Genomic DNA, 222475 nt, shown 5'->3' with positions numbered 1-222475 from the left:
GATCAGTACCGCGGCATGGCCCGGAGCGAGCGCCTCCGCTTCGCGCAGATGGCGCTCCGCGACCTCATCCAGATGATAAGAACGGCCAGCTTGCGTGAGAAGCGCCTCGGCCGCCGGCGGCAAACCTTCTCCAAGGAGCGCTGCCGCCAGCAGGCCGTCGTCGAGGCCGGGGCCCGCCATGTCCAAACGTGCGGTCTGCGTCATGGCTGGGACCCCGCCCTCGTGTGGCTTCGGCTCAACCGTGCGAGCTGCACGAACGGGCCTTGGGATCGCGAAACACGAGCCCGGTCTGGGCAGGCGTGTCGGCGAAGTCGATGGTTACGCCGTCCAGCAGGAGCCGGCTCTCGGCGGGCAGAAAGAAACGCACGCCATTGCGTTCCACGATGGCATCGCCGGCGGCCGGGCTGGGCAGCACGGCGATGTCGGCGGAGAGGCCCGAGCAACCGCCGGGCGTCACCGCCAGGCGGAATCCGCTCGTCGCACCGCCGTCGGCGCGCAGCATGAGGCGGACGAATTTTTCTGCAGCCGGAGTAATGGTGAAGTTCATGATAGACGCCTCAGGCCGGAGCTTGGTAGCGGGGATAGGACGTATCGATGACGCAGGTGTCGTCGACCGGGCATACGGCGGTGCATTGCGGTGAATCGAAGTGGCCGATGCATTCGGTGCACTTCTTGGGATCGATCACGAAGGTGCCATTCTTTTCCCGGATCGCCACGTTCGGGCATTCCGGCTCGCAGGCCGAACAGCTCGTGCATTGCGAGGCAATGATCTTCAGGGCCATCGATTGCTCCTAGACTTCGTCAGTGTTCGAAAGATCAGGCGGCGGTGATGAGCGCGCCCTGGCGGATCTCGGCGTCGCCACGCTCGACATGCTCGATCTCGCCGCTGTTCACCTTGTCGAGATATGCCTTGAACCAGGCGATGGCCGACTTCTCGATGAATTCGTGGGCATACTGGTCCACGGGATCGATACCGGCCTTCTGCAGGTCACCCTTCGGGCATCCGCCGATCTTGGCCACGAACACGGCATGGCAGTCGTTGATGGCGCGGATCACCGTTTCCAGGCTGTCCTCGTCGCCGTAGCCGCCCTGGCAATAGAGGTCCACGCGCCGGTGGCCGACGAACTTCGCGCCCGCCGTGGACAGCTCATAGACCTGGAATTCCTTGGCGTGGCCGAAGTGCTCGTTGATCAGGCCGGATCCTTTGGTGGCGACCGCCACGAGCAGCTTGATGTCGCTCTTTGCGCCGGCCAGCGTGGTCAGTTCTTCCTGCTTGGCGGCAACCTTGGCGACGCGTTCTTCTTCCACCAGGGCCTGGTAGGCCTTGCGGCTGTCGAGGTCGTAATTGACCTCCATGGCCATGATCTTGTCGGTGGTGAATTCCGCGCTGCGGTCCTCGCCCAGCAGGCCCACCGCGTCGGCGCGGCACTGGCGGCAATGGCGCATCATGTTCATCTCGCCCTCGCAGCTGTCCTGCAGTGCCTTCAGCTCCTGAGCCGTGGGGCCGCGCTGGCCGGTGAGGCCGAACACGGTGCCATGCTCGGGTGCCGAGATGAGGGGCATGATGTTGTGCAGGAAGGCGCCGCGCGACTTCACCGCCTTGTTTACCTCGACAAGGTGCTTGTCGTTGATGCCCGGGATCATCACCGAGTTGACCTTGCACAGGATCCCGCGCTCGGTGAGCATCTCGAGGCCCAGCAACTGCCGGTCCGTGAGCAGCTTGGCGGCTTCGACGCCGGTGTAGCGCTTGTGCTTCCAGAACACCCAGGGGTAGATCTTCGCGCCGATCTCGGGGTCCACCATGTTGATGGTAATGGTGACGTGATCGACGTTGAAGCCGGCAATGGTGTCCACGTGGTCGGGCAGGGTGAGCCCGTTGGTGGAGAGGCAGAGCTTGATGTCCGGCGCGGTCTTCGAAATCAGCTCGAAGGTCTTGAAGGTCTTCTCCGGATTGGCGAGCGGGTCGCCGGGGCCGGCGATGCCAAGCACCGTCATCTGCGGGATGGTGGAGGCGACCGCGAGCACCTTCTTGGCGGCCTGTTCGGGGGTCAGCTTCTCGCTCACCACGCCGGGGCGGGATTCATTGGCGCAATCGTATTTCCGGTTGCAGTAATTGCACTGGATGTTGCAGGCCGGTGCCACCGCCACATGCATGCGCGCGTAGTGGTGGTGGGCTTCCTCGCTGTAGCAGGGGTGGTTCTTCACCTTCTCCCAGATCTCGGTGGGGAGATCGCCGGCCCCTGCGCCGGAACCGCAGCTGGCCTTGCCGCTGCCGCCCGACGTGCCGCAGCCCTTGTGCTCCGCAATCGCCTGCATGACTTCGCTGACATTCGCGACGCTTCCGGCCGACGCGCCTTCGTGCTCTGCTAATGCGTGCATGTCCGTTCCCCGTTGCTGGCCAAATTTCAAAAATGTCCTGGGGAGATATGAGCAACTCGCGTGCCACCGCCTGAAAATACATGAATTTGAGCAATATCAATTTCTTGCCCGCCCACCTCCTCTGTCGCCTTGCGAACACGTCTCGACGAAAGCTTTGGCGGTATGTTGGAAAGATTACAGATATCGCGGTGCCTGGGCGGGCCAGGTCGGAGCGTGCGAGGCCCGTAAAAAAACCATCGGAGCGCCTGGGCGCCCCGATGGTCGGTCAACCGAAAAGCAGGTGGGTCAGCCGAGCAGGATCTCCACGGCGCGTTCCAGCGGCAGCGCGATGGGGGTGAGGCCCTGGGATATGAAGAAGCGCATTTCGTTCTTCGATAGGCCCTGGGGTTCGACGATTACGAAATGCTGCGAGCCGGAGCGCTTGGAAATCTGGCGCGCATAGGTCCGTAGGAGCTGGTCGTTGAACCGGCAGCCGATGAACAAGAAATTGCGTTGCGCGCGGCGGTCCTTCACCACGTCCGGAATCGGCGTCTGAATGTCGATTTCCGTCAGGACTTCAACATAATCCGCGTCGGAGATCAGGAAGTTCTTGGCTGGTGCGATGGACCCATGCGGCTTGTAGAGCAGCGTCGTCCAACCGCGCGCCATCGCTCGCTCGGTCTCCGCGCCGGCGGCATCATAGAAGCGATACCAGCGGTCTTCTCCGATGCCGGCGCGGGTGATGCCTTGCACCTCCCCCCAGTCCGAGCGCTCCGACAATGCCGTGCGCATGGCGCCGTCGTACCAGGTGTCGACGATCATCGGCAGAGGCAGGGTGGCGAGATAGCGATGCAGCTCGGTCGGCTCCACTGGTGGGCTGAAGGCTTCGGTCATCAGCGCCGTGACGGTGGAGCGATGCTTCATGCTCTCGATATGCTGAGCAGAAGCCCAGGCGTTGCCCCTGGCACGTCGGGGCAGCGCCACTTTGGTTGCGAAAAATGCCGCCAAGGCCTCAGGGTTCATGGGAATGGCGGGCTTTGACAGCTCCGTCAGGCCGGGTCCGAGATAGGGCACCACCATGCCGGCCCGCATCTGCTCGGCGACCTTGGTCAGCACCGCCTCGGCATCGACGGCGTTGGCAAAATCGATATGGGGAATGGGGGCGTTCATCGACGTTCAGCCTTCTTCGCCGCGCTTGCGGGCATTGATGGTGATCGGCAGCGTGGTGCCTGCGGCCATTTCGGGCAGATCGAGCACCCAGCCGTTGGCGATCTTGATCCAGCCACCCCAGAGCGTCTCGTGTTCGGTTTCGACGATCGGCTCCTCGAGGTCTTTTTTGGGCACATAGATGGATAGTCCGGTCTCCGGCGAGCGGCGGATCATGATTTTCATAATAAATCTCCGTGAATTGGTGGCGTGTATTCCGGTGTAGACGTGCTGCGTCATTGTCAGGTGGGGGACAATGTCCGAAGTTTCGTGATGATCTCGGGCAGCACCTGCAAAACCCGGTCAACTTCTTCGACCGTATTTTCACGCGAGAATGAAAAGCGAATGGCGCCGCGCAGGGCGGCCGCCGGAACGCCCATAGCGCGCAGCACGTGCGAAGGCTCCATGGAGCCGGACGCGCAAGCCGACCCCAGCGAGGCAGCGATGCCAGCGCGGTTGAGATGGTGGAGGATCGCCTCGCCCTCGAGATGCTCGAAGGCGACATTGGAGGTGTTCGGTAGCCGGTTCTCATGGTCGCCCAGCACCTGGCAGTGGCCGATCTGCTGCACCACGCTGTGTTCCAGCCGGTTCCGCAGGTCGCCTATTTCGCCGGGTGCGGCTTTGAGATGGGCGAGGGCGAGTTCCGCCGCCTTGCCGAGGCCGATGATGCCCGGCACGTTCTCCGTGCCGCCCCGCCGCCGCCGCTCTTGCGGGCCCCCGCGCACCAGCGGGCTGAATTTCGTGCCTTTGCGCAGATAGAGTGCGCCGATACCCTTGGGTCCGTGCAGCTTGTGTCCGGACAGGGAAAGCATGTCGATTGGCGTCGCCTGAAGATCGATGGGCACCTTACCGACCGCTTGAACAGCGTCGGTATGGAACAGCGCACCGGCCGCGTGCGCCAGATCGGCGAGATGCGCCACCGGAAACAGGGTTCCCGTTTCGTTATTCGCCCACATCACCGAGGCGAGCGCGGTGCGCGGCCCGAGCGCGCGGGCATAGGCATCAAGGTCCAGCCGTCCGCTGGCATCGACGCCAATGATGTGGGCCTTGATGCCTTTCGTCGCCTGCAAATGCTCGACGAGGGCGAGAACCGCGGGATGCTCGACCGCCGAGGTGACGATCTCATCGCGCCCCTCCTGCACATCGAGCGCGGAGAGGATGGCGGTGTTGTCGGATTCGGTGCCGCCGGAGGTAAAGACGATCTCATGATCGAACGCGGCTCCGAGCAGCGCTTGCAGGCTCTTGCGGGCGGCTTTCAGGCCGACCGCGACTTCACTGCCAAAGGCATGGGCCGAGGACGCATTGCCGAACTGCTCGGTGAAATACGGCAACATGGATGCGACGACGGCCGGGTCCATGCGCGTCGTCGCATTGTTGTCGAGATAGATCGGCACCGTGCGCCTCTTTCAATGCCGGGCTTTCGCGGCGCCCGCCACGGGGATGATGCGCACCAGCTCGCCCAGGCGTTCCACAACCTTGGACTGGATGCCCTCCAGCGTCATGCTGGCGAGCTTGCAGAACACGCAGGCGCCGGTTAGCCGCACCATCACCTTGTTGCCGTCGATCTCCAGCAACTCGCAGTCGCCGCCGTCGCGCTGAAGGTTCGGGCGCACTTCCTCGATCACCGCTTTGATGATCCGCACGCGCTCGCTGTCTTCGGCGGGGGGAGCCTGCAGGTTCTCGGTTTCTGCCAGCATGACATTCTCCTGGAGAGGATTTCTGCGGAAACCGGCACGCTGCGCCCGCGCTGTGGCGAGCCGCGTGCCGGGTGCGGACGGGTGAAGGTCAGCCGAACGACTTGCCGCACGAGCAGCTGGACTTGGCATTCGGATTTTCAAAGGTGAAACCCGAGCCTTCCAGTGCCACCACGAAGTCGATGGTGGTGCCTGCCAGATATTCATGGCTCTTGTTGTCGACGAACACCTTCACGCCATTGCGCTCGATCACGGTGTCGTCGGGGTCGCCCTCGGCGACGAGGCCCATCTGGTATTTGTAGCCGGCGCAGCCGCCCGCCTCGACCTGGATGCGCAAGCCGCTGGCGGGTTCGGCGGCCGAGGTCATGGCCGTCCGCACCGCATTTACCGCACTATCCGTCAGATTGATCATTGTCCGCCCTCGCTGATTGGACCTGTCTGAGAAGAGTTCAGCAAGTCCCGTGCCACGGACTAATGCATTGTATCAAAATGATATTTTTATATCTGGCTGTGTGCTTTGCGACGCGTGTCGGCTTTGCGACAGAGGGGGCCGGGTTCGAAAACGGACGTGCGTCGCCGGCTGATGAATGCCTATCGCCGGTATGCGAAGGGGAGACCGTTAGGCCGCATCCCCCAGGTCAATTCCGCGGAAGATCGCGCAGCGTTCGAAGACGCCAAGCGTTGGCGGCACGCGCTTGTGGCGGCAATATTTCGCCACCAGCTTCGCGAGGCCCTTAATGTCGCGCCCCGTTGTGGCAGGGAAGGTTTCGACCAGTGCATCAAGCAGAGGTGAGTCGAGCGAGAGGCCGAATTGATCGCTCATAACGCTCCAGATCCGGCGTCGTGCAGCAGCATTGGGTGGATGAAACTTGATCAGCGCAATGCAGCGCGAGACGATCGCCTCATCGATGTCGTCGATGCGATTGGTGGTGAGGAACAGGAGTCCGTTGAAATATTCGAGCACCCGCAGGAAAACGCCCACCACGGCATTCATCGCGATGTCGTCTTCCCGCCGCTTGATGTAAACGTCGGCTTCATCGATCAGCATCACGGCGCCCCAGCGCTGCGCTCGGGTGAGCGTATCCTTCAACGCGCTCTCCATGGCGGCCGCATTTAAGCCGAGTTGGCCGGAATGCACGCGATACAACGGGCGCTGGATGATTTCGGCGTAAACTTCGGCGGTCAGGGTTTTGCCCACCCCCGGAGGGCCCGCGCACAACACGGTGGTGCCGCCGGACTTTCCCGACACGATGTCATCCATCAGAACGTCCATCTCGGCCGTCAGGATGTCGATGAGGTCGGTCTGCTCCTCCGGTAGAACCAGCTTTTCCTTGAGGTTCGGCTGATAGGCATAGGGCTCCATGTCGTCCACGTGCACCCAAAGGTAATGGTGCAGGTCGAGATGGAACATGAGAACATAGGGGTGGATTGGAATGCGGGAAAACAGGCCCGGGCGGATCGCGGCCTTCGATTCCTCCACCTCCTCCTCTGCATCATAGAGGTTGCTCTTCGCCGCCTTGCGGAGGTATTGCCCAAGAATATCTCCGGTGACCTCAAGCGTCAGGGCGCGAGCTGTAAGAATGCTTTCGTCGTTCACCAGGCGAGCGGCGCCGCCGCCGGAGGATAATACGACCACGTCCTTGCGCGACCAGTCGGTATCGCGGTGGGAGGAATTGGGATCCTCGGTATAGAAGCCGGTCCCGCGACCAGAGAATTGCGCGCCATAGCGGCCGCGCCAGGCGAAATAGCGCGCCTCGGTCTCGTCATAGGCGGCAATCAGTTCCGGCGTTTCCTTCAGAAAGCCTTTGTGCGCGAAGATTTCCGCGATCGTCTTGCCAGCGATCTCGCCACCGGAAATGCGCAGCGTGGTGGAGGTGACGGCACCCTTGGCATTGGCCTTCAGCTCGACGAACACACGCCCGGTCTCGTCATTTGAGGGCGGCGTATAATCCAAGCGCGTCACCACATAGGGCAGGGGCCGGCTTGCCACGTTGGCGGTGAACATCCAGCCTCGGATCGCGTCCGCGATCAGATACCGGGCGATGGCGGGCACGACGGATTCCAGATCGTTCGCAGCAAACCTGACACTTTTGTCGCTGAACGCCCTTTGCAGGGTCGCAATTTGCGCCAAGCGCGTTTGCATCTGCGGGCCGGCGCCGCGGTACAAGTGCTGCAGAAAGTTCAGCTCCGCTTCCGAAAGCTGGGTGAACGCGACCTCCACCTTTTCGCCGAAGCGCAATTGCTCCTTGAGTGGCGCGAGGGCTGGAAAACTTGCGGTCATCGCCTCGATATAGGGGCGTTCGATTTGCAGCTTCATCGCGATGTATCGCTTCGGAAGGGAACGCGGATGCGTGCCTCCTGCGCATGCATGGTTCGCGCCAGTATTGGAGCGGCAGGCTATTTGCATCGGTGGTCCCGGTCGGCGCGTGGGCGCCGGAAATGCCTTTGAAAACCGGGGAATCATCCATGACGACGCTTGAGAAGACGATCACGATCGAGGAGACCGCGCTGGCCCGGCTTGATCGGGAGGGACGGCTGCTCAATGCGGTTCTCAAGGCGCCGACGAAGAAGCCGGGCCGCTTCGGCTTCCGTGGCGATATCGCGCTGAAGTTCCAGGCCCAGGTCGCGGACGAGAAGCGCCCGCCGGATTTTTCCATCGAGCAGGTTCTCACCATCGTCCAGGCGGGCGAGCCCACCATCCCGATCCTGGTCGGCTATATCCACTCCTTCGCTTACCTCTCCGTCGCCGCCGAGGTTCTGAAGGGGCTGCTGAGCCCGACCGGGACATATTTCATCTTTGCCAACAACATCGACCTCTTGGCGAAATACAAGGTCGTGATCGATGGCATCACCTTCTTCGTTCTGCCGTGCGATGAATCGACGGTGTGGAAGGAGATGATGGACCTGATGAGCATCGACAAGAATGACGTGAAGAAGCTCGATACGGCCGGAAAGCTGGACTACCTGCTCGACGCGGCGATCGGCTTCAACGAGGCCTATACGCCCATCACCTTCGAGGAAGGCGTCGCGCGCATGGAGCCCGTGAAGAACCGCAATGAGAACCGGCCCGTGTGACGGGCCCGGCCTTCGTCAAGCCTGCGCTTCGTCCGCCGCGACCTCGTCATCCTCTTCCACGAGGGTGACGCCGGTCACGCAGATGTCGTTGTCGAGCACGGTCAATGCGACGGGGATGAGGCCCTTGCCCTTGCACGGGCCGTCCACACAGGTTCCGGTGCCCAGCTCGAACAGGGCCCCGTGCTTTCCGCACATGAGGCGAATGCCGTTCGGGTCCAGGAACTGGTTGCGCTCCCAATCGAGATTCACCCCGTCATGGGGGCATTTATTGACATAGCCGAACACCTGGCGTCCCCACCGCACAACGATGATTGGCCAGGGCTTCGGCTCCCCGTTTTCGCCGACGATCATCAGGTGAAAGCCGGCGGCCCTCTGGCTTGGAATGTCGCTCATGCTGCAGATGGCGTAGGCTACGTTGTCTTCCATATTGCGCTCGCTCATGACGAAAGCCCCGATGCTGGCCGGTCTGTGCGCGGATCCCCCCGCGCGTCGGCGGGCAGGCCGTGTTCCGGCTGCGTGACCGGCAGCAGAAGGCGATTGGCCGCGCGGGAGAATTCCTGCCATGCCGCCGCGATGTCGCGCAGGATGGCCTGCACATAGTCCTTCGATAATTGATGTTCGTCAGGAAAATTCGATAAGGCGCAGGATGTGCGATTAAAGGCCGTCACATCGTCCATGAGGGACTGCATGAAGGCGCCGAACGGCTGCTGAACCAGAGGCGTGAGGCTGGAGCGCCCGCGCTCCACATGCGCCCCGCTGCGATCGAGCGGCAGTGTGCCCAGCTTTACCAAAGCGTTGGCAAAGGTCGTTTCGGCCGCGGCGAGGATGGCGCGCTGGGTGATCTGCTCGCGCTGCTGAGCCGCAAGGGCGTGGGTCACGCGACGACGGTAATCGTCGAAGGCGAGCGGGCCTTGAAGTGCGACCCAGGCCCTCCAGGCGGCGAGCGCGGGCTCGTCTCCCAAGTCGTCAAGATCCTCAGCGAAATGTCCCTCTGCGCGTGCGTGGGCACTTTGTGCGGCCCAAGCCTGGGTCAGGGCGCGTTCGATCCGCCGGGCGGCATCCAATGCCCCCTCCAGATAGCCGGCGCCCTGCGCCGCCGTTTCCGAACCGCCAATGTGCAGCCGCCCGCCCCAGAGCGCCCGGCGCAGAAGCGGATTGCCCGTGTCCGAATGGGTGCCGATCGTCGCATCCCGGTCGCGCGCGCTGCACGTGAACGGCTCGCTCGCCCAATCCTGATAATATTGGGCACCGCCCTCGGCGTCCGCGCCGAACAATTGCATCAGCTGATTGTCCATCAGCATGGGCAGGCCGGCGCTGAACGCTTGGCGCAATTGCGGAGTCAGCGCCAGAAAGCCGCCCAGCGCGGCCTTTTCAGCAGCGGCGTCGCAGGCGTCGAACACTTCGCCGATCACCGCTTGCTCATGGGTGACGAAAGCGTTGCCCGAAAGGCCGGTGTCCCGCCATAAGGCCCTGGGATAGGTGACCATCACCTTCGCGCGTGCGGCCATCCAGGTTTCGGTCCCGCGCATGGCGTCGCGAACCGCTTCGCTGAGCTCCGGCTCGAACCGGACGCTTTCATCCAGCAGACGCGGCGGTAGGGCGAGGACGACGCACCGGGCTTCCAGCGAGACTGTGTGGTCGCCGACACGAAAGGTCAGGGCGACATGATCGCCCCGGTCCGTGACACGTGTGAGCACATGGTCAAGATAGGTTCGCGCCGACGGCAGGTCCTGCGCCAGCGCTTCCACGAGCCGCTCCATGCCGGCTTCCAGGCGGCGGGCGTCGCCATGCACCTGCCGATTTGTAATTTCCTCGGCCCGCTTGTCCGGATCGCGCAGGTGCAGCACGACGCCTTCATCGTGCTGAGGAATATCGGCAAGTTCAGTCTCGGCGATGAGGCTGCTGACCAGAGGCTGGCTCTGCGGCCAGAACCAGGTGGGACCAAGATCGAGCGAGAGGCCGCTCGTGCCGTCCTGAACCGTCAGGATGCGCCCCCCGAGCCGCGCGCGCGCCTCGAAGAGCGCGGCCGGTCGGCCGTGTCGGGAGAGGCTTCGCGCCAGGGCGAGGCCGCATAGCCCGCCTCCGATAATCGCCGTGTCCAGCATGGGCTGCCTACATCTGTTCGTCTCACGGAAGCGTCCTGCAAGATTCGCGCACATTTCTCGCGAGCGAGCGTGCGATCCGTCGCAAGTGCCGGTGCAGCAGATGCTGGGACAATTGGCACAGAAATTGATCTGTCCTTCCCCGACCCGCCAATGTTTGGAGACTGACATGAACGTTGCAGAAGAATTTGCCCAAGCTTCCCTGGAAGAGCTGAAGGCCCTTCTCGCCGGCGGAACCTTGACCGTCTATTCCGTCGCCCGTCCCCTCACGGCCGACCGGCCGGTGGAGCGCAGCGGCATCCTCACCACCTTCACCTTCGCCACCCCCGCGTTCGGGCCCGAGGTGGAAGGCGAGGAAATACCTTTGTTCGTAGCGAGTTCCGTGCCCGCTGTGACGGTGGGAACCCCCGGATTTGCGCGCGCGCGCACGGCGGATGGCAAGGTGGTGGCGGATTTTTCCGCCGGGCCGGGAAATCGCGAGATTAAGTTTACCGAGGTGTCCTGCTCGGTCGGCGCTCCGGTGCGGATCGCCCATTTCAAATTCATCGCCGAAGGCGGCTGGCCGGAGCGGCCGGACTATTACGATGCGCGGCCCCAGCCGGGCTACGCGATGCCGCGCGTTCTGTGAGATGTGCCCGGTGCAAGACACCGCCGCTTTGCCTGCGGTGTCTAATTCGCGACAGGGGGTCGGCTTTCCGACAGGGAGATCAGGTGCATGAGCTCGGAAACTCGTGAAGGACTTGTAACCACCGAATGGCTTACCGCGCACCTCACGGATCCCGACTTGCGGATCCTTGACTGCACCTGGCATCACACCAGCACAAATCTTGACGGGCGGACGCAATATCGTGGACGTCATCTTCCCGGCTCTGTCCATTTCGATATCGATCACGTGGCGGATACATCGAGTCCGCTGCCGCACATGCTGCCGAGTGCCGCCGATTTCGCGAAGAAGGTGGGGCTGATGGGCGTGGGACCCGGCGATCGCGTCGTGGTCTATGATCGTTTGTACGGCGGCTCCGCAGCCGCGCGCGCCTGGTGGATGTTCCGTGTGTTCGGCCACGACAATGTGGTGATGCTCGACGGCGGATTCGCCAAATGGGTGAAGGAAAAGCTGCCGACGGAAATGTCGCCGGTGCGTCCCGAGCCGCGCGCCTTTGAGGCCCGGTTCCGGCCCGAGCTGGTGCGCAGCCTGGGCCAGGTCCAGGCCAATCTGGCGAGCAACGCCGAGCAACTCATCGACGCACGTGCGCCGGGGAAGTTCGACGGGACTCAGGAAGATGTTTTCCCTGTGAAGAAGCTGGGCCATATCCCTAATGCCGTCAACATTCCCTGGGCCGACCTGATCCATCCGGAGACCGGGGCCCTGCTGGGACGCGAGGCCATCACGGCACGGTTCGTGGCTGCGGGCATCAACCTGGACCAGCCGATCGTCACCACATGCGCGTCGGGGATTTCATCCTGCGTGCTCGCGCTGGGCTTGCATATGATCGGACACGCCTCGGCCGCCGTCTATGACGGATCTTGGGCGGAATGGGGCGGCGCCGAGGACACGCCGGCGGCCGTGGCCGCATGAAGGCCACAAGCCAGAAGGAGGCCACGCGTATGAGCGAGCAGACGATCGCGGCCGGCATCATCCTGGAGGGCGAGGAATATCAGCTCTGCGCCGGCGGAGATGGGGCGTCCTTCGTGTTGCGGTTCAAGACCGAGCACATGGCCGCCCATCTCGCCGGCGACGACGCAGCCCGCTTTCAGAGCGATTTTGAAACGATCCGCCAGCAGTTCCCCGCGTGGAACGCAGACCAGGCCTTGGCCCAGCTCTGGGATCAGGGCGGATACAGCTGGCTCGCGGCAGAAGAGGAAGGCACGACATGATGACCACCCTCATCAAGACCACCCAGGATGGACGAAAGCTGGAGGTGATCGGCCTCGCGATCTGCCTCGATGGGGCGCTCGAAGCCTTCGAACTGATCGAGGTAAAGGATCATCCAAACCGGCGTGCGATCCTCACCGCCGTGCCGGACGCCACCCACGTCGCCGGGCGTCTTCCTTTGACGCGGGCGGAGGCCGAGAAGGTGGTCGCTGCGTTCGCAGAGGCCGAGGCACAGATCCTCGCAAGCCCCGCCGCGATCAACGAACGCTTTCGCATCGCCGCCATGTGGAAGGCGCGCGAGCAGGGCATCGAATAAGACCCGCCATCAGAAGCATCCGAAGATGAAACACCCGCGACCAAGGCTCCCGAAAGGGAATCTTGGTCGCGGCTGAATGCGTCGGGAATTTTAGTTGAAGCGACGATCTAAAGGCGGATTAGCGCCAGTCTGCACGGACACGGTGTCCCTGCCGGGGATCGTAACCTAGGGCCCATAGCCGTGGGCCCGGCGTTAGTCCCGCTTGTCAGGCAGGAGCGGCGGGCCCGCTCCGCCCCAGCCCCCGGGAATTTCAGGCGGCTTCGGCCTTCTCGGCGCCGTGGGTCTGGCAATTGGTGGGGCAGACGCGCGCGCAGGCACCACAGCCGATGCAGGCGCCGTCGTCATTCATCACCATGATCTTCTTCTCGACCTCATCATCCTCGTCGTCATCGAGGCTGATGAATTCGCCGTCCTCGTTGATGCCTTTCAAGGTCATCACATCTCGGCCACAGACCTTGTAGCAGCGGCCGCAGCCGATGCACTTCTTGGCGTCGATGGCCAGGAGATATTCCGGCTGCCAGGCGCGGCCGTCGCGGGTTGCGTTTGACATGATGCTCTCGACTTTCAGATGAGACTGACGGCGCCGCTCCTTGACCGGCGCCGAGAGGGTTTTTCGCGCGCTTGACTGCCAGCCCATGAGGCCATTTCAGCTGCCGTTTGCGCGTGATCTCGCCTGCGGTGTCAGGCGGCCTCGAGCGCCTTCAACTGGGCGCGCTTCTGCTCCAGTTCGGCATAGGCCTCGTGGGCCCGCTTGGCGACGTCGGGGATGGTCTCCCAGCTGATCGGCAGTTCCTCGGACAGATCATGCAGATCCATCTTGGCGGCCGTCGCCTTGGCTGACAGCTTCTTGATTTCCGCCTTCAAGCTTTCCAGGTCGCTCATGGGTCACCTCAATATTTCGCGACGGGTTCGAACTTCTCGATCATCTCGATGCCGGCATTGACGTGCTTCTGGCCTTCCTCGGCCAATTTGCCGAGGGAGTCGAAGCCGAAGCGGTGCACGTCGCGCAATTGCTTGTTCACCACGATCAGCCGGCCGCCGATCAGCACCATGCGGCCGAAGCCCTCATGGCTCATCTTCATCATGGGCGTGATCATCACGCCGGTTGCCTTCTCGATGGAAAGGCAGACGGCGTTGAAGAACAGCTCCATGCGCCAGAGCGTGTCGGGATCGGGATCGCCGATGATCGGCAGCGCGCGACGCGCCTCTTTATCGAGAATGTAGGGTTCCAGCAGGTCAAGGTCGGCCTTGCTGTCCCAGGCGCCATGGGAATCCTGCGCGCGCCACACCTTGATCAATTCCTTGATGAAGGGAGCCTCGGCGGCGGGGGTCGGGGCGAGTTCTGCGGTATCGGCCATGGTGTTCCTCATTCATCGAAATCGAAGGTGCGTTCCTGTCCCTTGGCCAGAGCTTTACGCAGCCACGGGGGAGGATTGCCCTTGAGCACGTCCTCGAGCTTCACCAGCAACTCGGAGATTTCCTCCGGCTGGTTCACCTTCATGGGATGGATATTGTTTGCGACAACACGCGCCGCGCCGGAGCCGCCGATGGCCGCGACATAGAGGATCGCGCAATCCTTGATGGCATCGATCTTCGGACCGAGCTTGTCCTCGTTGCCATCTTCCTTCAGGTCGCCATCGAACTGAATGGCTTCGAGAAACTGATGGCCCTGCGGGCCGATCTCGTAGATCGCGATGTTCTTGGCCCAGCCAAAATGAGCATCGACGCGTTTCAGATCCTGGGTGGCAAATGCGATTTTCATGGGATCTTCCTTGTCTCGTCGCGCATCAATGCGTCGCGGCTGCATGGCCTGGCGCATCGTCCGTGATGCGCCAGGTGTCGGGCGTGGGTTCGTGGTTTTCCTCGTGGTCGGCGATGATGAGATTGCTGATGTGGAAGATCGTGTCGCGCGTGCCGCGATAACCGACGCTCAGCTGATGTCCCGCGCCGAGCCGGTCGAACATGGGCATGCCGGCACGATAGAACGGGATGTGAAGGCGCTCCGCCGCCTGGCGCCCATGGGAATGCGTCACCAGCAGGTCGCAGCCCCGTTGCTTCGCGAGTGTTTCCAGATCTTCCAGATCGCCGATCAGGACCTCGTCCGCTTCCACCCGCGTCAGCACCGGCGATTGGGTGGTTGTCACGGCGGCCGTCACATGGGCGCCCAGCTCATGCAGCATGGAACTGAGATCGAACAACAGGTCGGGTTCCGCGCCGATGGCGAGCTTCCGGCCGCCCACATGGAAATGCGCGTCCAGCATGGCGTCCACCAATTGGCCGCGCTGGCGGCGGTATTTCAGCGGCACGGGCCGGCCGCTGATCTCGCTGAGGAAGGAAACAAACGCGTCGTTCGGGCCAAGGCCGCAAAGGCGCTCGAACACCCGGAACGGCGTACCCGCTTTCTTCTCCATCGCCTCGGCCGCCAGCCGCATCTGGGCGCCGATTGCGATGGTCCAGGCAGCCTGGCCCATTGTGGCGACTTCCTCCACGCCGATGCCGCCAATGGTCGTAGGGGTGAATTCGTCCGGAATATGCCCGTCCAGCGAGCCTCCGAGGTCGGGCAGGAACGAGGGTTCAAGGCCGAAATCCTCGAGGATGGTGCGCACTTCCTCGATATCGCCGGGGGTCAGGTGGCAGCCGGGCAAAACATTCACACGGGCCGGATCGCGCCGGGCGGCGCTGCGGGGCGTCTCCACCAGCACTTCCACCATGCGCGCGACGGTCTTTTCCCATCCGTCCTGGAACGCGTCCTTGAAGTCCGGGGTCGAGACATAGACCATGGGCAAATTGGCCACTTCCGGATGGTTCTGCCGGATCAGCTTGATATAGCCTTCCACGTCGTCGCCCTTGGTCTCGGTAACGCCGGTGGAGCAGATGCCGATGATTTCGGGCTTCGTGCGCTTGTGGATGTTCAGAACCGCCTGCTCTACGTTCTCATAGCCGCCGAGAACCGTGGCCACTTCGCTCATAGCCGTGGTTTGCATCGGAATGGCTTCCTTGAAGTGCCGCACGAACAGCACCAGGCCGAACGAGGTGCAGCCCTGCGAGCCGTGCAGCAGAGGCATGGCTCCGCGCAGCCCCATGAAGGCGAGTGCGCCGCCGATCGGCTGGCTCATCTTCAGCGGATTGACCGCGCAGGCCTTCTTGCCAAGTGTGACTGTGGCCATGGCGACGCCTATTCTGCAGCCTGGAGGGCAGGGACGGCCGCCACGGTGACGGACGCAAGGATGTCGTCGATGCGCTCGGAGCAGGCGCCGCAGCCTCCGGATGCGTGTGTGTGGGTTCGCACCCCCTCGACGTCGAACAGCCCGTGGGCCGCGATCGCATCCTCGATGGTGCCGAGATCGACCGACTTGCAATTGCAGATCTTCTTCGCCCGGCGCGCAGCCTCGGCGGCCACCGGATCGGCGGCGAGGGCGGCTGCCTCCGCATCCATCTGCGCCATGGCGACGGCCTGCCAATTGGTGCCGGCCACTTCCCACGGCGCCGCCTTGCGCACCTGTTCCCAAACCGGATTGTAGAGCGCCTTGTCGATCTCCTCGACCAGCTTCACCATGCCCACATAGCCCATATAAGCGTGGTGCCGCTCCTGGTTGATGTCGAGCCAAGGCATGGACGCCTTGAGCGCGATGAACTGCGAGCGGCCGCCCGAGAGCATGATGTCCGCTTTCGCGTCTTTCAGCATTTTGTACATTTCGCGCGGCGTCATATCGTCGATCATGTGGGCGTCCTGGCCCATCAATTCCTTGATGCGCTCCTTGTCTTCCTTCGTGGACTTCTTCACCGAGGTGCCCACCAGCTCAAGGCCGGCTTCCTGCAGCGCCGCCACGACCGACCAGGATTTCACGCCGCCGGTGATCAGCAGCACCTTCTTGCCCTTGAAGCGGGGCTTGTACTTCGCGATCGCCGCCCAGGCCTTGGCCTCCTCGCGGGCGATCACCGCCTCGGTACGCTCCATCAGCTCCGCCGGTGCGCCGCGCTCGATCAGCATACGGGCGATCTCCCGCAAGGAATCGCTGGAATCCTCGATGCCGTAGAAGGAGCCTTCGAAGAAGGGGATGCCGTAGCGCTCCTCCATCTTGCGGGCGACATTGATCATGGCCTTGGAGCACACCATCATGGCGGCCTTGGCGCGATGGGAATAGGCAACTTCCTTGTAGCGCCCGTCGCCGGAGATGCTGGAGAAGATGCGGATGCCTAGCTCGTCCAGCAGCGGCTTCACCTGCCACAACTCGCCGGCCAGATTGTACTCGCCAATGATGTTGAGGTCGTAAGGGGTGGTATATTCGGGCTCCTCGGTACCGATGACATGCTCCAGCAGGGCTTCGCCCGCGAGCTTGTTGCCGAGGTTCTTGGGGCCGACGAAGCCGGGCGAATTCACCGGAATGACCGGTTTGCCGAACTTCTCCTTCGCGGCCTTGCAGACCGCATTGATATCGTCGCCGATCATGGCGGGGACGCAGGTCTGATAGACGAACACCGCCGGCGGATCATACTTCTCGATGATCTCGCGGATCGCCTTGAACAGGCGCTTCTCTCCGCCGAACACGACATCGGTCTCGTTGATGTCCGTGGTGAAGCCGGTGCGCCAGATGTTCGAGCCGGAGGATTTGGCGCCGCGATTGTCCCAGCTGTTACCTTCGCAGGCGATCGGACCGTGGATGAGATGGGCGACGTCTGTCAGCGGCTGGAGCGCGATCTTGGCGCCGTCGAAGGCGCAGCCGCCGGCCGCACCGCCGGGTTGCAGCTGCTTGGTGCAGCCTTTCTTGCGCTCGGCCTCCGACTTGTTGGCATTCTTGCCGCAGCCCGGCTCGTTGAAAACGTCCTGGATCGTGGCCGATAACGACGACATGCGCATCTCCTATCCATGGAACGGGTGGTGAAATGAATGAAGCAAATCGGGTGGTGAATACTTTCATGTATGCGCCCCACCGCCCTGTCGGGTGGTGGGGCAGGCTTGCGAAAACGACGATCAGCGAATGATGTCGAAGCTGTAATCGGTCTTCGAGGGAACGTTCGTGTTCTTGTCGATTTCGTCGAAGATCTTATCGAGGATCCAGACCAGGACGTTCATGCCGCCCTGATAGCCCCACACCGGATAGCGATGGTGGTGGTGGCGATCGAAGATCGGGAAGCCGATGCGGATCAGCGGCGTGCCCGTGTCGCGCTCCAGATACTTGCCGTAGGTGTTGCCGATCAGGAAATCCACCGGATCCGTGAACAGCAACGAGCGCATGTGCCAGAGATCCTTGCCGGGATAAACATGGCAGTTCTGGCCGAAGGGCGAGGAGTCAAACAGGGCCTGGACCTTTTCCGCCCACTGCTTGCTGCCATTGGTGGCGAGCACATGGGTGGGTTCGGCTCCGAGCTCCAGCAGGAACGCGGCGAGGCCGAGGCAGAGGTCCGGATCGCCGTAGATGGCGAACTTCTTGCCGTGGATATGCGCGCTGGAATCGGCGATGGCGTCCACCAGGCGACCGCGCTCGCGTGCCAGCTCCTCGGGGATTTCCTTGCCGATGATGCGGGACACCGCCATCAGGAAGGCGTCAGTGCCGGCCACCCCGATCGGGTGGTTGAAGGCGACCACTTCCTGGCCGTGGGATTGGATGAACGGCAAGGTCTTCTCGGTGCAATATTCCTGCATCGAGATGGTGGCCTTGGCGTGGAGCGCGTTGGCCGCCTCCTCCAGCGTGGTGCCGCCGTCATACATGCGGAACTCGCCGTCGGTGGGGGTGTCCCACACGTCGCTATTGTCGCCGAGGATGGTGTAGTCGGCGCCCATGATGCCGAGCAGGCGCTTGACTTCACGCAGGTTGCCGACGGTGTAGCCGTCGAAGCCGCCGATGAAGTTGATCTTCTCGTTCGGCACCCGCTCCAGCACCGGCGCGGTGCGGGCCTTGCCGTCCCAGAAATGCTCGAAAATGCCCTTCATGACATTGTCGTAGCCGGTGACGTGGCTGCCCACGAAGGCCGGCGTATGAGCGAAGGGCACATCGTATTCCGCCGGAACCGAGCCCTTTTCTTTCGCCGTCTTGATGAAGGCATTGAGGTCGTCGCCGATGACTTCCGCCATGCAGGTGGTGGAGACCGCGATCATCTTCGGCTTGTACATCGTGTAAGTATTCGCGAGGCCGTCGATCATGTTGTTGAGGCCACCGAACACCGCCGCGTCTTCCGTCATGGACGAGGAGACGCAGGAGCTGGGCTCCTTGAAGTGACGGGAGAAATGGCTGCGATAATAGGCGACGCAGCCTTGCGAACCGTGGACGAAGGGGATGGTGCCCTCGAACCCGACCGCGGCGAACACGGCGCCGAGCGGCTGGCAGGCCTTCGCGGGGTTCACGGTCAGCGCCTCGCGAGCAAAGTTCTTCTCGCGATACTCAGGGGTCTTGGCCCATTCCCGAACGCGCTCCACTTCGGCCGGATCGCGTGGGTTCTCGAACATCTTCTTCTTGTTCGCCAGCATCTGCTGGTATTCCGGGCCGCGGAACAGCTCGAGATGATCGAGCACGTGATCGGCATTTTGAGTCATGGTGGTGTCCTCTTGAAATGTCATGTCCCGATCTGAGGTCCCGGCGCCGCCCGCGAGGGCGCGCCGGGACGCGGTGAAGCTATTCCGCCGCCATCAGGGTAGGCTTGGGCACCGCTTTCCACGGGGCCTTCGTCATCTTCCAGACGGGGGAATTGATGGCCATGTCCATGTCGCGCGCGAAGATCGCGAAACCGTCATAGCCGTGGTAGGGGCCGGAATAGTCCCAGGAGTGCATCTGGCGGAACGGCACGCCCATCTTCTGGAAGACGTACTTTTCCTTGATGCCCGAGCCGACCAGATCCGGCTGGATCTTCTCGACGAACTTCTCGAACTCGTAGCCGGTCACGTCGTCATAGATCAGCGTGCCGTCCTTCACGTAATGCTGGGCCGTGCGCTGGTAGTCGTCGTTATGGCCGAACTCGTAGCCGGTTCCGACGACTTCCATGCCGAGGTCTTCGTACGCGCCGATGACGTGGCGCGGGCGCAGGCCGCCGACGAACAGCATTACGGTCTTGCCCTCGAGACGGGGGCGATACTTCGCAATCACCGCGTCCATCAGAGGTTGGTACTTGGCGATCACGCGCTCCGCACCTTCCTTGATCTTATCGTCGAAATAGCTGGCGATCTTGCGCAGCGATTCCGCGATCTTAGACGGACCGAAGAAGTTGTATTCGCACCAAGGAATACCGTACTTTTCTTCCATATGGCGCGAGATGTAGTTCATCGAGCGGTAGCAGTGCAGGACGTTGAGCTTGGCCTTGGGAGTGGCCTCAAGCTCGGCCAGCGAGCCGTCGCCGGACCATTGGGCGATCACGCGCAGACCCATTTCCTCGAGCAGGATACGCGAGGACCAGGCGTCGCCGCCGATGTTGTAGTCGCCGATGATGGCGACGTCGTAGGCCGTCGGCTCGAAGCGCGGCGTGGCGTCAGCCGGGATCTTGTCGAACACCCAGTCCCGGATCGCGTCGTTGGCGATGTGGTGGCCGAGCGACTGCGACACGCCGCGGAAGCCTTCGCAACGGACGGGAACGATGGTCTTGCCGTCGTATTCCTTCGACTTGACCTTGGAGACCGCCTCGATGTCGTCGCCGATCAGGCCGATCGGGCATTCCGACTGAACGGTGATGCCGTTGTTCAGCGGAAACAGCTCCTGGATTTCGTCCATGATCTTGGCGAGCTTCTTGTCGCCGCCGAAGACGATATCCTTTTCCTGGAAATCGGAGGTGAACTGCATCGTCACAAAGGTGTCGATGCCGGTCGTTCCGATGTAGTAATTGCGGCGCGCGGCCCACGAATACTGGCCGCAGCCGACCGGGCCGTGGCTGATGTGGATCATATCCTTGATGGGACCCCAGACCACGCCCTTCGAGCCGGCATAGGCGCAGCCGCGGATGGTCATCACGCCGGGAACCGACTTCAGATTGGACTTCACGCCGCAATCGGACTTGCCGGATTCATGGACATTGAGGTGCTTGGCGCGCCTCTTGGCCGTCTTCTCGGGATAGACCTGCAGGACTTCCGAGATCAGTTCCTTGTTGCGAGCCTTGATTTCTTCAATGCTCTGCGTCTTTGCCAGGCTCATTTCGCTATCCTCGCTTAACCCCAGTTTTCGTGGCGGAAAACCAGCCCCTCACGAAAGGGGCTGGGATTGCTTTGAAAAAGCCTCAGGCGGACATTGCTGCGAGTTCGGCGGCGGTCTTGCCGACGACAGTCTCGTCCACGGCCTTCATGATGCCGTGCTCCATGAGCATGTCTTCCAGCTCGTCCATGGTGATGGGGGTCGGGATGATGCCCTTGCCGCCGTTCGCATGGATCTTGGTGGCCAGCGAGCGATAATGGCCCGCCTGCACCGAGTCCGGAGCGTATTCGAGCACGGTCATGCGGCGCAGCTCGGCGTGCTGCACGATGTTGTCGCGCGGCACGAAGTAGATCAGATGGGTGCCGAGCTTCTTCGCCATGGCTTCCGCCAGTTCCAGCTCCTTGTCGGTCTGGCGCTCGTTGCAGACGAGCCCGCCCAACCGCACGCCGCCGGAATTGGCGTATTTGAGAATGCCCTTGGAGATGTTGTTGGCCGCATACATGGCCATCATCTCGCCGGACATGACGATGTAGATTTCCTGCGCCTTGTTCTCGCGGATGGGCATGGCGAAGCCGCCGCACACCACGTCGCCGAGCACGTCGTAGGAGACGTAGTCGATGTCCTCGTAGGCGCCGTTCTCCTCCAGGAAGTTGATGGAGGTGATGACGCCGCGGCCGGCGCAGCCGACGCCGGGCTCGGGACCGCCGGATTCCACGCACCGGATGTCGCGGTAGCCGACCTTCATCACTTCTTCGAGTTCCAGGTCCTCGACGCTGCCGGCGGCAGCCGCGAGGCTGAGGATGGTGTCCTGCGCCTTGGCGTGCAGGATCAGACGCGTGGAATCCGCCTTGGGATCGCAGCCGACGATGAGGATCCTGTGTCCCATCTCGGCCAGGGCCGCGAGCGTATTCTGGGAGGTCGTCGACTTGCCGATCCCTCCCTTACCGTAAAATGCGATTTGTCGTAGTGACGACATGTGCTTCTCCTGCGAACTGGTTGCAGCTTCACGCCGATGCGTGATCTGCTCGTTTCCGAACTCGTCAGCCCTGCTTCGCGGAACGGAGGCGGACTTTGCTTGTCCAGGTCATCGGCAGAAGCCAGCAACCAGTCGCCGTACGCCGATTGGATTTTGCAACTCCTGTGCCAGCACTAGACCGCTTATAAAAGATCAATGAAAACAGGGAGATGTTTGGAAAATGGAAGGTTTTTAAGAGTTGTTTCAAACCTGACATCCCTGGAGATCAAACGACATCCTTGAATGTGCTGCGACGTGTTCAGGATCGCGCGCGTCTTGGAGCGGTGTTCGCTGGCCCTCCGCGCCGATAACCGGCTGGGGTCTGGGACCGAGGATGCGATGAGGTGCGCATACGCGTGTTGCGCGTAAGCATGCCGAACGCCGGACCTGCTTCGACGGCGGCGTGTCGGCCGGTTCGCGCTCTGGGGAGCCGGTCGGACATTCAGCCTGTCGCAGACGCGACACGCTGTCGGGCGCGCGACAGGGCCATTCGGCGTTGCATTGGAAAAACTCAAATAAATCAGCGTAGCGAGGGCTGGCACGGGGTTTGCGTGAACCCCGTTTGCGAGATGTCAGGTGACATCACACGCGCGCTCGGGAGTCACGTAGATGGCCTACAAGATCGTCGCCTCGCAATGCACCGTGTGCGGTGCATGCGAATTCGAATGCCCCAATGCGGCCATTCGCTTGAAGAACGACATGTACATTATCGATCCCAAGAAATGCACCGAATGCGAGGGCAGCTTCGAGACCCCGCAGTGCGCCGCGGTCTGCCCCGTGGCGGATACGTGCGTGCCTGCTTGAGAGGGATGGTGACGGGCCTGGTCGCTGAACGCACCAGGCTTGCGATGAACGGCGGCGCCGCCGACGGGGCCGCCGGGGTGGGCACTTAGGAAGTGCGTCTACACCGCTTGAAACCCTGAGGGGAGTGACCGAATGGCCGCCGTACAAGAGACAGTCGAGCAGGTCCGCCGTATCGATGTCGAGCAATACAAGTACGGCTTCGTTACCGAGGTCGAATCCGAAAAAGCCCCCAAAGGTTTGTCGGAAGACATCGTGCGCTTCATCTCGGCGAAGAAGAATGAGCCGGACTGGATGCTGGAATGGCGGCTGACCGCCTACCGCCGGTGGCTGACTATGCGCGAGCCGGAGTGGGCGCGTGTCTCCTATCCCAAGATCGACTATCAGGATCTATATTATTACTCCGCTCCCAAGAAGAAAAAAGAATTGGCCTCGCTCGACGAGGTGGATCCGGAAATCCTGAAAACGTACGAAAAGCTCGGCATTCCCCTCCGCGAGCAGGAACTGCTCGCCGGCGTGGTACGGCCTGAGGGCGAGCGGCGCATCGCGGTGGACGCGGTGTTCGATTCCGTCTCGGTCGCCACCACGTTCCAGAAGGAGCTGCGGGAAGCCGGCGTGATATTTATGCCCATTTCCGAAGCCTTGCGTGAATATCCGGATCTGGTGAAAAAGTATCTCGGAAGCGTCGTCCCGACTTCGGATAATTACTTCGCGACCCTGAACTCGGCGGTGTTTTCGGATGGCTCTTTCGTTTACGTGCCCGAGGGTGTGCGTTGCCCTATGGAATTGTCCACCTATTTCCGCATCAACGAGCGGAACACGGGACAGTTCGAGCGGACGCTGATCATCGCCGACAAGGGCGCATATGTGAGCTATCTGGAAGGCTGCACTGCGCCACAGCGGGATGAAAATCAGCTCCACGCCGCCGTGGTCGAACTGGTCGCCATGGATGACGCAGAAATCAAGTATTCGACCGTCCAGAATTGGTATCCGGGAAATTCGGAGGGCGTCGGCGGCATCTACAATTTTGTCACCAAGCGCGGCGATTGTCGGGGTGATAATTCCAAGATTTCTTGGACGCAGGTCGAGACAGGTTCCGCCATTACCTGGAAATATCCGAGCTGCATCCTACGCGGCGACAATTCCAGCGGCGAGTTCTATTCCATCGCCATTTCCAACGGCCATCAACAGGTGGACAGTGGCACAAAGATGATTCATCTCGGCAAAAACACGTCGAGCCGTATCATCTCGAAGGGCATTGCGGCAGGCGTGTCGCAGAATACCTATCGCGGTCAGGTGACGGCACATCGCAAAGCAGCCGGCGCACGCAATTTCACCGCCTGCGACTCGCTGCTGATCGGCGATATGTGCGGCGCCCACACCGTTCCCTACATCGAGGCGCGCAATCCCACAGCCGTGTTCGAGCATGAGGCGACCACCTCGAAGATCTCCGAGGACGTGCTGTTCTACTGCATCCAGCGCGGTCTGTCCCAGGAAGAAGCGGTCGGACTGGTTGTGAACGGCTTCGTGAAGGACGTGCTGCAGCAACTCCCCATGGAATTTGCCGTGGAGGCGCAGAAGCTCATCTCGATCTCACTCGAAGGCAGCGTCGGTTAGGCGCACAGGCACGAAACCCGGACAGGATAGGAATTGGCGATGACTGCGCTTCTGGAAATCCGCGACCTTCGCGCCGAGATCGGCGGGCGGAAGATCCTCAACGGCCTCGACCTCACCGTCAACAAGGGCGAGATTCACGCCATCATGGGGCCGAACGGCGCCGGAAAATCCACGCTATCTTATGTGCTCGCAGGCAAGCCCGGCTATGAGATTACCGGCGGCCAGGTGCTGTTCAACGGCGAGGATCTGTTCGACATGTCGCCGGACGAGCGCGCCGCTAAGGGCGTATTCCTGGCCTTCCAGTATCCGCTGGAAATTCCCGGCGTCGCGACACTCACCTTCCTGCGCGCTGCCCTCAACGCCCAACGCAAGAAGCGCGGCGAGGAGGAATTGTCGTCGCCGGACTTGCTGAAGCGCGTGCGCGAATTGGCCAAGAAGCTCGGCATCGACCCGGAGATGCTGCGCCGGCCGCTGAATGTCGGATTCTCCGGCGGCGAAAAGAAACGCAACGAGACGCTCCAGATGGCGCTTCTGGAGCCAAAATTGTGCGTTCTGGACGAGACCGATTCAGGGCTCGACATCGATGCGCTGAAGGTGGTGGCCAATGGCGTCAACCAGCTGCGCTCGGCGGAGCGAGGCATGATCGTCATCACCCATTACCAGCGGCTGCTCGACTATATCGTGCCGGATGTCGTGCATGTTCTCGCGGCAGGGCGGATCGTGGAGACCGGAGGCAAGGACCTTGCCCTGCAGCTCGAAGCCACCGGCTATGCCCAATACCAGAACGAGGCGGCGTGACGGCCATGAATGTAGCGATCGCCGCCATCAAGACGGAGGCCGAAAACGGCCTCATGGAGGCCTATTCCGCCGCGCGGCAAAGCCTGCCGGGCGGCCGTGCGATTTCGGCTGCGCGCAACGAGGCGTTCGACGCCTTCGCGCTCGGCGGCTTGCCGCATCGCCGGCTCGAAGCCTGGAAATTCACCGACCTGCGGCGCCTGATGAAGGACGCGAAGCCAATCGCTCCGCCGCCTGATGCGGCCGCCTTCCAGGTTGCTGCGCATGCGGGGCAAGACCTTAGCGAACTTGGGTTTCGGCGCATCACCATCGTAGATGGCACGTTTGCGCCCGCACTCTCCGACCTTGAGGGGCTGGCGGTCGGGGTAACGATCCGTCCGTTGGCCCCGGCTCTTGAGGCAGATGAATCGGTGCTCTCCTGCGACATCGGCCCGGTTCTTCCCGCCAACGAACCGACGCTGCTGCTGAATACGGCTTTCGCAGCGGATGGAGTGGTAATCGAGGTTGCGGACGGCGTGGTGGTGGACCGGCCGTTTCATCTGATGTTTGTGGCCACCGGTGCGACCCCGACCGCCGTGTACACCCGGTCGCTGGTGGTCCTAGGGAAGGGCGCACGCGCAACCCTGATCGAGAGCCACGAGGGACCGGCGCAGTCGGACTATCAGGTCAATGCGGTGGTGAAGATCGAGATCGGCGACGATGCCCGACTGGACCACGTGAAGATCGTCCGGGAAGGCAACGCCGCGCTCCACGTGGCGACGCTCTTGGCGGATGTCGGCGCCCGCGCGCATTTCAGCGCTTTCGGCTTCCTTGTAGGGGGCGCCCTGGTGCGCAACCAGTTGTTCGTCCGGCTCGCCGGCGGTGAGACTATGGCAGAACTTTCCGGTGTCAGCCTTCTCGCTGGACGGCAGCATGGCGACACCACCTTGTCCATCGACCATGCGGCTCCGGCCAGCACCAGCCGCGAGACCTTCAAGGCGGTTGTGGACGATGCGGCGCAGGCGGTGTTCCAGGGCAAGATCGCGGTGCGGCAGCTGGCGCAGAAGACCGATGCGCGGATGATGTCGCGCGCCCTCCTGCTCTCGGCAGAAGCCGAGGTCTACAGCAAGCCGGAACTTGAGATCTTCGCGGACGACGTTCAATGCGGCCATGGAGCCACCACGGGGACGCTCGACGACCAGCTCAAATTCTATCTGATGGCGCGCGGTATCCCTGCCAAGGAGGCCGAGGCGCTGCTTATTCAGGCCTTCGTTGGGGAAGTCGTCGACACCATCGCGCATGAGGGCCTGCGCGAAGCCCTGAGCGCTGTCACGCTCGCGTGGTTGGGCGAGCGGGGTTGAGGCGATGCATCCGGCAGTCAACAACGGAAGCTACGATGTCAGCCGCATCCGCGAGGATTTTCCCATCCTCGGCATGCAGGTATACGGCAAGCCCTTGGTTTATCTGGACAACGGAGCCTCGGCCCAGAAGCCGAAGGCGGTGCTGGAGCGGATGAACCAAGCCTATACGTCGGAATACAGCAATGTGCACCGCGGGCTGCATTATCTCGCCAATGCCGCGACCGACGGATACGAGGGCGCGCGCGAGCGGGTCGCGGCCTTTCTGAATGCCGAGCGCACGGATGAGATCATCTTCACGCGGGGCGCGACGGAGGCCGTCAACTTGGTCGCGCAGACCTATGGCCGTGCGAATATCGGCCCCGGCGACGAGATCGTCCTCTCCATCATGGAGCATCACGCCAATATCGTGCCCTGGCATTTCCTGCGCGAGCGGCAGGGCGCGGTGATCAAATGGGCGCCGGTGGATGACGAGGGAAACTTCCTGCTCGATGAGTTCGAGAAGCTTCTGACCGATCGCACCAAGATTGTCGCGATCACGCAGATGTCGAACGTGCTCGGCACCGTGGTTCCGGTGAAGGACGTTGTGCGCATCGCCCACGCGCGGGGCATTCCCGTTCTGGTGGACGGCGCGCAGGCAAGCGTCCATATGGATGTCGACGTCCGCGACATCGATTGTGACTTCTATGTCATCACCGGCCACAAGCTTTACGGGCCGACGGGCATCGGCGCGCTTTATGGCAAGCACGCACTTCTAAGCCAGATGCCGCCCTTCAACGGTGGCGGCGAGATGATCCGCGAGGTTTCCCGCGACACGGTTACCTATGGTGCGCCTCCCCACCGCTTCGAGGCGGGCACGCCGGCGATCGTTCAGGCGATCGGGCTTGGTGCCGCGCTTGATTACATCCAGTCCATCGGCAAGGCGCGGATCCGCGCCCATGAATCGTCATTGGTTGCTTACGCGCATGAGAAGCTGAGCGAGATCAATTCGCTGCGGATCATCGGCAATGCGCCGGGAAAGGGCGCTATCGTCTCCTTCGCGATGGAGAACGCCCATGCCCATGACGTGGCCACTGTGATCGACCGGGCTGGCATTGCGGTGCGTGCGGGCACCCATTGCGCGATGCCGCTGCTCGAGCGCTTCGGCGTCTCGGCCACCTGCCGTGCGTCCTTCGCCCTCTACAACACGCATCAGGAGGTGGACGAACTGGCGCGGGCCTTGGCCAAGGCCGGCGAGTTCTTCGCCTGACACCAGCGCCGCTGAGCGTCGGGCGAAATTTCGATACTGATCTTTAGGGGCCGGCCATGCGCTGGCCCTTACGTTTTCAGTCCAAGGTCATCAACACTCTGGCGGGGTGCCCTGCGGACAGAGCCCCCGGTGGGGGCTACCTGCCGGAACCGTCGCGCCCGCTGTCCTCGATCAGGCGCCGCAAGGCGAGTTCGCGAATCTCGCTCACCGGATCATCCACAAGGGGCGCGAGGTGGGCGCGGCCGATGCGCTCCGCCACCGCAAACCGCACCCGCATGTCGGCATCCTTCAAAAGCACGGTGAGGCGCTCGGGGGATAGCCGCTCGGCAACGGCCAAGCGCACGAGCGGGTCCGGGTCGCCGGCCATGGTTACGAGATGGGGCAGGGCGATGCGGCGCGCCACTTCGCGCCGCACTTCCGCCTCGCCGTCATAAAGCGCCATCACGAGCGAGGCGGGTGGCGCACGGCGTGCCGCTGCGAGCCGCACGGCGTAGTTCTCATCCGCCAGCATGGCGATCAGATCGTTGCCTTCCAGGCGCTGTGTGACCGCCATGCGCACGCGTGCGTCCGCATCCTTGCGCATGTCGCGGATGCGTGACAGGGGCAGACGGTAGGCGACCATGATCCGAACGTCAGGCTCGGGATCGTCGCGCATCGGGCCGAGCAAAAACAGGCTGGCGTGTTTCGCAGCGAGCGTACGCACTTCGAAATAGGGGTGGTCGAGATAACGGGCCGCAAAGTGGGGATTTCGCGCAAAGAAGCGATCGATCCGTTTGCCGCGCCGATCGGCCACGCAGATCTTTCCGAGATCGCACCGCCCCTCGGCATGAATGTCCTCGTGCGGGCAATCCTGGCACCGCACCGGCCGGCCCTGCCAGTCCATCGCTTCGAACGGATCGGCCGACTGGGCCGGCGCCTCGGCGATCATGGTGCGCCGGCGTCCGCAAAGAGAGCCTCGACCCGCCTGAAGGGGCGGGGCAGGCGGTTTATTCGCGCGCGCGTTGTGATGCGATTGGCAGGCATCAGAACCGCTTGATGTCGATGCCGTGCTTGCGCAGGGCATAGCCGATCTGCCGCGGCGTGAGATTGAGGATGCGCGCGGCCTTCGCCTGCACCCAGCCGGACCGTTCCATCGCCTGAAGTAATTGTTCCTTCTCGCTCTGGCGCGGGGGCACGGCAGGGCACGCCTCGGTGCCGGGACATGTCGCAGGCGGCGCCACATCCAGCGGTGCGATCGGCGCCGGTTGCAAGTGGGTCAAGGGCTGGGACGGCGGGATGGGGAGAGGCTTGGGCGCGCTGCCCTTCCATAGCATGGCGGAAAGACACTGCCCGGTGTCGCAGGCGAAATCATGGGGCGTAATCACGTCATCATGGGCGAGCGTGGCCGTGCGCCGCACGCAGTTTTCCAGTTCCCGCACGTTGCCCGGAAAATAGCAGCGCCGAAGCACTTCCATGGCCGGGGCCGAGAGGCTGAGACCCTGCTTGTTTTCCTTGTTGAAGCGATCGAGAAAATTCTTCGCCAGCTTGGGGATGTCGCCCGGCCGCTCGCGCAGGGGCGGCAGGATGAGCGGCACCACATGGATGCGGTAGTAGAGATCGGCGCGGAATTCGCCCTTGGAGACGGCCTCCTCAAGGTTCTTGTTGGTGGCGCACACCAAGCGCACGTCCACCTTCAAGGTCTTGTTCCCGCCGACGCGCTCGAATTCACCTTCCTGCAGCACGCGCAGCAGCTTGGCCTGGAATGCCGGAGAAATCTCGCCGATCTCATCGAGGAACAGCGTGCCTCCATGGGCCATTTCGAACCGGCCCTGCCGCATATTCAGGGCGCCGGTGAAAGCTCCCTTTTCATGCCCGAAAAGCTCGGATTCCAGCACCGTCTCCGGCAGGGCGGCGCAGTTCACCTTGATGAAGGCCTTCGCCTTGCGTGGGGACAACTCGTGGATGGCGCGGGCGAACAATTCCTTGCCGGTCCCGCTTTCCCCGCGCAGCAGAACGGTTGAATTGGATCGCGCCACCACCTGGGCCGTGGCGATCAGGCGCTTCACCAGCGGGCTATCGCCAACGATCCCCATCGGGCCCGCGTCGGGCGCGCTGGTGTCGGGCAGGTCGTCGGCCTGGGGCTTTTCTTCCTTCAGCGCCTTTTCGAGGCGGTGGGTCTGGGCGATGAGGCGGTCGCGGTCGCCGGCCACGAGCGTGTGCAGCCGGACGGCCTGACCCACCAGATTGGCCACCATGGTGAGAAAGCGCACGTCCTCATCGAAGCGGAAGCGCGCGGTGCCGTCCCAGACCCTGTCGATGGACAGCGTGCCCATCACCTGCGTATCCGCCTTGATGGGAACGCCGATAAAGGAAACCGTGGTGTTGTCCGAAGGCGCGAAGAGATCCTCGTGCCCGGCGAACATGGGATCGGCCGAGACATCCTGCACCACCAGGGGCGTCTGGGTCGCGACGATCTGATCGATCGCCTTCTGCGGCACGCGGGCACGGATCTGGCTCGCGATCTGCGGCATCCAGCCGGTGGTAGCCACCATGTCCGGCTCACCGGTGGAATCGAGAATGACGATCATCCCGTGCCGCATCTGCAGCATTGAAGACAATACGTTGACGACGTTTGCGAGCGTCACTTCCATCCGGCGCGGCGCGGTCAGGATCTTCGAAATTTCGTAGATGCCGATCAGCGCTACTTCCGGCGACGTGCCCCGGTGCGGGTGCGCGTGCGGCACCCCGGGCGTGATGCCGGAGCTTGGTTTCGACATGGCGAGCGAGGCTTCCCCGTTAGCGTTGCTGGACGCTCGAGGCACACGAATCTGAAAGACGTCGGACATGGACGTACTCCCTGCCGCAAGCGGCTCGCGAGAGGTTCGCCCTCCTGTCGGTGCTTCCCTGCGCCACTATCTTTTCGACGTGGCTGCATTTTATAGAACTTCCAGGAAACACCCGAGGGTGATCGCGAGCTTTGATCTAGATCAAGAAAATCTGCCGACTTCGTACCGAGGCACGAGGGTCATTCCGCGGCAGCGGGCAAGGCCGTTGCCGCGGCTTCCAGGGCCACCGCCGCCGAGGCGACAATGGCGGCGACCCGCACAGCGGTCTGGATCTGCGCCTCGCTGATGCCGGCGTCGCGCAGAACCTTTTCGTGGGAATCGATGCAGCGCCCGCAGCCGTTCATGGCTGACACGGCGAGGGACCAGAGCTCGAAATCTGCCTTGTCCACGCCGGGGCTGCCGATGACGCTCATGCGCAGCTTCGCGGGCAAGGTTTCATAGGCTTTGTTGGAAGCCAGATGCGTGAAGCGATAATAGACGTTGTTCATCGCCATGATGGAGGCGGCCGCCTTGGCGGCGTTCATGGCGGCGGGCGCCAGATGCGGTGCGGCTTCCGCTTCCAGGGCCTGTGCCACGGCGGCGTTGCGCGTGGTCAGGCCGCACGCCACCAGCAGCCCATAGAGCTGCTGGGGCGAAATGGAATCCTCGCGCGTCAGCGAGGAGAGATTGAGCTTCACGTCCTTCGCGAAGTCGGGAAGCTGGGCTTTGAGGGCCTCGATGCTCATCGGATCACGCGACCTTCAGCACATCGCCGCCGACTTCGCGGTTGCAGGGGCACAATTCGTCAGTCTGAAGCGCATCAAGAACCCGCAGCGTATCCTTAGGATTGCGGCCCACGTTGAGGTTCGTGGCGTAGACGTGTTGCACCACATTGTCCGGGTCCACCACGAAGGTGTAGCGATAGGCCACGCCGTCGGGCGAACGCACGCCGAGCCCGTCCACCAGCGAACCGTTGGTGTCGGCAAACGACCAGATGGGCAGGCGGTTCAGATCCTTGTGGTCCCGCCGCCAGGCGAGCTTCACGAATTCATTGTCCGTCGAGCCGCCGAGCACGACCGCATCGCGGTCAGCGAACTCGCCGGAGAGGCGGGCGAATTCCGCGATCTCGGTCGGGCAAACGAAGGTGAAATCCTTCGGATAGAAGAAGATGATCTTCCACTTTCCAGGAAAGCTCTCCTCGGTCAGGGGCTCGAATGCGGACTGACCATTTTCCTCATGGAAATTGAAGCCGGGCTTCACGCCGGTGACAGAGAAGGCGGGAAGGGTGCTGCCGATACCGAGCATGTCAGTCTCCAAAATCCCGAATGGGCGTGTCGACGCCGTGTGGAGGGATTCTAGCAAGCCATGTGCCAGCGGTGCTGCATTGCGAAATGCTTCTGATTCCAATGAGCCGGTTTGCGACAGCCATGGCGTGTCGGCTTTGCGACACGACATTGAACCTCTGCCATGTCGACGTGTGTCGTAAAGCGAACCGGCCTTCCTGCGGCGGCCTGTCCAGAGCGCCGGAGCCCTTGCAATCGCTGTCACATCGTCGACGGCCGCACCGCGCTCCCGCGCAGCTGTGGTGCACAGGGCGTGACTTGGCACGAATGTCGCTACACGCGGTGCGATACGTCCTCGCAAGGCAGGATAATATGCGCAGCGAAACCGAATTCACCCCGTCCGGGCGTGCGCCAGTGGCCGTGGTGCTCGGCACCAACGATGTCGCTTCGGCGGTGGCGCATCGGATGTTCCGCGCCGGTTACGGCGTCGTGCTGTCGCGCGATCCCTCCCAGCCGGTCCTGCGCCGCAGCATGGCCTTCGACGACGCGTTGGTGACGGGATTCTCGGAATTGGACGGTCTGCCCGCCCGGCCGGCGGATACGCTGGTGGAGGTGTTGCGCGGCTTCACCGAACGCCACGCGGTGATGGTGACGTCCCTGGAAATGGGTGAGTTGCTGTGCCTCGGCCTGATCGATGTCCTGGTGGATGCGCGCATGCGCATGCGCAGCCTGAAGGTGGATATCCGTCCCTTCGCACGGGTCAGCGTCGGCCTTGGGCCGGGCTTCACCGCCGGCCGGCATGTGGACGTGGCGGTGGAGACGGCGCCGGAGGCGATCGGCATTCTGCGCGACGGCTCCACGCTCGCTCCCCACGGACGTTCAACCCCGCTGGCGGGGACGGGGCGCGAGCGTTTCGCCCGCGCGCCCGCGCCGGGGATCTGGGTGACGCATGCCGCGATCGGCGACCGGGTGCGCCGTGACGAGGTGATCGGCACCTGTGACAAAGTGCCGGTCACGGCTCCCCTGGCCGGGCATTTGCGCGGGCTCGTGCGCAGCGGCGTTTCGGTTCCGGCCGACCTGAAGCTGGCCGAGGTTGACCCGCGCCTGACCGGCGAGCAAAGCTGGCTCGGCATTGCCGAGCGCCCGAGCCGGATCGCGGATGCGACCCTGGACGCGATCCGTACCCTCGAAAGCATGGGCGCCGGTGCGGCCGGCGGCATTGCGCATTGACCTTGTCCGCTGCTCTCCCGCGAGCACGGCGGCCCTAAGAGGACATCGGAATGGATCTCGGCTGGTTGCCGGAGCAGCTCGATGCGCTGCTGGCGGAAGACGTCCCCCACGGAGACCTGACGACCCATCTCCTCGGCATCGGCGACGCGCCGGCAAGCATGCAGTTTCAAATGCGGTCGGCTGCTGTGGTCTGCGGCATCGAGACGGCCGCGGCGCTGATCGTCCGCTCCGGCGGGCAGGCCGAAGTCGTGGCACCCTCGGCTTCACGCGTTGAGGCGGGCGCAGTGCTGCTGCGTGCGCACGGCAGCGCCGGTGCCCTCCATCGGGCCTGGAAGGTCTCGCAGACCCTCGTGGAATATCTTTCGGGCATTGCCACCGCCACCGCGACCATCGTCGATGCGGCGCGGACGGTCGCCCCTGAGATTTCCGTTGTCACCACCCGCAAGACCTTTCCCGGCGCGAAGGCTCCGATGATTGCCGCGATCCGCGCGGGCGGGGCCGAGCCGCATCGGCTGGGCCTGTCGGAAACATTGCTGATCTTTCCCGAGCATCGGGTCTTTCTTAACGATCCTGCATCCGCGATCGCGCGCTTGCGCCGCACCGCGCCCGAAAAGAAAGTGGTGGTCGAGGTCGCGTCCCTGGACGAGGCCTCAGCTATGCTTGCGGTCGCCGATGTTCTCCAGTGCGAAAAGATGACGCCGCAGGACATCGCGGCCGTGGTGCAGATGGTGAATGCCGCTGGAACATCCACCCTTGTGGCCGCCGCGGGGGGCGTGAACGCCGCGAACGCGGCGGCCTACGCCCGGGCCGGCGCGCATATTCTCGTCACGTCGGCCCCTTACTGGGCGGCTCCCGCCGATGTGAAGGTCACCCTCTCGGCGGCCTGAAACGGGATCCGAAGTCTTTCCGACACCGAGACCCGGCTTACTGTGTGGGCGAGGCACGACAGGCCCTGTCGCGAACCCGCCGAACGCGTCGTCCCCCCGACGCGCACCAAATTCGCCGCTTGTCAAAAATGCCGAAGAATAAAGCATTTTCAGATGCTTAATTCAGTGGCACATCGCTTGCTTAGGTAATCGGTGACAGTCTCAATCCACTGGATAGCCGAGACACACCATGCTGGCTAAGACATCCAAATCCGCCAAGATCACCGAGGGCCGGCCGGGCTTCTCAAGCAGCTCCGGGCCGGACGGGACCGCACCCCTCCGCGATGTTTTCCTGAATGACACCACGCTGAGGGATGGGGAGCAGGCGCCCGGCGTCGCATTCACCCGGCGCGAAAAAATCGAGATCGCCGAGGCGCTCGCCGCTGCCGGTGTCCCGGAGATCGAGGCCGGCACGCCGGTGATGGGTGACGAGGAAATTGAAACCCTGCGCTCCATCGTGTCGCTGAAGCTTCCCACCCGGGTCATGGCCTGGTGCCGCATGAATGAAGACGACCTGATGGCGGCTGTGGCCGCAGGCGTCGGCATCGTCAACCTCTCCATTCCCACCTCGGACCGGCAATTGGCGGGGAAGCTGGGCAAGGACCGTCCTTGGGCCCTCGAGACGGTTACGCGCATTGTTTCGCTCGCTCGCACGCTGGGCTTCGAGGTGGCCGTGGGGGGCGAGGACGCTTCCCGTGCCGACCCGGATTTCCTCTGCCGCCTTGCGGAGACGGCCCGGGCAGCCGGCGCGTTCCGCCTGCGCCTTGCCGACACGCTGGGGGTGCTCGATCCCTTCTCCACCTATGCGCTGGTGCGGCGGGTAGCGGCGGCGAGCGACCTTGAGCTGGAATTCCACGCCCATGACGATCTCGGGCTTGCCACGGCGAATACGCTTGCCGCGGTGATGGGCGGCGCCCGGCATGCCAGCGTCACCGTCGCCGGTCTCGGCGAGCGGGCCGGCAATGCGGCGCTTGAGGAGGTCGCGATCGCGCTGCGCCAGACGGCGCGTGCCGAAACCGGGATCTCGCCCGCCGCCCTTGGCCCGCTTGCGGAACAGGTGTCGCTTGCCGCCCGGCGTCCGGTGCCGCGTGGCAAGGCGATCGTCGGCGCTGATGTGTTCACCCATGAATCCGGTATCCATGTCTCAGGCCTGCTGAAGGATCGTGCCACCTATGAGGCGCTGAATCCGGAATTGTTCGGGCGCGGCCATCGGGTGGTGCTCGGCAAGCACTCCGGCCTTGCTGCGGTCGAAAAAGCGCTGGCGGACGAAGGCATCACGGTGGACGTGGCGCGGGGCAGGGCGATCCTGGAGCGGGTGCGGGCCTTCGCCGTGCGCACCAAGGCCACGGTTCCATCGGACATGCTGCTGCGGTTCTACGAGGAGACATTCACCGAGGCCGCGCTTCGGTTGCGCCGGTCCACCGTCGGGAGCGCGACATGATCATGGGAACGAGCCGCCAGGAAGCCCCCGCCGCCGTTAACCGGACCGTGCCCGTGGTGCCGCGCGCGCCAGGCCTGTGGCGGCAGATCCGCGACGACATCGCCTGCGTGAAGTCGCGCGATCCGGCGGCGCGTGCGACCCTAGAGATTGTGCTGACCTATCCCGGCGTTCATGCCGTGATCTGGCACCGGTGCGCACACCGGCTTTGGCAGGGACAGGCGAAATTCCTGGCGCGCTTCCTCTCCTGGTTCGGGCGCCTGGTGACGAACGTGGATATCCACCCCGGCGCGCGGATCGGCGAACGCTTCTTCATCGACCATGGGGCCGGCGTCGTCATCGGCGAAACAGCGGAAGTGGGCAATGACGTCACGCTCTACCATGGCGTTACGCTCGGCGGCACATCCTGGACTGCCGGCAAGCGGCATCCGACGCTGATGGATGGTGTCCTCGTGGGAGCCGGCGCGAAGATCCTGGGCCCCATTACGGTCGGCGTCGGCGCGCGCGTCGGGGCGAATTCGGTCGTGGTGGAAGATGTGCCACCGGGCATGACCGTGGTGGGCATTCCCGGGCGGATCGTGAAGCCGTTGTCCGAGCGCCGGCGATTGGGAGACGGACGCATCGATCTTGAGCATCACCTGATGCCGGATCCGGTGGGGGAGGCCGTCTCGGCGCTGCTCGACCGCATCGAATTCCTGGAGATGCGGCTGAAGCATCACCAGGAACAGGGACACATGGCCGGTGCGCGCCCCGTGCCGGGCGGGGATGGCTGCGACAACGCGCTTTCGCCGCAAGATTTCCGGCCGTCCAAGGCTCTCCCGCAGGAAACCGCGGTCCAATAGGGCCGCGAGATCAGGGTTTGAGCGCTGCGAGCGCCGGGTCGCGCTCCATGATCAGATTCTGCTCAAGCCGCGGGGCAATGCGTCGCGCTTCCGCCACCAGCGCTGCCGTGATGGGCGTGGTCGGCTCGCGATGCGGGACCACGAGCCCGATGGAATGGGTGATGTCAGGCTCGACGATCGGTATCGAGCGGACGTTCGATGTCAGCCCCAGCGAATCCGCCAGCATGGCCGGCATCACGCTTGCCCACAGCCCTGTGCGCACATGGGTAAACAGCACGATCATGGAATTGGATTCCAGCGTCGGCTTGGGCGGCCCCCCGCTGACGCTGAGCATGCCGTCGATGATGCGGCGGTTCTGCATGTCCGGTGTCAGCAGGCACAGCGGCAGGTCGGCGATCTCGGCCCATGTCACTTCCGCGCGGTCCCCATACTTGGCGTCCGGAGACGTGACGAGGCGATAGCGTTCGCGATAAAGCGGCACGGTGTTCACGCGGCCGAGCGGTTCATTGTCCAGATAGGTCAGCCCGGCGTCGATCTCCAGATTTTCGAGATGGTTGAGGATCTCGATGGAGGTGCGAGAGATGATGGTGAAGCGCACGTCGGGATGGCGTGCGCGGAAGGGTGTCGTGAGCGCGGCCACCATGGGCAAGGCGGTCGGGATCGCGGCGATGCGCAGCGGCCCTGAGAGACCGCGTTTCAGGGCGTCGATGTCCTGCCGCATGGCGCGGGAATCCGCCACGATGCGGCGGGCCCATTCCAGGGTGCGCTCGCCCTCGGGCGTGAAGCCCATGAAGCGGGAACCGCGCTGCACCAGGAGCACGCCGAGCGTGTCTTCCAATTGCTTGATGCCAGCCGACAAAGTGGGCTGCGTCACGCCGCAGGCTTCGCCGGCCCGGCCGAAGTGCCGCTCGCGCGCAAGGGCGATCAGATATTCGAGTTTGTCGATCATGTCGCCATTTCAACGCATACGCTGACCTAAGGTCCCGTTCCTTCGCCCGGAATGGCGCCCGCTGCAAGCGACAAGCGCATTGCAGGGAAGAAAGCCCACGGAGCCCAGCGCTCGGCCTTTCCGCTCATCTGACGGGAGCGATGGAACTGTGTGGTTAATAAGGCGTTCTCATGGCAGCCCTCCGAGATCAAGTCGGAGGAAGGCGAGGCACCGACGGAGTTTTGCCATGTCCATGATCGCACGCGCCCTGGTTATCGTCTCGATGATGGTGACGCTGGTTTCAGCGTCAGCTTTTGTGGTCTTGCCCGAATTGGATAGCCCTGCGCCCAAGCAGCGCTATTTCGGACCCAGCGCCTTCGCCGTCATTCAAGAGCCCGTGCTCACGCACTTCGGCTGATCTCCTGCTTGCGGATCGAAGGGGTACGCCATGCGCGCAGCGGTAAAGCTCCAGGCGGCGGCTGTCGCGCTTGTGGCGTTAGGGGCAAGCCCCGCCTCGGCACAGAGCCCGGGCGATTTTTTCGCCGCATTGTTCGGGGGCATCATCCGCGCAGCGCCGGTTTCACCCCCCTCGATTACCGTAACGCCGAGCGCCGAGCCGCGTCGCAGTGAGGGCGGTGGTATCGCGTTTTGCGTGCGCACCTGCGATGGGCGCTATTTTCCCATGTCCGGCGTCAGTTCCGGACAGGAGGAGGGGCGTTGCGCGGCCCTCTGCCCGGCGGCGAAGACGGCGGTGTTCCGGGGTGGTAGCATTGAGCATGCGACCGATCGCGGTGGCGCGTCCTATGCGGATATGCCAAACGCATTTTTATACCGGACCAAACTCACCGATACCTGTTCCTGCACCGGAAATGGGCCGTTGGGACTGGCTGCCGTCCCGATTGCGGAAGACACCTCCCTGCAGAAGGGCGATATCGTTATGCAGGCCGATGGGCCGCGGATCTTCGCCGGTGCCAAGGGCGGCGTGCCTTATTCGCCTGCCGCTTTTGTCACGCCGGAACGGTATCCAAAGATCACCAACGACCTCAAGCGCCGCATTCAGGACCTGATGGTTTCGCGTGAGAGCTCCGGAAATTTCATCCGCTAGCGCCAGCGTGACATCGCCATGTGTCGCGTAGCGACGACCGGTCAGGCTGAGCCGACCTAGCTGGCCCGCTTGCGACGTCCTGGGCTGGCTGCTTGCGCGGGGGCCGCAATCGCCGGCTCCGCAGGAAGAGACGGGGCGATGGTGGGGCCGTCGCTCACGGTCTTGGGGTCTGGCGTTGCAGAAAGCGCCACGACCTGCTGCGCCAGCTCGGCAAGGGTCGTGCGCAAAATCTCCAGATCGCTCTCGCGCTCGGCCAGCGCATCGCGTTCGGCTCGCGCCTTGGCGAGCGCCCCGTCCATCATGGAATGGTCCGCGCGAAGCATATCGAGCGCCTGAGACAGGCGCGTCTGCTCGGCCTGCGCGGCAGAGAACTCGTCGGCACGCTGCTGGGCGAGCGCCTGGAGCACCCCTCGGCTGGCCTCAAGGTCCGCGGTGCTGGCCGAGAGGCGGGTCGTGAGGCTTTCGATTTCGTCGGCCTGGGCCGCGAGAATTGTCCCGCGCTCGGCGGCGAGCGCTTCGCTGGCCGCAAGGCGCTGGCTTGTTTCGGCAAGGGCGGTTTCCAGACGCACGCGCTCGGCCTCCGCGCTGGTTGCTGCGGAGGAGGCGGCAGCACGTTCCGTCGCGAGGATGCCGTTTGTCTCGTCCAATTGGGCGCGAACGGCGGCAAGGTCGGCGGAAAGGCCGGCCCGTTCGGCCTCTAGCGTCCCAATGTCGGCAACGCGCGCAGCGAGCGTCGCCTCGCGTTCGGCAAGGCGCGCGGCCAGATCGTCGGCACGTGCGGTGGTGGTCGCAAGCGCGCCGCGGGTCTGGGAGAGGTCGGCGGTGGTCCGTTCCAGGGTCGCCGAGGTTTCCGCAAGCTGGGCGTTGCGCTCGATCAAAGCCGTCTGTTCAGCATTGAAGCGCGCATTCAAGTCCTCATGGGCGAGGGTCAGGGCGGCATGATCTGCGGTCTTGGCGGCGAGCGCCTTGTCCAGTTCGACCACGCGAAGGCGCTGCTGCTCGATGGTGCGGGCATGGGCGACCACGCTTTCGCGCACCGCCTCAAGCTGCAGCTCCAGGCGCCGCTGGTTCAGGGCGAAGCCAGCGCGTTGCTGGTCCTTTTCCGCCTGGATCTCGAACATGGATATCGGCACGGCCGCTTCGATGCGGCGCGTGGTGAGGCGCACCGCCCGATGCCAAACGGCAGGCAGCACCATTAGAGCCACGAGGGTCGCCCCTAGGACGCCCAGCGCGAAATACATGATCTGCTCGATCACGCGGAACCTACGCTTTCAACTGCAATGTCGTCATACATACGACGCCGCAGCCTTTCGTGCCAGCGGGAGAGAGGCTTGCGCGATCAGAAGGGGTTCCAGGTGGCCTGCGGCGTGAACTTCAGATAGCCCACGTTCGCGCCGAGCCGCACCCCGACGCCGGAGCGGATGGGGACTACGACGATGTTATCCGCGGTCAAGGCCGTCATTCCAAAGCCGGCGACAAAATAGGCCGAACCGGAGATCCCGCCGAACCGGCGGAACACATCGTCCACAGTGCGCAGGTTATAGACAAGGATCATTGTGCGCGCGCCGTCGCCCCCGAAGTCCCAGCCGATGGACGGGCCCTGCCAGAACACCTTCAGGTCGCCGGCGTTGCGCGTATACAGCGTGCCCTCGCCATAGCGCAGACCGCCGACGAAAGCGCCGCCGCCTTCCTGGCCGAGGATGTAGCCGTTCGGCTGCCCCCACTGGCCGATTGCCTTCTCGATGGAAAGGGCAAGGCCGCGCGAGACGCTTCCGAAGAAGGAATGGCCCTTACTCACCAGTTCATTGGTGGAATACGGCGCCGGCTGAGAGGGCTGCTGGCCCGGCTGGGCATAGCGATTTTGCGCGGCATATTGCTGTTGTGGCGCCTGGGCATATTGGGGGGCCGGCTGGGGCTGCTGTGCATATTGGGCGGCGGCGGCTCCCGCAAAGCCCGAGCAGAGGGCGGCGCTGGCGGCGAGGCGGAAAAGGGCGGATCGCAGAGCGGTCATGAAGGTCTCGCGCTGGGCTTTCAAGGATCGCCGCGAATCGGCAGCGTAGGTTCGCTGATGACTGTGACGCAGAAAAGGCGCGAGGCAAGGCGGTCGAACCTTCGGGTCGGCCGGTTTCAGCACGGCGGCGCTTTCGCCAAGGCCTGATATTGCAGGATTCTCGGCTCCACCTATTCCAAAGCCGGCTTGTGGCCGGGCGAGGTGCAGGGTATCAGACCGCACTCGCTCCCGCGGGCATTGCCGGCTTCGCCCTCGCGGTGGGATCGGCCGGTCTCGCCGTCTACGGATCCGCCATGTCCCTTTCCGACGCCCCCGTGAAGCTTGCCATCTCCCCCCTCGATCTCGCGGCGCTGCTGTGTTCGCGCGTCTGCCACGACGTGATCAGCCCGGTGGGCGCGATCGTCAACGGCCTCGAAGTGCTGGAGGATGAGGACGCCCCCGACATGCGCGAGGTTGCCCTCGACCTGATCGCGAAGAGTGCCCGCCAAGCTTCCGCCCGCCTGCAATTCACTCGTCTTGCCTTCGGCGCGGCGGGCTCCGCCGGAGCCACCATCGACCTAAGCGACGCCGACCAGGTAGTCCGGGGCATGATGGAGGATTCCCGCACCAAGATCGAATGGACCTTGCCGCGGGAGTTCCAGCCGAAGAACCGGGTGAAGCTGCTGCTTAATCTGGTGCTGCTGGCCGGCACCACCATTCCGCGCGGTGGAGTCATCAAGGTGGATGCCGCGCCGGGCGGGGTGGAGAAGGGCTTCGTCATCACCACCAACGGCGTCAGCGCACGCATCCCGCAGACGGTGCCGGCGCTGATCGCCGGCGGCGTTCCCGATGGCGGGCTCGATGCCCACGCGATTCAGCCTTATTACGCCGGTCTTCTCGCCCGCGATTGCGGCATTTCCGTCGATTTCGCCATCGATGGCGAGACCGTCACGCTGAACGCCCTTTCGGCCTGAGGCGGATCGAGGGTCCCTCCAGGCGGGTGCCGCCTACCGTCGCATGCGGAGGTTGAGCCGCCGCGGCCCTTGTTTTTCCACTCGCGGGTCCCAATCTCTTGTCGCGCCGGTGGGGGCGCATGTCTGCCGGTGAAGCTGAGATGCCACGGGCGCCGCGATGTCGCCCGCACCCACGGAGCGCACATCCCATGCCCCCTCTTTCTATTCTCGACCTCGCCCCGGTTCCCGACGGCGGTACGCCCGCCGATGCCCTGGCCCGCTCGCTTGATCTCGCCCGTCATGCGGAAACCTGGGGCTACACGCGCTTCTGGCTCGCCGAGCACCACAATATGATCGGTATCGCCAGCGCGGCGACGTCCGTGGTGATCGCCCATGTGGCCGGCGGCACCAAGACCATCCGGGTGGGGGCAGGGGGCATCATGCTGCCCAACCATTCCCCGCTGGTCATCGCCGAGCAGTTCGGCACCCTCGCGACATTGTTTCCCGGCCGTATCGACCTTGGGCTCGGCCGGGCACCCGGCACCGACCAGCGCACCTGGCGAGCGCTTCATCGCGATCCCGCCGCGTCCGACCGGTTCCCGCAGGATGTATTGGAATTGCAGGCGCTCCTGGGACCAGCGCGGCCGGACCAGACGATCCGCGCGGTGCCCGGCACCGGCACCAACGTGCCCCTGTGGATCCTCGGCTCCAGCCTGTTCGGGGCGCAACTCGCCGCCATGCTCGGCCTGCCCTATGCGTTCGCCTCCCATTTCGCGCCCGACGCGCTGCTCCAGGCGCTGGAAGTTTACCGCGAGCGGTTCGAGCCCTCGGCGCAGCTCGCGAAGCCCCACGCCATGGTTGGCGTGAATGTGATCGCCGCCGATACGGACGCCGAAGCCAAGCGCCTGTTCACCTCCGCCCAGCAGGCGTTCACCAACATGTTCCGTGGAACTCGGGGCCTGCTGCCCCGGCCGATCGACGACATCGAGACCTATTGGTCGCCGATGGAGAAGAGCCAGGCGTCGGGCATGCTGGCGTGCTCGGTGGTCGGCGGGCCCGCCACCGTTCGGGCGGGGCTGGAGCGCCTGCTGGCGCAGACTGGGGCCGACGAATTCATGGTGGCGGCGGCGATCCACGATCACGGTGCGCGGTTGCGCAGCTATGAAATCCTTGCCGAAGTCGGTGCCATCGCGCCACGCACGCCGGTCCTTGCTTGAGGCCGGGTCTGGGCTGTGGGAGGCTGGACGCAGCGCACGCGTTTGAATGGAGCGGGTCATGACTGAGGAACCTTCGCCGTCCCTTCCCGATCCCGCTGCGCCGGGGGCCGCCGAGGCGGCGGAGACCAAGCTGACCCGCACCAAGCAGCGCTGGGCCAAGGAAGGCCGCTTCCTCACCGGCCGCATCTCCCGTCCGGAGGCGGACCGCCTTCCGCCCGGCCAGCATCTGGTGAAGGACTGGCCGGTGCTTGATCTCGGCATGCAGCCGTTCGTCTCCCCCATGTCCTGGCGGCTGGATGTGGATGGGCTGGTGGAAAACCCGCTCTCCTGGGATTGGGCGACCTTCCGCGCCCAGCCCCAGACCCATGAGGTGAGCGACATCCATTGCGTCACAACCTGGTCGCGCTACGACAATGGCTGGGACGGCGTTTCCACCCGCGATCTGCTTGCAATGGTTGAACCGATGCCGGAGGCGCGGTTCGTGCTGCTCTACAGTTATGATGGCTACACCACCAACCTGCCGCTGGAGGATTTCGCCGCTCCGGATGCGATCCTCGCCCATAGCTGGCAGGGGGAAGCGCTGACGCGCGAGCATGGCGGCCCCATGCGGCTGGTGGTGCCGCATCTGTATTTCTGGAAGAGCGCCAAGTGGTTGAAGCGGATCGAGTTTCTCCCCGGCGACAAGCTCGGCTTCTGGGAGGAGCGGGGCTATCACGAGCGCGGTGACCCGTGGAGGGAACAGCGCTATTCGGAAGAATGAGCGCTGGCGCCGCCTGCCGCCTCAGATCGGCGGCAGGTTCAGCCACCGTGCCAGCGCCGTGAGGACGATGTCCACCGAAAGGGCGGCCAGCACCAGACCCATGATGCGCCGGATCAGGTTTGCTCCTGCGCTGCCGACGACCTTGAGCACATAGTCGCCGAGAAAGAACAGCACCGCCATCAGGCCCATGAGCACGGCCAGCACGGAGATCGTGACCGCCTGATGCTCGAACACGCCGCGATTATTGTCGGCGAGGATGACTACGGACAGAATCGCGCCCGGCCCGGCGATGATCGGGATCGCCAGCGGGTAGACGGCGAGCGAGGCGATGTTCTTTTCCGGGTCGAGCTCGAGCGTCGGCGGCGCGTGGGATTCCGAAAAGATCATGCCGGTGGCGAAGATGAACAGGATCAGCCCGCCGGCGATCTGGAACGAGAGCACCGACACGTGCATGGCATCGAGCAGCGCCCGTCCCGCCACGGCGAAGAAGACCAGAATCAGGAACGCGAAGAAGCAGCACAGAAGCGCGGTCTTCCGACGCTGCGCCGCGGACATTTCCGCCGTGGTCGCGACGAACATCGATAGGTGGCTCACCGGTTCCAAAACGGCCCAGAGGGTTACGAACTGGGTCAGGAACAGGTCGTAATCTTCAAGCATGCCGCCACCCCATGTATGAATGCGCCGAACGTGCAATAATTCGCGGGCCAACGCCACATGTCCGTGGTCGCGTGATCTGCGCGGCCTCAACTGGCGCAATCATGAGGAGCATCCATGAAATGGGTCGTCTGGGTCGGCAGTGTGCGCAAGGGCTCCTACAACGCGGCGATCGCCCGCGCGCTTCAGTCCCTGGCGCCCGTGGGTGTCGAGGTGGAGCTTCTGCCGTCGGTTGCGGAGCTTCCCATCTATGATGCCGACATCCAGGCGGAAGGCTTTCCCGCCGCCGTCACCGCTCTTGGCGCGACGCTGAAGGCGGCCGACGGGCTGATCGTCGTGACGCCGGAATACAATTATTCCGTGCCCGGCGGGCTCAAGAACGCCATCGACTGGGTCTCCCGGCTGTCCTCCAAACCCTTGAAGGAAAAGCCGGTTCTCATCCAGTCGGCGTCCATGGGTGTGTTCGGCGGGGCGCGGGCGCAGTATCATCTGCGTCAGATCATGGTGTTCCTCGACGCCTTCGTGATGAACGTGCCCGAGGTGATGGTGGGCCAGGCCCAGCACAAGGTGAGCGAACAGGGCGAACTCACCGATGCCGGCACGCGCGAGTTCATCGCCGGCCAACTCAAGGCATTCGAAGCCTACGTCCGCCGCGTCGCGCCCTGATCGGGGGCGGTCAGGCGCCCTGGTATTCCGCCCAGGACATTGGCGTTTCAAAGACTTTCACCGCGAACAGGGCTGGCAGCGCGGGCTTGGCGCGCTGCCAGATCCACATGGCGATATGCTCCGCCGTGGGGTTTTCCAGCCCTTCGATCTCGTTCAGGCAATAATGGTCCAACCGCTTGAGAAGCGGCGCGAAAGCGGCTTCCACGTCGAAAAAGTCCACCACGAAGCCGCTCACCGGATCGACCGGCCCGTCCAGCACCAGTTCCACCCGGTAGGAATGGCCGTGCATGCGGAAGCAGCGGTGCGTCTGCGGCACGTTGGGCAGGCGGTGGGCCGCTTCGAAGGTGAAGGCCTGGGTGATCTTCATGGGTGCATGCTCGGTGAAAACTTAAGGGATTCCAACCATCTTGTGGGTCTGGACGCTAAGGCGCCAGCGCGGATGGTCAAGGCAATAGGCAACCGCAGCGGCGGTGTTCTCGGCCCGGCGGGGGCCGTCCATGGGTTGCAGGAAGAAATGGGCGAAATCCAGCTCGTCCAAGGTATCCGGCACAATCCCAGATTGTGGATAGACCAGCTTCAGTTCCTGTCCGCGCGTCAGAACAAGCGGCGCCCCCGCCTTCGGGCTGACGCAGATCCAGTCGATCCCCTCCGGCGGCGCCAGCGTGCCGTTGGTCTCGATGGCGATCTCGAAGCCGCGCGCATGGGCTGCGGCCACCAAGGCGGAATCCAGTTGCAGCAACGGTTCTCCGCCTGTGAACACCACATAGCGGCGTTCATATCCCTCCGCGCCCCAGACCCGCGAGAGCGCTTCGGCCAGGCTTTGCGCGTCCGCGAAGCGGCCGCCGCCGTCCCCATCCATGCCGACGAAATCGGTATCGCAGAACCGGCAGATGGCGGTGTCGCGATCTTCTTCCCGGCCCGACCATAGGTTGCAGCCGGCGAAACGGCAGAACACCGCCGCCCGTCCCGCCTGGGCTCCCTCGCCTTGGAGGGTCTTGAACATTTCCTTCACCGCATAGGCCATGGCGCGCCTCTTAGCCCATTTTACCGCGAAAGGGCAGGTGGGCGCGACGGGGCCGATGGGACACGGACGAACACCGGGTTCAAAGCTGTTTCCCGCGCTTCACTTTGCCTGTTCGCATGGCTTTCGGGCAAATTCCGCCGAAGTCTGCATGCACGCGCGCAAACTTGGTTTGCGAAGGCGCTGCTCGCACCCTGCGGAGGCCGCCCTTAAGTAGATGGCCAAGGACCCGGCGCGGAACCGCCGGATCGAGACCCCAATCGGGCGGCAGGCGCCGCCTCGGGAGACGGCTATGGAACTCACCGGCATCCACCACCTCACCGCCATCACGGCGGATGCTCCGTACAATCATAATTTCTACACCAATACGCTGGGAATGCGGCTGGTGAAGAAGACTGTGAACCAGGACGATACCTCGGCCTATCACCTCTTCTATGCGGATGGGGAAGCGAACCCCGGCACCGACCTCACCTTCTTTGACTGGCCGGTGATGCCCGAGAAGCGCGGCACCAATGCAGTGGTGCGCACCGGCCTGCGGGTGCGGGACGAGGCGGCGCTCGACTATTGGGCGCAGCGCCTCGCCGATGCCGGCGTCAAGGCCGATCCGATCGCCGAGCGGGACGGGCGGGCGACGCTTGATCTTCAGGATCGCGAGGGTCAGCGCCTGAGCCTGATCGTCGATGGCGGGCAGGGCCCCGGCATCGCCTGGGACCGCAGCCCGGTGCCCGCCGCCCACCAGATCCGCGGCCTCGGCCCGATCACCCTCAGCGTGCCGGATCTCGCGCCCACCGACGCCGTTCTGACCGGCCTGATGGGCATGCGCAAGGCGCGCAGCTTCGCCGGGCCGGACGGGGTGGAAACCTTCGTCTATGAAATGGGCGAGGGGGGCCCCTCGGCTGAGGTTCAGGTGCGGGTGGACAAGGGCATGGGCCGGGCGCGGCAGGGCGCGGGGGCGGTGCATCACGTGGCGTTCCGTGTGCCCACCTTCGCCGATTACGATGCCTGGACGGCGCGCCTGCGGGAATTCGGCATGCCGTCCTCCGGCCCGGTGGACCGCTTCTATTTCCGCAGCCTCTATTTCCGCGAGCCCAACGGCATCCTGTTCGAGCTCGCCACGGACGAACCCGGCTTCACCGCCGACGAGCCTTTGGCGACGCTGGGCGAAAAGCTCTCGCTCCCGCCGTTCCTGGAAGCGCGCCGGGCGCAGATCGAAGCGGGGCTGAAGCCGCTGGCGGCGTGAGGACGCCTTTAGGTTTTGAGAAGAGGCGCTGGAGTTTTCCTCTGGCGCCTTTTTCATTTTGCGGCCGTATCAGGGGATCACGGGGACGATCGCGCCCGCGCCCTGTCGCGCGGCGCCTCGTGCGCTATCCTGGGCGGCCATCTCTGCGAGTCGTTTGTCCATGGCCATCCGCCGCCTGCCTCCCGTCCTGATCGACCGCATCGCCGCCGGCGAGGTGGTGGAGCGGCCGGCTGCGGCGGTGAAGGAGATTGTCGAGAACGCGCTCGATGCCGGCGCCCGCGCCATCGAAGTGGTGATCGACGGCGGCGGCCGCAGGCTCATCCGCGTCACCGACGACGGCGGCGGCATGGGGCCGGACGAGCTGTCGCTGGCCATCGAGCGGCACGCCACCTCCAAGCTGCCGACGGAAGACCTGCTCTCCATTTCGACCCTCGGCTTTCGGGGCGAGGCGCTGCCCTCCATCGGCGCGGTGGCGCGGCTCGCCATCACCAGCCGGCCGGCGGGCGCGCCCCATGCCTATGAAATCCGGGTGGAGGGCGGCGTGGTCGCCCCGCCGCGCCCCGCCGCGCTCAATGGCGGCACGCGGGTGGAAGTGCGCGACCTGTTCTTCGCCACCCCCGCGCGGCTGAAATTCCTGAAATCCGACCGGGCGGAAACCGCCGCCGCGCTCGACGTGGTGCGCCGCCTCGCGCTCGCCCGGCCGGAGGTGGCTTTCACCTTGGTCGCCGAGGAGCGCGGCCCGCTCACCTATCCCGCCCGCACGGCGGATGATGCCGGCCGGGCGCTGCGCATCGCCGACGTGCTGGGGGCCGAGGCGGGGCATAATGTGATCCCCGTGCGGGGTGAGCGGGGCGGGGCGGTGCTGGAGGGGCTGGCGGGCCTGCCCACCTTCTCCAAGGCCAATTCGCTCTCCCAATATGTGTTCGTGAACGGTCGCCCGGTGCGCGACAAGCTGCTGATGGGCGCAATCCGCGGCGCCTATGCGGACCTGCTGCCGTCCGATCGCCACCCGCTGCTGGCCTTGTTCATCACGCTCGACCCGCGCGAGGTGGATGTGAACGTCCACCCCGCCAAGACCGAGGTGCGGTTTCGCGACGGCGGCAACATCCGCGCGCTCATCGTGCGCACGCTCTCCGATGCGCTCGCTTTGCGGGCACCCCGCACCGCCGGCAGCATGGCCGACCGGCTGGTGGCCTTCGCCCGCCCGCAGGAGCAGGCGCTCGCCATGCCCTTGCGCACCGGGGCGGCCGCTTTGGCCTCCGGGCCGGCCTGGACGCCGCGCTTCGTCGAGCCGCGCCCCTCGCCCGCGGCGCCCTATGATTGGCGCTCTTCGCCGGCGCGGCCTTTCGGGGACGATGGGTTTTCCGAAAGCGGGGAGGGCGTTGCGCCGCTCCCGGGCCTGCAAGGCCTGCTGGACGTGGGCGCGCCGACCGCCGATTCCCGCCCCGCCGCGACGCCGGTGGATGGGGCGGACCTGGACAAGCCGCTCGGCGCCGCGCGGGCGCAATTGCACGAGACCTATATCGTCGCCCAGACCCGCGATGGCGTGATCCTGGTGGACCAGCACGCCGCCCACGAGCGCCTGGTCTATGAGAAGCTCAAGGCCGCGCTCGCCCGCGACGGGGTGGCCCGCCAGGGGCTGCTGGTGCCGGTGGTGGTGGATCTGGAGCCGGCCGAGGCGGACCGGCTGACCGAGCGGGCGGAGGATTTGTCCGCCCTCGGGCTGGTGGTGGAAAGTTTCGGTCCCGGCGCCGTGCTGGTGCGGGAGGTTCCCGCTTTGCTGAAGGACGGCGATGTCACGCGCCTGGTGCGCGACCTCGCCGAGCATGCGGCGGAATGGGACGATGCCCTACCGCTGGAACGCCGCCTGCTGCATGTGGCCGCCACCATGGCCTGCCACGGCTCGGTGCGGGCCGGGCGCCGATTGAAGGTGGAGGAGATGAACGCTCTTCTCCGCGAGATGGAATCGACCCCTAATGCGGGGGAGTGCAATCACGGTCGGCCGACCTTCGTCGCCCTGTCGTTGAAGGACATGGAAAAATTGTTCGCCCGGCGGTGAGGACCTACCAGGGCTAGTGGGTCGGCTGCGACGGTATCGCGTGAAACGGGCGAGTCGGGCCGGCGCAAGCGCTTTCGGATCGCGGCGAAAAAATGGCCCGAATATGGTTCGCCGGCTGTGGATGACGTGCATAAGACGGCCCGCGCGCCGGGGCCGCTATCCACAGGGCGGGACCTGCGGAAACTCCACGCCCGCAAGGGCGTTAGGACTTTATTAACAGGCTGTGGTCCACTATATTTAGTAGGCGAACGGCTTCGTTGGCCCCAAATCTGTGTTTGCGGAATCGGCAGACTCGCTTTAGCGTCAGTCACCTCAGCGGCGGACAAATCCTCTGGCTTCGGCCTCGGACCCGACCGGCGCGGATCCCCATCACAGCAGTCCGGCCAGGGACGGCGCACGCCGCCGTACCCGCTTTGTTGCGTACCGGTTGCGCCCTTTGAGCTAATATGTGCCCCCAGGGGCGAGGAGCTTCGGTCATGCGCGTTGAACGCCGCTACACCACGGATGGACAGTCTCCCTACGCGGCCATTCCGTTCCGCGAGACGGTGAGCGAGATCCGCAATCCGGACGGTTCGGTGGTCTTCCGCCAGGAAGGCATCGAAGTTCCGGCCCAATTCTCCCAGGTCGCGAGCGATATCCTCGCGCAGAAATATTTCCGCCGCGCCGGCGTCCCCGCGCGCCTCAAGAAGGTGGAGGAGAATGCCGTCCCCTCCTTCCTGTGGCGCTCGGTGGCGGACGAGGCGGCGCTCGCCGATCTGCCGAGGGAGCAGCGCACGGTGGGGGAAATCTCCGCCAAGCAGGTGTTCGACCGTCTCGCCGGCACCTGGACCTATTGGGGCTGGAAGGGCGGCTATTTCGACACCGAGGCGGACGCCCAGGCGTTCTTCGACGAGCACCGCTACATGCTCGCCATGCAGATGGTGGCGCCCAATTCCCCGCAATGGTTCAACACCGGCCTGCACTGGGCCTATGGCATCGACGGGCCGGGGCAGGGCCATTTCTATGTGGACCACGAGAGCGGGGAGCTGACCGCCTCAACTTCCGCCTATGAGCATCCCCAGCCGCACGCCTGCTTCATCCAGTCGGTGGCCGACGATCTCGTCGGCGACGGCGGCATCATGGATTTGTGGGTGCGCGAGGCGCGCCTGTTCAAGTACGGCTCCGGCACCGGTTCAAACTTCTCGTCCCTGCGCGGCGAGGGCGAGAAGCTCTCCGGCGGCGGGCGCTCGTCCGGCCTCATGAGCTTCCTGAAGATCGGCGACCGCGCCGCCGGCGCCATCAAGTCGGGCGGCACCACGCGCCGCGCCGCCAAGATGGTGGTGGTGGATGCTGACCATCCCGATATCGAAGCCTATGTGGACTGGAAGGTCGCGGAAGAGCAGAAGGTCGCCGCGCTCGTCACCGGCTCCAAGATCAATGCCAAGCACCTGAAAGCCGTGCTCAAGGCGTGCGTGAATTGCGACGGCAATGGCGATGATTGCTTCGACCCGGAGAAGAACCCGGCGCTGAAGCGCGAGATCAAGGCCGCCCGCAAGGCCTGCGTCGCCGACGCCGCGATCCGCCGCATCATCCAATATGCCCGCCAGGGCTATAAGGATCTGGATCTCGCCATCTATGACACCGATTGGGACGGGGAAGCCTATCTCACGGTGGCGGGGCAGAATTCCAACAATTCGGTGCGCGTCACCGACGACTTCCTGCGCGCGGTGGAAGCCGATGCCGACTGGAACCTGATCCGCCGCACCGACGGCAAGATCTCCAAGACCATCAAGGCCCGCGAATTGTGGGAGAAGATCGGCTCGGCGGCGTGGCATTGCGCCGATCCCGGCATCCAGTTCCACACCGCCGTGAACGATTGGCACACCTGCCCGGCGGGCGGCGAGATCCGCGCCTCCAATCCGTGCTCGGAATATATGTTCCTGGACGACACGGCCTGCAATCTCGCGTCCTTGAACCTGCTGCAGTTCCGCGACGCCGAGAAGCGCTTCGACGTGGAGAGCTTCGAGCATGCGGTGCGGCTGTGGACCGTGGTGCTGGAAATCTCCGTGCTGATGGCGCAGTTCCCCTCGCGCCGCATCGCCGAGCTGTCCTATGAATACCGCACGCTCGGCCTCGGCTACGCCAATATCGGCGGCCTGCTGATGAGCTCCGGCATTCCCTATGACTCGCCGGAAGGACGCGCCATCGGCGGCGCCATCTCCGCGATCATGACCGGCATCTGCTATGCCACCTCGGCCGAGATGGCCGCCCAGCTGGGCACCTTCCCGGCCTATGACGCCAATGCCGCGTCCATGCTGCGGGTGATCCGCAACCACCGCCGCGCCGCCTATGGCGAAGCCTCGGGCTATGAGGGGCTCTCGGTCGCCCCGGTGCCGCTCGACCATGCCTCGATCAAGGACGCCCGCCTCGCCGCGCACGCCAAGAGCGCGTGGGACAAGGCCCTCGCCGGCGGCGAGGCCAACGGCTATCGCAATGCCCAGGTCTCGGTGATCGCCCCCACCGGCACCATCGGCCTGGTGATGGATTGCGACACCACCGGCATCGAGCCCGACTTCGCGCTGGTGAAGTTCAAGAAGCTGGCCGGCGGCGGCTATTTCAAGATCATCAACCGCGCCGTGCCCGAGGCGCTGCGCGCGCTCGGCTACGGGGAAGCACAGATCGCCGAGATCGAGGCCTATGCGGTGGGCCACGGCTCGCTGGCCCAGGCCCCGGCCATCAACCATTCCACCTTGCGCGCCAAGGGCTTCGACGACGCGGCGCTGGCCAAGGCGGAAGCGGCGGTGAAGACCGCGTTCGACATCAAGTTCGCGTTCAACCGCTGGACCTTCGGCGAGGACTTCCTTGTGAAGTCGCTCGGCGTCGCGCCGGCGCAGCTCGCCGATGCGAAGTTCGACCTTCTGACCCATCTCGGCTTCTCCAAGGCCGATATCGATGTGGCCAACGTGCACATCTGCGGTGCCATGACGCTCGAAGGCGCCCCCTTCCTGAAGGCCGAGCACCTGCCGGTGTTCGACTGCGCCTCGCCGTGCGGGCGCATCGGCAAGCGGTTCCTCTCCGTGGAGAGCCACATCCGCATGATGGCGGCGGCGCAGCCCTTCATTTCGGGCGCGATCTCCAAGACCATCAACATGCCGAACGACGCCACGGTGGACGATTGCAAGGAGGCCTATCTGCTCTCCTGGCGCCTCGCTTTGAAGGCGAACGCGCTCTATCGCGACGGCTCCAAGCTCTCCCAGCCGCTCAATGCTCAGCTCGTGGCGGACGATGAGGACGAGGAGGATGCGGTCGAGGCGCTGGTCGCCCAGCCCGCCGCCGCCCGCACCGCCACGGTCAGCGAGAAGATCGTCGAGCGGGTGATCGAGCGCATCGTCGAGCACCGGGTGCGCGAGCGCGAGAAGATGCCCGATCGCCGCAAGGGCTATACCCAGAAGGCGGTGGTCGGCGGCCACAAGCTCTATCTGCGCACCGGCGAATATGACGACGGTTCGCTCGGCGAGATCTTCATCGACATGCACAAGGAGGGCGCGGCCCTCCGCTCGTTGCTGAACAATTTCGCCATCGCGATTTCGCTGGGCCTGCAATATGGCGTGCCGCTGGAAGAATATGTGGACGCCTTCACCTTCACCCGCTTCGAGCCCGCCGGCCCGGTGCAGGGCAACGACACCATCAAATACGCCACCTCGATCCTGGACTATGTGTTCCGCGAGCTGGCGGTGTCCTATCTCGGCCGCAACGACCTCGGCCATGTGGAGCCTTCCGAGACCGGCTTCGACGCGCTCGGCAAGGGCGTGGACGAAGGCAAGGCGCCCACTTCGGCGGCTTCGCGGGTGGTCTCCAAGGGGCTGGTGCGCGGCAAGAACGTAAGCCTGCTCGCCACCCCGCCGGCCGAGCCGCGCGCGGCCAGCGACAATGTCACCATGCTGCGGGCGCGCACCGAAGGGGCGACCGCCCTGAAGGCCGAGCCGGAGATCTCCCCGGCCCTGCGGGAGGACGCGCTTGCCGAGACCGCGCCGAGCGTCGAGATCTCGGTCTCGACCTCGCTGAACTGGGGCGCGGCCCGCACCGCCGACCGCCGCGCCGAGGCTCGCGCCAAGGGCTATGAGGGCGAAGCCTGCCCCGAGTGCATGAACTTCACCATGGTGCGCAACGGCACCTGCCTGAAGTGCGACACCTGCGGCGGCACCACCGGCTGCAGCTGAGGAAAAGCTGCGGCGCCTGATGGGCCGCACCGGTGATTGAGTGAAAGAAGGCCCGTCGCTGGCAAGGCGACGGGCCTTTTTGCATCGAGGCGGGCAAGACGGGAAAGCGGCGGCTTCAGCATCAGATAGGGGCTGATGAAATGTCGGCCAACCGGCGTTTTGCCTAATCGCGATGGGCGGCCGCGATAATCCATTCCTTGAAGCGGCGGATCTCCGAGCGGCGCTCGTGCTCGTGGGGATGGATGAGGTGCCAGCCGCCGGGCACCTCCACCGCCAGCGTGAATGGGGCGACAAGCCGGCCCTTGGCGAGGTCGTCGGCGACGAGGCTGCGGCGGATGATGGCGACGCCCACGCCCGCATGGGCGGCGCCGATGGCGAGGACGAAGGAATCGAGCCGCGGCCCGCGATCGATATCGTCCGCGCTGACCTGGGCGGCGGTCAGCCAGGTGCGCCAATCGTCCGGATCGGTGGTGGAGTGCAGGCGCGTATAGTGCAGCACGTCCTCCGGATTGCGCAGGCCCGGCCCCCGCGCGAGCAGCAGCGGGCTGCATACGGGGGTAATCTGGGTGCCCATGAGGAATGTGGCATCCAGCCCGGGCCAGCTGACGCCTACCCGCACCGCGATGTCCGCCTCCCCATGGGGAAAATCGGCGGTGCGGTGAGATGTCGTCAGGTGGATCTCCACGTCAGGATTGGCGTCGCAGAAGGATTTTAGGCGCGGCACGAGCCAGCATTGGGCGAAGCCGGGGAGGGTGCTGACCCGCAGGATGCCGGGCGGGCGCCGGGTTCGCACCGATTCCGACACGGCAGAAATGGAAAACAGCGCATCCTGGTAGCGCGGCAGAAGCTGTGCCCCGGCTTCGGTCAGCTGAAGCATGTTGTGCTGCCGAATAAACAGGGCATTGCCTAAATATTGTTCAAGAAGCCGCACCTGCTGGCTGATGGCCGCCTGCGTCACGCCCAGATCCGACGCCGCTTTCGTGAAACTCAAAGTTGCGCCAGCCGCGACGAATGACCGGAGGGCGTTCAACGGGGGAAGATTTTCCATTTTTGAACCCCAGGGAGATGGGTTGCATTAGATAAACTATCTCAACTGCAACCTATGCTAAACCAAAAATGGCGGAAATAGAGATTTTTTAAAGTTGGCACGGTCGTTGCGAGGAGAATGGAAACATTTTTTCTAATGGAGCCGATCATGCCGCACCTGCTTCCCCGGCGCAGCTTCCTGCAATTGATGGGCGCCGCTGCCGTGCCATTCGTCACCGGACTCCCGGCGCGCGCGGCTTCGACCATCACGGTGGTGTCGGGGCGGCTGGGCTGGCCCCATTGCATGCCGTTCATCGCCACGGAAATGAAGCTCTGGGAGAAATATGGGCTTTCGGTCGATCACCGCGACCTGGGCAATGGCGGTGCGGCGGCGGAAGCCATGGCGGCGGGCAGCGCGCCCTTCGGCTACATCAACGTGCCGAATGCCGTGACGCTGCTCCAGGTGGGGCTGCCCATCAAGATCTTGGCCGCCACCACCATCGGCGGAACCAGCGTTTATGCGTTCGACGACAAGATCAAGGCCGTCTCCGACCTCAAGGGGAAGAAGGTCGCCGTGCCGCGCGGCGTCACCACGCATGCGCTCCAGTTCGAAATGTACGTGATGCCGCAGGCCGGTCTCACCAAGGCCGATGTGGAGATCGTGCCCCTCGCGCCCACCGATAACATCACGGCCCTGCGGCGCGGCGACGTGGATGCCGCCGTGTCGTTCGATCCCTACGTGTCCCAGGCGGTCGCCATGGGCGCCAAGGTCCTGGTGCCGCCGGACCGGATGTGGGACGGGCCGGCCTATTCCGCCATCGTCGCCGCGCGGGCCGACATGGTCGCCAAGGACCCCGACACGGTGCGCAAGCTGGTCGCCGTCCATTGCGACGTCATCAAATTCATCAACGATGATCCCAAGAAGGTCGCCGAGATGGTCAACAAGATCATGCGCGGCACGGAGGCGGATCTGGCGCTGCAGCTGGAATCCATGCGCAGCCTCACCTTCACCGCGAAGATCGAGCCCATGGCCCTGTCGAAATTCGCCGACGCCATGATGAAGTTCGGCATCATCAAGTCCGCGCCGGACCTCGCGCCCGTGGTCGATACCTCCTTCCTGCCGAAGGATGCCATGTGATGGCCGGCATCACCATTTCCAACGTCAGCAAGAGCTTCCCCAAGCCCGACGGCAAGGGAACGTTTCTTGCCCTCTCGCCCACGGACATTGAGGTGCAGGAGGGGGAGTTCGTCTGCATCCTCGGCCCGTCCGGCTGCGGGAAGACGACGCTGCTCAACATCATCGCCGGCTTCGAGAAACCGTCCACGGGCGAGGTTCTGGTGGGTGGAAAGCCGGTGAAAAAGCCTGGCCCGGAGCGCGGCTACGTGTTCCAGGAATACGCGCTTTTCCCCTGGATGACGGTCGCGGAGAATGCCGCGTTCGGGTTGCGCAATCTCGGCATGCCCGTCGCCGAGGCGAAGCAGAAGGCCGGGGAGTTCCTGAAGCTCGTGGGTCTCGCCGGCTTCGAGGATTCCTATCCGAACCGCCTTTCCGGCGGCATGAAGCAGCGCGTCGCCATCGCCCGGGCGCTTGCACCGAACCCCGATATCCTCCTGCTCGACGAGCCGTTCGCGGCGCTGGATGCCCAGACCCGCTACCTGATGCAGATCGAGCTGCTGCGCATCCAGCGGGAATCCAAGAAGACCATGGTGCTCATCACCCACTCCCTGGAAGAGGCGATCGTGCTCGCCGATCGGGTGATCGTCCTGTCCGCGCGGCCGGGGCGGATCAAGCTGATCGAGGCCATCGACCATCCGCACACCCGCAACCCCAACGATCCGTCCATGACCGAGCTGCGCTACCGCCTGTTCCAGGCCATCGCCGATGAAATCGCACCCGTGGGAGCCGCCGCATGAGCCTCACGAGCCTCGACAGGCGACCGGCGGACGGCAGCCACGTGAAGGACACCGCCTTGAAACTGTTCCTGCAATTCATCGCCCGCCCGCTGCGCCATCTCTGGCTGCTGGTCGCCCTTGTGGTGCTCTGGCACGTCGTGGCGTCATTGCGGATCTATCCGCCCTTCCTTCTGCCCTCGCCCAAAGCCGTGGTGATCTCGCTGGTTGAGATGACGCGGTCCGGATACCTGCTGCAGAACATCGGCATCAGCCTGGGGCGGCAGATGACCGGCTTCCTGCTCTCGGTGGCGTTCGCGCTGCCCGTGGGGGTGCTGCTGGGCTATTCCAAGGCGTTCCGCGAGCCGGTGCAGCCCATCCTCCAGCTGCTCTACCCGATCCCGGGCCTCGCCTGGGTGCCGCTGGCCATCCTGTGGTTCGGCATCGGCGTCGAGTCGATCATCTTCGTGATCTTCTTCTCGTCCATCTGGCCGCTGCTGTTCAACACGCAGGCCGGCATCACCAGCATCAATCCCGTGTATCGCCGGGCGGCGCTCGCGCTCGGCACCTCGCAATGGCGCACCTTCACCCGCGTCATCATCCCCGCCGCGCTGCCGTTCGTCATCGCCGGCCTGCGGCTCACCTACGGCACGTCCTGGCGCGTGATCGTGGGCGCGGAAATCCTCTCCGCGCGCTCCGGCCTCGGCTTCATGATCGACAATGCCCGTGGGCTCATGCGCGGCGAGGAGGTGATCGCCGGCATGATCACCATCGCGATCATCGGCTACGTGTTCGAGAAGTTCGCCTTCGACCTGATCGAGAAAGCTACCATCAAGAAATGGGGTATGAGTCTATGAGTGCCTTCGTTCTCGGCTCCAGCCAGATCGCGCCCGGCACGCGCGCCCTCGTCTCGCTGCCCGTCACCCGCACCCTGCGGGGCGACCTGTCCATCCCCGTCCACGTCCTTGTCGGCGCCGCCGAAGGCCCGACGCTGGCGGTCCTGTGCTCCGTGCACGGGGATGAGAATGGCTCCCTCGTCGCCCTGAAGGCGCTGCTGGACGGCCTCGACCTCTCGACCCTGGCGGGAACCCTGCTGCTCCTGCCTGTCGCCAATCCCCTGGCGTTCGCGGACCTGCGCCGGGAGACCAGCGAGCAGCGGGAGAATACCGACCTTCATCGCTGCTTTCCGGGCAATGCGCGCGGCTCCATCACCGAGATGATTGCCGCCGTGATCGCCCGCGAGGTGATCGCGCGGTGCGATGCGCTGATCGACATCCATGCGGGCGGCAATGGCGGGCGCATCCAGCAGCGGGCCGACCTCAACGAGGACGCGACGGGCGATGTTCGTGCCCGCAGCCTCGCGATGTGCGAGGCGTTCGGCACCGGCTTCGTGCATGTGAACTTCCTGCCGCCGTCCACCGCGGCCGGCCACGCCAACAAGCTCGGCATCGCGGCCTGCGCGGTCGAAGTGGGCGGCACCTATCTTCCGACCCCGCTCGCCAATTTCTATCGCGACATGACCGTCCGCGGCATCGAGGCGGTCATGGGCCTGCTGGGGATGCTGGAGCGCCAGGCGGCGCCCGTTCCCGACCAGCATATGTTCGGCCGCAAGGCCCGGAAGGAGGCGAACCCCACGCGCGCCGGCTATCTTCTCTCGCTGGCCGACGAGCCTTCCGATCTCGGTCGCGCCGTGCAGCGGGACGAATTGCTGGGCACCGTGATCGACCCCTTCACCCTGGAAGCCGTGGAAGAGCTGCGCGCGCCGTGCGACGGCGTGATCTTCTTCAGCCGCATGTCGGGCATCGTGGATGCCGGGGCGAAGGGCTATGCCATCGCCGAAAGCGCCCTCATGGAGAGCGGGCATTGACCGCAGCCGGGCCTACAGCCGCGTGTCGTGTTGAGGCCGGTGCGCTCGAGGCATTCGCAGCGCGGATCCTCGAGCAGGCGGGGTGCTCCCGCACCCATGCGCAGGAGACCTCCGCCTGCCTCGTCTCCGCCAACCTCGAAGGCGTGGATACCCACGGCGTCGCGCGCCTCGCCATCTATGCCCGGCGGGTGCGGGCGGGGGCCATCAACCCCGCGCCGTCCCTCTCCTGGATCAGGGGGCGGGGCGGGCTCGGCGTACTCGACGGCGACAACGGACTCGGCCCGGTCGTGGGGCAAGCGGCCATGCGCCGGGCCATCGAACTGGCTCGGGAGTTCGGCATCGGCTGGGTCATGGCGCGTAACAGCAACCATTATGCCCATGCCGGCTTCTATGCCGCCATGGCGGCGGAGGCGGACATGGTGGGGCTCAGCGCCTCGAGCGGCGAGCCCGTGGTCGCGCCCTGGGGTGGCACGAAGGCCTTCTTCACGAATAATCCGCTCGCCGTCGCCGCGCCCAACGGCGCCGCGCCGATCGTGGTGGACCTTGCCACCAGCGTCGCGGCGCGCGGGCAGATCCTGCTTGCCGCCCGCACCGGCCGCGCCATCCCGGAGGGCTGGGCGGTGGACGACAAGGGCGCGCCGACCACCGATCCGAAGGCCGCCCTCGCGGGCTCGGTGCTGCCCATGGCGGGCGCGAAAGGCTATGCGCTCATCCTGGCGCTGGAGATCCTCACCGGCATCCTCGCCGGCGGCGCGTTCGCGCCGAACGTGGGGTCCCAACATTCGGCACAGGGTGCCGCCGGCATCGGCCAGCTCTTCGTGGCCATCGATCCCACCGCGCTCATGGACGAGGCGGAATTCTCAAGCCGGATGTCGCAGATGACCGATGCCCTGGCTGAGGCCCCCGCACGCGAAGGCGAGACCATCCGCCTGCCGGGTGCCCGGCGCCAGGCCGTGGCACGCCAGCGCGCGGCGGCGGGAATTCCGCTTGCACCCGAAATCCTCGCCGAACTCCACGCCCTCGCCGACGAGTTCGGCCTGCCCGAAAGCATGCGCCTCCATGGCTGAAAACTGGCTCGGCTTCCGGCGTGCGGACGGCACGCTCGGCATCCGCAACCTGCTCGCCGTTATCTCCGCCACCGATGCAGCCAATCCGGTCGCCCGGCGGCTCGCGGCCGTCGTCCCGGACGCGGTGGCCTTGACCCCGCTCTATGGGCGGGGCCAGCTGGGCGACGACCTGGACTTGTCCATCGGCACCATGGCCGGCCTCGGCCTCAATCCCAATGTCTATGCGGTTCTGGTGGTGAGCCTGGAGCCGGTGGCGGGGGAGCGGGTGGCGGCTCCGATCCGCAGCAGCGGAAAGCCTGTCGAGACGCTCTCCATCCAGGGGTGCCTGGGCACGCGCAATGTGATGGAGGCGGGGCGGGCGATCCTGGAACGCTGGCAGGCGGACGCGGCGGCGCTGGAGCGCTCCGCTTTCTCGCCGGCGGAACTGACCATCGGCCTTGAATGCGGCGGCTCGGATTCCTCGTCCGGCCTGGTCTCCAACCCGGCCATCGGCATCCTCTGCGACAGGATGGTGGATGCCGGCGCACGCCTCGTGTTTTCCGAACCGGTCGAGCTGCTCGGCGGGGAGGAGGCGCTGGATGCCCGCGCCGCCAGCCCGGATGTCGCCCGTCAGGTGCGCGAGACCATCCTCAAATATGAGCGCATCGCCGAGGCTGCGCATGTCAATCTCAATGCGGTCAATCCGGCCCCGGACAACATCAAGGGCGGCCTCACCACCATTGAGGAGAAATCCCTCGGCGCCATGTGCAAGAGCGGGTCGCGCCCGCTGCGCGGCGTGCTCGCCTATGGAGCGGCGGCCCCTGGGCCGGGCCTCTGGCTGATGGATGCGCCCGCGCCCGCCACCGAGAACATCACGGCCCTCTCGGCGGGCGGCGCTCACATCATCCTGTTCGGCACCGGGGCCCTGAATTCCATTGGCAGCCCGGTGTCGCCCACCATCAAGATCTGCGGCAACCCAAGGACCTGCGCCACCATGGCGGAGCATATCGACGTGCCGCTGGATGACATCGTGACGGGGGACACCAGCCTCGCCGAGGCTGCGGCGCGCATCGAGGCCTGCATGCAGGATGTGGCGCGCGGGACGCTGACCGCTGCCGAGCGGCTGGGCGAGCTTGAAATCGCCATCAGCCGCATCCGGCCATCCATCTGAGGGAGAGTGAGAAATGGCTGCGGTCGCGTTCATCCTCCACACCAGCGACAATGTGGCGACCGTGCTCGGCGCGGATGCGCAGGCCGGCGAAGCGCTCGCGCTGCGGGGTGTGGAGCAGGGCCGGCGGGCGCCGTCCGCGCCGATCCCGGACGGTCACAAGTTTGCCCTCGCCGCGATCGCGCAAGGAGCGCCGGTCATCAAATATGGGGTGACCGTGGGGTGCGCCACCGCCCCCATTCCGGCCGGTGCGCATGTCCATATCCACAATATGGAGTCCCTGCGCGGACGCGGGGACCTCGCTTAGCAACAGGAGGTTCTCCGCGCCCGCGCGGACGGGCTTATGACAGCCGCGGGGGGCGATAGCCCAGCAGGCGCAGGGCATTCAGCGTCACCAGCACGGTGGCGCCGGTATCCGCGAGAATGGCGGGCCAGAGCCCCGTGATACCGGCCACCGTCGTGACCAGGAACACTGCCTTCAAGCCCAGCGCGATGGTGATGTTCTGCCGGATGTTGCCCATGGTGCGGTTGGACAGATCCACCATCGTCGCGACATCGGTGACGCGCCCATGGAGGATGGCGGCATCCGCCGTCTCCAGCGCCACGTCGGTGCCTCCGCCCATGGCGATCCCGACGTCCGCAGCAGCGAGCGCCGGTGCATCGTTGATGCCGTCGCCCACCTTGGCCACGACGAGACCCTGCGCGCGCAGTTCGCCGACGATGCGCTGCTTGTCCTGCGGCAGCAATTCCGCCCGAACCTCGATGCCGAGCTGCCGTCCGATGGCTTCCGCCGTGCGGCGGTTATCGCCGGTGAGCATCAGAGTGCGCACGCCGGCGTCCGCGAGCAGGCGGAGGCCCTGGAGGGCATCGGGGCGCGGCTCGTCGCGCATGGCGATGGCGCCCGCGATCTGCCCACCCACCACCAGCACCGACACCGTCTTGCCTTCGTCGTTCAAGGCGGCGATCTGCGCCATCGTCTCCGGGGAAAGCGCGCCCCGCTCGCGCGCCGCGTTGGGCGAGCCGAGGAAGACCTCGGCACCCTCGACGATGGCGGTTACGCCCTTGCCGCCCAGCGCCTTGCCATCCCCCGCCGCAGGCACCGCGATGCCGTCCGCCTGCGCTCGCTCGAGAATGGCCTTGGCAAGCGGGTGGCTGGAGCCGGTCTCCAGGGCCGCCGCGAGCCGCACCACGTCGCGCGCGTCGCGGCCGAAGCCGAAGATATCGGTGACCTTGGGCTTGCCTTCCGTGAGCGTGCCGGTCTTGTCGAAGCAGGCGGCGGAGATCTTGCCCAAATTCTCCAATACGGCGCCGCCCTTCATCAGAAGGCCCCTGCGCGCACCCGCGGAGAGCCCGGCCGCGATGGCGGCGGGGGTTGAGATCACGAGGGCGCACGGGCAGCCGATCAGCAGGATGGCGAGCCCCTTGTAGATCCATTCGTCCCATCCCGCGCCAAACAGCAGCGGCGGCAGGAGCGCGACGAGGGCTGCGACCACCACCACGCCGGGCGTGTACCAGCGGGAGAAGCGGTCGATGAAGCGTTCGGTCGGTGCCTTGGACTCCTGGGCCTCTTCCACCAGCTTCACGACGCGGGCGATGGTGTTGTCCTGAGCGGCTGCGGTCACGCGGATCCGCAGGGCGGCATCGCCGTTCACGGTGCCGGCGAAGACAGTGGCATCCACGCCCTTGCGCACCGGCGTGCTCTCGCCGGTGACCGGGGCCTCGTCGAGGGCGCTTTCTCCCGAGAGAATGACGCCGTCCGCAGGCACGCGATCGCCGGGCCGCACGAGGATGATGTCGTCCACGGCCAGGTCGTCGGCCGGAATTTCCTGCGTGCCGTCATTGCGCTCCAGCAGCGCGGTCTTGGGAACGAGCGCGGTGAGAGATTGGATGCTCGCGCGCGCCCGTCCCGCGGCGACGCCTTCCAGCAATTCGCCCACCAGGAACAGGAACACTACCGCGGCCGCCTCCTCGGACGCCCCGATGATGACGGCGCCGACGGCGGCGATGGTCATCAGCATCTCGATGGTGAAAGGCATGCCGCTGAGTGCCGCCATGACCGCGCGGCGGGCGATGGGCACAAGGCCAACCAGCATGGCGAGGAGGAAAGCCGGGCTTTCCACCGAGGGCACCATCATGCCGAGCACGAAGGCCGCCGCGAGCGCCGATCCGCTCAGGAGCGTGAGGCGGGCCTTGCCCGACTTCCACCATGGCCCATCCGTCGGGCCATGGTCAGGTCCATGCGTGTGGGCGGTTTCGACGCCAGGGTGAGGGCCGCAAGCGCCATGTTCGCCATCATGGTCATGGTCATGGTCATGAGAGTGGGCGGGGGAATGGGGATGGGAATGCGCGCCGGGTGCCTCGATGGGCGTGACCTCGTAGCCGAGCCCGGCAACACGCTTGCGCAGCGCCGCGAGATCGCTGCCCGGCGCGTGGCGAACGGACAGGGTTCCGGCGGTGACGGAGATCGTCACCTCCTGCACGCCGGGGATTCGGCTTGCCGCCGCATCGATCTTGGCCGCGCATGACGCGCAATCCATCCCGCTGACGCGAAAGCGGGTTTGAATGATCGGTGCGTTCATGGACAGGCCCTTTCACAACGTGCCAGGGGACGCTACATCCTCTAGCGACTAGAGGAGCAAGCGGCATGTCCAGGGACGTTTCCATCGGCGAGGCGGCGAAGGCCAGCGGCGTGAAGGTGCCCACGATCCGGTTCTATGAGCAGATCGGCTTGATGCCGCCCCTGCAGCGGACCGAAGGCAACCGGCGGCTCTATGGCGCCGACGACCTGCGCCGCCTGAGCTTCATTCGTCACGCGCGGGAGCTCGGCTTCGAGGTGGACGCCATCCGCACCCTTCTCGCCCTTCAGGATGATCCCGGCCAGCCCTGCGGGACGGCGGATGAAATCGCGCGCGCGCGCCTCGCGGAAGTGAAGCGGCGCATCGCCAGCCTCACCGCCTTAAGGAAGGAGCTCGAGCGCATGATCACGGAGTGTTCGCACGGCAAGGTGGGCGAATGCCGGGTGATCGAGATTCTGGCCGACCACGGCGAATGTCGCCATCATCACGCGGGGGCCACCCGGACGGCGTGAGAAGGTGCGGCCAAGCTCCGCGGCCGCGCCCTCGTCGCCGTGCTCGCCCTTTACCGTCAAATGACCGCGCGGGGCGCGTCAGGCAAGGGCGGGAACACCGAACTCCTGCGCCGCCTTGGCAAGCGCGGCCAGGGTTGAATCCGCGATCGAGACGCCCTCGCGGCGTCCGTTTTCCGCCGCCGCGCTTGCGCGTTCGCCGGGGAGCAGAATTTCCGCAAATCCGGCTGCCGGTGGGCCGGCCTTCACGTCGCGCATGAGCATGTCGTAGCGGGCGCGGAACATCTCCATGGGCATGAAGGTGGGGATGTGGATGGCGACAAAGAAATAGCCGACGTTCGGCATGCCGTCCCCCTCCTGGTACATGTTGCGCGTCTGAAGGCCGAAGGCGGCGCCGCTGAGCACGCCCGACAGCAGATCGATGAACAGCGCGAGCCCGGAGCCCTTGGGGCCGCCGAGCGGCAGGAGCACGCCGTCCATCGCGGCGGCGGCGTCGGTGGTCGTTTCGCCCTGCGCCGTCAGCGCCCAATCGGCGGGGATGGGCTCGCCCCGCGCGGCGGCGAGGCGGATGCGCCCCTTGGCCACCACCGAGGTTGCCATGTCGAGCAGCAGCGGAGGAAGCGTGCCGCCGGGCACGCCGAGGGTGAGCGGATTTGTGCCGAGAACCGCCGCGCGGCTGCCCCACGGCGCCACCGAGGGGGCGGCATTGCACATGATCATGGCGATGCAATCCTGCGCCATGGCCTCGGCCGCGAAGAAGGCGCCGACGCCGAAATGATTGCCGTGGAGCACGCTTGCCGCGCCGATCCCCTGCGTCTTCGCCAGGTCCATCGCCTCCTGCATGGCGCGCTGGGCGGTGACGAAGCCGATTGCATTGTCGCCATCCACCCGCACGGCGCCGGGCGCGAGGCGCGTGACGGCAATTTGCGGCGCCACGTTCAGCAGCCCGCGACGCACGGCGGCGGCATAGCTCGGCAGGCGGCTGACGCCATGGGATTCGGTGCCCCGGAGGTCGGCGAACACGAGGCACTCGGCCGATAGGGCGGCGTGCGCGGGGCTCAATCCGGCGGCGGCAAGCAATTCTGCCGCAAAAGCGGTCAGTTTCTGGTGCGAAACGCGAGCCATCGTAATCTTCTTTATATGAACTGGATGAGGCCATCCCAAAGAGAAATGCGGGACGGAAGGAGGTGCGCGAAAGATTTCATATTCAAAAATGGAAGTCTAGAGAATGCAGCCTCATTTTCGGGCAGCGCGGTGCCCGGCGTGGTGCAGTGCGGCATGCACGCAGTGCGGGCAGCGCGCGTGGCGTATGTAATTGAGATTGAATATATCGCGTATATCCTATGTATCGGAATTTTATATCTACTTCCTGGAACTAAATTTCACATAATATATAAATATATAAATATTAGTTCTAATTAAGTAGAGTTTGTTATGTATATCTGAAATATAAAACTGATTTAATACGGATTTTTAAAATATCATTTCATGAAGCGCAAAAAAATATCCGATTATTTCATTAGAAAACGCATTCCTCAGAAACAAATACATATTTTTTGCATTGCACTAAATTAGTGCGTAAGACGCATTAATTGTTCTTCTTGCGCACTAAATACCGCGATGCTAAATTTTAAGTCGTGCCTTAAACTTAATCAGTGTCAAATTTGTCGGCTTATGATCTGCCTTTTTGCGATGCAACGTGCCTCATGAATGGGCGCCTGTTTCTTTGATCAAATCCCGTTGATCCATGGCCTCGAGGTGTCCGACCTGGGCTTTCGGATTTCATTCAAGGTATCTCTCTGATGAGTGTGTCAGATTCCAGCTATTCGTCGTCGGTTTCGATGAGCAATAAGCTGTTCTCGATCCTGCCTCAGGGGCCGTCGGCATTGTGGATGCTGATCCCATCCCTTTTGTTTGTTCTCGTGTTTTTCATATTCCCCTGCCTTTCACTGTTCTCCTACAGCGTGATGACCCAGGGCGCGCAGGGGCGGATCGGGGCGCCCTTCACCTTGGCCAATTTCGTACAGATTTCAGCGGACCCATTTATCTGGCGTATATTTGTCGCAACTATTAGAATAAGCATCATTACATCGATTTTATCCGTGATATTTGCCTATCCAGTCGCATTGGTGATCGCGCGCGGCCACCCGCAATTTTCGCGCATCGCCACCATAATCATCATCGCACCATTGATGGTCAGCATCGTCGTGCGCACGTACGGATGGCAGCTTCTGCTGGCGAACAGCGGCAATGGCGTGGTCAATTGGGTGCTGTACCAGGTCGGTTTTCCCAAGGTCACCTTTCGGGTGATGTTTTCGGAAACCGCGGTCATCATCGGCTCGCTGCACGTCTTCTTTCCCATGATGGTGCTGCCGCTCGCGACCGCGCTCTCGCGCATTTCCCCCGCGGTGGAGGAGGCGGCGAAGACGCTCGGCGCGCCGGTTTGGCTTGTGTTCTGGCGGGTGACGCTGCCGCTCAGCATTCCCGGCCTCGCCGCCGGCCTCACCTTCGTGTTCTCGCTTACCGCGAGTTCCTACGTCACGCCCGCTTTGCTCGGCGGCAACCGGGCGATGATGCTGGGCAACCTGCTCGATCAGCAGATCACCGCCACCTACAACTGGCCGCTCGGCGCCGCGATCGCGGTGGTGATGGTGGTGCTGGTGTTCGCGGTGAACGCGCTCTCCATGCTCGTCCTCGAACGCCGGCGCGCGGGCGGACAGGACGCGGCTCCCGCCGGCGCGCGCAAGGCAGGTGCCCAATGAAGCACGAGCTTACGGGCGGCCTTGCCGTCGTCTCCTATGCGGTCACAGCGCTGATGCTGGTGTTCGTTCTGGCACCGCTGGCGATCGTGTTTGTCATCTCGGTGTCGGACACGCCGCTTGCGGTGTTCCCGCCGCGCGGCTTCACCCTCGGCTGGTATTGGAAAGTGCTGGGCGATCCGGGATTTCGCGGCGCGGTCGGCTTCAGCCTCGGCCTCGCGCTATCGGCGACGCTCGCCTCCCTCGCGCTGGGCATTCCAGCGGCCCTCGTGCTGGTGCGCCATCCTTTCGCGGGCCAGTCGATGGCTGAAGGCGTGCTGATGTCGCCGCTGGTGTTCCCCACGCTGATCATGGGCGTGGCGCTGCTGCAATTCTACGCCATGTGGAACATGCAGAATTCGGCGATCAACCTGTTCTTCGCCCACATATTGGTGACGCTGCCATACGTCATGCGCACTGTGATGGCGAGCCTGCGGCAAGCGGACATGACGCTGGAGGAAGCCGCGCTCACCTTGGGCGCGAACCGGTTTCGCGTGCTGTGGCGGGTGACCCTGCCGCAGATCGCCCCGGGCGTCGCGGCCGGGGCGCTGTTCGCCTTCATGCTGTCGTTCGACAATTACCCGATCTCCATGTGGCTCTCCGACGCCAAGGCCGAGCCGCTGCCGATCTACCTGATCCAGGCGATGCAGCGGATCTTCGATCCCTCCGTCGCAGCCATGGCGAGCCTGATGACCCTGATCGGTGCCGTCGCGGTTTTCGTGGTCGAGAAGCTCGTCGGCCTGCGCCGCGCGATGAGCGTGTGAATTCCAGGAGGATGTCATGAACAAGCCCATCGCAAGACGTTCCGTTCTCGCAGGATTGGCCGTGGCGGCCGGCGGCCTCGCCGCGCCGGCCGGGTTCGTCCGCAACGCCTGGAGCGAGGGTCGCTCGATCAATATCGGCACCTATCTCGGCCCCCAGGGCGAGTTCGTGCGCCACAACGTGATCCCGAAGTTCGAGAAGGATTTCGGCTGCAAGATCAACCAGACCCAGGGCGTCACGCTGGATCAGATCGCGATCCTGCGCGCGCAGCGGGCCAACCCCACCTACAGCGTCATGTTCATGGATGATTCCGGCGTGCCGATCGCCAAGGACGATGGCCTCATCGTGCCGCTGCCGCGCGACAAGATGCCGAACCTGGAGAAGGTGATCCCCGGCTTCGTGGTGTCCGAGGGACATGGTGTGGCGTTCGCCGTCTCCGCCCTCGTGCCCTATTTCAATTCGGACGTGGTGACGAGCATCGACAGCTATCAGGACCTGTGGGACCCGAAGTTCCAGGGCCGCTTCATGATGCCTACCCCCAAGCAGACGCAGAGCCTTGCCCTGCTGATCGCGGCGGCGGCACTGGTCACCGGCAAGCCGCTGAAGGACGCGCAATATGAGATCGACAGCGCCTGGAAGAAGATCGGCGAGCTGAAGCACAACATCCTCACGGTTTACGACAATAACGTCACCGCCATTCTCCAGGTGTCGCAGGGCCAGGCCGACGTGGGCGGGCCGGATTTCACCAAGTCCATCATCCCCTACATCCGCAAGGGCGCCGCCATCGGCATCAGCTATCCCAAGGAGGGCATCGCCGCGGGCGTGAACTGCATCACCGTGGTGAAGGGCGCGCCGGAGCCGGACCTCGCGGCGGCCTTCGCCAATCGCATGCTCGATCCCGAGGTGCAGACCGGACTGGCCAACGCCACCTTCTCGGCGCCGAGCGTTGCCGGCCTGACGCTGGATCCGGAGGTTGCGAAGGTGGCCATGTATCCGGAAGCGAAGATGAAGGAAAAGAGCCTTCTGCTGATCGACTGGTCGTACATCTACCCGCGCCGCGCCGACATCATCCGGCAATACAATCAGGTGCTGGCAAGCTGATGGCGCTCGAAACCAATTCCGCCGCGGTCGCCCTCATGGGGTTGACCAAGACCTATGGCGGCTCCACCGCCGTGGACAAGCTGTCGCTGGAGATCGAGGCGGGCGAGATGGTCGCCTTCCTTGGCCCCAGCGGCTGCGGAAAGACCACCAGCCTGCGCATGATCGCCGGGCTGGTGCAGCCGAGCGCGGGCGACATTCTCATCAGCGGCCGGCCGGTGACGCGGGTGCCGGTGCATCGCCGCAACATCGGCATGCTGTTCCAGAATTATGCGCTGTTTCCCCATCTCAACGTGGCGGAGAACGTGGCGTTCGGCTTGCAGATGCGCGGCCTCAACCGCGCCGAGCGGGACATCCGGGTCCGCGATGCGCTGGCGCTCGTGCAATTGGAGCGGTTCGCCGAACGCATGCCCAGCGCGCTCTCCGGCGGCCAGCAGCAGCGTGTCGCGCTCGCCCGCGCGCTGGTGATCGAGCCGTCCGTGCTGCTCCTGGACGAGCCGCTCGGCGCGCTCGACAAGGAATTGCGCGAGAACATGCAGATCGAGCTGCGGCGGCTGCAGCAGCGCCTGTCCATCACCACCATCATGGTCACCCACGACCAGGAAGAGGCGCTCACCCTGGCCGATCGCATCGTCGTCATGCGCGGCGGCCGGCTGGAGCAGGTGGGCACGCCCGGCGACATCTACGGGCGCCCGTCCTCGCGCTTCGTCGCCGGTTTCGTCGGTGCCTCGAACCTGTTCGAAGGGCGTGTCACCGGCGGCGATGCGCGCGCCTGCCAGATCGAGCTTGCCGGCGGCCTGCGCCTGACGGCGCCGTGCGCCGCGGACGTCGGCGACGACGTGCTGGTGCTGATCCGGCCCGAGGCGATCCATGTGCGCCCCGCCGATCTTGGCGCACCGGGCGCGCCCAACAGCGCGATCGCCACCATTGAGGACGCGATCTACCGCGGCCCGCTGACCCATCTCTACCTGCGCCTTTCCAACGACCGTCCCCTGGTGGTTTTCGTTCCCAACCGTGCAGGCCCCGACAGTGCCATGCGCTGGGACCGCGGCATGCGCCTCGCGGTGGACTGGGCGGAAGACAGCAATCACATCATCCGAGACAAAGCCCATGCTGACCAAATCGCCGACGCTCACTGAGCCCACGGACCCGCTCGCCGACGGCATGTCGCTTGGCATCGATATCGGCGGCACCTTCACCGATCTGGTGCTGTGCGATGCCGACGGCTGCTGCGTCAGCAGCCTCAAGGTACTGACCACCCATGCCGATCCTGTCGCCGGCATCATGGAAGGCGTGGTGCGCATGCTCGCCGGCACGGAAACCACGCCGGGCGAAATCCGCCGCGTGGTCCATGCCACGACGCTGTTCACCAACGCCCTGATCGAGCGCAAGGGCGCGGCCACGGCGCTTTTGACCACGGAAGGTTTTCGCGACGTGATCGCCATCGCCCGCGAGCGGCGCTACGAACTCTATGACCTCTCGCTCACGCCGGCCGCACCGCTGGTGCCGCGCGACCTGCGGTTCGAGATTCCCGAGCGGGTGAAAGCGGACGGCACGGTGCTGCGCGCGCTCGACCGCGACGCTTTGCTGGCGCGGGTGGGCGAGGCGGTGGCGGCGGGTGTCACCTCCTTCGCCGTGGTGTTCCTGCACGCCGATCTCTATCCCGCCCACGAGGCCGAGGCGGCCGCGCTCATCGCCGCGCATTTTCCCGATGTTTCTGTGACCACGTCGCACGAGATCGTGCGCGAGGTGCGCGAATATGAGCGCGGCACCACGGCCACCGCCAATGCCTTCATCAAACCGCTGGCGGAGGGCTATCTCCAGCGGCTCGGCGCGCGGTTGACAGATTTCGGGGTCGATCCCTCGTGCCCGCTCTTGATGATGCTCTCCAGCGGCGGCCTGACCCATCTGGACGAAGCCCGCCGCGTGCCGGTCCATCTGCTGGAATCCGGTCCCGCCGCCGGCGCGCTCGCCGCCGCCACCCTGGCGGGCGGAGAGGAAACGCGCCTGCTCGCCTTCGACATGGGCGGCACCACAGCCAAATTGTGCGTGGTCGAAGACGGCGAGCCGGATGTGGTGTTCGGCTTCGAGGCGGCGCGCCAGGCGCGCTTCATCGAAGGCAGCGGCCTGCCCATCCGCATTTCGACGGTGCATCTGATCGAGATCGGCGCCGGTGGCGGCTCCATCGCTTATCCCGACCCGCTCGGCCTGCTGAAAGTGGGGCCGCGCAGTGCCGGCTCGGAGCCCGGCCCGGCCTGCTATGGGCGCGGCGGCAGCGAGCCGACGGTGACCGACGCCAATCTGCTGCTGGGATATCTCGACGCGAAGAGCTTCGCTGGTGGCGACATTCCGCTCGACGTCAGCGCCGCGCGCGCGGCCATCGGGGAACTGGCGGCGCGCCTCGGGCTCAGTTCCGAGGCCATTGCCTGGGGCATCCATGATGTCGTGACCGAGGCCATGGCGGGCGCCGCGCGCACCCATCTCGCAGAGCGCGGGCGCGATCCCGGTGCCTTCACTTTGGTCTGCACGGGGGGCGGCGGGCCGCTGCACGGCTTCAACCTTGCCCGCAAGCTCGGCATTCCGCGCATCGTGGTGCCAGCCAATGCGGGTGTTGCCTCCGCGCTCGGCCTGCTCACCGCCCCGCCGCGCGTGGACCGCCTCGCCACCCTCGCACTCGCCTTGGCGCAGACCACGGCCCCCGAGCTGACCGCGGCCTTCGCGGGCCTGGAGGACGAGGGGCTCGCCGTGCTCGCGCGCGGCGGCTGGGACGCGGCGGAGATCGACACCCTGCGCTCGGTGGATGCGAAATGCGCCGGGCAGGGGACACATATTCCCGTCGCGCTGCCGCCCATGCCCTGGCCGCAGGAGGCCGAGGACCTGCGGGAGATGGTGATGGCGGCCTTCCGCGCCGCTTATGCCGAGCGCTACGGCCGCGAGCCGCCCCAGGTCCCCATCGAGCTGGTGAATGCCCGCATCACCCTGCGCGGTCGCTCCGAAGCGCTGACGCTTTCGGCCGGGGCCGCCGATGCGGGCGCCGGCAGCGGGCGAAGCCGGCCGGTGCATTTCGGCGACGGCTCGCCGCTTCAGGCCGCGCTTCACCGGCGCGAGCATCTGCCGGTCGGCTTTGTCGGCGCCGGTCCCGCGCTGGTGGAAGAGGATGGCAGCACCCTGGTGGTGGGCCCCGGCGCCACCTTCACCGTCCTGCCCACGGGCAACATCGTCGTGGAGCTGTCCCATGTCTGAGCGTAACGCGGCCTCCGGCGCGATCAACGCCGTCACGCTGGAATTGATCTGGACCCGCCTCATCTCGGCGGTGGACGAGGCGGCGAAGGCGGTGGTGCGCACCTCCTTTTCCACTTTGTCGAACGAGGCGAACGATTTCGCCTGTGTGCTCACCGACGCCGTGGGCCGCTCGCTGACGCAGAACACCGGCTCGATTCCCTCCTTCATTGGCACCCTGCCGGCCACGGTGCGGGCGATGCGGGTGCATTTTCCGGTCGAGGAGATGCGGCCGGGCGATGTCTACGTGACCAACAATCCCTGGATCGGCACCGGGCATCTCAACGACATCTGCGTGGTGCGGCCGATCTTCGCCGGGGCCGAGATCGTGGCGTTTGCCGCCGCCACCTCTCACGTGCCGGACATCGGCGGGCGCCAGCGCTCCACCGAGGCGCGCGAGTTGTTCGAGGAGGGCTTCCACATTCCGCCCATGCGCCTTCTGCGCGAGGGCGAGCCCGACCGGTCTCTGATCCAGCTGCTGCGCACCAATGTGCGCACGCCGGACCAGACCGAGGGTGACGTGTGGGCGCTGGTGAACGCCCTCGCGCTCATCGAAGACCGCGTGCGCTCCACCATGGCGGACCATGGCCTCGCCGATCTCACGCAGGTCGCAGAAGAGATCTTCAGCCGCTCCGACCAGGCCATGCGCCGGCAGATCGCGGCGCTCCCGGACGGCGTCTACAGCCACACCATGCTCACCGACGGCCTCGCGGAGCCGTTTACCCTTGCGGTGCGCATCACCATCGACGGCGATGAAATCGTGGTCGATTACGCGGGCACTTCGCCCCAGCAGCCGCGCGCGGTGAACTGCGTGCTCGCCTACACCTTCGCCATGACGGTGTATGCGCTGAAATGCCTGCTGCTGCCGCAGCTCGCGAACAATGACGGCATCTTCCGCGCGATCCGCGCCGTGGCGCCGGAAGGCAGCCTGCTCAACCCGCGCCATCCGGCGGCGGTCGGCGGGCGCGCGGCCACCGGCCATTACGTGCCGGTGCTGGTGTTTAATGCGCTGGCCGACATCCTGCCGGACAAGGTGCGCTCGGCGCCGGGCTCGCCGCTGTGGATCATGAACATGGCGGGCACCACCGCCTCCGGCCGCACGTTCGCGAGCGTGATGTTCTTCAACGGCGGCACCGGGGCCGGCGAGGGGCATACGGGTGTGGATTGCCTGTCCTGGCCCTCCAACATCTCGGCCACCCCCATCGAGGTGGTGGAGCGCACGGCGCCGGTGCTGATCCACCGCAAGGTGCTGCGCGACACCTCCGGCGGCAGCGGGCGCCATCGCGGCGGCCGGGGTCAGGAAGTGGTGATCGAGACCGAAGCCGCGGAAGTGGCGGCGGTGTTCGTGGCGGAGCGCCTGCGCTTCGGCGCTCCCGGCCTGCACGGCGGCGGCGAGGGCGCGCGGGGCGAGATCCTGATCGACGGCGTCGCCATCGACGGGCGCACGCTCCAATCCCTCAAGCGCGGCACCATCGTAACCGTGCGCACCCCCGGCGGCGGCGGCTTCGGCGCCGCCTGATCGCCCTCGTTTCCCCCTTCAGCGCCAGGGCCGACGCCGCCGCGCGCGCAGCGAAAGTCATATCCATGTCCACCGTCCAGGATCCCACCCTTGCTCCCACGGGCTATCGCCTGCGCATTCCCGGCCCCGTGCCGGTGCCGGAGGTGGTTCGCGCCGCCCTGGCGCGCCCGGTGGTCGCCCATCGCGGCCCCTATGGCCGTGCACAGATCGCCCGGATCCAGGAGCTGATCCGCCCGGTGTTCGGCACCCATAATCCGGTGCTCACCCTTGCCAGCTCCGGCACCGGCGCCATGGAAGCCGGCCTGCTCAACGTGATCGCGCCGGGCGATCGCGTGCTGGTGGTGGTGCAGGGGCAGTTCGGCGACCGCTATGCCGCCATCGCGGCCGCCCTTGGTGCGGTGGTGGACAAGGTGGAATTTCCCTGGGGCGAGGCGGCGCAGCCCGACGTTATCGCCGAGCGCCTCGCCGCTGCCGATTATCGCGCGCTGGTCATCACCCACAACGAGAGTTCCACCGGCATCGAGAACGACCTTGCCGCCATCGGCGCCCTGGTGCGCGATCGCGACACGCTGGTGGTGGTGGATTCGGTGAGCGGCCTCGCCGGCACCGCCATGCGCATGGACGAATGGGGCTTGGACGTCGTGGTCTCGGCCTCCCAGAAGGCGCTGATGTGCCCGCCGGGTATGGGCCTCATCGGCCTCAGCGACCGGGCGATCGAAGCGGTGAAGCGCGACAGCGGCATGCCGCGCTTCTTCTTCGATCTGCGCCGCGCGCTCGCCGTCATCGACGACGACCAGACCCCGTTCACGCCGCCGGTGTCGCTGAACGCCGGCCTGTGCGCGGCGCTGGAGCTGATCCACGAGGAGGGGCTCGACCATGTGTTCGCGCGCCACCGCAAATGCAACGATGCCTTGCTTGCCGGCTGCGCGGCGCTGGGATTTGAGCCGTTCGGCCAGCACGCCGCGCGCTCGCGCACCGTTGTGGCGCTCTCGGTGCCGGGCAATCTGGATGGCGGGCAGATCATCAAGGAGCTGATGGCGACCCATCGCACCGTTGTGGCCGGCGCGCGCAACCATCTCTCGGGGCGCATGATCCGCCTCGGCACCATGGGCCAGATCGGCCTTCCCGACGTGATGCAGGATATTCTGGACATCGGCGCGACGCTGGCGCGGCTCGGCCACGCCCGCGACGTCAACGCCGCTCTCGCCGCGGCGCTTCAGGCCTACGATAATGCCTGACAAGAGCAATGCGCCCTCCGCCCCATGCGGGCGAGGGGGCGTGCATGGGAAAACGCGAACCGTGGCAGGCATCATGAGAGGACGACCATCCCGCAGCAATGCAGAGACGCCTCTGGCCGACAAGGGCGCGGCGACGGCGGAGCGGGCCTTGCAGGTGCTGGACGCATTCCTGACCGCGGAGGAGCCGCTGTCGCTGCGCGATCTCGGCAAGCGCACCGGCTTCTACAACAGCACGCTGCTGCGGCTGCTGGCTTCGCTGGCGCGGTTTGGCTGCGTGAACCGGCTGGACGATGGACGCTACCAGCTCGGCGCCAAGGTGCTGCTGTTGGGCTCGGCCTTCCGCTCCACCTTCAAGCTGGACGATTACGTGCCGCCGGTTCTCGATCGCCTGGTGCGCGAGACCGCCGAGAGCGCAACCTTCTACGTGCCCCAGGGCGATGCGCGCCTGTGCCTGTTCCGCGTCAACAGCGCCCAGCCGTTGCGCGACCATATGCACATCGGCGAACAGACCCCGATCACGCCGGTGGGTGCGCAATTGCGCTCAAACAGCTCGGCCGATCAGGCGATCCGCGCCTTTTCCGCCGGCGCGCCGGTCGAAAACCGGCCCGCCTTGCCGATCATCACCCAGGGCGAGCGCCTGCCGGGCATTGCCTCCATGTCGGTGCCGGTGTTCTGGAGCAACGGACTCCTCGGCGCCCTCACTTTGTCCGGCCCGGCCAGCCGCTTCGACCAGGCGGAAATGAGCAAATGCGCGCCGATCCTGATCCGCGAGGCGATGGATTTGAGCCGTGCGCTCGGCGGCGGCGTTGCGGCCTTCCACGAGGTCGAGCCGGCATGACCCGCCTGCCGCTCGCCCTCCCGCCCTAGGCCGGCGCTCACCGGCCGCTTTTGCCGCCGGCACAGCCTTCATCATCTCACCGCATCGCCATCGTGCCGGCTTGCCCGCCGGCGCCAGCGGATCAGCGCGCCCATGTCCCAACCGGCACCATCCCTCCCATCCGCGCCCGACAAGGCACGCCCCAGCCTCGCCATTCCGCTCGTGGTGGCGCTGGCGATGTTCATGGAGCAGATCGACATCACGATCACGCTCACCTCCCTGCCGGCCATGGCGGCGGATCTCGGCACCACCCCGGTGGCGGCGAATTTCGCCGTGACGGCTTATGTGTTGAGCTTGGCCGTGTTCATTCCGGTGAGCGGGTGGATTGCCAACCGGATCGGTGCGCGCACCGTGTTCTGTGCCGCCATCGCGCTGTTCACGATCAGCTCGGCGATCTGTGGCCTTGCCCAAAGCTTCGAACTGATGGTGCTGATGCGCATCGTCCAGGGGGCGGCCGGGGCGCTGATGCTACCGGTGGGCCGGCTCATCCTGCTGCGCAATTATCCCAAGGCGGACCTTGCCATGGCGGTACAGGTCATGACCACGCCGGCCATGATCGGCCCGGCCATCGGCCCGCTGCTGGGCGGTTTCCTGACCACCTATCTGTCCTGGCGCTGGATTTTCTATGTCAACGTGCCGATCGGCGTCATCGGCATTGCGGCCGTGCTGCGCTACATTCCCAATACCAGGGGCGTGCGGTCCGGCCCGTTCGACGTGCTCGGCTTCCTCTTGTGCGCGGTCGGGATCGCGACCCTGCAGGTCGGCATCGAGATGCTGGGCAGTGCCGAGGTTGCCGGCCTCACCACGTTGGCGGTGCTGGGGTTGGCATTGGTTCTGCTGGCGGCCTTCTATCTCTATGCCCGCAGGCGCGCCGATGCGGTGATCGACATCTCGCTATTCCGCATCCGCGCCCTACGCATCGGCGTGGTGGCGGGTGGGGTGTGCCGCCTGGGGCTGAACGGCGTGCCGGCGCTGCTGCCGCTGATGTACCAGATCCAGTTCGGCTACACCGCGTTTCAGGCCGGGCTGATGACCATATTGTCGGCGATCGGCGCGCTGACCACCAAAGGGCTGCTACGCGCGCTGCTGCGCCGCTATGGCTTCCGCACCCTGCTGCTGTTCAACGCGCTCGCGGGCACGGCGGTCATCGCCGCCTTCGCCCTGTTCAAGCCGGGAACCTCCACTGCCGTCATGCTGGCGGTGATCTATGTGTTCGGCATGGTGCGCTCGGTGCAGCTCACCTTGAGCAATACGCTGAGCTATGCCGACGTGCCCGAGGCGCGGGCGCACGGGGCGGTCAGCCTCGTGGGCTCGGCGCAGCAGCTCTCCATGGGGTTCGGCATTTCACTGGCCTCCTTCATCTATTCGATGTTGTCCGCGGCCGGCCCGGTGTCGCACCTGGGCAGCATGCAGGAAACCTTCCTCTATCTCTCGCTCGCGACGCTGGTCTCGGTGGTCGGCTTCCGGCAATTGACCCGCGAGGACGGGCGGGCCGTCAGCGGGTGAGCCCGTCGGGCCGCGCGGGAAGAAGCCGCGCAGCCGATCGAGGAGGATGGCAGTGACGCGCCGGGCGTGCGGCCCCGGCGGTTCAGCGGCCGGTGATCTGCTCGCAATTCTGCTCGTGCAGGGCCGCGATGTCCGGCGTCAGCGCCTCGCCGAAATCGGCGAACTCGAAGACGGGGCGAATCTCGATTTCGCTCGGGCCGGGCATGGGATTGGGGCAGCGCTTCACCCATTCCACCGCTTCCGCCATGTCCTTGACCTGCCACATCCAGAAGCCCGAGACGATTTCTTTGGTCTCGGCGAACGGCCCGTCGATGACCGTGCGGCTCGTCCCGTCGAAGGCGACGCGCTTGCCCTTGGCGGTGGGGTGCAGGCCGTCGCCGGAGAGCATGATGCCCGCGGCGATCAGCTCCGCATTGAACTTGCCCATGGCTTCCAGCAATTCGCTGGAGGGCATCATTCCCGCTTCGCTCTCGGCAGTCGCCTTCACCATCACCATCACGCGCATCGCGATCTCCTCTTCGCATCGGGGCGTTTCATCCGCTCCCCGAGCTTAAGACGCTGCGTGCGCGGTCGGGCCGACATTCGGCCCGAAACTTTCAGCGCGGCCTCACTCCATCACCACGGCATGGTCGCTTTCCGCCGGTGCCGCGGAAGGCGGGCGCAGCAGGAGCACGAGGGGCATGGCGATCAGGGTCAGGATCATCATGAACTTGAAGTCGTCCATATAGGCGATGATGGTCGCCTGGAGCGTGATGATCTGGTCCAGCGCGGCGCGCCCACCGGCCAGGAGCGGGTCCAGGTGCTGATGCACGATGGGATCGTCGAAGGCGTGGTTGAACGGCGTCACATAAGCCGCGATGTTCTCGTGATTCACCTGCACATTATCGGTCAGCAGCGCGGTCACATAGGCGATGCCAACGCTGGAGCCGATGTTGCGGGAGAGATTGTAAAGGCCGGTTCCCTCGCCGCGCATGTGTGCGGGCAAGGTGGAAAAAGCCACCGTCGTCAGCGGCACGAACAGGAATCCCAGCCCCGCGCCCTGCACGAAGCCGACCCATACCACGGTCCATTGCGACACGTCCGGGGTCCACCCGGTCATGGCATACATGGCCCAGGCGGTGAGGCCGAGGCCGAGGCTGAGCAGGATGCGCGTATCCACCCGCCCGATGAGGCGGCCGACGATGAACATGCACAGCATGGTCCCCATGCCACGCGGTCCCATCACCAGGCCGGCGGTCATCACCGGATATCCCATCAGGGTCTGCAGATAGGGCGTCATCAGCGCCAGCGAGGCGAGATAAGTGACGCCGACGATGAAGATGAAGAACATGCTGACCGAGAAGTTCCGGTCCAGGAACAGGCGCGGATTGACGAAGCTGTTCCGGGCCGTGAACGTGTGCGCCAGGAACACATAGGTCGCCGAGGCGCACACCACCGCCCAGATGATGATCTCGCCGGAGGACAGCCAGTCGAGCTGCTCGCCCCGGTCTAGAAAGAGCTGCAGCGTGGCGATGGCAAGGCTGAGCGTGCCGAAGCCGAGCCAGTCGAGCTTGGCGGCGGCGTTGCGCGAGGTTTCCTGCACGAACACCGTGATGCCGGCGAACGCCAGCAGGCCGATCGGCAGGTTGATGTAGAACACCCAGCGCCAGCTCATGTTGTCGGTGAGCCAGCCGCCGATCACCGGCCCGAGCACCGGGCCGACCATGACGGAGACGCCGAACAGCGCCATGGCCGAGCCGCGTTCCTGCGGCGTGTAGATGTCCAGCAAGATGCCCTGGGACAGCGGCACCAAAGCCGCGCCGAACAGGCCCTGCGCCAGGCGGAAGGCGACGATCTCCACCAGCGATTGCGATAGGCCGCACAGGATCGAGGCGATGACGAATCCGGCGATGGCGGTGAGCAGGACGCGCTTGCGACCGAACTTCGTCGCCAGGAAGCCGGACGGCGGCGTCATGATGGCGGCGGCGACGATATAGGAGGTCAGCACCCAGTTGATCTGGTCCGCGCTGGCCGAGACGCTGCCCTGGATATAGGGCAGGGCCACGTTCGCGATGGTGGTGTCGAGCGCCTGCATGATCACGGCGAGGATCACGCAGGCGGTGATCGCTCCCCGGTTCGCGATGGTGGGCGTCGGGCCCGCCGCGGCCTCAGCCATGTGTCGCATTTCCGAAAAGATCGGACACGAAGGTGGGCAGGCCGCGCGGGTGGCCGGTGTCCACCTCGACCGTGACGCTCATGCCGACGCGCAGGGGCGGCTTGCCGGCCAGATCGTTGAAACGCACGATCATGGGTATGCGCTGCACCACCTTCACCCAATTGCCCGTGGTGTTCTGCGCCGGCAGCAGCGAGAAGCTGGCACCCGAGGCCGGGCTGATGCTCTCCACCGTGCCCGCCCATTCCATGCCGGGATAGGTATCCACCGTGATGCTCACGGGCTGCCCCGGCTTGACGAAGGTCAGCTCGGTCTCCTTCGGGCTCGCGGCGACCCAGATATTGCTGGTCGAGACGAGGCTGAAGGCCTGCTGGGCGGCGTCGAGATAGGCGCCAACCTGGAGGGAGGGGACATTGGTGACGATGCCGTCGAACGGTGCCCGCACGATGGTTTCGTTGAGATCGCGCTGGGCCTTGTCCACGGCGGATTTCGCCTGGAGGTAGGAGGGGTTCTGTTCCACCGGCTGGTCGGCATCGCCGCCGAGCTGGGCAAGCGTCGCCGCCGCCTGCGCCTTCGCGACGTCCACCTTCTGGTTCGCACTGTCGAGATTCTGCTTCGCCTGGTCGTAGGCCGCCTTCGAGGCCGCCGCGCTGGCGAGCAATTCCTGCTGGCGCTTGAACGAGGTTTCGTAGAAGGGCAGGTCCGCCTGCGCCTGGGCGATCTCAGCGAGAGCCTGCTTGTAATTGGCTTTGAGTGTGAGGATCTGGTTGCGCACCGTCCCGAGCTGCGCCTTGGCGCCGTCGAGCGCGATCTGGAACGTATCCTGTTGGAGCTGGAACAGGATGTCGCCCTTCTTCACCGTCTGGTTGTTGTGCACAGCGATGGACGCGACGATGCCGGCGACATCGGTGGAGATGCCCACGGTGTCCGCCTGAACATAGGCGTTGTCGGTCGACATCACGCTTCCGCCGGTCACGTAGAAATAGCCGCCCACCACCAGCGCCACCGGCAGCAAGGCGAACAGAACCGTGCGCACAAGACCGCGCCGGGATCTGGCGGGACGCTCGGGCGCGGTCCTTTCGCCGGCGGGCCTTTCGGCCTGAGGTTCAGCGGGTCTTTCCCGCAGCGTGTCGAGGCTGGCGGGCTGGACCCCGCGGTCCTCGGCCTGAAGCGCGGAGGGGGCAGGGCGTTCGATGGAGCGAGCTTCAGCCATGGGTTTTTTCCTGATCGTCGCCAGGTTCGTTGGAAAGGGATTCGATGAGATTGGTCTTCATGACCGCGAGTATCTGCATCACCCGGGCGCGGTCCTCGTCTGGAATGCCCGCGAGCGCTTCCGCCCGCGTGGCCTCGCCTATCTTTTGCATCTCGGCGAGCAGCGGGCCTGCATCGGCGCGCAGATAGAGCAGCCAGATCCGCCGGTCTGTTGGATGGCGCCGCCGCTCGATGAGGCCGCGCTCTTCCAGCTTGTCGAGAATGCGCACCAGCGTGATGGGCTCGATCTCAAGTAGATCGGCGAGCCCGCCCTGGTGAATGCCCTCGTTGCGCTTGAGATAGGCCAGCGTCTGCCAATGGGAGCGCGTCAGCCCGGAACAGCGCGCGCGTTGCTCGAACCGCTTGCGCAGCAGGCGGGCAACGTCGTGCAGCAGGAAACCGAGCGTGGAATGGTCCACCATTTGAGAGCTTTCATATTATAAGCATGCTCATTAAGAGCACCTTATATGACGTGATCGGCTGCAAAGCCAGCCCGGGGCGATCACGCTTGCTCGATCCGAGCGGGCCTAATCAGGCGCGATCGCACGAAATCCGGCGTCGCGGACGCCGCGCGCCGGATGGGTGCTGTTATGAAGGATGGGCCGGCGGCAGACGGGCTCAGCCGCGCCGTCGCGGCGCTAGGCTTGGGCGGCGTGCGCGGCGGCGATCAACTGGTCCACCTCGGCCGGATCGGTGCGGAACGAGCACACCAGGCGGACGAAGGCTTGGTCGGCTCCGATGGGATCGAGCCCGGAGGCGAGGCGGGGCCATTCGTAATAATGCGCGCCCGCCGCTTGCAGCGCCTCGTGCAGAGCGCGCGGCAGGATCGCGAACACCTCATTGGCCTGGGTCGGCACGGGCAGCGCGACGCCGGGGACGCCGGTGAGCCCCGCCGCGAGCCGCGCCGCCATGGCATTGGCATGCCGGGCAGTGTCGAGCCAGAGCCCGTCTTCCAGATAGGCCGCCATCTGCGCGCCGAGGAACCGGCTCTTGGAAATCACATGGGCGCCGCGCTTCACGCGATAGTCGAAATGGTCCGCCAGCGCCGGTTCGAAGAACACCACGGCCTCGACGCCCATGGCGCCGTTCTTGGTGGCGCCGAACGTCATCACGTCCACGCCCGCCTGCCAGGTCAGGGCCGCCGGGCTGGCGTTGGACGCGGCAAGTGCATTGGCGAAACGCGCCCCGTCCATGTGCAGGCGCAGACCGTGCGCGCGGCAATAGGCGCCGATCTCGCGCACTTCGTCGGCCGTATAGACGAGGCCAAGCTCGCTCGCCTGGGTGATCGACACCGCCGCCGGCATCTGCTGGTGGAAGCCGCGCTTGAAATCACGGCGCGACCGCTCGATCTCGTCCACGCTCAGCTTGCCGCCGAAACCCTCCAGCGTGGTGAGCTTGGCGCCGCCCGTGAAGAATTCCGGCGCGCCGCATTCGTCGGTATTGAGATGGGAATCGCGGTGGCAGAACACGGTGCCATACGGCGGCGTGAGCGCCGAGAGCGCCAGCGCATTGGCGGCGGTGCCGGTGGCCACCAGGAACACCCGCGCGTCGGGCTTTTCAAACACCGCCCGCAAGGCTTGCGCCGCCTGCGCGCTCCAGGGATCGGCGCCATAGGAGGACGCTGGGCCCGCGTTCGCCTGCGCGAGCGCGGCCAAGATCGCGGGGTGAACGCCGGCTGTGTTGTCCGATGCGAATTCCATGCGCTGAGTAGACAGAATTCCACCGGTCCGCGAACCCCCGTGGCGTTCACGATCCACAGATCAAACCCGCCCGGCGGTCCTCTCCGGCGGCGCCGGGGTGCGCCGTCGGGATGGTGCAGGCGGCCTATTGCCCGGCCGGCTGCCAGATGCCGACGTCTGCAACATCCACTTTCTTCGGAAACAGGCTCTCGGCGAAGAAGGCATCGGCGATCTTCCGCTGTTCGGCGAGGTCGGCGCGGGTGACGGCGCCCACCTGGTACGAGCGCTGCGCATTGGCCTTTTCCACCGTGGCGGCATCGATGCCAGCGCGAGGGTGGCCGCGAGCGTTGCGAGAGGCCAGAGGCGGCGAAGCGCCGCGAGAGGCTGGAACATGGATATCTCCCGAAAACCGAGGGTGGCTCGAAGCCGAGGTCGAGGCCGGACGTTGAAAAACCACTGCTTATGAAGCGGCTTAAATAAAAATAACAAAATCTATTGATTTAATTTAATTTCACCTGAATGATCCGTACCATTGATGCGGGAGTGGAGGCGGCCAGGGGGCGGCCTCCGGCTTCGACCCAGCGGCAGGAGAAATTCGATGTCCTTTCACCCCTCGCGACGCACCGTGGCGCGCTTTGCCGGCCTCGCCTTCGCGGCCGGCCTCGTCGCGGCATTCGCGGCGCCGGCCAGCGCCCAGGAAAAGGTGGTGCGCATCGGCTATCAGAAGTACGGCACGCTGATCCTGCTGAAGAACAAGGGGCTGCTGGAAGAGAAGCTGAAGCCGCTCGGCTATTCCGTGCGGTGGAGCGAATTCCCCGCCGGTCCCCAGCTGCTGGAGGCGCTGAACGCAGGCGCCATCGATTTCGGCAATACCGGCGAAGCGCCGCCGATCTTCGCCCAGGCCGCCGGCGCGCCGCTGGTCTATGTGGGCTACGAGCCGGCCGCGCCCCAGGGCGAGGCGATCCTGGTGCCCAAGGACAGCCCGCTCAAGACCGTCGCCGACTTGAAGGGCAAGAACATCGCCCTGAACAAGGGCTCGAACGTCCACTATCTGCTGGTGAAGGCGCTGGAGAAGGCCGGCATCGCTTATGGCGATGTGAAGACCTCCTTCCTCACACCCGCCGATGCCCGCGCCGCCTTCGAGCGCGGCGCGGTGGACGCCTGGGCGATCTGGGATCCGTTCCAGGCCGCCGCGGAAAAGACCATCGAGGCGCGCCAGCTCACGGACGGCACCGGCATCGTCTCCAATTATCAATTTTATTTCAGCACCCAGGCGTTCGTGGAGCGCGCGCCGCAGGTGGTTGACGCGGTGCTCGCCGGGGTCGCCGAGATCGGCGCCTGGACCAAGGCCAATCCGAAGGCAGCGGCCGCCGAATTCTCGCCTTTGGTCGGCATTCCCGCGCCGATCTTGGAAGTCGCGCTCGCCCGCCAGCAATATGACGTGAAGCCGCTCAATCCCAAGGTGACGGCGGAACAGCAGCAGGTGGCGGATGCCTTCTTCAAGCTCGGCCTGATCCCGAAGGAAGTGAAGATTTCCGACCTCGTGCGGACGCCGAAATCATGAGCGGACCGGCGGCGTCCGAAACCCCCTGTGGGCTCTCGGCCGGCGCGGTGCCGGCCGGGGGCGGGGTCGGGGGGCCACGAACCGGGCAGGCAACGCATGCGCCCACGCGGCTGCGCGATGGAGCCATCGCAGCGGGCAAGCGCCTGCTGCCCTGGGCCCTGCCGATCTCGGTCCTGGTGGTCTGGCAACTGGGCTCATCGCTCGGCCTGCTCTCCACGCGCGTGCTGCCGGCGCCGAGCGACGTGGCGCTGGCCTTCTGGCGCACGTTGAAGGACGGCAGTCTCATCACCAACATCGCTGTGAGCACGCGGCGCGCGCTGCTGGGCCTTGCCGTCGGCGGCGGCATCGGCTTTGCGCTCGGCGTGCTTAACGCCGTGTGGCGGCCGGCGGAGACCGCGCTCGACTCCACGCTCCAGATGCTGCGCAACGTGCCGCATCTGGCGATCATCCCGCTCGTCATCCTGTGGTTCGGCATCGAGGAGGAGGCGAAGCTCTTCCTGGTCGCCATCGGCGTCGCCTTCCCGATCTATCTCAATACGTTCTACGGCATCCGCAATGTGGATCGCGGGCTCATCGAGATGGCGCGGGTGTACGGGCTATCCCCCGGCGCGCTGTTCGCGCGCATCATCCTGCCGGGGGCGCTGCCGTCCATTCTGGTGGGTCTGCGCTACGCGCTCGGCATCATGTGGCTGACGCTGATCGTCGCCGAGACCATCTCCTCCACGTCCGGCATCGGCTACATGACTATGAACGCGCGCGAGTTCCTGCAGACCGACGTGGTGGTGGTGGGCGTGCTCGCCTATGCGCTGCTGGGCAAGCTGGCGGATTCCCTCACACGCGCCATCGAGCATCGCGCGCTCGCCTGGCATCCGGCCTATCAATCCGAGACGGCGGGGGTGGTGAAATGAGCCTCTCGGAGGAATACAGCGTCCTTGGGCGCCCGGTGCAGGCTGTCCGCCCGTCCCACCCGGTGAAGGGCCAGCGGGTGGTGCTGGAGGGTGTCGAGAAAGCCTTCGACGGGCGGCCCGTGCTGCGGCGGCTCGATCTCGACATCCCCGCCGGCCAGTTCCTGGCGGTGGTCGGCCGCTCCGGCGGCGGCAAGACCACCTTGATGCGCCTTATCGCCGGGCTGGACCAGCCCACCGCCGGTACGGTTCGCGTGGGTGGCGAGCCGGTGGCGGGGCTGATGCCGCAGGTGCGCCTGCTGTTCCAGGACGCCCGCCTCGTGCCCTGGCAGCGGGTGATCGCCAATGTGGGCATCGCGCGCGGTCCCGAATGGCGGCAGACCGCCCATGCCGCGCTACGCGACGTGGGCCTCGGGGATCGAGGAAAGGACTGGCCCGCTGTCCTCTCTGGCGGGCAGAAGCAGCGGGTGTCGCTGGCGCGCGCCTTGGTGAGCCGGCCGGCGGTTCTGCTGCTGGACGAACCCTTCGGCGCACTCGACGCGTTGACGCGGGTGGAGATGCACCGTCTCGCCGAGCGGATCTGGAAAGATCGGGGTTTCACCGTGGTGCTGATCACCCACGACGTGGCCGAGGCCGTCGCGCTGGCCGATCGCGTGGTGGTGCTGCGGCAAGGCGAAATCGCGCTCGACGTGGACGTGGACCTGCCGCGTCCCCGGCCCCAGATCGGCACACCGGCGGCTACCGCGCTTCAGGCCCGCATCCTCGCGGCCGTCTAGCGGGCCGCTCCCCCAAAAAGCCACCGCCGCGCATCCCGCGACGGTGGCCTTCGTTTTTGCGCCTCAGAAGAAGCTCTTGCCCGGCAGCGGCGTCGCGTTGACCAGGAGGTCGCCGATGGCGCGGGCCTTGTAGGTGCAAGGATTGTGCGAGGCGATGGTGCGCGCGTTGCGCCAATGGCGGTCCAGATTATGCCGACGCTCGGTGGCCGAGGCGCCGCCCACGTCGAACAGCAGTCCGCAGCTGCGCAACGCCAGTTCGTCCACCACGACCTTGGCCTGGGCCGCGGCGAGCGCGGCTTCCGCCGCCAGGGCCGCGTCGGGCGCGCGGGTCTCGCGCGCGACGCCTGTGCGGTCGAGGGCGTCGGCGGCCTCCAGCACGGCTGCCTCGGCGGCATAGGCAAAGGCGGAGATCTGGCCGATGGTCTGCTGCAGGATGGGGGTCGTCGGAGGGTTTGGCGACCGGTGCGTAATAGAAGTTCCGGGAGCGGCCGCGCACCAGTTTCACGGCGTCGTTCGCGATATTCCGTATGATGCCCGCTACCACGGATGTCAAAAACAGCTGCGCCTGGGTGTTGGAATAGGGCAGGCCATAGCCGCGACCCGGCGCATCGAAGATCAGCTCGATGCCTTCGCGTCTCACCGGCAGGATGACGGACGCGAGATCGCCGTTCTCGCCGGCGCGCAGCAGGACATAATCGCGGGTGGCGCCCTGCGAAGGGCCGGTCGATCAGATCGCGGCCGCTGGCGCGGTTTCTTCGCCCGTCACCGTCGCCCGGGCATGGCCGAGATCGGCAAACAGGCGGCGTTTGGCGGCCTCGAATTCATCGCTGAGGCGGTCGCGCGGGCGGGGCAGATCCACCTCAACGATGCTGGCGATCCGACCGGGACGTGGGCGCATCACGACGATCCGGTCGGCCAGGACCAGCGCTTCTTCGATATCATGGGTGACGAGCACGAGGGTCGGGCGCGTGTCGGCCCACAGGTCCAGCATGTGGTCCTGGAGATCGATGCGGGTGAAGGCGTCGAGGGCGGAAAAGGGCTCGTCCAGCAGCAGCACGCGGGGATGCGCCACCAGCGCGCGGCTGATGGCGACCCGCTGCGCCTGCCCGCCGGACAATTCGCGCGGCCAGCGCCCCGCATGGTCGCAAAGCCCGACCCGCGCGAGCGCTTCCGCAACCCGGGCATCGCGGATCGCGCGGGGCAGGTGTTCGAGACCGAAGCCCACATTCTGCGCCACCGTCAGCCAGGACAGGAGGCGCGGCTCCTGGAACACCAACCCGACCAGGGGATGGGGCGCGGTGATTACCGCGCCGTTCACTCGCACCCGTCCCTCGGACGGGTGGTCCAGCCCGGCGATCATGCGCAGCAGGGTGCTCTTGCCGCAGCCGGAGCCGCCGACCACGGCGACGATCTCGCCTTCCTCCACGCTCAGCGAGAAATGGGAGAGGGCGCGGGTGCCCGTGGCGTAGGTCTTGGTGACATGCTCGATCTCCAGCATGGATCAGGCGCGCTCCACGGTGTCCTGCCAGCGCAGCAGCGGCGCGGTCAGGATGACAAGCAGCCAGTCGGTGATCTTGCCGAGCACGGCGAACACCGCGATGGCGGCGATGATCTGGGCCGGCTTGCCCAGTTGCTGGCCATCCACTAGCAGGTAGCCGAGCCCTTCGGAGGCGCCCATGAATTCGGCGGCCACGACGAACATCCAGCCGAGGCCCAGCCCCGCGCGCAAGGCAATGACATAATGCGGCAGCACCGCTGGCAGCAGGATACGGCGCACCAGCGCCAATCCTGAGAGGCGGAAGACGCGCCCCACCTCCACCACCTTGCGATCCACCGCGACGATGGCGCCCAAGGTGCCAAGATAGACCGGGAACGCGACGCCCACCGCGATCAGAGCGACCTTCGAGGCTTCGAAGATCCCGAGCCACAGGATGAACAACGGCACCCAGGCGATGGACGGGATGGCGCGCAGCCCCTGAAGCGTGGGATCGATGAGGGCGCGCGCCAGCGCCGAGGCGCCCGCGAGCGCGCCGAGCGCCGTTCCCGCCACCACCCCGATGGTGAAGCCGGCCGCAATGCGGGCCAGGGTCGCCTCGACATGGGGCAGCAGGTCCCCGCTCTGCGCCAGCTGGGTCAGGGTCTGGAGGATACGGCTCGGAGGCGGCATGAGCCGCCCCTGCGCGAGGCCGAAATAGACTGCACCTTCCCAGGCCAGCGCCGCACCGAGCGGCAACGCGATGCCGAGCAGAAAGCGCCAGCGGTGCCAGGCCGGCGCGGCAGACGCGGGGCGGGAGGACGCGGGCTGTGAGGACGAGGCGCTTGCCTCGCCCTCACGGTCGGCGATGGCGCCGGCTTGCGACAGGCTCACGCTGTCACCGCGCGGCGGTGAGGAACTGCGCATCCACCAGCGCGTCCACCAGCGCCGGCACGTTCACGTCGGCGGCAACCACGCCGGCCTTCTGGAGTGCCAGCCCGGCCGCGAGAATGCTGGCCTTCTGCTCGGCGCCGATGGGGCCGTAGGACAGATCCGTGCGCTCCAACTGGCGCGCGATCACTGGCTCGGGCAGCTTGGTGGCGCTCACCAGCAGGGCGGCCAGCTCCTTGGGATTTTCCAGCGCCCACTTGCGGCCCTTCTCATAGGCGGCGAGCACGCGCTTGACGATCGCGGGGTTCTTGGCGGCAAAGTCCTCGCGCACGTTCAGCACGCCCCAGGTGTTGTATTCCGGCTTGCGGAAGAAGATCACCGCGCCGTCGTCGATCTCCGCGGAGGCGAAGATGGGGTCGAGCCCCGCCCAGGCGTCCACGTCGCCGCGCTGGAGCGCGAGGCGCCCGTCGGCGTGCTGGAGCAGCACCAGGGTGACGTCCTTCTCGGTCAGGCCATTGTCGGCGAGCGCGCGCACCAGGAAGATGTGCGGATCGGTGCCGCGCGTGGCCGCGACGCGCTTGCCCTTGAGGTCGGCGACGCTCTTGATGGCGGAATTCGGCCGGGTGAGCAGCGCGGTCCATTCTGGCCGCGAATAGACATAGATGGATTTGACCGGATTGCCGTTGATCCGCGCGATCAGCGCGGCGGCGCCGGCGGTGGAGCCGAAATCCAGCGAGCCGGCATTGAGGAATTCCAGCGCTTTGTTGGAGCCGGCCGACTGGACCCAGCGCACGCTGATTCCGTCGTTCGCCAGCTCGTCCTCCAGGATCTTCTTCTCCTTCAGCGCCAGCGACACGGGATTGTAGGTCGCCCAGTCGACGCGGATTTCCTTCACATCCTGCGCGGAGGCACTGGGAACGGCGCCGCCCAGCAGCGCGATCCCAAGGCCAGCCGCACCCAGGAGAACCGCACGACGCAAACGATCAAATCCCAGCATGACTGTGCTCCACAAATGAAATCTGTGAAAAATTCTATTTAGTTTATTAAATCTGTCAATTTAATTAATTAATCTGTGAAAAGGGTATGAGCCTCCCGGCGCGGTGCAGGGAGAGGCGCGCGGAAGCGAAAGCATGTGCAGGGTGGAGAACGGATATGGTGGGAAGTGGGGCGGCGGCGCCGGTTCAGCCGGTAGCGGCCGCCGAGGGGTGGGATTCTTCCAGCAGGATGCAGTTGCGACCCGCCATCTTCGCCCGATAGAGCGCCTTGTCGGCGCGCCCGTAGATGTCGCTCGCGCTCTCGCCGGTTATGGCGGCGGCAAGGCCCGCGGAGAAGGTGTAGGCGAAGTCCGGCCGCTCCGGCAGCGGACGGGACATCTGGATGGTGGCGAGCATCTGCTCCACCAGCAGCCGGGCTTGGTTGATCGAGGTGTCCGGGAAAACCAGCACGAATTCCTCACCGCCGATGCGCCCGAAGCAATCGCGCCGCCGCACCTGCCCCTGGATCCGCCGGGCGAAATCCCGAAGAATCAGGTCGCCTGCCTGGTGGCCGTAGTGGTCGTTGATATATTTGAAATTATCGAGGTCCAACACGGCGACGCAGCCCGGGGCTCCCGCCTCCCCGCCGTTGCCCAGCAGCATGTCGTCGATGCGGGCGAGCACGTAGCGGCGGTTCGCCACGCCGGTGAGATCGTCGGTATGGGCGGCCTTGATGGCGATGTCGCGGTCTTGTCGTACACTGCGCTCTTCCGCCCGCAACGAGGTGATATCGCTGGCGATGCAGAGCATCCAGCCGTTGCTCTGCACCGTCTCGGTCATCCACAGCCAGCGCCCGTCGCTGAGGTCGGTCTCGAACGCGCGGAAGCCGGTCTTGCCGCGTCGCGACTGTGTCGAGATGAGCCAGGCCTCGAAATCGGCGGTGCGGATCACCGTGCCGCGCTCGGCATGGAAATTCCGCCGCATCAGCTCGCCCCAGAAGGGCTCCTCGCCAGGCTGAAGAAAAAATGCGGAGCGGAATGCGGCATTGGCATAGCGCAGCCGGTCGAACATGTCATACGCGGCCACTAGGACCGGCGTATGTTCATAAAGCTGGGCAAGCGTTTCGCTCGTATCTTGCATCGCCGCCAGTGTAGCCGAGTGCGCTGCCACAAACGAGCGCGATCGCAGGCTCAGGCCTTGGCGATTCCGCGCATGGAGGCTGGGGCACCGGGAGGCATGGCCTTCCGCAGCGACACATTTTGCGTGGTTTCCGTGGGAGGTGGATCGTGCTGATCCTGCGGCCCGGCCGCCGGCTCAACGGGTCTCGGGCGTAGCGCCGGCGCGGCCGGCGAGCCAGGAGAGCAGGGGATTGTCGTGCTTGGGCTGCGTGCCGGGCAGGCTCGCGACGACGATGATCCGCGTGACTTCGCCGCGCTTATACGCCTCAAGGAACTTCGGATAATCGTTGAACGAGATGCAGCCGTTGGAATCGCCGCGCGGCCCCATCATGTAGCTGTGGGTCAGGAAGCCGTCGCGGCCATACATGGGCTCCTTGCCCACCGGGCGCATGCGCAGCGCCTCGACCCCATGGAACAGGGATTCACGCATGGTCAGCTCATAGGTGTTCGGCGGGGTGGGGCCGACCATCTTCTTCGAGACGTGGCGCACATCGTCGAAGGTGTCGCCATAGCCGGAATGCGCCTCCAGCTTTTCGCCGCTCGGCATGTACACCGTCTTGCCGGCGATATCGTAGACCGCGAAACGGTCGGTCGGGCCGGGCAGGATGGACTGGGCGGCCGGCGGCACCACCTGGGGTGCGAGCTTGGGCGCGGGCTCCTCGCCGAACGGCTTGTCCGAGGGCGGGAGATACGCGAGCTGCGTGCCGCCGATCTGGTTGGCGATCTGGCGGCTCAGCGGGTTACGCGTCGGCAGTGGCGCGGTGCTCGGCAGGCCGAGATCGGGCGCAGCGGAGAGCTGCGTCTGCGAAGGCAGGCCGGGCGACAGCAGCGGCTTGACCGGCGGCAACGGCACGGAGCGGGAGGCTTCCAGCGGCGCGGCCGCGGGCAGCGCAGAGGCGACAACGGTCCTCCAGGGGACGAACGAACCTTGCGCGGTACGCACGCCGCCGTCGAACATCCAGCTCGGCGCCAGGATGATCGCTCCGGCGGAGCGAAAATTCTCGATGTCGGTCACGTCCTTGCCGGCGTCGTCCAGGGCCGGGGCCGGCTGGACCGGGGCGGCGAAGACCTGGACCGGCGGGGGCAGGGGCGCCGGTGGCACGTCGATACGGTGGCTGGAGCCGCCCGCCAGCATGCGCCATTCGGCATCGGAGGTGACGATGAGCGTGGCGGCGGCCAATGCGCCGATGCCGATGCCGAACGCGCCGAAGACGACCAGCGGAAGCCGGGCCTTGGATGAGACAGGGCTATCGATGTAGCCGGTGTCGTCATAGGGCGTGTAGGTCATGGTCCTCACTGCGCGAACGGATTTCGATCCCGATCCTAAACGTGGCGGATGGTGCCACGCTGTGCGAATCAGATGTCTGCGCCCGCGCCAAACGGCCCGTGGGCTTTTCAATCAAACCTTGGCTTGCCAGGGCGGAACCGATGGTCTGTCCGTCCTGCCGATACCCCCACAGCTACCATCGCTTGGTAACCATTTTATTGATCTTGCCGCTTCAAGCAAATCAGGATGGCGCAAATATGTACCGCGCACACCCCGATCCGTGCAAACGCGACGCCGTCGCACCCCGAAAAGTCCAATGAAACAAGCCGCTTTCGGGTTTTTATGGCTGGCGCAACCGCCGCGCCGAACCCTGCCGCCAGAGCGCAGAGAAATCCCAAGTGGTATTTCGATGCCATGAATGAGTCCGCCAAGCCGCTGCCGATCCTCGTCGGACGCCCCGGAAGTTTCTGTTGGAGGCAGCGGCGGGCGGGGTCATCATCGCCCCCATGATCGACCTGAGAAACATCGAGACCTTCTTCTGGGCGGCGGCGCTCGGCAGCCTGCGGGCGGCCTCGGAGAAGCTCGGCACCACCCAGCCCGCGATCTCCCAGCGCATCGCCTCGCTGGAGCTGGCGCTGGGCGTGCGGCTGTTCGAACGCGAGGCGCGCGGCGTCAAGCTCACCGCCAAGGGCCACGAACTGCTCTCCCACGCCGAGCGGATGATGCAGGTGCGCCACGACATGCTGCAAGCGGCGCGCGACCAGACCACCATGAGCGGCACCCTGCGGATCGGCGTCGCGGAAACCATTGTCCAGACGTGGCTGCCGCGCCTGATCGAACAGGTGCATTCCGCTTATCCCTCGTTGGTGCTGGAGATCGAGGTGGACAGCACGCACGTGCTGCAATCCCACCTCATGGCGCGGCAGATCGACGTTGCTTTCCTTATGGGGCCGGTGCTGGAGGCGCGAGTGGAGAATCTGCCCCTGTGCACCTATCCGTTGGCCTGGGTGGTGAAGCCGGGGGTGGATCTTGGGCCGGGACCGGTGACGCTGGATCGGGTCGCCACGCTGCCGATCATCACCTATCCCTCCAACAGCTCGCCCTATCGCATGGTGCGCGACATGCTGATGCGCTGGGGCATATCAACCCCGCGCATGTATGGCTGCGCCTCCCTCTCCATGGTGGTCAGGATGGTGCTGGACGGGATCGGCACGGCGGTCATCACCCCCGTTTTCCTGGGCAAGGAGCTGGAGCGGGGCGAATTGCAGCTGCTGGAGGTGGTGTGCGATCCGCTGCCCGATCTCAGCTTTACCGCGAGCTGGATCGACGGGCCGGAAAGCTATCCCTCACGTGTCATCGCGCGGCTCGCACAGACCGTGGCCGGCGGCGCGCCGGCGCTGGAATTAGAGACATAAGCCGCGCTTATACGTCGCTTCCAAACATACAATTGGACAGTCGCCGCCCCCATGTCCTGCAATGAGCTTCAGAACGACGGCGTCAACGCTGCGGCAGAGGGATATCGGCAATGGCTTACGAGCGTGCGCTTGGCGTGCGATGGGCGTCCTGTGTGGATGTCCCCTTCGCTTCGGTCGGCTGAGGGCCGGCGATGCCGTCCTCTTTTCCCATCGACGACGCGGCGTTCCTCGCAGCGCGGCGCGCGGCGCTGTTGGATTTCGCCGGCGCGCGCGGATGTGCCGGCATCGCGGTGTTCGGCCATGGCAGCGCGCTCGGCACGGGTACGAAATCCCATGGTGCGCTGCGGTTCCTGAGCGGCTGGGACGGACATGAAAGCACCTCGCTTCTGCTGATCTTGCCCGGTGGATCTCATCTGCTGGTGGCGAGCCCCTTCATGGTCCCACTCGCGCGTGACCTGCGCCCGGATCTTGTGGTGCATGATGTGCGACCGGACGCCTGGACCGCCGCGCTGGGCGCGCTGCTGCCGGCGGGCGCATTGCTCGGCCAGGTCGGCTTCGACGAAATGCCCGCGCGCCTCCATCGCAATCTTGGCGATTTCGCAGCCGGACCGGCGCTCGATGCGGACGTGGCGCGGCTTCGGCTGGTGAAGGATGCCGCCCAGCAGCATCTGCACCGCGCTGCCGCTGCATTGTGCGACGAGTTGTTCGCCTCCCTGGGTGCCGAGCTTTCCGCCCGCCTGCCGGCCTGGCAGATCCAGCTGAACCTGGAGATGCGCGCGCGGCGCGCGGGCGCCGATTATTGCCGCACCTGGCTCACCATCCGCCCCCAGGCAGATTATTGCCGCTATTGGCGCGAGGAAGCGCTCGCGGTTCCGCAGGCCGGGGACCAGGTGCTGCTCGGTGTTGCGCTGACCGTGGATGGACATTGGGGCCACGGCATCCGCATGGGCAGCATCGGCCCGCAAAACGCGGCCCATGCGGAACTTGCGGGGCATGTGGACGCGATGCTCGAGGCGGGCCTTGCTGTGTTGCGCCCCGGCCTCCCGCTGGCCGGGGTTGAGGCCGCCATGGAGGCGGAACTGGCCCGGCGTGGCGTGATGGCTGCTGACCCCCGTTTGCGCCGGTTCAGAAACGGCCACGGACTTGGCTGCTCCTATGAGGACCCTTTGCTGACCGACGCCTTCCGGCAGCATTTCGACCCGACCGCCGCGCCGGTCGACGCACCCGATCTCACCTTGTCGCCCGGCATGCTGTTTGAGCTGCACCCCAATCTGTTCGTCGCCGGCCTCGGTGGGGCCGCGCTGGGCGAAATGGTGCTGCTCGCTCCGCACGGCCCCGAAGTGTTGCTGCGCTTTCCGCGCGGCTGCGTGCAATGGAGCTGAAGCGACACGCCGTATCCCTCAATAAAAGCAAGATCAGAACTCAGACCAGCCAGAGGATCCAACATGAAACACCTGACCTTAGCCGCCGCCGCCTTGTTCGCCGCGACCCTTTCAGCGGGCGCTCAGGAATTGCCCAAGACCAATTTGAAGGTCGTTGGCGGCCTGAGCAATCTCACCGCTTATCAGGATTATGAAAAGCCGTTCTGGACCAAGACGATCCCTGAGAAGTCCCACGGCCAGGTGACGGCCGAGATCAAGGGCTTCAACGAAATGGGCCTGAAGGGTCCCGAGTTGCTGCGCCTGATGTCCCAGGGCGTGGTGGAATTCGGCACCGCCACCTTGTCCTATTTCGCCTCGGACAATCCGATCAACGAAGCCATCGACCTCGCAGGCCTCGCCCCCGACGTGCAGACCGCCCGCAAGGTGACCGATGCGTTCCAGCCAGTGCTCGCGAAACTCTATGGCGACGGCTCCAATGTGCGGCTGCTCGGCATCTCCACCTATCCGGCGCAGGTTCTGTTTTGCAATGCCGAGATCAAGAGCCTCGCGGACCTGAAGGGCAAGAAGGTGCGCACCTCCTCGCGTACCCAGGCCGAGTTCGTGGAAGCCTTCGGCGGCTCCAGCGTGACCATGGCGTTCGGCGAAGTGGTGCCGGCTCTCCAGAACAAGGTGGTGGATTGCGCCATCACCGGCTCACTCTCGGGCTATTCGGCCAAATGGTATGAAGTCTCCACCCACCTCGTCGCGCTGCCGATCAACTGGAACCAGCAGATCCATGCGGTGAACGAGAAGGCCTGGCAGAAGCTGGACCCGAAGGTGCAGGCCTTCCTGCAGACCAACATCAAGGGCCTGGTCAACGACATTTGGACCGCCGCCGCCCAGCAGACCCAGCAGGGTTATGATTGCAACACCGGCGCCGCCGCCTGCCCGTTCGATGTGAAGGGCAAGATGGTGCTCGTGACCCCGAGCGACGCCGACAAGGCGCTGCTGCGCAAGGTGCTGGAAGAGCAGATCCTGCCCAAGTGGGCGGCCCGCTGCTCGGCCGATTGCGTCGCCAGCTTCAATGCCACCATCGGCAAGGAACTCGGTCTCGCCGTCAACAAGTGACGGTGCGGGCGCGGGAGGGTGGCCGTTCTCCGCCTTCCCGCGCCGCAGCCGCGGAGCCAGACAAATGACCTTGCAACCCACCCTTCCGGCGCTCGCCAAGGTGCTGCGCCATGCCGAAGCCCTCTCGCGAGGTGCGGTGTGGTTCGGCGGCGCCCTCACCATCGCCAGCGTGCTGCTGATTTCCTTTGACGTGCTGTGCCGCAAGTTCATCGGCTGGACCACCGGCGGGGCCGACGAGCTTTCCAGCTACGCCTTCGCCATCAGCACGTCCTGGTCGCTCGCCTTCGCAACGCTCCAGCGCGCCAATGTGCGCGTCGACGTGCTCTACCAATACATGCCGGTCCGCGTCGCGGCCGTGCTCGACTGGCTGTCCCTGGTGGCGCTCGGCACCTTCATGGGCGTGCTGACCTATTACGCCTACGACGTGGTGGGCACCTCCATCGCCCAGGGCTCGCACGCCAACACGCCGCTCGCCACGCCCTTGTTCATTCCCCAGGGCCTCTGGTTCCTCGGGCTGCTCTTCATGTGCGTGATCCTCGCCATGATGCTGCTGCGCGCCTCGGTGGCGCTTGTTACCGGCGACATCGCGACGGTGAAATCCATCGCCGGCGTGCGCTCCACCCAGGAGGAAGCTGAGGAAGAGGCCGCCGCCGGTGTGCGCATGGTGAAGGGAGAGGTGGCATGATCGCGACCACTATCGTCCTTCTGCTGGTCCTGATCGGCCTGTCCATTCCCGTCGGCGCCGCCCTCGGCGTGCTCGGGCTCATTCTCGACCCGCTCTATTCCATGCTGCCGCTCTCGCGCGCCATGGGCGAGCTGGCCTGGAGCACCAACAACGAATTTCTCCTGGTCGCCATTCCGCTGTTTATCCTGCTGGGCGAAGTGCTGCTGCGGGCGGGTTTCGCGGAGCGCATGTACAGCGCCATGAGCCTCTGGCTCTCCTGGCTGCCGGGCGGGCTGATGCACGCCAATATCGGCGCCTCGGCGCTGTTCGCGGCGACGTCCGGATCCAGCGTCGCCACGGCGGCGACGGTGGGCACGGTGTCGATCCCGCAGATCAAGCGCTATGGCTATAACGAACCGCTGTTCCTCGGCTCGCTCGCGGCGGGCGGAACGCTAGGCATCTTGATCCCGCCCTCCATCAACCTCGTCATCTATGGCGTGCTCACCAACGCCTCGGTGCCGAAGCTCTATCTCGCCGGCATCATCCCCGGTCTGCTGCTGGCGGGCCTGTTCATGCTCACCATCATCATCGCCTGCATCGTCAAGCCCCAATGGGGCGGACACAAGATCCGGGCGACCTGGGGCGAGCGGATGCGTAGCCTGGTGCATCTCGCGCCGCCGCTCGGCATCTTCCTGTTGGTGGTCGGCTCGATCTATGCGGGGTTGGCGACGCCCACGGAGGCGGCGGCCCTCGGCGTGCTCGGCGCGCTGATCCTCGCCGCCTGGTTCCGTCGCCTCACGCTCACCATGCTGCGCGAGGCGGTGGAAGGCACCATGAAGGCGACGGCGATGATCATGCTGATCATCATCGCGGCCAGCTTCCTCAACTTCGTCATGTCGGCGACCGGCATCACCGACGCCATCACGAATTCCATCTCCGGGCTCGGGATTTCCGCGACGGCGATGCTGATCGTGATCGTGATTTTCTATCTGATCCTCGGCTGCTTCATGGAGACGCTCTCCATGATGATCACCACCATCCCGATCGTGGCGCCGATCATGTTCCAGCTCGGCTACGACCCGATCTGGCTCGGCATCCTGATCATCATCCTGGTGGAAGCGGCGCTCATCACCCCGCCCGTGGGCCTCAACCTGTTCGTGGTGCAGAGCCTGCGCAAGAGCGGGTCGATGGGGGGCGTGATCGTCGGTTCCATGCCGTTCGTCTTGGCCATGGCGGTGCTGCTGGTGCTGATCTCCATCTTTCCGGGCCTCGCCCTTTATCTGCCGCGCGTCTTCTCCTGAGGCGCGGCTTTCCCCTGGTCCTTCTTCGCAGGTTGTCATGGAACTGAATTTCAACGTCGATGCCGAAGGCGCCGCGCGGGCGCTCAAGGTCAATCTCACCGATCTCGTCGTCGCCGGCTGGGCCGGGCGCGACATGGCCGCCATCGAGCACCATATCGAGGAGCTGTACGCCATCGGCGTGCCGCGCCCGAGCGCCGTGCCGCTCTATTATCGCGCTTCCGAGAACCTCATGACCCAGGCCGACCGGATCCAGGTGCTGGGCGCGGAAACCTCGGGCGAGGTGGAAACCTTCGTGTTCTCCGCCGAGGGCGAGATGTATGTCAGCCTGTCCTCGGACCATACCGACCGCAAGCTGGAGACGCAGAGCGTCGCGCTGTCCAAGCAGATCTGTGCCAAGCCCATCGCCCGCACTGCCTGGCGCTTCGCGGACGTCGCCGGCCATTGGGACGAGATGATCATCCGCGCCTTCATCGAGGAAGGCGGCGCGCGCGTGCTCTATCAGGAAGGCCCGCTCTCCGCGCTGCGTCCACCGCTGGAACTGATCGAAGGCTTCACCGGCGGCGCCGCGGCCCTGCCGGCGGGCGTCGGCATGATCTGCGGCACGGTGGGCGCCATCGGCGGCATTCGCCCGGCGCCGGCTTTCACCATGGAGTTGTTCGACCCGGTGATGGGCCGCACGATCCGCCACAGCTACACCATCGACATCCTGCCGGAAGTGGCCTGACCATGCAGCGCCCCCTCACCGATCTGCGCGCTGACCTCGACACTGGCCGCACCAGCGCCGCCACCCTCGTGGAGGCGGCCCTCGATCGCGCGCGAGATCCAGCCGGCGAGGGGGCGCGGGTGTTCACACGCCTGTATGAGGAATGGGCGCCGGAGCTGGCGCGCGCCTCCGACGCGGTGCGCAAGGCGGGGGTTCCCCGCTCCCCCGTCGAGGGGCTGCCGATCTCCATCAAGGACCTGTTCGATGTGGCCGGCGAAACCACGCGCGCCGGGTCGGTGGCGCTCGATGATGCGCCGCCCGCCGCCGTCCATTCCCCGGTGGTGGCGCGCCTGCTCGCCGCCGGCGCGGTGCTGACCGGGCGCACCAACATGACCGAGTTCGCCTTTTCCGGCCTCGGCCTCAATCCCCATTACGGCACGCCGCTGAACCCCTATGACCGGGCCACCGGGCGCATTCCTGGCGGCTCCTCCTCGGGCGCGGCGGTTTCGGTGAGCGACGGCATGGCGGCCGCCGCCATCGGCACCGACACCGGCGGCTCGGTGCGCATTCCCGCCGCCCTGTGCGGCCTTTCCGGCTTCAAGCCCACGCCGCGGCGGGTGCCGCGCGCCGGCGTGCTGCCGCTGTCCACCAGCCTGGATTCCATCGGGCCCATCGCGCCGACCGTGACCTGTTGCGCGATCCTCGATTCCGTTCTCTCAGGTAGCGGAGCGGACGTGCCGGCCCCGGCCGCGCTTGAGGGATTGCGGCTCGCGGTTCCGACCACCATCGCCCTCGACGGCATGGACGGCGCAGTTTCCGCCGCCTTTTCCCAGACGCTCTCGATCCTTTCGGCGGCCGGCGCGCAGGTGCGCGAGATCGCGGTTCCTGAATTCGCGCGGCTCCCCGCCATCAATGCCAAGGGCGGCCTGATCGCCGCCGAGGCTTGGCATTGGCATCGCGCGCTGATCGACCGCGCCGGGCCGCGCTATGACCCGCGCGTTCTGGTGCGGCTGATGCGCGGGCGGGACATGTCGGCTGCCGATTATATCGACGTGCTTGAGGCCCGCGCCGCATGGATCGCGTCCCTCGAAACGCGCCTCGCGCCGTTCGATGCCCTGATCCTGCCGACCGTGCCGCTCATCGCCCCGGCGCTCGCCACGCTGGAGGCGGACGATGCCGCCTATGGGGCCACGAATATCCTGATGCTGCGCAACCCCACCTTTATCAACTTCCTTGACGGCTGCGCGCTCTCGATCCCCTGCCACTGGCCCGGAACGGCCCCGGTCGGGCTCATGATCGCCGGGGCGGCGGGCCGCGACCGCGCGATCCTGGCCATCGGGCGGGCGGCGGAGGCGGCGCTCGACGCCGCCCTGCGCCGCTGAGCTATATGGAGGCGCCTATGTCCCCCGTCCTTCCCGCGCTGCCCTACGAGGCTCGTCTCGCCGCCCGTTCCGGCGTGCTGAGCGGCCCCACGGCCAATGTCGCGCCCGGCTTCGTCCAGGCCAATCTCGCCATTCTGCCGCGTGCGCTGGCCTATGATTTCCTGCTGTTCTGCCAGCGCAATCCCAAGCCTTGCCCGCTGGTGGGGGTTTCGGAAGTGGGAGACCCATTTCTTCCCGTGCTCGGCCGCGATCTCGACATCCGCACCGACATTCCGCGTTACCGGGTGTGGCGCGCGGGCGAGCTTATCTCTGAACCCACCCACATCACCGACCTGTGGCGGGACGATCTGGTGGCCTTCCTGATCGGCTGCTCGTTCTCGTTCGAGGAGGCCATGCTCGCGGCCGGACTGCCGGTGCGCCATATCGAGCAGGGCAGCAATGTGCCCATGTACCGAACCTCCATCGCGACCAAGGCAGCGGGGCGGTTCAGCGGACCCCTCGTGGTTTCCATGCGCCCGCTCTCGCCGGCCGATGCCATTCGCGCGGTGCAGGTGACCTCGCGCTTCCCTTCCGTGCACGGCGCGCCGGTACATATCGGCGATCCGGCAGCCATCGGCATTACCGATATCGGCGCCCCGGATTATGGTGATCCGGTCGAGATCCGGCCCGGCGAAGTGCCGGTGTTTTGGGCGTGTGGCGTCACCCCGCAGGCGGTGATCGCCAGCGTGCGGCCGGAGTTCTGCATCACCCACGCGCCCGGCCATATGCTGGTGTGCGACATCGCGAACGGTGCGCTGGCCTCCATGTGAGGTGGATGCGCCAAGCGTGCCGTCAGGGCGATGACCGCTTCGGCGTGCCCACACAGGCAGGGTCGATGGCCTGCGTCGCGATCTGCCGGAAGCGCGGCCAGGGGCACAGACCGTCTGCACCGGAGCCGCATGAGGGAAGCGGCAGCAGCGCCACCGCCGGCGGAGCGGCGTCTGAAAGCACGGCGTCGGCGTGCATCTGCGCGAGGGTCTGGGCGAAATAGACGAGGCGAACCATCGTCTCGCCGTCCGCGCCGCGCCACAGCTCGAAGGCGAACGCCCCGCCCGGCGGCACCTGCTCGGGCTGGTAGCTCTCCAGCTGCCAGGTCAGATCGAGCATTCCGGCGACATTCAAGATCAGGTCGTCATGGGTGGCGAACACGTGCAGCGCCGGGCCGTCTCCGGCCGTCGCCTCGAGGGCGTCCAGCACCAGGGAAAGCACCGGTGATCCCTTCTTCACCGCTTGGTATTTCGGCATGTGTGCGGCGCGGTCGTAGAAGGCATGGATGGCGTTGACGAAGGTCAGCGCCGCCGGCAGCGGACGGCCGGCCGCCGCTTCCAGCCCGCCCCATGCCACCCGATCGGACGGGTGGCCGGCGGCGTACTGCATGAGGAATTGTTCCGACGGCGCGGTGGCGAGCGCGATCGGCCCCGGCGTCTCGGCGGAGACGGGTATGCTTGCGAGCGAGCACGGGGCGGCGGCGCCGTGGGCCGCGCAGCCGGCATCCGAGAAGGGGCCGAGCGCGGCATCCATCGCCGCAAGGGGCGCGCGCAATTCACCCGCCGCCACAGCAGCCCAGGAGCCGCCGGCCATCGCCTGCGCGGCACGGGCCGCCAGAGCGGGATCGAAGCCGCAGGCCGGCCCCTTGTAGACATCGGCGGCGATCGACCAGCCGGGGATCGCGCAGCCGGGGAACATGGCGTCCATCAGCGCGCCTGCCGTTACGATGGTGCGCTCGGAAGTGTCGGCGGTGAAGGCCACGGCGTGACGCGGCGGGCAGGCGGTGCCGGCAAGCAGGCCGAGCGCCGCATAATGGGTGCGATAGAAGCGGCCGAGCCGGGCGACACGCCCATAGCCTTCCGGCAGCAGGTGCCCAGCCACGACATCCACCGGCCAGGGGCGGCTCGCGAGCGCGTCGAAGCATTCACCCGAACTTAGGGTGGTGTCGCAGCGGGTGGCCTTGGTGGGGCCGCGCAGGCCGTGGCGACTCAGCAGCACCACGCCCTGAAGGCGCGCGCCCGCCGGTGCGAAAAGCCCCGCTTGTGCCTCTGCCCGCGCGCGGCCCGCGTCGGTCAGCGCCAGGGCGCAGACGACCGGAAAGATCAGGAGAATGGCACGCAGGACGAAAAGACACGGCACGTCGCACCCCGGCAGATTCGCGCATTCCGATGCATTTTGGCAGGTGTCCCACATGGCTCGCGGTGGATCACGCGGATTCGGCGGGGACCGGGACGTCTGCGAACTGTATCGACCTGTAACACCGCGCCGGCAGGGCACAGTCTGCGACACTTTCGGGGCTTCCTGGCAAAGTTCTGCGATGGGGGCGGGCGAAGGTGTGTGCGTCGGAGCGTGTCTCCGTACCCCAACCCGTCCGGCGCACCGTCCTGACGACGGCATGTGCCGTCCAGGCCTGCCGCCGCGATTCGCACTGCCGACCCGCCCCTCAGAAGGAGCATCGATGCTTCCCGTCCGGCCATTCCTTTTGCGCGCGTTTATGCCGCTCCTTGCACTCGTCTCCAACATCGCTCTGAGCGCCCCGGCACGCGCCCAAGACGCCAGCGCAAACCCTCCCGCCGCCGTGCCCGAGGGCGAGCAGGTCTTCCGCACCCGCTGCGCGTCCTGCCACAGTCTCGAGCCTGGCCAGAACCGCATTGGCCCGAACCTTGCCGGCGTCTATGGCCGGGCTGCGGGCAAGGTGGAGGGGGCACGCTACTCGCCCGGCATGCGCAGCGCCGCCGTCACCTGGGACGAGGCGAGCCTCGACGCCTATCTGAATGCGCCCCGCGATGTGGTTCCCGGCTCCACCATGACCTTCACCCTTCGCGATGCGGCGCAGCGCCAGGCGGTGATCGCCTATCTGCGGGCGCAGCAGGCTGCCAAGCCGCAATGATCCCGGCTGTTTGCGGGCATCGCCGCCGGCCGATATGAAATTGTATCAATTCTTATGCGTCGGCGGTTCTGCGACAGCTTGCGACAAACCCGCCCCTGCCGGGCAAGGTTCTGCGACAGCTGCCGCCTAAGCTCCCGGCACTGAATTTCGAACATGGCGCGTCGTTCGCCGCCAGCCTCATGCACGGCACGACCACACCTGCGGCTCGATACCCAGGCGCGCCCGCAGTCCTAAGTCCTCAGGAGATCAAAATGGCTCGATTGACCATCAACGGCCAGATTCGGGACGTCGAAGTCGATCCCGATACCCCACTGCTGTGGGTGATCCGCGAACAGGTGGGCCTCACCGGCACCAAGTTCGGCTGCGGCATCGCCCAGTGCGGCGCCTGCACCGTGCATATCGACGGTGTCGCCACGCGCTCCTGCGCGCTGCCGGTGAGCGCGGTCGGCGATGACCAGAAGATCGTCACCATCGAAGGGCTCTCGCCCGATGGCAGCCATCCCGTGCAGAAGGCCTGGCTGGCACTGGACGTTCCCCAATGCGGCTATTGCCAGTCGGGCATGATCATGGCCTCGGCGGCGCTATTGCAGCAGAATCCGAAGCCGAACGACGACGATATCTCCGCCGAAATCACCAATATCTGCCGCTGCGGCACCTATCCCAAGGTGCGCGCGGCCATCCACATGGCCGCCGAGGGCGGCGCTACGAAGCAGGCCGGGTGAGGGAGGGCGACATGACCTATCAGCCGAACGTATCGCGCCGCGCCTTCATCGCCGGCTCCGCCGCCGCCATCGGCGGCTTCACCCTGGGCTTCCACGTGCCGTTTGCCGACGCGGCGACGGCCGAGGGCGCCCCTGCCATCCCGCCGGAGGTGAACGCCTGGGTGGTGGTGAAGCCCGACGAAACCGTTGTCATCCGCATCGCCCGCTCCGAAATGGGCCAGGGCACGCTGACGGGCCTCGCCCAATTGGTAGCGGAGGAGCTGGAGTGCGACTGGTCCAAGGTGACGACGGAATATCCGACGCCCGGTGAGAACCTCGCCCGCAACCGGGTGTGGGGCAGCTATTCCACAGGCGGAAGTCGCGGCATCCGGGATTCGGAAAGCTACGTGCGCCAGGGCGGGGCTGCCGCCCGGGAGATGCTGATCGCCGCCGCGGCCGGCCAATGGAAGGTGCCGGCCACGGAATGCAAGGCCGCGAAAGGGGTGATCACCCACACGGCGAGCGGTCGCACCACCACCTATGGCAAGGTGGCCGATGCCGCCGCCACCCAGACCCCGCCGGCCAACATCAAGCTCAAGGATCCTAAGGACTGGACCATCGCCGGCAAGCCCATGCCGCGCCTCGATACTGTCGACAAGCTGACTGGGAAGCAGATCTACGGGGCCGACCTGCGGCTGCCCGGCATGCTGGTCGCCACCATCAAGGCCTGCCCCGTGTTCGGCGGGAAGGTCGCGAGCTTCGATGCGGCTGCGGTCGCCGGCAAGCCCGGCGTGCGCAAGGTGGTGCAGGTGGGCGATAACGCGGTGGCGGTGGTCGCCGATACCTGGTGGCAGGCCAAGACCGCACTTGATGCCTTGCCGATCACCTGGGACGAGGGACCCAACAAAGGCCTCTCCAGCGCCAATATCGCCGCCACGCTGGCCGCCGGCCTCGATGCGCCGGACGCCTTCGTGGGCAACAAGCAGGGCGATGTGACTGCGGCCCTGGCCGGCGCCGCCAAGACCGTCAGCGCAACCTATTCCTTCCCCTATCTCAACCACGCCACCATGGAGCCGATGAACGCGACGGCGCTCTACACGGCGGACAAATGCGAGGTGTGGGTGCCGACACAGAATGGCGAGGCCAGTCTTGCCGCCGCTGCGGAAGCGGCGGGCCTGCCGGTCGGGAAGTGCGACGTGCACAAGCTGCTCCTCGGCGGAGGTTTCGGCCGGCGCGGCAATTTCCAGGATTATGTGCGACAGGCCGTGCTGATCGCCAAGCAGATGCCCGGCACGCCGGTGAAGCTCTTGTGGTCGCGCGAGGAGGACATGCTCCACGGCGCCTATCATCCGATCACCCAGGCCAAGCTCACCGGCGGGTTCGACGCGCAGGGGAATCTGATCGCGCTCCATATGCGCATTTCCGGCCAGTCGATCCTTGCGTCGATGCGGCCCGAGGGCAAGCAGGGCGACATGGATCCCGTGGTGTTCCAGGGACTGACCGCGAACAGCCCGGAAGGCCACATCGGCTACACCATCCCCAACGTGCTGGTCGATCATGCCATGCGCAACCCGCCGATCCCGCCGGGCTTCTGGCGCGGGGTGAACCTGAACCAGAACACCTTGTACCTGGAATGCTTCATGGACGAGCTGGCGCATGCGGCCGGCGTCGATCCGCTCGCGTTCCGGCGCAAGCTGATGGCAAACCACCCCAAGCATCGCGCGGTACTGGAGGCCGTGGCGGAACGCGTCGGCTGGGAAAAGCCGGCGCCGGCGGGAGTCTATCGCGGGCTCGCGCATACCATGGGCTTCGCGAGCTATGTGGCTGCCGCCGCCGAGGTCTCGGTGGAAAAGGGGCAATTGAAGATCCACCGGATCGTCGCCGCCACCGATGCCGGGCATGCGGTCAACCCGGCGCAGATCGAGCGGCAGGTGGAAGGATCTTTTGTCTACGGGCTTTCGGCGTGCCTCTACGGCGAGTGCACGGTGAAGGGCGGTCGCATGGAGCAGGAGAATTTCGACACCTACGAGGTCCTGCGTCTTGCCGAGATGCCCGCGGTGGAAACCATCATCATGCCTTCCGGCGGCTTCTGGGGCGGGGTGGGGGAGCCCACCATCGCCGTGGCCGCGCCGGCGGTGCTGAATGGGCTGTTCGCGGCCACCGGCAAGCGCATCCGCACCTTGCCTCTGAAGAACCACCCGCTCGTGTAAAGCCGATCTCCGCGCCGGGCAATGGAGCTCGGCGTGGACGCGCCCTTGTCATGGGCTTGCTGCTGCCGGCATGATTCCCGCCTTCCGGCCTGCGGAGGCGGCAGAACGCTTCAACGATGCATTCAGAAAAAGCATAGGGCGGCCGGCATTGCTGACCGCCCCTTTGGCGCTTCTGTGGGATGCGATCAGCCGTTGCCGATCCCGCGATCGCCCAGCTTCAGGAACAGACGATCCTGCTCCGAGATGACCGGCGCATGGTCGCGCTCGTCGGGTACGGTGGTCGTCTGCTGCTGGCTGCGCGCCGCCTGGCGCGGTTCCTGCTGGATCTCTCGCGCGGAAGCGACGCTCGAGAACAGGGAAGCCGACATCAGAGCAAGAATAGCGTAGCGCATGTGCGTATATCCATTTTATTGAACGCAGAACATATCTGCGTTTTCATGTGAATGCCTAAGCATTCGTAAGTTAAATGTCAGTTGTCGCAAAATTATCGCGCTGCACCATGGATATTGTCGCGAAATGTCGTGCGCACCCGTGATGCGGGCATTTTGATACGCGCTCGCCGATCCGTGATGCGTTCGCCGCCTAAATTGTGCTCCGAAAGAAAGCGGATCGCGCGAGGGCGGCTGACGCTCGAACCTCGCGCCGGGGCTAAAAATCAAGGGCCGCCCAAGTTTTTGATCGCAGGGTGTCGCAGAGGCGCGGAGCGATACACTCTGATACATATTCCCGGTGGGCGGGATGGCGGGCGTGCGTATGTTCCGGGAGGAGCAGCGGAATGAACTCGGCACATCATATCGCCGTCGTGGACGACCATCGCGACATCCGCGACCTGGTCGGCAAATACCTGACGCAGCACGGCTACCGCATCAGCCTGGCGGAGAACGCGCTCGCCTTGCGTCGCCTGTTGGAGCGCAACGCGCCCGATCTCGTGGTGCTCGACGTGATGATGCCGGGGGAGGATGGGCTTTCGCTATGCCGGCACCTGCGCAGCACCACGGAATTGCCGGTCATCCTGCTCACCGCCATGGCCGAGGAGACCGACCGCATCGTCGGCCTTGAGGTGGGCGCCGACGACTATCTGACCAAGCCGTTCAACCCACGTGAATTGCTCGCCCGCATCAAGGCGGTACTGCGCCGGGTCCACAGCCTGCCACCCCAGAAGGGCCAGTTGGCCGCCAAAGTGGTGCGGTTCGACCGCTGGACGCTGGACGCCGGGCGGCGCGAGCTTCTGGGGCCGGATGGTGTGGCGGTGGCACTCAGCACCGCCGAATTCCGTCTGCTGTGTGCGTTTCTCGACCATCCGGGCCTGGTGCTGAGCCGGGACCAGTTGCTGGATCTCACCGTCGGCCGTGCGGCCGATCCCTTTGATCGCTCCATCGACAATCAGGTCAGCCGCCTGCGCAAGAAGATCGAGGTCGATTCCAAGAGCCCGGCCTTGATCAAGACCCATTGGGGCGGTGGCTACAGCCTCGTGGCGGAGGTTGTTGCCTGATGATGCGCCTGTGGACGCGCAGCCTCGCGGCGCGCTTCATCTGTTTCACCCTGCTGGCGCTGACGCTCTCCCAGGCGGTGGTGTTCTTCATCTCCTGGGACGAGCACGGGCAGGTGATCCGCAAGGCCGCCAAGACCGAGACCCTGAGCCGCTGCGCCTCGCTCGCGCGGGTGCTGGAGGCAACGCCGGCCGCACTTCACAAGGACATTCTCAGCGCCAGCAGCACGAGCACAACCCGCTATTGGATCTCTCCCGAAGGACCGAAGGCGGCCAGCGCGTGGCGCCAGCAGGCCTGGGCCTATCTCGCCCAGCCGCTGCCGCCGCTGGCGCCGCCCGGTCACGAGGTGGATGCCGCAGCACCGGTGGAGGCGCGTGCGGACGAGGCGCCGCGCGTCGATGTTCTCAATTCGTCCTGGATCGACCTTCCACCCCATGCCTGGCCACTCTCGCGCCCGGCCAAGTTTCTTTATCTCGATGATGCCAACGGCATGGGGATCACGGTCCAGCTCGCGGACGGGTCCTGGCTGAACTCGGCCTTCGCCAAGCGCGCCCAGGAGAATTTCTGGACCTCGCAATCCACGGTCTCGCTCGCGCTCTCGGCGCTGGTGCTATCGGTGATCGCGGTGTTTGCCGCGCGCGGCATCGCCCAGCCCATGCGGCGTCTCGTGGCGGCGGCCGAGGCACTCGGCCGCGGCGAGAAGATCGCCCCCTTGCCGGAAACCGGGCCGGATGACATCCGCCGCACGGCCGAGGCCTTCAACCGTATGCAGGACCGGCTGGTGCGCTTCATCGACGACCGCACCCGCATGCTCGCCGCAATCGGGCATGACCTGCGCACACCGCTCACCTCGCTGCGGCTGCGCGCCGAGTTCGTGTCGGACGACGAATTACGGGAGAAGATGCTCAGCACCATCGCCGAAATCCAGTCCATGACGGAGGCGACTTTGACCTTCGTGCGTGAGGAAGCGACGGCGGAAACCACCCGCACGGTCGATCTGCCGGCACTGGTGGAGAGCATGTGCGACGATCTCGCGGAACTCGGTTATGCCGTTACCTTCACCGAGGGGCAGAAGATCAGCTATCGCTGCCGGCCCGATGCGCTGCGCCGTGCCTGCCGTAATCTGGTGGAGAATGCCGTGCGCTATGGCGAGCGTGCGCGGGTGAGCGTGACGCAGGGCGCGGAAAACATAGAGATCGTGGTCGAGGATGATGGCCCCGGCATTCCCGACGTGTCGCGCGAGCAGGTGTTTGCGCCGTTCTTCCGCATGGAGCACTCGCGCAACCGCGAGACCGGCGGCCTCGGCCTCGGCCTCTCCATCGCGCGCACGATCGTGCGGCGGCACGGCGGTGATATCATCCTTTTCAACCAGCCGAGGGGGCTGCGTGCCTCCATCAGCCTGCCGAAAGCGGCGGGCGAACTTCCCATCTATGAATCACCGCAGCCGGTGGGCGAGGCGCACGAGGGGCACGTCGGAGCGCCGGCGCGCGGATTGCCGATCTGATGGAGTCCCGCACCCGGATCAGGAGGCGGCGCGCACCGCGCCTGCCTCGCCGGGATGATCGGTGGCGAGGCGATAGCGCCCCTGGGCGAACAGCAGCGTTCCACGCTCGAAATGCACCGCGCGGCGCACCCGGCCGATGAGGATCAAATGATCGCCGCCGCGATGCTCGGATTCGCGGCTGCATTCGAAAAAGGCCGCGACATTGTCGAGCACCGGGGCACCGGTTTGGCCGGCGCTCCAGCCGACGTCCCGGAATTTGTCGGGACCGGATCGTCCGAAATGGCGCGAGAGGGCGATTTGGTCGTGCGCCAGCACATTGATGGTGAAATTTTCCGCGATGCTGAACTTGGGATAGCTCTTCGAGGATAGATCGATCGACCACAGGATCAGCGGCGGGCTCAGCGAGACCGAGGCGAAGGAATTCACCGTGAGCCCCACCAACTCGCCGCCCACATTGGCCGTCACCACCGTGACACCGGTGGCGAACTGGCCAAGGCACCGGCGGAACTCTTGGGGATCGCGCGCGGGATCGCATTCAAAGGCCGCATGCACGCTCATGTCTTTTTCCTCCCTTTGGGAGCGCCGCCGTTTGACCGGCGGCGCCGGCGTCGTTGCGCGCCTCAGCCCGCCTTCGCGTACATGCTGGCCGGGCGCCGCAGGCCGAGATTTTCCCGCAGCGTGCTGCCGGTATATTCGGTGCGGAACAGGCCGCGGTTCTGCAGTTCGGGAATGATGTGCTCGCAGAATTCGTCGAGCCCCGCCGGCAGGATCGGCGGTTGGATGAGGAAGCCGTCCACGCCGCGATTGAGGAACCAGCTCTCCATCTGATCGACGATGGTAGAAGGCGTGCCCTTCACCGTGCGCTGCCCGCGCCCGGTGCCGAACTGCTCATACATCTGGCGCAGGGTGGGATTGCCCTTGAGCATGTAGGAGACGCGGGAGTTGGACCGGCTCAGTTCCTCGGCCACCAGATGGGCGGGCAGGGGCTCTTCCACATCGCATTGGCTGAGATCGATGCCCCCGAGCGCGGCGGAGAGCAATTCCTTGCCGACGTCGGGGTGGATCAGGCTCTGGAGATAGCGGATCTTCTCGTCCGCTTCCTTCTCGGTTGCCGCGACCACCACGTTGAGGCCCGGCATCACGACGATCTCGTCCTCGCCGCGGCCGTATTGCGCCGCGTGGTCCTTCAGTTCGCGATAGAATTTCTGCGCCTGCTCCAGATCATGGAGTGGGGTGAAGATGACTTCCGCGATCTGCGCCGCCAGTTCCTTGCCGGTGTCGGAGGCGCTGGCCTGGAAGATGACCGGATAGCCTTGCGGCGGGCGGGCGACGTTCAGCGGCCCGCGCACCGAGAAGTGCTTGTCCTTGTGGTTGAGGTAATGGAGCTTCGCGGGGTCGAAATAGCGAGAGGTGGCGCGGTCGCGCAGGAAGGCATCATCCTCCCAGCTGTCCCACAAGCCCTTCACGACCTTGACGAACTCCTCGGCGCGCTCATAGCGCTCGTTATGGCCGTAATGGGCGTCGCGGCCGAAATTATAGGCCTCCGACGGGTTGGAAGAGGTCACCACATTCCAGCCCGCCCGGCCGTGGCTGATATGGTCCAGCGAGGCGTACCGCCGGGCGAGGCTGTAGGGCTCGTTGAAGGAGGTGGTGGAGGTGGCCACGAGCCCGATGTGCTTCGTGACCGCCGAGATCGCGGAGAGCAGGGTCACCGGATCGAAATAGGCCATGTATTGCGGCCAGCGCGAGAGCGCCTGCAGGTTCCCATCGCGGGTGGCGATGGCGTCGGCGAGGAAGATCAGGTCGAACTTGGCCTTCTCCGCCGTCTGTGCGAGCCGCACATAATGGTCGAAATTGGTGCCGGCATCGATCTGCGAGCCGGCGTCGAGCCATGCGGCCACGTGATTGCCCGTCGGATGGAAGAAGCCACCCAGCCTCATCTGATCTTTACGTCGTTCGGTCATTTCTTGTTCTCCTTGTGCAACGCCAAGGCGCGGCACGGCTTTTCTTGTTAGGGGACGGGTGAAACGGGCGGATCACGTGGCGCGCGGCTCAGCGCGTCCTCACCATGTGGAGGCTTTGGCCATCGCCTCGATCTTCTTCGCGTCGAAGTCGTTGATCTGGGGGATGAACTGGTTGGTATAGGCGGCGGTGACGTCGAATCCCTTGGGGATCAGGCCTTCCTCGATGGAGATGTCGGCCATGCGCTTCCACTGGGCCGGCACGTTCTCGCCCCACTTCACGCCCGGCTCCAGCTTGGTGAGATCGAAGCGGGAATCGAAGATGCGGCGGGCCTGCTTGAAGGTGTCGTCATTCACCGTCTGCGGCTTGGTTTCGGGATACATCTTCCAGTGATTGCGCAGTGCGGCGTCAGGATTGGTGAGACCGTAGACCGAGGCTTCGGCGATGCCGCGCGCGACCTTCACCACCAGCTCGGGCTTCTTTTCGATGGTCTCCTCGCGGGCGATAATGACATTGCCCAGCACTTCGTCGATCCACGGCGGGTCGATGTAGCGGAACTTGAAGCCGTTGTTCTCCAGCGCCGCGATCACGGTATCCCAGGAGGCCCAGGCGTCGATCACGTTCTGGCGGAAGGCGTTGGCGGCCTGGCCGCCAATGCCGACCGATAGCCACTTCACACCGGTCTGCGGGTCGATGCCGGCGGAGGAGAGCGCGGCGCGGGCAAAAGGCACCGAACCTGCGGACATGTCAGGCACGCCCAGCGTCTTGCCCTTCAGATCGGCGACGCTCTTGATCGGGCTGTCTTCGGGCACGACGATCCGGTAGATCGACTTGCGGGCGTAAGTATAGACCGCCTTCACCTTGATGCCCTTCGACCGGGCGATCAGCAGCGCGTCGCCGCCCACGGTGGCGAAATCCACCTGTCCGCTGGCCACCTGCTGCACACCGGCGGTGGCGCCGGACAGGCCGATCACTTCGACATCCAGGCCTTCCTGTTTCCAGAAATCGGCGGCAAGCGGGATCGAGGACTGGGCGGCGTGGCCGACCGAGATGTTGGAGGTCGTGACCGCATAAACCACCTTCTCCGCCGCCCCGGCACTGCCGGCCGCGCCCGCGAGGGCGAATGCCGCCGCTAAGGTAAATAAAGACAAACGAATGCTTCGCATATTCAAACTCCGCCTCTGGTTATTTTAGGTTTGTTATTTGGATCGCCTTCAGCTGAGCGACTTGTTCCAAAACAGGAAGTGGCTCTGGGCCATGCGCATCAGCAAGCTGAGCGCGACGCCGAACACGCCGAGCACCACCAGCACCGCGAAGATGCGCGCCACGTCGAACTGGAAGTTTGCTTCCAGGATGAGATTGCCGAGCCCGGCCTTGGAGCCCACGAACTCGCCGACGATCGAACCCAGGATCGCCAGCACGATGGCGACGTTCAATCCGGCGAAGATGAAGGGCAAAGCGTTGGGCAGGCGCACGGTGCGGAAGGTTTCCCAGCGCCCCGCGCCGAGCGAGCGCATGAGGTCGAGCTTCCCCTGGTCGCAGGATTTGAGCCCCATGATGGTGTTCACCAGCACCGGGAAGATGGCCACCAGCGCAACGATGATGACCTTGGAACCGATGCCGTAGCCGGCCCAGATGATGATCAGCGGCGCGATGGCGATCTTCGGCAAGGTCTGCAGCGCCACCAGCCACGGATAGACGATCCGCTCGACGATGCGGAACTGCGCCACCACAGCGCCAATGGCCGTTCCGACCACCGCGGCCAAAAGGAAGCCGGCAATGGTCTGGAAGGCGGTGACAAAGAAATTATAGATGAACAGGCCCGAAGCGAATCCATTGTAGAGTGAAATCGCAATGGCCGATGGCGCGGGCAGGATGAAGTCCGGGATCTTGAAGAGATCTACCGCCAGCTCCCAAATCAGCGCCAGCATCACGAAGCCGCCGAAGGAGATCAGGGAATCCGTGGTGGAAACCGAAAGCCAGCGCAGGCGTTCGCGCTTGCGTGAGGCGAGGATTTCGGCCGCAGCCGTAGCGTCGAGGGACATGGCGATGACTCACAGGTTCGGTGGGCGCGAAAACGCGCGGATCGGGGCGATGCGGCGGGACGGGTCTAGTCGGTGCCGACGTCCAGCAGGCGGCGCAGCTTCCCGGTATAGGCGCCGAACTTCTCCTCGCTCAGCATGCCGATGTGTCGGGGCCGGGGCAGGGCGATATCCACCTCCGCGATCACCCGGCCGGGGCGCGGCGACATCACGATCACCCGGTCGCTCATGAACACTGCTTCGGTGATCGAATGGGTGATCATGAAGACTGTCTTCTTGGTCGCGTCCCAGATCTTCAGCACTTCGGCGTTCATCACTTCGCGCGTCAGCGCATCGAGCGCACCGAACGGCTCGTCCATCAGCAGAACCGAGGGGTTGTGCACCAGGGCGCGGGCGATGGAGACGCGCTGGCGCATGCCGCCCGAAAGCTCGAACGGATACTTGTCCTCGAACCCCTTGAGGCCGACCAGCTCGATCAGCTCATGGGCGCGGGCGAGCGAAGCCTGCTTGTCCAGGCGCAGCACCTGCGCCGGGAGAAGCACGTTCTGCAGGATGGTGCGCCAAGGCAGGAGGTTCGCGTCCTGGAACACGATGCCGACATCCCGGCTCGGGCCGCCGCCCTTTCGCCCGGAGAGAACCAGCTCGCCGCCGAACCCGTCCTCAAGCCCGCCGATGATGCGCAGCAAGGTGGTCTTGCCGCAGCCGGAGGCCCCGATGACGGAAACGAATTCCGCGTTGCGGATGGCAAGGTTGATCTTGCTCAGCGCATGCACCGTGCCACCGGACGCCGTTTCATAGACCTTCGTCACGTCATTGAGCGTGACGACAGCCGGGGAAAGCGGCTTTTGCGCATGCGTGTTGACAATAAAGGGTGTTGCACCCGCAATGGCTGCCATAATGCTTATGTTCTCCTCTGGATGTCCGGTCGCGCTTTTTGCGCAATTCTCGAACGAAATCTGAAACGACTTAAGTAACGCGCTCCTGGCCGGGGATGCGGGTATTGTAAGGGCGGGCGCCGCGATCAAGGCGCTCGCTGGTTGAGAACAGCGATTTCTTCAAGGCGCTCGCAGAAAGCGGCGGCGCTCTTCACATGGTCGCGCATGGCCTTGGCCGCGCACTCGGTGTCGCGTCGCTCGAGCGCCGCGAGGATGCCTTCCAGTTCCGCGAAACCGTCCTGCACGCGCTCCTGGGAAACCGCGCACACGCGGCGGATCCACTGCACCTTGTCGCGCAGGTCGAGCAGTGTCTGGCGCACCAGGGAATTGTCGGCGGCGTCATAGATCGCGGCATGCAGCCGGTTGTCGAGGGCGATGAAGGCGTCGGCGTCGCCCTTGGCGATGCGGGGCGCCTTGGCGCGGAAATCCGCCCGCAACGTCTTGAGCATCGGCGCCGACATGCGGGTCGCCGCCGCGCCGGCGGCGTGCATCTCCAGCAGCATGCGCAGTTCGGTGACCTCGCGGATCTCCCGCGGCGTGAGCGCCTTGATATAGGTGCCGCTCTGCGGGGAGATGGCGATCCATCCCTCCGACTTCAGGCGGGAGAGCGCGGTGCGGATCGGCGAGCGCCCCACGCCCAACTCTTCCGCCAGGCGCGCTTCGGACAGACGTTCGCCAACGCCGTAGTACAGATCCACGATGCGCTTCTTGATCTCGCGATAGGTCACGAATGCGGCATTCGCCTCATCGATATTGAGCATTTTCTACCCGCTTCTTGTTCTCGCCGAGCCGCGCGCGCTCCGAGGCGTCGCGCCGCTTCTTCCGACCGATCGCCATTGATGCTGTCTGCAAGCCTGTTTCCGGGACCGGAAGCAGCTGCGCCTCGTGGCTTTAAAGGGGCGCAACCCTTTCTAAAGCCGTGAGTTCGTCTGGATGTGTACCGTTCTAGTTGACTAGGTAAGTGGTCAACTAATTTGGAACATGATGTCGCAGGCGAGTCAAGCATGTCCGGTGGGGAGGGACGCAATGAAAGCGGGCGGCCGCGGCGTCGCATTTGGAAAAGCAAGCTTCGTGCCGGCGACAGCGCGTGGTCGCTCATTTCAGCGAGAGGCCGGGCGCGCGGGCAGCGCGGGGGAGGGAGCGTCGTTCCTCTTGGTGCGGTGCACGCGTCGTCCTAGGCTGAAGGTAGTCTTGCGCACGGATTCCCCATGACCGACCGCCCCCGCCACCTGCCGCTCAGCGGAAACGACATGCCGCGCTTCGGCGGCATTGCCACCATGATGCGCCTGCCGCACATTCCCGATCCCGCGAAGCTCGATGCCGGCTTTATCGGCGTGCCGCTGGACGTGGGCACCTCGAACCGCGCCGGCACCCGCTTTGGGCCGCGCCAGATCCGCACCGAATCGGTGTTCGTGCGCCCCTACAACGTGGCCACACGCGCCGCGCCGTTCGATAGCCTCGCTATCGCGGATCTCGGCGACGTCGCGACCAATCCCTACAGCCTGGAGCGCTCGGTGGATCTCATCGAGGCGCATTTCGATGGCATCTTCGCCGCAGGCTGCCGGCCGATGGCGCTGGGTGGCGACCACACCATGACGTTGCCCATCCTGCGCGCGGCGGCAAAGGTCCATGGGCCGGTGGCGCTGGTGCATGTGGATGCCCATGCGGACGTGAACGACATCATGTTCGGTGAGCGGATCGCCCATGGCACGCCCATGCGGCGGGCGCTGGAGGAAGGGCTCGTCGACCCGCGCTGCATGGTCCAGGTGGGGCTGCGCGGCTCGGGCTATGCGGCGGACGATTTCGACTGGCAGCGCGGCCTTGGCGTCTGGGTGGTGCCGGCGGAGCGCTGCTGGCACCGCTCCCTGGCCGATCTGGCGCGTGAAATCCGGACCCGCTTTTTGGGGCGGCCGACCTATATTTCATTCGATATCGACAGCCTGGACCCGTCGATCGCGCCGGGCACGGGAACCATCGAGCCGGCGGGCCTCACCTTGCCCCAGGCGCTGGAGCTGGTCCGGGGCCTGCACGGGCTCGATGTGGTGGGTTTCGACCTGGTGGAGGTGTCGCCGCCCTACGACACCACGGGCAACACCGCCCTGATCGGAGCGAACCTGCTGTTCGAGATGCTGTGCATCCTGCCGGGGGTCACCTATCGCGAGGCCCCGCATCCCCTGTCCTTCCGCCCCGATCTTCCGGCGGACTGGGTGTAGTCCTCCATCCGCGTTCAGGCGTGCTTCAGAGCGGAAAGCGCGTGGTAGGCACCCTCGTGATACAGCAGCGGCGGGGCCACGCCGATCTTCGCGCAGACCACGTGGCCGATAAAGATCGTGTGGGTGCCCACCTCGGTTTCCTGCACCACGGTGCATTCCAGGCTGCCGCTGCAGTCTTCGAGCAGGGGGCAGCCGGTCACCCCCAGCGTATGGGGCACACCGGAGAAGGGATCCGGCGTGCGGCGGGCGAATTTCTCCGCCAGGTCGCTCTGCGAGTGGGACAGCAGATTCACAGCGAACGCCTGGCCGTGCCGGATCATGGCGTGGGAGGCGTTGGCCCGATTGACCACCACCAGCAGGCTCGGCGGGTCCGCGCTGACGCTGCAAACGGCGGTGGCCGTCATTCCATTGACCCGCGCATCGTGCCGGCTGGTGATGACGGCCACGCTTGACCCGAGCCGCCGCATTACCCCCTTGAACTGCTCGGGGGAAACAGCCTGCGGCATGTCGGTGGATAAGGCGTGCGCGGCCATCACGCGCTCCGGGGCTGCGTGAGCCGGTCCCGCAGGCTGCCGCTCTCATAGTCCTGCCGCAGGGCGCCGCGTGCCTGCAGGAGGGGCACCACTTCATCGACGAAATCATCGAACGTGTCCGGCAGGAAAGCGGGCGAGATGACGAACCCATCTGCAAGTCCGGAAGCGACGATCTCCGTCAGTTCGTCCGCCACGTCCTGCGCCGTACCGACGATGCGCGGGCACATGACGCCGCGCCCGTACACGCCGCCCGCCTCGGCGATGGTCATGGAACCGTCCGGCGTGATGGAGCGCAGGGCGGCGAAATTCCCCTGGCTGCCGGAGACCGCGATCTCGTCCACCCGCGCATTCAGGGGCAGGCTGGAGAAATCCGCATTGGCATGGGCGGCGAGCGTGGAGAGGCCAACACGCGGATCGATCAGGGAATCGTGCAGGTCGCGCTTTTCTTCCGCCTCGGCGCGGGTGCGGCCGATGAAAGGCATCACCGCCATCAGGACCTTGCTGGCGTCCGGCGCACGGCCGGCGGCTTCAAGGGCCGCTCGAACATCCCGCGTGAACGCGCCCATGCGCTCGCGGTTTGGCTGCAAGGCGAAGATCACCTCCGACCACCGCGCCGCGAATGCCTTGCCGCGGCCGGAGGAGCCCGCTTGGATGATCACCGGCCGGCCCTGGGGGCTGCGGGGAATATTCAGGGGCCCGCGCGACTGGAACCATTTGCCCTGGTGGTTCACGTAGTGGACCTTGTCGGGGTCGGCATAAATGCCTTTGGCGCGGTCCAGCACCAGCGCGCCGTCCTCCCAGCTGTCCCAAAGCTTGAAGGCGACATCCATGAACTCGTCCGCGCGGTCGTAGCGTTCGTCGTGGCTTAGATGGGGCACCGAGCCGAAGTTGAGTGCTTCACCGTCATTCATTGAGGTGACGACGTTCCACGCCGCCCGGCCGCCCGACAGATGGTCGAGGGTCGCGAATTCCCGGGCGATATTGTAGGGCGCGTCGTAGGTCGTGGAGCGTGTCGCGCCGAGGCCGATGTGCTGCGTAACTGCCGCCATGGCACCGAGCACGGGGATCGGGTCCATGCGGGTTGCGTCCTGATCCCCCAGGCGAATGCCGGTCTCGAGACTCTCGCCATAGCGGTCGGCGATGGCGAGGCGGTCGGCGAAGAACAGAAAGTCGAACTTTCCGCGCTCCAGGGTGCGCGCGATATGGACATAGTGGTCGAGGCTGAGGAAGGCGGTCTCATGCGCCGGATTGCGCCAGATGGCGTGGCTGTGCACCACCGGGCCCGCGATGAGGAAGCCGCACAGATGCATCGGTTTGGTTTGTGTCATCGGATGTCTCCCCACGGCCCTGCGGGCGCGCGTATTCGTTGCGCGCGAACTGCTTCGCGCGCTGCTGGTGTTCGACCGTGAAATAAGGTCTAGCGGATCAAGAGATCACGCCGACCGTGGTATTCTTTCCGCCCTTGATCACCTGGACCAGGAACGTGCGATTGATCTGATCGCCCTTGGCGTCGAAATCGCAGCTCGCGCCGGCGCCCATGAACTTGATCTTCTTGCCGGCGCGGATCAGCTCCAGCCCCTTTACCACGTCGTCGACTTCCTCTCCGGGCGGGTTGCAGACTTCCAGGATGGATTTCGCCCACACCGACGCATCGGTGGACTTTGCATGCTCCATGGCGAGCGCGGTGACGCAGATCTGATCGTGGGCATTGCCGGCGAACAGGAACACGGTGCCGGCCGGCGCGCCCATCTCCTTCACGAACTTCTTGTAGGAGGGGGAATCCAGCGGCGGGGCGGGCTGAAGGTGGTAGATGCCCTCGCCGACCTCCGGGCCGACGGCCTGCAGGAACTTGCCCTCCGCGTCCGCTCCGATGGAGAGCGCGACGATCTTGGACTTAAAGCCGCCGCGATAGACCTCCTTGGCGATGGAGGCGAAATCGGTGAGGAGCGAAAGGCAGAACACCCCTTCGGGATCGTTGCCGAACGCCTTCTCCACCTCGGCGCGATAGGAGGGCTGGTCGGGGTTGTACATGACCACGTCCACCACGCTGCCGCCGAGCTTGGCCATCTCCGCCTTGAACGGCTCGATCATCGCCACCACGAAGGGGTTCTGCTGGGCCAGCACCACCACCTTCTTGACGCCGATGGAATTCATCACCTTGGCGCCGGCCGGGCCCCAGGAGGTGCTCTTGGCCTGGAAGCGCCACACGAGGCCCTTGGTGTCGCCGTCGGTCACGGCATTGGCGGCGCAGGAAACCATCTGCACTTTGTTGGCCGCGAGAATGATGGGCTTTGCGGCAAGCGCGATGGGGCTGCCCCAGAAACCGCCGACCAGCTCCACCTTGTTCACTTCCAGCAGCTTCTTGGTGGCGGTGACGCCGACGGTGGGATTGGTCTCGGAATCCTCGATGAACAGCTTCAGCTTGCGCCCGCCCAGCACGCCGCCACCGTCGTTCACCTGCTGCACCACCAGCTCGGCGGCCTTCTTCATGTCCGGTCCATAGGGACCTGTGGCGCCCGAGAACGGCAGCACCATGCCGAGCGGCACATCGGCCGCCTGGGCGAACGCCGGCATCGCGGCGCCGACGAAAGGAAGGGCGCCGAGGCCGGCAACGACCTGGCGGCGGGTGAGACGCGGCGACTGGCTCATGGCTGTTCTCCTGTAGGGGTGGATGATTGGGTTGGGTGAAGATGAAGCGCGGCCTCGGCCACGCCGTCGTCGATCTGCAACGCGTCGTTGAACCGGTTGAAGAAGCCGCAGAGCGCGATGCGGAACGTCAGCTCGACGATCTGCGCTTCAGAAAAATGCGCGCGCAATTGGGTGAAGACGCTGGAGCGAATGCCCCAGGCGCGTTCTGTGACCAGCCGCGCATAGTCGATGACGAGGCGGTCGACCTCGTCGAAAGCTTCATGCTCGGCGTCGGGAAGACCCTCGATCGCGTCGGCGGGAATGCCCTCCACGGCGAGCAGGGGGGCGTGATGCGAGACGCAATAGGGGCAGGCATTGAGCTTGGAGACCACCACCACGGCCAGCTCGATATAGCGCCAAGGCACGGCCTCGCGCGTCCGCAATTCCATGAGCATGCGGTAGATATGGTCGAGCGCGGGAGGCACGTGCGCGAGCACCGCCGCCTGGTCGGCGAAATCGGCATAGCCGCCGGCGAATTGCTCGTACACCTGCGCGATTTCGGGCGGCAGGGCCGTGGGGGGCAGCGGGGTTACGCGAGGCATCAGCCTTCTCCCTTCGCGTCGGGAAAGAATTCGGACGCGCGCCGGCGCGGTTCCGCTACGAGGCCCTGCGGACGCAGGATCAGCAGCAGCACGATGCCGATGCCGATCATGCCGAGCCGCAGCGCCGACAATTGCGCGCCGTCGATGGACGGCACGAGATCCTTGAGGAATCGCGTCGCTTCCAGCAGCGCCATGATCGAGCCGGCGCCGAACAGGAGGCCGAGATTGGAGCCGCGCCCGCCGGCGATCACTGCCATGAAGGCATAAGCGGTGATGATGGGGGTGAACTGGCTGGGGTCGATATAAGTGAGGTAGAAGGCGTGCAGCGCGCCCGCGAGGCCCATGACCGCCCCGCCCACGGCAAAGGCCCGCACCCGCAGCGCCAGCACCGGCTTGCCCAGCGCGGATGCCACGGTGGCATCGTCCCGGACCGCCCGCAGCACCCGGCCGAAGGGCGAGCGCACAAGGAGTTCCAGCAGCACGAACACCACCGCCACCAGCGCGATGGCGAACGCAAGGATGACTCCGTCTCCCCCACCCGGCGGGGTAATGCTGGAGAACGGACGCGGAATGTCGGCGATGCCGAGCGCGCCGCCCGTCAGCCAGCCCTCGTTGAGCAGCAGGATGCGGACGATCTCGCCGAAACCGATGGTGACGATGGCGAGATAGTTTTCCTCAAGCCTGATCGAGAGCAGTGCCAGCCCCATGCTGACGGCGGCGCAGAGCGCGGCGGAGAGGATCATCGCCGCCAGCCAGCCGATATGTGGGGCGGTGATCGCGACCCCATAGGCACCAAGCGCGACGAAGCCGGAGACGCCGAAATTCACCAGGCCGGCAAGGCCCCATTGCAGATTCAGCGCGAGCCCGACTAGCGCCGCGACACTGACCAGGATGACGAGGGTGACGAGATAGGCGCTCATTTGCGCACCGCCTTTGCGCCGAACAGACCGTTGGTGCGGAACAGGAGCAGCAGCAGGATCACCGTGAAGCTCACGGCCTGCCGGTAATTGGTGGGCAGCACGAGGGCCGACATCTCCTCGGCAACCCCGATCATCAGCGCGCCGGCAACCGCGCCGAGCGGGCTTCCAAGGCCGCCGAGGATGGCCGCCGCGAAGATGGGGATCTGGTAATTCCAGCCCATCAGCGGATCGATGGCGCGATCGAGCCCGGCGAGGACCCCGGCCACGCCCAGCAGCGCCCCGGTCAGCGCCCAGGCGATGCGGGCCACGGTGCGCCGTTCCACGCCGCGCACGGCGGCAAGGGCGGAATTGTCTGCCACCGCCCGCATGGCGCGGCCAAGCGGCGAGGCGGTCAAGAGCAGGTGCACCAGGATCAGCGCGACGACCACGACGCTCGCGGTGACGATCTGCTCCTGATTGATGCGCACCCCCTGCCAGCGGATCGGCCGCGCGAGGGCCACATCGAAGCTGCGGGCCGCATTGCCGAAGAAGAAACGGCAGATGTTCTCGATCACCAGCGACACGCCCATCGAGGCGACCAGCAAGGTGATGGAGCCGCGCTCACGCAGCCGCTCGAACACCAGGGCATCGGCTATGATCGAAGCGAGCGCCACGCACAAAGCGGCAAAAGCGGCGGCGAGCGGCAGCGGCCAGCCGAACAGGACATTGGCGACGAAGCCCGCATAGGCGCCGAAGGTGAGCAGGGCGCCGACCGCGAAATTGGCGAATTTCAGGATGCCGAACACCAGCGTCAGTGCCAGCGCGGGCAGGGCGAGGAGCAGGCCCGTGACCAGACCGTTGAGGAACAGCTGCGCCATGTCAGGCCGCCTTCCCGAAGAACAGGTCGGCGAGATCACCCGGCGTCACGTTCTTCGCCGGTGCGCGCAGGCTGAGGCGTCCCGCCACCAGCACCACCACCTCGTCGGCAATCTTCAGCGCGGCGGAGACATTCTGCTCTACCAATACGATGGTGACACCGGATTCTCGCACGCGGGCTATGGCCTCCATGGTCTGGCCGACGATCTTCGGGGACAATCCGGCCGAGGGCTCATCCAGCAGCAGCACTTCCGGATTTGCGAGCAGAGCGCAGGCAAAGGCGAGCATCTGCCGCTGGCCGCCGGACAGGTTTCCGGCGAGCGTGCGGGGGCGGGCGGAAATCTCGGGAAACAGGCTCAGCACCCGTTCCTCCTGCTCGCGCCCGATGCCCGGGCGGCCGCGCAGGAATTCCGTGGCGAGCTTCAGGTTTTCGCGAATGGTGAGGCTGCGGAAGACATTGGCTTCCTGGGGTACATAAGCGAGGCCGGCGAATACGCGGCGGGCCGGCGAGAGGGTGGTCACATCGCTTCCGGTCACCGAGATGGAGCCTGCCCGCGCCGGCAGGAGGCCCGCGACGGTCTTGACGAAGCTCGACTTTCCCGAGCCGTTGGGCCCGATCACGGCAACGATGGTTTCCGCCTTCTGGGCGAAATCGATGCCGCAGACGATATCGCCGCCTCGCCCGTAGCCGGCGCGCAGGCCCTGCACCAGCAGGGCGTTCGTTTCGCTGTGCGCCATCATGCGGCGAGCCCCAGATAGGCTTCCACGACCCGGGGGTCGGAGGTGGCCTCCGCGAAGGTTCCGGAAACAAGGGTCCGCCCCTCCGCCAGCACATGCACGTGGTCGCAGACTTCACCGACAAGGTGCATGTCGTGCTCGACGATGCCGAACGACAGGCCCTCGGCCTTCAACTCGCGCACCAGGCGAATGATTTCCTCGCGCAGCGGCGGAGAGACGCCGGCGCCCGGCTCATCCAGCAGCAAAAGCCGGGGCTCCAGCAGCAGCGCGCGGGCGACTTCCAGAAGCTTCTTCTGGCCTCCCGAGAGCGCGGCGGAGGGCTGGTCCGCCAGTTTCCACAGGCCGACCCGTTCCAGAAGGGCCCGGGCCCTGGCGGCATTCTCGTGCTCCTGCGCCCACCATTTGGGCCGCGAGGCCACGGCGCGCAAAAGGCTTTCGCCGATCTGGTGCGGCGGCGCCAGCAGCAGGTTTTCAAACACGGTGAGGCTGGAGAGCTCGCGCACGATCTGGAAGCTGCGCACCACGCCGATCGCAGCCATGCGATGGGCGGGCAGGCCAGTCACGTCCACATCATTGAATGATACGGTCCCCGCGTCGGGTTTGGCGAGCCCGGTGAGCGCGTTGAGCAAGGTGGTTTTCCCCGCTCCGTTGGGGCCGATCAGGCCGGTGACCTCGCCCTTGGCAAGCGAGAGGCTGCACCCATCCAGGGCCGCCACGCCGCCATAGTGCTTTACCAGCCCCGTCACGTTCAAAAATGCACCGGACATTCAAAAACCTCTATTTCCATCGATCTTATTAATTATAAAAACCGTCCTGTCGATTGCACTTTTTAGCTGCATCAAGGCATTTTGATTTAGATCAAGGTTTGTGCATTTGCCTACGAATTAAACAAATCATACCAAGGTGTTTCAAATTAAAGCCGTGATGAGCGAAGCAATCAAATTTATATTGCTTTGCGAAAAGCAAATTAATATTTATCCAATCTCATGGCGCGCCCACTCGAAATCACTTTGTTGCGCACATTTGTGCTTCTCGTGGAGGAGCAGAGCGTGACCCGCGTGGCGCGGCGGCTGAACCGTACGCAGCCGGCGGTCAGTCTTCAGGTGAAGCGCCTGGAGGAAGCGGCCGGCCGCGCGCTCTTTGAGCCGGACCTGCGCCATCTGCGCCTGTCCCGGCACGGAGAAATGCTGCTGCCCTTCGCGCGCACCATGCTGCGCATGCACGAGGAAGCCCGCTTGCGCCTCGCGGCCGAGGAGATCGAGGGGCGCGTTACTCTGGGCTGTCCCGATCTTTATGCCGCCTTCCTCCTGCCGGAGACGCTGGCGAGTTTCCGGGCGAGCTATCCCGGGGTTGAGGTCACCGTGCGCTGTGCCCTGTCGCGGCAATTGGCGCAGGATATGGACGAGGGCGTGATCGACATTGCCCTTGCCACGCGCATGCCCGGCGTGGCGCCGAAACTGGGACGCGGAACGGTGCTGCGGGCCGAGCCCCTGGTCTGGTTGGGCGCAGGCAACGGCAGCGCCTGCCGGGAAGATCCGCTACCGCTTGCCATGCTTCCGGAAGGCAATTTGTATCGCGATTACGCGCTGGCCGCGTTGAACGAGCAGGGCCGGCCCTGGCGCATCGCCTGCGTCTCGGAGAGCATTGCCGGCCTCCAGGCCATGGCGCTGGCGGACGCCGCCCTCATCGTGCTCGCCGATTCGGTCCGCTCCACCGGACTGGTGCGCCTCGGCGCGGCCGACGGGCTGCCGGTGCTGCCCTCGGTGGACTTGATTCTCTGGGAGCGCCAGCCCGGCCTGCTGCAAGCGGCGGATTATCTCGCCGCCCATATCGCGCGCAACATCAGCGCGGAGCGCTCGCGCAAGCGCGCCTGAAAGCGGCCGTACCCTGCGTCACGCCCTGCGACACTGGCCCTCATTGCTCGACTAAATTGAATGTATATTATATGCAGTCAAATAACGCACGTGACTGGATATGATATGGCCACCCAATCCTGGCCCCCGCTTTCCCCGCTCCAGACCGGCCTGCACGGCCGGTGCCCGCGCTGTGGGCAAGGCTATCTGTTCAAGGGGTTTTTGACACTCGCGCCCAAGTGCGAGGTGTGCGGCCTTGATTATTCCTTCGCCGATCCGGCGGACGGCCCAGCCTTCTTCGTCATTTGCTTCGGCTGCCTGCCTTCGACGCTGTTCGCCATCTGGCTGGAAGTGGCGTACGAGGCCCCGTACTGGGTCCATCTGGTGACGACATTGCCTCTGCTTCTGCTCACCTGCATTCCGCCCTTGCGGCCGCTGAAGGGCTGGTTGGTGGCGAGCCAATATTTCTACAAGGCGGAAGAGGGAAAACTCATCCCTCTGCCAAAGGTCGCTCCTAAGTGAATGGATTTTGCCTGCTGAATGACTGCATCATTCGGGCGGCAGCATCGTGATCCCATGTCGCCCCGCCACTTCAATCAGCCGGGGCACATCCGGAGGCTGGGGCGGCGGGAAGGCGAGGGGACCCTCGGCCGGTTCTCCTGCGGCGAGGAAGAACTGCTCGTGCAATCCGCCGGGCGTATTGATGATCAGCATGCGGGCCGTTTCGGAGCCTGCGTTACGAAAGCCGTGCGCCACGCCGCGCGGCATATAGACGAAAGAGCCCGGCCCGTGCCGGGTGGTCTCGCCGTCACGAAAAATCTCATACTCCCCTTCCAGAACATAGAACGCTTCAGCGTCCTCGCTGTGGACATGAGGCGGCGTGAACGCGCCTGGCGCCGTTGCGGCCTCGACGAGGGAATAGTTTCCTTCGGTCTGCGCTGCGATGCCTTTGAAGGTGACGATCGTGCCAAGCAGATGAATGGATGAACCCACGCGTGGGGAGGCCGCAACACCCTGTGCGGCGGGGGAGGGAAGTGTCACGGCTTGTGTCCTTTCTCCAATTTTGATACAAAAATCTCATAACGAGACAAATGTCTCATAAGAGGTTCATCTTGGATCGTCAACCGTCGAGCGAACGGCTCGCGCAAAAACAGCGTACGCGCTCCGCCCTTCTGGCCGCCACGCGTCGGCTCCTGGCTGAGGGCCGCACGCCCACTGTCGGCGAGGCCGCAGACGCCGCCGCCATTTCGCGCGCCACCGCCTATCGCTATTTCTCCACCCCCGAGGCCTTGGCTCAGGAAGCCTTGCTGGATGCCATCGCCGAGGAGGTGGATGGGGTGATGCTGGATGCGGGGCTTCGCGCGCTTCCCCCGGCGCGGCAGGCGGAGGAGGTGGTGGTCAGCGTGCTCACCATGGTGTTGCGCCATGAGGCGCTGTTTCGCACCTATCTCGCCCTTGCAGCCTCAGGGCAGGCGACCAGCCGGGGCGGCCGGCGCGTGCGCTGGATCTCGGACGCGCTGGGCGGCATCGCCGCCACCATGCCGCCCGCGGCATTCGCGCGGCTCATCAACGCCCTGTCGTTGCTGGCGGGGATTGAGACGGTGGTGGTGCTGAAGGATATCTGCGACCTCGACGCTGTCGAGGTCGAAGACACGGTACGCTGGATGGCGCGCACGCTGGTCGCGGGCTCCCTCGGGGCGGCGCTCCCTTAAAGCCGCACTCCGGCGCGGCCGGCCTCAGCAGGTGGAAGAGGGCGACACGCGGCCATCGAGCCGCAGGCGGTTCACATGGCCCATCTTGCGGCCGGCGCGCGCTTCATCCTTGCCGTAGAGATGCAGATGGGCGCCGGGTTCCGCCAGGATCTTGGCCCAGTCGTACGCATCCGCGCCAATCAGGTTGACCATCTGCACGTCGCCGAGGCGCGACGCATCGCCGAGCGGCCAGCCGGCGATGGCGCGGACATGCTGCTCGAACTGGCTGGTGACGGCACCGTCCTGCGTCCAATGCCCGGAATTGTGCACACGTGGGGCGATTTCGTTGACGATCACCCGTTCGCCAGAGGCGGCGGAGGTGATGAACAATTCCACCGCGAACACGCCGACATAGGACAGCGCGCCGGCGATCTTGCAGGCGATCGCGTGGGCCCGGTCGGATGCTGGCCGGGACATGGCGGCCGGCACCGTGGAGGTGTGCAGGATGTGGTCGCGGTGGACGTTCTCGGTCACGTCATAGGCGGCGAAGGCGTCGTCCAGGCAGCGTGCCGCGATGACGGAAACCTCGCGCTCGAACGTGACGAAGCCCTCCAGGATGGCGCTCTGCGCGCCGATCGCGTGCCAGGCGGCGAGCAGGTCATCGCCGGCGCGGATGGTGACCTGGCCCTTGCCGTCATAGCCGAAGCGCCGGGTTTTCAGCACCGCCGGCAGGCCGATGGCGGCCACCGCCGTTTCCAGGCCGGCGAAATCGTCCACAGCGGCGAACGGCGCGGTCTCGATGCCGAGGCCGCGCACGAAGGTCTTTTCCAACAGGCGGTCCTGGGTGATGGCGAGGGCCTTCGCCCCCGGCCGCACGGGCACATGGCGTTCCAGGAATTCGGCTGTGGTCAGGGGCACATTTTCGAATTCATAGGTGACAACGTCGCTCACCCGCGCCAGCGCGGCGAGGGCGGCCTCGTCGTCGTAATCGGCGCAGATGTGGCCGCCGGCCACCTGGAAAGCCGGGCTGTCCTTGTCGGGGCACAGGATATGAGTCTTCAGGCCCAGCTGCGCCGCCGACAGGGCGATCATGCGGCCGAGCTGTCCTCCGCCGAGGATGCCGATGGTGGAACCGGGCTTCAGCATGGATTAGACCGGCCGTTCCGTCACAGCTGCCGTGCGTTCGGCGCGATAAGCATCGAGCCGCGCGGCCAAGCCCTCGTCGCTTAGCGCCAGTACGGCGGCGGCGAGCAAAGCGGCATTGGTCGCACCCGCCTTTCCAATGGCGAGCGTGCCGACGGGGACGCCGGCGGGCATCTGGACGATGGAATGCAGGCTGTCCATGCCGGACATGGCTTTGGATTCCACCGGCACGCCGAACACCGGCAGCGGGGTCAGGGCCGCCACCATGCCCGGCAGATGGGCGGCGCCGCCGGCGCCGGCGATGATCACCTTGAAGCCCTCCGCTTTCGCCCCCTTGGCGAAGGCGAACATGCGCTCAGGCGTGCGGTGGGCGGAGACGATGCGCACATCGTTGCCGATCTCGAGTGCTGCGAGCGTCTCCGCAGCGTGCCGCATGGTCTCCCAGTCCGACTGGCTGCCCATGATGACGGCCACCGGCCGCGAACCCATATCGTTCATCCCCGAAAAAAGGAAAGCGCGGCTTTATAGGATAAGGGGTCGAGGGGCAAGGGCATGCGGCGCGCGGGCCCCCTTGGACGGGACATTATCGCCAGCGACGGTGCAGCCAGAGCCATTGGCCGGGATATTCGCGCACCCAATCCTCGATCACCGAAGTCACCGCCTGCATGGCGCCCTGAACGTCGATGCGCCCGTCCGCGTCGCGCGGCAGCACGATTTCTTCCGTGATCTCGATACGGAACCTTCCCTTCGGCAGGCGGATCACCCGCATGCCATGCACCGGGCATTCGAACTGCCGGGCAAGCCGCGCCAGGGTCGGATTGGTGGGGCAGGGGCGGCCGAAGAAATCCACCATCACGCCCTGGCCCCAATATTGGTCCACCAGCATGCCGATGTGCTGGCCCTCCTCCAGCATGCGCGCCATCTGGCGGCCGGCATTGCGATTGGCGCGGATCAGGCCGGGCATGGTCTCCGCCCGCATGTCCTCGATCAGCTTGGCGGCCTTTTGGATGTTGGGCGCGCGATACAGCACGCCGCCCTTGACCCCTAGCTTGCCGCCTGTGATCGCGTTCAATTCCCAATTGCCGGTGTGGGACGTGAAGAACAGGGCCGGCTTGCCGTCGTCCCGCAGCCGGGCCATCACCTCGGTGCCGACGATTTCGATGCGTCCGTTGCCGGGATGGATGGGGTCGTAATCCCAGATCCGGTCGAGATGGGCAAACTCCGCCGACATGCGGCCGAGATTGTCCCAAACCCCATCAAGGATGCGACGAATCTCGGCGTCGCTTTTTTCCGGGAAGGCGCGCCGCAGGTTCTGTCGCGCGACGCGGCTCACCAAGAAGAACGGGCCGAGCAGGCGTGCCAGCGTGCTCACCACCGCCGAGGACCAGGAGATTGGATAGAGCCGCGACCACCACACCAGCACCCGCACGAAGCCGACGATGATGCTCTCGATGACGGGCGCGAGCGCACGGCGAATGCGCCGCACCAGGCGGCCCCACAGGATCTTCAGCGGCGACACGGCCGGTTTCCTCAGAAGGCAGTGGTTCAGAAGCGAACGATGATCTTGCCGAACACCTTGCGGCTTTCCAGGCGCTCCAGGCCCTCGTTGAAGCGTTCCAGCGGCACCACGGTGTCGATCACCGGCTTCACGCCCCGGCCCATTTTCTCCAGCCCGTCCGCCACGTTGCGGATGGTGGCGCCGAATGAGCCGAAGATCTTGTACTGGCGCTGGAACAGCTGCATCAGGTTCATGTTCACCGACACGCCCGAGGTGGAGCCGCAGGTCACGAGCCGCGCGCCGGGCTTCATGGAGAGCAGCGAGCCGTTCCAGGTGTCCGCGCCCACATGCTCGAACACCACGTCCACGCCAACCTTCTTGGTGATCTTGCGGACCTCGTGCTCGAACCGGTCGACGCGGTAATTGATCACGTGGTCGGCGCCCAGCGCCTTGGCCTTTTCCATCTTCTCGTCGTCGCCGACCGTGGTGATGACGGTGGCGCCGATATCCTTGGCCAGGCGGATCGCGGCGGAGCCGATGCCCGAGCCGCCGGCGTGCACCAGCACAGTCTCGCCCTGCTCCAGCTTGGCATTGTCGAACAGCATGTGCTCGACGGTCGAGAAGGTGATGCCGGCGCAGCCCGCCTCCTCGAAGGAGACGCCCTCCGGGGCGGGAATCACCAGCCGCTCGGGCATGTTGATGACGTCGCGGGCGAAACCGTCGATGTGGAAGCCCAGCACGCCGCCGACGCTCTCGCACAGATTGTCGCGACCCTTCAGGCATTGCTTGCAATGGCCGCAGGTCATGGCGCCGTACATGGCCACCGTCTGGCCCACCTTCAGCCCGCGCACATCGGCGCCCAGCGCCACCACTTCGCCGGCCGCTTCCGCGCCCACCACCAGCGGCATCTTGCGCTTGGCGAACGCCATACCGCGCCAGCCCCACACGTCGATATGGTTGAGGGCGAGCGCCTTGACGCGGATCTGCACTTCGCCCGCGCCGGGGGCATCCGGCTCGGGCATGTCGACAATCTGGAGATTACGGTCGGAGACGAGCTGAAGGGCGCGCATTTTGGTCCTGAAGGTCAGCGATGGACGGCAAGCTGGGCCGAGAGGCCCCCATCCACCGGGATCACGGCCCCGGTGATATAGCTTGCTCCCGGCGAGAAGAGAAACCCGACCAACGCGGCGACCTCATCCACCTGTGCGAAACGCCCGGCGGGGATCTGTTCCGCCATGCGGTCGCGGTAGTCGGCATATTTGGCCAGCATCGCGGTATCGATGAATCCTGGGGCGACATAATTCACCGTGACGCCGCGCTTTGCGCTCTCCACGGCCAAGCCCTTCACATGGGCCAGCAGGGCGGCCTTGGAGGCGGCGTAGGCGACATTGCCCTGGTTGGCCTGGAGGGCTGCCACCGAGCCGATGGCGACGATGCGGCCCACACGGGCGCGGATCATCGGGCGCACCAGCGCGCGCGTGAGACGCACGAAGGCGTGGTGATTGACCTGCATCACCTGTTCGGCCTTGTCCTGGTCGACCATGGCCGCGAGCGTGTCGTAGGAGGCGCCGGCATTATGGCAGAAGCCGTAATAGGCCTCGTCCGCCTCGATCTCCTGCGCCAGGGCTTCGACGGCGGCCCGGTCGGCGAGGTCCACCGCCTTGGCGGTGACCGAGGCCTTTGGGTCCAACGCGCGGATCTCATCCAGCAGGGCGTCCGCCTCGGAGGCGGCGCTGCGATAGGTGAACGTGACGTCGTGCCCAGACGCGACCAGGGCGCGCACGATGGCGGAGCCAAGCCCGCGCCCGCCGCCGGTGACAAGCACGCGCTTATGCTCGTCCAAGCTCATGCGCGGACGACCTTGGCGTGGGAGGCAGGGGCGGCCTGCCTCACGCGGGTTCCCCGGTCAGTACCAGGCACACGTTCTGTCCACCGAAGCCGAAGGAATTGGAGATGACCCGGTTCACCTGGGCGTCGCGGGCGACGTTGGGCACCACGTCCAGCGGGATCGCCGGATCGGGGATGTGGTAATTGATGGTTGGGGGAATGCGGCCGTTGGCGATGGTCAGCAGCGAGAAGGCCGCCTCGATGGCGCCGGCGGCGGTCAGGGTGTGGCCGATCATCGACTTGTTCGACGAGATCGGAATGCCCGCGAGCGCTTCCTCGCCGAACACGGCTTTCATGCCGACATATTCCATCTTGTCGTTCTCGGGCGTCGAGGTGCCGTGGGCGTTGATGTAATCCACATCACCTGGCGTGATGCCCGCATCCTTGAGCGCGTTCATCATGCAGCCGATGATCGGCTTGCCGTCTGGGCTGGAGCGGGTGCGGTGGAAATTGTCCGACATCTCCCCGCAGCCTTCCAGCACGCCGAGGATCTTGGCGCCACGGGCGGTGGCGTGCTCCAGGCTTTCCAGCACCAGGGCGGCGGCCCCTTCCGCCATCACGAAGCCGTCGCGATTCTTGGCGAACGGACGGGCGGCTTCGCCCGGCTTCTCGTTGGCGGTGGTCAGCGCCGAGAGCAGGGAGAAGCGGATCAGCGCCTCGGGATGCACCGAGCCGTCGGTGCCCAGCGAAAGGGCGACATCGCATTCCCCGCGCCGGATCGCCTCGACGCCGAGCTGGATCGCCGTGCCGCCCGACGCGCAGGCGGTGGAGAGGGAGATCGGCTGGCCCTGGGTGCCGAAATGGTCGGCAAGCCGGTCCGCCACCGAGCCGAACAGGAAGCGCTCATGCCAAGCCGAGAATTTCCCGGTCTCGGCCGCATCCAGCAGATCGTGATAGACCAGGGGCTTATGGGGCACGACTTCCGCCAGCGCGCGTTTTTCCGGCCATTCCAGCTCGACCGGGGGCACGGCGGCGAACAGCGGGCCGGGGAAATTGCCCTTGGAGCCGATGCCGGCCTCCGCGATGGCTTCTTCCGCCGCGAGGGTCGCGAGGCGCTGGGAGAGATCGGGGGCAGGCACGCGGCCGTCGAACAGGAAGTCCACGGTTCCGGCGATGGTGGTGCGCATCCCCTCAAGCGGGAAGCGGGTGATGGTGTGGATGCCGGATTCTCCGGCGGTCAGGCGGCGCCAATTGTCCGCCTTGCCCTGGCCCAGCGAGGTCACGATGCCGATGCCGGTCACTACCACGATCGGGCGGCCGAACTTATCCGTATATGCCTGCGCCACGGGCGCCTCCTCCTAAGGACGACGCACGAGAGCGGCCGTCCGAACGTCCTGGTGCCGCATCGCGAGGATGGCGGCGGGGCGGCGGGGAGGGGGGACGTCGCGCCTCACCCCGCATCCGGCGGACAGCGAAGGACATGCCGGCGCGCCCCTCGCCTGTCCCTCTCCCCGTCCGCCTTCACGTGCCAGATATAAGGCTCAACCCACCCGTTCCACCAGCCCCGCGCCTTCGCCGCGCCAATGGCCGACGGCGGTGACGATCACCCGGGAAACGGCGCCGCTGCCGTTTTCCAGCGTATCGCCGGGCAATGCGGGAAACAGCGTGCCCTCATTCACCGCCAGGGCGGCAAGGGCAAGGCCGGCGGCGAACTGCGCCTCGAACCCATGGCCGATGCGATTGGCGAGCGAACGGACCGGAAGACCAACCGCGCGCAGGGCTTCCGCTTCCGCCTCGGTGGCGCCGCGCGCGCCGGTAGCGCCGGAGAATACGGCGGTTCCAGGCGCCGTGCCGGCCTTCGCCAGCAGGGCCTCGACCTTCTCGGTCACGCTGCCGGGCTCGTCGCGCCGCGCCCGTTCGGACCAGACGCCGGAGAGCTGTGCGATGGGCGTGGCGCCACGCGCGGTGGCGTGCTCGGGCGATTCCAGGACCAGGAAGGCGCCCATGGAGCCGGAGGGAATGCCCGGCGCGCCCTCGGCGCCGAAGATCGGCCGGAAGCCGTTCTTCATGCAGAAATCGTTCAGCGCGTAGAGGAGCAGCATGTCCTCGCGCTCGGCATTGTAGGCCCCGCCCACCAAGGCGATCTCGCTCTGGCGCGCGGCGATGCGCGAAAACGCGATGCGCGTTGCATCCACGCCCGCGCTTTCCTCGCCCATGAACGTGCGGGAGGAGCCAGTGACGCCGTGCACGATGGAGATGTTGCCCGCCAGCAGGTTGGACAATTGCGCCAGCGACAGGGTCGGGCGCAGGTCCGAGAGCAGGCGCTCGTTCAGCAGCCGGCCGGCGTCGTTGGTCGCCAGGATGTCGTTGAGAATCGCCGCATCGACGAGGAAGTCGCGCTCGCCGCCGCCGGCCGCCACGATCATGTCGGTCTGGCCGAGGATCTCGGCATTCTTGGCGATGCCCGCGCTATCGAGCGCCAGTCCGGCGGCATAGGTGCCGATGCGCTGCCACGGCTCCATCTGCCGCTGATCGCCCTTCTTGGGGATCTGGCTGTCGTAATTCACCTTGACCAGGGGATGGACCACATAAGGCGCGAAGCGCTCGGCATCGGTCACCGGCGCGGTGCCGGCGGCCAGCGCCTGCCAATTGGCCTGGGGCCCCTCGCCCAAGGAGGAGACGAGGCCGATTCCGGTGATCCAGACGTCGCGTTTGCCGCTCGGGCTCTGCTCACGCATCGACATAGTCCGTGACCGGGAATTCCACCCGCTCGGCCACTTTGAGAACCACGTCCTTCATTCGGCCTTCGGGCCAGGGGAGCACGCGAAACACCAGCTCGGCGTTGCAGATGGGCTTGCCCTCGCAAGTGCACTTGGTCTGTGCGACCACGAAGCCGGAGCCCTCGTGCAGAATCTTGGAATACAGGTCGAGATTCTGCCCAGGCACGACGAAGGTGCGCAGCTTGGCTTCCTTGACGGTGGCCAGAAACGGCATCTTGTCGAATCGATTGCGCGCGAGCACCAGCCAGCCGGTGGTCTGAGCCATGGCCTCGATGAGCAGGACACCGGGCATCAGGGGATGGCCAGGAAAATGCCCCTCGAAGATGGAGCTTTCTTCCGGCACAAGGCCTTCGCAATGAATGGTCTCAAGGCCCGGATCGATGGCTACGACCCGGTCCACCATCTTGAAAACTTCAGGACGCATTCGCTCCGTCCGGCCTCAGGCAGTCTTCGCCGCGACCAGATCGTCGATGCGAGCGCACAGGTTCTTGAGCACGAAATACTGCTCGGTGGTAGCCTTGCCGTCGTTCACTTCCTGCGTCCACTGTTCCAGCGGAAGCTTGATGCCGAACGCTTTGTCGATGGCGAAGGCGATATCGAGGAAGTCCAGGCTGTCGATACCCAGATCGTCGATGGCATGGCTTTCCGGCGTGATGGTGTCGCGCGGAATGTCGCACGTCTCGGCGATGATATTGGCGACGGTATCGAACGTCGAAGACATGAGTGCGCCTCTGTTATGGCTCGGCCGCTCGGGGCACGACCTGCTCGCTGCGGGCGAGACAAAGCGGCCACGGCCGAGGCTTGGCCTCTGCGGCCCCTCGGATAGTCGAAGTGCCCTATAGCGAAGGCGGCCTGAGGTTTCAATGGGAACCGCGCGGCGGTGGCGGTGCGATACCGTTTCACGTCACGCTTCGGTTAAGGCGCGATCCAGCAGCCGGGCGGGTTCTGCGATGGAATTGGCGCCGAACATGGCGCGTGGACGCAGCAGGCGGCTTGTCCCAAAGGCATGGGCGACCGAACCGGGCGCGGACGCGGCCAGCGCCGCCGCGGCCGCCAGGGCGGCGAGCCGCTCGGTGATGTGCCGGGCGCGGCTTTCCAATTCCTGTGCCGCGAGGCCATCGGCGATCTCTCGTGCCGTCTCAGCGGCGCCGGGCACCGCGCCCGCCTCCTGCGCCAACGCCGAGATGACGGCGCGGGTCGCCGCAGGATCGCGGGCGGCCGCGCGCAGCAGATCGAGGGCCATGACATTGCCCGAGCCTTCCCAAATGGCGTTCACCGGCGCCTCGCGATAGAGCCGCGGCAGGGGGCTTTCCTCCACATAGGCATTGCCGCCGAGCGCCTCCATCGCCTCATAGATGAAGCCGGGCGCCGCCTTGCAGACGCTGAATTTCACCGCCGGCGTCAGCAGGCGCGCGCGGGCGGCTTCCAGCGGGTCGTCCTTCGCCCGGTCGAAGCTTTGCGCAAGGCGGAACGCGAGGGCGGTCGCCGCCTCGCTTTCCAAGGCGAGATCGGCCAGCACGGCGGTCATGGCCGGCTGGTCGATCAGCCGCTTCTGGAACACCGTGCGATGGCGGGCATGGTGGACCGCCAGGGCGAGGGCCATGCGCATGAGGCCCGCGGACGAGACGGCGCAATCCAGCCGCGTTAACTGCACCATCTCGATGATGGTCGGCACGCCGCGCCCCTCCGCGCCGACGCGCCAGGCGAAGGCACGCGCGAACTCCACCTCCGAGGAGGCGTTGGAGCGGTTGCCGAGCTTGTCCTTCAGCCGTTGGAGATGCAGGGCGTTCACCCCGCCATCCGGACGGAAGCGCGGCACGAGGAAGCACGTCAGCCCGCCCGTCGCCTGCGCCAGCACCAGGAAGGCATCGCTCATGGGCGCCGAGAAGAACCATTTGTGGCCGGTGATCTCATAGGCGTCGCCGCCGATCGCCTCGGCGCGGGTCATGTTGGCGCGCACGTCGGTGCCACCCTGCTTCTCGGTCATGCCCATGCCGAGGGTGACGCTGCTCTTCTCCCAGAACGGAATGAACCGCGAATCATAGGGGCCGGACGTGATGCGCGGCAGCCACTCGGCCAGAAGCGCGGGCGCAGCGGCGAGCGCGGCCGGGGCGGCATGGGTCATGGTGAGCGGGCAGACGTGCCCGGCCTCCACCTGCGCGATCGCGAACAGGCGCGCCGCCCGCGCCACGTGGCTGCCCCCGGTCCAGGTGGAGCTTGCAAGACCCGCCGCGTGGCTGTGCGCCATCAGGGCGTGATAGGCGGGATGGAATTCCACGAGATCGAGCCGCCGGCCCTGGGGATCGTGGGTGCGCAAGCGCGGCGGGTTCTCGTTCGCGTGCCGGCCGAGGTCCAGGCGCGCCTGCGTCCCCCATTCCACGCCGAACGCCGCCAGATCCTCCGCCGCTTGACCGGAGAGGCCCGTGGCTTCGCGCAGCGGGGTGTCTCGGGCGACCAGATTGATGTCCGCGATCGGCGGCGGCTGGTTGAAGACGGCCTCTTCGGCGTTGGAACGGGTCATGGCGCGCCCTCCCAGATGGCATGTCCCGGTGCGCTGCGGCGCCTTCGGCTGGACACGTCTTTTCTGCTCGCTAAGCTGCCCGCCCATGCCCCTGTTCGCAACCACCTGGCCCTGGATCGGCCTCGGCGCAGCCGGGGCCTTGCTGATTCTGCTCGCCGCCACGGACGGTCTTCAGGCCGACCGGCGGATCTCCCGCTGGTTCGATCTGCAATGGCTGACCTGGCTCGCGGTGACGGCCTATCTGCTGCACCAGTTCGAGGAGCATGGGGTGAGCCTTTTGGGCGCGCCTTATGCCTTTCGCGGCGCCTTGTGCGCGACGCTCGGCTATGGCGATGCCATCTCCTGCCCGGTGCCGCTGGCCTTCATCACCGCGGTCAACGTCTCGGCGGTCTGGGTCGCGGGCTTTGCCAGCGCCTTGGTGGCGCGGCGCTTCCCCTTGATCGCGCTCAGTTTTTTCGCCGTGCCGCTGGTGAATGCCTTCGCCCATATCGTCCCGGCGATTCTCGAGCGCCGCTACAATCCGGGCCTGTTCACCGCGGTGGTGCTGTTTCTGCCGCTGTGCCTGTGGACGCTCACGGTGGCAGTGCGGCGCTACGGGGCGGGGGCGAAGGCGATCACGCTGGTGGTTCTCGCGGGCGTGCTGGTGCACGCCGTGCTGATGGGTTCGCTGCTCGCTTATCTGCGGGATTTCATCGGGTTGCTGCCGCTGGTGGTGATCCAGGTGCTGAACGCCGCGATCCCCGCCGCGCTCATGGTGGCGGGCTTTTACAGGCGCGCCGCCGCGCCGCCGCCGGCCCCGGCCGCACCGGCGCGCGCGCCCCGCAAACCCCGCCGTCCACCGGCTCCGGCGGCCTGAGAGTGCGCAAATGTTTCACGTGAAACAATAGCTTAGCGCGGACGAACAGGGGTGAGAAGGCACCTCTCCGCGCCTCTCTGCGCCTTTCCACCAGACCAAACCGCGATTTCGGCCGAAGTTTCCCGCCGAATTTCGGCGCGACGCCGGTGGACGCGCACGGGCGCCTTGATGGTGTCGGAGTAGGGGTATGAGGGCTCCGACTCGCGCGCCGCTCACCCGGATCGAAATCCATGGCCTGTCCGGTGGGAACGATCGTCATGCCCCGACAATCGCCCCCCTGCGCCCCGATGATCGCCCGTGCCGCCGACGGTCGATTCGACCTAGACGCTCGCCCCCTTGGCCTTGTCGCGCCGCAGATGCTCGTCCAGCCGGGGCAGGATCTCCACAAAGTTGCAGGGGCGGTAGCGTACGTCCAACTGGTTGACGAGGATCTCGTCCCACCCGTCCTTGCAGGCGCCGGGGGAGCCGGGCAGGCAGAAGATGTAGGTGGAGCGTGCGACCCCGGCGGTGGCGCGGCTCTGCAGGGTGGAGGTGCCGATCTTCGCGAACGAGATCATGTGGAACACGGTGGAAAAGCCCTCCATGCGCTTCTCGAACAGCGGCTCCACCGCCTCCGGGGTCACGTCGCGGCCGGTGAAGCCGGTGCCGCCGGTGGTGATGACCGCGTCGACGGCGGGATCGTCGATCCAGCCCTGAACCACGGCGCGGATTTCCGCCACATCGTCCGGCACGATCTTGCGGTCCGCCAGCACGTGGCCTGCGGTCTCGATGCGCTCGGCCAGCACGGCGCCAGATTTGTCGTCGGCGAGGGCGCGGGTGTCGGAAACGGTCAGCACGGCGATCTTCAGCGGCACGAAGGTGCGCGCGGCATCGATGCCCGGCATCAGATGGCTCCCTGCAAGGTGTTGCATTGCTGCATGGAGCCGCTCTTAAGCCCGCGCGTGAACCACGTCACCCTCTGCTGCGAGGAGCCGTGGGTGAAACTGTCCGGCACCACCACGCCCTGCGACTGGCGCTGCAGGCGGTCGTCGCCAATGGCGGTGGCGGCGGCGAGCGCCTCTTCCACGTCGCCCGGCTCCAGGATGCGGAAGCGTTCGTTGGCGTGATAGGCCCACACGCCGGCGAGGCAATCGGCCATCAGTTCGGCCCGCACGGAAAGCGCGTTCGCCTCCCGCTTGGTGCCGGCGTTGCGCTGCGCGGCCTGGATCTTCGGCAGGATCCCCGTGAGGTTCTGCACGTGGTGGCCCACCTCGTGGGCGATCACATAAGCGGCGGCGAAATCGCCCGGCGCCTTGAACCGCGTCTTCAGCTCCTGGAAGAAGGAGAGGTCGAGATAGACCTTCTGGTCGGTCGGGCAATAGAACGGCCCCATCTCGGCCGAGGCGCCGCCGCAGCCGGAGCGGGTCTGGCCCGTGAACAGCACCATCTTCGGGTCCACATAGGTGCGACCCTGGGCGCGGAACAAATCGGTCCACACATCCTCGGTCTGCGCCAGCACGGCGGCGGCGAAGCGGCCGAGCTCGTCGGTCGGCGGGCCTTGCCGCGTCGTCTGGGACGGGGCGCTCTGCTGGGAGGGGCTGCCGCCGCCCTGGATCGCCTCCAGCCCGCTGAGCAGCACGAGCGGATTGATGCCGAGGGCCCAGCCCACCACACCGACGATAAGTATGGTGCCGATGCCGAGGCCACCGCGCCCGCCCGGCATCTGGAACCCGCCGCCGCCGCCTTCGCCGCGCCGGTCCTCCACATTGCCGCTGGACCGGAAGTCGTCCCACCGCATGCTCAAGCCTCCTGCCCACCGGCATTCATTGCGAACCTTGGCGTTCGCTCCCGCTGCGCGGACAACGCAAGGAGGGGCGCAAGGGTCCGCCGCGCTTCATCATAAAGCACAGCTTTGCGGCGAAATCCTCGTTCGCGCGGGCCATCGCGTCCCGCTGGCCGCCGCGACACTGCGCCTCGATCGGCGTTAAATTTTCCTTGGGGAAAGTTTTTGGTGCCGCCGCCGGAGGCTCCTAACCCCCTCTCTGCGTCGGGGAGGTGGGGTGAGGGGCGATCGAAACGGCGGGGAGAAGAGGTGTGTGAAGGCCGCGCGAGGGGCGTTGGGCGGCCCTGGTCTCGCACCCGGCGCACCCTTGCGTTCGACGGGCGGCGGCGCCACCCTCGCGCATCGTCGGAGAAGACGAATCGCACGCTCGGGGAAGAGAGTTCACGCCATGGCCGCCATCGAGGCCCGCTCCGCGAAAGCCAAGCTCGGCCTGGATTTCAAGCGCGAGCGCGCCGCCTATAAAGCCGGCGCCCGGCCCATCGCCGGGGCGGACGAGGCCGGGCGTGGCCCGCTCGCCGGGCCGGTGGTTGCCGCCGCCGTGGTGCTGGACCCCAAGCGAATCCCCGTGGGGCTCAACGATTCCAAGAAGCTGAGGCGCGACGTACGCGAGCGCCTGTTCGCTGAGATCTGCGCCACGGCGGAGGTTTCGGTGTGCCTCGCGCCGCCAGGACGCATCGACCGGGACAATATCCGCCAGGCCACCTTGTGGGCGCTCGCCAATGCCGTGCGCGGCCTGCCGTGCGCGCCGGCGCTGGTCTTTGTCGATGGAAACGATCGCCCGCCCTTATCCTGCACGGTGGAAATGATCGTCGGCGGCGACGGGCTCATCGCCTCCATCGCGGCCGCTTCCATCGTCGCCAAGGTCACGCGGGACCGTCTGATGTGCGGCCTCGGCGCGGCGTTTCCCGCCTATGGGTTCGAGCGGCACATGGGCTATGGCACCCGCGAGCACGGGGATGCGCTGCGCGCCCACGGCCCCTGCCGGCATCATCGCCAATCCTTCACCCCGGTGCGCGAGCAGCAATTGCTTCTGTTCGGCGCGCCCGCCCCCGAGGCGGAGGCCGAAGAGTTGGTCGCGGCGGAATAGCGGGGCGTCTGCGCTTCAGGCGGCTTGCCCCACGACGCCGAGCACCTTTTCTACATTGTGGCGGTGCACCGCCTCGTAAGGCTCGAAATAGCTGACCGCTCCGGTCGCCAGCGCCTCGGCGGCGAAGGTGGAAAGGTCCTGCGCGGCCAGCGCGGGCTCGCGCTCCAGCCGCAGCAGCTTTTCAACATAGAGCCGGGTCGCAGCGATGAAGGCCGGCGGGTAGCCGCCCGCGAGGATCTGCGCCTTGGAGCCGTGATTGGGCAGGATGGTGGAGATATCCCATTGCGCCATGCGGTCGAGGTCGCGCAGGTGGATCGCCAGCCGGTCTTCTTCGGCCACATAGGTGATCGGGTCTTCCAGCGTATCGCCCGCCAGCAGCACGCCACCGGGCAAAAGCGCCACCGTGCCGTCACGGCTGTGGATGTCGAGCTGGCGCAATTGCACCGGGATCTGGCCGACCCTGAGGTCGAGCGTGCCGGAAAACAGGCTGTTCGGGAGGATCAGCGGCTTGATGGGCGGATCGCCGCTTTCAAGCGCATCCTTGTGGGCCGCGAGGATCTCGGCCGTGTCCCGATTGGCGATGATCTCGCAATCGGCAAACACCTCGGTGCCGGCCACATGGTCGTCGTGCCAATGGGAGAGCACGAGGCGCATGTGTTTGACGCCCATCTCCTCCAGCGTGCGGCGGATGATGCGGGCGTGGGGCAAAGAGATGTGCGGGTCGTAGACGAGGGCCTCCGCCCCATCCACCACCGCATAAGTGCAGATGCCGAGGGCGAAGGCGCCGTCGTCGAGCCAATTCGGCTTTTCGCTGTAGAGGCGCACGCCGGGAATGCGGCCGTCATAGAAGCCGAGCAGATGGGGCGCCAGATGCAGCACCTCCATGGTCGAACCATAGTCCGGCATTGCGCGCTCCTCGGCGATAGGAAAAGGGCGGGCGGCTATTCGGCCGCCGCCTTGGAATGGCCGAGCCGCTGGGACAGCGTCACCAGCAGGTCGCGCGCGGCATCCGCGATCACGGTGCCGGGCGGGAAGATGGCTTCCGCCCCGGCTGCGCGCAGATCGTCATAATCCTGCGGCGGAACCACGCCGCCCACCACCACCATGATGTCGCCGCGCCCTTCCGCCTCCAGCGCCTTCTTCAGCGCCGGGACAAGGGTGAGATGGCCGGCGGCGAGGGAAGAGATGCCAACCACATGGACGTCGTTCTCCACCGCCTGCCGCGCCGCCTCTTCCGGGGTGGCGAACAGGGGGCCGATGTCCACGTCGAAGCCGAGGTCGGCGAAGGCGGAGGCGATCACCTTCTGCCCGCGGTCGTGCCCGTCCTGGCCCACCTTGGCCACCAGGATGCGCGGCCGGCGGCCTTCGGCATGCTCGAACTCTTCCACCTGGCGCTGCACCTTGCCCACCTTGTCCGTCATGGCGCCGGCCTCTCGCTTATAGACGCCGGAAATGGCGCGGATCTCGGCGCGATGGCGGCCGAACACCTTCTCCAGCGCGTCAGAGATTTCGCCCACGGTCGCCTTGGCGCGGGCGGCGTTGACGGCGAGTTCCAGCAGGTTCGCGCCCGCGCTCGCGCCATTGGTGAGGGCGGTGAGCGCGCTTTCCACCTCGGCATCGCTGCGCTCGGCGCGCAGGCGCTTGAGCTTTTCGATCTGCGCGGCGCGCACGGCGGAATTGTCCACCTTCAGCACGTCGATCTGCGCTTCGGTGAGCGGCTTGTACTTATTGACGCCCACCACGGTCTGCGCCCCGCCGTCGATGCGGGCTTGCGTGGTGGCGGCGGCCTCCTCGATGCGCAGCTTGGGAATGCCCGCTTCGATCGCCTTCGCCATGCCGCCGAGCGCTTCCACTTCCTGGATATGGGCCCAGGCCTTGGCGGCAAGGTCCGCGGTGAGGCGCTCCACGAAGAAGGAGCCGCCCCAGGGGTCGATCTGGCGCGTGGTGCCGCTCTCCTGCTGCAGCAGAATCTGCGTGTTGCGGGCGATGCGGGCGGAAAAGTCGGTCGGCAGCGCGAGCGCTTCGTCCAGCGCATTGGTGTGCAGCGACTGGGTGTGGCCCTGGGTGGCCGCCATGGCTTCCACGGCCGTGCGCATCACATTGTTGAACACGTCCTGCGCCGTGAGGCTCCAGCCCGAGGTCTGGGAATGGGTGCGCAGCGGCAGGGACTTAGGGTTCTTCGCCCCGAGGTCGGTCATCAGGCGGGTCCACAGGAGGCGGGCGGCGCGCAGCTTCGCCACCTCCATGAAGAAATTCATGCCGATGGCCCAGAAGAAGCTGAGGCGCGGCGCGAACACGTCGATGGGCAAGCCGGCGGCGGCACCCGCGCGGCCGTATTCGACGCCGTCCGCCAGCGTATAGGCGAGTTCGAGATCCTGCGTCGCCCCGGCTTCCTGCATGTGGTAGCCGGAAATGGAAATCGAGTTGAAGCGCGGCATCTCCTTGGAGGTGTAGGAGAAAATATCCGAGATGATGCGCATGGAGGGCAGGGGCGGATAGATATAGGTGTTCCGCACCATGAATTCTTTGAGGATGTCGTTCTGGATTGTGCCAGAGAGCTTGGCGTGGGGCACGCCCTGCTCCTCGCCCGCCACGATGAACAGCGCCAGGATCGGCAGCACCGCGCCGTTCATGGTCATGGACACGCTCATCTGGTCCAGAGGAATGCCGGAGAACAGCGTGCGCATGTCGTAAATGCTGTCGATGGCCACCCCGGCCATGCCCACGTCGCCGGCGACGCGGGGATGGTCGCTGTCATAGCCGCGATGGGTGGCGAGATCGAACGCGACCGAAAGCCCCTTCTGCCCGGCGGCGAGATTGCGGCGGTAGAAGGCGTTGGAATCCTCCGCCGTGGAGAACCCGGCATATTGCCGGATGGTCCAGGGCTGGTTCGCATACATGGTGGGGTAGGGGCCGCGCAGGAACGGCGCGATGCCCGGATAGGTGTCGATGAAATCGAGCCCCGCCACGTCCGCCGGGCCGTACAGCGGCTTCACCGCGATCCCCTCGGGCGTCACCCAGGGTGCGAACTTGGCCGATGGGGGCGCCAGGTCCGGCGCGCGCCAATCGATATCGGCGAAGGCGGGCAAGCGGCTCATGATCTCATCCTAACTCAGTTCGGCGCACCGCGCGAGCAAGCGCTGGGTGACGCAAGTCTTTCAGGCACTCACCAGTTCAGGCACTCAATTGCTGCTGGGCGCTGCCGAGCACATCCAGCACGTCGCAGCCGGCGAACAGGAAGCCGTCCACTCCGGCGGCGCGCCAGGCCGCCTCATGCTCGCCCGGCCGGCCGGCGAGCCACACCGCTTTCGCGCCGGCGGCCTTCAGCGCGCGGGCCGCCGCTTCCGCCTGCTCGGCATAAATCTCGTCGGAAGAGCACAGGCAGGCGATGCGCGCGCCGGAGACGGCGAACGCCGCGATGAGATCCGCCAGCGTGGCGAAGCCTTCCGGCACCGGCGCGGCGATGCCGCCGGCCTCGAACAGGTTGCGGGCATAAGTCGCGCGGGCCGTGAAGGCGGCGATGGGGCCGAGGGTGGCGAGGAAGGCGCGCGGCGCCTCGGCCTCGGCGGCATCGCGCAGCGCCTCGAACGGCTCGGCGAGGCGGTGGGGCGCCAGCGCTCCCTCCACCGGCGGCACCGGGAGCGTGGGAATGGGCGCGAGCAACGCCGGCATGGCCTGCCCCAGCAGCGGGAATTCGGAGGTGCCGGTGATGGGCTCCTTGCGGGTCGCCACATCCTTCGCGCGGCGGGCGCGCACCTCGGCCACCTGCTGCTGCCACCAGCCGGAGGTCAGCGCCTGCGCCATGCCGCCCTTGCCCTCGATGGTTCGGAAGATCTGCCAGGCGGCGGCGGCGAGCCCTTCGGTCTGGGCCTCCATGGCGCCGGCGCCGGCGGAGGGATCGGCGACGCGGTGCAGATTGGATTCCTCCAGAAGCACCAATTGCGTGTTGCGGGCGAGGCGGCGCGCGAACGCATCCGGCAGGCCGAGCGCCTGGGTGAAGGGCAGCACGGTCACGCTATCCGCCCCTCCGACGCCGGCGGAGAAGGCGGCGACCGTGCCGCGCAGCAGGTTCACATAAGGGTCGCGGCGCGTCAGCGAGCGCCATGCGGTGGTGGCGTGCACGTGGGCGGGAGTCGCGGCGACGCCGCTCTCGCGCTGCACGGCGGCCCAGAGCAGGCGGAGCGCGCGGAACTTGGCGATGGTGGCGATCTGGTTCACGTCGGCGGTCAGCGCCAGCTCGATCTGGCCGAAGGCGGCCTCCAGCGATACGCCCGCCGCTTCCAGCGCCCGCAGATAGGCGACGCCGGTGGCGAGCACTGCCGCGAGCTCCTGCGCATCCGAGGCGCCGGCCGCGTGATGCACGGCGCCGTCGGCACGGGCGAAGCGGGCCTTGAAGCCCTTGCCGGCCAGAATGCCGGCGGTCTCGGAAAAGCGCTGGGAGAGATTGGCCCAGGGCATGGGCGCTGAGCCCGCCGCCGCGAGATCGCCGATGGGATCGAGGCCGAACGAGACCGAGAGATCCGCCGGGCTGTGGCCGCGATCCTGCACCAGCTTCGCCAAGGCGAGGGCATTCTCGCGACCCTTGAAGCCGCCGCTTTCCAGGCGGGTGTCGATGAGGTCGAGCATTACCTCGTCCAACACCCGGTCTAGCACCTCGCCGTCCGGCAGGCCGAAGCCATGGGCATGGGGTGAGGAGGCATAGACGAGGGTGAGGCCCGAGGCGCCGCCGTCGAGGTCTTCCAGCGCCTGCGTGTTGGCGGCGTCCTTGTCCGCCTGATCGACGCGCGCGCTGATGATCCAGGGCGCGCCGGCCGGGCGCCCGGCGATGGGGGCGGCATCGCGCTTGCGCGGCGGCAGCGGATCGAGCGAGAGCCCCTCATAGGTGCGGGTGACGAGTTTCTTGTCATAGGGCGCGCCCTTCAGCACGCCTTCCACCAGCTTCAGCCAGTCCTCGCGCGTCACGGGGGGCAGATCGGTCGTGAACGGCAAGGTGCCGGAACCCTCGGTCATTGCGCAAACTCCTGGCTGGAAGGGGAGGGCGGCAGGCGCAGTTCCTGCGCGGCCAGGGCCTCTTCCCCCGTGAACATGTAATCGCGCCGCACCGGCACGTCGTCGCGCCGGTCGGACAGCAGCAGCTGGAACACCATGTTGGAGCCGTGCAGGAAGCCCAGCTCCACGGCCGCGAGATAGAATTCCCACATGCGGGTGAAGCGGGCGCCCATCATCGCCTCCACCTCGGAATGGCGCGCCTCGAACCTGTGCCGCCAGGCGCGGATGGTCCAGTAATAATGCAGCCGCAGCACCTCCATGTCGGCGACCCACAGATGGGTACGCTCGGTGGAGGCGAACACTTCCGACAGCGCCGGCACATAGCCGCCGGGGAAGATGTATTTGCGGATGAAGGGCGCGGTCGTGCCCGGCGGCGACATGCGGCCGATGGCGTGCACCAAAGCGAACCCGCCGGGGCCCAGCAAATCGCGGATGGTGGTGAAATAAGCGTCGAAATGATGGACGCCCACATGTTCCATCATGCCGATGGAGACCACGCGGTCGAACGGGCCCTTCAGGTCGCGATAATCCATCTCGCGAAAATCGATCTGATCGGCGACGCCCGCCGCCTCGGCGAGCCGGCGCGATTCCGCGAGTTGCTCGGGCGAGACGTTGATCGCGGTGACGTGCACGCCGCAATTCTTGGCGAGATAGATGGAGAGCCCGCCCCAGCCCGAGCCGATCTCCGCCACCCGCATGCCGGGGGTGAGCTTCAGCTTCGCCGCCACATGGCGGAACTTGTTGCGCTGGGCATCCGCCAGCGGCTCGTCCGGCTCGGAGAAATAGGCGCAGCTATAGGCCATGGTCTCGTCCAGCCACAGCCGGTAGAATTCGGCCGGATGGTCGTAATGGCTGGAGGCGTTCTCCTTCGCCTTGGCGACTGGGTTCGCCTGATGGAACCGGCGCAGCGCGCGCCAGCCCTTGCGCAGCGCCTGCTGCACCGGGTGGCTGCCGAGCCCCTTGCGGTTCACCGAGAACAGATTGAGCAGGTCGAACACGCCCGCCCCGTCCTCGAAGGTGAGGCGGCCGTCCATATAGGCTTCGGCGGCGACCAGCTCCGGGTTGAAGAACAGGTCGCGCTCCAGCTTCTTGTCGTGCATGCGCACGGTGACGCACGGTCCACCCACGCCGCTGCCGAACACGTGTCGCACGCCGTCCACGGTGATGACCGTGAGCTGGCCCTTCTCGACGAAACGCTTCAGCAGGTGCGAGAGCAGACGCATCAGAGGGGTCCTCTTTGGCCGGGTCTCCCCCGCGCCCTCTCCCGCGTGCGGGCGAAGGCCGGGGACGGGGAGAACGCAGGCGCGCCAGCCTCGCGGACGGGAGAGGAAATGGCGCGCCCCTTCATCAGGCGAATTCCAGGATCACCGCGTCCACCGCCAGGCTTTCGCCCGGCTTGGCATGGACCACCTTGATGATGCCATCGCGCTCGGCGCGGAGCACGTTTTCCATCTTCATGGCCTCGACCACGGCCAGCGCTTCGCCGGCCTTCACGTCCTGGCCCGGCACCACGGCGATGGAGACCACGAGGCCGGGCATGGGGCAGAGCAATTCCTTGCCGCCGCCGGCCGCCGTCTTTTCCGGCATCAGGGTCGCGAGCGCGGCCTCGCGCTCGGTATAGACCTGCGCCTGCACCGCGACGCCCTTATAGGCGAGCGAGACGCCGTTCGGGATCGAGCGCACCTGGAGCGAGGCCTTCGCCCCGTCCACCGTGCCGCTCCACACCACGTCGCCCGGCTTCCAACTTGTGGCGAGCTGGTGGGAATGGATGGTCTCGCCCTTCCAGGTGAGCATGTGCACCGTGAAGCCGCCGGGCGTCACGTCGATCTCGCACGGCAGCAGCTGCACGCCGCCCTGGCCGTTCAGGCGCACGATGCGGCGGCGGTCGAACGTGACCGGGATGCCCGACATCTGGCCCGAGATCCGACGCTTGCGGTCGTTCTGCACATGGTCGATGGCCGCCGCCACCGCCGCCAGCACATGGGCCAGCTCGCCCACCGCCGCGCGGGCGTGGAAGCCGTCGGGATATTCCTCGGCGATGAAGCCGGTGGAGAGCCGGCCGTCCTTCCAGCGCTCATGGGCCATGAGCGCGGAGAGGAAGGGAATGTTGTGGCCGATGCCGTCGATGGCGAAGGCGTCGAGCGCGTCCGCCTGCGCTTCGATGGCCTCGGCGCGGGTCGGCGCATGGGTCACCAGCTTGGCGATCATGGGATCGTAGAACAGCGAGATTTCCCCGCCCTCATAGACGCCCGTGTCGTTGCGCACGGTGATGCCGTTGTGCACGCCTTCCGCCGGCGGGCGATAGCGCACCAGGCGGCCGGTGGAGGGCAGGAAGGAGCGGTAGGGATCTTCCGCGTACACGCGGCTTTCCACCGCCCAGCCGTTCAGCTTCACATCCGCCTGGGAAAAGGTGAGCGGCTCGCCGGCGGCGACGCGGATCATCTGCTCGACGAGGTCGATGCCTGTGATCAGCTCGGTGACGGGGTGCTCCACCTGGAGGCGGGTGTTCATTTCCAGGAAGTAGAAGCTCTTGTCCTGGCCGGCGACGAACTCCACCGTGCCGGCGCTGTCGTAGCCGACCGCCTTGGCGAGCGCGACCGCCTGCTCGCCCATCTTCTTGCGGGTTTCCTCGTCCAGCAGCGGGGAGGGGGCCTCCTCCACGACCTTCTGGTTGCGGCGCTGGATCGAGCATTCGCGCTCGCCCAGATAGACCACGTTGCCGTGCTTGTCGCCCAGCACCTGGATCTCGATGTGGCGCGGATCGACGATGAACTTTTCCACGAACACGCGGTCGTCGCCGAACGAGGACTTCGCCTCGCTCTTGGCGCGGTCGAAGCCGTCCTGCACTTCCTCGCGGGAATAGGCGATGCGCATGCCCTTGCCGCCGCCGCCGGCGGAGGCCTTGATCATCACCGGATAGCCGATCTCGTCGGCGATCTTGGCGGCCTGGGTGCCGTCCTCCAGCACGCCGAGATAGCCCGGCACGGTGGAGACATTCGCCGCCGCCGCCGCTTTCTTGGATTCGATCTTGTCGCCCATGGCGTCGATCGCGTGCGGATTGGGGCCGATGAAGACGATGCCGGCCTCGGCCAGCGCGCGCGGGAAGGCGGCGCGCTCGGAGAGGAAGCCGTAGCCGGGATGCACCGCCTCGGCGCCGGTCTGCTTGCAGGCGTCGATGATCTTTTCGATGATCAGATAGGATTGGGCGGCCTGCGGCGGGCCGATATGCACCGCCTCGTCCGCCATCTCCACATGGAGCGCGTCCTTGTCGGCGTCGGAATAGACGGCCACGGTCTTGATGCCCATCTTGCGCGCCGTCTTGATGACGCGGCAGGCGATCTCACCCCGGTTTGCGATCAGGATTTTCGAGAACATCTAGGTTGATCCCCTCGGCGCTTGGCGCCCGTGTTCGTTCGATTGCACCTCCCGCCTTCCCCCTCTCCAGCCCTCCCTCGCAAGCGGAAGAGGGGCGGGGTGCGAGGAAGCGGAAAAGCCCTCTCCCGCGTGCGGGGGAGGGTTGGGAGGGGGCCTTTAAAGAGGCAGGTTGTCGTGCTTGCGGGCGGGCTGTTCCACCTGCTTGGAGCGCAGCATGGCGAGCGCGCGGGCGATGCGCCGGCGGGTCGAATGCGGCATGATGACTTCGTCGATATAGCCGCGCTCCGCCGCTACGAACGGCGAGAGGAAGCGCTGCTCGTAATTCTTGGTCTGCGCCGCGATCTTGTCCGGGTCGCCCATGTCGGCGCGGAAGATGATCTCCACCGCCCCCTTGGCGCCCATCACCGCGATCTGCGCGGTCGGCCAGGCATAGTTCACGTCGCCGCCCACATGCTTGGAGGCCATCACGTCATAGGCGCCGCCGAACGCCTTGCGGGTGATGAGCGTGACCAGCGGCACGGTCGCCTGGGAATAGGCGAACAGCAATTTCGCGCCGTGCTTGATGAGGCCGCCATATTCCTGCGCGGTGCCCGGCAAGAAGCCCGGCACGTCCACGAAGGTGACGATGGGGATCTCGAACGCATCGCAGAAGCGCACGAAGCGCGCCGCCTTGCGGGAGGCGTCGGCATCCAGCACGCCGGCCAGCACCATGGGCTGGTTGGCGACGAAGCCCACCGTGCGCCCCTCGATGCGGCCGAAGCCGGTGACGATGTTCTTCGCGTAGGCCGCCTGGATCTCGAAGAAGTCCGCCTCGTCGACGGTCTTCAGGATCAGTTCCTTGATGTCGTAGGGCTTGTTGGGATTGTCCGGGATCAGCGTGTCGAGGCTCTCGTCGATCCGCAGCGGATCGTCGAAGGAGGGCCATTCCGGCACGCCGGCTGAATTGTTGGCGGGCAGGAAGTCGATGAGGCGGCGGGTCTGCAGCAGCATCTCCACGTCGTTCTCATAGGCGCCGTCGGCGACCGAGGACTTGGAGGTGTGCACCTTGGCGCCGCCCAATTCCTCGGCGGTCACGGTCTCGTTGGTGACGGTCTTCACCACGTCCGGGCCGGTGACGAACATATAGCTCGTGTCGCGCACCATGAAGATGAAGTCGGTCATGGCGGGGGAATAGACGTCGCCGCCGGCGCAGGGGCCCATGATCAGCGAGATCTGCGGGATCACGCCGGAGGCGGTGACATTGCGCTTGAACACCTCGCCATAGCCGCCGAGTGCCGCGACGCCTTCCTGGATGCGCGCGCCGCCGGCATCGAACAGGCCGATGATGGGCGCGCGGGTCTTCAGCGCCATGTCCTGGATCTTGGTGATCTTGCGGGCATGCTCCTCAGACAGCGAGCCGCCGAACACGGTGAAGTCCTTGGCGAAGACGAACACCTTGCGGCCGTTCACCGTGCCCCAGCCGGTGACCACGCCGTCGCCGGGGATCTTCTGGTTTTCCATGCCGAAATCGATGCAGCGATGCTGCACGAAGGTGTCGAACTCCTCGAACGAGCCGCGATCCAGCAGAAGCTCGATGCGCTCGCGGGCGGTCAGCTTGCCACGGGCGTGCTGCGCCTCGATGCGCTTTTCGCCACCACCCAGGCGTGCAACGCCGCGCCGGCTCTCAAGCTCTTCCAGAATTTCCTTCATGCGCCCAAGTCCCCTGCCGGATTGCCCAGTCTCGTACCGGTTTCTTGCAACCAGTCTAATGGTGCCGAACGCCCGAGGGAAAGGGTTCACATCCCTCTGCGCCGGGCGAAATGCGGCCCAAGGCCGTTGCGCTAGCAAATGCGGTGAGAAAGTTGAATATGTAAAAAAACCATGTTGTAATGTGTAAAGAATTTACAATTCGAGGCGGCCATGCGCCAGAAGGTTTTTGCCGGCCATGCGGTCCGTCGCCTGCGCGAGAAGCTCGGGCTTAAGCAGAGCGAACTGGCCCACCGGCTCGGTGTGTCCCCGTCCTATGTGAACCAGATCGAGAGCAACCAGCGCCCGCTCACCGCCTCGGTGCTGATCGCCATCTCCCGCACCTTTTCGGTCGATATCACCTCGTTCGGCGCGGAAGATCTGGACCGCCTGGTGGCGGACCTGCGCGAGGCCGCCGCCGACCCCTTGTTCCGCGATCTCGACCTCGGCCTCCAGGATATGAAGGCGGTGGCCAATCTCTCGCCCGCCTTCGCCCACGCCTTCCTGCGCACCAATGCCGCCCTGCGCCGCACGGCGGAATGGCGCGCCTCCATGGACGACATGCTGACTGCCGGCATCGGCGACGAGGCCAAGCTCATCCCCTATGAGGAGGTGCGCGACTATTTTCATTATATCGACAATTACGTCGATGCCCTGGACCGGGCGGCGGAGGCGTGTGCGGAGCGCCTGGGCCTGCTGGCCGGCGGCGAGCCGATTTCCGTCCTCACGGCCTATCTCGCCGATCGCTTCAACGTGCGCACCGAAGTGGGGCCGCCCGATCCCGCCTTGCCGCTGTCGCGCTATGACACGCGCAACCGCCTGCTCACCCTCTCCGGGGTGCTCTCGCCCTCCAGCCGGGCGTTCCGCCTCGGCGTCACGATCGCCCAGCTGGAGCATGGCCCGCTGATGGATCGCCTCGTGGCGGGCGCCGGGTTCCGCAGCCAGACGGCGGGTGAAATCTGCCGCCTCGCGCTCAACAATTATTTCGCCGGCGCCCTGGTGCTGCCCTATGGCCGCTTCCTCGATCTCGCCCGCGCGCGCCGGCACGATCTCGACCGGCTGGTGCTGGAGACCGGCGCGAGCCTGGAGCAGGTGTGCCATCGCCTCTCCACGCTCCAGCGGCCGGGCGCCAAGGGCGTGCCGTTCTATTTCGCCAAGGTGGATCGCGCCGGCAACATCACCAAGCGCCACAGCGCCACGCGCTTCCAGTTCGCCCGCCACGGCGGCGCCTGCGCGGTGTGGAACGTGCACGAGGCGTTCGAGGCGCAGGGCCGCACCTTGGTGCAGCTCGGCGAGATGCCCGACGGGGTGCGCTACATCTGCCTTGCCCGATCGATCCACGCGCCGAGCCTGCGCCACGGCCAGCCGCACCGCGCCTACGCGCTCGGGCTCGGCTGCGAGGTCTCGTTCGCCGACGACATGGTCTATGCGGACGGGCTGGACCTGAAGGCGGCGCCGGTGGCGCGGCTCGGCGTGTCGTGCCGCATCTGCCCGCGTCGCGACTGCGACCTGCGGGCATTCCCGCCGCTCGACCGGGAGATCCGCACCGATCCGAACATCCGCGATGTGGTGCCGTTTGCCATCTCATGATTAAACCCGCGCGGTGTCGCAATGCCGCCGTGGTCACGTACCGGAAACGCCATGGAAACAGATCACGACTCTCTTTAACTGTAGCGTTATTGCGTGAATCGAGGGTGCGGATGATCGGGGCAATGAGGATCGCGGGCTGGGCTCTGGCCTTTGCCTGCCTGGCGGGTGCGGCGCAGGCCTCTCCCGGCTTTACGACGGCGGACGTGAATATGCGCGCCGGTCCCGACACCCAATATCCCCGCGTCACGGTGTTGCCGGAAGGCGCACCGGTGGAGATTTTCGGCTGCCTGTCCAACCAATCCTGGTGCGATGTGGCCTGGGGTCCCAATCGCGGCTGGGTGTATGGGGAATATCTCGCTTTCGACTATCGCGGCGAGCGCGTGCTGGTGCCGGAATATGCGCCGGTGGTCGGTATCCCGGTGATCGGGTTCAATTTCGGCAATTACTGGGGCAGCTATTATCGCGGCGCGCCCTGGTGGAACCAGTACAATCGCTGGCAATACTATAATCCCCGCCCGCGCCCGGGCTGGGGTGCACCCCCGCCGGGCGTCGGCCCACGCCCGCCCGGCTGGTGGAACCATCCCGGCCGTCCCGGCTATCCGGTGGTGGGTCCCGGCCGCCCCGGCTATCCCGGCGGGCCCGGTGCACCCGGCTATCATCCGCCTGGGGCCTATCCTGGCCGGCCGCCGGGCGGTTATCCCGGCAATCCCGGCGGTCCGCCTCCGGGCGCCTACCCGGGCCGCCCGCCGCACGGCAATCCCGGTGCACCGCCGCCCGGCGCGTATCCTGGCCGTCCCCCGCAGGGCAATCCGGGTGGTCCGCCTCCGGGCGCGTATCCCGGCCGTCCTCCGCACGGCAATCCGGGCGGCCCGCCTCCGGGACAGCAGCAGCAGGGCCGTCCGCCGCACGGCAATCCCGGCGCTCCGCCTCCCGGCGCCAATCCCGGGCGTCCGCAGCAGGGCAATCCCGGCGGTCCCCCTCCGGGGCAGCAGCAGCGCCCACCGCGCGGGGCACCCGCCGGATGCGCGCCCGGTGCTCCGTGCCCGCCGCCGCAATGAGCCGAACGCGCCGGCGTCCGGCGTGATCCAACGGGTGGGGCAGTGCCCCGCCCGTCTCGATTCCCGGGGCTGCGGATTCCGGCCGGTTCGCGGCCGGGTCATCCTGGGCATCGACGCGCGCGTCGCCTCGCGCTATGGGCTTGGCCATGTCGGCATCATCCTCCTCTTCGGACTTCCTCGGACCCGCGCCGGTCCTGCGCTTCGCGCCTTCGCCCACCGGCCTGATCCATGTGGGCAACGCCCGCACCGCCTTGCTGAACGCGCTGCTCGCGCGCCGCGGCGGGGGCACCTTTATTCTGCGCTATGACGATACGGACGCGGCGCGCTCGCGCGCGGAATTCGCCGATGCCATCGCCGAGGATCTCGACTGGTTGGGCATTCCGCCCGACCGCGTTGCGCGCCAGTCCGATAGGCTCGCCCTTTATGATGCGGCCGCTGAGGCCCTGAAGGCTGCCGGCCGCCTCTATCCCGCCTATGAGACCGAGGCCGAGCTGGATCTGAAACGCGGTCTCCAGCGCGCCCGCGGCCTGCCGCCGGTCTATGATCGCGCCGCCCTCGCACTGACGGCGGATGATCGCGCCAAGCTGGAAGCGGAAGGGCGCGTGCCCCATTGGCGCTTCCGCCTGGAGCGGCGCGCCGTGACTTGGGACGACGGCGTGCGCGGCCCGCAGCATGTGGACACCGCCACCCTGTCCGACCCCGTGCTGGTGCGGGCGGACGGCACCTATCTCTATACGTTCACTTCGGTGGTGGACGATCTCGACATGGGCATCACCTGCGTGGTGCGCGGCGAGGATCACGTGACCAATACGGCGGTGCAGATCGAGCTGTTCGAGGCGCTCGGCGGCGTCGCGCCGCGCTTTGCGCACCACAATCTGCTGACCTTGCCGAGCGGCGAGGGGCTCTCCAAGCGGCTCGGGCACCTCTCGCTGCGGGCGCTACGCGAAGAAGGGCAGGAAGCGCTGGCGGTGGCCGCCGCCGCCGTGCTGGTCGGCACCTCGGATGCGCTGGCGCCGGTGGAGAGCATGGATGCGCTCGCCGCCAAGGTGGATCTGTCCCACATCTCCCGCGCGCCGGCCCGGTTCGATCCGGCCGATCTCGTCCTGCTGAGCGCACGCACGCTGCACCATCTGCCCTATGAGGCGGTGGCGGGGCGGCTCGCGGCGGCGGGCATCACCGGCGGCGCGGATTTCTGGCTGGCGGTGCGGGGCAATCTCTCAACCTTCGCCGATGCGGTCCATTGGTGGCAGGTGTGCTCGGATGCCGGGCACGGGATCATCGCCGAGGAGGACCGCGCTTTTCTCGCCGCCGCAGGCGCCCTCCTGCCGCCGGAGCCCTGGGACGCCGGCACCTATGCGCCCTGGATCGCCGCCGTGAAGGCCGCAAGCGGCCGTAGCGGCAAGGCGCTGTTCCGTCCGCTGCGCCTGGCCCTGACCGGCCAGGAGACGGGGCCAGAACTCGCCGCCCTGCTGCCTTTGCTGGGCCGCGCCCGCGTTCTGGCACGGCTTGGTGTCATAAATCCGTGAACGCGGGTGGCCCGTGGGGGACTCTCGCGGCGCGGCTGCGCTGATTTCTGCAGGCGCCGCCCGGCTTTCGGTCCCAAGCGCCTGTTGATTTCGCGCGCCGCATGATGATCGTCGGCGAGAGCGGCGTGCGACTCAGCGCGGCTGAGGTATGGTCGCGGCGCATGCGAGAAGATCGGGAGGCGCGGATGGATGGAGCTCGCGGAGCGGATTTTGGTTCCCTTCAAGCCGGCGCCCGGCGCCGCGCGGCGCTGCTCGGCTGCCTGATGCTGGCGGCGGCGGTGGCGAGCCCGGCGCGCGCGGCGGAGCCCAATGCCTGGTATTCCGGCGAATACAAAAGCTGCGACCAGGACACGACGCCTGAGATCGTGCGCTGCATCACCAAGCTCACCGAAGGATGGGAGAGCCGCCTGGAGACCGCCCTCAAGGCGCTGCTCGCCCAGCAGACCGCCCCGCAACAGGAGCGTCTGAAGGCGGCGCAGAAGGCCTGGACCACCTTCCGCGACACGGACTGCGCCTTCTACGTCAATGGCGACGGCACCATCGCCCGAGTGGAGGGTGCCGAATGCCGGCGGGTGCTGACGCAGCAGCGCGCCCAGGAACTGGAGCAGGCGGGGCGGCCCTGATCCGCGGCCGGTGGCGGCGATCGTTCGCGGCCGCCACCTTTTCTCCGGCCCCGATGCATCCCATATTGGCCCCATGGCCAAAGCATCCCGACCCGGCAAACTTGGTGAGCGCTCGCAGCGTCATTTCGAGCCTGCGCCCTCCCAGCCCCTTGATCCTGAAGTTGCGAAGTCGCTCGGCCTCGCACCGGGAGACATGAGCGGCGATTTCGAATCCGCCGGCGCTTCGGCGACGGTCGCGGCGCTCTCGCGGCTGATCGAGGAGGGGCGGCCGGAAGTCACCGGCCAGACCTGGACCCCCCATCGCCCGCCCCGCCCGGACAAGAGCGAGGGCGGCGTTCCTCTCGTGATCAAAAGCGAATTCGAGCCCGCCGGCGACCAGCCGGCCGCCATCGCGGAACTGGTGGCACAGGCGCGCGCGCACGAGCGCGACCAGGTGCTGCTGGGCGTGACGGGCTCCGGCAAGACCTTCACCATGGCCAAGGTCATCGAGGAGCTTCAGCGCCCCGCCATCATCCTGGCGCCGAACAAGACGCTCGCGGCGCAGCTCTACGGCGAGTTCAAGAGTTTCTTCCCCGACAATTCGGTGGAATATTTCGTTTCCTATTACGATTATTACCAGCCCGAGGCCTATGTGCCGCGCACCGATACGTACATCGAGAAGGAATCCTCGGTGAACGAGCAGATCGACCGCATGCGCCACTCGGCCACCCGCGCGCTGCTGGAGCGCGACGACGTCATCATCGTCGCCTCGGTCTCCTGCATCTACGGTATCGGCTCGGTTGAGACCTATTCCTCCATGACCTTCAAGCTGGAGGTGGGGGAGCGCATCAACCAGCGCCAGCTGATCGCCGATCTTGTCGCCCTGCAATACAAACGCATCCAGTCGGATTTCGCGCGCGGCACCTTCCGGGTGCGCGGCGACAATATCGAGATCTTCCCCGCCCATTACGAGGACCGTGCCTGGCGGGTCTCGCTGTTCGGCGACGAGGTGGAGAGCATCGCCGAGTTCGACCCGCTCACCGGCCACAAGACCGGCGACATGAAGTCGATCAAGGTCTACGCCTCCTCCCATTACGTCACCCCGCGCCCGACGCTGATCCAGGCGATCGCCGGCATCAAGGCCGAGCTGAAGACCCGGCTCGACGAATTGTACAAGATGGGCCGCCTGCTGGAGGCGCAGCGGCTGGAGCAGCGCACTCGCTACGACCTGGAGATGATGGAGGCGACCGGCGCCTGCGCGGGCATCGAGAATTATTCCCGCTGGCTCACCGGCAGGAAGCCCGGCGAGCCGCCGCCGACCCTGTTCGAATATGTGCCCGACAATGCGCTGGTCTTCATCGACGAGAGCCATGTAACCATTCCGCAGATCGGCGCCATGTATCGCGGCGACTTTCGGCGCAAGGCGACGCTGGCGGAATACGGCTTCCGCCTGCCGAGCTGCATGGACAACCGGCCGCTGCGGTTCGAGGAATGGGAGGCCATGCGCCCGCAGACGGTGCATGTCTCCGCCACCCCCGGCCCGTGGGAGATGGACCGCACCGGCGGCGTGTTCGTGGAGCAGGTGATCCGCCCCACCGGGCTGATCGACCCGCCGGTGGAAATCCGCCCCGCGCGCACCCAGGTGGACGACCTCCTCGGCGAGGTGCGGGCGGTGGCGGCGAAGGGCTATCGCACGCTCGTCACCGTGCTCACCAAGCGCATGGCCGAGGACCTGACCGAATATCTGCACGAGAACGGCATCCGCGTGCGCTACATGCATTCGGACATCGACACCATCGAGCGCATCGAGATCATTCGCGACCTGCGGCTCGGCGCGTTTGATGTGCTGATCGGCATCAACCTGCTGCGCGAGGGCTTGGACATTCCCGAGTGCGGACTTGTCGCCATTCTGGACGCCGATAAGGAAGGGTTCCTGCGCTCGGAAACCTCCCTGGTGCAGACCATCGGCCGCGCCGCCCGCAATGTGGACGGGCGCGTCATCCTCTATGCCGATCACGAGACCGGCTCCATGCAGCGCGCCATGGCGGAAACCACCCGCCGTCGCGAGAAGCAGGTGGCGTACAACACCGCGCACGGCATCACGCCCGAAAGCGTGAAGAAGGCCATCGGCGATATCCTCAACTCGGTCTATGAGCGCGACCACGTGCAGGTGGATGCCGGCATGGCGGAAGAGGGGGCGGCCTTCGGCCATAATCTCAAGGCGGTGATGGCGGATCTGGAAAAGCGCATGCGCGCCGCCGCCGCCGACCTCGACTTCGAGACCGCCGCCCGCCTGCGCGACGAGATCAAGCGGCTTCAGGCCACCGAGCTTGCGGTTTCCGATGATCCCATGGCGCGGCAGGAGGCGGTGGACGACAAGACCGGCGGGTTCCGGGGCGAGCGCAAATACGGCCGCGCCGCCAACCAGCCGCCCAAAGCTGCGAATTCTTCGGCGGGTTCTTCTGCCGGCGCGTCTGCGGGTTCATCCGGCCGGGGCAGTCGCAAGATCACGGGACGGGCGAAATCCGACACCGGCAGCGGCCACGCGCCTGCGCCCCATCTCCCCGTGCCCGAGGCGCCTGTTGCCACGGCGCCGGTGGGCCGGGTGAAGCCGGCCCCCACCGAGCGCGACCGTTCTCCCGACGAACTGCCCCTCTACGCCCCGCGCGCCAGCTCGAAGGTGGCGAAGCCTTCGCTCGACGACATGGGCCCCGGCACCGACCGCGCCGAACCCCTCTCCGCCCTCGACTACAAGCCGGGCCCGCGGCCCGATCCGGGAACGAAGGGGTACCGCAAGGGCGGACGGAGGAAGTGAGGGTGCCAGCCGGAGAAGGGCTGGAGGCTTGCCACAACGGCCTTCTCCCTCTCCCCAAGGGGACAGAGGAAGTGAGGGGGCTGGTGACGTGCGTTACATTGAGGGCGGTTTTGGATTTTGATGGGTACGCTCAATCGCCACTGCTTTCGTGGCAATTCTATAGATTATATCTATCGGTAAATAAAATCCAAGTTCGTGTAATTTTTTAAGTAATTTTTCAAATTCTCTATAATTTTTCTTGTCATCAAAATTATTTATTAGTTCTCCAATTTTTTCAATCTCTGCTTGTTTGTGTTCGTGTTCTTCGCGAAACTCATTAATTGACCATGCTCTTGATTTTTTGTTTTTCAAAATGTATCGTGCAATCTCATTATATTCTGTCTGATTGTGATCGAAATAATCCATTTTTTGAAATCCTTTTTTATAGAAAACTGTACCAAATATCGTTCAGAGATGATGTCTCGTCAAAAGATTGATCTCATACTCGCGCCTGACTTGCTTTCTGAGGCGATGAGTAAGTAGATCGAATACTTTACTTGTTAATTCGTGATAGTGCAAGCGCGAAGTCCCACCCCCTTGCCCCACCCCCGCACCTGCGGTAAAAGCCGCGCCCATGGGCCGGGACCTCCAGCAGATGCGGGCCGCACCATGAGCGAACACTTTAGCGCCGCCGACAAACCCTCGACCATCGAACGGCCGAAGGATGAGACGCGCCCCAAGCTCGCGCGGCCGCGCCTGCATAAGGTGATCCTGCTCAACGACGATTACACGCCGCGCGAATTCGTGGTGATGCTGCTGAAAGCCGAGTTCGGCATGAACGAGCCCCAGGCGCTCGGCGTCATGCTTACCGCCCACCGGCGCGGCGCCTGCGTGGTGGCGGTATTCCCGCGCGATGTGGCGGAAACCAAGTCCGCCCGCGCCTCGGAGGTCGCCCGCGCCAAGGGCTATCCCCTGATGTTCACCACCGAGCCCGAGGAATAGGCGCCCCTTCGCGCCGCGCCTGCCCGCCACGCGCCAGTGCGGCGCCGGACGCTGCCCGCCCGCAGCGCCAGGGGCGCGGTCTGCGATTTTCGCACATTCGCCTGCGGTACATAGATAAGCCCCATTTTGGCAGCGTTATGTCCCAACGGAATCGCTTCGAGGCTGCGCGCCGCGCGTCCCGGGGGCGTGCGGATCGGGGGCGGGGTGAGAGCAGCGCGGAAAAGAACGGGCGGCATCGTCTGCATTGCCCTTGCGCCGTTTCTGAGCGCCGGTTGTGCCATGGCGCCCCTGGATGAAGGTGGATCGCTCGCCTCCTATTCCGATCTCGCCCAGGCCGACGGGCTGCTGGCCAAGTCGAAGCTGCGCGTCAGCACGGATGCCGTGCTCGCGGCGAAGACCGTGCGCATCGTGCCCACCGTCTTCGGCGCCGCCGCCTCGCACGACACGATTTCAGAGGATCAGCGCAAGCTGGTCGCCAATGCGGTGGACCGCTCGCTCTGCGCGGGGCTTAGCGAACGCTTCCAGGTGGTCGATGCCGCGGAGACTGCGGATCTCACGGTCCATGCCGTGGTCACCCATATGGCGGCGACGAACGAAGCGGCGGTCGCAGCCACAAAGATCGCCTCCGTGGCGAAATCCATTCTGTTGCCGGGCATTCCCGTGCCCACGCCGCGCATCCCCATCGGGCTCGGCAGCCTGTCCATGGAGGCTGAGGCGCGCGGACCCGGCGGCGCGCAGGAAGCGGCCATGGTGTGGGGGCGGGGCGCCAATTTCCTGTCGGGCTCGGCGCGGATCTCTAGCTCGGGCGATGCCTACGAACTGGCCAGCGCCTTCGGCGACGATTTCAGCAAGCTCTTGGTGACCGGGGAAAGCCCGTTCAAGAATCTGTCCGGCCCACCCTCCATGGAGCGCCTCCAGTCGCTGGCCGGCGGCGCGCCGAAATATCCCGCCTGCGCGGTGTTCGGACGCGAGCAGGGCGTCGCAGGGCTGCTCAGCGGCGCCGTCGGACTGCCGCCGGAATGGACCGACAAGGGCACCGGCGCTTCCCCGCCCGCGTCCCAGCAGGCGGCGGCGCAATAGCGGGCGCGCAACGCAGCCTTGCCAGCGCCTGAGCGCCTCTCAAGGCACGAGATAATGGGCGGACCAGTCGCTCTTCGGCACCACGGCGCCAAGCGTGTAGTCGAACGAGAGCACGGTCATGCCGTCGGGGCTGGTACGGCAGGAATAGGACAGGCGATACCATTTCCCGCCGCTGCGCACCGCCGCGCCCGGCGCCTTGACCGCGCCGGCGGATGTGACCGTGTCGGCGAAGGCATAGGCCACCAGCTCGTCCGGGTGCAGATCCTTGTGGCCGCGCCCCACCTCGCCCATGGCGCGGGCGTTGCAGCGCTGCTCCATGCGGGTGCCGGGCGCGAGGGAAAGCATTTCCTTGTCGTGCGCGCCGCTGGCAAACGTCTGTTGATTATGGGAGGCCGCGAGTGCGCCGCTGGTCCCCAGCAAGGCGAGGGCCAGCGCGGCGCTGCCGCATGAAAGCATCAGGGGACGGGTCAAGGGGCGGGGCCTCCCGAATCTTTGTCGAAGGGCGAGGCGAAGCCTCACCTCATTCCTATGGCGAAGATGAGGCCGCGCGTTCCCGGCGCTCAGCGCTCGAGATCCTTGTCGATCAGCTTGAAGGCGGGGTCGAACTTGAGGTCGTAGGTATGGCCATCCCGGCAGATGGCGTCGTCCACTTCAAAGATGCCGTCGTCCACGTCGATCGTGCCGCCGGTGCAGCCTTCCCGTGCCAGGGCAGCCAATACCTTCGCGCGATCAGCCTCGGTGATCGCGCCGTCGGCGAAAACGGGCGCCAGGGTCATCAGAAACGTGCCGCAGATCAGGGCCAGACGTCGCATCGTGCGTTCCTTAAAGGCAGGCGGAAGAGCGGTTCTGCAGCGGACAATCGCCCGTCGGGGCCGCTTTCCTGTAGTCGATGACTGCTTGCGGTTCAAAGGCTTCGGGCCGCCTGCGCGGCGAAACCCGGCGTGCCGGATCGGCGCGCGGACGCAGGGCTCCAGATGGCGTGGCCCCTGCGCCGGATGGCTATCGAAGCGGGTTCAGTCGCGCGGGCGGCCCTTGTTGGGCTTGGCCTTGCCGGCCTTGCCGGCGCCCGGTGCCTTGGGCGGATATTTCGCCCCAGCCGCCTTCGGCGGGCGTGATTTGCCGAACGCGCCCTTCACGTCTGTGCGGCCGGAACCGGCGGGCCGCTCGATGGCGGCGGGGTCATAGGCCGGCTTGCGGGACTTGCTGAAGCTCGGGCGCCGGGCGGCGGGTGCCGGATCGCCGGTCAAGGGCTCGATGGGCACATCGCCACCCTCTGAGGCGCGCGCGTTCGCCAGGAAGCTCTCGGCCAGGTCCTCGGCGATCTCGAACACGGTCTCGCTGTCGAAGATGCGGATCGAGCCGATGTCCTGTTTGGTGACGACGCCGCGCCGGCAGATCAGCGGCAGCAGCCATTTGGGATCGGCATTCTTGCGGCGGCCCACCGGCATGCGGAACCACACGCTGGCCCCACCCGGGCCACCGGCGCCGCCGGCCCGGCTTTCACGGGGCGCGCGCTCGGGGCGGCGCTCGTCGCGGTCGCTGTCGCGCAGGCGCGCTGCGTTGCGGCCCTCGCCGGGGTCAAACACGTCTTCCGGTGCCGGCAGGCGGTCGCGATAGAGCCGCGCCAAAGCGGCAGCCACCTGCTCGGGCGAGCGCTCGGCAAGGATCGCCTGGGCGAGGACGAGATCCTCGGGCGAGGGCTCCTCGTTCAGCAGCGGATCGGCGAGCATGCGCTCCTGGTCGAGCCGGCGGATGTCCTCGGCGCTGGGCGGGCCGCTCCACACCGGCACGACGTTCGCGAAATGCAGCAATTGCTCGGCCCGGCGGCGGCGCGAGGGGGGAACGAGCAGAACGCTCACGCCCTTGCGGCCGGCACGCCCGGTGCGGCCGGAGCGATGCTGCAAGCTCTCCGCATCGTGCGGCAGGTCGGCATGGATGACGAGGCCGAGATTGGGCAAATCGATGCCGCGGGCCGCGACATCGGTGGCGACGCAGACCCGGGCGCGCCCGTCGCGCAGCGCCTGGAGCGCCTGGTTGCGCTCGTTCTGGCCCATCTCGCCGGAGAGGCCGACCCCCGCGAAGCCGCGCTCCTGCAAGGTGGAGAGCAGATGCCGTACGCTCTCACGTGTGTTGCAGAACACGATGGCCGAGGGGGATTCGAAATAGCGCAGCAGGTTGACGACCGCGTGCTCCATTTCCTTGGGCACGATGCGCACGGCGCGATATTCGATATCGGCATGCCCGCCCTGGGTGTTCGCCACCTCGATGCGCATGGCGTCGTGCTGGTAGCGCTTGGCGAGCGCGACGATGCCGCGCGGCAGGGTGGCGGAGAACAGCAGGCTGCGGCGGCTCTCCGGCGCGGCGGAGAGGATGAATTCCAGATCCTCCCGGAACCCGAGGTCGAGCATCTCGTCGGCTTCGTCCAGCACCGCCACCTGGAGGGCGGATAGGTCGAGCCCGCCGCGCTCGATATGATCGCGCAGGCGGCCGGGGGTGCCGACCACGATGTGCACGCCGTCCGAGAGCAGGCGGCGTTCCCGGCGCGGGTCCATGCCGCCGACGCAGGCGACGATGCGCGCGCGGGCGTTCTCGTACAGCCACTCCAGCTCGCGGTGGACCTGCAGGGCGAGTTCGCGCGTCGGCGCGACGATCAAGGCCTGCGGTGCGCCTGCGGCGCCGAGGAACTCGGCTTCCCCGAGCAGGGTCTCGGCGATCGCCAGGCCATAGGCCACGGTCTTGCCGGAACCGGTCTGGGCGGAGACCAGCAGATCGCGCCCGGCGGTTTCCGGGGCGAGCACGGCGGCCTGCACGGGCGTCGGCTCGTTATAATCGCGGGCCGCAAGGGCACGGGCGATGGACGGGGAGGGGGTCGAGAAAGCCAAAGGCGAAACCTGTTTTCGATAAGGCGCAAGCGCCGTGTGGCGCCGCCTTCGGGCAGCGCTGGATGGGGTAGCGATACGGCACGGGCATGCACCCTTTGCGACAGGGCTCCGCCCCGCGCGGCCGTGACGCGAATGAAAATGCGCCTCTATCTAGCCGAGGGCGTGGCGGGAAGCCATTGAAACCGTGCAAAACCACGCGCGCACCAGACCCGCGCCACAAGCCGGGGTCGGCGCCCGGGCGTTCGTCCTCACTAAGGCGCGAGGCGGTTGCGCCGGACCCGGCAGCGGGGCGATGATCCCCGCGGGGCGGGATCGAACCTCGCGGCCCGCTCGAGGCCGCGGGGAATGCGGTGCATCGGGCGCAATATCGGGAGACGTTTCATGACATCCTCCTTCAGTCCCTCCGCGCCCGAACGCCGCGCGCCGGACCCGTCCGCCGCCGATGCGGGCGTGTCCCGCCGCGATGCGCTGGTGCTCGGCAGCGCCGCGATCGCCGCCAGTGTGTTCATGCCTCACGTGGCGCGGGCAGCCGCGCCGTTCGTGATGCCGCCGCTGCCCTATGCGGAAGATGCCCTGGCGCCCACCATTTCGGCCCGGACCGTCGGCCTGCATTACGGCAAGCACACCAAGGGCTATTACGACAAGGTCAACGCGCTCTCGACCGGCAAGCCCTATGCGGACATGACGCTTTCGGAAATCGTCGTCGCCTCGAAGCAGGCGGGCGATACCGCCATGTTCAACCAAGCCGCCCAGGCGTGGAACCACGATCTGTATTGGGCGAGCTTCAAGGGCGGCCCGGCGGCGCCCACGGGCGGCTTCGCGAAAGCCGTCGAGGCGGACTTCAAATCGCTGGACGCGCTCAACCGCAAGATGGTCGAGACCGGTGACGGCGTGTTCGGCACCGGCTGGGTGTGGCTGGTGCGCGACGGCGACCGGCTGGCCGTGCTCGGCATGAAGGACGGCGCCAACCCGCTGCCCGACGGCAAGAAGGTGCTGCTCGGCATCGATGTGTGGGAGCACGCCTATTATCTCGATTACGAGAACAGGCGCACCGCCCATGTGGAAGCGGTGCTGAAGGACCGCGTGAACTGGCAGGTGGTCAGCGAACGCTTCGGCTGACCGCGCGTTCGCTCACCCGCCCGCTCGGGCGGTCGCTGTCAGATACCGATATCGTCCAGCTTGACGCCGGTGGTCTCGATGCGGAACTGCCAGGTGATCCAGGCGCCCAGCAGCGAGGTGGCGACCAGGATATAGAGCAGCGGCTTGGTGCCGACATCCAGCAGCACGATCGGAAACAGGAACGCGGTGAGCACCGCGCCGATCTTGGCGAAGGCGGCCGCAAAGCCCGCGCCGCGCCCGCGGATGTGGGTGGGGAACACCTCGCCCGCCAGGAGATAGGTCTGCGCGTTCGGGCCCATGTTGGTCATGAAATTGAACAGCATGAAGCCGGTATAGATCAGGAAGATCTGCGCCCCGCCGGTATAGTCCACCGAGAAGGACGCGATCAGCAGCCCCGCCGCGCAGCCGATGAAGCCGAACACCTGGAGCGGAATGCGCCCGACCTTGTCCGCCAGCAGGACGGCGGCGCAGATGCCGACGATCAGCAGCAGATCGATGAAGGCCGCGCCCTCCGCCGCCAGCATGTCGCTGGCGATGATGTCGGTGAGGTCGTGGTGCAGGCTGGTATGCGAGCCGATGGCGGCGGCGAGGATGGTGGGCGTGAAAATGCCGATGCCGTAGGTGCCGAGATCCTGGAGGAACCACGGCACCGAGGCGAGGATGGTGGCCCGCAGGTTCTTCGCCTTGAACAGGGCCCACATGTTGCGCTCATGGTGCGGGTGGGCGTGGGGATGGCGCACCTTGAGCTTGATTTCCTTGGGATAGTTCGGGCTGCGCTTGAGCAGCTTGTGGACCTCACGCTCGGCTTCCGCCATGCGCCCGTGGGCCGCAAGCCAATGGCCGCTCTCGGTCACGTAGAAGCGCCCGATCAGCACGATCACGGCGGGAATGATGGCGGTGGCATACATCAGCCGCCACGCCGCCAGCTCCGGGGCGAAGGTGAGGATGAGATAGCCGACACCGGTGCCCACCAGCGCGCCCACCGCCTGGAAGCCGAAGGCGCTGAGCACGAGGCGGCCGCGCGCGCTGGAGGGAATGCTTTCCGAAATCACCAGATGGGCGGTCGGATAATCGCACCCGAGCGCCACGCCCACGCCGAACAGGAAGAACACCATCCAATAGAAATTCGGCGCCACCGACAGCAGCACCAGGAACAGGATGAACAGCGCCATCTCGGCAATGAACATCAGCTTGCGGCCGAACTGGTCGGCAAGGCCGCCGAGGAACAGAGCGCCGATCAGGATACCGAACAGGCTCGCCGCGCCGACGAGGCCGTGCTCGAATGGGCCCATGGTGAATTCCACCGCCATCAGCGGCATGGCGACGCCGGTCATGAACACGACCAGGCCCTCGAAGAATTTTCCCGCCGCCGCAAGCCCCCAGATGCGCCATTGCATGGCGGTCATGGGGGTCACGGAAACTTCCGTTCCGTCACGCCAGAGCGGGCGCTCGTCGATATAGTCCTGAACCGAGCGGGCTTCCACCGTGGGCGTCGATGGCATCGGCGCGTGCATATCGTTCATGAGCAACTCCCCGCGATCCCCGCACAGATGCGCACCGGCGATGAATACCATATGACAAGGGTACCCTGGTGGTCGGGCGAACTCTCGGATATGAAAGGCTTTTAATTGGGAGGCTCGGGGATGGCGGCGCGTTTCGAAGGGCTCAGTCGGCCCATCTTTGCCTTGGCGGGATTGGCGCTCGCGGGCGTGGTGGCCGGGTGCCAGGCGCCTGGGCCGAGCTGGGGCACGGGCACGGTGATCGAGACCGGGCCGTTCGACAGCGTTTCGGAAACGGTGGTCGGCATTCCCGCGCCGACGGCCGGCCCGCGCGTGTTCCAGTGCAGCGGGCCCTGGGCGCCGACCACGACGGAAGTTAATCTGGTCGCCGATTTTGGCGCGCAGGCGATCACCCGCGCGGACGTGCAGGAGCCCGATGGCTCCACCGGCCCCGGCTCGGTGCTGCTCGCCGGCGATTCCAAGCTTCGGGTGGATGTCGCCTGGGCCGACGGGCTCGGCTACACCGTGCCGACCCGCGTCGCCTTCACCGAGGAGAGCGCCTGGACCGTCGCCGGCGTGCGCATCGGCTCCTCGCTGGCCGATGTGGAGCGCGCGAACGGGCGTCCGTTCCGCATCCAGGGCTTCGGCGGCAATGCCGGCGGCGTGGTGGTGGACTGGCAGAAGGGCGCGCTCGGCAACATGCCAGGCCCCTGCCGGCTGGGCGTGCAGTTCGCGCTGACGGCGGACGCCTCGAACGCTGCGCAGGCGAGGGTTTCCGGACCGAAGACGTTCCTGTCGTCGGATCCCAATATCCGCGCGCTGAAACCGATTGTCGGCCTGTTCTGGGTGAATTATCGCTGGTAGATCCCAAAGCCCGTGGCGGTGCCATGATCCGGCATCGCGCGGCCCGTACGGAGGTTGCCATGACCCTGATGATGGAGACGACGATGCCGGACCGCAGACCCTCGCGCCGTACACTTGCCCTCGCCTTCGTTCTCGGCATCGCCTGCACCATCGGCGCGAATGCGCTGGTGTCGTCGGCGCGTGCGAACCAGCCTTTCATGGACGCCGCGCTCGCCTCGCTGCGCGCGGCGCGTGCCAATCTCATCCAGGCCGAGCCGAACAAGGGCGGTCATCGCGACCGGGCTATCGATCTGGTGGATCGGGCGATCAACCAGGTCGAGGAAGGCATCGCCTTCGCTGCCGGCCAGTGAGGCGCTTCGGCTTTCGGTAAAAATGCTCTGCCGGCGGCGGATCTTGATCCACTCCGCTCCACTGCCGGCAGCGTCCGCCTGCGAACGCCCCGCAGCCCCATCGGATGATGGCTTCAGGACGCGCCCCAGGCGCCAGGTGATCACATGACAAGTGATCACATGAAGGGATCGGGCGATCCTGCGCGACCCCTTGCTTTGCCTCGCACCTAGGAACCCGGCGCGATCCGGGAGGGATAGGCGAGCGCGGTCTCGCACCATTTGGCGACGCGCAGCAGCTTCACATCCTCGCCGAAAGGCGCAACGAGCTGAATGCCGAGCGGGAGGCCGCGGGGACCCGTGCCCGCCGGCAAGGCGATGGCGGGCACGCCCAGCGTGGTCCACGGGACGCACAGGCCGGGATCGCCGGTTTCTCCAAGACCCTCCGGTGCTTCGCCGGTCGCCGGCGCGGTGAGCACGGCATCGAAGCCCGCCAGCACGCGCGTGAACTCGGCCCGCAAGGCGAGCTGGGCTGCACGGGCTTTGAGATAATCGGTGGCCGCAATCGCGGCACCCCGCTCCACCAGCGCCTGGAGGCGCGCGGACGTCTTGTCCGGGAAGCGCGCAACCAGATCGCCAAAATTCGCCGCGCCCTCGGCGCCGCACAGGGTCGCGGAAAGGGCAGGCAGTTCGGCGAAGGCATCCGGCAGCGTCACGGCCTGCACCGTCGCGCCGGAACCCGCGAAGCGGGCGGCAGCCATTTCCATCAGCGCGCTCTGGCTGTCTTCCAGGGCAGGCGCCCCGGCCGGGCGCAGCCATGCGATGCGCGGCGCCGGGAAGGGCGCAACGCCCGCGAGGCCGAACGCGAAAGTCGTGCGCCGCGCGGCACCGGGGCCACCGGCCAGCAAGCTTAGCACGAAGGCGGCGTCGTCCACGCTGCGCGCGAACAGGCCGAGATGGTCCAGGGACTGGGAGAGGTCATGAACGCCCTTGAGGGCAATGGTGCCATAGCTCGGCTTCAGCCCGACCACGCCGCAATAGGCGGCGGGGCGCAGGATCGAGCCCAGGGTCTGGGTGCCCAGCGCCACCTGGACCGAGCCGCTGGCGACTGAGGCCGCCGAGCCGGACGAGGAGCCGCCCGGCGTATGCCCGAGGTTCCACGGATTGCGGGTGGGGCCGGGCTCGCGCCAGGCAAACTCGGTGGTGACGGTCTTGCCGAGGATCGTCGCGCCGAGATCCTTCAGGCGGCCCACCACATAGGCGTCTTCGGTCGGCTGATGGTCCACATAGATGGCCGAGCCATAGGTGGTGGGCATGTCGGCGGTGGCGATGAGGTCCTTCACACCCACCGCGACGCCCGTGAGCGGCCCGGTGCCCGGCGTCGCGGCCGGGGGCGCGGCGGGCAGATGGGCGAAGGCGTGGAGCGCCCCTTCCAGGGCGGCGGCGCGCGCATGGCTGGCGGCGATCAAATCCTGGGGCAATGCTTCGCCTGCGGCCACGGCGCGCACGATGTCGAGCACGCCGGCGCTGGTCTTGAGGGCGGTCATGGGAAGATCCGGGAAGGAGGGAGGCGGACGGGCCGCATCGTCCGGGCGGCGCGTCTGCACCGGACAGCGGTGGCCCGGCATCGGCCGGGCGCCGGTCGGGGGCGCACAATGCCCGCAAAGACCGCCCGCGCGTGGACAGGTGATGGGTGGGGCTCCGGCAAGGTCGGGTGAGGCCCGCCGGAGCCCCGTGACGCGCGTAAGTCCGCGCGTCAGTTCGTCGGCATGGACATGGCCTTGTCGATGTAGGTGCGCGGCACGAAGGTCTTGTAGTCCGGCTGAGCGGAGAGGTTGCCGAGCGCGATCTGCGTGTCGAGCGCGAGCGTCAGCGCGGCCGGCGTGATATCCACGCTGGTCGGATAGACGTTGTCGGCGAGCATGCGCTTGGTGGCGGCGGCGACCACGTCAGGATCGAGCTTCGGGAATTCCTTCTGCGCGATCTCGATGGTGCGGGCCTCGTTCTTGTGCATGAAGCGCACGGCCATCTCCAGGCCGTTGGTCAGGCGCTGGGCGAGATCGGGGTCCACGTCGGCGCGGGCGGTGATGGTGGAGAAGGCATAGGGGCCATAGAGCTTGGGAAAGCCGAGCACGACCTTCATGCCCTTGGCCACCACCTGGTCGAGGCCGGGCTCGTACATGACCGCGACCTTGGCCTGGCCGGCGACGAACGGGCCGGGCTCGGTGCCGAGCGGGACCTGGATCATCTCCACGTCCTTGTTGGCATCCATGCCGTTTTCCTTCAGCAGCTTGATGAACAGCGAGGTGCTGGTGGTGGGCATCAGGCCGGTGACGATCTTCTGGCCCTTCAGGTCCTTGACGCTGTCGAACTTGAAGTCGGGCGTGGCGGCGATCCACACGGCGGCGCCGTTCACCACATTGGCGATGGTGTTCACCGGGGCGCCCTTGGAAGCGGCGATGGCCGTCCATTCCGGGCCGTGCAGGGAGAATTGCGCGCTCTTCGAGATCACCGCGGAGAGGGCGACGGAGCCGGAGCCGGCGCTTTCCTTGGTGAGGTCGAGGCCCTGCTTTTCAAAGAAGCCTTCGTCCATCGCCACATAGAGCGGCAGATACAGCATCGACTGGAAGGCCTGCGAGATGGTCGCCTTCTTCATCTCCACCGCCGAGGCCGGGGTGAGCGCGGCGGAGGAAAGTGCCAGGGCGAGGGAAAAGGCGCCCAGTTTTGGCAAGAACGTCATGGGAACATATCTCCGGAAACAAGAGGTCAAACGTTGATCTGGGTGCCGCCGATCTGCTGCTTCCAGGGAAGCAGGTGATGCTCGGTGATCTCGACCATGTGGTAGAAGATGAAGCCGACCAACATCAGCGTGAACAGACCCGCCCAGACCGTATTGAGGTCGTAGAGGCTCGAGGCGACGTAGATCACATGGCCGAGGCCATGCTGGGAGGAGATGAATTCGCCCACCACAGCACCCACCAGCGCGAAGCCGATATTGATGCGGAAGGTGGCGATGATCGCCGGAAGCGTGGACGGCGCGATCACCCGCTTGAAGATCTGGTGCTTGTTGGCGCCCATGGAGAATAGCAGCGCTTGCAGATCCTTGTCCGCATCCTTCGCCGCCTGGTAGGCGGTGATGAGCGCGACGATCGAGGTGAGCGAGATGGCGAGCGCCACCTTGGAAGTGAGCCCGGTGCCGAACCACAGGATGATGATCGGCGCCAGGGCGATCTTCGGCACCGAATTGATGGCAGCAATGAACGGCTCCACCAGGCGGGCGACGAAGGCAGAATACCAGAGCGTCAGGCCGATGAAGGAGCCGATCACGGTGCCGAAGGCAAAGCCGAGGATTGCCTCGAACACGGTGTAGCCGGTATCCACGAACAGCGAGCCGTCCATGATCATGACCACGAGCCCGTGCAGGATGCCGCTCGGTTGGCCGACCAGGAAGGCGTTGAGCCATCCCATGCGAACGGCCAACTCCCATAGTAGGAAGAAGCCGACAACCGCGAGGATCTGCAGCACGCTGCGACCGACCGTGGAATCGAAGACATTGCGCCGCTTGCTGGCACGTAGGTGCCTGCGGACGCTGGTTTTTGCGAGTTGAGCCATCTCAGTCATGCGCTCGCCCTGGTCTGGATGTCGAGTTCCGCGCACAGCGTGTGGAAATAGCTGGAGAAGCGGGGGTCGCTGCGCGCGGCGATGGGGGAATGCTCGTTCAGCGCGATATCGTGCACCGCCTTCACCCGAGCCGGGCGTTGGCTGAGCACCACCACGCGCTTGGAGAGCGCGACCGCCTCGTCGATGTCATGGGTGACGAGGATCACGGTCTTGTGGAAAGTCTCCACCGCTTCCATCAGGATGCCTTCCAGATAGAGGCGGGTCTGGTAGTCCAGCGCGGAGAACGGCTCGTCCAGCAGCAGGATATCGGGATCGAGCACCAGGGTGCGGATCAGCGCCACGCGCTGGCGCATGCCGCCCGAGAGCATCTTGGGATAGGCATTCTCAAAGCCCGACAGGCCGAAGGTTGAGAGATATTCGCGCGCCGTATCCATGGCCTGGCGCGGGTCCACGCCCTTGGTCTCCAGCCCGAGCAGGACGTTGTCGAGCACCGTCCGCCAGGGGAAGAGCAGGTCCTTCTGCATCATGTAGCCGACCCGCCCGCGGAGGCTCTCCACTTCCTGCCCACGATACATCAGCGTTCCTTCGTCGGGGTCGACGAGGCCGGCGATGATGTTGAAAACCGTGGTCTTGCCGCAGCCGCTGGGCCCGATGATGCTAACGAAATCGCGCTCGTGGATGTCGAACGTCAATCCGTCGAGCACCTGGGTGGGACCCTGCTTGCCGGGAAAGCTCTTGCGGATGCCGTTAAGGCGCAATTGCACTTTTGGTGATGACATGGCGTCTCCTGTCTGCCGCCAGTCCATAGGCAACCGCTGTGCCAGCCGAAAAAAATGTTGCAGCGCAAGGAGGTTCGCGTTCGTGAGGCGGATGTCCCATAAATAGGCACACCCATGGATGCACACCTTTAAGGCAGCTGGCGTGTTTTCATGCATTATGAATGCAAAATCACAACGCCGTGACGCCACCCGCCGTGCATTTTGCGGTGCGACGGGGCACGATGACCGGCGAAGCGGATCGCAGTGGGGCTTGGCGTGGACAGGCCCGCGGGCAGCACATGGCGTAGGAGTGGCGCATGGATTGGGTTTCGTTCTGGGACGGTGCCAACGCCATTTATGTGAACGAGCGCCATAAGCGCGTTCATTACGAACGGCTCGCGGCAGATCTTGCGCGCTTCGTGCCTGGTCCGACGGCGCGGGTGCTGGACTATGGCTGCGGCGAGGCGCTTGCGGCACAGGCGATGGCACGGATCTGCGCGCATCTCACCCTGAGCGATGCGGCGCCGAGCGTGCGCGAAAAGCTGAAGGCCCGCTTTTCAGCCGAGCCTGCCATCTCCGTGCGCTCGATCGAGGAGGTGGAGGCGCTACCCGACGGCAGCTTCGACCTCGTGGTCGTCAATTCGCTGGCGCAATATCTCTCTCGTGCCCAGCTCGAAGGGCTGTTAAAGCTGTTTCATCGCCTTCTGGCGCCCAGCGGCCGGCTGCTACTGGCGGATGTGATCCCGCCCGGCGTCGGCGCGGCGCGCGATGCGGCAGCGCTCCTGTCTTTTGCCGCGCGCGACGGTTTCTTCTTCGCGGCGGTCTTGGGGCTCGCCCGTACGGCGGTTTCGCCCTATCGCAAGCTGCGGGCCGATCTCGGGCTCGCCACTTATGAGGAAGCCGATGTGCTCGCCCTGCTGAGAACGGCCGGTTTCCGCGCCGAGCGCCATCGGCCGAACGTGGGGCACAATCAGGCGCGCATGGCGTTCCTCGCGACGCGCTGACGGAGAATCAGGGCGTCTCGTGCCGCCGCGGCCGCTTCTCGGCGAATGCCCAAACCCGGTAGCCGGTGAAGGTCCAGCACAGCACCAGCGCGCTCGTGAGAAACTGCGCCAGCAGATAGAAGACGCCGAGGCGGTGGACGAACACGTCCATCAGCACTCCGTTCAGTACGAAGGCCACACCCGCGACCGCGAAATAGCGCGGCATGGCACCGGCATGGGAGCGCGTGGACTTGAAGGTGAAGCGGCTGTTGAGGGTATAGGTCACGCAGCTGCCCACTACGAATCCCACCAGCGAGGCGGAGACCGGGCCCACCACCTCCCATTCCACCAGCGCGCTCAGAACCAGGAAGTGAAAGAACAGCGCGGTGAACCCCACGCCGAGAAAGGTCGCAAGCTGGATCAGCAGGGGGCGGTATTGCGATAATATATGGCCGAAGGGGAGGGGCACGAGACTGCGGACTCCGGAGCGTGGGGCCATGGAGGCGTCTTCCGTCGCGTCCAAATATGGTCTAACGAAGCCCAATAGCGCGTCGGGAAGAGATAATTCAACGCCCTGAGCCGCATCTGCAGTGATGTGAGGCGATTTTCCTGCCTGGGAGCGGTGCACCGGCTTTTTGTGCGTGCCCGGCGCTGACTGCGGATTGAGTTGCCTCGCGGTTTGCGATGGCAGATCGATTTATTTCAAAGATCCAAGTGCTTAGGCACAACATAAGCTCACTATGCTCGCCCCCTCTGCAAAGTGCGGCGTATTGCCCCCGCGCTCCGCTGCGAATGTCACGAAAACAGTGTCGACATCCAGTTGCGTCATGTGTGATGCTTTTTGTGAGATTATTTACTGAAGAAAAATGACATGAGCAAATTTCGCGGCCCCTTACTTTTGCTCTCGATGTTTTTGTTAGCCGGTAACGCATTCGCGCAGGATGTGGCGGAGTTTCCGGTCATCAAGGACCTGCCACCGGCAGCGACGCTCCCAGCTGATGGGGTCTGGGATATTCGCGGGGTCGCGCTGGGCGCTACCGTTCCAGAAACGCTCACCGCGCTTAAGGCGATCAATCCATCCCGCGAGCCGGAAGTAAAGCGCGGCACCCTCGGGTTGCGGGATGATCGAGGCAACACGATCGCCTTTACCTACACAACCTCCATGTCCCAAGAGTTGAATAATCCAGACGGGTCTATGGAGTATTATTATGTGTTTTTTTCAACAAATGCTCTGACAGAGCGTGCAACAAAAATTGAACGCAGAATTGTTTATTCTGGTGCGCAAAATCAAGGTAGTTTTATCGAATTGCAGGCGGCGTTGCTTTCGAAATATGGTAAGGAAACTTTAAAATATAAGCCTTATCTCAATGAGATTTATTATATCTGGTTTGACGGAAAAAGAATCGCGCTGACCAGGCAGCAGATGGACAGTATGCGCTATCAACCTGGGACGCCCGCGAATTGCGCCGAGATGTTCCAGGATCCAGGTACCTACCAGCTGAGGCAGCCGCGTTTGCCAGGGCACAAGGGCTGCACGGCCGGTCTCAAGATTGTGGTCCAGCCCGGCGCGCGCGACGACCTTATCTCCCAGGTGACATTCATTGCCTTCGATAATGAACGCGATTGGCAGGGCAGTGTTGCCACCGATGCCTTCCTGCTCGGCGAGCTGGACAAGAAGACCAAGGCCAAAACGGGCAGTGCGCCCAAGCTCTGAACCACCTCTGGCCCCCTGATCTGATCGCGCTGACCCCGCTGCCGGCATACCCAGGCGCCGGGGGCAGCGGGTGCGAGCCTGGGTGCGCTGTGGAAGGCGGGGCGTTATCGCGCTCCGGCGCGGGGTTTGCACGTGCGCGCCCTTCCCCCTTGCACGAAACTGGTTTAAGGGAAGCCCCTAATTGCGGGAAAATCACCGCCAACAAACTGATCCGGGTGTACCCAGGACGCGTTACCAACGCGTCCTTTTTTGCGCGCCCGGTAAAATGCGCGAGCCGCACAGGATCAGATGCCGAAACGCACAGATATTTCCACCATCCTGATCATCGGCGCCGGCCCCATCGTCATCGGTCAGGCCTGCGAGTTCGATTATTCCGGCACCCAGGCCTGCAAGGCGCTGAAGGAAGAGGGCTACCGGGTCGTCCTGGTGAACTCCAATCCGGCGACCATCATGACCGATCCGGACATGGCGGACGCCACCTATATCGAACCGATCACGCCGGAGATCGTCGCCAAGATCATCGAGAAGGAGCGCTATGTCCGCCCGGGCGGATTCGCGCTCCTGCCCACCATGGGCGGCCAGACGGCGCTGAATTGCGCCCTGTCCCTCAAGCGCATGGGCACGCTCGAGAAGTTCGATGTGGAAATGATCGGCGCCACGGCCGAGGCCATCGACAAGGCCGAGGACCGCGAGCTGTTCCGCGAGGCCATGACCAAGATCGGCCTCGACACCCCCACCTCGCGCCAGATCAAGACCCTGGCCCAGGCGTTGGACGCGCTCGATATCGTCGGCCTGCCGGCCATCATTCGCCCCTCCTTCACCATGGGCGGCACCGGCGGCGGCATCGCCTACAACAAGGCGGAATTCATCGAGATCGTGGAGCGCGGCATCGATGCTTCGCCCACCAGCGAGGTGCTCATCGAAGAGAGCGTCCTCGGCTGGAAGGAATATGAGATGGAGGTTGTCCGCGACAAGGCGGACAATTGCATCATCATCTGCTCCATCGAGAACATCGATCCGATGGGCGTGCACACCGGCGATTCCATCACCGTGGCGCCGGCGCTGACGCTTACCGACAAGGAATACCAGATCATGCGCGACGCATCGCTTGCGGTGCTGCGCGAGATCGGCGTGGAGACCGGCGGCTCGAACGTTCAATTCGCGATCGACCCGCAGACCGGCCGGATGATCGTGATCGAGATGAACCCGCGCGTGTCGCGGTCCTCGGCGCTGGCCTCCAAGGCCACCGGCTTCCCCATCGCCAAGGTCGCCGCGCGCCTTGCGGTGGGCTACACGCTGGACGAGATCGAGAACGACATCACCGGCGGCGCGACCCCGGCCTCGTTCGAGCCGACCATCGACTACGTCGTCACCAAGATTCCGCGCTTTGCGTTCGAGAAGTTCCCCGGCGCCGACACCACGCTGACCACCTCCATGAAGTCGGTAGGCGAGGCCATGGCCATCGGCCGCACCTTCCAGGAAAGCCTGCAGAAGGCCTTGCGCTCGCTGGAGACCGGCCTCACCGGCCTCGACGAGATCGAGATTGGCGGGCTTGGTCATGGCGACGACAAGAATGCCGTGCGCGCCGCTCTGGGCACGCCGACGCCGGAGCGCCTGCTCTATGTGGCCCAGGCCATGCGGCTCGGCATGAGCGACGACCAGATCCATTCCGCCTGCAAGATCGATCCCTGGTTCCTGGCCGAGATCCGCGGCATCGTGGAAGCCGAGAACAAGGTCCGCCAGTTCGGCCTGCCCACCACCCCCGGCGCGTTGCGCGGGCTGAAGAGCATGGGCTTCTCCGACGCCCGGCTGGCAAGCCTCGCCGGCATCGGGGAAGGGGATGTGCGTGCGCGCCGTCAGGCGCTGGACGTGCGCCCGGTCTACAAGCGCATCGACACCTGCGCGGCGGAATTCGCTTCGCCCACCGCCTATATGTATTCCACCTACGAGCGCCCCTTCGGCGCGGCGCCCGCCGACGAGGCACGCCCCTCCGAGGCCCGAAAGGTGGTCATCCTGGGCGGTGGTCCCAACCGCATCGGGCAAGGGATCGAATTCGACTATTGCTGCTGCCATGCCGCCTTCGCCCTGAAGGAAGCCGGCTATGAAGCCATCATGGTCAATTGCAATCCCGAGACCGTCTCCACCGATTACGACACCTCGGACCGGCTCTATTTCGAGCCGCTGACCGCTGAGGACGTGCTGGAACTCATCGAGCGCGAGCGCACCGCCGGCACCCTGGTGGGCGTGATCGTGCAGTTCGGCGGCCAGACGCCGCTGAAGCTCGCCCACGCGCTGGAACAGGCGAACGTGCCGATCCTCGGCACCTCGCCCGACGCTATCGATCTTGCCGAGGACCGCGACCGCTTCAAGCGCCTGCTGAACCAGCTCAAGCTGCGCCAGCCGGACAACGGCATCGCCTATTCGGTGGAACAGGCCCGCATCGTCGCGGCCCAGCTCGGCTTCCCGCTGGTGGTGCGGCCGTCCTATGTGCTCGGCGGGCGGGCGATGCAGATCATCCGCGAGGAAGGCCAGCTCGGCGACTATCTGCTGGAGACCCTTCCCGGCCTCGTGCCGCAGGATGTGAAGGCGCGTTACCCGAACGACAAGACCGGGCAGATCAACACGGTGCTGGGCAAGAACCCGCTGCTGTTCGACCGCTATCTCTCGGACGCCATCGAGGTGGACGTGGATGCGCTGTGCGACGGCAAGGCGGTGTTCGTGGCCGGCATCATGGAGCATATCGAGGAAGCCGGCATTCATTCCGGCGACAGTGCGTGCTCGCTTCCGCCCCATTCCCTGTCGCAGGAGATGATCAAGCGCCTGGAGGAGGAGACCTCCGCCCTGGCGCTGGCGCTCGGTGTGGTCGGGCTGATGAACGTGCAGTACGCCCTGAAGGGCGAAGACATTTACGTGCTCGAAGTCAATCCGCGCGCCTCGCGCACGGTGCCCTTCGTCGCCAAGGTGATCGGCGTTCCGATCGCCAAGATCGCTGCGCGCGTGATGGCCGGAGAGAAGCTGTCGAGCTTCGACCTGGTGAAGCAGAATGTGAATCACATCGCGGTCAAGGAAGCGGTCTTCCCCTTCGCGCGCTTCCCCGGCGTCGACACGGTGCTGGGCCCGGAGATGCGCTCCACCGGCGAGGTGATGGGCCTCGACACCGATTATGGGGTCGCCTTCGCCAAGAGCCAGATCGGCGGCGGCACGAAGGTGCCGAAGGCGGGCACGGTGTTCGTCTCCGTGAAGGAGAGCGACAAGGAACGTATTCTTCCCACCGTGAAGCTTCTGCAGGATCTGGGCTTCCGGGTCATCGCGACCTCGGGCACCCAGCGCTATCTGGAAGAGCACGGCATTATCGCTGGCAAGATCAACAAGGTGCTTGAGGGCCGCCCGCATATCGTGGACGCCATCAAGAACGGCGAGGTGCAATTGGTGTTCAACACCACGGAGGGTGCGCAGGCGCTGGCGGACAGCCGTTCGTTGCGCCGGTCGGCCCTCTTGCACAAAGTGCCGTATTACACCACGCTATCAGGAGCCGTTGCAGCGGCGCAGGGGGTCAAGGCCTATGTGGGCGGCGATCTCGAGGTGCGTGCGTTGCAAAGCTATTTCGGCGTCGGTGCATCTAAGGACGCGGACAAAGCGTTCGTATCCTGAGGGCTCAGCCCTTTCGAACGTGCGGGACAAAAGGCCCGCGCGCGCGATTGGCGTGACTGCTTGAGAGCGCGCCGTAAACCGAGACGGTGTTCGTCGCGCGCTTGCGGTATCATATTCAGCGCCGGATGGGGACATCCCCACCGGCGGGCGACCAATGCGTCGCTCCGTTTCTAGGAGGTTCTACGAAGGACCCATGGACAAGATTCCCATGACCCAGGCTGGCTTTGCCGCCATGGAAGTTGAATTGCGCAACCGTCAGCAGGTGGAGCGTCCGAGGATTATCGCAGCGATTTCCGAAGCGCGCGCCCACGGCGACCTTTCGGAAAATGCCGAATATCACGCGGCGAAAGAGCAGCAATCCCTCAACGAGGGACGGATCGCGGAGCTGGAGGACAAAATCTCTCGCGCCGACATCATCGACGTCTCCAAGCTCTCCGGCGAGACGGTGAAATTCGGTGCGACCGTGACCCTGGTCGACGAGGATACGGAAGAAGAAAAGGTCTGGCAGATCGTCGGCGATAATGAAGCCGACGCCAAGGCCGGCCGCATTTCCATTTCCTCGCCCGTGGCACGCGCGCTCATCGGTAAGCAAAAGGGTGCTTCGGTCGAAGTCGTGACGCCTAAGGGGGCCCGCTCGTTCGAAATCGTCTCGGTGCGCTGGATCTGAGCGGCATCCGCGTCGAAGTGGCGAAGGCCCTTCAAGCCCTCACTCGCAAGCGGGAGAGGGCTTTCCCTTCTGGGCGACAAAGTTCTTAGCATGGCCTGTTCCTCTCCCGCTTGGGCGGGAGGGGCTGGGACCAAGCCTAAGGCAGGCGCCCGGCTCTCAGAACCGGAGTGGCGTCATTCCGGCATCTCGATCGTTTCCAGCGGCACGATGGGTGCGTTCTTCGCCTGCTTCAGGGTCAGCGCGGTCTTCACGTTGCGCACGTTCGGCGCCGCGGTAATCTCGAGCACGAAATTCTGGAACGTGCGCAGGTCCGGGGCGACGCACAGCATCAGAAAATCCACGTCGCCCGAGAGCATCCAGGCGCCGCGCACCAGCGGCCAATTGTCGATTCGGTCCTGGAATGCGGAAAGATCCACCTCCGCCTGGCTGATGAGATGCACCATGGCAAACCCCATCAGATCATAGCCGAGGCGCTTTTCGTCCAACAGCGCACGGTAGCCCTGGATGATGCCCTCTTCCTCCAGGCCGCGCACGCGGCGCAGGCACGGCGGGGCGGAAATCCCCACGCGGCGGGACAGCTCCACGTTGGTCATGCGCCCGTCTCGTTGCAGCTCGGCCAGGATTTTCCAGTCCACGGCGTCGAGATGAGAGGTCAAGGGATCACTCCTTAGGGCATGTGCGCCGCACCTTAGTGAAGCCGCGTCGCCACGCAACGAAATAATATTTCGCCAGTCGGCTGGGGACATCGACCCTGAACCCTATTCGAGTGCAGGCAGCGCCTTGTGGGACAGCGCGGCTGTCCTTACATTCACGCATAGCTCGCGCCACGGAAGGCGCAGGAAGAGGCGGTCTTGGCCCTTGCAGCCCTCGCAAGCGGAGGGACTGCTCCTGGTTCGAGGTTGTCATGCCTGCCCATCACGCATCCGCCCAGCATGTGAAGGTCGTCATCATCGGTTCCGGCCCGGCTGGATATACCGCTGCCATCTACGCCGCGCGCGCCATGCTGGAACCCGTGCTCATCGAAGGCATTCAGCCGGGCGGGCAGCTCACCATCACCACTGACGTCGAGAATTATCCGGGCTTCGCCGACGTCATCCAGGGCCCCTGGCTGATGGAGCAGATGCGCGCCCAGGCCGAGCATGTGGGCACCCGAATCGTCTCCGACCACGTCTCCAGCCTCGATCTGTCGCACCGCCCGTTCCGCCTCGTGACGGAAGCGGGCGCGGTCTATGTGGCCGAGACGGTGATTCTCGCTACCGGTGCCCAGGCGCGCTGGCTTGGCATCGCCTCCGAGGAGACCTATCGCGGTCTCGGCGTTTCCGCCTGTGCCACCTGCGACGGCTTCTTCTATCGCGGCAAGGAAGTCGTGGTGGTGGGCGGCGGCAATACCGCGGTGGAAGAGGCGCTCTTCCTCACCAATTTCGCCTCCAAGGTCACACTGGTGCATCGCCGCGACCGGCTGCGGGCGGAGCGCATCCTTCAGGATCGCCTGTTCGCCCATCCCAAGGTGAACGTGGTGTGGAACGCCGCGCTCGAGGAGATCGTCGGCCAAGAGGATCCCTCGCGCGTCACGGCGGTGAAATTGCGCGACGTGCACACCGGCAAGGTCGCCGAGCTGCGCACCGACGGCGTGTTTATCGCCATCGGCCATGCGCCGGCGACCAGCCTCGTCGAGGGGCAGGTGAAACTTAAGGAGAGCGGCTATGTGTGGACCGCTCCGGATTCCACGGCGACTTCGGTGCCCGGCGTTTATGCCGCGGGCGATGTCGCCGACGATGTTTATCGCCAGGCGGTGACGGCCGCCGGGCGTGGCTGCATGGCAGCCCTGGAAGCGGAGCGCTTCCTTGCGCTCAACGAGGTCTCGGCGGCGGCAGAGTAGCAGCGTAAGGGCGCAAGCATGGACTGGGACAAGCTTAAGGTTTTCCACGTCGCTGCCGAAGCGGGCTCCTTCACCCATGCCGGTGAGACCCTCGGTCTGTCCCAATCCGCCGTGAGCCGGCAGGTGTCGGCTCTGGAGCAGGAGCTGAAAGTGCCCCTGTTTCACCGCCATGCGCGCGGCCTCATCCTTACAGAGCAGGGCGAACTGCTCTATCGCACGGCGCACGAGGTATTCCTGAAGCTGGAATCGGCGCGCGCCCAGCTCACCGACAGCCGGGAAAAGCCGAACGGCGACCTGCGGGTGACAACCACCGTGGGCCTCGGCACCCATTGGCTGACCGCGCGGGTGGGCGAATTCGTCGATCTGTACCCCGATATCCGCATCCAGCTCATTCTCACCGACGAGGAACTGGATCTCGCCATGCGCGAGGCGGATGTCGCCATTCGCATGCGCCAGCCGGTGCAGCCGGATCTGGTGCAGCGCAAACTCTTCACCGTGCATTTTCACGCTTATGCCTCGGCGGATTATCTCAAGCGCCATGGCCATCCGCGCACGCTGGACGAGTTGGACAAGCACCGCATCCTTCTGCTCGGGGGCCCGATTCCGAGCTATTTCCAGGGCTTGAACTGGCTGGAACATGCCGGGCGCGAGGGTGGGGCCCCGCGTGTGCCGGCGTTCGAGGTCAACAGCGTGCTGGGGCTGAAGCGGGCCGTGGAGCGCGGCGTGGGCATCGGAACATTGCCGGACTATCTCTCCGACGACGCCACCACGCTGGTACAATTGTTCACTGACCGGGAAACGCCTCAACTTGAGGCTTATTTCACCTATGCGCAGGAAATGCGCTCGGTGGCTCGCATCCAGGTGTTTCGCGACTTCTTGATCTCAAAGGCGCAGCGCTGGAATTACTGATTTGTGACGTTTGGGGCCTGTGCACGTGGCTTGGGCGCGCTTTAGCCCAGCGTTAGGCACATGCCTGACATGCGATCATTTTGCATTGCAAATTGCCCAAGGAAGGGGCACTTTGACGTTGCACTGCTTGCATCCTGTGCGGTGCAGCAGCTGTTCCCCTCTGGAAGGTTCGCCGCTCTGCGGCGATACTTGCCGGGCCTCTCACGAGGTCCGGCACTTTTCTTTTCAGGGGTCCTTTGTGCCGCGCCGACGCGCAAGGGAACTGCATTTGTGTGGCGAGGGTTTCTTCCGTTCAACACGCGGAAGGATATTCCATGCAATCCCTGGAGCGCGGGCCACACCCACCGCGCGGCTCCGGCCAATACGCAGGTCCGTTTCCCGGCAATCCAGATCCGATCCGGCCGCCTGGGTCGCCCGTGCCACCCATCGATCCGATCGGCGATCCGGACGACGTGCCCGATCCTGGCCCCGATCTGCCGCCCCTGCCGGACGATGATCCGAGTCGCGAGCCACGGCGCGACCCTTTCCCCGAGCCTGAGCCATTGGATGATCCCGCGCCCGTGCGCGACGACCCCGTGCAGACCCGGAAATTATCCTGAGGATCGAAGGTTAGCGGGGGCGGAGCGGGTCCATTGCCTGAGGCCGGTCCGGGACGCCTGCGCAGCGGTGCACGGGCGACGGGGTCGACATAGCGCCGCTGAATCTGGATTTGGTATAGAGAAAGCCTTCGCGCGAAATCCTGCGTTCGACTTGCGGGCATCGCACCTGACAAATAAAAGACGGCGCGGGCCGTGAGGCCCGCGCCGTCTTTTTGGAATAAGAAGACTTCAGCTCTTCTTGGCAGGCGCGCGACGCTTCGCGGCGGGCTTGGCAGCCACGGGCGCGGCAGCGGCGGTCTTGCGCAACTGGCCGAGGCCGGAGGCCTTCGCCAATTCAGAGCGGGCGGCAGCATAGTTCGGAGCAACCATGGGATAGTCGCTCGGCAGGCCCCATTTCGCGCGGTACTCTTCGGGAGTCAGGTCGTAACGCGTGCGCAGATGGCGCTTCAGCGACTTGAACTGCTTTCCGTCTTCCAGGCAAATGATGTAATCGGGGGTCACCGATTTACGCACGCTGACGGCGGGAGTCAGCGGCACCACCTCGGGTTCCTTGGCGGTCTGCGTGAGGTTAGAGATGGAGGTGTGGACGGTTTCGATCAGGCTCGCGATCTCGCTCGCCGCCACCGAATTATTGCTGACGTAGGCCGCCACGATCTCTGCAGCGAGCTCCACATATATTGCATTCAAGGCGGAGTTGGATTCGTCGGTCAATGAAGTCGTCCTTGTTCTTGAGTGATGCTTTATTGCCTCATCTCATTGACAACCGCAAGTCTTCGTCGAATTTCGCGTTAAAATGGTAACGCGGGATTTATGCGTGCCACCCAAAAGAGAAGCCGCCCCGGAGGTACCGCGAAGACGCAGGTTGAGGATCCGGATCCTGGGACTTGGCGTGAGGTCATCTTGGTGTTTTCGCTTTCGGCGGTCCCGCCGCAACCCTTTATGCCATCGATATTTCCGCATCTGGATCGGGCTGAAAGCGCCATCGGCTCCCGACCTCTTGCCCAGCGGCAAGTTATCGCAAAAATGGGTGCCAGACTACCGTAAGAATCCTAGTCTTCGGGTGGCTCCTTATTCGAATTCTGCGGGATTTCTGTACCAACACGATTGATCAAACGTAAATGTGAAGCCGTCTCCACGCTGAAAAAAGAATCACTGATCCGCCTATTTCCGAAGATTGCTGAGGTTGGGGGCTGCGCAAAGAATTGGTTCACTTCGGCAGCAACAGGGTTCTTCGGACCCTGGGCAGGTGCAGCTGACAAGCCTATGCTTCGATTGCGGTGAACCGACCGCGCCAAGGGGGCTCTCCTCATGCTTTCACGCTTCGCCCGATCGACTGCCGCTGCTTTTGCGATGATGACGGCTGTTGCGTTGCCAGTGCAGCAGGCGAATGCCTGCACCTCTTTCCTGCTGCATTCAAATGACGGCGGCTTCGTCTATGGACGCACGATGGAATTCGGCCTGCCCATGCAGTCACAATTCACGGTGGTGCCGCGCAAGCTCGCCCTTGCCGGAACCGCGCCGGACGGGACCGCCAATGCGGGCCTACCGTGGACCACGAAATACGGTGCGGTCGGCCTCAATGGGCTCGGCTTGCCGGTGCTGGTGGACGGCCTCAACGAAGTGGGTCTTGCCGGCGGCATGCTATATCTGCCGGGGCTTGCCGATTATCAGGAGGTTGCGCCGGCCGATGCCAAGAACTCGATCGCGTCCTACGAACTGCTGCTCTATCTGCTGACCAACTTTGCCACGGTGGAAGAAGTCAAGGCTGGGCTGCCCAAGATCAAGGTCAACAAAGCCCTGCAATCGGTGCTGAAAATGCCGGCGCCGCTGCATGTGACGCTGCACGACGCCGGTGGGAAAAGCCTTGTGATCGAATATATCGGCGGCGCGCTCCACATGCACGACAACCCGACCGGCGTGCTCACCAATGCGCCGAACTTCGAATGGCACATCTCCAATCTCGGCAATTATCTGAACCTTTCCGCTTATGATCCAAAGCCGATCGCCATCGGCGGGCTCACGATCGCGCCGCCGAGCACGGGCTCGGGTGCTGTTGGCCTGCCGGGTGATGTGTCGTCACCCTCGCGCTTCGTGCGGGCGTTCCAATATACCCGCGCCGCACCTCCGCTCGCCAAGAGTTCGGATGCCGTGGATCTTGCTTTCCATCTGCTGAATACCTTCGACATCGCGCCGGGCGTCGTGCGGACCGCGGCTGACAGCCAGGCGGGCGGCGGCGTTGCCGGCCTCGAGACCACGGAATGGAGCGCCGTGTCTGATCTGAAGACGAAGCGCTTCTACCTGCGTACCTACCAGAACAGCCAGACCCAGGTGCTCGACCTGACCAAGGCCGATCTTGATGCCAAGGCGATAAAGATGTTCTCCATCGAAACCCCGGCAACCACGCTGGACGTCCTGCGCTGAGCGGATGTTTTCAAAAAAAAGTGCCCGGCGATGTGCCGGGCACTTTCGGTGTTTCGGCTTCAGAAAAAGGTGCGGCGCTATACGCCGCGCCAGAGTGGGGGGCGCTTGGAAGTGAAGGCGTCCACGCCCTCATGGAAATCATGGCTTCCATAGGCCGCGCGCACCAGATCCCCGTCCTCGGGGCTGAGATCGTCGCCAAGGCGGCGCAGGGCTTCCTTGGTCACGCGCATGGTGACCGGCGCCTGGGATGCGATGCGCGTGCACATCTCGTCCATATACGCGTCGAGTGCCTCGGGCGCGACCACGCTCACATAGCCGGTGGGCAGGCTTTCCGCCGGCATCAGTTCGGCCGAAAGCAGCATGCGCTTCACGGTGGGCAGCCCCAGGGTCTGGGTGAGGCGGCGCAGGTTTGCCGCTGAAAGGCAGTTTCCGAGCGTCCGCGCGATGGGTATGCCGAACCGCGCGCCAGGTGTCGCCACGCGGAAATCGCAGACGTTGGAAATCACCATGCCGCCGCCCACCGCAAGCCCTTCAACGACGGCGATGGTGGGCATGGGCAGGCGCTCCAGCGCGCCGATGAACCCCTCCATCTTCGCCTCATAGGCGATGCCGTCTTCGCCGTCGACGAAGGCGCGGAACTGATCGATGGCGGTGCCAGCCACGAAGGCCTTGCCCCCGGCGCCGCGCAGCACGGCCACGCGCACGTTATCGGCCTTGGTGGCGAGCAGGGCGCAGGCCTGGGCCAATTCCTCATACATCTGCCAGGTCATGGCATTGTGCGCATGAGGCCGCTCGAAGGTCAGACGGGCGATTGGACCGTCGATGGCCAGCCGCACGGTGCCGGCATCGGCTGTGCGTGGGGCCGCAGTGGCCAGGGTGTCGTTCATGGCTCGAAGGCTCCTCCCGTGCGCAGGGCGTCCACCGCTTCACCGACGACGCCCAATTCGCCGAGAATAGCCTCAGTGTGCTCACCAAGCAGTGGGGGATGCAGCCGCACCTGCTGGGGCGTGCCCTGGAGCTTCACCGCAAAGCCGATATTGGGCACCGTCCCCTCGATGGGGTGCGGCACTTCCATGCGCATGTTGCGGTGCTGGCCGTGCGTGCTCTCGAAGGCCTGGGGATAGGAATACATGGGGCCGGCGGGGATGCCGACGGCGAGCAGGCTCTCCACCCAGTCTTCGGACGTGCGTGTAACAAACACTTTCTCCAGTTCCTCGATCAGCGCCTCGCGATTGGCCAAGCGGGCTGAAATGTCGTGGAACCGCGGATCGTCGATCAATTCGGGCCGGCCGAGATTTTCGCACAGGGCGCGGTAGAGCTTCTGGTTGGTGGCGCCCATGACGAAATAGCCGTCCTTGGACCGCACCGCCTGATAAGGCGCGCTCATGCGGTTGGCGGTGCCGAGCGGCGTGGGCTCCTTGCCGGTACCCCAATATTCGCTGGTGTCCCACACCGAGAAAGCAAGCGCCGCCTCGAACAGGGATGCGTCAATATATTGCCCTTCGCCCGTATGGGTGCAGCCGATATAGGCGCCGAGCACCGCATAGACCGCAAACAGGCCGCAGCCGATGTCGGCCACCGGAACGCCCGCCTTCACCGGCGGGCCGCCGGGATGGCCGGTGACGCTCATCACGCCCGACATGGCCTGCGCCATCAGGTCGAAGCCCGGCCGCATCGCCCAGGGACCGGTCTGGCCGAAGCCGGAGATGGAGGCATAGACCAAGCGCGGATTGATCGCCTTCAGGCTTTCATAATCGCACTTGAGCTTCTTCATCACGCCGGGACGATAATTTTCGATGAGAATGTCGGCGGTCTCGACCAGTTTGTAGAACAGTTCGCGGCCGGCATCGCTCTTCAGATTGAGGGCGATGGAGCGTTTGTTCCGGTTCATGTTGAGGAAGCCCATGCTGTCGGGCCCCTTCATCTTGAAGCCCATGGCGCTGCGGGTCTGGTCCCCTGTGCCGGGCGGTTCCACCTTGATGACATCGGCACCGAGATCGCCCAGCAGCATGCTGGCATAAGGGCCCGCCATGACCTGGCTGACGTCGAGCACGCGCACGCCTTGCAGCGGCAGGGGGCGGCGTGTCGTCTGTCCCTCCGCTGCGGGCCGCTCCGCGGTGTCCCGCGTGGGGGTGGGTCGTTGGGATGCGTTCACGATGGGGGTCTCCCGAAGTCTAATCAATAATTACAGTGCTGCGGTGAAAAGTGATGGTGCGCCGTGCCTCGTCCTATTCGGCGGGGACTTTCCGCGGGCGGCCCGCGCGCCGGGCGGGGATGGGGCGTGCGGTGTCTGGAAGCGCCCCGGCGCGTCCTGTCGCGTTTCCGCCGCCGGCTGCTTCGCTGCGCGCAGCGTTCTCCGCGGCGATGGCCCGGGCGATGAATTCGCGCGCGATGCCGACGGTGGTGCCGGTCACGTGGTCTTCCAGCAATTTGGATAGGCGCTGCCCATCGCGCGCTTCCAGCGCTGCGATCATCCGTTCATGCTCCGCCACCGCCTGCTGCCAATGCGCGGGGCTTTTGCGCATGACGAAGCGGCACGCATGAATGCGGGTCAGCACCTGATGATAGAAAGACGCGAGCGTGGCATTGCCCGCCAGCTCGAACGTGGCGTCGTGGATCAGGCGATTTTGCTTGAGATAGGCGGGCTCGTCGCCGGCCTTGTAATAGGCCATCATCTGATCATGCAGCGCCCGCACCTTGGCGATCTGCGCATCGGTGGCATTGCGGCAGGCGAGCGTGCCGGCCAGCGCTTCAAGCGACGCCATGATGGGGAAGAGTTCCTCCACCTGTTCCTCGGTGATGCGCGCGACGATGGCGCCACGATGGGGCAGGATCTGCAGCACCCCTTCCGCCGCGAGCACTTTCAGCGCCTCGCGTATGGGCGTGCGGGAGACGCCGAAATGCGCACATAGTTGCTCCTCCGGTACTTTCTCGCCGGGCCGCAATGCGCCTTCCAGGATCATGTCGCGCAGAGGCGCCACGAGGGTTTCGTGCAGCGAGTGGCGGACGATATGCCCGGGGCTGGTCATGACAGGCCTATCCGGCGTTCGGTGGGGCAGACATCCATTTGGTAGCACGGATTTTCCAACACACGACGCCCGCTGCGTTCGCGCGCTTCGCGCCGCACGTGCCCGAACCACGCCTCGTAAAAAGGGTAGGGGTTTTAAAATTCCACATCAATAATTAAAAATGCGATTTAATTAATTTCCGTCTCGCTCCCCGCATGGAAGGGCTCGGCAGGGAAGGGTGGCCGCACGGCAAACGGGCCCGATGCGGGCAGGCGGTCCGAAATGCTATAGCGCACACCGAGCAGCAGCGGGGCAGGCCCATGGCGACGGCGACGATCTATGGCATCAAGAATTGCGACACCATGAAAAAGGCGCGCGCCTGGCTCGATGCCCATGGGATCGCTTACGATTTTCACGATTACAAAACCCAGGGCATCGGCCGTGACCAGTTGGAATCCTGGGTCCATGCGCTCGGCTGGCAGGTGCTGCTGAATCGCGCCGGCACCACCTTTAGAAAACTTCCCGATCCTGAGAAGGAGGGGCTCGACGAAGCCAAGGCGATCGCCCTGATGCTGGCGCAGCCCTCCATGATCAAGCGTCCGGTGCTGGACCTCGGCGGCCGGCTGATCGTCGGGTTCAAGGACGGGGAATACGCCGCCGCGCTTGGATGAATTAGCCGGGCCCGAGGCTAACCCACCTCGACCCGCGCCAACCCGCCGGCTTTGAACGGCGCCATGCCGTCGCGGGCGAGCTGGTCCGCGCGCTCGTTCAGCTCGTTGCCCGCGTGGCCCTTGACCCAATGCCACGCGATCTCGTGGCGGCCCAAAGCGGCGTCGAGGCGCTCCCAGAGATCCTGGTTCTTCACCGGCTTCTTGTCGGCGGTGCGCCAGCCGTTGCGGCGCCAGCCGGCGACCCATTTGGTCACGCCGTTGCGCAGATATTCGCTGTCGGTGTGAATATCCACCGCGCTCGGCTTCTTCAGCGCTTCCAGCGCGCTGATGGCGGCCATCAGCTCCATGCGGTTGTTGGTGGTGTGCGCCTCGCCGCCGGAGAGTTCCTTCTCGTGCGGCCCGGAGCGCAGAACCGCCCCCCAACCACCGGGGCCGGGATTGCCGGAGCAGGCGCCGTCGGTCCAGATTTCGATGCGGGCGCTCATACGGCCAGTCCATAGTCGCGCGCGGTGTGCACGGCGCGATGGAAGCGCAGCTTGCGCAGATATTCCAGCGGGTCCTTTGGGCGCACCAGGGCGCCCTCGGGCACGTTCAGCCAGTCCACTAGACGCGTCAGCAGAAAGCGCAAGGCCGCACCGCGCGCGAGGCGGGGCAGGGCCTCCACCTCGCCGGCGGTCAGCTCGCGTACCGCCTGATAGCCGGCCAGAAGCGCCCGGCCCTTGGTTGCGTTGAAGGCGCCATCCTGCTCGAAGCACCAGGCGTTCAGGCACACCGCCACGTCGTAGGCATAAAGATCGGTGCAGGCGAAATAGAAATCGATGATACCGGAGAGCCGATCGTCGAGGAAAAAGGCGTTGTCCGGAAACAGATCGGCATGGATGACGCCGGCCGGCAGGCCGCGCGGCCATGCGCTCTCCAGCTCGGCCAGCTCGGCGGCGATGGTTTCGGCCAGGCCTGGCACGACCTCGTCGGCTCGTTCGCGCGCGGCTTCGAATAGCGGGCGCCAGCCGGCGACGGAAAGCGCGTTCGGCCGCTTCAGCGCGAAATCCGCGCCGGCAAGATGCAGCGTCGCCAGCGCCTCGCCCAATTGGCCGCAGTGAGCGGCGGTCGGACGGCGCACGGAAACCCCGCGCAGGAAGGTGACGATCGCCGCTGGTCGGCCGGCCAGTTCGCCGAGCATGGCGCCGTCGCGTCCGGCCACCGGCTCGGGACAGGACAGGCCGCGCGCGGCGAGATGCTGCATCAGGCCGATGAAGAACGGCAGGTCCGCGGGGTCTACCCGCTTCTCATATAAGGTGAGAATGAAGGTGCCGCGGCTGGTTTGCAGGAGAAAGTTGGAGTTCTCCACGCCTTCAGCGATGCCGTGGAACGATTCCAGCGTGCCGATGTCGTAGCGCTCAAGGAATTCGGCGAGGCTCGTGGCCGAGACGTCAGTATAAACAGCCACGCTCTATTCCGCCGCGTCGGGGCGCAGGGCGCGGGGCAGGGGAAAGAACACGTCTTCCTGGGCGGATGTCACGGTCTCGACATGCAATGTGTAACGCTCCGCGAACGCATCGAGGATTTCCTCCACCAAGACCTCGGGGGCCGAGGCGCCGGCCGTCACGCCGAGGCTGGTGATGCCTGCAAAGCGCGGCCAATCGATCTCCGCCGCGCGTTGCACCAGCACGGCAAGGTCGCACCCCTCCCGCTCCGCTGTCTCGCGCAGGCGCTGGGAATTGGAGGAATTCGGTGCGCCGACCACCACCATGGCATCCACCTTGTGCGCCACCTTCTTCACCGCTTCCTGGCGGTTGGTGGTGGCGTAGCAGATGTCTTCCTTGTGGGGGGCGACCATCGCGGGGAAGCGCCCCGTCAGGATGGAGACGATCTCGGCCGTGTCGTCGATGGAAAGGGTGGTCTGCGTCACATAGGCGAGATTCTCCGGGTCGCGCGGCGCGAAGCGGCGCGCATCCTCGGCGGTTTCGATCAGCGTGACGACGCCGGGCTCGAACTGCCCCATGGTGCCAACCACTTCCGGGTGACCCTTGTGGCCGATAAGCAGAATGTCCCGGCCCTTCTTGTGATGCACCTGTGCCTCGCGATGCACCTTGGTAACCAGCGGGCAGGTGGCGTCGATGGAGAAGAAATTGCGCGCGGCCGCATTCTCCGGCACCGATTTCGCGACCCCGTGGGCGGAGAAGATCACCGGCGCGCTGGTGGGCGGGATCTCGTCCAACTCGCGCACGAAGATCGCGCCCTTGTTCTTAAGCCCTTCCACCACATACTTATTGTGCACGATTTCGTGCCGCACATAGACCGGCGCGCCATGGATCTCCAGCGCCCGTTCCACCGCATCGATGGCACGCACGACGCCTGCGCAGAAGCCGCGCGGGGCGCAGAGCAGGACACGGAGCGGAGGCTTTTCAACCATGATTCATGTGTTCCAGGGTTCAGATGCTGAAAAGCCTCGCCAGCACCCCGCCTGTCAAGCGGCGCAGCTCCGGGGCGCGATTCGCGTGCCATCGCGGGGGAGCATTTGCATAAGAACGAACAGGCGCTTATGTTATGGGCATCCCGGACATCGTGAGACATCCGCGGCTCGCTCCCCACCCGGAGCGACCTCGCGCAGATTTGCGCTCCAGGTATCGCGAATGTCCACCAAGAGAAGCTTCAGAGGCAGCCCATGTCACCCAACACCCCGCTGATGCCGAAAGCGACGGCCGTTTGGCTGGTGGAAAATACCGCGCTCACGTTCGAGCAGATCGGCGATTTTTGCAAACTTCACCCGCTCGAGGTGAAGGGAATCGCCGACGGCGAAGTCGCGCAGGGAATTAAGGGGCTCGATCCCATCTCCAACGGCCAGCTCACGCGCGAGGAGATCGACCTTGCCGAGAAGAACGAGAGCCGCCGGTTGAAGTTGCAGGAATCCAAGGTCCGCCTGCCGGAGCAGAAGCGCCGCAAGGGGCCGCGCTACACGCCGGTGTCGCGCCGCCACGATCGCCCGAATGCGATCCTGTGGCTGATCCGCAACCATGCCGAATTGAAGGACGCGCAGATCATCCGTCTCGTCGGCACCACCAAGGCGACGATCCAGCAGATCAAGGATCGCACCCACTGGAATTCCGCGGCCCTGACGCCGATGGATCCGGTGACCCTCGGCCTGTGCAGTCAGATCGATCTCGATATGGAAGTGCAGCGCGCCGCCAAGGACCGTCCGGCGACTCCCGCCGGCGAGGACAAGGGCGCGACCCTTCTGCCCGCAGACGTCACGACCCGTCACGAGGACCACGATACCGACCACGCCCCGAGCGGCCGTCGGGAATCGCTGGACCTGGAGACCGTGTTCGCCAAGCTCGGCGGTTCCAAGAAGGGCGAGTGACAAAGGGCGAGCGGAGCGCGCCGCGCACCGGCGTGCCGCTCTGGTCCCCAAACAGCAACGGCGCCCCCTGGGCGCCGTTTTCGTTTCTGCATCGCGTTCGGTGAGGCAGGCAGCAGCCTCAATGCGCCATCAGCACCGGCACGGTCATGGTGTCGAGGATCTCGCGGGTGACGCCGCCCATGACGAGTTCCTTCAGGCGGGAATGGCCATAGCCCCCCATGATGACGAAGTCCGCACCCTGATCGGACACTTCGTTCAGGATGGTGTCGGCGATCTGCTGGCCGGCGCCGATGTGCAGCTTGTGCACGTCTGCCTTGAGCCCGTGCCGGGCGAGATGGCGCGCCACCTCCGCGCAGCCTTCGAAGCTCTCTTCATCCTCGTTGCCGCGGATGATGGACAGGACCTCGATGGTCTTGGCTTGGTGAAGCAGCGGCATGCCTTCGTTGAGGGCGCGGGCGGCGGCGCGGCTCCCGTCCCAGGCGATCACGGCGCGGCCCGTGCCGAGCGGCTTGGTCTGCACATAGGGAACCAGCAGCACCGCGCGGCCGCTGTCCATCAGCACCGTCTCGGCAATCACTTCTTCCGGGCCCGGACGATCTGGATCGGGCTGGGCGACCACCGTGAGGTCGAACAGGCGAGCCATGCTCGCGAAACGATTCGCGGCGATCCCGAGCGAGGCGCTTAGCGTGCGCGTCTCGTAAATGATCCCGGCCGCTGAGGCATCGCGGGCGAAGCGCTCCGCCGCCTTCAGCGCGGCCTCCTCGTTTTCCTTGATCTGCGCGTCGATGAAATCGGTCGGCAAGGCGCCCATGTAGAACGGCGGCACTTCCATCTCATAGGTCACCGCGAGGCCGGTGAGGTTCGCGGACAGGCGGGCCGCGAGCTGGATGGCAAATTCGCCGGCCGCGTCACGCGCGCCGCCGTTGGTCAGATTGACGAGAATGTCCCGGATCATCGGAAGTGGCCTCTCTTAGCCGTGTCGGCGACACGACCTTAGCTCGTGTCCGCGACATTTAATTCAGCTTAAGTATTGGCCACAATTCCTTCATTGACCCGCCGCAAATTTCGACCGCGGGTCGGATATCAACATCTGAAATGGAAAACGCGGCCGCCGGGGGGAGGCGACCGCGTCTGTGGGCAGCGCCGGGGAATAGCACTGTCCGCCGCACCAACGCGCAAACGCGAGTATGGTTCCCTTAGGTTCCGAAAAAAATGTCGAGTATCTCGCCTATCCCCACGATCCCGGCTAAACGGGTTAAAATTGCCAGCGGCGCCAAGGGCGGCTTCCCCATGACACCCGACCTCAGCATCGTCGTTCCTGTCTACAACGAAGCGGACGGTCTGCCGACCTTTCATCGCAAGCTCAGTGCCTGCGCCCAGGCGGTTGCCCGCGCCCGGAACATGCGCATCGAAATTGTCTATGTCGACGACGGCAGCCGCGATGCGTGCGCCACCGTGGCGGGTCAATTGCCCGCGCTGGGTGTCGACGTGCAAGTGGTGGCGCTTTCGCGCAATTTCGGCAAGGAAGCCGCTCTGCTCGCCGGGCTCGATCATGCCCGCGGCGATGCGCTTCTGTTCATGGACGGCGACGGGCAGCATCCGCCGGAGATGATCGAAACCTTCGTCGGTCTGTGGAAGGACCAGGGCTATGACGTGCCTTATGCGGTCAAGGCCGACCGCATGGACGAGGCGGCCTCCCGGCGCTGGTTCGTCAAGGTGTTCTACAAGCTGTTGAACTTCGGCGCCTCCACGCGCATCCCCGAGGATGCGGCGGATTTTCGCCTGCTTTCGCCGCGCGCGACCGCCGCCTTGCGGCGCTTGCCGGAGCGCAACCGCTTCTTCAAGGGCCTGTCGAGCTGGATCGGCTTTCGCCAGATCGCCGTGCCCTACCGCCCCGCCGGGCGCACCCACGGTTCCAGCAGCTGGAGTTTCTTCCGCTTGCTGAGCCTGTCCATGGAGGCGCTGACCTCGTTCTCGCCCGCGCCCTTGCGGTTGGCCGGGCTGGTGGGCGCCGGGCTTGCGGGCATCGCCTTCCTGTATGGCGTGTGGATCGTTATCGAGCGCCTGTTCTGGGGCATTCCCGTGCCTGGCTATCCCTCGCTCGTTGTCGGCCTGATGGTGATCGGTGGCGTGCAATTGCTGGTGATCGGGGTGATGGGCGAGTACATCGCGCGCATCCTGTCAGAGATCAAAGCGCGCCCGGTCTATTTCGTCGCCGACCACGCGCTGCGCCATGATGAGGAGCCGGCCGCGCCCGTCGCCGATTATACCGAGGTCGGCGCGCGCCCGATGATCCTGCCGTGAAATCCATCTGGGTCTGCGCGGACGATTATGCGCTCGCACCGGGCGTGTCGGAGGCGATCCGCAGCCTGCTCGCCATGGGCCGGCTGAACGCGACGTCGGTGATGACCGTATTTCCCGGTCTCGACGAGGAGGCCGCGCGTCTTGACGAGGCCGTGCTGGCGAAGTCCACGCCGGCCTCCGCCAGCATCGGGCTGCATGTGACGTTCACGGGCGGATTTTCGCCGCTCGCCGCCGATCCGCTCGGCGGGTCCACCTTTTCCGCTCTGCCCAAAGTGGTCATCCGCGCGCTCGCCGGCCGGCTCGACATGGCAGCAGTTCGCGCCGAGGTGGAGGCCCAGTTTCAGGCGTTTCACGCGGCCTTTGGACGGCCCCCGACCCATGTGGACGGGCACCAGCATGTGCACCTTCTTCCCGGCATCCGGGCCGTGGTGCTGGAGGCAACGTCCCGTCATGCGCCCGGCGCCCTGGTGCGCGATTGCACGCCGGCCCCGCGGGCGCGTCTTGGGTTCGACGCCAAGGCGCGGCTGCTCGGCCTGTTCGCCACCGGCCTGCGGGTACAGGCAAAGGCGCGCGGTCTTGCCACCAATACCGGGTTTGCCGGCGCCTATGATTTTGGTCCAGGACACGATTTCGCGGCGCTGCTGGCCCATTTCATCGCAGGGCTTCCCGAGGGCGGCCTCGTCATGGTGCATCCCGGCCATCCCGATGCGGTGCTTGCCAGCCGTGATCCCGTGACCGACCAGCGGGAGCTGGAATATGCGGCGCTGGCCGGTGATGCCTTTCCCGCGCTCCTTGCCGCGGCGAACGCGCGATTGGCCTGACACCGTCGCGCGGGCGAACCTGGAAACGGGCGCCGCGGGCGAGGCTGCGCGCTTCGCTCGTCTGCCTCACCAGCCCACTTTTGCATGGCCTCAGGACACCGGAGTGCGCTCCGGCGGGGAGGCTGCCGGCTTGGGGTCGTAGGCGTAGGAGAGCGCATGATAGAGCGGCTCCGGCGCGAGGATACGAGACAGGCCGGCGGCCAGCAAAGCGGTCGCCAGCAGCGGCACAACCAGATGGACCTCGTTGGTCATTTCCATGACGATGACGAAGGCGGTGAGCGGCGCCTGCACCACGCCGGCGAAATAAGCCACCATCCCCAGCATCGCGAGAGCGCGCACGTCGATGTGCGGCAGCAGGCCGGAAAGCGCCGCGCCAAAGCCGGCGCCCACGGAGAGGGACGGGGAAAACAGCCCGCCCGGGATCCCGGCCGCCGACGACAGCAGCGTGGTGACGAGTTTGATCGGGGCGTACCACCAGGGATGGGTGATGCCCTGTTCCAGCAGATCGCGGGTCGGCGCATAGCCGGAGCCGCCCGCAAAGCCGTCGGTCGTAACCGCGAGCGCCGCCACGACCAGGCCGATGAGGCCGCCATAGAGCCAGGGGGTACGCTTAAGGCGGCCGATCATCCCGCTGTTGGCAAACGAGAGAGCGACCAGGCCGCGGGAGAAAATGGCACCGCCTATTCCGCCCATGACCGCGCAGCTCGCGACCGCCGTCCATCCGATCTGCTGGGGAAACGCCTCTGCCGGAATGGCGCCGAAATAGGAATATTGGCCGACCAGCAGCAAGCTCACCATGCCGGATATGACCACGGCGTAGGAAATCATGCCCGAGAGGCGCTTGTCGTAGGATTTCGCCATCTCCTCGATGGCGAACATGATGCCCGCGAGCGGCGTGTTGAAGGCGCCCGCGATGCCGGCGGCGGCGCCCGCGAGGATCAGCCCGTTGGCGCGGCCGATGCCCACGAAGCCGGCGAGAATCACCATGATCGCGCAGCCGAGCTGGACCGTGGGCCCCTCTCGGCCGATGGAGGCCCCCACGGCGAGGCCGGCTATGGTGAGCGCGACCTTGCCGAGCGTCACTTTCACGCTGAGCAGCTTGGCCCGATGGGCGGGATCGTCCGAACGGCGGGCGGAGATGGCTTGTGGAATGCCGCTGCCCTGGGCACCGTCGAAATAGCGCGCGGTGAGATGGGCGAACAGCGCGAAGCCGACGGGGGTTACGATCAGCAGCGCATAAGGCGCTTCGTTCACGATGCTGACGTAGAGATCCTGCCCCCGGTCCGCGGCGGCGGCGAACAGAACCGACGCGAGGCCGACTCCCACCGCGCCCAAGAGAAAGACAAATCGACGCTTCCAGAAGATCCGCGACGTGAGAGCGACTCGCACACGTCGCAAATCCCGCTTGAAAATCATGGTTCTCGCCTCACGCCCAGCCTTTCCAGGCGTTAGGGGCTGGCGGCGCCAGCGTCAATGCGTAATGGAGGCAAAAGACTTGGTCTGCCGTGATTGAGCGCGTGAATTCAGATGGGCTCGGCGACAGACCGCCGCAGCGGTACGCAAATCCGCTATTTGGAGGCGGACTTGCGCTGAAGGGACGGCTTCAGGGCCACCGGAACTTCAGCCATTTCGGCCGAGAGGCGCGCCACGGCGCGGCAGGTTATGGACATGACCAGCGCCGCAATCGCGCACATGATCAGTTTGAAGAGAAGGTCAAAGCCAGCCATCGCCGCATGGGGAAGGTCAACCCCATAGACAACGTACAAGAGCAGAGAGTAGGCGGTCGATGCAATCATTGAACATGTTAAAATCGCCGCGCAAGCGACGAAGAAAAACATGGACAATACGTTCATCAACTCCTGAACCTTGCGCATAAGACTTCCTCGTTAGCGGAGCATCGCGAAACAGATCAACTCGCGTCCAACTAACACCATGATCCAAATACCCGATGGTTTTGCAATTATAGCAAACCCTAAGGGCAAGTTAAAGAGCGTCGCGCAAGATCTCGAATCCAGGAATAGATCGCTTATTCAGGTGAAGTCGTGGCCCGCTACCGTCATTTGCTGCATCGCAGTGTGTAATCGGGACAGAATGTCCCGATCCTATGCGGCGTGACGCCTCACGCGGCGGCTGGGGCCGGGGCGAGGTGGGATGCGGCGAGAATGCGGGGGGCCTGCATTCCCTCCAGCGCCAGCGCAGTGTCATGCAAGGCCACCAAAGTCGAGCGATGGCCGATGGACAATAGCACCGCCTTCGGCAGCCGCTGCGAGATGAGGCCATAAAGCTGCGCCTCCAGCGGCTCGTCCAGGGCCGCGGTCGCCTCGTCGAGCAGCAGCACGTCCGGGCGCACCAGCAGCACGCGTGCGATGGAAAGACGCTGCTGTTCACCGAGCGACAAGACGTGGGGCCACGCCGCCGTCTCGTCCAGGCGCCCGGCGAGCGCGGGAAGGCCCACCGCTGCCAGCACCTCCTCGAGCTGGGCGCGCTCGTAGGTGTCCGGCTCGGCGGGATAGGAGAGGGCGGAGTCGAGGCGCCCGACGGGGATATAGGGGCGCTGCGGCAGAATCATCAGCCGCGCTTGCGAGGGCAGGGCGATTTCGCCTTCGCCAAACGGCCAAATGCCGGCGATGGCCCGCAGGAGGGTGGTCTTCCCTGCGCCGGAAGGCCCGGTCACCAGCACGCGCTCGCCCGGATGGGCGGCGATTCCCTGGGCCCGCAACAGGGCGCTGCCGTCGGGCAGGCGCACGTCGAGATTGGCAAGCCGCATCTCAGTGCCGCCGCTCTCCACATGGCGGAAAGCCGGCGCGTCGGCATCCCGCTTCACCGCCGCCATCGAGGCTTCAAAGCCGGTGAGCCGGTTCACCACCGCGGTCCATTCGGCCAGGGTCGAATAAGAGGAGATGAAGAAGGAAAAGGAACTTTGCACCGAGGAGAAGGCGGACGCCGTCTGCATCATCGGCCCGAGCAGGATGGCGCCGGAAAAATAGGCCGGCGAGACCACGACATAGGGGAAGATGGTGGAGATCTGGTTGTAGCCGGCGGAGAACCAGGTCAGGCGCTTCTGCGCGCCCATGAGCGCGAAGAAATTCTCGCGGATGCGGGAAAAGCGGCCGGTCAGGCGGCGCTCTTCCGCCGGCTCACCACGCAGCAGCGCGATCTGCTCGGCATTCTCACGCACCCGCACCAGATCCACGCGGAAGTCGGCTTCGTAGCGCTGCTGGTCGAAATTGAGTCGCACCAGCGGCTTGCCGATGAGATGGGCGAGCCACGTGCCGACGCCGGCGTAAATCAGCGCGGCCCAGAACAGATAGCCCGGAATGAGGAGATTGGTGCCGAACAGCTTGAGGTCATAGGAGCCAGACAGGCCCCACAGGATGACGCTGAACGAGGCCAGCGAAACGATGGTGCCGAGAAGCCCGATGCCGACGCCGATGGTCTGGCTAACGAACATGTTCACGTCTTCGGCGATACGCTGGTCGGGATTGTCGGCCGCATCGCCGGACAGGCGCAGGCGATAGTGCGTCTCGTCGGCCAGCCAATGATCGAGATAGCGCTTGGTGAGCCAGCGGCGCCAGCGGATCTGTAGCCATTGCTTGAGATAGATCTGGTAGACGGCGACGATGATTGCGCCGATCGCGATGCCGCAGAACACCAGCAATTGCTTCTGGAAGGCGGGGAAGTCCTTTTCCTGGATCGCGTTGTAGAAGGCGCTGTTCCATTCGTTCAGCAGCACCGTCGCGTAGACCCAGGCGAGTTCCAGCGCGATCACCGCTGCGAGAAGGCCGAGCGCGCTCCAGCGCTCCTCGCTGCGGAAATAGGGCAGGGCAAGGCGGCGGATATCGCCGAGCAGTCGAAAAAGGGAGCGCATCGCGATCCTGGCGTTGGAGAATTTCGCGCACCATACGCCCAGCGGGTATGAAAAAACGATGGCCGGCACATTACCGCTTCGTCAGGTTCGGAACGATAGGTCATCGCGCCGTGAAGCGGGTGCGCGCTGCACCCGCCGGTCAAACCTCCTTGGCCATCTCCCGCAGCTTGAACTTCTGGATCTTGCCGGTGGAGGTCTTCGGGATTTCGTCAAAAATGATGTGGCGCGGGCATTTGTAGCTCGCGAGATGCGCCCGGCAATGGGCGACCAGCTCCTCCGCCGTCACGCTTGTGCCCTCCCGCAACTCCACGAAGGCGACCGGGGTTTCGCCCCATTTATCGTCCGCGCGGGCCACCACCGCTGCGGCGCTGACGGCCGGATGCTTGTAGAGCGCATCTTCAACTTCAATTGATGAGATGTTCTCGCCGCCGGAAATGATGATGTCCTTCGAACGGTCCTTGAGCTGCACATAGCCGTCGGGATGCTTCACCCCGAGGTCGCCGGAGTGGAACCAGCCACCCGAGAAAGCCTTCTCGGTCGCGCTCGGGTTTTTCAGATACCCCTTCATCACGACATTACCGCGGAACATGACCTCGCCCAGCGTCTCGCCGTCCGCCGGTACCGGTTCCATCGTATCGGGGTCCATCACGTCCAGCGCCTCCAACGCGCCGTAGCGCACGCCCTGACGGGATTTCTTCGCTGCCCGCTCGGGGGCGGGCAATTCATTCCATTCCTCGTGCCACTCGTTGACCACGGCGGGGCCGTACACTTCGGTAAGGCCATAGACGTGGGTCACGTTGAAGCCGGCTTCCTGCATGGCCGCGAGCACGGCAGCCGGCGGCGGGGCGGCGGCGGTGATGAATTCCACCACATGGGGCAGCGCGCGCTTGTCGCTATCCGGGGCGTTGAGCAGCGTCGACATGACGATGGGCGCGCCGCACATGTGGGTGACGCCATAATCCGCGAACGCATCGAAGATCGGCTTCGCGCGCACCTGCCGCAGGCACACATGCGTGCCGGCAGCGAGCGACACCGACCAGGGAAAGCACCAGCCGTTGCAATGGAACATGGGCAGCGTCCACAGATAGACCGGATGCCGCCCCATGGCGCAGGTCACCACATTGCCCACCGCCAGCAGATGCGCGCCGCGATGATGATACACGACACCCTTAGGGTCGCCCGTGGTTCCGGAGGTATAGTTCAGCGCGATGGCGTTCCATTCGTCGCTGGGCATGGCCCATTGGTAGTCGGGATCTCCGGTGGCAAGGAAATCCTCATATTCCGTCTCGCCGATGCGGGCGCCGGCGCCGGTGAATTCGGGGTCGTCATAGTCGATGACGATCGGCTTCTTGGTGGAGAGCGCCAGCGCCGCCTTGATGACGGGCGAGAATTCGCGGTCCGTGATGAGCACCTTCGCTTCGCCGTGCTCCAGCGTGAAGGCGAGGATCGCCGCATCGAGGCGGGTGTTGAGCGAATTGAGCACCGCACCGCACATGGGCACGCCGTAATGGGCCTCCAGCATGGCAGGCACATTCGGCAGCATCACGGCGACCGTATCGTTGGGGCCGACCCCGCGCTTTTCCAGCGCCGAGGCGAGCCGCCGCGCGCGGGCATAGAAATCGCGATAATTGCGCCGAAGCGAGCCGTGGATGATCGCCGTGTGCTCGGGAAACACATGCGCCGCCCGCTCCAGGAAACCGAGGGGGGTCAGCGGCTGGAAATTGGCGGGCGTCCGGTCGAGATCGCGATCATATATACTCACCATGGCGCTTCCCCCATTTTGGGCCGTGACGGCGGGCCGAAACTAGCTGAGCCGTTCGGGCGGGCGCAATCATCCCGTGTGGTCGACCAAGGTCTTACGCAGTAGAGCGGACTTGCGTTGTGAAATCGCCCGCGCATCATGCGCGCCAATCAGAACACGTCTATCGGGAGGAACGTGCCATGCTCGACCTGGGCTCCAGCCGCTATGGCGAGGTTTATGCCCGCTGGCAGAGCGACCCGCAGGCCTTCTGGGGGGAAGCGGCGCGCGACATCGCCTGGATCGCACCCCCTCGCACCGTGTTCGATCCCGACCTTGGGCCCTACGGCCGCTGGTTCGTGGGCGGGGTGTGCAACACCTGCTTCAACGCGGTGGACCGCCATGTGGACGCCGGCCGCGGCGGCCAGCTCGCGCTGATCCACGACAGCCCGGTCACCGGCATCAAGCGCGAGATCACCTATTCCGCCTTGCTGGCGGAAGTGCGCACCCTCGGCGCCGTGCTGCGCGACATGGGCGTCGGCAAGGGCGACCGCGTGGTCATCTACATGCCCATGGTGCCCGAGGCGGTGATCGCCATGCTGGCCTGCGCGCGGATTGGCGCCATTCATTCGGTGGTATTCGGCGGCTTTGCGGCCAAGGAACTGGCGGTGCGCATCGACGATGCGGCCCCGAAGGTGATCCTCGCCGCCTCGTGCGGCATCGAGCCCAACCGCATCGTTCCCTACAAGCCGCTGCTGGACGCCGCGATCGAGATGGCGAGCGTGAAGCCCGCGCGATGCCTGATCCTGCAACGCCCGCAACTGGCCGCCGATATGATGGAAGGCCGCGATCTCGACTGGGCCGAGGAGCGGGCCGCCGCGGCTGCCGCCGGCCGGGGCATGGATTGCACACCCATGGGCGCCACCGATCCGCTCTATATCCTCTACACCTCGGGCACGACGGGCGTTCCCAAGGGCGTGGTGCGCGACACCGGCGGCCACATGGTGGCGCTGCGCTGGACCATGGACAATCTCTATGGCCTGAAGCCCGGCGACGTGTTCTGGACCGCTTCCGACATCGGCTGGGTCGTGGGGCATTCCTACATCGTCTATGGCCCGCTGCTCATGGGCTGCACCTCCGTGATCTATGAAGGCAAGCCGGTGGGCACGCCCGATCCTGGTGCCTTCTGGCGCGTGGTGGCCGAGCACAAGGTCGCGGCGCTGTTCACCGCGCCCACCGCCCTGCGCGCCATCAAGAAGGAAGATCCGGACGCGACTTTCCTCGCGCGCTACGACACCTCCTCCCTGCGCACCCTGTTTCTCGCCGGCGAGCGCGCCGATCCCGATACGGTGGCCTGGGCGGGGGAAAAGCTGAAGGTGCCGGTGGTGGACCATTGGTGGCAGACGGAGACAGGCTGGGGCATCGCCGGCAATCCGGTCGGCCTCGGGCTTCTGCCCATCAAGCCCGGCTCGCCCACCGTGCCGCTCCCCGGCTATGACATTCACATCGTGGACGAAGCGGCAAAGCCGCTGCCGAACGGCACCATGGGCTCGATCGTCATCAAGCTGCCCCTGCCTCCGGGCTGCCTGCCCACCTTGTGGCAGCAGGACGAGCGCTTTCGCGAAAGCTACCTGGCCGAATTCCCAGGCTATTACAAAACCTCGGATGCGGGCTTCCTTGACGAGGACGGCTATGTGTTCGTGATGGGCCGCACCGATGACATCATCAATGTCGCCGGCCACCGCCTCTCCACCGGCGGTATGGAAGAGGTGCTGTCTTCCCATCCCGATGTCGCCGAATGCGCGGTGATCGGCGTCAAGGATGCCCTGAAGGGGGAGATTCCTTGTGGCTTCGTGGTGCTGAAGGCCGGCGAGCGGCGTGCGCCCAGCATCATCGAAAAGGAACTCGTGGGCCTCGTGCGCGACCGGATCGGCCCGGTGGCCGCTTTCAAGCTCGCGGTGACCGTGGCGCGCCTGCCCAAGACGCGGTCCGGCAAGATCCTGCGCGGCACCATGAAGAAGATCGCCGACGCGGACGTGTGGACCGCACCCGCCACCATCGATGATCCCGCGGTGCTGGAGGAGATCGGCGAGGTCTTGAAGCAGCGCGGCTACGGGGTCTGACGCCGTGACGGCGGATGGCCTGCACACCGCCGTCGTCAACGGAATCCGCTTGGCCTACCGCATCGACGGGCCGGCGGATCGGCCCTGGCTGCTCGCCTCCAACGGTTTGCTGACCACGCACCGTAGCTGGGACGCGGAAGTGCCGGCGCTCGCGCGGCGCTTCCGCGTGCTGCGCTACGACACGCGCGGCCATGGGGCCAGCGCGGGCCCCCGAGGCGCTTATGAGATGGACGATCTGGTGGCCGATGCGCTCGGGCTGCTCGATCATGTGGGGGCGGCGCGGGCGAGCGTGCTCGGTCTCTCCCTCGGTGGCGCCACGGTTATCGGCATGGCGCTCCGCGCGCCCGAGCGGGTGGAGGCGCTGATCGTTGCGGATGCGCGCTGCGAGGCCGACGCCGCGTTTCGTGCCGCCTGGGATGGTCGGATCGCGGCGCTGGAAGCCGGCGGCATCGCATCGCTGGTGGAGCCGACCCTGGAGCGGTGGTTTCCGGCCTTCTGGGCCGAGGGAAATCCCGAGGCTGCGGACCGTGTCCGCGACATGATTCGCCAGACATCGCCGGAGGGTTACGCCAGCTGCGCGACCGCCCTGAAAGGCCTCGCCTATTTTCCGCGCCTCAGGGACATTGCCGTGCCCGCGCTATTCCTCGTCGGGGCGGAAGATACATCCTCGCCCGTGGAGGTGATGCGCGCCATGCATCGTGAGGTCTCGGGGGCCGCCTTCGCGATCATTCCGGATGCGGGCCATCTCTCCAACGTGGCGAACCCGTCCGCCTTTGGTGCGGCGCTGGATCATTTCCTCGGCCGCTGAACGGTCAAGGCTCAGCGCCGGCCGCCCGCGTCCGTGGTGGGATCAATGCAGGTATAGCCGACGAAGCACTGCTTCACGTCCCGCGTGGGCACGAAGGCCGGCTTGGTCACGTCCGAATAATTGCAGAACGAACGGTCGCGCACATAGCGGTCATAGGTCAGGCCGCCGGTGGCGAGCACTGTGCCGCCCGCTTTGGTGACGAACCTCAGGGCCTCGGCACAGGTCATGTTCACGCTCGAAGGGCCGTTGGGATAGGCGTTCTGCGCCATCGTGGCGCCGGACCCGATGAGCGTGCCGGCCATCGCAATGCCGGCCACCATCGCGGCGCGGGCCGTGTGGCGGGGCCGCGCATTTGCGTTGTCGGTCAAGCTGCGGAAGATTGTCATCCGACTCATCCTTGCAATCCCCAGATCCGGCGCGACATTACTCCGCGACGCGCCCGCCAGCCTGCGAAAAATATCCATGAGCGATGACATTGCGTTTAACCGGCGCTTCGACGTGCCGGCGGGACAGGTGGAACAGGTGGCGCCGAACGTGCGCCGCATCGTGGCCCCGAATCCCTCGCCCTTCACCTTCACGGGCACCTGCACCTACATCGTCGGACGCGGCAATGTAGCGATCCTCGACCCCGGTCCGGACGATGCCGCCCATGTCGCGGCCGTGCTGGACGCGGTGCGCGGCGAAAACGTGAGCCATATCGTCATCACCCATACCCATCGCGACCACTCGCCCGCCACGCCGGCGGTGCAGGCGGCGACCGGCGCGCGCACGGTGGGGGAGGGACCGCATCGCCCGGCGCGTCCGCTGTTCATCGGCGAGATCAATCCCATGGATGCGAGTGCCGATACCGATTTCGTGCCGGAGATCGTGCTCGCGGACGGGGACGTGCTCACCGGCAGCGGCTGGACGCTGGAAGCGATCACGACACCCGGCCATTGCGCCAACCATCTCGCCTTCGCCTTGCATGAAGACGAACTGCTGTTCTCCGGCGACCATGTGATGGGTTGGGCGACCTCGATCGTGGCGCCGCCCGATGGCTCCATGGGCGATTATGTGCACTCGCTGGAAAAGCTCGCCTTGCGCACCGAGACGCTCTATCTGCCCGGCCACGGGCCGGCGGTGAACGATGCGCCCGCTTTCGTGCGCGATTATCTCAATCATCGCCATGCGCGCGAGGCGGCCATCCTGCGCGGGCTGGAGCGCACCTCGACGATCCCCGAATTGGTGCGCGGCATCTATATCGGCCTCGATCCGCGCCTGTTCGGCGCCGCTTCGCTCACCGTGCTCGCCCATCTGGAACATCTGGTGGAAAAAGGGCAGGTCGAGACCGACGGCGCCCCCTCCATCACCGGGGATTATCGCGCAGTGCGCTGAGGCGGGGCGGGCGTTTCGGGGTCAGCATGACGGTTCGCCGTGCCCTCTGGGCTCGATGCTGCCGGGCGCACATGCAGATTGTAGCTGCCGGTGCGATCGGCCCGCGCAGCCGCCTGTGGGTCCAAGGCGGCGTTTGCCGCCTCGTCATACCCCCGGCGGCTGGAGAAGAAGAGCAAAGCCATCAGCCCGCAGCCGAGGATCAAGGTGAAGACCACGCCGAGCACCATGGGAATATAATCGGTCGCCTCCATCGGAGCGTCCGCGCCGGCCTCCCAGCCCACCACCATCCACCACAGGGCGAGCCCGAGTATCCCGAACAAGGGCAGCAGCAGCAGCACGCGCTTCATGGGCATTTCTCCTGTGGGTCGGTCGGCTAAGGTCGTGCGCCGCGCTTCTCCCGCGACGTGCGGTGCGGCACGGTGCATCCATGTGCGGACGCTTCATCCAAAGCTACGGGCCGGTCCATTACATGGAGCGCTTTGGCCTCGAGTCAAAGGACATGCGCTTGCCCAATGCGCCGGCGCGCTACAACGCGGCGCCGACGCAGGACCTGATGGTGATCCGCCGCAATCCCGAAACGGCGCGCGCGGAAATTGGCTTGTTGCGCTGGGGGCTGGTGCCTTCCTTCGCCCCGGACATGAAGGGCGCGAGTGCGCTCATCAATGCCCGGAGCGAGACCGTGGCGGAAAAGCAAAGCTTCCGCGCCGCCTGGAGAAAACCGCGCCGCTGCATCATTCCCATTGACGGATTCTACGAATGGCAGCGCACCATCGCCGGGCGCCAGCCCTTCCTCATTGCCCTGCGGAGCCGTGAACCCATGGCGCTCGCGGGGCTTTGGGAAGGCTGGAAAGATCCGGTCTCGGGAGAATGGATGCGCACCTTCACCATTCTCACCTGCGCCGCGAACGCGCTGCTGGCACCGCTGCATGATCGCATGCCGGTGATCCTTGACCCGGCGGACATCGCGCGCTGGCTGACGGATCCGGCGCCCTTCGATCTGATGAAACCCTATCCGGCGGTGGAGATGGAGATGTGGGCCGTGTCTGCCCGGGTCAATTCCGTGCGCAACGAGGGTGCGGAACTGGCGTCGCCGATCGCGGTCTGAGCCATCAGGGGCCTTTGGCTCAAAGCGCCCGCTCGGCTGCCGTGCTTATTGCCGTTTCTTGCGGCGCTCGGCGGAGATGTCGGCCAGCAGGCTGGAAATGCGCCAGGAATTCTCGCCCAGGTCGTGCATGCCGAAGCGAGACATGGAGCGGATATCAATGCGGGCGCCCTTTGCGGTGGGCCGGACGCGGATGACCACATCGTTGCGCAGGCCGAGCAGGGGGGTCATGGCCACGGCCTCGATCTGCCCATCGCGCAAGCCGCCGCGCGGCGGGACGGCGTCAAGCACCCGCCAGCGCCGCTTCTGCACGAGGGCGAGCATGGTGTTGAACGCTTCCTCCGGCGTCGCGTCGAGGTCGATGGGCTTGATGCCAGGATAGGCCGAGCGCTGCATCGCAGCCACGTCCTCGCCCGGATAGATGACCGGATTGGCGGCGCGGGGACGTGCGAAACCCATGGCCCGGAAATAGGGCGGATCTTCCATATCGGTGGAGAGGTCGGTCAGCGGCGGCAGCATCACGCCGCGCGCCAGCACGGCGGCAGGCCCCGCGAGCACGAACAGCGCGATCGCCAGCGCACCGATGGCCTTGCCGAGACCGCGCCAGCCGCTCTCCCAAATGGAAATGCAGGCGGCAATCGCCACCAGCGCGCCCACCGCGGCGAGAGCGAGCCCGGTGCCGACGGTGGCCATCGCGGGCTCGAAATCCAGCAGGTTCGCGCGATAGAGCGCGGACGCCAGGGCGATCACCGGGATGGCGAACAAAGCGAGCCGCAGGCTCCAGGATGCGAGGGCGGAAGATCGCTCCTCCACATAGAGCTGGCGCTTGATCATCGCTGTCGGGTCGCGTGTTCCACCGGGCGCCGCCAAGCGGCACTTCTGCGCGATCTATGCCCTTTTTTCGCGTGAGTTTCCAGCGGTGGCTCTCACGCGCCCAGAAGGTGGGCCGGCAGGTCCGCAATGGAATCCACCACCAGGTCGGCCTCGCTATAAAGATGCTCCACCGGTGACGGCCCGGTGCGGACGAGGATGAAGCGGGCGCCGGCGCTGCGTGCGGCGGTGAAATCATGCTCGGTGTCGCCCACCACCGCCATGGCATGGGGATCGAGGGCGAGGCGCTTCGCGAACGCGCTCACCATGCCGGGGTCGGGCTTTGAGCCGAAGCCGGAATCATAGCCGTGGACGGCTTCGAGATAAGGCATGAGGCCCAGTGCCTCGGCCTGGGTGCGGGCGTTGGATTCCGCGTCATTGGTAACGATAGCGAGCTTTAGGCCGCTTTGGTGCAGGCGCTGGAGCACCGCATCCGGCTGGCCGATGGGGGTGAGGTGAATGAGGCCGGCTTCGCGGAACAGGCGGTCGATGAGGTGCAGAAAGGCGTCGTCCGCCGGCCGCGCCAGCGTTTGAGCCCAGAGCGGCCCGTAATGGGCGGAGGAGCCGGCAACCAGCGGCGAGGATGGCAGGAAGCGTTCCTCGTCCGGCAGATATTCGCTCACCGCCTCCAGTTGCGCCAAGGCTGCGGCATTCCCGGCCGCGAGCGTGCGCATGACGTAGCCGGCCGAGGGCCCCCAGGTGCGATCGAAATCCACCAGCGTGCCGTCCTTGTCGAATAAAACCGCCTTCAGGTCGCGCATGGAGTCTCCGCACAAGGACAAAAATGGACTGCGCCTGATGCGGCGCAAAAAACGTCATGTGTTGTGGAAGCCAGAGCCCGGAAACACAAGACATGCTGCCCGCTTCACCTTGCCGGCCTGGGTCGGCGGATAGGCGTTCACATCATGCGACCTTCTGCCTATGATCGCACCGATGAGACTGCGATCCCCGCTTATCTGGTCGCCACCGCCGCGGTGGACCGCCACGCTCCATCACCCCACGCGGGGTCGCCGCACCAGCGCGTGTGCGACACGTCTGTGTCTTGCGCTTCTGCTGGCGATCGCCGCGCCCGTGCTCGTGCCCGAAGCCACATGGGCGGCAACCAGTGCGGCGCCGCGCCCGCCCGCTTCCCTGCCTATGGGGAAGCCGCGCATTCCCCTCGCCAAGGTGCCTTTGCCGACGCCCCGCCCCGATACGCTGGATGCCGAGATCGAGGCGGAAGAGGCGGCGGAGGCCGAATCGCAGCCAGCGCAAGAGGCTGCGCCTCCTCCCTCATTCGCGTTTCCGCCCTTCGCCGCCCTGGCGCCCGCGCCGGCATTCTCGGCGCCGCCGCCCGATCCGGCGCCTCCCGCCGCACAGGCCGCGCCCGCATCGGCTCCCTTGCCGCGCCTTGCCAATGTTCCCATGCCGCAGCCGCGCGAGCCGCTGCCGGGCGAGGAGGAAACGGAGCCGGCGGCGGAAGACAAGCCGGCGCCGGCCCTTGTGCCGCCGCCACCGCCGAGCGGATCTGCCGCGCGCGGGACGCCGCCAAGTGCCGGAACGCCCGTGGAGGTGGTCGCGCCCGGCGCGTTGCCGGCTTTATGCGCGGCGCTGGTGGAGCAGCAGGCATTGGTCGCGACGCCGGCGCCTCCCGTCGCCATCAAGGCGGGTTGCTCCCTGCCGGCACCGGTGCATGTCACGGCGATCCGGCTGGTGGACGGCAATCTCGTCACCCTGTCGCCCGCCGCGATCCTCCAATGCGAGATGGCGGCCGCGGTGACGCAATGGGTGCGCGATGACCTTGGCCCGGCGGTTGCCGCGCTGGGCACCAGGATGGAGACGTTCAAGGTTGCCGCTTCCTATGATTGCCGCCCGCGCAACCGCATCGTGGGGGCCAAGATGAGCGAGCACGGGCAAGGCAATGCGATTGATTTCGGCGGCTTTGAAACCGTCGACAAGCGGGTCATGGAGGTCAAGAACGGCGGGTTTCCCATCGCCCTGCAGGAACGCATCAAGGCCGATGCCTGCACCCGCTTCTCCACCGTGCTTGGTCCGGGATCGGACGGCTATCACGAGGATCATATCCACGTGGACATCGCCAAGCGCCGGCTCGACATCAAACTGTGCCGCTGGACGATCAAGGCTCCCGCCCCCGCGCTGATCGCCGCGCGTCCCGCCGCGAAGGACGTGGTGCCCCCGCCAGCTTCCGCCGGCGCGAAAGCCGGGGCTCAGGAGGAAGCGGAGGCGGCTTCGACGGAATCGCAGAAGACGGGCGAGGCGAGCGAGGCGATGGCCACAGACCCCGTGCCGCTCCCCTTGAAGCGCCCGCAAATCAAGCCTGGCCCTAAAGCGGCCGGCGACAATGGGAAATCACCCGGCGGCTGAGCCGGGGCCGAGCGGCGCATATTCATTGCGCTATTCCGTAAGGTAAAAAGAAGCCCGCACCTTCTGTCGCTTGCTGCGAAATCGCCTTCGCAGATCAGCGCATCGCAGGCGGCCGCGCGCGTCAGGTTTCAAAATCGCCCAGACGCTCGTATTGGCGTCCCGGCCGGAGCGCACGGACCTGGCTATGGTCACCTGAAATGAAAAAAGCCGCCACGCATCGGCGCGGCGGCTTTCTTGAACTGTCCTCGGTGAAGTCAGGCTCAGAGAACCACGACCTCCGCGCCGACCGGCACGCGATTGTAGAGGTCGATCACGTCCTCGTTCAGCATGCGGATGCAGCCGGAGGAGATGGCCTGACCCAGCAATTCCGGCTGGTTGGTGCCGTGGATGCGGAACAGCGTGTCCTTCTGGCCCTGGTAGAGATACAGCGCGCGGGCACCCATCGGATTATGCGGGCCGGGACCCACATAGGCCGGAAGGCCGGCGATGCGCTGGTGAATCTCGGGGGTCGGGGTCCAGCTCGGCCATTCGGCCTTGCGTCCAACCTTCGCGTCGCCGCGGAAGGCCAGGCTTTCCTCGCCCACCGTCACGCCGTAGCGAATGGCCTGGCCATTGCCCTCGACGAAATAGAGCAGCTTCTTGTCGGTATCGATAACAATCGTTCCCGGCTTCTCCTTGCCGGTATACTCGACAATCTGCCTTGCAAACATCCCCTCGGGCTTCACCTTCGGATAAGGCGCCTGCGCGAGCAATTGCTTGTCCCGCGGCTTGAGCGACGATTCCGGAGCGGGCTGAGGCGTAGACGCCATGCAGCCACCTAATAGAAGTCCAAGCAGAACAGCCGCGACCGCCCGCTTCGCCATGACCGCCTCTTTAAAAAAATAGGGTGAACAGATTCGTTTCGTAAATATGGCTTACCCGAACGCTGCCACGCCTTGAAGAGGCCACGAACTCGCCGCGCCGGAGAGCAAAAAAGCGTGGCAAAAATGTCTCAGCAGTTCACCTTTCGTCAGGCGTTAAGACGCTGTTGAAAGCCTTGCGCAATGCTCTCGCACTAAGACCTCTGCAATGTCGCAGGGCCTGCACAGTTTCGACGCAGTTGCCCACCATCTGTCAGTGGTCTTCACACCCACGGGCTTCTGTTTTAGGCAGATGCCTTCGTTAGGAGAGAGTACGATGTCTAGCAATCAGCCTGGGCCGGGCGCAGCCCCCCGCGCGGAGACCGAAACAAACCGTTACGGCGCCCATTCGGGCCAATGGCGCGATATCGGGATCACGGCCGTTGCTGCCGCCGCTGCTGCCGCCCGTCTCGCCAGCGAGACCAAGTCCGCAGCGCCGAAGAGCGCCGGCGAGCCGAACAAGGTGGTTACCCTGCGCGATATCGACCACCTCGCGGCCTGAGTTGCAACGTTCGGTCCGAGCAGCGCTTGCCAGCCTGCGTGGGGCCGCGCATGTATCCCGTAAAGCGGACGCCCCTTTGCCGCGTTCGCTAGCATAGACGGTGAGACATGCTGGTGGCCTATCGCCTGGTTGACGGTGCACTCAAGCCGCAAACCGTTCCGCCCGACGGGGACGTGCCGACGGACGCGCTATGGCTGGATCTCATGGCTCCTGCGGAGCATGAAGACGAGCAGATCGAGCGCGCGGTGGGGGTTGAAATCCCCACCCGGGAAGAGATGCGCCAGATCGAGCCGTCCAGCCGGCTCTATGTGGAAGGCGGCGCCGCTTATATGACGCTGTCGATCCTGTGCGGCGCCGACACCGAGGCGCCCAGTGTCGATCCGGTCACCTTCATCCTGGTCAAGGGAAAGCTGGTGACTGTCCGTTATGCGGATCCCAAGCCCTTTGTGGTGCTCGCGACGCGGCTCAAGAAGCTATGCGCGCAAACCACGGGCGGGCAGATCCTGATGGAACTCCTCGATACCATCGTGGACCGCGTGTCCGAGGTGCTGGAGCGCACCGGAGCGGATATCGAGCGCCTCTCCAAGCGTGTGTTCGAGCGCGACAGCGAGGGCGGCAACCGAACCCAGCGCTATCGTGCGATCCTTACCCATATCGGCCGCAAGGAGGGCTTGCTCTCCTATGCCCGAGAAAGTCTCGCCTCCCTGTCGCGGCTGCTGGCCTTCATCGGCACGGAGGGCGAATCAAAGCCCCTGGGCCCGGATACCAAGAGCCAGATCAAGAGCATGACGCGCGACGTCACGGGGCTTGCGGACTACGCCAACTTCCTCGCCAACAAGTTGCAATTCCTGCTGGACGGGACCATCGGCATGGTGGGCCTGGAGCAGAACAACATCATCAAGATCTTCGCGGTGCTTTCGGTGGTGCTGATGCCGCCCACCCTGATCGCCTCGATCTACGGCATGAACTTCCAGCACATGCCGGAGCTTGCCGAGACCTATGGCTATCCTCTCGCGCTGACCGCCATGGTGATCTCGGCGATCCTGCCCTACGTCTTCTTCAAGTGGCGCCGCTGGCTTTAACGGGCGCCGCTAGACGTTCTGTCCGCCGTCGATGTGGATCTCGGCACCGTTCAGATAGGACGAGGTCTCGGTGCACAGCACGTAGATGATCTTCGCCACCTCGTCCGGTGTTCCAAGCCGTTGCAGCGGGATCTGCTCGACGATCTTGTCGGTGCCGGGGGAGAGGATCGCGGTGTCAATCTCGCCCGGGGCGATGGCGTTGACGCGGATGCCGCGGCGACCGAAATCCACCGCCATCTCGCGCGTGAGTGCCGCCAGCGCGGCCTTGGAGGTCGAATAGGCCGCGCCCGCGAACGGGTGCACGCGCACGCCGGCGATGGAGGTGACGTTCACCACCGAGCCGCGCGCCGCTTCCAATTGCTCCACCAGCCCGCGCGCCAGCATGATGGGCGCGAAGAAATTCACCTGGAAGACGTGTGCCCAGGTCTCGCGCGTCGTATCGAGCGAGCCGAGCCGCGCGCCGCCCGTACCCTTGGGGGAGATGCCGGCATTGTTCACCAGGGCGTGCAACTCCCCGGCCGGCAGCCGGCGCTTGATCTCCTCGATCGCCTCTTCGGTGTTCACAGGATCGGAGAGGTCCACCTGAATATGGTCCTCCGGCCCCGCCGCCCAGGGGCATTGCTCGGGAAAAGCGTGGCGCGAACAGGTGATGACCCGCCAGCCGGCGCTGGAAAAGCGCTTCACCGTCGCGTGGCCGATGCCGCGCGAGGCGCCGGTCAACAGCATGATGCGGGGCGATTGGTTGCTGGCGGACATCTGTTCCTCGAAACGTAAAGCCGTGCGGCGCGCCGGGCGCCATTCCCAGGCAGGCAGCACGGGCACGACGCGGGGTCAAGCGTGGTGCCCCGCGCTCCGGGCCGCACCTCAGGGGTAGAGGCGCGTGCGGGTCCAGTCTCCCGCCGGTTCCGGACGGCGGAACACGATGCGGTCATGCAGGCGGAACGGGCGGTCGTGCCAGAACTCGATGGCGGTGGGCACGATGCGGAATCCGGTCCAATGGGGCGGGCGCGGCACGGTGCCGAGGGCATATTTCGCGGTGGTTGCGGCCACCGCCGCCTCGAAGGCGAAACGGCCCTCCAGCGGCTGGGATTGTTGGCTCGCCCAAGCGCCGATCTGAGACAGGCGCGGGCGGGTGGCGAAATAGACGTCCGCTTCCGTGTCGGTGACCTGCTCCACCGGTCCGCGCACCCGCACCTGGCGCCGCAGCGATTTCCAGTGAAACACGAGCGCGGCCTTGGGAGTGGAGGCCAGCTCCCGGCCCTTGGCGCTCATGGTGTTGGTGAAGAAGACGAAACCGCGTGCGTCCAGGCCCTTCAGCAGCACCATGCGGGCATCCGGCAGGCCCTCTTCATCCACGGTCGCCAAGGTCATTGCGTTGGGATCGTTGGGTTCGGTGCGGCCGGCTTCGTCGAGCCACTCCGAAAAGAGACGAAAAGGCTCGGTATTCTGCGTGAAATCACTGCCTGTTAAGGGGTTTGCGGCTTCCATAGGCGAATCGGACATGGCTGGGAGCCCTTCCCGTGTGGCGTCATTGTGAAACGGCGGACCAAGGCGGCGCAAAGAACGCCTTATATAGGATCGGCCGGCGCCGCACAGCCGTTCGGCCATTGGTCGCAGGGGCGTTGTTCTGCGCCGCCCTGGCATTGTCCGGCTGCGGTTCTCTGCTGGGCATGTCGGATGACGACCAACTGGTCACCGGTTCCTTGAAACCGCAGCCGGTTGCGCTCACCATGCCGGTGGGGGATGCCCCGCAGGGCATCGCCTCCACCGACTGGGCGCAGGCGAAAGTCGCTCTCGACCAAGCGCTGAAATCGCGCGACGCCGGCGCAAGCATGCCCTGGCAGAACACCATCACCGGCGCCCGGGGCACATCCACGCCGCTGGGCGTGGTGAAGGACAACGGCTGCCGGGAATTTCGGATCGGTGTCGTCGACAGCACGGGGGAACATTGGGTGCAGGGCGACGCGTGCCGCGATGGCAAGGGAACCACCCTGTCGCAGGTGCGAGTCCTTGGACGGGCTTGAGCCCCGCTGTTGAAATAGGGCACCTTATTCCCACATGAAGGACGAGGTCGGCCGGAAAGCGCCGACCCTGAGGTGAATCTGCATGCGTGATCCATACGACGTCCTCGGCGTTGCCAAGAACGCCGACGAAGCGGAGATCAAGCGCGCCTATCGGCGGCTGGCGAAGAAACTGCACCCGGACGCCAATCAGGGCGACCCGAAGGCGCAGGACCGCTTTGCCGAACTGAACACGGCCCACGAGATTCTCGCCGACGCCGAAAAGCGCGGCCAGTTCGATCGGGGCGAGATCGACGCGGACGGCAAGCCACGCGCCCCGGACTTCTCCGGTTTCGGCGGCGGGCGCGGCCGGCCGGGCCCGGGCGGCTTTTCCGGCTTCGACGGCGATACGATTTTCGAGAGTTTTTCCTTCGGTCCCGAAGGGGTCCGGCGCAATGCGCGACGCGGCCCTGATATGGGCGAGGATCTGGGCGATATTTTCGGGTTCGGCCGCCAGCGGCGCGGTGCGCGTGGCGGCATGCCCGAGCCGGGCGCCGATATCGAGCTGACCTTGCCGGTCAGCTTCGAGGAGGCGACCCATGGCGCGGGAAAGCGCGTGCAATTGCCCAGCGGCAAGCAGGTGGAGGTGAAGATCGCCGCCGGCACGCTGGAAGGCCATCGCATGCGCCTGAAGGGGCAGGGGGAAGCGAGCCCGTTCGGCGGACCGCCGGGCGACGCGTTCGTCACCATCAGCTACGCCCCGCACGACAAATTCAAGCGCGAGGATTTCGACCTGCGCTACGAAGCGGACGTGCCGCTCCCGGATGCGGTGCTCGGGGCCAAGGTGCGCGTGCCGACCCTGACTGGGGCGGTGGATCTGAACATTCCCGCGTGGACGTCCGGCGGGCGCACCTTCCGCCTGCGCGGCAAGGGGCTTCCCAAGGCCTCCGGCGGGCACGGCGATCTCCTGGTGAGCGCCAATGTGGTGCTGCCGGCCGAGCACGACGCGGAGCTTGAAGCGCTGATGCGCAAGATGCGGGCGGTCGCCGAGGGGAAATGACGCCCGCCGGCTGCGCGGCGGTCCTTTCCTAAGTCCCAGGCGTGGGCGCGCCATTGCGCCGCGCCGCGGGATTGAGCCATTTCATGGTTGGTCAGTGGCCCGCGGCCCTATTTCTGCCGCTGGCCACGCGTTCCCCTTCGAGGATGCGCGTGGCGCCAGAAGGAACAGGACCATGACAAATCGATTTGCTCGGATGTGTGCGGCAAGCCTCGTGATCGGGGCGCTTGGGTTGCCCGGCGCGGCCTTTGCCCAGTCCACGCCTGCGCCTGCGAGCCACGACCACACCATGCCCATGGCCATGCCGGCGCCCGCCGCTTCCCCGGCCACTGCGGCGCTCCAGGCCGCGAACGCCAAGATGCATGCCGACATGGACATCGCCTATACGGGCAATGCCGACGTGGATTTCGTGCGCGGCATGATCGCTCACCACCAGGGGGCCATCGACATGGCGAAGGTGGAGCTGAGCTACGGCACCGATCCGCAGATCCGCAAGCTGGCCGAGGGGATCATCGCGGCGCAGGAGCAGGAAATCGCCGACATGCGCAAATGGCTCGCCGCCAAGGGCAAGTGAACGCTCAAAGCGGGCGCGTAAAGCGACGAAGCAAAGCGCGAAAATGAAAAAGGCCTCGCCATCGGCGAGGCCTTTTTGTCGGATGCCTTGATCTCGGCCGTCGTCAGACCGCGATGCGCTCGGCTCCCGCCATGGGCTCGCGCAGCACATAGCCACGTCCCCAGACGGTCTCGATGTAGTTCTTGCCCGCCGATGCGTTCGCCAGCTTCTTGCGCAGCTTGCAGATGAACACGTCGATGATCTTCAGCTCGGGCTCGTCCATGCCGCCGTAGAGATGGTTGAGGAACATCTCTTTGGTGAGCGTGGTGCCCTTGCGGAGCGAGAGCAGCTCCAGCATCTGGTATTCCTTGCCGGTCAGATGGACCCGGGCGCCTTCCACTTCCACCGTCTTGGTGTCGAGGTTGACGATCAGGTCGCCGGTCTGGATCACCGACTGGGCATGGCCCTTGGAGCGCCGTACGATGGCGTGGATGCGCGCCACCATTTCGTCCTTGTGGAACGGCTTGGTGAGATAATCGTCGGCGCCGAAGCCGAAGCCTTTCACCTTGTCCTCGGTGCCGGCGAGGCCGGAGAGGATCAGGATCGGGGTCTTCACCTTGGCGACACGCAGATTGCGCAGCACCTCGAAGCCCGACATATCCGGCAGGTTTATATCCAGCAGGATGATGTCGTATTCATAGACCTTACCCAGGTCGATGCCTTCTTCACCGAGATCCGTCGTGTAGACATTAAAGCTCTCGGACTTCAGCATCAGCTCGATGCTTTGGGCCGTCGCACTGTCGTCCTCGATGAGCAAGACGCGCATGGCAATCCCCTTCCTCGCAACAACCCGAAAAGCGGCGTGCCGCCCTTGGTGTGCTCAGCCGACAGTGTGATTCGCGATACGTGTGATGAATCGATACCCGATACCGATTCAACTGGACAAGAGTCCTTCGAAAAAACTTTGTGCATGAATGCGAAGACTGACTCTCCGCACGCCGTCAAAGTTGTTTCGGCCGACCCGGCCTGTATCTCCACACCATCTCCCGAGCCTCGGGAGCGTCGGCCAAGGGGCTTTTTCGAAGCACCCTCATCCGAACCGTGGAGGCATCATTAACGAAGTCGGTAAACGATTGGTTTCCGTCCCGCGAGGTTAAGCGATTTTCCTGGCCAAAGCGGCGCGGCGGTAAGGAAAGGGCAACGGGTCGGCGTCATTGTGGCCCTGGAAGTGCCCGCAAAACGGCCAAAGCGTTCATTTGTGCCTTCGGAGTATCGCGTTCCATGAAGTCGCGTGAACCCCTTATCCGCGCCAAGCGGTTCAAGATCGAGGATGCGCGTCGCCGCATCGTGCGGATCGACACCATGATCGCCGAGTTCGACCGCATGGCGGCCGACCTTGATCGTGACATCGCGGGCGAGGAGGAGCGCTCCGGCATCTCCGATCCGCGCCATTTCGCTTATTCCCCCCTCGCCGCGGCGGCCCGTCAGCGGCGCGACAATCTCTCCCGCTCGGCGCAGGATCTGCGCACGCAGCGCGACGAGGCTGAGAGCGCCCTCGCGGATGCCGAGGCTCAGCTTCAGATGGAAGAGGCGGCCAGCGAGCGTGAGCGTGTCAGCGAAGCGGAAGCGCTGGAACGTCGCATCGGCTGGCGCATGGGTGAGCCGGCGCGGGCCTGATATCCCGCGTTCGTGATGTCATTCGCGCACTATCTGAGCTTTTCGAAAAGGAAGTCATTTCAGCTTCTTGCGCCGGAACGCGCAGAAGGGCTTCACCTTTTGCGGGTCTTGATTTAGCCTCATTTCCTTGGGGTGTGGCGCTTTCGCCGCGCGCTGGCATTGTTAGGAAAGTGTGTTTTCTAACAATGCTTTGCGGCCGTTTTTTCGGGTGAGATTTTAAGTCTCGCCTTTTTGCGGCACCCGGTGCGGGATCAAGACGGCAGTGGCGAACTCTGATGTGCTGAGGGATCTTTTAATCGCGGTCTCCCTTGGAGATCGCGACGCCTTCCAGAGTCTCTACGCCCGCACGAGCCCCCGCTTCTACGGCATCGCTCTGCGCCTCCTGCGCCACTCCGACCGCGCGACGCTGGCGCTCAAGGCGGCCTATCTCGCCATCTGGAACGAGGCGCGGGCGCTGCGTGCGTCTCTTGATGGAACATCGCCGGGCACCGGGGACGCGCCCGTCGGGCGCCAGCCGGCCGAAGCCCTCGAGGATCTCATCGGCGATCCCTTGTGCTGGATGGTCGCCCATGTGCGGCGCACGGCGCTCGACCTTGCTCGGGAACAGCCCAGCGACGATGGTTCGGTGTTCGAGCCGTTCGTCGTGGAGGACCCGGCGGACGACCCGCTGGCCAGCGAGGAGCGGAGCCGGGAACTTCTCGAACTGCTCGGCTGCCTCGGCCATCTTTCGGAAGAACGCCGCCGCATGGTGTTGCTGGCCTATTATGACGGCTGGACCCGCGACGCTCTCTCCATTTATTTCGACGCGCCCGTCCATGGAATCAACACCTGGTTGCGGCGAAGCGTCGGCGAAATCGACGCGTTCATGCAATGATGGATGCGCGTGAAGAAGATCGCCGCGAAGCCGCCGAATATGTGCTCGGCACGCTCGATGCCGCAGAACGCAGCGCCGCGCGGGCGCGGATCGCGTGCGACCGCGCGTTCGCCGTCCTCGTCACGCTCTGGGAACGCCGGCTGGGGCCGCTGCACGAACTCGCCGTCAGCGTGGTGCCGCCCGAAGGGTTGCTGCAAGATGTGCTGAGGGACTTGCCGGCGGAGCCGGCAGTGGCCGAGGACGCGCAGGAGACAGCGCCCGCCGACGCGGCGCCGACCTCGCCGACTGAGGCTGCCCCCACCGAGCCGTCCGCCGATTTGCGGGCCGTCGCGGCGCAAGCGGCGGAGCTGTTGCCGGTGCCCCCCGTGGTCGCGGAAGCGGAAATCCGGGAGCTGGAGAAGGACGCCGGCCTGGAGGCGGCCGCGCCGGGTGACGGAAACGGACACCGCGCGGCGGCGACGCCTGCCGTGTCGGAGGCGGCCGCATCGATCCCCGAGCCTTCGCCGGGTCTGCAGCCGTCTCTGCCGGACCAGAAGGGCGTCCCATTCGCTCAGCCCGCACTCTCGTCCGCCGCTCGCAATCCCTGGCGCGTGGCCAGCGGCCTGATGGCGATAGTCGTGCTCGGCCTCGGCGGTCTGTTGCTCCGCGATTCGGGCCGTTGGGATAAAGTCAGCCTCCAGTTGGCACCGGCCGCGCCGACGCAGCACGAGGCGGTTCTCACCCCACGCAGTGCGCCGCGTGTCACCATTAAGCTCGATCCGGCAACCCGCCGCCTGGAGGTGGTCGGGCTCTCCGTGCCGCCGGAGGGGCAGACCTATCGTCTGTGGCTGGTGTCACAGGACGGCACCCGCAATCTCCTGTGCGCCTTTCGCGACCCGACCGCCCTTGCCCCCGACCTCACGAGTTGGACCGGGCAGGGCACGGCGATGCTGGAGATCACGCTCGAGGCCGCTGGCGATGCGCCGGGGCAGGGCACGGGAGAGGTGATCCTCGCCGGCCCGCTCAAACAGCTCTGAGCTGATCTTCGCGGGCCTGCGTTTCCTGCGCCGCGCGATCATGCCATAAGCGGAACTTCCGTTCACCGGGGCCTTGCACAGCTTATGACCGTTGCCGTCGCCGTAGAAAATGCCGTGAAGACGTTCGGCACGCAGCAGGCGCTCGCGGGCATCTCCCTGGATGTGGAGCCGGGCGAGCTGGTGGCGCTGCTCGGTCCCTCCGGCTCGGGCAAGACCACCTTGCTGCGGGTGGTGGCGGGCCTGGAGCAATTGGATTCCGGACGGGTGATCCTGGACGGGGCGGATGCCTCCACCGTGCCGGTGCGCTATCGGGGCATCGGCTTCGTCTTCCAGCATTATGCCCTGTTCCGCCATATGAACGTGGCCGACAACATCGCCTATGGGCTGCGCTCGCGCCCGCGTGCGACGCGCCCGTCGGAAGGCGACATTGCCAAGCGTGTGGAAAGCCTGCTCGCTTTGGTGCAACTGGCGGGCTATGGCGCGCGCTATCCGGCGCAATTGTCCGGCGGCCAGCGCCAGCGCGTGGCCTTGGCGCGCGCGCTCGCCATCGAGCCGAAGGTGTTGCTGCTCGACGAGCCGTTCGGCGCGCTGGACGCCTTGGTCCGCAAGGAATTGCGCGCCTGGCTGCGGCATCTGCACGAACAGACCGGCCATACCACCTTGTTCGTCACGCACGACCAGGAAGAGGCCCTGGAACTGGCCGACCGCGTGGTGGTGATGAGCAAGGGCCGCATCGAACAGGTGGGCACGCCGGACGATGTTTATGACCGGCCGTCCACGCCCGACGTGTTCGGCTTCATGGGCGAGTCCAGCCGCATTCCGGTCGAGGTCAAGGACGGCGTGGTGCGTGCCGAAGGGCAGATTATCGCAACCGCCATGGAGCGCGTCGCCGACGGCCCAGCGGTCCTGTTCGCGCGGCCGCACGACATTACAGTCGCGCTCGCCGGCACGCCGGGCGCGGAAGGCATGGTGAAGGCCTATCGGCGCCACGGCGCGATCCGCCGGCTGGAACTCGTGGTGGGTGGGGCGCACGTGGAAGCCGACGTCGCGCCTACCGCCAAGGTGCCCGAGGCCGGCAAGGTGTCTGTGCGGTTCGATCGTGGCCGGCTGTTTCCGGCGAGCGGGCCGGGGGTGGATTGCCGTCCGCCGGCATCCCACCAGGTTGGGGAATACGCGATCTGACGGCCACGGCCGCAGCGCGAGGCCCCAGAGTATTTTTGCGGCTGCGAAGGCTTGCCTGCGGCCGCGTGCCGGCGCTATCGACAATGGCGTGCGCGAGGCCGCACGCCCGCGCGGAATTGCGCGGCAGCCCGGCAGTCGTTTCCGCGCCCGAGAGGTCTTCCCATGAGCGACGATCCCCTTCACCCGCGCCCCGTGGATCGGGCCCTGGATCGCAGCTTCCGCCATGGCCAGTCTACGGAGCCGAATTATTCGGGCGTCACCTCATTCCTGCGCCGGCGCTATGCCAAGGACGGCGGCGGGGCCGAGGCCGTGGTGTGGGGGGTTCCACTCGATGTCACGGTCTCCAACCGGCCCGGAACGCGGTTCGGGCCGCGCGCGATCCGCGCCGCGTCCGCGATCCTGGACGGCGACGATTTCTATCCGTTCGGCTTTGACCCCTTCGCGACCCTGGATGTGGCGGACGCCGGCGACTGCGTGTTCGACTATGGCCTGCCTTATTCCATACCCGCCGCCATCGAGGCCCAGGCGGCGCAGCATTTCGCGCGCGGCTCCCATCTTGTGACCCTCGGCGGGGACCATTTCCTCACCTATCCCGTGCTCAAGGCCCTGGTGGCGCATCTCGGCGAGCCGATCGCCCTGGTGCAGTTCGATGCCCATCAGGACACCTGGGACGACGACGGCACCCGCGTCGATCACGGCACCATGATCACCCGTGCGGTGAAGGATGGGCTGATCCGGGTGGAGCGCTCGGTCCAGGTCGGCATCCGCACCCATGCGCCGCAAACCTATGGCATCGACGTGCTGCACGGCTTTGATGCCGCCGACCTCGGTCCGCGCGGCATCATCCGCCATATCCGCGAGCGGGTGGGCGATGCGCCGGTCTATCTCACGTTCGATATCGACGCGCTCGATCCGGCCTTCGCGCCCGGCACCGGCACGCCGGTGTGCGGCGGCCTCTCAAGCCGGGAAGCGCTGATGACCGTGGGTGGCCTCGGTGCCCTCAATTTGAAGGGCTTCGACGTGGTGGAGGTTTCTCCTCCTTATGACCATGCGGAGATCACCGCGCTTGCGGGGGCGAGCCTCGCCGCGACCTATCTGTGCCTGCTTGCCCAGCGCAAGGCGCAGGGGCAGAGCATCGCCCTCTAGCGGGCGGATCCGATGCTTCGCAGGCTGCTGCCTTTCCTCTTCCCCATTGCCGGGCTGGCCCTGGCCTTTGCCTGGCCCGTGCTCTACCCGCTGTCCGGGCGGGCCGCGGAATGGGCGGCCTCGCTGTTGATGATGGGGACCATTTTTTCGGCGGTGAGCCATGCGGACACTGTCTCGGCGCGGCTGCCCCAGCCGTTCGGAACCCTTGTGCTCACCTTCAGCGTGACCCTCATCGAGGTGTCGGTGCTGGTGTCCATGATGCTGAACGGAGAGAACAACCCGACTTTGCCGCGCGAGGCGGTGCTGTCCACGGTCATGTTCGTGCTGACGGGCGTGGTGGGCCTCTGCCTCCTGCTGGGTGGGCTGCGCCACCGCGAGCAGGAGGTGCGCCAGCAAGGGCTGAGCGGATTCCTCTCGGTCATCATGTCGATCTCGATCCTGGCCCTCATCCTGCCGAGCGTCACGTCGGCCGGCCAGCGCGGCACGCCGAATCCCATCGACATCGCGGTCATCATGGTCGGCGTGGTGCTGCTCTATGGTTCGTTCCTGTTCATGCAGACCGTGCGCCACCGCGACCATTTTCTCGGCTGGGACGAGAGCGAGGAGCGCGAGGCGACCCGCGGCGAATTCTGGTCGGCTGTCGCCTTCCTGCTGTTGAGCCTCGGCGGCGTGGTGCTGCTGTCTAATCACGTGGCGGAGGGCGTGGAACGGTTCATGGACCGTCAGGGCCTGTCGGACCCGGACGCGGTGGTGGGCGCCATCGTCGTTGCCATCCTGCTCCTGCCCGAGACCATCACCGCAGTGCGCGCAGCGCGGCGCAACCGGCTGCAGCGGGCGCTGAACGCGGCGCTGGGCTCCGCCCTCGCCACCATTGGCTTGACCATGCCTGTGATGGTGGCTGTCAGCTATATGGTGGACCGGCAGGTCACCCTTGCGCTCGATCCCGAGGACCGGGTGCAATTGCTGCTCGCCCTCGTGCTCAGCATCGTGTCCTTCGGCACCGGCAAGACCAATGCCCTTACGGGACTGGTGCATCTGGTGCTGTTCTTTGTTTATGTCATGACGCTTTTTTCGCCCTGAGCGGCTGCGGGCGCTTCCACGGTGGACACCGCGGGGGCGCGGTGGCATGGTCCGCGCGATCAAGGGCGAGGCGTCAAGCAGCGAGGCGTGGGCCGTGAAAGAGTTCCTGCTCTATGTGTTCACCTGGTGGAATAAGCAGACGGTCGGCACCATGCTGTGGACCCGTCGCTTTGGCGAGTTCGTGGGGCAGGATGAGGCGGGCAACCGTTATTTCCGCACCAAGGGCGGCGCGATAGATCCGCAATTGGGGTTCGAACGCCGCTGGGTGGTCTATCCGGGCTATGCCGACAGCACCACCATTCCCACGGGCTGGTACGGCTGGATTCATCACCGCACCGACACGCCGCCGACCGAAGAATCCTATACCCCGCGGGGCTGGCAGAAGCCGCACCTGCGGAACATGACCGGTTCGCCGGCCGCCTATCGGCCCAAGGGCGCTTTCCCCGGCGGCCGCAATCGGCCGGAAGTCACCGGCGACTACAAGGCCTGGACCCCGGGCGAGTGAGCCCCACGCACGCCGCGCGCCCCATGAGGCACGCGGCGATTGCGGGCTGCGGCGTGCGTCTCGGCCCGATGCTTTCCTTCCGGCATGCTCGATTCGCCCTCGCGGTGCCGCATTGCAGGTGATAACCAGCAGGGAATTGGGCGCGCTTCACCGTGCCGCGTGCGTCGGGAGAATGGCTTGGGCGGTGCGCCGTCCGCCGGGCTTCCCCGCTGGCTGCGGAACGGGCTCCGCCCTCGGCATGTTCGGGTCTGCGTTTTCATGGTCAAAGTCCAATTCGATGCGCGTCGGCTGTTCCCCGGGTCATCGCGGCTGAATGCCTGCGTCGCTCTCGTGATCGGGCTTTGCGCCGCCGGGCCGGCACTCGCGCAGAGCCGGTCGGGCATCGAATCGGCGCCGCTGGCGCCGCCGAGCGGCTTCGGCAGTTCAACCGCGCCCGCGCCGAACGGCGCGCTGCCTCCCGGATATCCTCCGCCCGCACAGCGGCCCTCTGCGCCGCAATTGCCGCCGCCGGGTTCTCCGCGGCCGCCGGGCCAGGGGCAATTGCCCGCGCCCTCCGTGGCCCAGCCTCCGGCTGCCGGAACGCCTTCCGCACCCGGAGATTCCGGAGACGTGGTGGTCGTCCAGCCACCGCCGGAGCGGATCTCCAACCGGACCGCGGTCTATGCCGGGCTCGACAAGATCACCGGGCGCATCACCTCGTTTGAGGTGGGAATCGGCGAAACCGTGCAGTTCGGCGCGCTCCAGGTGACGCCGCGGGTGTGCTACACGCGCCCGCCCACGGAGACGCAGAACACCACCAGCTTCACCGAGGTGAACGAAATCACGCTGAAGGGCGAGGCCAAGCGCATCTTCACCGGCTGGATGTTCGCGTCCAGCCCGGGCCTGCACGGCGTGGAGCATCCGGTCTATGACGTCTGGCTGACCGACTGCAAGGCCACCCCGCCCGCCACCGGCAAGGCTGCCGGCCAGAAATAGAAATCGCCCTCCACCTCCAGCGCCTGTTCCAGCTGCCGGTGATATTGGCGCCGGCTGATCTCGATCGCGCCCAGGCTCTGCAAATGGCTGGTGACGAACTGGGTATCCAGCAGGCGAAAGCCGCCGGCCCTCAAGCGTGCCACAAGATGGACCAGCGCCACCTTCGAGGCGTCCCGCTCGATGTGGAACATGCTTTCGCCGAAGAAGGCACCCCCCAGCCGCACGCCATATAGCCCGCCCACGAGGCGCCCGTCGCGCCAGGCTTCCACCGTGTGGCAGCGCCCCCGCATGAACAATTCGCCATACAGACGCCGGATGCGGGCGTTGATCCAGGTCTTGGTGCGGCCTTCCTGGGGTGCGGCGCAGCCATTGATGACGCCATCGAAATCGTGATCGACTCGGATCTCAAACTTGTCCGACCGGATGGTGCGCGCGAGGCGTGAGGAGATCTTGAGCCCGTCCAGGGGAAACACGCCCCGCCGCTCCGGCTCGATCCAATACAGGCCGGGATCGTCCGCGCTTTCCGCCATGGGAAAGATGCCGCAGGCATAGGCCTTCAGCAGCACGTCCGGTGTGATTTCGACGATCGGTTCGTTGGGGCGGCTCATGGCTCTATTGATGGCGCATATAACTTGAGCGAGGATGTGGCGCTTTGCCGCCGGCGCCGCTGAACACGACACAACAAGGATGCAACGGCGGATGGCCGATCCGCCGCTGGTGCGCTGCAAATGCGTAGTGCATTTGTCATGCGGGCGCGTTACTGCCCCTAATGTTCACCTCGGCGTGAACCGCTTGCATCCTCTCTGCGCGGTGGGCCTGCCATGCTTTTTCAGCCAGCTGGTGCCGGAAACGATTCCAACCCTGGGCGGCAGCACCGATTTTCGATCTTCGACATCTTTGCGTTCGCGGTCATTTTCGCGCTGTTCGCGCTGTTCACCCACGGCACGCAGGAAACGCTGGTCCCGATCGCGCAATTGCAGCAGACGCCGATCTCGCTCGATCCGGCGATGCTGCCGGAATATGCGTTGCGCACCACCTTGCGCATGCTCGCGGCCATCGTCGCGTCGCTGATCTTCACCTTTATCTATGGCGCCATCGCCGCGAAGAGCCGGCGCGCCGAAATGGTGCTGATTCCGATCCTCGATATCCTCCAGTCGGTGCCGGTGCTGGGCTTCCTGTCCTTCACCGTGGTGTTTTTCATGGGCCTGTTTCCGGGCCAGGTGCTGGGCGTGGAACTGGCGGCGGTGTTTGCCATCTTCACCAGCCAAGCCTGGAACATGACGTTCAGCTTCTACCAGTCCATGAAGACCCTGCCGCGCGACCTGGAAGAGGTGTGCGACAGCTTCGGCCTCACCGGCTGGCAGCGGTTCTGGCGGCTGGAAGTGCCGTTCTCCATGCCCGGGCTGGTGTGGAACACCATGATGTCCATGTCCGGCGGCTGGTTCTTCGTGGTGGCCTCGGAGGCGATCTCGGTCGGCAACACCACGATCACCCTGCCGGGCATCGGCGCCTATGTGGCGACCGCCATTGCCGATAGGAATATCGCCGCCGTCGCCTACGCGGTGCTGGCCATGTTGGTCATCATCCTGCTGTACGATCAGGTGCTGTTCCGCCCGTTGGTCGCGTGGGCGGAAAAGTTCCGCTTCGAGCAATCCGCCGGCGGTCCGCCGCCCCACTCCTGGGTGCTCGACCTGGTCAAGCGGGCGCATTATTTCCGCATCGTGCTGTCTCCCCTCGGCAGCCTTGCGCGGGCGCTCGGCCGCATGCCATTGCGCGCGCCGGTCCGGGTGCCGCACGAGGTGCATAAGGCGTGGGGCAGCCGCACCATGGACCGCGTCTGGGCGGGTCTGGTGATCGCGGCCGCGCTCTATAGCCTGTGGGTCATCGTCGCCTTCGTCGCCACCGAGGTCGCGGGCGGCGAGGTGGTGCATGTGCTCTATCTCGGCTTCCTCACTTTGCTGCGGGTGGCGGTGCTGATCTTCCTGGCCTCGCTGGTCTGGGTGCCGGTGGGCGTGTGGATCGGCCTCAATCCCAAGGTGGCAACGGCGGTGCAGCCGCTGGCGCAGTTCCTCGCCGCGTTCCCGGCCAATATCGTGTTTCCGTTCGCCGTGGTGGGCATCGTGGCGCTGGGGCTCGACCCGAACATCTGGCTTTCGCCGCTGATGATCCTCGGCACCCAATGGTACATTCTGTTCAACGTGATCGCCGGCGCCAGCGCGTTTCCGAGCGACATGCGCGAGGCCGCGTCCGCGTTCCATATCCGCGGCTGGCACTGGTGGACCAAGGTGATCCTGCCCGGCGTCTTTCCGTATTACGTCACCGGCGCGCTGACGGCGAGCGGGGGGTCGTGGAACGCGAGCATCGTTGCCGAGGTGGCGAGCTGGGGCAACACCACCCTGCGCGCCG

Annotated in this window: 215 protein-coding genes and 1 pseudogene (2 of these 216 only partly in view); 102 read left to right on the top strand and 114 right to left on the bottom strand. The window is 65.7% G+C overall.

Annotated elements, in window-relative coordinates:
• The 10 genes from V5F68_RS13345 to V5F68_RS13300 form a co-directional block, all read right to left on the bottom strand.
• A protein-coding gene (locus V5F68_RS13345; RefSeq protein ID WP_394016291.1) for a hypothetical protein crosses the window boundary here: on the bottom strand, positions 1-204 show its beginning. Its footprint begins 336 nt before the window's first position; the window shows 204 of its 540 coding nt (coding positions 1-204); it begins with the start codon at positions 202-204; its stop codon lies off the left edge, out of view.
• A gap of 31 nt (positions 205-235) precedes the next feature.
• Positions 236-547 (bottom strand): HesB/IscA family protein, encoded by a 312-nt coding sequence (locus V5F68_RS13340; protein WP_348844630.1) that lies wholly within the window; start codon positions 545-547, stop codon positions 236-238.
• Positions 548-557: 10 nt separating this feature from the next.
• Positions 558-782 carry a YfhL family 4Fe-4S dicluster ferredoxin gene (locus tag V5F68_RS13335; RefSeq protein WP_348844631.1) on the bottom strand — a complete coding sequence of 75 codons (225 nt, stop codon included), beginning with the start codon at positions 780-782 and terminating at the stop codon, positions 558-560.
• A 34-nt stretch (positions 783-816) separates the two neighbouring features.
• On the bottom strand, positions 817-2379 hold the full coding sequence (nifB, locus tag V5F68_RS13330) for a nitrogenase cofactor biosynthesis protein NifB (RefSeq protein WP_394016292.1): 1563 nt from the start codon (positions 2377-2379) through the stop codon (positions 817-819).
• A 285-nt stretch (positions 2380-2664) separates the two neighbouring features.
• A complete protein-coding gene (locus tag V5F68_RS13325; RefSeq protein WP_394016293.1) occupies positions 2665-3528 on the bottom strand; it encodes an SIR2 family NAD-dependent protein deacylase in 864 nt (287 codons plus the stop codon).
• Positions 3529-3534: 6 nt separating this feature from the next.
• A complete protein-coding gene (gene nifT, locus V5F68_RS13320) occupies positions 3535-3750 on the bottom strand; it encodes a putative nitrogen fixation protein NifT (RefSeq protein WP_348844634.1) in 216 nt (71 codons plus the stop codon).
• A gap of 56 nt (positions 3751-3806) precedes the next feature.
• Positions 3807-4922, bottom strand: a complete 1116-nt coding sequence (gene nifS / locus V5F68_RS13315) for a cysteine desulfurase NifS (RefSeq protein ID WP_509274712.1) — start codon at positions 4920-4922, stop codon at positions 3807-3809.
• 48 nt (positions 4923-4970) lie between these two features.
• A complete protein-coding gene (locus V5F68_RS13310; protein ID WP_394016295.1) occupies positions 4971-5261 on the bottom strand; it encodes a NifU family protein in 291 nt (96 codons plus the stop codon).
• Positions 5262-5349: 88 nt separating this feature from the next.
• Entirely contained in the window at positions 5350-5670 is a 321-nt protein-coding gene (locus V5F68_RS13305) for a HesB/IscA family protein (RefSeq protein WP_348844637.1), read from the bottom strand.
• Between the two features lie 207 nt (positions 5671-5877).
• On the bottom strand, positions 5878-7575 hold the full coding sequence (locus V5F68_RS13300) for an AAA family ATPase (protein ID WP_394016296.1): 1698 nt from the start codon (positions 7573-7575) through the stop codon (positions 5878-5880).
• Between the two features lie 149 nt (positions 7576-7724).
• On the opposite strand from V5F68_RS13300, the gene V5F68_RS13295 reads away from it, so the two are divergent.
• Positions 7725-8333, top strand: a complete 609-nt coding sequence (locus V5F68_RS13295) for a hypothetical protein (protein WP_394016297.1) — start codon at positions 7725-7727, stop codon at positions 8331-8333.
• Positions 8334-8348: 15 nt separating this feature from the next.
• On the opposite strand, the gene V5F68_RS13290 is transcribed toward V5F68_RS13295, so the two are convergent.
• A complete protein-coding gene (locus tag V5F68_RS13290; protein ID WP_394016312.1) occupies positions 8349-8759 on the bottom strand; it encodes a Rieske (2Fe-2S) protein in 411 nt (136 codons plus the stop codon).
• 11 nt (positions 8760-8770) lie between these two features.
• The gene (locus tag V5F68_RS13285; RefSeq protein ID WP_394016298.1) at positions 8771-10438 is read right to left on the bottom strand and encodes a flavin monoamine oxidase family protein; all 1668 of its coding nucleotides are present in this window, start codon (positions 10436-10438) and stop codon (positions 8771-8773) included.
• Between the two features lie 166 nt (positions 10439-10604).
• Between V5F68_RS13285 and V5F68_RS13280 the strand changes: the two genes are divergently transcribed.
• From V5F68_RS13280 to V5F68_RS13265, 4 genes are all read left to right on the top strand, one after another.
• Entirely contained in the window at positions 10605-11063 is a 459-nt protein-coding gene (locus V5F68_RS13280; protein WP_394016299.1) for a hypothetical protein, read from the top strand.
• An 87-nt stretch (positions 11064-11150) separates the two neighbouring features.
• A complete protein-coding gene (locus V5F68_RS13275; protein WP_394016300.1) occupies positions 11151-12011 on the top strand; it encodes a sulfurtransferase in 861 nt (286 codons plus the stop codon).
• A 29-nt stretch (positions 12012-12040) separates the two neighbouring features.
• A complete protein-coding gene (locus V5F68_RS13270) occupies positions 12041-12310 on the top strand; it encodes a hypothetical protein (RefSeq protein ID WP_394016301.1) in 270 nt (89 codons plus the stop codon).
• Entirely contained in the window at positions 12307-12624 is a 318-nt protein-coding gene (locus V5F68_RS13265) for a hypothetical protein (protein ID WP_394016302.1), read from the top strand. Before V5F68_RS13270 ends, V5F68_RS13265 begins: the two co-directional genes overlap by 4 nt.
• A 250-nt stretch (positions 12625-12874) precedes the next feature.
• On the opposite strand, the gene fdxB is transcribed toward V5F68_RS13265, so the two are convergent.
• From fdxB to nifH, 9 genes are all read right to left on the bottom strand, one after another.
• The gene (gene fdxB, locus V5F68_RS13260; RefSeq protein WP_394016303.1) at positions 12875-13174 is read right to left on the bottom strand and encodes a ferredoxin III, nif-specific; all 300 of its coding nucleotides are present in this window, start codon (positions 13172-13174) and stop codon (positions 12875-12877) included.
• Between the two features lie 131 nt (positions 13175-13305).
• Positions 13306-13506 carry a CCE_0567 family metalloprotein gene (locus V5F68_RS13255; RefSeq protein WP_394016304.1) on the bottom strand — a complete coding sequence of 67 codons (201 nt, stop codon included), beginning with the start codon at positions 13504-13506 and terminating at the stop codon, positions 13306-13308.
• A gap of 8 nt (positions 13507-13514) precedes the next feature.
• Positions 13515-13982, bottom strand: a complete 468-nt coding sequence (locus V5F68_RS13250) for a NifX-associated nitrogen fixation protein (RefSeq protein WP_394016305.1) — start codon at positions 13980-13982, stop codon at positions 13515-13517.
• 8 nt (positions 13983-13990) lie between these two features.
• On the bottom strand, positions 13991-14386 hold the full coding sequence (gene nifX / locus V5F68_RS13245; protein WP_348844648.1) for a nitrogen fixation protein NifX: 396 nt from the start codon (positions 14384-14386) through the stop codon (positions 13991-13993).
• A gap of 25 nt (positions 14387-14411) precedes the next feature.
• Positions 14412-15791 carry a nitrogenase iron-molybdenum cofactor biosynthesis protein NifN gene (gene nifN, locus V5F68_RS13240; RefSeq protein ID WP_394016306.1) on the bottom strand — a complete coding sequence of 460 codons (1380 nt, stop codon included), beginning with the start codon at positions 15789-15791 and terminating at the stop codon, positions 14412-14414.
• Between the two features lie 8 nt (positions 15792-15799).
• Positions 15800-17476 (bottom strand): nitrogenase iron-molybdenum cofactor biosynthesis protein NifE, encoded by a 1677-nt coding sequence (gene nifE, locus V5F68_RS13235; protein ID WP_394016307.1) that lies wholly within the window; start codon positions 17474-17476, stop codon positions 15800-15802.
• A 120-nt stretch (positions 17477-17596) separates the two neighbouring features.
• Positions 17597-19156: a nitrogenase molybdenum-iron protein subunit beta gene (nifK, locus tag V5F68_RS13230; RefSeq protein WP_394016313.1), complete on the bottom strand. Its 1560-nt coding sequence runs from the start codon at positions 19154-19156 to the stop codon at positions 17597-17599.
• A 79-nt stretch (positions 19157-19235) separates the two neighbouring features.
• Positions 19236-20738, bottom strand: coding sequence for a nitrogenase molybdenum-iron protein alpha chain (nifD, locus tag V5F68_RS13225; protein WP_394016308.1), 1503 nt, complete (start codon positions 20736-20738; stop codon positions 19236-19238).
• A gap of 82 nt (positions 20739-20820) precedes the next feature.
• The gene (nifH, locus tag V5F68_RS13220) at positions 20821-21711 is read right to left on the bottom strand and encodes a nitrogenase iron protein (RefSeq protein ID WP_509274262.1); all 891 of its coding nucleotides are present in this window, start codon (positions 21709-21711) and stop codon (positions 20821-20823) included.
• Positions 21712-22359: 648 nt separating this feature from the next.
• Here nifH and V5F68_RS13215 point away from each other — a divergent pair.
• The 5 genes from V5F68_RS13215 to V5F68_RS13195 all read left to right on the top strand — a co-directional run bounded on the left by V5F68_RS13215 (position 22360) and on the right by V5F68_RS13195 (position 27549).
• Positions 22360-22554 carry a 4Fe-4S dicluster domain-containing protein gene (locus V5F68_RS13215; protein ID WP_348844653.1) on the top strand — a complete coding sequence of 65 codons (195 nt, stop codon included), beginning with the start codon at positions 22360-22362 and terminating at the stop codon, positions 22552-22554.
• A 132-nt stretch (positions 22555-22686) separates the two neighbouring features.
• A complete protein-coding gene (gene sufB, locus V5F68_RS13210) occupies positions 22687-24168 on the top strand; it encodes a Fe-S cluster assembly protein SufB (protein WP_394015165.1) in 1482 nt (493 codons plus the stop codon).
• Between the two features lie 39 nt (positions 24169-24207).
• Positions 24208-24966, top strand: a complete 759-nt coding sequence (gene sufC, locus V5F68_RS13205; RefSeq protein WP_394015164.1) for a Fe-S cluster assembly ATPase SufC — start codon at positions 24208-24210, stop codon at positions 24964-24966.
• Positions 24967-24971: 5 nt separating this feature from the next.
• The gene (sufD, locus tag V5F68_RS13200; protein WP_394015163.1) at positions 24972-26303 is read left to right on the top strand and encodes a Fe-S cluster assembly protein SufD; all 1332 of its coding nucleotides are present in this window, start codon (positions 24972-24974) and stop codon (positions 26301-26303) included.
• Positions 26304-26307: 4 nt separating this feature from the next.
• Positions 26308-27549, top strand: coding sequence for a cysteine desulfurase (locus tag V5F68_RS13195; protein WP_394015162.1), 1242 nt, complete (start codon positions 26308-26310; stop codon positions 27547-27549).
• Positions 27550-27685: 136 nt separating this feature from the next.
• Here the strand turns inward: V5F68_RS13195 and V5F68_RS13190 are convergent, their stop codons facing one another.
• The 4 genes from V5F68_RS13190 to V5F68_RS13175 form a co-directional block, all read right to left on the bottom strand.
• Positions 27686-28477, bottom strand: coding sequence for a 4Fe4S-binding leucine-rich repeat protein (locus V5F68_RS13190; RefSeq protein WP_394015161.1), 792 nt, complete (start codon positions 28475-28477; stop codon positions 27686-27688).
• Between the two features lie 94 nt (positions 28478-28571).
• Complete coding sequence (nifA, locus tag V5F68_RS13185; protein WP_394015182.1) at positions 28572-30305, bottom strand: nif-specific transcriptional activator NifA; 1734 nt, start codon at positions 30303-30305, stop codon at positions 28572-28574.
• Positions 30306-30553: 248 nt separating this feature from the next.
• Entirely contained in the window at positions 30554-31099 is a 546-nt protein-coding gene (ahpD, locus tag V5F68_RS13180; RefSeq protein WP_394015160.1) for an alkylhydroperoxidase, AhpD family, read from the bottom strand.
• A 4-nt stretch (positions 31100-31103) separates the two neighbouring features.
• Positions 31104-31658 carry a peroxiredoxin gene (locus V5F68_RS13175; RefSeq protein ID WP_348844661.1) on the bottom strand — a complete coding sequence of 185 codons (555 nt, stop codon included), beginning with the start codon at positions 31656-31658 and terminating at the stop codon, positions 31104-31106.
• A 350-nt stretch (positions 31659-32008) separates the two neighbouring features.
• On the opposite strand from V5F68_RS13175, the gene V5F68_RS13170 reads away from it, so the two are divergent.
• The 4 genes from V5F68_RS13170 to cysE all read left to right on the top strand — a co-directional run bounded on the left by V5F68_RS13170 (position 32009) and on the right by cysE (position 36072).
• A complete protein-coding gene (locus V5F68_RS13170; protein ID WP_394015159.1) occupies positions 32009-32866 on the top strand; it encodes a hypothetical protein in 858 nt (285 codons plus the stop codon).
• A 50-nt stretch (positions 32867-32916) separates the two neighbouring features.
• Complete coding sequence (gene modD, locus V5F68_RS13165; protein WP_394015158.1) at positions 32917-33753, top strand: ModD protein; 837 nt, start codon at positions 32917-32919, stop codon at positions 33751-33753.
• Between the two features lie 229 nt (positions 33754-33982).
• A complete protein-coding gene (gene nifV / locus V5F68_RS13160; protein ID WP_394015157.1) occupies positions 33983-35233 on the top strand; it encodes a homocitrate synthase in 1251 nt (416 codons plus the stop codon).
• Positions 35234-35235: 2 nt separating this feature from the next.
• The gene (gene cysE / locus V5F68_RS13155) at positions 35236-36072 is read left to right on the top strand and encodes a serine O-acetyltransferase (RefSeq protein ID WP_445322316.1); all 837 of its coding nucleotides are present in this window, start codon (positions 35236-35238) and stop codon (positions 36070-36072) included.
• Between the two features lie 10 nt (positions 36073-36082).
• Here the strand turns inward: cysE and V5F68_RS13150 are convergent, their stop codons facing one another.
• Entirely contained in the window at positions 36083-37021 is a 939-nt protein-coding gene (locus V5F68_RS13150; RefSeq protein WP_394015156.1) for a LysR family transcriptional regulator, read from the bottom strand.
• A 226-nt stretch (positions 37022-37247) separates the two neighbouring features.
• On the opposite strand from V5F68_RS13150, the gene V5F68_RS13145 reads away from it, so the two are divergent.
• Both V5F68_RS13145 and V5F68_RS13140 read left to right on the top strand, forming a co-directional pair.
• Entirely contained in the window at positions 37248-37418 is a 171-nt protein-coding gene (locus tag V5F68_RS13145) for a hypothetical protein (protein WP_394015155.1), read from the top strand.
• 30 nt (positions 37419-37448) lie between these two features.
• Positions 37449-38105: a DUF2865 domain-containing protein gene (locus V5F68_RS13140; protein WP_394015154.1), complete on the top strand. Its 657-nt coding sequence runs from the start codon at positions 37449-37451 to the stop codon at positions 38103-38105.
• A 56-nt stretch (positions 38106-38161) separates the two neighbouring features.
• Here V5F68_RS13140 and V5F68_RS13135 read toward each other — a convergent pair whose 3' ends face one another.
• Entirely contained in the window at positions 38162-39361 is a 1200-nt protein-coding gene (locus V5F68_RS13135) for a coiled-coil domain-containing protein (protein ID WP_394015153.1), read from the bottom strand.
• A gap of 83 nt (positions 39362-39444) precedes the next feature.
• The gene (locus tag V5F68_RS13130) at positions 39445-40116 is read right to left on the bottom strand and encodes a DUF1134 domain-containing protein (protein ID WP_394015152.1); all 672 of its coding nucleotides are present in this window, start codon (positions 40114-40116) and stop codon (positions 39445-39447) included.
• Between the two features lie 293 nt (positions 40117-40409).
• Here V5F68_RS13130 and chpT point away from each other — a divergent pair, with 293 nt between their 5' ends.
• The 3 genes from chpT (at position 40410) to V5F68_RS13115 (ending at position 43025) form a co-directional block, all read left to right on the top strand.
• Entirely contained in the window at positions 40410-41069 is a 660-nt protein-coding gene (gene chpT / locus V5F68_RS13125; RefSeq protein ID WP_394015151.1) for a histidine phosphotransferase ChpT, read from the top strand.
• 188 nt (positions 41070-41257) lie between these two features.
• Entirely contained in the window at positions 41258-42265 is a 1008-nt protein-coding gene (locus tag V5F68_RS13120) for an LLM class flavin-dependent oxidoreductase (RefSeq protein ID WP_394015150.1), read from the top strand.
• 58 nt (positions 42266-42323) lie between these two features.
• Complete coding sequence (locus V5F68_RS13115; protein ID WP_394015149.1) at positions 42324-43025, top strand: sulfite oxidase-like oxidoreductase; 702 nt, start codon at positions 42324-42326, stop codon at positions 43023-43025.
• 21 nt (positions 43026-43046) lie between these two features.
• Here the strand turns inward: V5F68_RS13115 and V5F68_RS13110 are convergent, their stop codons facing one another.
• The gene (locus V5F68_RS13110; RefSeq protein WP_394015148.1) at positions 43047-43682 is read right to left on the bottom strand and encodes a MarC family protein; all 636 of its coding nucleotides are present in this window, start codon (positions 43680-43682) and stop codon (positions 43047-43049) included.
• A gap of 114 nt (positions 43683-43796) precedes the next feature.
• On the opposite strand from V5F68_RS13110, the gene V5F68_RS13105 reads away from it, so the two are divergent.
• A complete protein-coding gene (locus V5F68_RS13105) occupies positions 43797-44345 on the top strand; it encodes an NADPH-dependent FMN reductase (RefSeq protein ID WP_394015147.1) in 549 nt (182 codons plus the stop codon).
• A gap of 10 nt (positions 44346-44355) precedes the next feature.
• Here V5F68_RS13105 and queD read toward each other — a convergent pair whose 3' ends face one another.
• Both queD and queE read right to left on the bottom strand, forming a co-directional pair.
• A complete protein-coding gene (gene queD, locus V5F68_RS13100) occupies positions 44356-44712 on the bottom strand; it encodes a 6-carboxytetrahydropterin synthase QueD (RefSeq protein ID WP_394015146.1) in 357 nt (118 codons plus the stop codon).
• A gap of 21 nt (positions 44713-44733) precedes the next feature.
• A complete protein-coding gene (queE, locus tag V5F68_RS13095; protein WP_394015145.1) occupies positions 44734-45369 on the bottom strand; it encodes a 7-carboxy-7-deazaguanine synthase in 636 nt (211 codons plus the stop codon).
• A 289-nt stretch (positions 45370-45658) separates the two neighbouring features.
• On the opposite strand from queE, the gene V5F68_RS13090 reads away from it, so the two are divergent.
• The 3 genes from V5F68_RS13090 to V5F68_RS13080 all read left to right on the top strand — a co-directional run bounded on the left by V5F68_RS13090 (position 45659) and on the right by V5F68_RS13080 (position 52864).
• Positions 45659-46606, top strand: a complete 948-nt coding sequence (locus tag V5F68_RS13090; RefSeq protein WP_394015144.1) for a ring-cleaving dioxygenase — start codon at positions 45659-45661, stop codon at positions 46604-46606.
• 160 nt (positions 46607-46766) lie between these two features.
• On the top strand, positions 46767-48665 hold the full coding sequence (mutL, locus tag V5F68_RS13085) for a DNA mismatch repair endonuclease MutL (protein ID WP_394015143.1): 1899 nt from the start codon (positions 46767-46769) through the stop codon (positions 48663-48665).
• A 476-nt stretch (positions 48666-49141) separates the two neighbouring features.
• Positions 49142-52864, top strand: coding sequence for a vitamin B12-dependent ribonucleotide reductase (locus V5F68_RS13080; protein WP_394015142.1), 3723 nt, complete (start codon positions 49142-49144; stop codon positions 52862-52864).
• A gap of 163 nt (positions 52865-53027) precedes the next feature.
• Here the strand turns inward: V5F68_RS13080 and V5F68_RS13075 are convergent, their stop codons facing one another.
• Together V5F68_RS13075 and V5F68_RS13070 are read right to left on the bottom strand one after the other, a co-directional pair.
• Positions 53028-53741: a LysR substrate-binding domain-containing protein gene (locus V5F68_RS13075; RefSeq protein ID WP_509274711.1), complete on the bottom strand. Its 714-nt coding sequence runs from the start codon at positions 53739-53741 to the stop codon at positions 53028-53030.
• A 36-nt stretch (positions 53742-53777) separates the two neighbouring features.
• Positions 53778-53912: pseudogene (locus V5F68_RS13070) on the bottom strand (LysR family transcriptional regulator); the annotation flags it as partial.
• A gap of 147 nt (positions 53913-54059) precedes the next feature.
• Here V5F68_RS13070 and V5F68_RS13065 point away from each other — a divergent pair.
• The 7 genes from V5F68_RS13065 to V5F68_RS13035 are packed head-to-tail and all read left to right on the top strand — an operon-like array spanning position 54060 to position 60168.
• Complete coding sequence (locus tag V5F68_RS13065) at positions 54060-55028, top strand: ABC transporter substrate-binding protein (RefSeq protein ID WP_394015140.1); 969 nt, start codon at positions 54060-54062, stop codon at positions 55026-55028.
• Positions 55028-55804, top strand: coding sequence for an ABC transporter ATP-binding protein (locus tag V5F68_RS13060; RefSeq protein WP_394015139.1), 777 nt, complete (start codon positions 55028-55030; stop codon positions 55802-55804). The genes V5F68_RS13065 and V5F68_RS13060 overlap by 1 nt, the downstream gene beginning before the upstream one ends.
• On the top strand, positions 55801-56637 hold the full coding sequence (locus V5F68_RS13055) for an ABC transporter permease (RefSeq protein WP_394015138.1): 837 nt from the start codon (positions 55801-55803) through the stop codon (positions 56635-56637). Before V5F68_RS13060 ends, V5F68_RS13055 begins: the two co-directional genes overlap by 4 nt.
• Entirely contained in the window at positions 56634-57647 is a 1014-nt protein-coding gene (locus V5F68_RS13050; RefSeq protein WP_394015137.1) for a succinylglutamate desuccinylase/aspartoacylase family protein, read from the top strand. Before V5F68_RS13055 ends, V5F68_RS13050 begins: the two co-directional genes overlap by 4 nt.
• Complete coding sequence (locus tag V5F68_RS13045) at positions 57644-58714, top strand: Ldh family oxidoreductase (RefSeq protein WP_394015136.1); 1071 nt, start codon at positions 57644-57646, stop codon at positions 58712-58714. Before V5F68_RS13050 ends, V5F68_RS13045 begins: the two co-directional genes overlap by 4 nt.
• Positions 58707-59864 carry a UxaA family hydrolase gene (locus V5F68_RS13040; RefSeq protein WP_394015135.1) on the top strand — a complete coding sequence of 386 codons (1158 nt, stop codon included), beginning with the start codon at positions 58707-58709 and terminating at the stop codon, positions 59862-59864. The genes V5F68_RS13045 and V5F68_RS13040 overlap by 8 nt, the downstream gene beginning before the upstream one ends.
• A 13-nt stretch (positions 59865-59877) precedes the next feature.
• A complete protein-coding gene (locus V5F68_RS13035; protein ID WP_394015134.1) occupies positions 59878-60168 on the top strand; it encodes a UxaA family hydrolase in 291 nt (96 codons plus the stop codon).
• A gap of 34 nt (positions 60169-60202) precedes the next feature.
• Here V5F68_RS13035 and V5F68_RS13030 read toward each other — a convergent pair whose 3' ends face one another.
• Positions 60203-62440 (bottom strand): heavy metal translocating P-type ATPase, encoded by a 2238-nt coding sequence (locus V5F68_RS13030; RefSeq protein ID WP_394015133.1) that lies wholly within the window; start codon positions 62438-62440, stop codon positions 60203-60205.
• 65 nt (positions 62441-62505) lie between these two features.
• Here V5F68_RS13030 and V5F68_RS13025 point away from each other — a divergent pair, with 65 nt between their 5' ends.
• Positions 62506-62949, top strand: a complete 444-nt coding sequence (locus V5F68_RS13025; RefSeq protein ID WP_394015132.1) for a MerR family transcriptional regulator — start codon at positions 62506-62508, stop codon at positions 62947-62949.
• A 78-nt stretch (positions 62950-63027) separates the two neighbouring features.
• Here V5F68_RS13025 and V5F68_RS13020 read toward each other — a convergent pair whose 3' ends face one another.
• Positions 63028-64071 carry an Ldh family oxidoreductase gene (locus tag V5F68_RS13020; protein ID WP_394015131.1) on the bottom strand — a complete coding sequence of 348 codons (1044 nt, stop codon included), beginning with the start codon at positions 64069-64071 and terminating at the stop codon, positions 63028-63030.
• Positions 64072-65048: 977 nt separating this feature from the next.
• Here V5F68_RS13020 and V5F68_RS13015 point away from each other — a divergent pair.
• The 9 genes from V5F68_RS13015 to V5F68_RS12975 all read left to right on the top strand — a co-directional run bounded on the left by V5F68_RS13015 (position 65049) and on the right by V5F68_RS12975 (position 76023).
• Entirely contained in the window at positions 65049-65708 is a 660-nt protein-coding gene (locus tag V5F68_RS13015; RefSeq protein ID WP_394015130.1) for an ABC transporter permease, read from the top strand.
• The gene (locus V5F68_RS13010; RefSeq protein ID WP_394015129.1) at positions 65705-66508 is read left to right on the top strand and encodes an ABC transporter permease; all 804 of its coding nucleotides are present in this window, start codon (positions 65705-65707) and stop codon (positions 66506-66508) included. Before V5F68_RS13015 ends, V5F68_RS13010 begins: the two co-directional genes overlap by 4 nt.
• A 16-nt stretch (positions 66509-66524) precedes the next feature.
• On the top strand, positions 66525-67607 hold the full coding sequence (locus V5F68_RS13005; protein ID WP_394015127.1) for an extracellular solute-binding protein: 1083 nt from the start codon (positions 66525-66527) through the stop codon (positions 67605-67607).
• Positions 67607-68743: an ABC transporter ATP-binding protein gene (locus V5F68_RS13000; RefSeq protein WP_394015126.1), complete on the top strand. Its 1137-nt coding sequence runs from the start codon at positions 67607-67609 to the stop codon at positions 68741-68743. Before V5F68_RS13005 ends, V5F68_RS13000 begins: the two co-directional genes overlap by 1 nt.
• Positions 68715-70847, top strand: a complete 2133-nt coding sequence (locus V5F68_RS12995) for a hydantoinase/oxoprolinase family protein (RefSeq protein ID WP_394015125.1) — start codon at positions 68715-68717, stop codon at positions 70845-70847. Before V5F68_RS13000 ends, V5F68_RS12995 begins: the two co-directional genes overlap by 29 nt.
• Positions 70840-72402 (top strand): hydantoinase B/oxoprolinase family protein, encoded by a 1563-nt coding sequence (locus tag V5F68_RS12990; RefSeq protein WP_394015123.1) that lies wholly within the window; start codon positions 70840-70842, stop codon positions 72400-72402. The genes V5F68_RS12995 and V5F68_RS12990 overlap by 8 nt, the downstream gene beginning before the upstream one ends.
• Positions 72403-72467: 65 nt before the next feature.
• Positions 72468-73640, top strand: a complete 1173-nt coding sequence (locus V5F68_RS12985) for a pyridoxal-phosphate-dependent aminotransferase family protein (protein WP_394015122.1) — start codon at positions 72468-72470, stop codon at positions 73638-73640.
• A gap of 73 nt (positions 73641-73713) precedes the next feature.
• Complete coding sequence (locus tag V5F68_RS12980) at positions 73714-74478, top strand: IclR family transcriptional regulator (RefSeq protein ID WP_394015121.1); 765 nt, start codon at positions 73714-73716, stop codon at positions 74476-74478.
• 132 nt (positions 74479-74610) lie between these two features.
• Positions 74611-76023: a DHA2 family efflux MFS transporter permease subunit gene (locus V5F68_RS12975; RefSeq protein ID WP_394015120.1), complete on the top strand. Its 1413-nt coding sequence runs from the start codon at positions 74611-74613 to the stop codon at positions 76021-76023.
• An 82-nt stretch (positions 76024-76105) separates the two neighbouring features.
• Here V5F68_RS12975 and V5F68_RS12970 read toward each other — a convergent pair whose 3' ends face one another.
• From V5F68_RS12970 to V5F68_RS12945, 6 genes are all read right to left on the bottom strand, one after another.
• Positions 76106-76528, bottom strand: coding sequence for a YciI family protein (locus V5F68_RS12970; protein WP_394015119.1), 423 nt, complete (start codon positions 76526-76528; stop codon positions 76106-76108).
• Positions 76529-76630: 102 nt separating this feature from the next.
• The gene (locus tag V5F68_RS12965) at positions 76631-78178 is read right to left on the bottom strand and encodes a DHA2 family efflux MFS transporter permease subunit (RefSeq protein ID WP_394015118.1); all 1548 of its coding nucleotides are present in this window, start codon (positions 78176-78178) and stop codon (positions 76631-76633) included.
• Positions 78171-79388: an HlyD family secretion protein gene (locus V5F68_RS12960; protein WP_394015117.1), complete on the bottom strand. Its 1218-nt coding sequence runs from the start codon at positions 79386-79388 to the stop codon at positions 78171-78173. The genes V5F68_RS12965 and V5F68_RS12960 overlap by 8 nt, the downstream gene beginning before the upstream one ends.
• Positions 79381-79848 (bottom strand): MarR family winged helix-turn-helix transcriptional regulator, encoded by a 468-nt coding sequence (locus V5F68_RS12955; protein ID WP_394015115.1) that lies wholly within the window; start codon positions 79846-79848, stop codon positions 79381-79383. Before V5F68_RS12955 ends, V5F68_RS12960 begins: the two co-directional genes overlap by 8 nt.
• A gap of 216 nt (positions 79849-80064) precedes the next feature.
• Entirely contained in the window at positions 80065-81126 is a 1062-nt protein-coding gene (locus V5F68_RS12950) for a threonine aldolase family protein (RefSeq protein ID WP_394015114.1), read from the bottom strand.
• A gap of 124 nt (positions 81127-81250) precedes the next feature.
• Positions 81251-81412: a hypothetical protein gene (locus V5F68_RS12945; RefSeq protein ID WP_394015113.1), complete on the bottom strand. Its 162-nt coding sequence runs from the start codon at positions 81410-81412 to the stop codon at positions 81251-81253.
• 291 nt (positions 81413-81703) lie between these two features.
• On the opposite strand from V5F68_RS12945, the gene V5F68_RS12940 reads away from it, so the two are divergent.
• Genes V5F68_RS12940 through V5F68_RS12930 form a run of 3 tightly spaced genes read left to right on the top strand, consistent with a single transcriptional unit; the run spans position 81704 to position 84350 of the window.
• A complete protein-coding gene (locus V5F68_RS12940; protein WP_394015112.1) occupies positions 81704-82669 on the top strand; it encodes a sulfonate ABC transporter substrate-binding protein in 966 nt (321 codons plus the stop codon).
• The gene (gene ssuC / locus V5F68_RS12935; protein ID WP_394015111.1) at positions 82666-83577 is read left to right on the top strand and encodes an aliphatic sulfonate ABC transporter permease SsuC; all 912 of its coding nucleotides are present in this window, start codon (positions 82666-82668) and stop codon (positions 83575-83577) included. The genes V5F68_RS12940 and ssuC overlap by 4 nt, the downstream gene beginning before the upstream one ends.
• Positions 83574-84350, top strand: coding sequence for an ATP-binding cassette domain-containing protein (locus V5F68_RS12930; protein WP_394015110.1), 777 nt, complete (start codon positions 83574-83576; stop codon positions 84348-84350). Before ssuC ends, V5F68_RS12930 begins: the two co-directional genes overlap by 4 nt.
• A gap of 63 nt (positions 84351-84413) precedes the next feature.
• On the opposite strand, the gene V5F68_RS12925 is transcribed toward V5F68_RS12930, so the two are convergent.
• The 6 genes from V5F68_RS12925 to V5F68_RS12900 all read right to left on the bottom strand — a co-directional run bounded on the left by V5F68_RS12925 (position 84414) and on the right by V5F68_RS12900 (position 90155).
• Positions 84414-84728 (bottom strand): acyl-CoA dehydrogenase family protein, encoded by a 315-nt coding sequence (locus V5F68_RS12925; protein ID WP_394015109.1) that lies wholly within the window; start codon positions 84726-84728, stop codon positions 84414-84416.
• 349 nt (positions 84729-85077) lie between these two features.
• A complete protein-coding gene (locus tag V5F68_RS12920) occupies positions 85078-85848 on the bottom strand; it encodes an ABC transporter ATP-binding protein (protein WP_394015108.1) in 771 nt (256 codons plus the stop codon).
• A 3-nt stretch (positions 85849-85851) separates the two neighbouring features.
• Positions 85852-86718 (bottom strand): ABC transporter permease, encoded by an 867-nt coding sequence (locus tag V5F68_RS12915; RefSeq protein WP_394015107.1) that lies wholly within the window; start codon positions 86716-86718, stop codon positions 85852-85854.
• A gap of 4 nt (positions 86719-86722) precedes the next feature.
• Positions 86723-87712, bottom strand: coding sequence for an aliphatic sulfonate ABC transporter substrate-binding protein (locus tag V5F68_RS12910; protein ID WP_394015106.1), 990 nt, complete (start codon positions 87710-87712; stop codon positions 86723-86725).
• 184 nt (positions 87713-87896) lie between these two features.
• Entirely contained in the window at positions 87897-88829 is a 933-nt protein-coding gene (locus V5F68_RS12905) for a sensor domain-containing diguanylate cyclase (protein ID WP_394015105.1), read from the bottom strand.
• 174 nt (positions 88830-89003) lie between these two features.
• Positions 89004-90155 (bottom strand): DUF2778 domain-containing protein, encoded by a 1152-nt coding sequence (locus tag V5F68_RS12900; protein WP_394015104.1) that lies wholly within the window; start codon positions 90153-90155, stop codon positions 89004-89006.
• Between the two features lie 449 nt (positions 90156-90604).
• On the opposite strand from V5F68_RS12900, the gene V5F68_RS12895 reads away from it, so the two are divergent.
• From V5F68_RS12895 to V5F68_RS12860, 8 genes are all read left to right on the top strand, one after another.
• On the top strand, positions 90605-91549 hold the full coding sequence (locus V5F68_RS12895) for a LysR family transcriptional regulator (RefSeq protein ID WP_394015103.1): 945 nt from the start codon (positions 90605-90607) through the stop codon (positions 91547-91549).
• A gap of 191 nt (positions 91550-91740) precedes the next feature.
• Positions 91741-92931, top strand: a complete 1191-nt coding sequence (locus V5F68_RS12890; RefSeq protein ID WP_394015102.1) for a M24 family metallopeptidase — start codon at positions 91741-91743, stop codon at positions 92929-92931.
• A gap of 63 nt (positions 92932-92994) precedes the next feature.
• Positions 92995-94038, top strand: a complete 1044-nt coding sequence (locus tag V5F68_RS12885; protein WP_394015101.1) for a TRAP transporter substrate-binding protein — start codon at positions 92995-92997, stop codon at positions 94036-94038.
• Positions 94039-94102: 64 nt separating this feature from the next.
• Positions 94103-94723, top strand: a complete 621-nt coding sequence (locus tag V5F68_RS12880; protein ID WP_394015100.1) for a TRAP transporter small permease subunit — start codon at positions 94103-94105, stop codon at positions 94721-94723.
• The gene (locus tag V5F68_RS12875) at positions 94720-96003 is read left to right on the top strand and encodes a TRAP transporter large permease (protein WP_394015099.1); all 1284 of its coding nucleotides are present in this window, start codon (positions 94720-94722) and stop codon (positions 96001-96003) included. Before V5F68_RS12880 ends, V5F68_RS12875 begins: the two co-directional genes overlap by 4 nt.
• Positions 96004-96040: 37 nt before the next feature.
• Positions 96041-96727, top strand: coding sequence for a DUF2848 domain-containing protein (locus V5F68_RS12870; RefSeq protein ID WP_394015098.1), 687 nt, complete (start codon positions 96041-96043; stop codon positions 96725-96727).
• A gap of 2 nt (positions 96728-96729) precedes the next feature.
• Complete coding sequence (locus V5F68_RS12865; protein ID WP_394015097.1) at positions 96730-98088, top strand: amidase; 1359 nt, start codon at positions 96730-96732, stop codon at positions 98086-98088.
• Entirely contained in the window at positions 98085-98897 is an 813-nt protein-coding gene (locus V5F68_RS12860; RefSeq protein WP_394015180.1) for a putative hydro-lyase, read from the top strand. Before V5F68_RS12865 ends, V5F68_RS12860 begins: the two co-directional genes overlap by 4 nt.
• 22 nt (positions 98898-98919) lie before the next feature.
• Here the strand turns inward: V5F68_RS12860 and V5F68_RS12855 are convergent, their stop codons facing one another.
• Positions 98920-100254 carry a histidine-type phosphatase gene (locus V5F68_RS12855; protein ID WP_394015096.1) on the bottom strand — a complete coding sequence of 445 codons (1335 nt, stop codon included), beginning with the start codon at positions 100252-100254 and terminating at the stop codon, positions 98920-98922.
• Between the two features lie 355 nt (positions 100255-100609).
• Here V5F68_RS12855 and V5F68_RS12850 point away from each other — a divergent pair, with 355 nt between their 5' ends.
• The 3 genes from V5F68_RS12850 to V5F68_RS12840 all read left to right on the top strand — a co-directional run bounded on the left by V5F68_RS12850 (position 100610) and on the right by V5F68_RS12840 (position 103916).
• The gene (locus V5F68_RS12850; protein WP_394015095.1) at positions 100610-101005 is read left to right on the top strand and encodes a c-type cytochrome; all 396 of its coding nucleotides are present in this window, start codon (positions 100610-100612) and stop codon (positions 101003-101005) included.
• 251 nt (positions 101006-101256) lie between these two features.
• A complete protein-coding gene (locus V5F68_RS12845) occupies positions 101257-101727 on the top strand; it encodes a (2Fe-2S)-binding protein (RefSeq protein ID WP_348844728.1) in 471 nt (156 codons plus the stop codon).
• A gap of 11 nt (positions 101728-101738) precedes the next feature.
• Positions 101739-103916 carry a xanthine dehydrogenase family protein molybdopterin-binding subunit gene (locus V5F68_RS12840; RefSeq protein WP_394015094.1) on the top strand — a complete coding sequence of 726 codons (2178 nt, stop codon included), beginning with the start codon at positions 101739-101741 and terminating at the stop codon, positions 103914-103916.
• 185 nt (positions 103917-104101) lie between these two features.
• Here V5F68_RS12840 and V5F68_RS12835 read toward each other — a convergent pair whose 3' ends face one another.
• Complete coding sequence (locus V5F68_RS12835) at positions 104102-104308, bottom strand: hypothetical protein (RefSeq protein WP_394015093.1); 207 nt, start codon at positions 104306-104308, stop codon at positions 104102-104104.
• Between the two features lie 383 nt (positions 104309-104691).
• Between V5F68_RS12835 and V5F68_RS12830 the strand changes: the two genes are divergently transcribed.
• Both V5F68_RS12830 and V5F68_RS12825 read left to right on the top strand, forming a co-directional pair.
• The gene (locus V5F68_RS12830; protein ID WP_394015092.1) at positions 104692-105408 is read left to right on the top strand and encodes a response regulator; all 717 of its coding nucleotides are present in this window, start codon (positions 104692-104694) and stop codon (positions 105406-105408) included.
• Positions 105408-106910, top strand: coding sequence for an ATP-binding protein (locus tag V5F68_RS12825; RefSeq protein ID WP_394015091.1), 1503 nt, complete (start codon positions 105408-105410; stop codon positions 106908-106910). Before V5F68_RS12830 ends, V5F68_RS12825 begins: the two co-directional genes overlap by 1 nt.
• 18 nt (positions 106911-106928) lie before the next feature.
• Here the strand turns inward: V5F68_RS12825 and V5F68_RS12820 are convergent, their stop codons facing one another.
• The 6 genes from V5F68_RS12820 to V5F68_RS12795 form a co-directional block, all read right to left on the bottom strand.
• The gene (locus V5F68_RS12820; protein WP_394015090.1) at positions 106929-107468 is read right to left on the bottom strand and encodes a flavin reductase family protein; all 540 of its coding nucleotides are present in this window, start codon (positions 107466-107468) and stop codon (positions 106929-106931) included.
• A gap of 62 nt (positions 107469-107530) precedes the next feature.
• The gene (locus tag V5F68_RS12815) at positions 107531-108874 is read right to left on the bottom strand and encodes an LLM class flavin-dependent oxidoreductase (protein WP_394015089.1); all 1344 of its coding nucleotides are present in this window, start codon (positions 108872-108874) and stop codon (positions 107531-107533) included.
• Between the two features lie 99 nt (positions 108875-108973).
• Positions 108974-110038 (bottom strand): ABC transporter substrate-binding protein, encoded by a 1065-nt coding sequence (locus tag V5F68_RS12810; RefSeq protein ID WP_394015088.1) that lies wholly within the window; start codon positions 110036-110038, stop codon positions 108974-108976.
• A 48-nt stretch (positions 110039-110086) separates the two neighbouring features.
• A complete protein-coding gene (locus V5F68_RS12805) occupies positions 110087-110917 on the bottom strand; it encodes an ABC transporter permease (RefSeq protein ID WP_394015087.1) in 831 nt (276 codons plus the stop codon).
• A gap of 65 nt (positions 110918-110982) precedes the next feature.
• A complete protein-coding gene (locus V5F68_RS12800) occupies positions 110983-111810 on the bottom strand; it encodes an ABC transporter ATP-binding protein (RefSeq protein ID WP_394015086.1) in 828 nt (275 codons plus the stop codon).
• A 125-nt stretch (positions 111811-111935) separates the two neighbouring features.
• Positions 111936-112610 (bottom strand): GntR family transcriptional regulator, encoded by a 675-nt coding sequence (locus V5F68_RS12795; protein WP_394015085.1) that lies wholly within the window; start codon positions 112608-112610, stop codon positions 111936-111938.
• Positions 112611-113057: 447 nt separating this feature from the next.
• Between V5F68_RS12795 and speB (V5F68_RS12790) the strand changes: the two genes are divergently transcribed.
• Positions 113058-114062, top strand: a complete 1005-nt coding sequence (speB, locus tag V5F68_RS12790) for an agmatinase (RefSeq protein ID WP_394015084.1) — start codon at positions 113058-113060, stop codon at positions 114060-114062.
• A gap of 14 nt (positions 114063-114076) precedes the next feature.
• On the opposite strand, the gene V5F68_RS12785 is transcribed toward speB (V5F68_RS12790), so the two are convergent.
• From V5F68_RS12785 to V5F68_RS12750, 8 genes are all read right to left on the bottom strand, one after another.
• On the bottom strand, positions 114077-114595 hold the full coding sequence (locus V5F68_RS12785; RefSeq protein WP_394015083.1) for a flavin reductase family protein: 519 nt from the start codon (positions 114593-114595) through the stop codon (positions 114077-114079).
• Positions 114595-115923: an LLM class flavin-dependent oxidoreductase gene (locus V5F68_RS12780; RefSeq protein ID WP_394015082.1), complete on the bottom strand. Its 1329-nt coding sequence runs from the start codon at positions 115921-115923 to the stop codon at positions 114595-114597. The genes V5F68_RS12785 and V5F68_RS12780 overlap by 1 nt, the downstream gene beginning before the upstream one ends.
• A 97-nt stretch (positions 115924-116020) precedes the next feature.
• Positions 116021-117244, bottom strand: coding sequence for an ABC transporter substrate-binding protein (locus tag V5F68_RS12775; protein ID WP_394015081.1), 1224 nt, complete (start codon positions 117242-117244; stop codon positions 116021-116023).
• Positions 117241-117825 (bottom strand): carboxymuconolactone decarboxylase family protein, encoded by a 585-nt coding sequence (locus V5F68_RS12770; RefSeq protein WP_394015080.1) that lies wholly within the window; start codon positions 117823-117825, stop codon positions 117241-117243. The genes V5F68_RS12775 and V5F68_RS12770 overlap by 4 nt, the downstream gene beginning before the upstream one ends.
• Positions 117825-118745 (bottom strand): branched-chain amino acid ABC transporter permease, encoded by a 921-nt coding sequence (locus V5F68_RS12765; protein ID WP_394015079.1) that lies wholly within the window; start codon positions 118743-118745, stop codon positions 117825-117827. The genes V5F68_RS12770 and V5F68_RS12765 overlap by 1 nt, the downstream gene beginning before the upstream one ends.
• Positions 118742-119602, bottom strand: coding sequence for a branched-chain amino acid ABC transporter permease (locus V5F68_RS12760; RefSeq protein WP_348844746.1), 861 nt, complete (start codon positions 119600-119602; stop codon positions 118742-118744). The genes V5F68_RS12765 and V5F68_RS12760 overlap by 4 nt, the downstream gene beginning before the upstream one ends.
• A 1-nt stretch (position 119603) precedes the next feature.
• On the bottom strand, positions 119604-120341 hold the full coding sequence (locus tag V5F68_RS12755; RefSeq protein ID WP_394015078.1) for a branched-chain amino acid ABC transporter ATP-binding protein: 738 nt from the start codon (positions 120339-120341) through the stop codon (positions 119604-119606).
• Positions 120338-121105, bottom strand: coding sequence for an ABC transporter ATP-binding protein (locus V5F68_RS12750; RefSeq protein ID WP_394015077.1), 768 nt, complete (start codon positions 121103-121105; stop codon positions 120338-120340). Before V5F68_RS12750 ends, V5F68_RS12755 begins: the two co-directional genes overlap by 4 nt.
• A 282-nt stretch (positions 121106-121387) precedes the next feature.
• On the opposite strand from V5F68_RS12750, the gene V5F68_RS12745 reads away from it, so the two are divergent.
• Both V5F68_RS12745 and V5F68_RS12740 read left to right on the top strand, forming a co-directional pair.
• The gene (locus V5F68_RS12745) at positions 121388-122212 is read left to right on the top strand and encodes a LysR substrate-binding domain-containing protein (protein WP_509274232.1); all 825 of its coding nucleotides are present in this window, start codon (positions 121388-121390) and stop codon (positions 122210-122212) included.
• Positions 122213-122317: 105 nt separating this feature from the next.
• Positions 122318-122713, top strand: a complete 396-nt coding sequence (locus V5F68_RS12740; RefSeq protein ID WP_394015075.1) for a DUF983 domain-containing protein — start codon at positions 122318-122320, stop codon at positions 122711-122713.
• A 27-nt stretch (positions 122714-122740) separates the two neighbouring features.
• Here the strand turns inward: V5F68_RS12740 and V5F68_RS12735 are convergent, their stop codons facing one another.
• Positions 122741-123232 carry a cupin domain-containing protein gene (locus V5F68_RS12735; RefSeq protein WP_394015074.1) on the bottom strand — a complete coding sequence of 164 codons (492 nt, stop codon included), beginning with the start codon at positions 123230-123232 and terminating at the stop codon, positions 122741-122743.
• Positions 123233-123303: 71 nt separating this feature from the next.
• Between V5F68_RS12735 and V5F68_RS12730 the strand changes: the two genes are divergently transcribed.
• Positions 123304-123903: a TetR/AcrR family transcriptional regulator gene (locus tag V5F68_RS12730; RefSeq protein WP_394015073.1), complete on the top strand. Its 600-nt coding sequence runs from the start codon at positions 123304-123306 to the stop codon at positions 123901-123903.
• 24 nt (positions 123904-123927) lie between these two features.
• Here V5F68_RS12730 and V5F68_RS12725 read toward each other — a convergent pair whose 3' ends face one another.
• The 10 genes from V5F68_RS12725 to V5F68_RS12680 all read right to left on the bottom strand — a co-directional run bounded on the left by V5F68_RS12725 (position 123928) and on the right by V5F68_RS12680 (position 133651).
• Positions 123928-125028 carry a 5-(carboxyamino)imidazole ribonucleotide synthase gene (locus V5F68_RS12725; protein WP_394015072.1) on the bottom strand — a complete coding sequence of 367 codons (1101 nt, stop codon included), beginning with the start codon at positions 125026-125028 and terminating at the stop codon, positions 123928-123930.
• Positions 125029-125031: 3 nt separating this feature from the next.
• The gene (purE, locus tag V5F68_RS12720; RefSeq protein WP_394015071.1) at positions 125032-125514 is read right to left on the bottom strand and encodes a 5-(carboxyamino)imidazole ribonucleotide mutase; all 483 of its coding nucleotides are present in this window, start codon (positions 125512-125514) and stop codon (positions 125032-125034) included.
• 94 nt (positions 125515-125608) lie between these two features.
• Complete coding sequence (locus V5F68_RS12715; protein WP_394015179.1) at positions 125609-126535, bottom strand: lipid A biosynthesis lauroyl acyltransferase; 927 nt, start codon at positions 126533-126535, stop codon at positions 125609-125611.
• Between the two features lie 35 nt (positions 126536-126570).
• A complete protein-coding gene (locus V5F68_RS12710; RefSeq protein ID WP_394015070.1) occupies positions 126571-127593 on the bottom strand; it encodes a zinc-binding dehydrogenase in 1023 nt (340 codons plus the stop codon).
• Positions 127594-127607: 14 nt separating this feature from the next.
• Complete coding sequence (locus V5F68_RS12705) at positions 127608-128372, bottom strand: SDR family oxidoreductase (RefSeq protein ID WP_394015069.1); 765 nt, start codon at positions 128370-128372, stop codon at positions 127608-127610.
• Positions 128373-128412: 40 nt separating this feature from the next.
• The gene (locus V5F68_RS12700) at positions 128413-129696 is read right to left on the bottom strand and encodes a beta-ketoacyl-ACP synthase (protein ID WP_394015068.1); all 1284 of its coding nucleotides are present in this window, start codon (positions 129694-129696) and stop codon (positions 128413-128415) included.
• Positions 129697-129891: 195 nt separating this feature from the next.
• Entirely contained in the window at positions 129892-131088 is a 1197-nt protein-coding gene (locus V5F68_RS12695) for a beta-ketoacyl-ACP synthase (RefSeq protein ID WP_394015067.1), read from the bottom strand.
• Positions 131081-131554, bottom strand: a complete 474-nt coding sequence (locus V5F68_RS12690) for a 3-hydroxyacyl-ACP dehydratase FabZ family protein (protein WP_394015066.1) — start codon at positions 131552-131554, stop codon at positions 131081-131083. Before V5F68_RS12690 ends, V5F68_RS12695 begins: the two co-directional genes overlap by 8 nt.
• Positions 131555-131569: 15 nt before the next feature.
• Positions 131570-131851, bottom strand: coding sequence for an acyl carrier protein (locus V5F68_RS12685; protein WP_348844761.1), 282 nt, complete (start codon positions 131849-131851; stop codon positions 131570-131572).
• 183 nt (positions 131852-132034) lie between these two features.
• Positions 132035-133651 (bottom strand): isovaleryl-CoA dehydrogenase, encoded by a 1617-nt coding sequence (locus V5F68_RS12680; protein WP_394015065.1) that lies wholly within the window; start codon positions 133649-133651, stop codon positions 132035-132037.
• 85 nt (positions 133652-133736) lie between these two features.
• Here V5F68_RS12680 and V5F68_RS12675 point away from each other — a divergent pair, with 85 nt between their 5' ends.
• Complete coding sequence (locus tag V5F68_RS12675; RefSeq protein ID WP_394015064.1) at positions 133737-134507, top strand: HXXEE domain-containing protein; 771 nt, start codon at positions 133737-133739, stop codon at positions 134505-134507.
• Positions 134508-134827: 320 nt separating this feature from the next.
• On the opposite strand, the gene moaB is transcribed toward V5F68_RS12675, so the two are convergent.
• Both moaB and ypfJ read right to left on the bottom strand, forming a co-directional pair.
• A complete protein-coding gene (gene moaB / locus V5F68_RS12670; protein ID WP_394015063.1) occupies positions 134828-135391 on the bottom strand; it encodes a molybdenum cofactor biosynthesis protein B in 564 nt (187 codons plus the stop codon).
• Positions 135391-136284, bottom strand: a complete 894-nt coding sequence (ypfJ, locus tag V5F68_RS12665) for a KPN_02809 family neutral zinc metallopeptidase (protein WP_394015062.1) — start codon at positions 136282-136284, stop codon at positions 135391-135393. The genes moaB and ypfJ overlap by 1 nt, the downstream gene beginning before the upstream one ends.
• A gap of 433 nt (positions 136285-136717) precedes the next feature.
• Here ypfJ and rnhB point away from each other — a divergent pair, with 433 nt between their 5' ends.
• Positions 136718-137416: a ribonuclease HII gene (gene rnhB, locus V5F68_RS12660; RefSeq protein WP_394015061.1), complete on the top strand. Its 699-nt coding sequence runs from the start codon at positions 136718-136720 to the stop codon at positions 137414-137416.
• Between the two features lie 15 nt (positions 137417-137431).
• Here rnhB and V5F68_RS12655 read toward each other — a convergent pair whose 3' ends face one another.
• The 6 genes from V5F68_RS12655 to V5F68_RS12630 all read right to left on the bottom strand — a co-directional run bounded on the left by V5F68_RS12655 (position 137432) and on the right by V5F68_RS12630 (position 147529).
• On the bottom strand, positions 137432-138322 hold the full coding sequence (locus tag V5F68_RS12655) for an MBL fold metallo-hydrolase (protein WP_394015060.1): 891 nt from the start codon (positions 138320-138322) through the stop codon (positions 137432-137434).
• Positions 138323-138357: 35 nt separating this feature from the next.
• On the bottom strand, positions 138358-140514 hold the full coding sequence (scpA, locus tag V5F68_RS12650) for a methylmalonyl-CoA mutase (RefSeq protein ID WP_394015059.1): 2157 nt from the start codon (positions 140512-140514) through the stop codon (positions 138358-138360).
• Between the two features lie 76 nt (positions 140515-140590).
• On the bottom strand, positions 140591-142426 hold the full coding sequence (locus V5F68_RS12645) for a methylmalonyl-CoA mutase family protein (protein ID WP_394015058.1): 1836 nt from the start codon (positions 142424-142426) through the stop codon (positions 140591-140593).
• Positions 142423-143688 (bottom strand): class I SAM-dependent methyltransferase, encoded by a 1266-nt coding sequence (locus V5F68_RS12640; RefSeq protein ID WP_394015057.1) that lies wholly within the window; start codon positions 143686-143688, stop codon positions 142423-142425. The genes V5F68_RS12645 and V5F68_RS12640 overlap by 4 nt, the downstream gene beginning before the upstream one ends.
• 124 nt (positions 143689-143812) lie before the next feature.
• Positions 143813-145840 (bottom strand): acetyl-CoA carboxylase biotin carboxylase subunit, encoded by a 2028-nt coding sequence (locus V5F68_RS12635; RefSeq protein ID WP_394015056.1) that lies wholly within the window; start codon positions 145838-145840, stop codon positions 143813-143815.
• A 156-nt stretch (positions 145841-145996) separates the two neighbouring features.
• Entirely contained in the window at positions 145997-147529 is a 1533-nt protein-coding gene (locus V5F68_RS12630; protein ID WP_394015055.1) for an acyl-CoA carboxylase subunit beta, read from the bottom strand.
• 210 nt (positions 147530-147739) lie between these two features.
• Between V5F68_RS12630 and V5F68_RS12625 the strand changes: the two genes are divergently transcribed.
• The 5 genes from V5F68_RS12625 (at position 147740) to uvrB (ending at position 155156) form a co-directional block, all read left to right on the top strand.
• Positions 147740-149155, top strand: a complete 1416-nt coding sequence (locus V5F68_RS12625) for a short-chain fatty acyl-CoA regulator family protein (RefSeq protein ID WP_394015054.1) — start codon at positions 147740-147742, stop codon at positions 149153-149155.
• Positions 149156-149265: 110 nt separating this feature from the next.
• Positions 149266-150213, top strand: a complete 948-nt coding sequence (locus V5F68_RS12620; protein WP_394015053.1) for an SH3 domain-containing protein — start codon at positions 149266-149268, stop codon at positions 150211-150213.
• 146 nt (positions 150214-150359) lie between these two features.
• Positions 150360-151739, top strand: a complete 1380-nt coding sequence (locus tag V5F68_RS12615) for a glutamate--tRNA ligase (RefSeq protein ID WP_394015052.1) — start codon at positions 150360-150362, stop codon at positions 151737-151739.
• Positions 151740-151924: 185 nt separating this feature from the next.
• Positions 151925-152362, top strand: coding sequence for a lysozyme inhibitor LprI family protein (locus V5F68_RS12610; RefSeq protein ID WP_394015051.1), 438 nt, complete (start codon positions 151925-151927; stop codon positions 152360-152362).
• 73 nt (positions 152363-152435) lie between these two features.
• Complete coding sequence (gene uvrB, locus V5F68_RS12605; RefSeq protein WP_394015050.1) at positions 152436-155156, top strand: excinuclease ABC subunit UvrB; 2721 nt, start codon at positions 152436-152438, stop codon at positions 155154-155156.
• Between the two features lie 93 nt (positions 155157-155249).
• Here the strand turns inward: uvrB and V5F68_RS12600 are convergent, their stop codons facing one another.
• A complete protein-coding gene (locus tag V5F68_RS12600) occupies positions 155250-155561 on the bottom strand; it encodes a hypothetical protein (protein WP_394015049.1) in 312 nt (103 codons plus the stop codon).
• Positions 155562-155804: 243 nt separating this feature from the next.
• On the opposite strand from V5F68_RS12600, the gene clpS reads away from it, so the two are divergent.
• Both clpS and V5F68_RS12590 read left to right on the top strand, forming a co-directional pair.
• Positions 155805-156137 carry an ATP-dependent Clp protease adapter ClpS gene (gene clpS / locus V5F68_RS12595; RefSeq protein ID WP_394015048.1) on the top strand — a complete coding sequence of 111 codons (333 nt, stop codon included), beginning with the start codon at positions 155805-155807 and terminating at the stop codon, positions 156135-156137.
• 279 nt (positions 156138-156416) lie between these two features.
• Positions 156417-157217 carry a DUF3313 domain-containing protein gene (locus tag V5F68_RS12590; RefSeq protein ID WP_394015047.1) on the top strand — a complete coding sequence of 267 codons (801 nt, stop codon included), beginning with the start codon at positions 156417-156419 and terminating at the stop codon, positions 157215-157217.
• 39 nt (positions 157218-157256) lie between these two features.
• Here the strand turns inward: V5F68_RS12590 and V5F68_RS12585 are convergent, their stop codons facing one another.
• The 3 genes from V5F68_RS12585 to V5F68_RS12575 all read right to left on the bottom strand — a co-directional run bounded on the left by V5F68_RS12585 (position 157257) and on the right by V5F68_RS12575 (position 160099).
• On the bottom strand, positions 157257-157688 hold the full coding sequence (locus V5F68_RS12585) for a DUF930 domain-containing protein (protein WP_394015046.1): 432 nt from the start codon (positions 157686-157688) through the stop codon (positions 157257-157259).
• Between the two features lie 89 nt (positions 157689-157777).
• Positions 157778-158029, bottom strand: coding sequence for a PepSY domain-containing protein (locus V5F68_RS12580; protein WP_394015045.1), 252 nt, complete (start codon positions 158027-158029; stop codon positions 157778-157780).
• A 201-nt stretch (positions 158030-158230) separates the two neighbouring features.
• Positions 158231-160099, bottom strand: coding sequence for a DEAD/DEAH box helicase (locus V5F68_RS12575; RefSeq protein WP_394015044.1), 1869 nt, complete (start codon positions 160097-160099; stop codon positions 158231-158233).
• A 507-nt stretch (positions 160100-160606) separates the two neighbouring features.
• On the opposite strand from V5F68_RS12575, the gene V5F68_RS12570 reads away from it, so the two are divergent.
• Positions 160607-161218 carry a superoxide dismutase gene (locus V5F68_RS12570; protein ID WP_394015178.1) on the top strand — a complete coding sequence of 204 codons (612 nt, stop codon included), beginning with the start codon at positions 160607-160609 and terminating at the stop codon, positions 161216-161218.
• 38 nt (positions 161219-161256) lie between these two features.
• Here the strand turns inward: V5F68_RS12570 and V5F68_RS12565 are convergent, their stop codons facing one another.
• Positions 161257-162741, bottom strand: coding sequence for an MFS transporter (locus V5F68_RS12565; protein WP_394015043.1), 1485 nt, complete (start codon positions 162739-162741; stop codon positions 161257-161259).
• A gap of 120 nt (positions 162742-162861) precedes the next feature.
• On the opposite strand from V5F68_RS12565, the gene V5F68_RS12560 reads away from it, so the two are divergent.
• Complete coding sequence (locus V5F68_RS12560) at positions 162862-163581, top strand: hypothetical protein (RefSeq protein ID WP_394015042.1); 720 nt, start codon at positions 162862-162864, stop codon at positions 163579-163581.
• Positions 163582-163640: 59 nt separating this feature from the next.
• Complete coding sequence (locus tag V5F68_RS12555) at positions 163641-163931, top strand: hypothetical protein (RefSeq protein WP_394015041.1); 291 nt, start codon at positions 163641-163643, stop codon at positions 163929-163931.
• A 206-nt stretch (positions 163932-164137) separates the two neighbouring features.
• On the opposite strand, the gene V5F68_RS12550 is transcribed toward V5F68_RS12555, so the two are convergent.
• The 4 genes from V5F68_RS12550 to V5F68_RS12535 all read right to left on the bottom strand — a co-directional run bounded on the left by V5F68_RS12550 (position 164138) and on the right by V5F68_RS12535 (position 168307).
• The gene (locus V5F68_RS12550) at positions 164138-165454 is read right to left on the bottom strand and encodes an amidase (RefSeq protein ID WP_394015040.1); all 1317 of its coding nucleotides are present in this window, start codon (positions 165452-165454) and stop codon (positions 164138-164140) included.
• A gap of 209 nt (positions 165455-165663) precedes the next feature.
• Positions 165664-166647, bottom strand: coding sequence for an ABC transporter substrate-binding protein (locus tag V5F68_RS12545; RefSeq protein WP_394015039.1), 984 nt, complete (start codon positions 166645-166647; stop codon positions 165664-165666).
• A gap of 26 nt (positions 166648-166673) precedes the next feature.
• On the bottom strand, positions 166674-167528 hold the full coding sequence (locus V5F68_RS12540; protein ID WP_394015038.1) for an ABC transporter permease: 855 nt from the start codon (positions 167526-167528) through the stop codon (positions 166674-166676).
• Positions 167525-168307: an ABC transporter ATP-binding protein gene (locus tag V5F68_RS12535; RefSeq protein ID WP_394015037.1), complete on the bottom strand. Its 783-nt coding sequence runs from the start codon at positions 168305-168307 to the stop codon at positions 167525-167527. Before V5F68_RS12535 ends, V5F68_RS12540 begins: the two co-directional genes overlap by 4 nt.
• 296 nt (positions 168308-168603) lie before the next feature.
• On the opposite strand from V5F68_RS12535, the gene V5F68_RS12530 reads away from it, so the two are divergent.
• On the top strand, positions 168604-169290 hold the full coding sequence (locus tag V5F68_RS12530) for a class I SAM-dependent methyltransferase (RefSeq protein WP_394015036.1): 687 nt from the start codon (positions 168604-168606) through the stop codon (positions 169288-169290).
• Positions 169291-169297: 7 nt separating this feature from the next.
• Here V5F68_RS12530 and V5F68_RS12525 read toward each other — a convergent pair whose 3' ends face one another.
• On the bottom strand, positions 169298-169768 hold the full coding sequence (locus tag V5F68_RS12525; RefSeq protein ID WP_394015035.1) for a GtrA family protein: 471 nt from the start codon (positions 169766-169768) through the stop codon (positions 169298-169300).
• Positions 169769-170140: 372 nt separating this feature from the next.
• Between V5F68_RS12525 and V5F68_RS12520 the strand changes: the two genes are divergently transcribed.
• From V5F68_RS12520 to greA, 3 genes are all read left to right on the top strand, one after another.
• The gene (locus tag V5F68_RS12520; RefSeq protein WP_394015034.1) at positions 170141-170983 is read left to right on the top strand and encodes a hypothetical protein; all 843 of its coding nucleotides are present in this window, start codon (positions 170141-170143) and stop codon (positions 170981-170983) included.
• Between the two features lie 288 nt (positions 170984-171271).
• On the top strand, positions 171272-174634 hold the full coding sequence (carB, locus tag V5F68_RS12515; protein WP_394015033.1) for a carbamoyl-phosphate synthase large subunit: 3363 nt from the start codon (positions 171272-171274) through the stop codon (positions 174632-174634).
• A gap of 193 nt (positions 174635-174827) precedes the next feature.
• On the top strand, positions 174828-175301 hold the full coding sequence (gene greA, locus V5F68_RS12510; RefSeq protein WP_348844794.1) for a transcription elongation factor GreA: 474 nt from the start codon (positions 174828-174830) through the stop codon (positions 175299-175301).
• Positions 175302-175474: 173 nt separating this feature from the next.
• On the opposite strand, the gene V5F68_RS12505 is transcribed toward greA, so the two are convergent.
• Complete coding sequence (locus V5F68_RS12505) at positions 175475-175957, bottom strand: Lrp/AsnC family transcriptional regulator (protein ID WP_348844795.1); 483 nt, start codon at positions 175955-175957, stop codon at positions 175475-175477.
• Between the two features lie 248 nt (positions 175958-176205).
• On the opposite strand from V5F68_RS12505, the gene trxB reads away from it, so the two are divergent.
• Together trxB and V5F68_RS12495 are read left to right on the top strand one after the other, a co-directional pair.
• A complete protein-coding gene (gene trxB, locus V5F68_RS12500) occupies positions 176206-177180 on the top strand; it encodes a thioredoxin-disulfide reductase (protein ID WP_394015032.1) in 975 nt (324 codons plus the stop codon).
• Positions 177181-177198: 18 nt separating this feature from the next.
• Positions 177199-178089, top strand: a complete 891-nt coding sequence (locus V5F68_RS12495) for a LysR family transcriptional regulator (protein WP_348844797.1) — start codon at positions 177199-177201, stop codon at positions 178087-178089.
• A gap of 827 nt (positions 178090-178916) precedes the next feature.
• Here the strand turns inward: V5F68_RS12495 and V5F68_RS12490 are convergent.
• On the bottom strand, positions 178917-179399 hold the full coding sequence (locus V5F68_RS12490; RefSeq protein ID WP_394015031.1) for a Ros/MucR family transcriptional regulator: 483 nt from the start codon (positions 179397-179399) through the stop codon (positions 178917-178919).
• 597 nt (positions 179400-179996) lie between these two features.
• On the opposite strand from V5F68_RS12490, the gene V5F68_RS12485 reads away from it, so the two are divergent.
• Positions 179997-181109 (top strand): linear amide C-N hydrolase, encoded by a 1113-nt coding sequence (locus tag V5F68_RS12485; protein WP_394015030.1) that lies wholly within the window; start codon positions 179997-179999, stop codon positions 181107-181109.
• Positions 181110-181186: 77 nt separating this feature from the next.
• Here V5F68_RS12485 and V5F68_RS12480 read toward each other — a convergent pair whose 3' ends face one another.
• The 3 genes from V5F68_RS12480 to V5F68_RS12470 form a co-directional block, all read right to left on the bottom strand.
• Complete coding sequence (locus tag V5F68_RS12480; protein WP_394015029.1) at positions 181187-181996, bottom strand: enoyl-CoA hydratase/isomerase family protein; 810 nt, start codon at positions 181994-181996, stop codon at positions 181187-181189.
• A complete protein-coding gene (locus tag V5F68_RS12475; RefSeq protein WP_394015177.1) occupies positions 181993-183183 on the bottom strand; it encodes a CaiB/BaiF CoA transferase family protein in 1191 nt (396 codons plus the stop codon). The genes V5F68_RS12480 and V5F68_RS12475 overlap by 4 nt, the downstream gene beginning before the upstream one ends.
• A 154-nt stretch (positions 183184-183337) precedes the next feature.
• The gene (locus V5F68_RS12470; RefSeq protein WP_394015028.1) at positions 183338-184138 is read right to left on the bottom strand and encodes a GntR family transcriptional regulator; all 801 of its coding nucleotides are present in this window, start codon (positions 184136-184138) and stop codon (positions 183338-183340) included.
• Positions 184139-184437: 299 nt separating this feature from the next.
• Here V5F68_RS12470 and V5F68_RS12465 point away from each other — a divergent pair, with 299 nt between their 5' ends.
• Complete coding sequence (locus V5F68_RS12465) at positions 184438-184788, top strand: ArsC family reductase (protein ID WP_394015027.1); 351 nt, start codon at positions 184438-184440, stop codon at positions 184786-184788.
• 17 nt (positions 184789-184805) lie between these two features.
• Here the strand turns inward: V5F68_RS12465 and rnhA are convergent, their stop codons facing one another.
• The 3 genes from rnhA to ispH are packed head-to-tail and all read right to left on the bottom strand — an operon-like array spanning position 184806 to position 187201.
• A complete protein-coding gene (rnhA, locus tag V5F68_RS12460) occupies positions 184806-185273 on the bottom strand; it encodes a ribonuclease HI (protein ID WP_394015026.1) in 468 nt (155 codons plus the stop codon).
• Entirely contained in the window at positions 185270-186235 is a 966-nt protein-coding gene (locus V5F68_RS12455) for a homoserine kinase (protein ID WP_394015025.1), read from the bottom strand. Before V5F68_RS12455 ends, rnhA begins: the two co-directional genes overlap by 4 nt.
• A 3-nt stretch (positions 186236-186238) precedes the next feature.
• Positions 186239-187201, bottom strand: a complete 963-nt coding sequence (ispH, locus tag V5F68_RS12450) for a 4-hydroxy-3-methylbut-2-enyl diphosphate reductase (RefSeq protein WP_394015024.1) — start codon at positions 187199-187201, stop codon at positions 186239-186241.
• Between the two features lie 252 nt (positions 187202-187453).
• Between ispH and V5F68_RS12445 the strand changes: the two genes are divergently transcribed.
• The gene (locus V5F68_RS12445; protein WP_394015023.1) at positions 187454-188149 is read left to right on the top strand and encodes a DUF1013 domain-containing protein; all 696 of its coding nucleotides are present in this window, start codon (positions 187454-187456) and stop codon (positions 188147-188149) included.
• 118 nt (positions 188150-188267) lie between these two features.
• Here V5F68_RS12445 and V5F68_RS12440 read toward each other — a convergent pair whose 3' ends face one another.
• The gene (locus V5F68_RS12440; protein ID WP_394015022.1) at positions 188268-189104 is read right to left on the bottom strand and encodes a universal stress protein; all 837 of its coding nucleotides are present in this window, start codon (positions 189102-189104) and stop codon (positions 188268-188270) included.
• Positions 189105-189439: 335 nt separating this feature from the next.
• Here V5F68_RS12440 and V5F68_RS12435 point away from each other — a divergent pair, with 335 nt between their 5' ends.
• Together V5F68_RS12435 and V5F68_RS12430 are read left to right on the top strand one after the other, a co-directional pair.
• Positions 189440-190453 carry a glycosyltransferase family 2 protein gene (locus V5F68_RS12435; RefSeq protein WP_394015021.1) on the top strand — a complete coding sequence of 338 codons (1014 nt, stop codon included), beginning with the start codon at positions 189440-189442 and terminating at the stop codon, positions 190451-190453.
• Positions 190450-191274, top strand: coding sequence for a ChbG/HpnK family deacetylase (locus tag V5F68_RS12430; RefSeq protein ID WP_394015020.1), 825 nt, complete (start codon positions 190450-190452; stop codon positions 191272-191274). Before V5F68_RS12435 ends, V5F68_RS12430 begins: the two co-directional genes overlap by 4 nt.
• Positions 191275-191364: 90 nt before the next feature.
• On the opposite strand, the gene V5F68_RS12425 is transcribed toward V5F68_RS12430, so the two are convergent.
• The 4 genes from V5F68_RS12425 to V5F68_RS12410 all read right to left on the bottom strand — a co-directional run bounded on the left by V5F68_RS12425 (position 191365) and on the right by V5F68_RS12410 (position 196907).
• Positions 191365-192600, bottom strand: coding sequence for a chloride channel protein (locus tag V5F68_RS12425; protein WP_394015176.1), 1236 nt, complete (start codon positions 192598-192600; stop codon positions 191365-191367).
• A gap of 242 nt (positions 192601-192842) precedes the next feature.
• Positions 192843-193148 (bottom strand): hypothetical protein, encoded by a 306-nt coding sequence (locus V5F68_RS12420; protein ID WP_394015019.1) that lies wholly within the window; start codon positions 193146-193148, stop codon positions 192843-192845.
• Between the two features lie 245 nt (positions 193149-193393).
• Positions 193394-195142 (bottom strand): ABC transporter ATP-binding protein/permease, encoded by a 1749-nt coding sequence (locus V5F68_RS12415; RefSeq protein WP_394015018.1) that lies wholly within the window; start codon positions 195140-195142, stop codon positions 193394-193396.
• A 139-nt stretch (positions 195143-195281) separates the two neighbouring features.
• Positions 195282-196907: an acyl-CoA synthetase gene (locus tag V5F68_RS12410; RefSeq protein WP_394015017.1), complete on the bottom strand. Its 1626-nt coding sequence runs from the start codon at positions 196905-196907 to the stop codon at positions 195282-195284.
• A gap of 176 nt (positions 196908-197083) precedes the next feature.
• Here V5F68_RS12410 and V5F68_RS12405 point away from each other — a divergent pair, with 176 nt between their 5' ends.
• Together V5F68_RS12405 and V5F68_RS12400 are read left to right on the top strand one after the other, a co-directional pair.
• Complete coding sequence (locus V5F68_RS12405; protein ID WP_394015016.1) at positions 197084-199003, top strand: propionyl-CoA synthetase; 1920 nt, start codon at positions 197084-197086, stop codon at positions 199001-199003.
• A gap of 4 nt (positions 199004-199007) precedes the next feature.
• A complete protein-coding gene (locus tag V5F68_RS12400; protein WP_394015015.1) occupies positions 199008-199811 on the top strand; it encodes an alpha/beta fold hydrolase in 804 nt (267 codons plus the stop codon).
• An 11-nt stretch (positions 199812-199822) separates the two neighbouring features.
• Here V5F68_RS12400 and V5F68_RS12395 read toward each other — a convergent pair whose 3' ends face one another.
• Positions 199823-200197 carry a hypothetical protein gene (locus V5F68_RS12395; RefSeq protein WP_394015014.1) on the bottom strand — a complete coding sequence of 125 codons (375 nt, stop codon included), beginning with the start codon at positions 200195-200197 and terminating at the stop codon, positions 199823-199825.
• Positions 200198-200273: 76 nt separating this feature from the next.
• Here V5F68_RS12395 and V5F68_RS12390 point away from each other — a divergent pair, with 76 nt between their 5' ends.
• The gene (locus V5F68_RS12390) at positions 200274-201185 is read left to right on the top strand and encodes an MBL fold metallo-hydrolase (RefSeq protein ID WP_394015013.1); all 912 of its coding nucleotides are present in this window, start codon (positions 200274-200276) and stop codon (positions 201183-201185) included.
• On the opposite strand, the gene V5F68_RS12385 is transcribed toward V5F68_RS12390, so the two are convergent.
• Entirely contained in the window at positions 201167-201532 is a 366-nt protein-coding gene (locus tag V5F68_RS12385; protein WP_394015012.1) for a hypothetical protein, read from the bottom strand. The genes V5F68_RS12390 and V5F68_RS12385 overlap by 19 nt on opposite strands.
• 80 nt (positions 201533-201612) lie before the next feature.
• On the opposite strand from V5F68_RS12385, the gene V5F68_RS12380 reads away from it, so the two are divergent.
• Positions 201613-202290, top strand: coding sequence for an SOS response-associated peptidase (locus tag V5F68_RS12380; protein WP_394015011.1), 678 nt, complete (start codon positions 201613-201615; stop codon positions 202288-202290).
• Positions 202291-202335: 45 nt separating this feature from the next.
• On the opposite strand, the gene V5F68_RS12375 is transcribed toward V5F68_RS12380, so the two are convergent.
• Positions 202336-203157, bottom strand: a complete 822-nt coding sequence (locus V5F68_RS12375) for a DUF1499 domain-containing protein (RefSeq protein ID WP_394015010.1) — start codon at positions 203155-203157, stop codon at positions 202336-202338.
• A 56-nt stretch (positions 203158-203213) separates the two neighbouring features.
• Entirely contained in the window at positions 203214-203918 is a 705-nt protein-coding gene (locus tag V5F68_RS12370) for an HAD family hydrolase (protein ID WP_394015009.1), read from the bottom strand.
• A gap of 310 nt (positions 203919-204228) precedes the next feature.
• On the opposite strand from V5F68_RS12370, the gene V5F68_RS12365 reads away from it, so the two are divergent.
• A complete protein-coding gene (locus V5F68_RS12365; protein WP_394100489.1) occupies positions 204229-205521 on the top strand; it encodes an extensin family protein in 1293 nt (430 codons plus the stop codon).
• A 260-nt stretch (positions 205522-205781) separates the two neighbouring features.
• Here the strand turns inward: V5F68_RS12365 and V5F68_RS12360 are convergent, their stop codons facing one another.
• Entirely contained in the window at positions 205782-206384 is a 603-nt protein-coding gene (locus V5F68_RS12360; RefSeq protein WP_348844824.1) for a L,D-transpeptidase, read from the bottom strand.
• A gap of 313 nt (positions 206385-206697) precedes the next feature.
• On the opposite strand from V5F68_RS12360, the gene V5F68_RS12355 reads away from it, so the two are divergent.
• On the top strand, positions 206698-206922 hold the full coding sequence (locus tag V5F68_RS12355) for a hypothetical protein (RefSeq protein ID WP_348844825.1): 225 nt from the start codon (positions 206698-206700) through the stop codon (positions 206920-206922).
• A 107-nt stretch (positions 206923-207029) separates the two neighbouring features.
• On the top strand, positions 207030-208004 hold the full coding sequence (locus V5F68_RS12350) for a magnesium transporter CorA family protein (protein WP_394015007.1): 975 nt from the start codon (positions 207030-207032) through the stop codon (positions 208002-208004).
• A gap of 9 nt (positions 208005-208013) precedes the next feature.
• Here the strand turns inward: V5F68_RS12350 and V5F68_RS12345 are convergent, their stop codons facing one another.
• Together V5F68_RS12345 and pdxH are read right to left on the bottom strand one after the other, a co-directional pair.
• Positions 208014-208730, bottom strand: a complete 717-nt coding sequence (locus V5F68_RS12345) for an SDR family NAD(P)-dependent oxidoreductase (protein WP_394015175.1) — start codon at positions 208728-208730, stop codon at positions 208014-208016.
• Between the two features lie 138 nt (positions 208731-208868).
• A complete protein-coding gene (gene pdxH, locus V5F68_RS12340; RefSeq protein ID WP_394015006.1) occupies positions 208869-209507 on the bottom strand; it encodes a pyridoxamine 5'-phosphate oxidase in 639 nt (212 codons plus the stop codon).
• A gap of 167 nt (positions 209508-209674) precedes the next feature.
• On the opposite strand from pdxH, the gene V5F68_RS12335 reads away from it, so the two are divergent.
• From V5F68_RS12335 to copM, 3 genes are all read left to right on the top strand, one after another.
• Positions 209675-210028, top strand: coding sequence for an RT0821/Lpp0805 family surface protein (locus V5F68_RS12335; RefSeq protein WP_394015005.1), 354 nt, complete (start codon positions 209675-209677; stop codon positions 210026-210028).
• Between the two features lie 82 nt (positions 210029-210110).
• On the top strand, positions 210111-211064 hold the full coding sequence (locus tag V5F68_RS12330) for a DnaJ C-terminal domain-containing protein (RefSeq protein ID WP_394015004.1): 954 nt from the start codon (positions 210111-210113) through the stop codon (positions 211062-211064).
• A 172-nt stretch (positions 211065-211236) separates the two neighbouring features.
• Positions 211237-211635: a CopM family metallochaperone gene (gene copM, locus V5F68_RS12325; RefSeq protein ID WP_394015003.1), complete on the top strand. Its 399-nt coding sequence runs from the start codon at positions 211237-211239 to the stop codon at positions 211633-211635.
• Between the two features lie 103 nt (positions 211636-211738).
• Here the strand turns inward: copM and ctrA are convergent, their stop codons facing one another.
• A complete protein-coding gene (gene ctrA / locus V5F68_RS12320; RefSeq protein ID WP_348844833.1) occupies positions 211739-212440 on the bottom strand; it encodes a response regulator transcription factor CtrA in 702 nt (233 codons plus the stop codon).
• 455 nt (positions 212441-212895) lie between these two features.
• On the opposite strand from ctrA, the gene V5F68_RS12315 reads away from it, so the two are divergent.
• The 8 genes from V5F68_RS12315 (at position 212896) to V5F68_RS12280 (ending at position 220069) form a co-directional block, all read left to right on the top strand.
• Positions 212896-213291, top strand: a complete 396-nt coding sequence (locus tag V5F68_RS12315; protein ID WP_394015002.1) for a flagellar export protein FliJ — start codon at positions 212896-212898, stop codon at positions 213289-213291.
• Between the two features lie 262 nt (positions 213292-213553).
• On the top strand, positions 213554-214165 hold the full coding sequence (locus V5F68_RS12310) for a sigma factor-like helix-turn-helix DNA-binding protein (RefSeq protein WP_394015001.1): 612 nt from the start codon (positions 213554-213556) through the stop codon (positions 214163-214165).
• Complete coding sequence (locus V5F68_RS12305) at positions 214162-215181, top strand: anti-sigma factor domain-containing protein (RefSeq protein ID WP_394015000.1); 1020 nt, start codon at positions 214162-214164, stop codon at positions 215179-215181. Before V5F68_RS12310 ends, V5F68_RS12305 begins: the two co-directional genes overlap by 4 nt.
• A gap of 84 nt (positions 215182-215265) precedes the next feature.
• The gene (locus tag V5F68_RS12300; RefSeq protein ID WP_394014999.1) at positions 215266-216363 is read left to right on the top strand and encodes a sulfate/molybdate ABC transporter ATP-binding protein; all 1098 of its coding nucleotides are present in this window, start codon (positions 215266-215268) and stop codon (positions 216361-216363) included.
• Between the two features lie 162 nt (positions 216364-216525).
• Positions 216526-217509 (top strand): agmatinase, encoded by a 984-nt coding sequence (gene speB / locus V5F68_RS12295; RefSeq protein ID WP_348844838.1) that lies wholly within the window; start codon positions 216526-216528, stop codon positions 217507-217509.
• A 12-nt stretch (positions 217510-217521) separates the two neighbouring features.
• A complete protein-coding gene (locus V5F68_RS12290; protein ID WP_394014998.1) occupies positions 217522-218589 on the top strand; it encodes a calcium:cation antiporter in 1068 nt (355 codons plus the stop codon).
• A gap of 94 nt (positions 218590-218683) precedes the next feature.
• Complete coding sequence (locus V5F68_RS12285; protein ID WP_348845269.1) at positions 218684-219094, top strand: NADH:ubiquinone oxidoreductase subunit NDUFA12; 411 nt, start codon at positions 218684-218686, stop codon at positions 219092-219094.
• 258 nt (positions 219095-219352) lie between these two features.
• Positions 219353-220069: a DUF2155 domain-containing protein gene (locus V5F68_RS12280; RefSeq protein ID WP_394014997.1), complete on the top strand. Its 717-nt coding sequence runs from the start codon at positions 219353-219355 to the stop codon at positions 220067-220069.
• Here V5F68_RS12280 and aat read toward each other — a convergent pair.
• Positions 220000-220677, bottom strand: a complete 678-nt coding sequence (aat, locus tag V5F68_RS12275) for a leucyl/phenylalanyl-tRNA--protein transferase (RefSeq protein WP_394014996.1) — start codon at positions 220675-220677, stop codon at positions 220000-220002. The genes V5F68_RS12280 and aat overlap by 70 nt on opposite strands.
• A 213-nt stretch (positions 220678-220890) precedes the next feature.
• Between aat and V5F68_RS12270 the strand changes: the two genes are divergently transcribed.
• On the top strand, positions 220891-222475 hold the 5' portion of the coding sequence (locus V5F68_RS12270) for an ABC transporter permease (protein WP_394014995.1). 158 nt of this gene lie beyond the right edge of the window; only the first 1585 of its 1743 coding nucleotides appear in the window; it begins with the start codon at positions 220891-220893; its stop codon lies beyond the right edge, outside the window.

Origin of the sequence: Roseixanthobacter pseudopolyaromaticivorans (genome assembly GCF_043195145.2) — a bacterium.
Taxonomy (GTDB): Bacteria; Pseudomonadota; Alphaproteobacteria; order Rhizobiales; family Xanthobacteraceae; genus NCEH01.
This window is presented reverse-complemented; position numbering and strand designations above follow the sequence as displayed.

Bases quoted from the DNA above. Each gene is read 5' to 3' on its own strand.
- V5F68_RS13340 (WP_348844630.1), bottom strand. From the start codon at position 547: ATGAACTTCACCATTACTCCGGCTGCAGAAAAATTCGTCCGCCTCATG.
- V5F68_RS13335 (WP_348844631.1), bottom strand. From the start codon at position 782: ATGGCCCTGAAGATCATTGCCTCGCAATGCACGAGCTGTTCGGCCTGC.
- nifB (WP_394016292.1), bottom strand. From the start codon at position 2,379: ATGCACGCATTAGCAGAGCACGAAGGCGCGTCGGCCGGAAGCGTCGCG.
- V5F68_RS13325 (WP_394016293.1), bottom strand. From the start codon at position 3,528: ATGAACGCCCCCATTCCCCATATCGATTTTGCCAACGCCGTCGATGCC.
- nifT (WP_348844634.1), bottom strand. From the start codon at position 3,750: ATGAAAATCATGATCCGCCGCTCGCCGGAGACCGGACTATCCATCTAT.
- nifS (WP_509274712.1), bottom strand. From the start codon at position 4,922: ATGGACCCGGCCGTCGTCGCATCCATGTTGCCGTATTTCACCGAGCAG.
- V5F68_RS13310 (WP_394016295.1), bottom strand. From the start codon at position 5,261: ATGCTGGCAGAAACCGAGAACCTGCAGGCTCCCCCCGCCGAAGACAGC.
- V5F68_RS13305 (WP_348844637.1), bottom strand. From the start codon at position 5,670: ATGATCAATCTGACGGATAGTGCGGTAAATGCGGTGCGGACGGCCATG.
- V5F68_RS13300 (WP_394016296.1), bottom strand. From the start codon at position 7,575: ATGAAGCTGCAAATCGAACGCCCCTATATCGAGGCGATGACCGCAAGT.
- V5F68_RS13295 (WP_394016297.1), top strand. From the start codon at position 7,725: ATGACGACGCTTGAGAAGACGATCACGATCGAGGAGACCGCGCTGGCC.
- V5F68_RS13290 (WP_394016312.1), bottom strand. From the start codon at position 8,759: ATGGAAGACAACGTAGCCTACGCCATCTGCAGCATGAGCGACATTCCA.
- V5F68_RS13285 (WP_394016298.1), bottom strand. From the start codon at position 10,438: ATGCTGGACACGGCGATTATCGGAGGCGGGCTATGCGGCCTCGCCCTG.
- V5F68_RS13280 (WP_394016299.1), top strand. From the start codon at position 10,605: ATGAACGTTGCAGAAGAATTTGCCCAAGCTTCCCTGGAAGAGCTGAAG.
- V5F68_RS13275 (WP_394016300.1), top strand. From the start codon at position 11,151: ATGAGCTCGGAAACTCGTGAAGGACTTGTAACCACCGAATGGCTTACC.
- V5F68_RS13270 (WP_394016301.1), top strand. From the start codon at position 12,041: ATGAGCGAGCAGACGATCGCGGCCGGCATCATCCTGGAGGGCGAGGAA.
- V5F68_RS13265 (WP_394016302.1), top strand. From the start codon at position 12,307: ATGATGACCACCCTCATCAAGACCACCCAGGATGGACGAAAGCTGGAG.
- fdxB (WP_394016303.1), bottom strand. From the start codon at position 13,174: ATGTCAAACGCAACCCGCGACGGCCGCGCCTGGCAGCCGGAATATCTC.
- V5F68_RS13255 (WP_394016304.1), bottom strand. From the start codon at position 13,506: ATGAGCGACCTGGAAAGCTTGAAGGCGGAAATCAAGAAGCTGTCAGCC.
- V5F68_RS13250 (WP_394016305.1), bottom strand. From the start codon at position 13,982: ATGGCCGATACCGCAGAACTCGCCCCGACCCCCGCCGCCGAGGCTCCC.
- nifX (WP_348844648.1), bottom strand. From the start codon at position 14,386: ATGAAAATCGCATTTGCCACCCAGGATCTGAAACGCGTCGATGCTCAT.
- nifN (WP_394016306.1), bottom strand. From the start codon at position 15,791: ATGGCCACAGTCACACTTGGCAAGAAGGCCTGCGCGGTCAATCCGCTG.
- nifE (WP_394016307.1), bottom strand. From the start codon at position 17,476: ATGTCGTCGTTATCGGCCACGATCCAGGACGTTTTCAACGAGCCGGGC.
- nifK (WP_394016313.1), bottom strand. From the start codon at position 19,156: ATGACTCAAAATGCCGATCACGTGCTCGATCATCTCGAGCTGTTCCGC.
- nifD (WP_394016308.1), bottom strand. From the start codon at position 20,738: ATGAGCCTGGCAAAGACGCAGAGCATTGAAGAAATCAAGGCTCGCAAC.
- nifH (WP_509274262.1), bottom strand. From the start codon at position 21,711: ATGTCGTCACTACGACAAATCGCATTTTACGGTAAGGGAGGGATCGGC.
- V5F68_RS13215 (WP_348844653.1), top strand. From the start codon at position 22,360: ATGGCCTACAAGATCGTCGCCTCGCAATGCACCGTGTGCGGTGCATGC.
- sufB (WP_394015165.1), top strand. From the start codon at position 22,687: ATGGCCGCCGTACAAGAGACAGTCGAGCAGGTCCGCCGTATCGATGTC.
- sufC (WP_394015164.1), top strand. From the start codon at position 24,208: ATGACTGCGCTTCTGGAAATCCGCGACCTTCGCGCCGAGATCGGCGGG.
- sufD (WP_394015163.1), top strand. From the start codon at position 24,972: ATGAATGTAGCGATCGCCGCCATCAAGACGGAGGCCGAAAACGGCCTC.
- V5F68_RS13195 (WP_394015162.1), top strand. From the start codon at position 26,308: ATGCATCCGGCAGTCAACAACGGAAGCTACGATGTCAGCCGCATCCGC.
- V5F68_RS13190 (WP_394015161.1), bottom strand. From the start codon at position 28,477: ATGATCGCCGAGGCGCCGGCCCAGTCGGCCGATCCGTTCGAAGCGATG.
- nifA (WP_394015182.1), bottom strand. From the start codon at position 30,305: ATGTCGAAACCAAGCTCCGGCATCACGCCCGGGGTGCCGCACGCGCAC.
- ahpD (WP_394015160.1), bottom strand. From the start codon at position 31,099: ATGAGCATCGAGGCCCTCAAAGCCCAGCTTCCCGACTTCGCGAAGGAC.
- V5F68_RS13175 (WP_348844661.1), bottom strand. From the start codon at position 31,658: ATGCTCGGTATCGGCAGCACCCTTCCCGCCTTCTCTGTCACCGGCGTG.
- V5F68_RS13170 (WP_394015159.1), top strand. From the start codon at position 32,009: ATGCGCAGCGAAACCGAATTCACCCCGTCCGGGCGTGCGCCAGTGGCC.
- modD (WP_394015158.1), top strand. From the start codon at position 32,917: ATGGATCTCGGCTGGTTGCCGGAGCAGCTCGATGCGCTGCTGGCGGAA.
- nifV (WP_394015157.1), top strand. From the start codon at position 33,983: ATGCTGGCTAAGACATCCAAATCCGCCAAGATCACCGAGGGCCGGCCG.
- cysE (WP_445322316.1), top strand. From the start codon at position 35,236: ATGGGAACGAGCCGCCAGGAAGCCCCCGCCGCCGTTAACCGGACCGTG.
- V5F68_RS13150 (WP_394015156.1), bottom strand. From the start codon at position 37,021: ATGATCGACAAACTCGAATATCTGATCGCCCTTGCGCGCGAGCGGCAC.
- V5F68_RS13145 (WP_394015155.1), top strand. From the start codon at position 37,248: ATGTCCATGATCGCACGCGCCCTGGTTATCGTCTCGATGATGGTGACG.
- V5F68_RS13140 (WP_394015154.1), top strand. From the start codon at position 37,449: ATGCGCGCAGCGGTAAAGCTCCAGGCGGCGGCTGTCGCGCTTGTGGCG.
- V5F68_RS13130 (WP_394015152.1), bottom strand. From the start codon at position 40,116: ATGACCGCTCTGCGATCCGCCCTTTTCCGCCTCGCCGCCAGCGCCGCC.
- chpT (WP_394015151.1), top strand. From the start codon at position 40,410: ATGTCCCTTTCCGACGCCCCCGTGAAGCTTGCCATCTCCCCCCTCGAT.
- V5F68_RS13120 (WP_394015150.1), top strand. From the start codon at position 41,258: ATGCCCCCTCTTTCTATTCTCGACCTCGCCCCGGTTCCCGACGGCGGT.
- V5F68_RS13115 (WP_394015149.1), top strand. From the start codon at position 42,324: ATGACTGAGGAACCTTCGCCGTCCCTTCCCGATCCCGCTGCGCCGGGG.
- V5F68_RS13110 (WP_394015148.1), bottom strand. From the start codon at position 43,682: ATGCTTGAAGATTACGACCTGTTCCTGACCCAGTTCGTAACCCTCTGG.
- V5F68_RS13105 (WP_394015147.1), top strand. From the start codon at position 43,797: ATGAAATGGGTCGTCTGGGTCGGCAGTGTGCGCAAGGGCTCCTACAAC.
- queD (WP_394015146.1), bottom strand. From the start codon at position 44,712: ATGAAGATCACCCAGGCCTTCACCTTCGAAGCGGCCCACCGCCTGCCC.
- queE (WP_394015145.1), bottom strand. From the start codon at position 45,369: ATGGCCTATGCGGTGAAGGAAATGTTCAAGACCCTCCAAGGCGAGGGA.
- V5F68_RS13090 (WP_394015144.1), top strand. From the start codon at position 45,659: ATGGAACTCACCGGCATCCACCACCTCACCGCCATCACGGCGGATGCT.
- mutL (WP_394015143.1), top strand. From the start codon at position 46,767: ATGGCCATCCGCCGCCTGCCTCCCGTCCTGATCGACCGCATCGCCGCC.
- V5F68_RS13080 (WP_394015142.1), top strand. From the start codon at position 49,142: ATGCGCGTTGAACGCCGCTACACCACGGATGGACAGTCTCCCTACGCG.
- V5F68_RS13075 (WP_509274711.1), bottom strand. From the start codon at position 53,741: ATGCTTCAGCTGACCGAAGCCGGGGCACAGCTTCTGCCGCGCTACCAG.
- V5F68_RS13065 (WP_394015140.1), top strand. From the start codon at position 54,060: ATGCCGCACCTGCTTCCCCGGCGCAGCTTCCTGCAATTGATGGGCGCC.
- V5F68_RS13060 (WP_394015139.1), top strand. From the start codon at position 55,028: ATGGCCGGCATCACCATTTCCAACGTCAGCAAGAGCTTCCCCAAGCCC.
- V5F68_RS13055 (WP_394015138.1), top strand. From the start codon at position 55,801: ATGAGCCTCACGAGCCTCGACAGGCGACCGGCGGACGGCAGCCACGTG.
- V5F68_RS13050 (WP_394015137.1), top strand. From the start codon at position 56,634: ATGAGTGCCTTCGTTCTCGGCTCCAGCCAGATCGCGCCCGGCACGCGC.
- V5F68_RS13040 (WP_394015135.1), top strand. From the start codon at position 58,707: ATGGCTGAAAACTGGCTCGGCTTCCGGCGTGCGGACGGCACGCTCGGC.
- V5F68_RS13035 (WP_394015134.1), top strand. From the start codon at position 59,878: ATGGCTGCGGTCGCGTTCATCCTCCACACCAGCGACAATGTGGCGACC.
- V5F68_RS13030 (WP_394015133.1), bottom strand. From the start codon at position 62,440: ATGAACGCACCGATCATTCAAACCCGCTTTCGCGTCAGCGGGATGGAT.
- V5F68_RS13025 (WP_394015132.1), top strand. From the start codon at position 62,506: ATGTCCAGGGACGTTTCCATCGGCGAGGCGGCGAAGGCCAGCGGCGTG.
- V5F68_RS13020 (WP_394015131.1), bottom strand. From the start codon at position 64,071: ATGGCTCGCGTTTCGCACCAGAAACTGACCGCTTTTGCGGCAGAATTG.
- V5F68_RS13010 (WP_394015129.1), top strand. From the start codon at position 65,705: ATGAAGCACGAGCTTACGGGCGGCCTTGCCGTCGTCTCCTATGCGGTC.
- V5F68_RS13005 (WP_394015127.1), top strand. From the start codon at position 66,525: ATGAACAAGCCCATCGCAAGACGTTCCGTTCTCGCAGGATTGGCCGTG.
- V5F68_RS13000 (WP_394015126.1), top strand. From the start codon at position 67,607: ATGGCGCTCGAAACCAATTCCGCCGCGGTCGCCCTCATGGGGTTGACC.
- V5F68_RS12995 (WP_394015125.1), top strand. From the start codon at position 68,715: ATGCTGACCAAATCGCCGACGCTCACTGAGCCCACGGACCCGCTCGCC.
- V5F68_RS12990 (WP_394015123.1), top strand. From the start codon at position 70,840: ATGTCTGAGCGTAACGCGGCCTCCGGCGCGATCAACGCCGTCACGCTG.
- V5F68_RS12985 (WP_394015122.1), top strand. From the start codon at position 72,468: ATGTCCACCGTCCAGGATCCCACCCTTGCTCCCACGGGCTATCGCCTG.
- V5F68_RS12980 (WP_394015121.1), top strand. From the start codon at position 73,714: ATGAGAGGACGACCATCCCGCAGCAATGCAGAGACGCCTCTGGCCGAC.
- V5F68_RS12975 (WP_394015120.1), top strand. From the start codon at position 74,611: ATGTCCCAACCGGCACCATCCCTCCCATCCGCGCCCGACAAGGCACGC.
- V5F68_RS12970 (WP_394015119.1), bottom strand. From the start codon at position 76,528: ATGCGCGTGATGGTGATGGTGAAGGCGACTGCCGAGAGCGAAGCGGGA.
- V5F68_RS12965 (WP_394015118.1), bottom strand. From the start codon at position 78,178: ATGGCTGAGGCCGCGGCGGGCCCGACGCCCACCATCGCGAACCGGGGA.
- V5F68_RS12960 (WP_394015117.1), bottom strand. From the start codon at position 79,388: ATGGCTGAAGCTCGCTCCATCGAACGCCCTGCCCCCTCCGCGCTTCAG.
- V5F68_RS12955 (WP_394015115.1), bottom strand. From the start codon at position 79,848: ATGGTGGACCATTCCACGCTCGGTTTCCTGCTGCACGACGTTGCCCGC.
- V5F68_RS12950 (WP_394015114.1), bottom strand. From the start codon at position 81,126: ATGGAATTCGCATCGGACAACACAGCCGGCGTTCACCCCGCGATCTTG.
- V5F68_RS12940 (WP_394015112.1), top strand. From the start codon at position 81,704: ATGTCCTTTCACCCCTCGCGACGCACCGTGGCGCGCTTTGCCGGCCTC.
- ssuC (WP_394015111.1), top strand. From the start codon at position 82,666: ATGAGCGGACCGGCGGCGTCCGAAACCCCCTGTGGGCTCTCGGCCGGC.
- V5F68_RS12930 (WP_394015110.1), top strand. From the start codon at position 83,574: ATGAGCCTCTCGGAGGAATACAGCGTCCTTGGGCGCCCGGTGCAGGCT.
- V5F68_RS12920 (WP_394015108.1), bottom strand. From the start codon at position 85,848: ATGCTGGAGATCGAGCATGTCACCAAGACCTACGCCACGGGCACCCGC.
- V5F68_RS12910 (WP_394015106.1), bottom strand. From the start codon at position 87,712: ATGCTGGGATTTGATCGTTTGCGTCGTGCGGTTCTCCTGGGTGCGGCT.
- V5F68_RS12905 (WP_394015105.1), bottom strand. From the start codon at position 88,829: ATGCAAGATACGAGCGAAACGCTTGCCCAGCTTTATGAACATACGCCG.
- V5F68_RS12900 (WP_394015104.1), bottom strand. From the start codon at position 90,155: ATGACCTACACGCCCTATGACGACACCGGCTACATCGATAGCCCTGTC.
- V5F68_RS12890 (WP_394015102.1), top strand. From the start codon at position 91,741: ATGCCGTCCTCTTTTCCCATCGACGACGCGGCGTTCCTCGCAGCGCGG.
- V5F68_RS12885 (WP_394015101.1), top strand. From the start codon at position 92,995: ATGAAACACCTGACCTTAGCCGCCGCCGCCTTGTTCGCCGCGACCCTT.
- V5F68_RS12880 (WP_394015100.1), top strand. From the start codon at position 94,103: ATGACCTTGCAACCCACCCTTCCGGCGCTCGCCAAGGTGCTGCGCCAT.
- V5F68_RS12875 (WP_394015099.1), top strand. From the start codon at position 94,720: ATGATCGCGACCACTATCGTCCTTCTGCTGGTCCTGATCGGCCTGTCC.
- V5F68_RS12870 (WP_394015098.1), top strand. From the start codon at position 96,041: ATGGAACTGAATTTCAACGTCGATGCCGAAGGCGCCGCGCGGGCGCTC.
- V5F68_RS12865 (WP_394015097.1), top strand. From the start codon at position 96,730: ATGCAGCGCCCCCTCACCGATCTGCGCGCTGACCTCGACACTGGCCGC.
- V5F68_RS12850 (WP_394015095.1), top strand. From the start codon at position 100,610: ATGCCGCTCCTTGCACTCGTCTCCAACATCGCTCTGAGCGCCCCGGCA.
- V5F68_RS12845 (WP_348844728.1), top strand. From the start codon at position 101,257: ATGGCTCGATTGACCATCAACGGCCAGATTCGGGACGTCGAAGTCGAT.
- V5F68_RS12840 (WP_394015094.1), top strand. From the start codon at position 101,739: ATGACCTATCAGCCGAACGTATCGCGCCGCGCCTTCATCGCCGGCTCC.
- V5F68_RS12835 (WP_394015093.1), bottom strand. From the start codon at position 104,308: ATGCGCTACGCTATTCTTGCTCTGATGTCGGCTTCCCTGTTCTCGAGC.
- V5F68_RS12830 (WP_394015092.1), top strand. From the start codon at position 104,692: ATGAACTCGGCACATCATATCGCCGTCGTGGACGACCATCGCGACATC.
- V5F68_RS12825 (WP_394015091.1), top strand. From the start codon at position 105,408: ATGATGCGCCTGTGGACGCGCAGCCTCGCGGCGCGCTTCATCTGTTTC.
- V5F68_RS12820 (WP_394015090.1), bottom strand. From the start codon at position 107,468: ATGAGCGTGCATGCGGCCTTTGAATGCGATCCCGCGCGCGATCCCCAA.
- V5F68_RS12815 (WP_394015089.1), bottom strand. From the start codon at position 108,874: ATGACCGAACGACGTAAAGATCAGATGAGGCTGGGTGGCTTCTTCCAT.
- V5F68_RS12810 (WP_394015088.1), bottom strand. From the start codon at position 110,038: ATGCGAAGCATTCGTTTGTCTTTATTTACCTTAGCGGCGGCATTCGCC.
- V5F68_RS12805 (WP_394015087.1), bottom strand. From the start codon at position 110,917: ATGTCCCTCGACGCTACGGCTGCGGCCGAAATCCTCGCCTCACGCAAG.
- V5F68_RS12800 (WP_394015086.1), bottom strand. From the start codon at position 111,810: ATGGCAGCCATTGCGGGTGCAACACCCTTTATTGTCAACACGCATGCG.
- V5F68_RS12795 (WP_394015085.1), bottom strand. From the start codon at position 112,610: ATGCTCAATATCGATGAGGCGAATGCCGCATTCGTGACCTATCGCGAG.
- speB (WP_394015084.1), top strand. From the start codon at position 113,058: ATGACCGACCGCCCCCGCCACCTGCCGCTCAGCGGAAACGACATGCCG.
- V5F68_RS12785 (WP_394015083.1), bottom strand. From the start codon at position 114,595: ATGGCCGCGCACGCCTTATCCACCGACATGCCGCAGGCTGTTTCCCCC.
- V5F68_RS12780 (WP_394015082.1), bottom strand. From the start codon at position 115,923: ATGACACAAACCAAACCGATGCATCTGTGCGGCTTCCTCATCGCGGGC.
- V5F68_RS12775 (WP_394015081.1), bottom strand. From the start codon at position 117,244: ATGAGCCAGTCGCCGCGTCTCACCCGCCGCCAGGTCGTTGCCGGCCTC.
- V5F68_RS12770 (WP_394015080.1), bottom strand. From the start codon at position 117,825: ATGCCTCGCGTAACCCCGCTGCCCCCCACGGCCCTGCCGCCCGAAATC.
- V5F68_RS12765 (WP_394015079.1), bottom strand. From the start codon at position 118,745: ATGAGCGCCTATCTCGTCACCCTCGTCATCCTGGTCAGTGTCGCGGCG.
- V5F68_RS12760 (WP_348844746.1), bottom strand. From the start codon at position 119,602: ATGGCGCAGCTGTTCCTCAACGGTCTGGTCACGGGCCTGCTCCTCGCC.
- V5F68_RS12755 (WP_394015078.1), bottom strand. From the start codon at position 120,341: ATGATGGCGCACAGCGAAACGAACGCCCTGCTGGTGCAGGGCCTGCGC.
- V5F68_RS12750 (WP_394015077.1), bottom strand. From the start codon at position 121,105: ATGTCCGGTGCATTTTTGAACGTGACGGGGCTGGTAAAGCACTATGGC.
- V5F68_RS12740 (WP_394015075.1), top strand. From the start codon at position 122,318: ATGGCCACCCAATCCTGGCCCCCGCTTTCCCCGCTCCAGACCGGCCTG.
- V5F68_RS12725 (WP_394015072.1), bottom strand. From the start codon at position 125,028: ATGCTGAAGCCCGGTTCCACCATCGGCATCCTCGGCGGAGGACAGCTC.
- purE (WP_394015071.1), bottom strand. From the start codon at position 125,514: ATGGGTTCGCGGCCGGTGGCCGTCATCATGGGCAGCCAGTCGGACTGG.
- V5F68_RS12710 (WP_394015070.1), bottom strand. From the start codon at position 127,593: ATGCGCGCCCTTCAGCTCGTCTCCGACCGTAATCTCCAGATTGTCGAC.
- V5F68_RS12705 (WP_394015069.1), bottom strand. From the start codon at position 128,372: ATGAGCTTGGACGAGCATAAGCGCGTGCTTGTCACCGGCGGCGGGCGC.
- V5F68_RS12695 (WP_394015067.1), bottom strand. From the start codon at position 131,088: ATGCGTGAGCAGAGCCCGAGCGGCAAACGCGACGTCTGGATCACCGGA.
- V5F68_RS12690 (WP_394015066.1), bottom strand. From the start codon at position 131,554: ATGCGTCCTGAAGTTTTCAAGATGGTGGACCGGGTCGTAGCCATCGAT.
- V5F68_RS12685 (WP_348844761.1), bottom strand. From the start codon at position 131,851: ATGTCTTCGACGTTCGATACCGTCGCCAATATCATCGCCGAGACGTGC.
- V5F68_RS12680 (WP_394015065.1), bottom strand. From the start codon at position 133,651: ATGACCCGTTCCAACGCCGAAGAGGCCGTCTTCAACCAGCCGCCGCCG.
- V5F68_RS12675 (WP_394015064.1), top strand. From the start codon at position 133,737: ATGCCCCTGTTCGCAACCACCTGGCCCTGGATCGGCCTCGGCGCAGCC.
- moaB (WP_394015063.1), bottom strand. From the start codon at position 135,391: ATGCCGGGCATCGATGCCGCGCGCACCTTCGTGCCGCTGAAGATCGCC.
- ypfJ (WP_394015062.1), bottom strand. From the start codon at position 136,284: ATGCGGTGGGACGACTTCCGGTCCAGCGGCAATGTGGAGGACCGGCGC.
- rnhB (WP_394015061.1), top strand. From the start codon at position 136,718: ATGGCCGCCATCGAGGCCCGCTCCGCGAAAGCCAAGCTCGGCCTGGAT.
- V5F68_RS12655 (WP_394015060.1), bottom strand. From the start codon at position 138,322: ATGCCGGACTATGGTTCGACCATGGAGGTGCTGCATCTGGCGCCCCAT.
- scpA (WP_394015059.1), bottom strand. From the start codon at position 140,514: ATGAGCCGCTTGCCCGCCTTCGCCGATATCGATTGGCGCGCGCCGGAC.
- V5F68_RS12645 (WP_394015058.1), bottom strand. From the start codon at position 142,426: ATGACCGAGGGTTCCGGCACCTTGCCGTTCACGACCGATCTGCCCCCC.
- V5F68_RS12640 (WP_394015057.1), bottom strand. From the start codon at position 143,688: ATGCGTCTGCTCTCGCACCTGCTGAAGCGTTTCGTCGAGAAGGGCCAG.
- V5F68_RS12635 (WP_394015056.1), bottom strand. From the start codon at position 145,840: ATGTTCTCGAAAATCCTGATCGCAAACCGGGGTGAGATCGCCTGCCGC.
- V5F68_RS12630 (WP_394015055.1), bottom strand. From the start codon at position 147,529: ATGAAGGAAATTCTGGAAGAGCTTGAGAGCCGGCGCGGCGTTGCACGC.
- V5F68_RS12625 (WP_394015054.1), top strand. From the start codon at position 147,740: ATGCGCCAGAAGGTTTTTGCCGGCCATGCGGTCCGTCGCCTGCGCGAG.
- V5F68_RS12620 (WP_394015053.1), top strand. From the start codon at position 149,266: ATGATCGGGGCAATGAGGATCGCGGGCTGGGCTCTGGCCTTTGCCTGC.
- V5F68_RS12615 (WP_394015052.1), top strand. From the start codon at position 150,360: ATGTCGGCATCATCCTCCTCTTCGGACTTCCTCGGACCCGCGCCGGTC.
- V5F68_RS12610 (WP_394015051.1), top strand. From the start codon at position 151,925: ATGGATGGAGCTCGCGGAGCGGATTTTGGTTCCCTTCAAGCCGGCGCC.
- uvrB (WP_394015050.1), top strand. From the start codon at position 152,436: ATGGCCAAAGCATCCCGACCCGGCAAACTTGGTGAGCGCTCGCAGCGT.
- V5F68_RS12600 (WP_394015049.1), bottom strand. From the start codon at position 155,561: ATGGATTATTTCGATCACAATCAGACAGAATATAATGAGATTGCACGA.
- clpS (WP_394015048.1), top strand. From the start codon at position 155,805: ATGAGCGAACACTTTAGCGCCGCCGACAAACCCTCGACCATCGAACGG.
- V5F68_RS12590 (WP_394015047.1), top strand. From the start codon at position 156,417: ATGGCGCCCCTGGATGAAGGTGGATCGCTCGCCTCCTATTCCGATCTC.
- V5F68_RS12580 (WP_394015045.1), bottom strand. From the start codon at position 158,029: ATGCGACGTCTGGCCCTGATCTGCGGCACGTTTCTGATGACCCTGGCG.
- V5F68_RS12570 (WP_394015178.1), top strand. From the start codon at position 160,607: ATGCCTCACGTGGCGCGGGCAGCCGCGCCGTTCGTGATGCCGCCGCTG.
- V5F68_RS12565 (WP_394015043.1), bottom strand. From the start codon at position 162,741: ATGAACGATATGCACGCGCCGATGCCATCGACGCCCACGGTGGAAGCC.
- V5F68_RS12560 (WP_394015042.1), top strand. From the start codon at position 162,862: ATGGCGGCGCGTTTCGAAGGGCTCAGTCGGCCCATCTTTGCCTTGGCG.
- V5F68_RS12555 (WP_394015041.1), top strand. From the start codon at position 163,641: ATGACCCTGATGATGGAGACGACGATGCCGGACCGCAGACCCTCGCGC.
- V5F68_RS12550 (WP_394015040.1), bottom strand. From the start codon at position 165,454: ATGACCGCCCTCAAGACCAGCGCCGGCGTGCTCGACATCGTGCGCGCC.
- V5F68_RS12545 (WP_394015039.1), bottom strand. From the start codon at position 166,647: ATGACGTTCTTGCCAAAACTGGGCGCCTTTTCCCTCGCCCTGGCACTT.
- V5F68_RS12540 (WP_394015038.1), bottom strand. From the start codon at position 167,528: ATGACTGAGATGGCTCAACTCGCAAAAACCAGCGTCCGCAGGCACCTA.
- V5F68_RS12535 (WP_394015037.1), bottom strand. From the start codon at position 168,307: ATGTCATCACCAAAAGTGCAATTGCGCCTTAACGGCATCCGCAAGAGC.
- V5F68_RS12530 (WP_394015036.1), top strand. From the start codon at position 168,604: ATGGATTGGGTTTCGTTCTGGGACGGTGCCAACGCCATTTATGTGAAC.
- V5F68_RS12525 (WP_394015035.1), bottom strand. From the start codon at position 169,768: ATGGCCCCACGCTCCGGAGTCCGCAGTCTCGTGCCCCTCCCCTTCGGC.
- V5F68_RS12520 (WP_394015034.1), top strand. From the start codon at position 170,141: ATGAGCAAATTTCGCGGCCCCTTACTTTTGCTCTCGATGTTTTTGTTA.
- carB (WP_394015033.1), top strand. From the start codon at position 171,272: ATGCCGAAACGCACAGATATTTCCACCATCCTGATCATCGGCGCCGGC.
- greA (WP_348844794.1), top strand. From the start codon at position 174,828: ATGGACAAGATTCCCATGACCCAGGCTGGCTTTGCCGCCATGGAAGTT.
- trxB (WP_394015032.1), top strand. From the start codon at position 176,206: ATGCCTGCCCATCACGCATCCGCCCAGCATGTGAAGGTCGTCATCATC.
- V5F68_RS12495 (WP_348844797.1), top strand. From the start codon at position 177,199: ATGGACTGGGACAAGCTTAAGGTTTTCCACGTCGCTGCCGAAGCGGGC.
- V5F68_RS12485 (WP_394015030.1), top strand. From the start codon at position 179,997: ATGCTTTCACGCTTCGCCCGATCGACTGCCGCTGCTTTTGCGATGATG.
- V5F68_RS12480 (WP_394015029.1), bottom strand. From the start codon at position 181,996: ATGAACGACACCCTGGCCACTGCGGCCCCACGCACAGCCGATGCCGGC.
- V5F68_RS12470 (WP_394015028.1), bottom strand. From the start codon at position 184,138: ATGACCAGCCCCGGGCATATCGTCCGCCACTCGCTGCACGAAACCCTC.
- V5F68_RS12465 (WP_394015027.1), top strand. From the start codon at position 184,438: ATGGCGACGGCGACGATCTATGGCATCAAGAATTGCGACACCATGAAA.
- rnhA (WP_394015026.1), bottom strand. From the start codon at position 185,273: ATGAGCGCCCGCATCGAAATCTGGACCGACGGCGCCTGCTCCGGCAAT.
- ispH (WP_394015024.1), bottom strand. From the start codon at position 187,201: ATGGTTGAAAAGCCTCCGCTCCGTGTCCTGCTCTGCGCCCCGCGCGGC.
- V5F68_RS12445 (WP_394015023.1), top strand. From the start codon at position 187,454: ATGTCACCCAACACCCCGCTGATGCCGAAAGCGACGGCCGTTTGGCTG.
- V5F68_RS12440 (WP_394015022.1), bottom strand. From the start codon at position 189,104: ATGATCCGGGACATTCTCGTCAATCTGACCAACGGCGGCGCGCGTGAC.
- V5F68_RS12435 (WP_394015021.1), top strand. From the start codon at position 189,440: ATGACACCCGACCTCAGCATCGTCGTTCCTGTCTACAACGAAGCGGAC.
- V5F68_RS12420 (WP_394015019.1), bottom strand. From the start codon at position 193,148: ATGCGCAAGGTTCAGGAGTTGATGAACGTATTGTCCATGTTTTTCTTC.
- V5F68_RS12415 (WP_394015018.1), bottom strand. From the start codon at position 195,142: ATGCGCTCCCTTTTTCGACTGCTCGGCGATATCCGCCGCCTTGCCCTG.
- V5F68_RS12410 (WP_394015017.1), bottom strand. From the start codon at position 196,907: ATGGTGAGTATATATGATCGCGATCTCGACCGGACGCCCGCCAATTTC.
- V5F68_RS12405 (WP_394015016.1), top strand. From the start codon at position 197,084: ATGCTCGACCTGGGCTCCAGCCGCTATGGCGAGGTTTATGCCCGCTGG.
- V5F68_RS12395 (WP_394015014.1), bottom strand. From the start codon at position 200,197: ATGACAATCTTCCGCAGCTTGACCGACAACGCAAATGCGCGGCCCCGC.
- V5F68_RS12390 (WP_394015013.1), top strand. From the start codon at position 200,274: ATGAGCGATGACATTGCGTTTAACCGGCGCTTCGACGTGCCGGCGGGA.
- V5F68_RS12385 (WP_394015012.1), bottom strand. From the start codon at position 201,532: ATGAAGCGCGTGCTGCTGCTGCTGCCCTTGTTCGGGATACTCGGGCTC.
- V5F68_RS12380 (WP_394015011.1), top strand. From the start codon at position 201,613: ATGTGCGGACGCTTCATCCAAAGCTACGGGCCGGTCCATTACATGGAG.
- V5F68_RS12370 (WP_394015009.1), bottom strand. From the start codon at position 203,918: ATGCGCGACCTGAAGGCGGTTTTATTCGACAAGGACGGCACGCTGGTG.
- V5F68_RS12360 (WP_348844824.1), bottom strand. From the start codon at position 206,384: ATGGCGAAGCGGGCGGTCGCGGCTGTTCTGCTTGGACTTCTATTAGGT.
- V5F68_RS12355 (WP_348844825.1), top strand. From the start codon at position 206,698: ATGTCTAGCAATCAGCCTGGGCCGGGCGCAGCCCCCCGCGCGGAGACC.
- V5F68_RS12350 (WP_394015007.1), top strand. From the start codon at position 207,030: ATGCTGGTGGCCTATCGCCTGGTTGACGGTGCACTCAAGCCGCAAACC.
- V5F68_RS12345 (WP_394015175.1), bottom strand. From the start codon at position 208,730: ATGCTGTTGACCGGCGCCTCGCGCGGCATCGGCCACGCGACGGTGAAG.
- pdxH (WP_394015006.1), bottom strand. From the start codon at position 209,507: ATGTCCGATTCGCCTATGGAAGCCGCAAACCCCTTAACAGGCAGTGAT.
- V5F68_RS12335 (WP_394015005.1), top strand. From the start codon at position 209,675: ATGTCGGATGACGACCAACTGGTCACCGGTTCCTTGAAACCGCAGCCG.
- V5F68_RS12330 (WP_394015004.1), top strand. From the start codon at position 210,111: ATGCGTGATCCATACGACGTCCTCGGCGTTGCCAAGAACGCCGACGAA.
- copM (WP_394015003.1), top strand. From the start codon at position 211,237: ATGACAAATCGATTTGCTCGGATGTGTGCGGCAAGCCTCGTGATCGGG.
- ctrA (WP_348844833.1), bottom strand. From the start codon at position 212,440: ATGCGCGTCTTGCTCATCGAGGACGACAGTGCGACGGCCCAAAGCATC.
- V5F68_RS12315 (WP_394015002.1), top strand. From the start codon at position 212,896: ATGAAGTCGCGTGAACCCCTTATCCGCGCCAAGCGGTTCAAGATCGAG.
- V5F68_RS12305 (WP_394015000.1), top strand. From the start codon at position 214,162: ATGATGGATGCGCGTGAAGAAGATCGCCGCGAAGCCGCCGAATATGTG.
- V5F68_RS12300 (WP_394014999.1), top strand. From the start codon at position 215,266: ATGACCGTTGCCGTCGCCGTAGAAAATGCCGTGAAGACGTTCGGCACG.
- speB (WP_348844838.1), top strand. From the start codon at position 216,526: ATGAGCGACGATCCCCTTCACCCGCGCCCCGTGGATCGGGCCCTGGAT.
- V5F68_RS12290 (WP_394014998.1), top strand. From the start codon at position 217,522: ATGCTTCGCAGGCTGCTGCCTTTCCTCTTCCCCATTGCCGGGCTGGCC.
- V5F68_RS12280 (WP_394014997.1), top strand. From the start codon at position 219,353: ATGGTCAAAGTCCAATTCGATGCGCGTCGGCTGTTCCCCGGGTCATCG.
- aat (WP_394014996.1), bottom strand. From the start codon at position 220,677: ATGAGCCGCCCCAACGAACCGATCGTCGAAATCACACCGGACGTGCTG.